General features: G+C 60.8%; 215 protein-coding genes, 4 tRNA genes, 1 pseudogene and 1 riboswitch (2 of these 221 only partly in view). Of the genes and pseudogenes, 87 read left to right on the top strand and 133 right to left on the bottom strand.

Translation table 11 applies throughout. From position 1 onward, the window contains the following. Positions 1 to 559, top strand: the 3' portion of a protein-coding gene (locus U3654_RS06955; RefSeq protein WP_324754614.1) for a methyltransferase domain-containing protein. It extends 215 nt beyond the left edge of the window; the window shows 559 of its 774 coding nt (coding positions 216–774); the start codon falls outside the window, past its left edge; the stop codon is at positions 557 to 559. A 64-nt stretch (positions 560 to 623) separates the two neighbouring features. On the opposite strand, the gene U3654_RS06950 is transcribed toward U3654_RS06955, so the two are convergent. Both U3654_RS06950 and U3654_RS06945 read right to left on the bottom strand, forming a co-directional pair. Next, entirely contained in the window at positions 624 to 1688 is a 1065-nt protein-coding gene (locus U3654_RS06950; protein WP_324754613.1) for an extracellular solute-binding protein, read from the bottom strand. A gap of 173 nt (positions 1689 to 1861) precedes the next feature. After that, a complete protein-coding gene (locus U3654_RS06945) occupies positions 1862 to 3238 on the bottom strand; it encodes an aminotransferase (protein ID WP_324754612.1) in 1377 nt (458 codons plus the stop codon). A gap of 147 nt (positions 3239 to 3385) precedes the next feature. Between U3654_RS06945 and U3654_RS06940 the strand changes: the two genes are divergently transcribed. Then, positions 3386 to 4039, top strand: coding sequence for a TetR/AcrR family transcriptional regulator (locus tag U3654_RS06940; RefSeq protein ID WP_324754611.1), 654 nt, complete (start codon positions 3386 to 3388; stop codon positions 4037 to 4039). Here the strand turns inward: U3654_RS06940 and U3654_RS06935 are convergent. Beyond that, the gene (locus U3654_RS06935; RefSeq protein WP_324754610.1) at positions 4017 to 5207 is read right to left on the bottom strand and encodes an aromatic ring-hydroxylating dioxygenase subunit alpha; all 1191 of its coding nucleotides are present in this window, start codon (positions 5205 to 5207) and stop codon (positions 4017 to 4019) included. The two genes, U3654_RS06940 and U3654_RS06935, sit on opposite strands and share 23 nt — an antisense overlap. Next, positions 5204 to 7288: an FAD-dependent oxidoreductase gene (locus tag U3654_RS06930; RefSeq protein WP_324754609.1), complete on the bottom strand. Its 2085-nt coding sequence runs from the start codon at positions 7286 to 7288 to the stop codon at positions 5204 to 5206. The genes U3654_RS06935 and U3654_RS06930 overlap by 4 nt, the downstream gene beginning before the upstream one ends. Positions 7289 to 7406: 118 nt before the next feature. On the opposite strand from U3654_RS06930, the gene U3654_RS06925 reads away from it, so the two are divergent. After that, the gene (locus U3654_RS06925) at positions 7407 to 9089 is read left to right on the top strand and encodes a phosphotransferase (RefSeq protein WP_324754608.1); all 1683 of its coding nucleotides are present in this window, start codon (positions 7407 to 7409) and stop codon (positions 9087 to 9089) included. Continuing rightward, a complete protein-coding gene (locus U3654_RS06920) occupies positions 9086 to 10372 on the top strand; it encodes an aspartate aminotransferase family protein (RefSeq protein WP_324754607.1) in 1287 nt (428 codons plus the stop codon). Before U3654_RS06925 ends, U3654_RS06920 begins: the two co-directional genes overlap by 4 nt. 1 nt (position 10373) lies before the next feature. Here U3654_RS06920 and lipA read toward each other — a convergent pair whose 3' ends face one another. Both lipA and U3654_RS06910 read right to left on the bottom strand, forming a co-directional pair. Beyond that, positions 10374 to 11321: a lipoyl synthase gene (gene lipA, locus U3654_RS06915; protein ID WP_324754606.1), complete on the bottom strand. Its 948-nt coding sequence runs from the start codon at positions 11319 to 11321 to the stop codon at positions 10374 to 10376. 163 nt (positions 11322 to 11484) lie between these two features. Further along, positions 11485 to 12411, bottom strand: a complete 927-nt coding sequence (locus U3654_RS06910; RefSeq protein WP_324754605.1) for a hydrogen peroxide-inducible genes activator — start codon at positions 12409 to 12411, stop codon at positions 11485 to 11487. A gap of 159 nt (positions 12412 to 12570) precedes the next feature. Here U3654_RS06910 and katG point away from each other — a divergent pair, with 159 nt between their 5' ends. Next, on the top strand, positions 12571 to 14757 hold the full coding sequence (gene katG, locus U3654_RS06905; RefSeq protein ID WP_324754604.1) for a catalase/peroxidase HPI: 2187 nt from the start codon (positions 12571 to 12573) through the stop codon (positions 14755 to 14757). A gap of 141 nt (positions 14758 to 14898) precedes the next feature. Then, positions 14899 to 15624: a VIT1/CCC1 transporter family protein gene (locus tag U3654_RS06900; RefSeq protein WP_324754603.1), complete on the top strand. Its 726-nt coding sequence runs from the start codon at positions 14899 to 14901 to the stop codon at positions 15622 to 15624. Positions 15625 to 15628: 4 nt separating this feature from the next. Here the strand turns inward: U3654_RS06900 and U3654_RS06895 are convergent, their stop codons facing one another. Beyond that, positions 15629 to 16738: a DUF6456 domain-containing protein gene (locus tag U3654_RS06895; RefSeq protein WP_324754602.1), complete on the bottom strand. Its 1110-nt coding sequence runs from the start codon at positions 16736 to 16738 to the stop codon at positions 15629 to 15631. A 265-nt stretch (positions 16739 to 17003) separates the two neighbouring features. Here U3654_RS06895 and U3654_RS06890 point away from each other — a divergent pair, with 265 nt between their 5' ends. Then, the gene (locus U3654_RS06890; protein WP_324754601.1) at positions 17004 to 17294 is read left to right on the top strand and encodes a DUF6477 family protein; all 291 of its coding nucleotides are present in this window, start codon (positions 17004 to 17006) and stop codon (positions 17292 to 17294) included. A 135-nt stretch (positions 17295 to 17429) separates the two neighbouring features. Here U3654_RS06890 and U3654_RS06885 read toward each other — a convergent pair whose 3' ends face one another. Further along, positions 17430 to 18974 carry a trimethylamine methyltransferase family protein gene (locus U3654_RS06885; RefSeq protein WP_324754600.1) on the bottom strand — a complete coding sequence of 515 codons (1545 nt, stop codon included), beginning with the start codon at positions 18972 to 18974 and terminating at the stop codon, positions 17430 to 17432. Positions 18975 to 19141: 167 nt separating this feature from the next. Here U3654_RS06885 and guaA point away from each other — a divergent pair, with 167 nt between their 5' ends. The 7 genes from guaA to U3654_RS06850 all read left to right on the top strand — a co-directional run bounded on the left by guaA (position 19142) and on the right by U3654_RS06850 (position 26518). Further along, complete coding sequence (gene guaA, locus U3654_RS06880) at positions 19142 to 20704, top strand: glutamine-hydrolyzing GMP synthase (RefSeq protein ID WP_324754599.1); 1563 nt, start codon at positions 19142 to 19144, stop codon at positions 20702 to 20704. A gap of 198 nt (positions 20705 to 20902) precedes the next feature. Then, positions 20903 to 22009, top strand: coding sequence for an outer membrane protein transport protein (locus tag U3654_RS06875; protein ID WP_324754598.1), 1107 nt, complete (start codon positions 20903 to 20905; stop codon positions 22007 to 22009). 147 nt (positions 22010 to 22156) lie between these two features. After that, on the top strand, positions 22157 to 23029 hold the full coding sequence (locus U3654_RS06870; protein ID WP_324755244.1) for an ATPase: 873 nt from the start codon (positions 22157 to 22159) through the stop codon (positions 23027 to 23029). Between the two features lie 30 nt (positions 23030 to 23059). Then, positions 23060 to 23983, top strand: a complete 924-nt coding sequence (gene metA / locus U3654_RS06865) for a homoserine O-acetyltransferase MetA (protein ID WP_324754597.1) — start codon at positions 23060 to 23062, stop codon at positions 23981 to 23983. A 16-nt stretch (positions 23984 to 23999) separates the two neighbouring features. Further along, on the top strand, positions 24000 to 24935 hold the full coding sequence (locus tag U3654_RS06860; RefSeq protein ID WP_324754596.1) for an alpha/beta hydrolase: 936 nt from the start codon (positions 24000 to 24002) through the stop codon (positions 24933 to 24935). Between the two features lie 76 nt (positions 24936 to 25011). After that, positions 25012 to 25908 carry a polyphosphate kinase 2 gene (gene ppk2 / locus U3654_RS06855; protein ID WP_324754595.1) on the top strand — a complete coding sequence of 299 codons (897 nt, stop codon included), beginning with the start codon at positions 25012 to 25014 and terminating at the stop codon, positions 25906 to 25908. After that, positions 25901 to 26518, top strand: a complete 618-nt coding sequence (locus U3654_RS06850; protein ID WP_324754594.1) for a TetR/AcrR family transcriptional regulator — start codon at positions 25901 to 25903, stop codon at positions 26516 to 26518. Before ppk2 ends, U3654_RS06850 begins: the two co-directional genes overlap by 8 nt. Here the strand turns inward: U3654_RS06850 and U3654_RS06845 are convergent, their stop codons facing one another. From U3654_RS06845 to U3654_RS06830, 4 genes are all read right to left on the bottom strand, one after another. Next, positions 26519 to 28510, bottom strand: a complete 1992-nt coding sequence (locus U3654_RS06845) for an acyltransferase family protein (RefSeq protein ID WP_324754593.1) — start codon at positions 28508 to 28510, stop codon at positions 26519 to 26521. Between the two features lie 116 nt (positions 28511 to 28626). Further along, positions 28627 to 29112, bottom strand: coding sequence for a 30S ribosomal protein S9 (rpsI, locus tag U3654_RS06840; RefSeq protein ID WP_324754592.1), 486 nt, complete (start codon positions 29110 to 29112; stop codon positions 28627 to 28629). Then, complete coding sequence (gene rplM / locus U3654_RS06835; protein ID WP_324754591.1) at positions 29112 to 29576, bottom strand: 50S ribosomal protein L13; 465 nt, start codon at positions 29574 to 29576, stop codon at positions 29112 to 29114. Before rplM ends, rpsI begins: the two co-directional genes overlap by 1 nt. A 182-nt stretch (positions 29577 to 29758) precedes the next feature. Continuing rightward, positions 29759 to 30187 carry a PaaI family thioesterase gene (locus U3654_RS06830; RefSeq protein WP_324754590.1) on the bottom strand — a complete coding sequence of 143 codons (429 nt, stop codon included), beginning with the start codon at positions 30185 to 30187 and terminating at the stop codon, positions 29759 to 29761. A 58-nt stretch (positions 30188 to 30245) separates the two neighbouring features. Here U3654_RS06830 and U3654_RS06825 point away from each other — a divergent pair, with 58 nt between their 5' ends. From U3654_RS06825 to gluQRS, 3 genes are all read left to right on the top strand, one after another. After that, positions 30246 to 31031 (top strand): enoyl-CoA hydratase, encoded by a 786-nt coding sequence (locus tag U3654_RS06825; protein WP_324754589.1) that lies wholly within the window; start codon positions 30246 to 30248, stop codon positions 31029 to 31031. A gap of 400 nt (positions 31032 to 31431) precedes the next feature. After that, entirely contained in the window at positions 31432 to 32778 is a 1347-nt protein-coding gene (gene trmFO, locus U3654_RS06820; protein ID WP_324754588.1) for a methylenetetrahydrofolate--tRNA-(uracil(54)-C(5))-methyltransferase (FADH(2)-oxidizing) TrmFO, read from the top strand. Positions 32779 to 32826: 48 nt separating this feature from the next. Next, positions 32827 to 33702, top strand: coding sequence for a tRNA glutamyl-Q(34) synthetase GluQRS (gene gluQRS / locus U3654_RS06815; RefSeq protein ID WP_324754587.1), 876 nt, complete (start codon positions 32827 to 32829; stop codon positions 33700 to 33702). 31 nt (positions 33703 to 33733) lie between these two features. On the opposite strand, the gene hisI is transcribed toward gluQRS, so the two are convergent. Next, complete coding sequence (gene hisI / locus U3654_RS06810; protein ID WP_324754586.1) at positions 33734 to 34096, bottom strand: phosphoribosyl-AMP cyclohydrolase; 363 nt, start codon at positions 34094 to 34096, stop codon at positions 33734 to 33736. 66 nt (positions 34097 to 34162) lie between these two features. On the opposite strand from hisI, the gene U3654_RS06805 reads away from it, so the two are divergent. Further along, entirely contained in the window at positions 34163 to 34603 is a 441-nt protein-coding gene (locus U3654_RS06805; protein ID WP_324754585.1) for an iron-sulfur cluster assembly scaffold protein, read from the top strand. 238 nt (positions 34604 to 34841) lie between these two features. Here U3654_RS06805 and U3654_RS06800 read toward each other — a convergent pair whose 3' ends face one another. The 5 genes from U3654_RS06800 to U3654_RS06780 all read right to left on the bottom strand — a co-directional run bounded on the left by U3654_RS06800 (position 34842) and on the right by U3654_RS06780 (position 40835). Beyond that, complete coding sequence (locus tag U3654_RS06800; protein WP_324754584.1) at positions 34842 to 34973, bottom strand: hypothetical protein; 132 nt, start codon at positions 34971 to 34973, stop codon at positions 34842 to 34844. A gap of 103 nt (positions 34974 to 35076) precedes the next feature. Beyond that, positions 35077 to 37191, bottom strand: a complete 2115-nt coding sequence (recG, locus tag U3654_RS06795) for an ATP-dependent DNA helicase RecG (protein ID WP_324755243.1) — start codon at positions 37189 to 37191, stop codon at positions 35077 to 35079. Next, positions 37188 to 39449 carry an NAD-dependent DNA ligase LigA gene (gene ligA, locus U3654_RS06790; protein ID WP_324754583.1) on the bottom strand — a complete coding sequence of 754 codons (2262 nt, stop codon included), beginning with the start codon at positions 39447 to 39449 and terminating at the stop codon, positions 37188 to 37190. The genes recG and ligA overlap by 4 nt, the downstream gene beginning before the upstream one ends. A gap of 297 nt (positions 39450 to 39746) precedes the next feature. Beyond that, on the bottom strand, positions 39747 to 40463 hold the full coding sequence (gene ctrA, locus U3654_RS06785; RefSeq protein ID WP_324754582.1) for a response regulator transcription factor CtrA: 717 nt from the start codon (positions 40461 to 40463) through the stop codon (positions 39747 to 39749). A 93-nt stretch (positions 40464 to 40556) separates the two neighbouring features. Then, complete coding sequence (locus U3654_RS06780; RefSeq protein WP_324754581.1) at positions 40557 to 40835, bottom strand: DUF1153 domain-containing protein; 279 nt, start codon at positions 40833 to 40835, stop codon at positions 40557 to 40559. 184 nt (positions 40836 to 41019) lie between these two features. Between U3654_RS06780 and mnmA the strand changes: the two genes are divergently transcribed. Then, positions 41020 to 42165, top strand: coding sequence for a tRNA 2-thiouridine(34) synthase MnmA (gene mnmA, locus U3654_RS06775; RefSeq protein ID WP_324754580.1), 1146 nt, complete (start codon positions 41020 to 41022; stop codon positions 42163 to 42165). A 7-nt stretch (positions 42166 to 42172) separates the two neighbouring features. On the opposite strand, the gene lpxB is transcribed toward mnmA, so the two are convergent. The 13 genes from lpxB to pyrH all read right to left on the bottom strand — a co-directional run bounded on the left by lpxB (position 42173) and on the right by pyrH (position 54349). Continuing rightward, entirely contained in the window at positions 42173 to 43327 is a 1155-nt protein-coding gene (gene lpxB, locus U3654_RS06770) for a lipid-A-disaccharide synthase (RefSeq protein ID WP_324754579.1), read from the bottom strand. Beyond that, positions 43324 to 44133, bottom strand: a complete 810-nt coding sequence (locus U3654_RS06765) for an LpxI family protein (protein WP_324754578.1) — start codon at positions 44131 to 44133, stop codon at positions 43324 to 43326. Before U3654_RS06765 ends, lpxB begins: the two co-directional genes overlap by 4 nt. A 4-nt stretch (positions 44134 to 44137) precedes the next feature. Continuing rightward, entirely contained in the window at positions 44138 to 44932 is a 795-nt protein-coding gene (lpxA, locus tag U3654_RS06760; protein ID WP_324754577.1) for an acyl-ACP--UDP-N-acetylglucosamine O-acyltransferase, read from the bottom strand. Next, positions 44929 to 45402 (bottom strand): 3-hydroxyacyl-ACP dehydratase FabZ, encoded by a 474-nt coding sequence (gene fabZ, locus U3654_RS06755; protein ID WP_324754576.1) that lies wholly within the window; start codon positions 45400 to 45402, stop codon positions 44929 to 44931. The genes lpxA and fabZ overlap by 4 nt, the downstream gene beginning before the upstream one ends. A gap of 93 nt (positions 45403 to 45495) precedes the next feature. Then, on the bottom strand, positions 45496 to 46131 hold the full coding sequence (locus U3654_RS06750) for an OmpH family outer membrane protein (protein WP_324754575.1): 636 nt from the start codon (positions 46129 to 46131) through the stop codon (positions 45496 to 45498). Beyond that, complete coding sequence (gene bamA, locus U3654_RS06745) at positions 46131 to 48488, bottom strand: outer membrane protein assembly factor BamA (protein WP_324754574.1); 2358 nt, start codon at positions 48486 to 48488, stop codon at positions 46131 to 46133. The genes U3654_RS06750 and bamA overlap by 1 nt, the downstream gene beginning before the upstream one ends. A gap of 135 nt (positions 48489 to 48623) precedes the next feature. Beyond that, positions 48624 to 48749, bottom strand: a complete 126-nt coding sequence (locus U3654_RS06740; RefSeq protein ID WP_324754573.1) for a hypothetical protein — start codon at positions 48747 to 48749, stop codon at positions 48624 to 48626. Between the two features lie 186 nt (positions 48750 to 48935). Next, the gene (rseP, locus tag U3654_RS06735; protein WP_324754572.1) at positions 48936 to 50282 is read right to left on the bottom strand and encodes an RIP metalloprotease RseP; all 1347 of its coding nucleotides are present in this window, start codon (positions 50280 to 50282) and stop codon (positions 48936 to 48938) included. 47 nt (positions 50283 to 50329) lie between these two features. Next, positions 50330 to 51484, bottom strand: a complete 1155-nt coding sequence (gene dxr, locus U3654_RS06730; RefSeq protein ID WP_324754571.1) for a 1-deoxy-D-xylulose-5-phosphate reductoisomerase — start codon at positions 51482 to 51484, stop codon at positions 50330 to 50332. Next, complete coding sequence (locus tag U3654_RS06725; RefSeq protein ID WP_324754570.1) at positions 51481 to 52263, bottom strand: phosphatidate cytidylyltransferase; 783 nt, start codon at positions 52261 to 52263, stop codon at positions 51481 to 51483. The genes dxr and U3654_RS06725 overlap by 4 nt, the downstream gene beginning before the upstream one ends. Then, positions 52260 to 53021: a polyprenyl diphosphate synthase gene (uppS, locus tag U3654_RS06720; RefSeq protein WP_416384565.1), complete on the bottom strand. Its 762-nt coding sequence runs from the start codon at positions 53019 to 53021 to the stop codon at positions 52260 to 52262. The genes U3654_RS06725 and uppS overlap by 4 nt, the downstream gene beginning before the upstream one ends. Beyond that, entirely contained in the window at positions 53021 to 53587 is a 567-nt protein-coding gene (gene frr / locus U3654_RS06715) for a ribosome recycling factor (RefSeq protein ID WP_324754569.1), read from the bottom strand. Before frr ends, uppS begins: the two co-directional genes overlap by 1 nt. Before the next feature lie 30 nt (positions 53588 to 53617). Continuing rightward, complete coding sequence (gene pyrH, locus U3654_RS06710; RefSeq protein ID WP_324754568.1) at positions 53618 to 54349, bottom strand: UMP kinase; 732 nt, start codon at positions 54347 to 54349, stop codon at positions 53618 to 53620. A 158-nt stretch (positions 54350 to 54507) separates the two neighbouring features. On the opposite strand from pyrH, the gene miaA reads away from it, so the two are divergent. Next, a complete protein-coding gene (gene miaA / locus U3654_RS06705; protein ID WP_324754567.1) occupies positions 54508 to 55383 on the top strand; it encodes a tRNA (adenosine(37)-N6)-dimethylallyltransferase MiaA in 876 nt (291 codons plus the stop codon). A gap of 93 nt (positions 55384 to 55476) precedes the next feature. Then, positions 55477 to 56265 carry an AraC family transcriptional regulator gene (locus U3654_RS06700; protein ID WP_324754566.1) on the top strand — a complete coding sequence of 263 codons (789 nt, stop codon included), beginning with the start codon at positions 55477 to 55479 and terminating at the stop codon, positions 56263 to 56265. A 7-nt stretch (positions 56266 to 56272) separates the two neighbouring features. Here U3654_RS06700 and U3654_RS06695 read toward each other — a convergent pair whose 3' ends face one another. Then, positions 56273 to 56857: a lytic transglycosylase domain-containing protein gene (locus U3654_RS06695; RefSeq protein WP_324754565.1), complete on the bottom strand. Its 585-nt coding sequence runs from the start codon at positions 56855 to 56857 to the stop codon at positions 56273 to 56275. A gap of 192 nt (positions 56858 to 57049) precedes the next feature. Here U3654_RS06695 and U3654_RS06690 point away from each other — a divergent pair, with 192 nt between their 5' ends. The 3 genes from U3654_RS06690 to typA all read left to right on the top strand — a co-directional run bounded on the left by U3654_RS06690 (position 57050) and on the right by typA (position 60440). Next, positions 57050 to 57586: a single-stranded DNA-binding protein gene (locus U3654_RS06690; RefSeq protein ID WP_324754564.1), complete on the top strand. Its 537-nt coding sequence runs from the start codon at positions 57050 to 57052 to the stop codon at positions 57584 to 57586. A 47-nt stretch (positions 57587 to 57633) separates the two neighbouring features. Further along, positions 57634 to 58512, top strand: coding sequence for a GNAT family N-acetyltransferase (locus tag U3654_RS06685; protein WP_324754563.1), 879 nt, complete (start codon positions 57634 to 57636; stop codon positions 58510 to 58512). Positions 58513 to 58619: 107 nt separating this feature from the next. Then, a complete protein-coding gene (gene typA / locus U3654_RS06680; RefSeq protein WP_324754562.1) occupies positions 58620 to 60440 on the top strand; it encodes a translational GTPase TypA in 1821 nt (606 codons plus the stop codon). A 340-nt stretch (positions 60441 to 60780) separates the two neighbouring features. Here typA and U3654_RS06675 read toward each other — a convergent pair whose 3' ends face one another. The 5 genes from U3654_RS06675 to recA all read right to left on the bottom strand — a co-directional run bounded on the left by U3654_RS06675 (position 60781) and on the right by recA (position 66065). Beyond that, positions 60781 to 61059: a hypothetical protein gene (locus U3654_RS06675; protein WP_324754561.1), complete on the bottom strand. Its 279-nt coding sequence runs from the start codon at positions 61057 to 61059 to the stop codon at positions 60781 to 60783. Between the two features lie 162 nt (positions 61060 to 61221). Further along, positions 61222 to 61491, bottom strand: a complete 270-nt coding sequence (locus U3654_RS06670; protein ID WP_324754560.1) for a hypothetical protein — start codon at positions 61489 to 61491, stop codon at positions 61222 to 61224. Between the two features lie 386 nt (positions 61492 to 61877). Continuing rightward, positions 61878 to 62165, bottom strand: coding sequence for a DUF1330 domain-containing protein (locus tag U3654_RS06665; RefSeq protein WP_324754559.1), 288 nt, complete (start codon positions 62163 to 62165; stop codon positions 61878 to 61880). A gap of 3 nt (positions 62166 to 62168) precedes the next feature. Then, entirely contained in the window at positions 62169 to 64832 is a 2664-nt protein-coding gene (gene alaS / locus U3654_RS06660; protein WP_324754558.1) for an alanine--tRNA ligase, read from the bottom strand. A gap of 147 nt (positions 64833 to 64979) precedes the next feature. Beyond that, entirely contained in the window at positions 64980 to 66065 is a 1086-nt protein-coding gene (recA, locus tag U3654_RS06655) for a recombinase RecA (RefSeq protein WP_324754557.1), read from the bottom strand. A gap of 192 nt (positions 66066 to 66257) precedes the next feature. Here recA and U3654_RS06650 point away from each other — a divergent pair, with 192 nt between their 5' ends. Together U3654_RS06650 and U3654_RS06645 are read left to right on the top strand one after the other, a co-directional pair. Further along, positions 66258 to 66896, top strand: coding sequence for a gamma-glutamyl kinase (locus U3654_RS06650; RefSeq protein ID WP_324754556.1), 639 nt, complete (start codon positions 66258 to 66260; stop codon positions 66894 to 66896). Positions 66897 to 67211: 315 nt separating this feature from the next. Beyond that, a pseudogene (locus U3654_RS06645) lies at positions 67212 to 67713 on the top strand (transposase); the annotation flags it as partial. An 8-nt stretch (positions 67714 to 67721) separates the two neighbouring features. Here U3654_RS06645 and U3654_RS06640 read toward each other — a convergent pair. From U3654_RS06640 to guaB, 3 genes are all read right to left on the bottom strand, one after another. Continuing rightward, positions 67722 to 70019 (bottom strand): ATP-binding protein, encoded by a 2298-nt coding sequence (locus tag U3654_RS06640; protein WP_416384564.1) that lies wholly within the window; start codon positions 70017 to 70019, stop codon positions 67722 to 67724. A gap of 106 nt (positions 70020 to 70125) precedes the next feature. Next, entirely contained in the window at positions 70126 to 71289 is a 1164-nt protein-coding gene (locus U3654_RS06635) for an RsmB/NOP family class I SAM-dependent RNA methyltransferase (RefSeq protein ID WP_324754555.1), read from the bottom strand. A gap of 51 nt (positions 71290 to 71340) precedes the next feature. Further along, complete coding sequence (gene guaB / locus U3654_RS06630; protein ID WP_324754554.1) at positions 71341 to 72789, bottom strand: IMP dehydrogenase; 1449 nt, start codon at positions 72787 to 72789, stop codon at positions 71341 to 71343. A 135-nt stretch (positions 72790 to 72924) separates the two neighbouring features. On the opposite strand from guaB, the gene speB (U3654_RS06625) reads away from it, so the two are divergent. From speB (U3654_RS06625) to ilvN, 3 genes are all read left to right on the top strand, one after another. Further along, a complete protein-coding gene (gene speB, locus U3654_RS06625; protein WP_324754553.1) occupies positions 72925 to 73881 on the top strand; it encodes an agmatinase in 957 nt (318 codons plus the stop codon). Positions 73882 to 74214: 333 nt separating this feature from the next. Next, complete coding sequence (locus U3654_RS06620; protein ID WP_324754552.1) at positions 74215 to 75969, top strand: acetolactate synthase 3 large subunit; 1755 nt, start codon at positions 74215 to 74217, stop codon at positions 75967 to 75969. A 308-nt stretch (positions 75970 to 76277) separates the two neighbouring features. Continuing rightward, positions 76278 to 76838, top strand: a complete 561-nt coding sequence (gene ilvN / locus U3654_RS06615) for an acetolactate synthase small subunit (RefSeq protein ID WP_324754551.1) — start codon at positions 76278 to 76280, stop codon at positions 76836 to 76838. 22 nt (positions 76839 to 76860) lie between these two features. Here the strand turns inward: ilvN and U3654_RS06610 are convergent, their stop codons facing one another. Both U3654_RS06610 and U3654_RS06605 read right to left on the bottom strand, forming a co-directional pair. Further along, positions 76861 to 77178 carry a VOC family protein gene (locus U3654_RS06610; RefSeq protein ID WP_324754550.1) on the bottom strand — a complete coding sequence of 106 codons (318 nt, stop codon included), beginning with the start codon at positions 77176 to 77178 and terminating at the stop codon, positions 76861 to 76863. A gap of 232 nt (positions 77179 to 77410) precedes the next feature. Next, entirely contained in the window at positions 77411 to 77641 is a 231-nt protein-coding gene (locus U3654_RS06605; RefSeq protein WP_324754549.1) for a hypothetical protein, read from the bottom strand. A gap of 457 nt (positions 77642 to 78098) precedes the next feature. Between U3654_RS06605 and U3654_RS06600 the strand changes: the two genes are divergently transcribed. From U3654_RS06600 to U3654_RS06585, 4 genes are all read left to right on the top strand, one after another. Beyond that, positions 78099 to 78920 (top strand): helix-turn-helix transcriptional regulator, encoded by an 822-nt coding sequence (locus tag U3654_RS06600; RefSeq protein WP_324754548.1) that lies wholly within the window; start codon positions 78099 to 78101, stop codon positions 78918 to 78920. A gap of 118 nt (positions 78921 to 79038) precedes the next feature. Further along, the gene (locus tag U3654_RS06595; protein WP_324754547.1) at positions 79039 to 80193 is read left to right on the top strand and encodes an aromatic ring-hydroxylating dioxygenase subunit alpha; all 1155 of its coding nucleotides are present in this window, start codon (positions 79039 to 79041) and stop codon (positions 80191 to 80193) included. Then, complete coding sequence (locus tag U3654_RS06590) at positions 80190 to 80405, top strand: hypothetical protein (protein ID WP_324754546.1); 216 nt, start codon at positions 80190 to 80192, stop codon at positions 80403 to 80405. Before U3654_RS06595 ends, U3654_RS06590 begins: the two co-directional genes overlap by 4 nt. Before the next feature lie 70 nt (positions 80406 to 80475). Next, the gene (locus tag U3654_RS06585; RefSeq protein ID WP_324754545.1) at positions 80476 to 80811 is read left to right on the top strand and encodes a DUF3140 domain-containing protein; all 336 of its coding nucleotides are present in this window, start codon (positions 80476 to 80478) and stop codon (positions 80809 to 80811) included. Positions 80812 to 80874: 63 nt separating this feature from the next. Here the strand turns inward: U3654_RS06585 and prfB are convergent, their stop codons facing one another. From prfB to U3654_RS06570, 3 genes are all read right to left on the bottom strand, one after another. Continuing rightward, positions 80875 to 81999 carry a peptide chain release factor 2 gene (prfB, locus tag U3654_RS06580; protein WP_324754544.1) on the bottom strand — a complete coding sequence of 375 codons (1125 nt, stop codon included), beginning with the start codon at positions 81997 to 81999 and terminating at the stop codon, positions 80875 to 80877. A 133-nt stretch (positions 82000 to 82132) separates the two neighbouring features. After that, on the bottom strand, positions 82133 to 84649 hold the full coding sequence (locus U3654_RS06575) for a PBP1A family penicillin-binding protein (RefSeq protein ID WP_324754543.1): 2517 nt from the start codon (positions 84647 to 84649) through the stop codon (positions 82133 to 82135). Between the two features lie 107 nt (positions 84650 to 84756). Further along, the gene (locus U3654_RS06570; protein WP_324754542.1) at positions 84757 to 85977 is read right to left on the bottom strand and encodes an N-acetylmuramoyl-L-alanine amidase; all 1221 of its coding nucleotides are present in this window, start codon (positions 85975 to 85977) and stop codon (positions 84757 to 84759) included. Here U3654_RS06570 and U3654_RS06565 point away from each other — a divergent pair. From U3654_RS06565 to U3654_RS06555, 3 genes are all read left to right on the top strand, one after another. Next, entirely contained in the window at positions 85976 to 86284 is a 309-nt protein-coding gene (locus tag U3654_RS06565) for a hypothetical protein (RefSeq protein ID WP_324754541.1), read from the top strand. The two genes, U3654_RS06570 and U3654_RS06565, sit on opposite strands and share 2 nt — an antisense overlap. Then, positions 86268 to 86444: a hypothetical protein gene (locus tag U3654_RS06560; protein ID WP_324754540.1), complete on the top strand. Its 177-nt coding sequence runs from the start codon at positions 86268 to 86270 to the stop codon at positions 86442 to 86444. Before U3654_RS06565 ends, U3654_RS06560 begins: the two co-directional genes overlap by 17 nt. A gap of 76 nt (positions 86445 to 86520) precedes the next feature. Further along, entirely contained in the window at positions 86521 to 87351 is an 831-nt protein-coding gene (locus tag U3654_RS06555) for a DsbA family protein (protein WP_324754539.1), read from the top strand. 145 nt (positions 87352 to 87496) lie between these two features. On the opposite strand, the gene ispG is transcribed toward U3654_RS06555, so the two are convergent. The 3 genes from ispG to hemA form a co-directional block, all read right to left on the bottom strand. After that, a complete protein-coding gene (gene ispG, locus U3654_RS06550) occupies positions 87497 to 88624 on the bottom strand; it encodes a flavodoxin-dependent (E)-4-hydroxy-3-methylbut-2-enyl-diphosphate synthase (protein ID WP_324754538.1) in 1128 nt (375 codons plus the stop codon). Between the two features lie 105 nt (positions 88625 to 88729). After that, on the bottom strand, positions 88730 to 90007 hold the full coding sequence (locus U3654_RS06545) for a helix-turn-helix domain-containing protein (RefSeq protein WP_324754537.1): 1278 nt from the start codon (positions 90005 to 90007) through the stop codon (positions 88730 to 88732). A 112-nt stretch (positions 90008 to 90119) separates the two neighbouring features. Further along, the gene (gene hemA / locus U3654_RS06540; RefSeq protein ID WP_324755240.1) at positions 90120 to 91343 is read right to left on the bottom strand and encodes a 5-aminolevulinate synthase; all 1224 of its coding nucleotides are present in this window, start codon (positions 91341 to 91343) and stop codon (positions 90120 to 90122) included. Between the two features lie 380 nt (positions 91344 to 91723). Here hemA and U3654_RS06535 point away from each other — a divergent pair, with 380 nt between their 5' ends. Together U3654_RS06535 and U3654_RS06530 are read left to right on the top strand one after the other, a co-directional pair. Then, entirely contained in the window at positions 91724 to 92056 is a 333-nt protein-coding gene (locus U3654_RS06535; protein ID WP_324754536.1) for a 5-aminolevulinate synthase, read from the top strand. Between the two features lie 64 nt (positions 92057 to 92120). Next, positions 92121 to 93512, top strand: a complete 1392-nt coding sequence (locus tag U3654_RS06530; RefSeq protein ID WP_324754535.1) for a M20/M25/M40 family metallo-hydrolase — start codon at positions 92121 to 92123, stop codon at positions 93510 to 93512. 18 nt (positions 93513 to 93530) lie between these two features. On the opposite strand, the gene U3654_RS06525 is transcribed toward U3654_RS06530, so the two are convergent. From U3654_RS06525 to U3654_RS06475, 11 genes are all read right to left on the bottom strand, one after another. Then, a tRNA-Arg gene (locus U3654_RS06525) sits at positions 93531 to 93607 on the bottom strand. A gap of 57 nt (positions 93608 to 93664) precedes the next feature. Further along, a complete protein-coding gene (locus U3654_RS06520; RefSeq protein WP_324754534.1) occupies positions 93665 to 94885 on the bottom strand; it encodes a cysteine desulfurase in 1221 nt (406 codons plus the stop codon). Continuing rightward, the gene (locus U3654_RS06515) at positions 94885 to 95481 is read right to left on the bottom strand and encodes a Yip1 family protein (protein WP_324754533.1); all 597 of its coding nucleotides are present in this window, start codon (positions 95479 to 95481) and stop codon (positions 94885 to 94887) included. The genes U3654_RS06520 and U3654_RS06515 overlap by 1 nt, the downstream gene beginning before the upstream one ends. Next, positions 95478 to 95963 (bottom strand): YIP1 family protein, encoded by a 486-nt coding sequence (locus tag U3654_RS06510; RefSeq protein WP_324754532.1) that lies wholly within the window; start codon positions 95961 to 95963, stop codon positions 95478 to 95480. Before U3654_RS06510 ends, U3654_RS06515 begins: the two co-directional genes overlap by 4 nt. Beyond that, positions 95963 to 97249 (bottom strand): SufD family Fe-S cluster assembly protein, encoded by a 1287-nt coding sequence (locus U3654_RS06505; protein ID WP_324754531.1) that lies wholly within the window; start codon positions 97247 to 97249, stop codon positions 95963 to 95965. Before U3654_RS06505 ends, U3654_RS06510 begins: the two co-directional genes overlap by 1 nt. After that, positions 97249 to 98004 (bottom strand): Fe-S cluster assembly ATPase SufC, encoded by a 756-nt coding sequence (gene sufC, locus U3654_RS06500; protein ID WP_324754530.1) that lies wholly within the window; start codon positions 98002 to 98004, stop codon positions 97249 to 97251. The genes U3654_RS06505 and sufC overlap by 1 nt, the downstream gene beginning before the upstream one ends. A gap of 37 nt (positions 98005 to 98041) precedes the next feature. Beyond that, a complete protein-coding gene (locus U3654_RS06495; RefSeq protein ID WP_324754529.1) occupies positions 98042 to 98641 on the bottom strand; it encodes a hypothetical protein in 600 nt (199 codons plus the stop codon). Then, positions 98638 to 99420 (bottom strand): FkbM family methyltransferase, encoded by a 783-nt coding sequence (locus U3654_RS06490; protein ID WP_324754528.1) that lies wholly within the window; start codon positions 99418 to 99420, stop codon positions 98638 to 98640. Before U3654_RS06490 ends, U3654_RS06495 begins: the two co-directional genes overlap by 4 nt. Before the next feature lie 48 nt (positions 99421 to 99468). Further along, positions 99469 to 101022, bottom strand: coding sequence for a Fe-S cluster assembly protein SufB (gene sufB, locus U3654_RS06485; protein WP_324754527.1), 1554 nt, complete (start codon positions 101020 to 101022; stop codon positions 99469 to 99471). 15 nt (positions 101023 to 101037) lie between these two features. After that, positions 101038 to 102090, bottom strand: a complete 1053-nt coding sequence (locus tag U3654_RS06480) for a cysteine desulfurase family protein (protein WP_324754526.1) — start codon at positions 102088 to 102090, stop codon at positions 101038 to 101040. Between the two features lie 112 nt (positions 102091 to 102202). Then, positions 102203 to 102664: an Rrf2 family transcriptional regulator gene (locus U3654_RS06475; protein WP_324754525.1), complete on the bottom strand. Its 462-nt coding sequence runs from the start codon at positions 102662 to 102664 to the stop codon at positions 102203 to 102205. 192 nt (positions 102665 to 102856) lie between these two features. On the opposite strand from U3654_RS06475, the gene U3654_RS06470 reads away from it, so the two are divergent. Next, a complete protein-coding gene (locus U3654_RS06470; RefSeq protein WP_324754524.1) occupies positions 102857 to 103510 on the top strand; it encodes an alpha/beta hydrolase in 654 nt (217 codons plus the stop codon). Between the two features lie 3 nt (positions 103511 to 103513). Continuing rightward, positions 103514 to 103759 (top strand): hypothetical protein, encoded by a 246-nt coding sequence (locus tag U3654_RS06465; protein WP_324754523.1) that lies wholly within the window; start codon positions 103514 to 103516, stop codon positions 103757 to 103759. A gap of 80 nt (positions 103760 to 103839) precedes the next feature. Here the strand turns inward: U3654_RS06465 and mfd are convergent, their stop codons facing one another. Together mfd and U3654_RS06455 are read right to left on the bottom strand one after the other, a co-directional pair. Beyond that, positions 103840 to 107349 carry a transcription-repair coupling factor gene (gene mfd / locus U3654_RS06460; protein WP_324754522.1) on the bottom strand — a complete coding sequence of 1170 codons (3510 nt, stop codon included), beginning with the start codon at positions 107347 to 107349 and terminating at the stop codon, positions 103840 to 103842. 45 nt (positions 107350 to 107394) lie between these two features. Further along, positions 107395 to 107922 carry a component of SufBCD complex gene (locus U3654_RS06455; RefSeq protein WP_324754521.1) on the bottom strand — a complete coding sequence of 176 codons (528 nt, stop codon included), beginning with the start codon at positions 107920 to 107922 and terminating at the stop codon, positions 107395 to 107397. Between the two features lie 237 nt (positions 107923 to 108159). On the opposite strand from U3654_RS06455, the gene hemB reads away from it, so the two are divergent. Together hemB and U3654_RS06445 are read left to right on the top strand one after the other, a co-directional pair. After that, positions 108160 to 109155 carry a porphobilinogen synthase gene (gene hemB / locus U3654_RS06450; protein WP_324754520.1) on the top strand — a complete coding sequence of 332 codons (996 nt, stop codon included), beginning with the start codon at positions 108160 to 108162 and terminating at the stop codon, positions 109153 to 109155. A gap of 160 nt (positions 109156 to 109315) precedes the next feature. Next, a complete protein-coding gene (locus U3654_RS06445) occupies positions 109316 to 109879 on the top strand; it encodes a YSC84-related protein (RefSeq protein WP_324754519.1) in 564 nt (187 codons plus the stop codon). 50 nt (positions 109880 to 109929) lie between these two features. Here U3654_RS06445 and U3654_RS06440 read toward each other — a convergent pair whose 3' ends face one another. Further along, positions 109930 to 110199, bottom strand: a complete 270-nt coding sequence (locus U3654_RS06440) for an usg protein (protein WP_324754518.1) — start codon at positions 110197 to 110199, stop codon at positions 109930 to 109932. Positions 110200 to 110533: 334 nt separating this feature from the next. Here U3654_RS06440 and gyrA point away from each other — a divergent pair, with 334 nt between their 5' ends. Together gyrA and U3654_RS06430 are read left to right on the top strand one after the other, a co-directional pair. After that, positions 110534 to 113269, top strand: a complete 2736-nt coding sequence (gyrA, locus tag U3654_RS06435; RefSeq protein WP_416384589.1) for a DNA gyrase subunit A — start codon at positions 110534 to 110536, stop codon at positions 113267 to 113269. Then, positions 113266 to 113850: a hypothetical protein gene (locus U3654_RS06430; RefSeq protein WP_324754516.1), complete on the top strand. Its 585-nt coding sequence runs from the start codon at positions 113266 to 113268 to the stop codon at positions 113848 to 113850. Before gyrA ends, U3654_RS06430 begins: the two co-directional genes overlap by 4 nt. A 56-nt stretch (positions 113851 to 113906) precedes the next feature. Here U3654_RS06430 and U3654_RS06425 read toward each other — a convergent pair whose 3' ends face one another. The 3 genes from U3654_RS06425 to U3654_RS06415 all read right to left on the bottom strand — a co-directional run bounded on the left by U3654_RS06425 (position 113907) and on the right by U3654_RS06415 (position 117354). Continuing rightward, on the bottom strand, positions 113907 to 115385 hold the full coding sequence (locus tag U3654_RS06425) for a carboxypeptidase M32 (RefSeq protein ID WP_324754515.1): 1479 nt from the start codon (positions 115383 to 115385) through the stop codon (positions 113907 to 113909). A gap of 2 nt (positions 115386 to 115387) precedes the next feature. After that, positions 115388 to 116530: a heme A synthase gene (ctaA, locus tag U3654_RS06420; RefSeq protein WP_324754514.1), complete on the bottom strand. Its 1143-nt coding sequence runs from the start codon at positions 116528 to 116530 to the stop codon at positions 115388 to 115390. A gap of 68 nt (positions 116531 to 116598) precedes the next feature. Further along, a complete protein-coding gene (locus U3654_RS06415; protein ID WP_324754513.1) occupies positions 116599 to 117354 on the bottom strand; it encodes an RNA methyltransferase in 756 nt (251 codons plus the stop codon). A gap of 171 nt (positions 117355 to 117525) precedes the next feature. On the opposite strand from U3654_RS06415, the gene U3654_RS06410 reads away from it, so the two are divergent. Continuing rightward, entirely contained in the window at positions 117526 to 118146 is a 621-nt protein-coding gene (locus U3654_RS06410) for a thiamine phosphate synthase (RefSeq protein ID WP_324754512.1), read from the top strand. A gap of 19 nt (positions 118147 to 118165) precedes the next feature. Here the strand turns inward: U3654_RS06410 and U3654_RS06405 are convergent, their stop codons facing one another. The 3 genes from U3654_RS06405 to U3654_RS06395 form a co-directional block, all read right to left on the bottom strand. Next, positions 118166 to 118999 carry a lysophospholipid acyltransferase family protein gene (locus tag U3654_RS06405; RefSeq protein ID WP_324754511.1) on the bottom strand — a complete coding sequence of 278 codons (834 nt, stop codon included), beginning with the start codon at positions 118997 to 118999 and terminating at the stop codon, positions 118166 to 118168. Then, on the bottom strand, positions 118996 to 119793 hold the full coding sequence (locus U3654_RS06400; RefSeq protein WP_324754510.1) for a GNAT family N-acetyltransferase: 798 nt from the start codon (positions 119791 to 119793) through the stop codon (positions 118996 to 118998). The genes U3654_RS06405 and U3654_RS06400 overlap by 4 nt, the downstream gene beginning before the upstream one ends. 139 nt (positions 119794 to 119932) lie before the next feature. Further along, positions 119933 to 120118 (bottom strand): DUF3553 domain-containing protein, encoded by a 186-nt coding sequence (locus U3654_RS06395; protein ID WP_324754509.1) that lies wholly within the window; start codon positions 120116 to 120118, stop codon positions 119933 to 119935. Between the two features lie 27 nt (positions 120119 to 120145). Between U3654_RS06395 and U3654_RS06390 the strand changes: the two genes are divergently transcribed. Then, positions 120146 to 120745, top strand: a complete 600-nt coding sequence (locus U3654_RS06390; protein WP_324754508.1) for a histidine phosphotransferase family protein — start codon at positions 120146 to 120148, stop codon at positions 120743 to 120745. Positions 120746 to 120861: 116 nt separating this feature from the next. On the opposite strand, the gene U3654_RS06385 is transcribed toward U3654_RS06390, so the two are convergent. The 6 genes from U3654_RS06385 to U3654_RS06360 all read right to left on the bottom strand — a co-directional run bounded on the left by U3654_RS06385 (position 120862) and on the right by U3654_RS06360 (position 126235). Next, positions 120862 to 122127 (bottom strand): glutamate-5-semialdehyde dehydrogenase, encoded by a 1266-nt coding sequence (locus tag U3654_RS06385; RefSeq protein ID WP_324754507.1) that lies wholly within the window; start codon positions 122125 to 122127, stop codon positions 120862 to 120864. Between the two features lie 63 nt (positions 122128 to 122190). Continuing rightward, a complete protein-coding gene (gene proB, locus U3654_RS06380) occupies positions 122191 to 123297 on the bottom strand; it encodes a glutamate 5-kinase (RefSeq protein ID WP_324754506.1) in 1107 nt (368 codons plus the stop codon). Then, positions 123285 to 124325 (bottom strand): GTPase ObgE, encoded by a 1041-nt coding sequence (obgE, locus tag U3654_RS06375; protein ID WP_324754505.1) that lies wholly within the window; start codon positions 124323 to 124325, stop codon positions 123285 to 123287. The genes proB and obgE overlap by 13 nt, the downstream gene beginning before the upstream one ends. Before the next feature lie 69 nt (positions 124326 to 124394). After that, entirely contained in the window at positions 124395 to 124934 is a 540-nt protein-coding gene (locus U3654_RS06370; protein WP_324754504.1) for a GNAT family N-acetyltransferase, read from the bottom strand. A 297-nt stretch (positions 124935 to 125231) separates the two neighbouring features. Then, positions 125232 to 125501 (bottom strand): 50S ribosomal protein L27, encoded by a 270-nt coding sequence (gene rpmA / locus U3654_RS06365; RefSeq protein WP_324754503.1) that lies wholly within the window; start codon positions 125499 to 125501, stop codon positions 125232 to 125234. A gap of 11 nt (positions 125502 to 125512) precedes the next feature. Further along, the gene (locus tag U3654_RS06360) at positions 125513 to 126235 is read right to left on the bottom strand and encodes a 50S ribosomal protein L21 (RefSeq protein WP_324754502.1); all 723 of its coding nucleotides are present in this window, start codon (positions 126233 to 126235) and stop codon (positions 125513 to 125515) included. A gap of 323 nt (positions 126236 to 126558) precedes the next feature. Between U3654_RS06360 and U3654_RS06355 the strand changes: the two genes are divergently transcribed. Then, positions 126559 to 126648 (top strand) — tRNA-Ser (locus tag U3654_RS06355). Between the two features lie 95 nt (positions 126649 to 126743). Here the strand turns inward: U3654_RS06355 and U3654_RS06350 are convergent. Beyond that, positions 126744 to 127643: a hypothetical protein gene (locus tag U3654_RS06350; protein ID WP_324754501.1), complete on the bottom strand. Its 900-nt coding sequence runs from the start codon at positions 127641 to 127643 to the stop codon at positions 126744 to 126746. 373 nt (positions 127644 to 128016) lie between these two features. Further along, positions 128017 to 129192, bottom strand: coding sequence for a Hint domain-containing protein (locus tag U3654_RS06345; RefSeq protein ID WP_324754500.1), 1176 nt, complete (start codon positions 129190 to 129192; stop codon positions 128017 to 128019). A 531-nt stretch (positions 129193 to 129723) separates the two neighbouring features. Here U3654_RS06345 and U3654_RS06340 point away from each other — a divergent pair. Beyond that, on the top strand, positions 129724 to 130158 hold the full coding sequence (locus tag U3654_RS06340) for a thioredoxin domain-containing protein (protein WP_324754499.1): 435 nt from the start codon (positions 129724 to 129726) through the stop codon (positions 130156 to 130158). 643 nt (positions 130159 to 130801) lie between these two features. Here U3654_RS06340 and U3654_RS06335 read toward each other — a convergent pair. Further along, positions 130802 to 131167 (bottom strand): phasin family protein, encoded by a 366-nt coding sequence (locus tag U3654_RS06335; RefSeq protein ID WP_324754498.1) that lies wholly within the window; start codon positions 131165 to 131167, stop codon positions 130802 to 130804. Positions 131168 to 131538: 371 nt separating this feature from the next. Further along, positions 131539 to 131937: a cytochrome c gene (locus U3654_RS06330; RefSeq protein WP_324754497.1), complete on the bottom strand. Its 399-nt coding sequence runs from the start codon at positions 131935 to 131937 to the stop codon at positions 131539 to 131541. A 338-nt stretch (positions 131938 to 132275) separates the two neighbouring features. On the opposite strand from U3654_RS06330, the gene U3654_RS06325 reads away from it, so the two are divergent. The 3 genes from U3654_RS06325 (at position 132276) to uvrA (ending at position 137280) form a co-directional block, all read left to right on the top strand. Further along, the gene (locus U3654_RS06325) at positions 132276 to 133130 is read left to right on the top strand and encodes a universal stress protein (RefSeq protein WP_324754496.1); all 855 of its coding nucleotides are present in this window, start codon (positions 132276 to 132278) and stop codon (positions 133128 to 133130) included. A 637-nt stretch (positions 133131 to 133767) separates the two neighbouring features. Next, positions 133768 to 134739: a quinone oxidoreductase gene (locus U3654_RS06320; protein ID WP_324754495.1), complete on the top strand. Its 972-nt coding sequence runs from the start codon at positions 133768 to 133770 to the stop codon at positions 134737 to 134739. Between the two features lie 72 nt (positions 134740 to 134811). Further along, the gene (gene uvrA, locus U3654_RS06315; RefSeq protein WP_324754494.1) at positions 134812 to 137280 is read left to right on the top strand and encodes an excinuclease ABC subunit UvrA; all 2469 of its coding nucleotides are present in this window, start codon (positions 134812 to 134814) and stop codon (positions 137278 to 137280) included. 165 nt (positions 137281 to 137445) lie between these two features. Here the strand turns inward: uvrA and U3654_RS06310 are convergent, their stop codons facing one another. Then, on the bottom strand, positions 137446 to 138351 hold the full coding sequence (locus tag U3654_RS06310; RefSeq protein WP_324754493.1) for a bestrophin family protein: 906 nt from the start codon (positions 138349 to 138351) through the stop codon (positions 137446 to 137448). Positions 138352 to 138391: 40 nt separating this feature from the next. Continuing rightward, entirely contained in the window at positions 138392 to 139279 is an 888-nt protein-coding gene (locus tag U3654_RS06305; RefSeq protein WP_324754492.1) for a LysR family transcriptional regulator, read from the bottom strand. 148 nt (positions 139280 to 139427) lie between these two features. Here U3654_RS06305 and U3654_RS06300 point away from each other — a divergent pair, with 148 nt between their 5' ends. The 3 genes from U3654_RS06300 (at position 139428) to U3654_RS06290 (ending at position 141815) form a co-directional block, all read left to right on the top strand. Then, on the top strand, positions 139428 to 140546 hold the full coding sequence (locus tag U3654_RS06300) for an S-(hydroxymethyl)glutathione dehydrogenase/class III alcohol dehydrogenase (protein ID WP_416384588.1): 1119 nt from the start codon (positions 139428 to 139430) through the stop codon (positions 140544 to 140546). A gap of 60 nt (positions 140547 to 140606) precedes the next feature. Then, positions 140607 to 140786, top strand: coding sequence for a hypothetical protein (locus U3654_RS06295; RefSeq protein ID WP_324754491.1), 180 nt, complete (start codon positions 140607 to 140609; stop codon positions 140784 to 140786). Between the two features lie 291 nt (positions 140787 to 141077). Beyond that, entirely contained in the window at positions 141078 to 141815 is a 738-nt protein-coding gene (locus U3654_RS06290) for a hypothetical protein (RefSeq protein WP_324754490.1), read from the top strand. A 771-nt stretch (positions 141816 to 142586) separates the two neighbouring features. Here the strand turns inward: U3654_RS06290 and U3654_RS06285 are convergent. From U3654_RS06285 to U3654_RS06255, 7 genes are all read right to left on the bottom strand, one after another. Beyond that, positions 142587 to 143348, bottom strand: coding sequence for an ABC transporter permease subunit (locus U3654_RS06285; RefSeq protein ID WP_324754489.1), 762 nt, complete (start codon positions 143346 to 143348; stop codon positions 142587 to 142589). After that, entirely contained in the window at positions 143345 to 144037 is a 693-nt protein-coding gene (locus tag U3654_RS06280) for an ABC transporter permease (protein ID WP_324754488.1), read from the bottom strand. Before U3654_RS06280 ends, U3654_RS06285 begins: the two co-directional genes overlap by 4 nt. Positions 144038 to 144108: 71 nt before the next feature. Next, on the bottom strand, positions 144109 to 144897 hold the full coding sequence (locus U3654_RS06275) for an ABC transporter substrate-binding protein (RefSeq protein WP_324754487.1): 789 nt from the start codon (positions 144895 to 144897) through the stop codon (positions 144109 to 144111). Positions 144898 to 144925: 28 nt separating this feature from the next. Next, entirely contained in the window at positions 144926 to 145696 is a 771-nt protein-coding gene (locus U3654_RS06270; RefSeq protein ID WP_324754486.1) for an ABC transporter ATP-binding protein, read from the bottom strand. Further along, positions 145693 to 147084 carry an NAD(P)/FAD-dependent oxidoreductase gene (locus tag U3654_RS06265; RefSeq protein WP_324754485.1) on the bottom strand — a complete coding sequence of 464 codons (1392 nt, stop codon included), beginning with the start codon at positions 147082 to 147084 and terminating at the stop codon, positions 145693 to 145695. The genes U3654_RS06270 and U3654_RS06265 overlap by 4 nt, the downstream gene beginning before the upstream one ends. Next, positions 147077 to 147394 (bottom strand): (2Fe-2S)-binding protein, encoded by a 318-nt coding sequence (locus tag U3654_RS06260; protein ID WP_324754484.1) that lies wholly within the window; start codon positions 147392 to 147394, stop codon positions 147077 to 147079. The genes U3654_RS06265 and U3654_RS06260 overlap by 8 nt, the downstream gene beginning before the upstream one ends. After that, a complete protein-coding gene (locus tag U3654_RS06255; RefSeq protein ID WP_324754483.1) occupies positions 147360 to 148484 on the bottom strand; it encodes an FAD-dependent oxidoreductase in 1125 nt (374 codons plus the stop codon). The genes U3654_RS06260 and U3654_RS06255 overlap by 35 nt, the downstream gene beginning before the upstream one ends. Before the next feature lie 91 nt (positions 148485 to 148575). Here U3654_RS06255 and U3654_RS06250 point away from each other — a divergent pair, with 91 nt between their 5' ends. The 4 genes from U3654_RS06250 to U3654_RS06235 all read left to right on the top strand — a co-directional run bounded on the left by U3654_RS06250 (position 148576) and on the right by U3654_RS06235 (position 154185). Continuing rightward, positions 148576 to 149484, top strand: a complete 909-nt coding sequence (locus tag U3654_RS06250) for a LysR substrate-binding domain-containing protein (RefSeq protein ID WP_324754482.1) — start codon at positions 148576 to 148578, stop codon at positions 149482 to 149484. Positions 149485 to 149640: 156 nt separating this feature from the next. Next, positions 149641 to 150450, top strand: a complete 810-nt coding sequence (locus tag U3654_RS06245; protein ID WP_324754481.1) for a carbon-nitrogen hydrolase family protein — start codon at positions 149641 to 149643, stop codon at positions 150448 to 150450. Further along, on the top strand, positions 150443 to 152089 hold the full coding sequence (locus U3654_RS06240; RefSeq protein ID WP_324754480.1) for an NAD(P)/FAD-dependent oxidoreductase: 1647 nt from the start codon (positions 150443 to 150445) through the stop codon (positions 152087 to 152089). The genes U3654_RS06245 and U3654_RS06240 overlap by 8 nt, the downstream gene beginning before the upstream one ends. Positions 152090 to 152712: 623 nt before the next feature. Further along, on the top strand, positions 152713 to 154185 hold the full coding sequence (locus tag U3654_RS06235) for a Hint domain-containing protein (RefSeq protein WP_324754479.1): 1473 nt from the start codon (positions 152713 to 152715) through the stop codon (positions 154183 to 154185). A 194-nt stretch (positions 154186 to 154379) separates the two neighbouring features. Here the strand turns inward: U3654_RS06235 and U3654_RS06230 are convergent, their stop codons facing one another. The 4 genes from U3654_RS06230 to U3654_RS06215 form a co-directional block, all read right to left on the bottom strand. Continuing rightward, positions 154380 to 155102, bottom strand: a complete 723-nt coding sequence (locus U3654_RS06230) for an amino acid ABC transporter ATP-binding protein (RefSeq protein ID WP_416384587.1) — start codon at positions 155100 to 155102, stop codon at positions 154380 to 154382. 35 nt (positions 155103 to 155137) lie between these two features. After that, entirely contained in the window at positions 155138 to 156004 is an 867-nt protein-coding gene (locus U3654_RS06225) for an amino acid ABC transporter permease (protein WP_324754477.1), read from the bottom strand. Then, positions 156001 to 156744 carry an amino acid ABC transporter permease gene (locus U3654_RS06220; protein ID WP_324754476.1) on the bottom strand — a complete coding sequence of 248 codons (744 nt, stop codon included), beginning with the start codon at positions 156742 to 156744 and terminating at the stop codon, positions 156001 to 156003. Before U3654_RS06220 ends, U3654_RS06225 begins: the two co-directional genes overlap by 4 nt. A gap of 69 nt (positions 156745 to 156813) precedes the next feature. Continuing rightward, positions 156814 to 157623 carry a transporter substrate-binding domain-containing protein gene (locus tag U3654_RS06215; protein WP_324754475.1) on the bottom strand — a complete coding sequence of 270 codons (810 nt, stop codon included), beginning with the start codon at positions 157621 to 157623 and terminating at the stop codon, positions 156814 to 156816. A gap of 183 nt (positions 157624 to 157806) precedes the next feature. Here U3654_RS06215 and U3654_RS06210 point away from each other — a divergent pair, with 183 nt between their 5' ends. After that, on the top strand, positions 157807 to 157968 hold the full coding sequence (locus U3654_RS06210) for a hypothetical protein (RefSeq protein WP_324754474.1): 162 nt from the start codon (positions 157807 to 157809) through the stop codon (positions 157966 to 157968). Between the two features lie 694 nt (positions 157969 to 158662). Here U3654_RS06210 and U3654_RS06205 read toward each other — a convergent pair. The 12 genes from U3654_RS06205 to pdxH form a co-directional block, all read right to left on the bottom strand. Beyond that, positions 158663 to 159952, bottom strand: coding sequence for a hypothetical protein (locus U3654_RS06205; protein WP_324754473.1), 1290 nt, complete (start codon positions 159950 to 159952; stop codon positions 158663 to 158665). Positions 159953 to 160444: 492 nt separating this feature from the next. Next, positions 160445 to 160645 (bottom strand): 30S ribosomal protein S21, encoded by a 201-nt coding sequence (gene rpsU, locus U3654_RS06200; protein ID WP_138935479.1) that lies wholly within the window; start codon positions 160643 to 160645, stop codon positions 160445 to 160447. 1340 nt (positions 160646 to 161985) lie between these two features. Beyond that, positions 161986 to 163356, bottom strand: a complete 1371-nt coding sequence (locus U3654_RS06195) for a HAMP domain-containing sensor histidine kinase (protein WP_324754472.1) — start codon at positions 163354 to 163356, stop codon at positions 161986 to 161988. After that, entirely contained in the window at positions 163353 to 164027 is a 675-nt protein-coding gene (locus U3654_RS06190; RefSeq protein ID WP_324754471.1) for a response regulator transcription factor, read from the bottom strand. The genes U3654_RS06195 and U3654_RS06190 overlap by 4 nt, the downstream gene beginning before the upstream one ends. A gap of 96 nt (positions 164028 to 164123) precedes the next feature. Further along, positions 164124 to 164441 (bottom strand): hypothetical protein, encoded by a 318-nt coding sequence (locus U3654_RS06185; RefSeq protein WP_324754470.1) that lies wholly within the window; start codon positions 164439 to 164441, stop codon positions 164124 to 164126. A gap of 213 nt (positions 164442 to 164654) precedes the next feature. After that, the gene (locus tag U3654_RS06180; RefSeq protein ID WP_324754469.1) at positions 164655 to 164861 is read right to left on the bottom strand and encodes a hypothetical protein; all 207 of its coding nucleotides are present in this window, start codon (positions 164859 to 164861) and stop codon (positions 164655 to 164657) included. A 958-nt stretch (positions 164862 to 165819) separates the two neighbouring features. Continuing rightward, positions 165820 to 169488, bottom strand: a complete 3669-nt coding sequence (locus U3654_RS06175; protein WP_324754468.1) for a vitamin B12-dependent ribonucleotide reductase — start codon at positions 169486 to 169488, stop codon at positions 165820 to 165822. A gap of 333 nt (positions 169489 to 169821) precedes the next feature. Then, on the bottom strand, positions 169822 to 170124 hold the full coding sequence (locus U3654_RS06170; protein ID WP_324754467.1) for a hypothetical protein: 303 nt from the start codon (positions 170122 to 170124) through the stop codon (positions 169822 to 169824). After that, positions 170097 to 170173, bottom strand: a tRNA-Pro gene (locus tag U3654_RS06165). Before U3654_RS06165 ends, U3654_RS06170 begins: the two co-directional genes overlap by 28 nt. 86 nt (positions 170174 to 170259) lie before the next feature. Next, positions 170260 to 170742, bottom strand: a complete 483-nt coding sequence (locus U3654_RS06160) for a DUF192 domain-containing protein (RefSeq protein ID WP_324754466.1) — start codon at positions 170740 to 170742, stop codon at positions 170260 to 170262. After that, positions 170721 to 171257 (bottom strand): cold shock domain-containing protein, encoded by a 537-nt coding sequence (locus U3654_RS06155; protein ID WP_324755238.1) that lies wholly within the window; start codon positions 171255 to 171257, stop codon positions 170721 to 170723. The genes U3654_RS06160 and U3654_RS06155 overlap by 22 nt, the downstream gene beginning before the upstream one ends. 211 nt (positions 171258 to 171468) lie before the next feature. Beyond that, on the bottom strand, positions 171469 to 172074 hold the full coding sequence (gene pdxH, locus U3654_RS06150; RefSeq protein WP_324754465.1) for a pyridoxamine 5'-phosphate oxidase: 606 nt from the start codon (positions 172072 to 172074) through the stop codon (positions 171469 to 171471). 174 nt (positions 172075 to 172248) lie between these two features. On the opposite strand from pdxH, the gene fabI reads away from it, so the two are divergent. From fabI to U3654_RS06115, 7 genes are read left to right on the top strand one after another with little or no spacing between them, the layout of a single operon-like run. Beyond that, positions 172249 to 173055: an enoyl-ACP reductase FabI gene (fabI, locus tag U3654_RS06145; RefSeq protein ID WP_324754464.1), complete on the top strand. Its 807-nt coding sequence runs from the start codon at positions 172249 to 172251 to the stop codon at positions 173053 to 173055. A 10-nt stretch (positions 173056 to 173065) separates the two neighbouring features. Then, positions 173066 to 173662, top strand: a complete 597-nt coding sequence (locus U3654_RS06140) for a LysE family translocator (RefSeq protein ID WP_324754463.1) — start codon at positions 173066 to 173068, stop codon at positions 173660 to 173662. A gap of 16 nt (positions 173663 to 173678) precedes the next feature. After that, complete coding sequence (gene gpt / locus U3654_RS06135; RefSeq protein WP_324754462.1) at positions 173679 to 174179, top strand: xanthine phosphoribosyltransferase; 501 nt, start codon at positions 173679 to 173681, stop codon at positions 174177 to 174179. Positions 174180 to 174193: 14 nt separating this feature from the next. Continuing rightward, positions 174194 to 175399, top strand: a complete 1206-nt coding sequence (locus U3654_RS06130; RefSeq protein ID WP_324754461.1) for an aminotransferase — start codon at positions 174194 to 174196, stop codon at positions 175397 to 175399. 49 nt (positions 175400 to 175448) lie between these two features. Then, entirely contained in the window at positions 175449 to 177290 is a 1842-nt protein-coding gene (locus U3654_RS06125; RefSeq protein ID WP_324754460.1) for a peptidyl-prolyl cis-trans isomerase, read from the top strand. Positions 177291 to 177302: 12 nt separating this feature from the next. Next, positions 177303 to 178811 (top strand): anthranilate synthase component I, encoded by a 1509-nt coding sequence (gene trpE, locus U3654_RS06120; RefSeq protein ID WP_324754459.1) that lies wholly within the window; start codon positions 177303 to 177305, stop codon positions 178809 to 178811. A 28-nt stretch (positions 178812 to 178839) separates the two neighbouring features. Then, entirely contained in the window at positions 178840 to 179376 is a 537-nt protein-coding gene (locus U3654_RS06115) for an rRNA large subunit pseudouridine synthase E (RefSeq protein WP_324754458.1), read from the top strand. Here U3654_RS06115 and U3654_RS06110 read toward each other — a convergent pair. Continuing rightward, complete coding sequence (locus U3654_RS06110) at positions 179373 to 180794, bottom strand: divergent polysaccharide deacteylase family protein (RefSeq protein WP_324754457.1); 1422 nt, start codon at positions 180792 to 180794, stop codon at positions 179373 to 179375. The genes U3654_RS06115 and U3654_RS06110 overlap by 4 nt on opposite strands. A gap of 168 nt (positions 180795 to 180962) precedes the next feature. Here U3654_RS06110 and U3654_RS06105 point away from each other — a divergent pair, with 168 nt between their 5' ends. The 6 genes from U3654_RS06105 (at position 180963) to lexA (ending at position 185861) form a co-directional block, all read left to right on the top strand. Then, a complete protein-coding gene (locus tag U3654_RS06105; protein WP_324754456.1) occupies positions 180963 to 181544 on the top strand; it encodes an aminodeoxychorismate/anthranilate synthase component II in 582 nt (193 codons plus the stop codon). Beyond that, complete coding sequence (gene trpD, locus U3654_RS06100; protein ID WP_324754455.1) at positions 181541 to 182563, top strand: anthranilate phosphoribosyltransferase; 1023 nt, start codon at positions 181541 to 181543, stop codon at positions 182561 to 182563. Before U3654_RS06105 ends, trpD begins: the two co-directional genes overlap by 4 nt. Then, on the top strand, positions 182560 to 183375 hold the full coding sequence (gene trpC, locus U3654_RS06095; protein ID WP_324754454.1) for an indole-3-glycerol phosphate synthase TrpC: 816 nt from the start codon (positions 182560 to 182562) through the stop codon (positions 183373 to 183375). Before trpD ends, trpC begins: the two co-directional genes overlap by 4 nt. After that, positions 183375 to 183851: a cyclic pyranopterin monophosphate synthase MoaC gene (gene moaC / locus U3654_RS06090; protein ID WP_324754453.1), complete on the top strand. Its 477-nt coding sequence runs from the start codon at positions 183375 to 183377 to the stop codon at positions 183849 to 183851. Before trpC ends, moaC begins: the two co-directional genes overlap by 1 nt. A 57-nt stretch (positions 183852 to 183908) precedes the next feature. Further along, a complete protein-coding gene (gene glp, locus U3654_RS06085) occupies positions 183909 to 185081 on the top strand; it encodes a gephyrin-like molybdotransferase Glp (RefSeq protein ID WP_324754452.1) in 1173 nt (390 codons plus the stop codon). 81 nt (positions 185082 to 185162) lie between these two features. Beyond that, positions 185163 to 185861, top strand: a complete 699-nt coding sequence (lexA, locus tag U3654_RS06080) for a transcriptional repressor LexA (RefSeq protein WP_324754451.1) — start codon at positions 185163 to 185165, stop codon at positions 185859 to 185861. Here lexA and U3654_RS06075 read toward each other — a convergent pair. Further along, the gene (locus tag U3654_RS06075; protein ID WP_324754450.1) at positions 185855 to 187912 is read right to left on the bottom strand and encodes a ComEC/Rec2 family competence protein; all 2058 of its coding nucleotides are present in this window, start codon (positions 187910 to 187912) and stop codon (positions 185855 to 185857) included. The genes lexA and U3654_RS06075 overlap by 7 nt on opposite strands. A 76-nt stretch (positions 187913 to 187988) precedes the next feature. Here U3654_RS06075 and gltX point away from each other — a divergent pair, with 76 nt between their 5' ends. Together gltX and gltA are read left to right on the top strand one after the other, a co-directional pair. Beyond that, positions 187989 to 189398 carry a glutamate--tRNA ligase gene (gene gltX, locus U3654_RS06070; RefSeq protein ID WP_324754449.1) on the top strand — a complete coding sequence of 470 codons (1410 nt, stop codon included), beginning with the start codon at positions 187989 to 187991 and terminating at the stop codon, positions 189396 to 189398. 90 nt (positions 189399 to 189488) lie between these two features. After that, positions 189489 to 190784, top strand: a complete 1296-nt coding sequence (gene gltA / locus U3654_RS06065; protein WP_324754448.1) for a citrate synthase — start codon at positions 189489 to 189491, stop codon at positions 190782 to 190784. Positions 190785 to 190855: 71 nt separating this feature from the next. Here the strand turns inward: gltA and U3654_RS06060 are convergent, their stop codons facing one another. The 8 genes from U3654_RS06060 to U3654_RS06025 form a co-directional block, all read right to left on the bottom strand. Then, the gene (locus U3654_RS06060; protein WP_324754447.1) at positions 190856 to 191635 is read right to left on the bottom strand and encodes an enoyl-CoA hydratase-related protein; all 780 of its coding nucleotides are present in this window, start codon (positions 191633 to 191635) and stop codon (positions 190856 to 190858) included. 7 nt (positions 191636 to 191642) lie between these two features. Next, a complete protein-coding gene (locus U3654_RS06055) occupies positions 191643 to 192092 on the bottom strand; it encodes a cytochrome c-type biogenesis protein (RefSeq protein WP_324754446.1) in 450 nt (149 codons plus the stop codon). Continuing rightward, positions 192089 to 194077 carry a heme lyase CcmF/NrfE family subunit gene (locus U3654_RS06050; protein ID WP_324754445.1) on the bottom strand — a complete coding sequence of 663 codons (1989 nt, stop codon included), beginning with the start codon at positions 194075 to 194077 and terminating at the stop codon, positions 192089 to 192091. Before U3654_RS06050 ends, U3654_RS06055 begins: the two co-directional genes overlap by 4 nt. Positions 194078 to 194152: 75 nt before the next feature. After that, positions 194153 to 194710 carry a holin family protein gene (locus tag U3654_RS06045; protein ID WP_324754444.1) on the bottom strand — a complete coding sequence of 186 codons (558 nt, stop codon included), beginning with the start codon at positions 194708 to 194710 and terminating at the stop codon, positions 194153 to 194155. Continuing rightward, positions 194701 to 195312 carry a holin-associated N-acetylmuramidase gene (locus tag U3654_RS06040; protein WP_324754443.1) on the bottom strand — a complete coding sequence of 204 codons (612 nt, stop codon included), beginning with the start codon at positions 195310 to 195312 and terminating at the stop codon, positions 194701 to 194703. Before U3654_RS06040 ends, U3654_RS06045 begins: the two co-directional genes overlap by 10 nt. A gap of 81 nt (positions 195313 to 195393) precedes the next feature. Next, positions 195394 to 195840: a cytochrome c maturation protein CcmE gene (ccmE, locus tag U3654_RS06035; RefSeq protein ID WP_324754442.1), complete on the bottom strand. Its 447-nt coding sequence runs from the start codon at positions 195838 to 195840 to the stop codon at positions 195394 to 195396. Positions 195841 to 195870: 30 nt separating this feature from the next. Then, complete coding sequence (argC, locus tag U3654_RS06030) at positions 195871 to 196896, bottom strand: N-acetyl-gamma-glutamyl-phosphate reductase (RefSeq protein ID WP_324754441.1); 1026 nt, start codon at positions 196894 to 196896, stop codon at positions 195871 to 195873. A gap of 66 nt (positions 196897 to 196962) precedes the next feature. After that, complete coding sequence (locus U3654_RS06025) at positions 196963 to 197775, bottom strand: glutamate racemase (protein WP_324754440.1); 813 nt, start codon at positions 197773 to 197775, stop codon at positions 196963 to 196965. A 186-nt stretch (positions 197776 to 197961) separates the two neighbouring features. Between U3654_RS06025 and U3654_RS06020 the strand changes: the two genes are divergently transcribed. After that, a complete protein-coding gene (locus U3654_RS06020) occupies positions 197962 to 198867 on the top strand; it encodes a LysR family transcriptional regulator (RefSeq protein WP_324754439.1) in 906 nt (301 codons plus the stop codon). A 423-nt stretch (positions 198868 to 199290) separates the two neighbouring features. Here the strand turns inward: U3654_RS06020 and U3654_RS06015 are convergent, their stop codons facing one another. From U3654_RS06015 to prfA, 3 genes are all read right to left on the bottom strand, one after another. Beyond that, the gene (locus U3654_RS06015; RefSeq protein WP_324754438.1) at positions 199291 to 199992 is read right to left on the bottom strand and encodes a DUF4167 domain-containing protein; all 702 of its coding nucleotides are present in this window, start codon (positions 199990 to 199992) and stop codon (positions 199291 to 199293) included. A 244-nt stretch (positions 199993 to 200236) separates the two neighbouring features. Next, complete coding sequence (gene prmC / locus U3654_RS06010; protein ID WP_324754437.1) at positions 200237 to 201085, bottom strand: peptide chain release factor N(5)-glutamine methyltransferase; 849 nt, start codon at positions 201083 to 201085, stop codon at positions 200237 to 200239. Then, positions 201082 to 202131 carry a peptide chain release factor 1 gene (gene prfA, locus U3654_RS06005; protein WP_324755237.1) on the bottom strand — a complete coding sequence of 350 codons (1050 nt, stop codon included), beginning with the start codon at positions 202129 to 202131 and terminating at the stop codon, positions 201082 to 201084. Before prfA ends, prmC begins: the two co-directional genes overlap by 4 nt. Before the next feature lie 62 nt (positions 202132 to 202193). On the opposite strand from prfA, the gene U3654_RS06000 reads away from it, so the two are divergent. Further along, entirely contained in the window at positions 202194 to 202478 is a 285-nt protein-coding gene (locus U3654_RS06000; RefSeq protein WP_324754436.1) for a hypothetical protein, read from the top strand. Here U3654_RS06000 and U3654_RS05995 read toward each other — a convergent pair. Both U3654_RS05995 and speB (U3654_RS05990) read right to left on the bottom strand, forming a co-directional pair. Beyond that, on the bottom strand, positions 202416 to 202814 hold the full coding sequence (locus tag U3654_RS05995; RefSeq protein WP_324754435.1) for a DUF1499 domain-containing protein: 399 nt from the start codon (positions 202812 to 202814) through the stop codon (positions 202416 to 202418). The genes U3654_RS06000 and U3654_RS05995 overlap by 63 nt on opposite strands. Before the next feature lie 50 nt (positions 202815 to 202864). Continuing rightward, on the bottom strand, positions 202865 to 203836 hold the full coding sequence (speB, locus tag U3654_RS05990; protein WP_324754434.1) for an agmatinase: 972 nt from the start codon (positions 203834 to 203836) through the stop codon (positions 202865 to 202867). 107 nt (positions 203837 to 203943) lie between these two features. Here speB (U3654_RS05990) and mazG point away from each other — a divergent pair, with 107 nt between their 5' ends. Further along, on the top strand, positions 203944 to 204771 hold the full coding sequence (gene mazG / locus U3654_RS05985; protein ID WP_324754433.1) for a nucleoside triphosphate pyrophosphohydrolase: 828 nt from the start codon (positions 203944 to 203946) through the stop codon (positions 204769 to 204771). 13 nt (positions 204772 to 204784) lie between these two features. Here the strand turns inward: mazG and U3654_RS05980 are convergent, their stop codons facing one another. Both U3654_RS05980 and U3654_RS05975 read right to left on the bottom strand, forming a co-directional pair. Beyond that, positions 204785 to 205915, bottom strand: a complete 1131-nt coding sequence (locus U3654_RS05980) for a Xaa-Pro peptidase family protein (protein ID WP_324754432.1) — start codon at positions 205913 to 205915, stop codon at positions 204785 to 204787. Further along, positions 205912 to 206943 carry a pyridoxal-phosphate dependent enzyme gene (locus U3654_RS05975; RefSeq protein ID WP_324754431.1) on the bottom strand — a complete coding sequence of 344 codons (1032 nt, stop codon included), beginning with the start codon at positions 206941 to 206943 and terminating at the stop codon, positions 205912 to 205914. Before U3654_RS05975 ends, U3654_RS05980 begins: the two co-directional genes overlap by 4 nt. 133 nt (positions 206944 to 207076) lie before the next feature. Between U3654_RS05975 and purL the strand changes: the two genes are divergently transcribed. Continuing rightward, the gene (gene purL / locus U3654_RS05970; protein ID WP_324754430.1) at positions 207077 to 209242 is read left to right on the top strand and encodes a phosphoribosylformylglycinamidine synthase subunit PurL; all 2166 of its coding nucleotides are present in this window, start codon (positions 207077 to 207079) and stop codon (positions 209240 to 209242) included. Positions 209243 to 209335: 93 nt separating this feature from the next. Here purL and U3654_RS05965 read toward each other — a convergent pair whose 3' ends face one another. Then, positions 209336 to 209746, bottom strand: coding sequence for a SufE family protein (locus U3654_RS05965; RefSeq protein ID WP_324754429.1), 411 nt, complete (start codon positions 209744 to 209746; stop codon positions 209336 to 209338). 143 nt (positions 209747 to 209889) lie between these two features. On the opposite strand from U3654_RS05965, the gene U3654_RS05960 reads away from it, so the two are divergent. Further along, positions 209890 to 210411 (top strand): hypothetical protein, encoded by a 522-nt coding sequence (locus U3654_RS05960; RefSeq protein WP_324754428.1) that lies wholly within the window; start codon positions 209890 to 209892, stop codon positions 210409 to 210411. 18 nt (positions 210412 to 210429) lie between these two features. Here U3654_RS05960 and rnd read toward each other — a convergent pair whose 3' ends face one another. The 3 genes from rnd to purM all read right to left on the bottom strand — a co-directional run bounded on the left by rnd (position 210430) and on the right by purM (position 213318). Continuing rightward, a complete protein-coding gene (gene rnd / locus U3654_RS05955) occupies positions 210430 to 211587 on the bottom strand; it encodes a ribonuclease D (protein WP_324755236.1) in 1158 nt (385 codons plus the stop codon). 82 nt (positions 211588 to 211669) lie between these two features. Next, positions 211670 to 212263: a phosphoribosylglycinamide formyltransferase gene (gene purN, locus U3654_RS05950; protein ID WP_416384563.1), complete on the bottom strand. Its 594-nt coding sequence runs from the start codon at positions 212261 to 212263 to the stop codon at positions 211670 to 211672. Further along, a complete protein-coding gene (gene purM / locus U3654_RS05945) occupies positions 212260 to 213318 on the bottom strand; it encodes a phosphoribosylformylglycinamidine cyclo-ligase (protein WP_324754427.1) in 1059 nt (352 codons plus the stop codon). The genes purN and purM overlap by 4 nt, the downstream gene beginning before the upstream one ends. Before the next feature lie 105 nt (positions 213319 to 213423). On the opposite strand from purM, the gene U3654_RS05940 reads away from it, so the two are divergent. After that, positions 213424 to 213500: transfer RNA gene (locus U3654_RS05940), tRNA-Ile, on the top strand. A gap of 60 nt (positions 213501 to 213560) precedes the next feature. Here the strand turns inward: U3654_RS05940 and U3654_RS05935 are convergent. Then, entirely contained in the window at positions 213561 to 214496 is a 936-nt protein-coding gene (locus U3654_RS05935; protein ID WP_324754426.1) for a zinc ABC transporter substrate-binding protein, read from the bottom strand. An 87-nt stretch (positions 214497 to 214583) separates the two neighbouring features. On the opposite strand from U3654_RS05935, the gene U3654_RS05930 reads away from it, so the two are divergent. The 3 genes from U3654_RS05930 to U3654_RS05920 are packed head-to-tail and all read left to right on the top strand — an operon-like array spanning position 214584 to position 216636. After that, positions 214584 to 215084 (top strand): transcriptional repressor, encoded by a 501-nt coding sequence (locus U3654_RS05930; protein WP_324754425.1) that lies wholly within the window; start codon positions 214584 to 214586, stop codon positions 215082 to 215084. Continuing rightward, complete coding sequence (locus U3654_RS05925) at positions 215081 to 215845, top strand: metal ABC transporter ATP-binding protein (RefSeq protein WP_324754424.1); 765 nt, start codon at positions 215081 to 215083, stop codon at positions 215843 to 215845. Before U3654_RS05930 ends, U3654_RS05925 begins: the two co-directional genes overlap by 4 nt. After that, positions 215842 to 216636 (top strand): metal ABC transporter permease, encoded by a 795-nt coding sequence (locus tag U3654_RS05920; RefSeq protein WP_324754423.1) that lies wholly within the window; start codon positions 215842 to 215844, stop codon positions 216634 to 216636. The genes U3654_RS05925 and U3654_RS05920 overlap by 4 nt, the downstream gene beginning before the upstream one ends. Positions 216637 to 216641: 5 nt before the next feature. Here U3654_RS05920 and U3654_RS05915 read toward each other — a convergent pair whose 3' ends face one another. From U3654_RS05915 to U3654_RS05900, 4 genes are all read right to left on the bottom strand, one after another. Continuing rightward, complete coding sequence (locus U3654_RS05915) at positions 216642 to 216905, bottom strand: hypothetical protein (protein WP_324754422.1); 264 nt, start codon at positions 216903 to 216905, stop codon at positions 216642 to 216644. Positions 216906 to 217007: 102 nt separating this feature from the next. After that, a riboswitch (cobalamin riboswitch) is annotated at positions 217008 to 217210 on the bottom strand. A 104-nt stretch (positions 217211 to 217314) separates the two neighbouring features. Continuing rightward, positions 217315 to 219909 (bottom strand): ATP-dependent helicase, encoded by a 2595-nt coding sequence (locus tag U3654_RS05910; protein WP_324754421.1) that lies wholly within the window; start codon positions 219907 to 219909, stop codon positions 217315 to 217317. 132 nt (positions 219910 to 220041) lie between these two features. Beyond that, positions 220042 to 220437, bottom strand: a complete 396-nt coding sequence (locus U3654_RS05905) for a cell division protein ZapA (protein ID WP_324755234.1) — start codon at positions 220435 to 220437, stop codon at positions 220042 to 220044. Beyond that, the gene (locus tag U3654_RS05900; RefSeq protein ID WP_324754420.1) at positions 220437 to 220982 is read right to left on the bottom strand and encodes a hypothetical protein; all 546 of its coding nucleotides are present in this window, start codon (positions 220980 to 220982) and stop codon (positions 220437 to 220439) included. Before U3654_RS05900 ends, U3654_RS05905 begins: the two co-directional genes overlap by 1 nt. Positions 220983 to 221197: 215 nt before the next feature. On the opposite strand from U3654_RS05900, the gene tkt reads away from it, so the two are divergent. Beyond that, positions 221198 to 223213 carry a transketolase gene (gene tkt, locus U3654_RS05895; protein WP_324754419.1) on the top strand — a complete coding sequence of 672 codons (2016 nt, stop codon included), beginning with the start codon at positions 221198 to 221200 and terminating at the stop codon, positions 223211 to 223213. 92 nt (positions 223214 to 223305) lie between these two features. Here tkt and U3654_RS05890 read toward each other — a convergent pair whose 3' ends face one another. Further along, the gene (locus tag U3654_RS05890) at positions 223306 to 224274 is read right to left on the bottom strand and encodes a DUF808 domain-containing protein (RefSeq protein WP_324754418.1); all 969 of its coding nucleotides are present in this window, start codon (positions 224272 to 224274) and stop codon (positions 223306 to 223308) included. Between the two features lie 169 nt (positions 224275 to 224443). Here U3654_RS05890 and gap point away from each other — a divergent pair, with 169 nt between their 5' ends. Next, complete coding sequence (gene gap, locus U3654_RS05885; protein ID WP_324754417.1) at positions 224444 to 225445, top strand: type I glyceraldehyde-3-phosphate dehydrogenase; 1002 nt, start codon at positions 224444 to 224446, stop codon at positions 225443 to 225445. Positions 225446 to 225524: 79 nt separating this feature from the next. Further along, positions 225525 to 225668, top strand: coding sequence for a hypothetical protein (locus U3654_RS05880; RefSeq protein WP_324754416.1), 144 nt, complete (start codon positions 225525 to 225527; stop codon positions 225666 to 225668). A 3-nt stretch (positions 225669 to 225671) separates the two neighbouring features. Here U3654_RS05880 and coaD read toward each other — a convergent pair whose 3' ends face one another. The 3 genes from coaD to U3654_RS05865 form a co-directional block, all read right to left on the bottom strand. Then, positions 225672 to 226163, bottom strand: a complete 492-nt coding sequence (gene coaD, locus U3654_RS05875) for a pantetheine-phosphate adenylyltransferase (RefSeq protein WP_324754415.1) — start codon at positions 226161 to 226163, stop codon at positions 225672 to 225674. Positions 226164 to 226259: 96 nt separating this feature from the next. Continuing rightward, positions 226260 to 226691 (bottom strand): CBS domain-containing protein, encoded by a 432-nt coding sequence (locus U3654_RS05870; protein WP_324754414.1) that lies wholly within the window; start codon positions 226689 to 226691, stop codon positions 226260 to 226262. Between the two features lie 92 nt (positions 226692 to 226783). Beyond that, positions 226784 to 227680 (bottom strand): LysR family transcriptional regulator, encoded by an 897-nt coding sequence (locus tag U3654_RS05865; RefSeq protein WP_324754413.1) that lies wholly within the window; start codon positions 227678 to 227680, stop codon positions 226784 to 226786. Between the two features lie 102 nt (positions 227681 to 227782). Here U3654_RS05865 and U3654_RS05860 point away from each other — a divergent pair, with 102 nt between their 5' ends. Then, positions 227783 to 228593, top strand: partial view of a CoA-acylating methylmalonate-semialdehyde dehydrogenase gene (locus U3654_RS05860; RefSeq protein ID WP_324754412.1) — the 5' portion only. Its footprint extends 689 nt past the window's final position; 811 of the gene's 1500 nt are visible here — the first part of the coding sequence; its start codon is at positions 227783 to 227785; its stop codon lies beyond the right edge, outside the window.

Below are 228593 nucleotides of genomic sequence, written 5' to 3'. Positions count from 1 at the left end.
CGTCGAGGCCGATGTCGCCGCCGCCGCCCGCGCACGTATCAGCGCCGCCGAGGCCGAGGACAGCGTCACGATCGAGCAGGTCACACCCGGCCCCTTCCCTTATCCATCAGGCGCGTTCGACGTGGTCTTTTCCAAGGATTCGATCATCCACATCCCCGACAAGGAATTCCTCGCACGCGAGGCCTATCGCGTGCTGTCGCCGGGTGGCTGGTTTGCAGCATCCGACTGGCTGATCGCGCATGACGATGTGCCTTCGCCCGAAATGACGGCCTATCTGGCGCTGGAGGATCTGGGTTTTCAAATGGCCTCGCCCCGCCGCTACATCGCAGCGCTTGAGGATGCCGGGTTCGTCCATGTCGAGGCGCGCAGCCGCAATGCGTGGTATCTGCACGTCGCGCGCGACGAACTGGCCCTGCTGGAAGACCGACGAGACGAATTGAGCACCGCACATGGACGCGATTTCATCGAGCATTCCATCATCACTTGGCGCGCGATGATTGGCGTTCTGGAAACGGGTGAGCATTGCCCGCATCATCTGCGCGGGCAAAAACCAGCCTAAGCCCGCCGAACGAAAAGAGCGGACCCGAAGGTCCGCTCTCTAACTCGTCGGCTCCATCTTAGTCTTAGAAACCCGCTTTGATCAGCTCGAACTCGGCGATCATCTTTTCGCGCAGCTCAAACGGCAGGGGTGCCTGCCACAGCGTATTCTCGCGCAGTTTGTCGCTGGTCTGCAGGCCGACCGCTGTCAGCGTCTCTTCGGGCAGCGCGTTCATGGCCTCGGCGTTCGAGTGGCCATAACCCCATGCAGTCACAATATATTCAGCCGATACAGGCTCTAGCCATGCATTGATGAAATCGTAGAATTTGTCATCACTGCCCTGCCCGTCCGCCAGCTTGGTATAGCCGCAGACCCAGCTGGAAGCGCCCTCTTCGGTGTCGCGCTTGATGGCGATGGGATGACCCTCGCCGCTCATGGTCGAATACGTCTCGTTCCACGCCCAGGCCAGATAAACCTCACCGCTTTGCATCAATTGCGCGAGGGACGAGCCGTCCGACCAATAGGCGCGCACGTTCGGATGCACCTTGCGCAGGAAATCCGAGGCAGCCGCAAACTCTTCGTCCGTCGCCTTGGTCCAGTCGGTCACACCGATCGCCAGAAACGCCAGCGCATAGGCGTCGTCGACATTGTCGCCGATGGAAATGCGGCCCTCATTCGCCGGATCTGCAAAGGCCTGAAGGGACGCGACGCCCTCTTCGGTAAGCAGTTCGGTATTGTAGATGACGGCGGTATTGCCCCAGTCGATCGGCACAAAATAGCTCTCGCCGTCTTTCTTATAGGCCTCAATATCGCGAAAGCCCGGCTCCAGCTCATCCCAGCGATCAATGCGTGTGGTGTCGATCGGCTCCAGCAGGCCCGCCTCGATCCATTTGGGTACAGATTGCGAGCAGGGATGCGAAGCATCGGCCTGAAAGCCTGAGCGCAATTTTTGGAACGCCTCTTCTTCGTCGCCAAAATAGGCGAAGGTCGGCGCCTCGCCATGTTCGTCGATATACGCTTGAAAGAACCCCGGATCCTCGTATCCGGCCCAGTCAAAAATGGTCAGTTCGGAATCGTTTGCCGATACGGCACCCGCCGCGATAATCGCAGCGGATGAGACGGCAAAGGCGAATTTTTGGCGTGCAGACATATGGTTTCTCCTTGTTGGGCGGCTCTTTTGCGGGCGCTTCTTTGCCCGTGGCCTTGCCAAAGAGGCTAACAGGAAACCGGCACGGCACAAGGTTTAATTGAGCGCTCAATCATAAAGATGGAAACAAGATTACTCGTTAAAATTCATTTAGTTAAGATCCACTCCTAACATATTCACGCAGTCAATCGGCGCTCTACCTCTTCGAGTGCGCGCTCGAGAATATCGAACATCTCGTCTATCTCGGCGCGGGTGATGATCAACGGCGGCGAGAAGACGGCCATGTTGATCAGCGGACGCACAAGCAACCCCATTTCCTCGCAAACTTCGTCCAGCATGGCGCCCAGCCGCCGCTCACCCGCCAATGTACGCGCACCGCCCTCGATGCAGCCGAGTAGGCCCATGCCACGTACGTCGCCGACAATGTCAAACTTGCGCAAGGCTTGCAGACGCTTCTGAAAATACGGAGCAATTTCGCGGACATGCTTTAGAATGCCCTCATTCTCGATAATCTCGATATTTTTAAGCGCAGCAATGCAGCAGACCGGATGGGCCGAATACGTGTAGCCATTGGCGAACAGCACGCTGTCATCTGAATCGGTGATACGCTCCATCACCGCGTCCGAGATGATGCAAGCCCCGAGCGGCAAATAGCCGGAGGTCAGACCCTTGGCGCAGGTGATGATGTCTGGCGTGATGCCGAACACGTCCTGCGAGGCAAACCAGTGCCCGAGGCGTCCAAAACCGGTGACAACCTCGTCTGAAATATAAAGGATGTCGTGCGCCTTGCAGATTTCATGCGTGCGCTTGTGATATCCTTCGGGCGGTATGATCACGCCGCCCGAGCACAGGACCGGCTCGGCGATAAAGGCGCCCACGTTCTCGGGACCCACTTCGGCAATCATGTTTTCGAGGTCAGCTACCTTTTCGTCGCACCAATCCTGCACACTCTGCCCTTCGGCGCGGCGGGATGGATTGACGTCGGGCAGGAAGCGCACCAGCCGGCTTTCCACGTCAAAGCGGGATTTATCCCGCTCTTTCCCCGTCACAGACGATGCCAGATAGGTCGAGCCGTGATAGCCCTTTTCCCGCGCAATCACGATCTTCTTGTCCGGACGACCAAGGCGATTGTTCAGGAAATGCATGGTGCGGATCGCGGTATCGACGGCGGTCGAGCCGCCGGTGGTGAAAAACACATTGTTCAGATCACCGGGCGCCATGTCTGCGATCTTTTTGGCCAACAGCGCCGAGGGCTCGGTCACTGTCGTCCAAGGCGAGGTGTAGGGCAGCGTCATGACCTGCGCGGCGATGGCATCGGCCATTTCCTGACGTCCATAGCCGATTTGCACGCACCACATACCCCCCGGCCCGTCGATGAATCGCTTGCCGGACGCGTCCCACAGATAGATGCCCTTGGCGCTGTCGACCATCATATGATCGTAGCCGCGCCAGTCATCCATCGCGGCCCATGGGTGCAATTGGTGCGTGCGGTCGAAATCGTGCAGCTCTTCGGTGTCGGGCTGATTGGTCTGTGTGTTGACGACGCTATCCATGGCTTGTGTCCTTTCGCAAGTCGTGAGCGTAACGTATCACGGCATTGCACGGCGTAAAGTTTTTTTGAGCGCTCAAACAAAGAAATTCGATGTGGCGCAGGCCTCTCTGCCCAGATATTGAGACGTCCGAACCATGATGGCGAGCCAATGACAAATCAACAAACCGCCAAGCCGCGCAAAGAGCGCAAGGAAAACGCCGACAAGCGCCGCCAGCAATTGCTGGACGCAACCTGGCGCTCGATCGCCGAGAACGGTCTGTCGCGGACCACGCTGGCTACTGTGGCAGCGCAGGCGGAACTTTCGCAGGGCGTCGCGGTGTTCTACTTCAAATCCAAGGCAGGCCTGCTGACCGAGGCACTGCGCGATCATTATGCGCGGTATCAGGCCAATTGGGAACGCGCGCTCAGCGAGGCAGGCAGCGATCCAGCGGACCGCCTGATCGCGCTGATCCGCGCAGATTTCGATGCGGATATCTGCAATCCCGAGGCGCTGTCGATCTGGTATGCCTTCTGGGGCGAGCAGAAGTTTACGCCCGATTATGCGCAGGTCACAGCCGAGTTCGACGTTGCCCGCGTCGAGGCGATGCGCGCTGCCTGCGCCGCGTTGATGACCAGCGCGCCCGAGTCCGAAATCATCCGCACTGCCGAATGGATCGACACGTTTTCCGACGGGTTCTGGCAACGCCTGCACGTGCTGCCCAGCGATTACGACGCGCAGCGCTGCCTAGATGAAACGCTGCAATTGGCCGCTCACCTCATACCGCAGATCGCCGATCAGCTCAACGGATCTGGTCGGCGCTGACGCTGAGATAGTCGTCGTAAAAGGCCGCGATGCCCCATTCCATTTCCGACAGCGGTCCCGGTACGAAATGGTGCGAATTCACGCCTTGCTGATTGTGGCGGATAATCCGCTCATCATCCAGCGACGTGGCGTGCCAGAGCCATGTCAGATCGCCATGATCATAGTCGCGACCTGCCTCTGCATCCTCGCGCACGAACCAGACGACCTCGATCCGCGTTTCTTGCAGCGCAGTTGGGACAAAGCGGTATCCGATCATGTGATCTGCGTAGATCAGAAAGTTGTTGAGGATGCCGATCTGCATATCTGTCGCACCCCCGTCAAAGCCTGACAGCCCGCCCAGTAGCGGCGCCAGCGGCGCGCCTGTGCGACTGCCGGTATCGTAGCCCTCGAACAGCGGATAGCGCCTGAGAAACAGCGTTGCTGCGCCGGGATCGTTGCGTGTGACCTCGCCTGTCGGCACGCCCGCCGCGCGGCTGCGCGCCTCAAGCTTATCAACCAGTCCCGCATTCATATGCGCCGGATCTTTGATGCTGTGCGAGCGTGCAAATTCGAGATGCGCGGGGCCGCAATGATAACATTCCATATAATTCTCGATCGCCAGCTTCCAGTTGGCTGGGACGGGATAGGTCGCTGTATGCGCGATGCGCGTCTTGCCCAGATCGAACGGCGCGACCAGTGGGCGAAGCCGGCGCAGGCCCTCGTCGATTTCGGGTGGCTCATCGCCCGCGCAGACAAAGAGCAGCCCCTCAAAATTGCGCAGATGCAGTGACAGCAGGCCGTAGTCAGCAGGATCAAACCCCTCGCCCATCTCGCGCGCACGGCGCAGCTGGCCTGTCAGTTCGTAGGTCCAGGCGTGGTAGGGGCACGAGAAAACGCGCGTGTTGCCCGATGCCTCGAGGCACAGGCGCGAGCCGCGGTGGCGGCACACATTCTGAAACGCGCCTATGCCGCTGTCGCGGTCGCGCGCGATGATCACGGATTCGGGGCCGTAGTCGAAGGTGATGAAATCGCCGGGTTTTTTCAGCTGGCTTTGATGGCCAACCCAGATCCAGCTGCGATTCCAATAGTCGCGAATATCGCTCTCGTAAATGTCGGGTGATGTGTAGAACTCGCGAACATGGGCGTAGCCGGGGCGGTAGCCCGGCCTCAGCTTTGCGATGGCGTTCATGGCTGGTCCCCTTCGTCTGTCAGCGCGATCATCTCGCGCCGGAAAAATGCGGCCTCTACCCCCTGCGGATCGCACTCAAAGGCACGCGCAGCGGCGTGGCCCGAATGAACGGCATCGGCGATCAGCCCGGGCTGCGCAGCGTCCCCGATCAACTCGAGCGTCTCCAGCGCGATGCCGCCATCAGCGCGCATGGCAGTCAGTTCATCGAACAGCGCCGTTTCGCGCTGCCGCCCAGTGACCATCAGGACGGAGGCGCAGGGAATAGCGCGCTCGGCCTCGCCATAGACGCCGTTGGTGATGCAGGTCTCCGCACTCACGCGGGTCAGCACCCTGCCCGTCTCGATCCGCACGCCCAAGGCGACGAGGCGGCTCTGAATGCATGCCTGCTCCAGCGTCATCTCGGCCCATGGCGACACGATTGGCGCGGGCGTGATGAGGGTGACGTCCCGACCCGCCTCGGCCAATTGTGTGGCCAGAACCCCGCCCATATAGGCCGGATCGTCGTCATAGATCGCAATTGGTCCTGCGGGCGGCTGCATGCCGTCCACGATATCATCGGGCGTCAGGATCGTCATGGTGGCGTCCATGGGAATGGGGCCGTGCGATGTGCGTCCCACCCCGTCCCGCCGCCACGTCGCGCCCGTAGCGACAAAGACATGAGCGATGCCCAACTCAGCCACCTCGCCCGCGCTGAGCGCGCTTTGCGCATAGATCGAGACATTGGCGCGTTGGCGCAGATCGTGCAGACGATTATCAGCCACACGCCGCCACGCGCCAAGGCCAGACAACCCGCCTTCGCGGTGCACACGTCCACCTAGTTCAGCGCGCGAATCCGCCAGCGTGACGCCATAGCCACGCCGCGCCAACTGCATCGCGCACTCGAGTCCTGCAGGGCCAGCGCCGATAACCAGCGCCGCCTCAGCTGCGCCCTTTGGCGCGATCTTTTCAGGGTGCCAGCCGCGCCGCCACTCTTCGCCCATGGTCGGGTTCTGGGTGCAGCGGATCGAGATGGCTTGGTTGTCGCTTGCGACGCAAATGTTGCAGCCGATGCACTCGCGGATCTCCTCCACTCGGTTCTCGCGAATCTTGACCGGCAGGAACGGATCGGCGATGGACGGACGCGCGGCACCGATGAAATCAACGATGCCCTTTTCCACCATCGAGATCATCATATCGGGCGAACTCAGCCGCCCGACACCCACAACGGGTCGCTGCGTCAACTCTTTGACAAAGCTGATGTAATCGTTCTGATACCCGTCCTCGGGCTGAAACCGTGTTGTGGCGCTGTCATTGTCCCAACCCGAGACGTTGACGTCCCAAAGATCGGGCAGATCGGCCAGCATCTGCACCACTTCGCGCCCTTCGCCCTCGGCCTGCATCCCGGCGGGCCCCTGCATCTGATCGACGGCAAAGCGGAAGGCGACGGCGCAGGTATCGCCCACCTCCTCTTTCGTCTCTTCCAGCAGTTCGCGGATCAGGCGCGCACGGTTTTGCAGGCTGCCGCCATATTCATCGCTCCGCTGGTTCGACTGCGGCAAAAGGAAGTGTTGTGGCAGTGTCATTTCATGTCCGGCATAGACATAGATGATATCGAACCCCGCCTCGCGCGCTCGTCGCGCCGCTGCGCGATGCCAAGCGCGCAGGTTGCGAATATCGGCCTTGTCCATGGCGCGAGCCTGCTTGGGGTAGAGCGTCGCGATCGCGCCGTCAGACGGGGCCAGAACCGGCGCGCGGGTGCCCAGATTGGCGGCATGCGCGCCGTTATGGGCCAGTTCGATCCCCGCCAGCGCGCCGTGGGCGTGGATGGCATCTGTCATCAGCCGCAGCGCGGGGATGTCGGCCGCGTCCCAGAGGCGGCCCTCGGGAGAGGGGCTAAGGTCCGACGTGGGGTGAATTTCCGTCTCTTGGTTGCACACCACACCCCAACCACCCTCGGCCTTCATGCCGCGTACGGCAGCGTCGGCGCGCGGGCGCAGATAGCCCATTCCGGTGCAATGTGGGACCTGATAGAACCGGTTTGGCGCGGTCACAGGACCGATGCGGACCGGCTCGAACAATCTTGCGTATTTCCCACCTGACATCGCGTGACTCCCTTGGTTTGGCCATTGTCGCCGTAAATGGACAATCGTCCATAATTGACTTGTCGGGGCCTCTCATGTCAACTGTGGCGCGTAAATCAGCAGGATCGGGGCCGCGCCGGTGACAGTCGAAACGTCAGACCGACCCGGCAAGACCGGCAACCGCCAGCGCCTGATCGCGGCGGCGCTGGATGCCATTGCCGAGCGTGGCTTTGCAGCGGCGTCCATCAGCGAGATCGTGACCCGCGCGGGGCTGTCGCGGGGCATGGTCCACCTGCATTTTCACGACAAGGATGCGTTGATCGCCGAGGCTGCGCGCCACGCCAGCGATGTCTATTATGCCCAGCTAGAGGCGCATCTAAGCGCCGCGTCGCCCGGCCCCACAGGCACGATCCGCGCCGTCGTCGCCTGCGACCTGTCGGATGCGGTGATGAATGCCCGCACCGTCGGCATCTGGTACGAACTGCGCGGTGCCGCGCGCACCAGCCCGGCCATCGCCGTCCATAGCGACACACGCGGCGGGCGGTTAGAGGACGTTTTGATCGAGGCGTTCCGTGCTTTGGCAGCGCGCGCCGACCACTCATCCCAGGCGCTGGCCCAAGACGCCATGCGCGGCACCATCGCGCTGCTCGACGGGATCTGGACCGACTTTATGCTGCATCCCGAAGGATATGATGCGGGCCAGGCCCAACGTGTGATCTTTCGCTTTCTGAACGGGCTTTTTCCCGGCCAGTTCGCGCCACAGGGCGCAAGCCCGGATCTGCACTCAGAGCTAACCGCGCAGTTCGACCCGCCCTTGCTGAGGCTTGACGTGGTAGCGGCCCTACTGGCGTATCACTATGGCCTCGCAGGCGAATTGCGCCCCCTTACGGGCGAGCGTGAGCAGAACCTGCGCCTTGATGGTCCGGACGGGTGCCGCTACGTGGTCAAGATCGCCCGCGCATCGGATGCGCCCGGCGCGATCGCATTCCAGACGCGTGCCTTGCGACATCTAGCAGGCGATCTGGTAGGGCGTGGTATCCCCGCCGTGCATTTCACCAAGGGCGGCGAGCCGATCCTGCGGCACTGTGCCACCACCTCCGATATCATCGAACTGCGCGTGCTGGATTATGTGGCAGGGCAACCGGTCGCAGATGGCGATGCACCAACCCCGACGCTTGCGAGCGCTGCTGGCAGGTTGCTGGGGGCGACGTCCAGCGCGCTGGCACGGTTGGATGCGACCCCGCCGCCCGCCTTCATGCCGTGGAACATCGAAAATGGCCTGCTGGATGATCCGGCACTCTGGGCCTTGGGGCAGGCCGATATCCGTGCGCGTGAGGCCGATTTACGCGCCCGCTATCAGCGCCTTCTGCCCCGCCTCATGCGCCAGCGGATGCAAGTGATCCACGGCGATGCGCATCTGGAGAACCTGCTGCGCAGCGCACCGGATGCCGAGGACGTGTCAGGGCTGATCGACTTTGGCGATATGTCCGTCGCGCCGCTGGTCTGCGATGTAGCGATCCTTGCGCTCGGCTTTGCCGAAAACGTCAGCGACCCCGCTGCGATGGCCGCTGCGGCGGTGGCGGGCTATCACTCCGCCTGCCCGCTGACGGGGGCCGAGTTGGACCTTATCCACGAGGCGATGGTTGCAAGGCAAGCGCTTTCAGTGCTGCTACTCGACGCAAAACTATCTGCGCCCCGCATACGAAACGAAGCGCTTTATACCATGCGCGCAGGACTCATGGACCGGCTAGGACCATTGGCCGAGATGGACGGTGCCACGGTGACATCGGCAATCCGCGCGGCCTGTGGAGTGGCGCGATGACGGGCGCCGATGATCTGATGTGCCGCCGCAATGCGGTTCTGGCGCCCTCATACTATCACAGCTTCGCCGCACCTCTGCATATTGTGCGAGGCGCGGGCGTCTGGATGTGGGATGCCAGCGGAAAGCGCTATCTCGATTGCTATAACAATGTGCCTTCGGTGGGACATTGCCACCCGCGTGTCACAGCCGCGCTGACGGCACAGGCCGAAACGCTGAACACCCACACCCGCTATTTGCACGATGGCATCGTCACACTGGCCGAGCGGATGCTGGCCAAGCTGCCCACCGCCGTCGATACTGCCGCCTTCACCTGCACCGGGTCCGAGGCGAACGATCTGGCGCTACAAATGGCGCGGCGTTTTACCGGTGCCGAAGGCGTCGCCGTGTTCGATCACGCCTATCACGGCAACAGCGCGCTAACGCTGGCGGCGTCGCCGTCGGAATATCCCGCTAGTGAGCGGCCAGACTGGCTCTGCGTGCTGGAACCGCCGAACCTGTTTCGCGGGCCTTACCGTGCGGGCGATTCAAAGGCCGCAGAAAAATATCTGGCTCAGGCGGTTCAGGCGTTGGACGCATTGGAGTCGCGAGGTCATCGGCTTGCCTGCCTTTTGCTAGATGCCAGTTGGGACGCCAATGGCCCGCTTATCGCGCCCCCCGGCTATGTCAGCGCACTTTGCGACGAGATGCGCAGGCGCGGTGGGCTGATCATCTGCGATGAGGTGCAGGCGGGCTATTGCCGCTTGGGCGCGCATTGGTGGGGATTTCAGGACTACACCGTCACGCCCGATATTGTCACCTGCGGCAAACCTATGGGCGCAGGTCACCCTGTCGCCGCCACTTTCGCACGCCGCGACGTGGCGCAGGCGCTGGCCGATACGTCAGTCTATTTCAACACGTTCGGCGGCAATCCGGTCTCGGCTGCGGTCGCGAATGCGGTGATCGACGTCATCGAGGACGAGGGATTGCTGGGGAATGCGGGCCGCGTCGGCGCCTACTTCCGCACGGCTTTGGCCGCCCTGCAAGAGCGGCATCCAATGATCGGTGCGGTTCAAGGCGCGGGGTTGTTTTATGGTCTCGACATGGTGTCGGATCGCAAGACGCGCGCTCCATTCAGCCGCGACGACATGGCGCGCCTCGGCAGCATGATCGCCGAGGAAGGCGTGTTAACAGGCATCTCCGGCGCAATGGGTCAGACGCTGAAGCTGCGCCCTCCGCTGGTCTTTGGCCAAGAGCATGTTGACATCACTGTGGCGGCGATAGATCGCGCGCTGACGCGGCTCTGAGTTACGCCAACTTGGCCAGCCGCGCATCGCGCAGCCGTGCGAAATCGTCGCCCGCATGGTAGGATGATCGGGTGAGCGGCGTGGCCGACACCATCAGAAACCCCTTGCCGAATGCCGCCTTTTCATAGGCTGCGAATTCCTCGGGTGTGACGAACCGGTCCAGCACGTGATGCTTGGGCGTTGGTTGCAGATACTGGCCGACCGTCAGAAAATCGATATCGGCAGCGCGCATATCGTCCATGACCTGATGCACTGCCGCGCGCTCTTCTCCGAGGCCGACCATGATGCCGGATTTGGTAAAAATGGTCGGGTCCATTTCCTTGACCCGTTGCAGCAGGCGAAGCGAATGGAAGTAGCGCGCGCCGGGACGGACGGATTGATAAAGACCCGGCACGGTTTCGAGGTTGTGGTTGAACACATCCGGCTTGGCGTCAACGACGACCTCCAGCACAGCGGGATCGCAATGCAGGAAATCGGGCGTCAGGATTTCGATCGTGGTGCCGGGGCTGCGGTGGCGGATGGCACGAATGGTCTGAGCGAAATGCTCGGCCCCGCCGTCCTTGACGTCATCGCGGTCGACGGATGTGATGACGACGTGGTTCAGGCCCAGCTTTTGCACTGCATCGGCGACGCGGCCCGGTTCGAACGCGTCCAGATCCTCGGGCGGCTTGCCGGTGGCGATGTTGCAGAAGGTGCAGGCACGGGTGCAGACCTCGCCCATGATCATCATGGTGGCGTGGCCCTGAGACCAGCATTCGCCGACGTTCGGACAGCCCGCCTCTTCACAGACTGTTGTCAATTTATGCTCGCGCATGATGCGGGCGGTCTGGGCATAGCCCTCACCGCCAGGCGCCTTTACGCGAATCCAGCTGGGTTTCTTTGGCTGGGCATTATCGGGGCGCTTTGCCTTTTCGGGGTGGCGCTGCGCCGGAATTTTTAGATCACGCACGACATCGGTCCCCGCGAATGGTTTGGTAACTTTGATCCAGTATATGCATGGATGGGGGGAGTTGCCAGTATAGCCGCACTGCCGATTGTAGTGTGCGACGTTTAACCAGTGCCCCCCACCGCAAGCGTGCCCTACGCCGGGTGAAATGGCGGCTTTTGCGACATCAGCCCGCGCGCGCTGCCCGCGTAATCTGCGTCCCCACGTCCGTCAGAACGACTGCCAATTGCGCAAACCACCCCTCGCCTGTCGTGGAGGAACGTCGCACAAGGCAGATCGTCCGTGCAGGCTCGGGCGCGGCGAACCGCACCAGCCTGACCCCCGGCGCGCCGCGAACCTCAACCTCGGCGGCGAGTTCCGGCATCAGTGTCAGGCCAAAGCCCGCCGCGACCAGCCGCGTTAACGTCGCCAGCGACGACGCGCCCATGTCGATCTGCGCATGGCCCCTGCCCCGCCCGCACAGCTCCAGCGCCTGATCGGTCAGGCAATGCCCGTCCTCCAGCAGCAAGAGCTGCTGTGCGCCAAGGCCCTCGGGGCGCAATGTCTCGATCTCCTTGCCTATGGCCGCAAGCCGCGCCGCACTTCCCGCCAGCAGGAATCGATCCTCGAATAGCGGCTGCGCTATCAATCCGCTCGCGTCGACCGGCAGCGCCATCACGGCGGCATCCAGCCGCCCGGCGGCAAGGTCTGTGATCAGCCGATCAGTCTTGGCCTCCTGCACCTGCACGTCCATCGAAATGTCGCCGCTGCGCAGCGCCTCCAGCGCGCCGGGCAGCAGATAGGGCGCCAGCGTCGGGATCAGTCCGAGGCGCAGACGCCCGGATAGCCCGTCGTGCCAACGCGCGGCGTCCTCAAGGCTACGCACCCCCTCACCCACGACCTCGGCGTGGCTCAGCATAAGGCGGCCGAAGGGTGTCAGCACCACGTCGCGCGCACGACGTTCGACCAGCGGCTGACCCAGCGCGCCCTCCAACTCGCGGATCTGCACCGATAGCGCGGGCTGCGATATCGATACGGCCGCAGCCGCGCGACCGAAATGGCGGTGCTCGGCCAGCGCGCGGAAATAGGTCAGTTGACGCAAGGTGACGTTCATAGCTTTTCCTTATCGCAATCCAAAGAAACTGCAATTTGCTTTTATGGCGATGCCGATCCATGTTCAACTTGGAACGATTCTAGATGCCGTAAGAGGCATCGAATCCACGCAATTCATCCACACGCGCGTCAAGGCGTGCGAAATCCAAGGAGACCGCCCATGGACGGCAATCTGAAATGCCCCGTTACGAGCAAAAAGAATCGCACCAATCGCGACTGGTGGCCTGATCAGTTGCAAGTGAACGTGCTGCACCAGCATGGCCGCAGCCCGAACCCGATGCAGCCCGATTTCAACTACGCCGAGGCATTCAAAGAGCTGGATTTGGACGCGGTAAAGCGGGATCTGCACGCCCTGATGACCGACAGTCAGGACTGGTGGCCCGCCGATTACGGCCATTACGGCCCCCTTTTCATCCGCATGGCATGGCACAGCGCCGGCACGTTCCGCACCGCGGACGGGCGCGGCGGCTCGAACACCGGCAACCAGCGTTTTGCGCCGCTGAACAGCTGGCCCGATAACGGCAACCTCGACAAAGCGCGCCGCCTGCTGTGGCCGATCAAGAAAAAATACGGCGACAACCTTAGTTGGGCCGATCTGTTGATCCTCGCCGGCAACGTCGCCATCGAATCGATGGGTGGACCGATCTTTGGCTTTGGTGGTGGGCGTGCCGATATCTACGCACCCGAAGAGGATGTGCATTGGGGTGCCGAGAACGAATGGCTCGCCACCTCCGACAAAGACAACAGCCGCTATTCTGGCGAGCGCGAGTTGGACAACCCGCTGGCCGCCGTCCAGATGGGCCTGATCTACGTCAACCCCGAAGGGCCGGACGGCAACCCCGATCCCATCGGCTCGGGCCACGATATTCGCGAGACATTCACCAGAATGGGCGTCGATGACGCGGAAACCGTCGCGCTGGTTGCGGGCGGTCACACCTTCGGCAAGGCGCATGGCGCTACCGATCCGATCTATATGGGCCCCGAGCCCGAGGGCGGCGGACTGGAGCAGATGGGCCTTGGCTGGAAGCTGGGTCATGAAACCGGCCACGGCGTCTACACCACCACCAGCGGGATCGAGGGCGCGTGGAAACCCAACCCCACGACATGGGACATGGGTTATTTCGACGTCCTTTTTGACAACGAATGGGTGCTGACCAAAAGCCCGGCAGGTGCGCAGCAATGGACGCCCAAAGACCCCAAGCCCGAACATATGGTCGTCGACGCGCATGATCCCGAAAAAATGCATCCGCCAATGATGACCACCGCCGATCTGGCCATGCGGTTCGACGAGAAGTACGAGCAGATCTCGCGCCGCTTTCACAAGGATCCCGAAGCGTTCGCCGATGCATTTGCACGCGCGTGGTTCAAGCTGACTCACCGCGATATGGGCCCCAAGGCACGCTATCTGGGCAAGGACGTGCCTGCCGAAGACCTGATCTGGCAGGATCCCATTCCCGCCGCCGACTATGATCTGGTCGATGCCTCCGATATCGCGGCGCTCAAGGCTCAGATACTCGATAGTGGCCTTTCCGTCAGCGATCTGGTGTTTGTCGCCTGGGCCTCGGCCTCGACCTATCGCGGCTCGGATCATCGCGGTGGCGCCAACGGCGCGCGCATCCGTTTGGCCCCCCAGAAGGATTGGGACGGCAACGATCCCGCGCGTTTAGCAAGGGCTCTGGACAAGCTGGAGGCGATCAAGGCCGATTTTGACGGTAAATCCGGCGCGAAAAAGGTATCGATCGCCGACCTGATTGTGCTGGGCGGTGTCGCGGCCATCGAAAAGGCGGCGGCAGATGCCGGTCACAATGTCGACGTGCCGTTCCATCAGGGCCGCACCGACGCAAGCGCCGAGCAGACGGACGCCGAAAGCTTTGACGTGCTTGAGCCTGTCGCGGACGGTTTCCGCAACTACCAAAAGCAGAAATTCAGCGTGCAGGCCGAGCATCTAATGATCGACCGCGCGCAGCTTTTGGGCCTGACTGCGCCCGAGATGGCGGTGCTGGTCGGTGGCATGCGCGCGCTGGATGCCAATCACGGCGGAGCCAAGCATGGCGTGATGACGGACCGTCCCGGGCAATTGACGAATGATTTCTTCGTCAATCTGCTGGGTATGGACATCGAATGGGTGTCCACCGGCGAGGATCAGGACCAGTTCGAGGCCAAGGATCGCAAGACCGGCGAGGTCCGCTGGACCGGCACGCGCGCCGATCTGGTGTTCGGCTCAAACTCGCAACTGCGTAGCATTGCCGAAGTCTATGCGCAGGACGATTCCGGCCCACGTTTCGTGAGCGATTTCGTCGCAGCATGGACCAAGGTGATGGAGGCCGACCGCTTTGATCTGAAGTGATCCTGCTGGCTTGCAAAAGGCAGAGAGCGGGCTTGACGGCCCGCTCTTTTTTCGTGCGGCTCAGACACGTGTTGGACTTCACCATCTCTGGACCTGCGCCGCACCGCCTCCTAGACTGGACGCAACTGACAAGAGGCAGTCATGGACTGGGAAACACACCGGCGCGAGGCGCATGCCCTCGGCCGCACACAGGAATTTTTGAAACAGATCGTCTACGGTGGCAATGACGGCATCGTCACCACCTTCGCCGTCGTTGCGGGCTTTGCCGGCGCTCAGGCCGACGGGGTGGCGCAGATCGGCGGGGTGGCGGTGCTGGTCTTCGGCCTTGCCAACCTCTTTGCAGACGCGGTCAGCATGGGGCTGGGCGAATTCCTGTCGATGCGTTCGGAGCATGATCTGTATCGCAACCGCCGCGCTAGCGAGATGATCGAAGTCGAGGAAGACCCCGATCAGGAGCGCGCCGAGCTGTTCCAGATCATGCGCCAGCGCGGCGTTCCTGATGGTGACGCGGACAGGCTTGCCGATCTCTTGATCCGTCATCCGCAGATCACCAGCGATTTGATGATGACTTATGAGTTTGGCATGCTTGACCCGGACGAAGAAAATCCAGTCCTGTCCGGATTGATGACATTCATGTCTTTCCTGACGTTTGGCGCGATCCCGCTCGTCCCGTATTTCCTGCTCGATCCCGAACCGCAGACCTTCTGGCTGTCGGTTGGCGCAACGGTGGCGGCGCTGGTCGCGCTTGGCCTTCTGCGCTGGAACGCCACGGGCGAACTGATGGCCCGCACAGTCGGCGAGACGGTGCTGGTTGGCACCGTCTGCGCCGTGGTCGCCTATACGGTCGGCGCCATTGTCGGGGGTTGATGCGCTACCAGATCATGCCGCCCGCCTCGCCAAGGCCCTCGTAATGCCGTTTGAGCCGTTGCAACGCGATGCGCAGCACGATCTTGCCCGAGCGCGCGGACCAGCCCATCCGCTTTTCGGCCTTCTCCAGCCCTTCCAGATGGCAACAGCAACGTAGCGCAATATCGCCCAGACCGGGACCAAGGTCATGCAGCGCACCCTCGACCCGGCGGCGCGCGGCCTCAAACCCGCGGGAATGTCCGCCTGCGTTGCCACCACCACCGGGCGCGGTCAGAAAGCGGCTCCAATCCTGAGTCACCCGCGGGCCCATCTGGCTCAGTTCGAAATCTTCGCGCAGACGCTCGCCTGCGCGCACCAGATCCTCGGGGATGAACCGGCTACCATCGCGGTCGCGGCGTCGTGCAAGCGCAATCAGCGGGCTTTCACTGGTGCCATAGCGGATGCGACGCGGCGCGGCCTCGCCGCTATCGGCCCCTTCCATGCTGAACGGTGCCTGCGCATCGGCAAAGCCCGAGGCGCGGTTTTCGGCCTTGGCCAGCAGACCGCCTAACGCGGCGCGGCCCGCCTTGGTGATGTGGTACTTTGCCAGACGGCCCGGCGCGTCGCAGGCGATCCAGCCTTTCAGCGCCATCGCCTCGGCCACCGCGCGATCGACGACAGCTGTGCGCGTGGGATCGCCGCCGCCATCACCGCGTACCACGACGGCCTTTTCCATCTGCGCCGCGACGGCCAGCACCGCCCCGGCCTCGGCCAGGCGACGCAGGATGCGACCCGCCTCGTGCGTCAATTGGGCTTCGGTCACCTCGGCCACGTTGCCGGGCTGTTCTTGGGTCTGGGTCGTCATGGCAGTCTCCTGATTCAGGGAACCGGCCTCTTTTCTCGGGGCGACGCGACAGCCGAGACGGCGTAGCGCCTCGTCCACCATGGGGTCGTCGCGGCGGGTCTCGAAATGGCGGATACGGCGCATCACCGTCGAGGCATGACAGCCGTTTTGCCGCGCCAGCGCACGGATCGACGATCCCTGCTCGGTATGGGCGAGGTATAGCTTCGCCCCATGCGGCACCCAAGACGGCACGCTATGCGCGCCGACGCTGTCTGTTCCCCTATCCAACATTTCTACCCTTCATATTGCATTTTCGCGGCGCTTGTTTTTGAGGTCATCGCCCCATCCGCCGCTGATTATCCACAGACTTATCCACGTCCTTGAATACTACCTATGCGAGAAAAAGTTACCGGCCCGTTAATTGTAAACGTGTCGGCAATAATGGTTTCTGAAGTGTAAATAATTGGAAACAGGAGCGAACGCTGGGACACAGCTTTGCGCAACACCCGCCACAGTTGTGCGATGAAAAGGTCGTAATTCAGATCGGAGACCTGTGATGTACGATATCCTAAAAGCCCTCGACAACCTGCGCCGTCCGCGCCTTTTGATCCGCGCTGCGCGTATTGGCGCAGCCGAATACCGGCGCGACGCGCATCTGCGCCGTCATTTCGGCTATGGCGCGTTGCCACGCAGCGCATCCGCGCTGGCCCGTCTGGTAGAGATGGAGGAGGTGCTCAACGATCAACGCCAGAGTGATCGCACGCGCTATTCGGCCACGCGCCATGTCGAGATCCTGATCGCCATGATGGGTGAGGCCCGGATCCTGCGCAGCGCACAAGCGGCCTGAATGGGCGTATCGCGAAAAGCCTGAAATACAGATTTTCGAGATACGCGCGCTACGTCACTACGACGTAGCGCATTGCATCCCACTCATGACCGAAACATGGATCGAAACGGTTGCAAACCGCATGGCCGGCAGAGCTTACATAAAGGCGTCGGGCATCGACGCCTTCTTTTTCGCGATGTATTCGTCCAAGGCGTCGGTGATACCCTGATCCAGTGAGGGACGCTGATAGGTGTCCAGCATCCGGTGCATGCGCAGGTTGGCCAGCGTCATCGTATCGCGCGCGCCCTCCTCATCCCATGTCTCGAACGGTTTGTAATCCAGCAACTCGGTGCGCCAGAACGCATCCTTGAAATTGGCCTGCGTGTGCGCACAGCCCAGATAGTGCCCGCCTGGCCCGACCTCGCGGATGGCATCCATCGCCTGCCCGTTCTCATCATGGCTGACGCCGCGCGCCATGTTGTGCAGGATGCCCAGTTGGTCCGCATCCATCACGAACTTCTCGAACCCGGCGACAAGGCCGCCCTCTAGCCAACCGCAGCTGTGCAGCATGAAGTTGACGCCACCCAAAAGCACCGCGTTCAGCGTATGCGCCGACTCGTAAGCCGCCTGTGCATCCGGCAATTTCGACCCGCACAGCGCTCCGCCAGAGCGGTATGGCAGGTTCATCCGTCGCGCAAGTTGTCCCGCGCCGTATAGAATATGGCTCGCCTCGGGCGTGCCGAAGGTGGGCGCGCCCGAGTTCATGTCGATGGACGTGACGAACGCGCCAAAGATCACCGGCGCGCCGGGGCGCACCAGCTGACTATAGGCGACGCCCGCCATGACCTCGGCCAGCACCTGCGTCAGCGTTCCGATAACCGACACCGGCGCCATCGCACCGCCGACGATAAAGGGCGAAATGATGCACGCCTGATTGTTGGCGGCATAGACCTCAAGCGCGCCCATCATCACATCATCGAAGGTCAGCGGCGAGTTGACGTTGATCAGCGATGTCATCACCGTATTGTCCTGCACGAACTGCTCGCCGAACAGGATGCCGCACATATCCACACTGTCCTGCGCGCGGCTGGGATCGGTGACCGAGCCCATGAAGGGTTTGTCCGACAGGGTCATGTGCGCGTGCAGCATATCAAGGTGGCGCTTATTCACCGGAATGTCTGTAGGCTCGCAAACCGTGCCGCCCGACATGTGCAGCCATTTCGACATATAGCCCAGCTTCACGAATTTGCGGAAATCATCCATCGTGGCATAGCGCCGCCCGCCCTCCATATCGCGCACGAAGGGAGGGCCGTAGACCGGCGCGCAAACGAGGGTCTTGCCGCCGATTTCGACGTTCCGCTCAGGATTGCGCGCGTGCTGGGTATAGCGGCTGGGCGCGGTCGAACACAGCTTGCGGGCCAGGCCGCGAGGGATTCGCACGCGCTCGCCGTCGATCTCGGCGCCCGCCTCGCGCCAACGCTCCAGTGCCTTGGGGTTGTCGACGACATTGACGCCGATCTCGGCCAGAACCGTTTCGGCGTTTGCCTCAATGATCTCCAGCGCCTCCTCGTTCAGCATGTCGTAGACGGGGATGTTGCGCTCAATATACTTGGCGGTCTCAATGCTGACGGCTGTCCGCTCGGCCCGGCGGGCAGCGCCTCCACCGCCCCGTGCGCGTCTTGGGGCCTCTACTTCTGCCATGATATGCCACCTTCCGAAATGTCTGCGCCCCCTTGCTGGGGCCAATTGATGCATCCTCAATATCCGAGCGTCGCGCGGCGCAGGGGCTAGTTTGCGCCACTTGTGGGGGGAAAGCGACATGGCCCGCCCCTCTTGCGCAAAAGCGCGGTCCGGCCTACTAGACCCGCATGAATGAGACACATCACGAACCCCTTCTTATCATCGACTTCGGCTCTCAGGTGACGCAGCTAATTGCGCGCCGCCTGCGCGAGCTGGACGTCTATTGCGAAATCCATCCGTTCCAGAAGGTGACGGACATCTTTCTGGATGACATGGCCCCGCGCGCCATCATACTGTCAGGCGGCCCGGCCAGCGTCATCGACGACGGTTCGCCGCGCCCCCCGATGAAAGTGTTCGAGATGGGCGTACCCGTCCTTGGCATCTGCTACGGCCAGCAGGTCATGATGCACATGCTGGGTGGCCGCGTCGAGCGCGGCGATGGCACCGCCGAATTCGGCCGCGCTTACGTCACGCCTACAAAAGAGCGCATCGACCTGCTGAAAGGCTGGTTCCTGGAAGAGCGCGAGCAGGTCTGGATGAGCCATGGCGATCATGTCGCCGCCATCGCGCCTGGCTTCGAGATCTACGGCACCTCCCCCGGCGCGCCCTTTGCCGTGACGGCGGACCTCGCGCGTCGGTTCTACGCCGTCCAGTTCCACCCCGAGGTGCATCACACCCCGAACGGCAAGACGCTCTATCAGAATTTCATTCAGGACGCCGGATTCACTGGCGACTGGACCATGGCCGCCTACCGCGAAGAGGCCGTGCGCCAGATTCGCGAGCAGGTCGGCGAAAAACAGGTGATCTGCGGCCTCTCCGGCGGCGTCGATTCCAGTGTCGCCGCCGTCCTCATCCACGAGGCAATCGGCGACCAGCTGACCTGCGTTTTCGTCGATCACGGTCTGCTACGCCAAGGCGAGGCCGACGAAGTCGTCACGATGTTCCGCGACCATTACAACATCCCGCTGATTCACGCGGATGAGGCCGATCTGTTTCTGGGTGAGCTTGACGGCGTAAGCGACCCGGAAACCAAGAGAAAAATCATTGGTCGCCTGTTCATCGACGTCTTTCAGAAGTACGCGAACGGCATTGATGGCGCCGAATTCCTGGCCCAAGGCACGCTCTATCCGGACGTCATCGAATCGGTCAGCTTTTCGGGCGGTCCTTCGGTCACGATAAAATCGCACCACAATGTCGGCGGCCTGCCTGAAAAAATGGGCCTCAAACTGATCGAACCGCTGCGTGAGCTCTTCAAGGACGAGGTTCGCGCCCTTGGTATGGAGCTGGGCTTGCCTGCCAGTTTCATCGGGCGCCATCCATTTCCCGGCCCCGGCCTCGCCATTCGCTGCCCCGGCGAGATTACCCGAGAAAAGCTGGATATTCTGCGCAAGGCTGACGCCGTCTATATCGACCAGATTCGCAAACACGGACTTTATGACGAAATTTGGCAGGCTTTTGTTGCAATCCTGCCCGTGCGCACTGTGGGCGTCATGGGCGACAGCCGCACCTATGATTTTGCCTGTGCGCTACGCGCGGTGACCTCCGTCGACGGTATGACCGCCGATTACTACCCCTTCACCCATGAATTTCTGGGTGAAACGGCGACGCGCATCATCAACGAGGTCCGCGGCATCAACCGTGTGACCTACGACATCACATCCAAACCTCCGGGAACGATCGAGTGGGAATAGGCGATAGGCTTTGACGCTGCGATACGTCTGAACATAGCCACGCATTTAAAAGAAATCTAAGCCCGAGCTTTTCGCGAAATGGTGAAGTGTATCTTTCTGGCGACGCTGGGCGCACGCCGTCGGCGCGCTGCAATACTTCAGTATCCAAAGAGGCTTCCCTCATGATACTCTTCCGGTTGTATTCGGAGGAGTGCAATCATGAGACATGTCCTGTTCACCACAGCTTCCACTCTCGCCTTGTTGGCCAACGCAGGCCACGCCGGCAATCTTGACACCAACCAGACCCCGATAGATATCATCTTTGAGACGGGCAACTATGCTGAGCTTTCCTACGCTCGCGTTGCTCCCAGCGTCTCGGGGCGGGACAATCTGGGCAATCCGATCTCGAACGTGGCGAATGATTTCTCGCTGCTGGGCAGCGGGATCAAGTTCCAGTTGACCGACCGCCTCTCGATGGCACTGATCCACGATCAGCCCTACGGCGTGGACATCCTCTATGGCGGTAGCCCGGCCACGACGCTGCTGGGCGGCACCCTCGCGGACGCCGACACCAACGCGCTGACCATGCTGGTGCGCTACGATGTGGCCGACGGCATCGCGCTCTATGGTGGGCCTCGGGTGGTTCGGGCCGAGGGTCACGTGAGGCTGTCTGGCCTCGCCTACGGCCCGCTCAACGGCTACGACGTGAAATTCGGCGCCGATCAGGCGGTGGGCTACGTTCTGGGCGCGGCCTACGAGAGGCCCGAGATCGCCTTTCGCGCGGCGCTGACCTACCATTCCGAGGTCGAGCTTGACCTTCCATCGCTCGAGACTTTCCCGGGCGGAGCTCCGGTACAGACTGGCGACACCGTCTCCAAACTGCCGCAGAGCATCAAGTTGCAGGTGCAATCCGGCATCGCAAAGGACACCTTGGTATTTGGCAGTATCCGCTGGTCCGAACACAGCGTCTTTACCCTCGATCCGCCAAGTGCGGCACCCAACCTGACCGAACTTGACGACGCGTGGACCTATGAGGTTGGCGTCGGGCGGCGCTTTTCCGACAAGCTGTCGGGCAAGTTGACCTATACCCACGAGGACGAAACCGGAAACATTCTGGTCTCGCCCCTCGCGCCCACTAAGGGACGGCAATCGGTGGCCTTGGGCGCCGAGTATCAACTGACCGACACGGTCAGCCTGTCGGGCGGCGTAAGGTACACTTGGATCGGCGATTCCCGCCCCGAAACTGGCACGCCCGACACCGCGCGCGCGTTTTTCTCGGACAACGACGCAGTCAGCGTCGGCATGAAGATCGGCGTGACATTCTGATTCGCCCGAGACTTTGCCGGATACATAGCCCCGCGACGCGTCTGCGTCGCAGGGCCTTTCCCTAGCCGCGCCGCCACTCTATGGATTTGACGCGCCTCGCCGCTCTGGCTACGACACGGGGGCGAGGCGCGACAAAGGGATGCGATGATGATCTACTCCACCGCACGGGACTGGCGGGAGGCCCCGAATAAACACGTGTTGTTCTACGGAATGTCGGGGCTGGGCAAGACGCATCTGTCGAACATACTGCGCGCGTCGGGCGACTGGTTTCATTACTCGATCGACTACCGCATCGGCACCCGCCACATGGGCGAGTTGATCGCCGACAACGCCAAGGCGCACGCGATGCAGGTGCCATTTTTGCGCGATCTGCTGCTGTCGGATTCGATCTATATCGGCTCAAATATCACGTTCAACAATCTCGCCCCCGTCTCGACCTATCTGGGCAAGCCGGGATCGGTGGCCAAGGGCGGAATGCCTATCGAGGATTACCGCGTCCGGCAGGACCAGTTTCGCCGGGCTGAAATCGCGGCGCTAAACGATACCGGCTATTTCATCGACCGCGCCGCGCGCCTTTATGGTTATCCCAATTTCATCTGCGACACCGGCGGGTCGATCTGCGAATGGGTGGATGGGAACGATCCGAACGATCCGCTGCTGACCGAACTTTCGCAGCACTGTCTGCTGGTAAGGCTGGAGGGCACGGAGGCACACACCGCCGAACTGATCCGCCGCTTTGATCGCGCGCCGAAACCGATGGCCTACCAGCCTGAATTCCTGAACACTGTTTGGGACGAATACCTGCGCGAAAACAATTGCATCGAGAGTGACGTTGATCCAGACAGCTTTATCCGCTGGACATATGCCCGCGCGCTGGCGCACCGCAAACCGCGCTACGAAGCGATGGCCCCTTGGGGCGTTACCCTGACACCTGCTGATGTCGAGCGTATCACCGATGCCGCCAGTTTCACGGACGTGATCGCCGAGGTCATTGATCGCCGCGCTCAGACCACTACCTAACAGCTTTCCCAAACTTTGGACCCTGCCCCCATGCCCATCAAGATCCCCTCTGACCTGCCCGCCTACGACGTGCTCACGCGCGAAGGCGTTATGGTTATGGACGAGGATCAGGCGGCGACGCAGGACATTCGCCCTCTGCGCATCGGCCTGCTGAATCTGATGCCGAAAAAGATCCAGACCGAAAATCAATTTGCACGCCTGATCGGCGCGACACCGCTCCAGATTGAGCTGAGTCTCATTCGCATGAGCGAACATCAGGCGCGCAACACAGCGGCCGATCATATGGAGAGCTTCTATCGCTCCTTCGCCGAAGTGGCCGCCACGGATGAGAAATTCGACGGCCTCATCATCACAGGCGCACCCATCGAGCATCTGGAATTCCACAACGTCACCTACTGGGACGAGCTGCGCCGCGTATTCGACTGGACGCAGACCCATGTGCAGTCCACGTTCGGCGTCTGCTGGGGCGGCATGGCTATGATTAATCATTTTCACGGCGTCGAGAAACACATACTGGACGCCAAGGCGTTCGGCTGCTTTCGCCATGACAACATGCAGCCCGCCTCGCCTTACCTGCGCGGGTTTTCCGACGACATGGTCGTGCCGGTCAGCCGCTGGACCGAAATGCGCCAGGCCGAGATCGACGCGGCAAAGGGGCTCACGACCCTTCTGCACAGCGACGAGGTGGGGCCGTGTCTGGTCGAGGACGAGGCGCGCCGCGCGCTCTATGTCTTTAACCATTTCGAATATGATAGCGACACGCTGAAACAGGAATACGACCGTGACGTCGCGTCCGGCACGCCGATCAACGTGCCGTGCAACTATTATCCCGGCGATGACCCTGCTCAGTCCCCGCGTAATCGCTGGCGCAGCCATGCGCATCTGCTTTATGGCAACTGGATTTCGCAGATTTATCAAACGACGCCCTATGACATCGCCACCATTGGGGCATGATGAATTGCGCAACACTATGATATATCTTTTATTATTTACCGCGATCGTCATCGCGATCGTCCAAATCACTGCGTCCCTACGCGAGGCGCAGGCCGTCCGCGATTTCCTGCCCGAAGGCCAGATTGTCGATGTCGGCGGCATTCAGGTCCACGCCGTTGTCATGGGCTCCGGCCCCGATCTGGTACTGATCCACGGGGCCAGCGGCAACACGCGCGACATGACATTCTCGCTCGCGCCACGCCTGGCTGCGCGTTACCGCGTCATCGTTTTCGACCGCCCCGGCCTTGGCTATACTGAGCGGCTGAATAGGACCGGCGCGACGTTGACCCAGCAGGCAACGCTGCTTCGCGATGCCGCGCGCCAATTGGGCGCCAAGCGGCCCATCGTGATGGGCCAAAGCTATGGTGGCGCCGTCGCGCTGGCATGGGCTGCGCACTATCCCGACGATGTCGCCGCCCTCGTCCCCGTCGCCGCAGCGTCGAACCCGTGGGAAACACCGCTGGATCCGTTCTACCGCGTGACGTCGTCGTGGTGGGGCAAGGCGCTGGTGGTGCCGCTGATTACTGCCTTCGTGCCGAAATCGGTGGTCACATCATCGGTCGAGTCGGTCTTTGCGCCGCAGGACGCGCCCAAGGGGTATGCCGACCACATCGGCGCGCCGCTGACCTTGCGCCGCGCTTCCCTGCGCGCGAATGCCGATCAGCGCGCCAATATCCTGAGCGAGATCAAGCAACTAGTGCCCCGATACGTGCATATCACGGCGCCCACGGAAATCGTTCATGGCACGGCCGATACGACCGTGAACCTTGAAATTCACTCCGCCAAGCTAGTGAATCAGATCGACGGCGCGGTTCTGACGCGCCTGCCCGGCATCGGCCACATGGTCCAACACGTAGCGGCCGATGCTGTCATCGCCGCTATCGACCGCGCAACTGCGCGCGCGGGTCTTTAGCGCACCGATTGCACAGCGTCCGCCTGCGTCCCATAGTGGCGCGGCACCCACGGCGCGCAAAAAGGACGACCCAAAGATGAGCCTTCCCTTCGATGGCGCGATTAGCGCGTATTTCCAGCATGACGCGCCCGAGCATATTCGCGAGGCGATCCGTACCGCGGACAAGGACGACATTCTTGAGCCGGACCACCCCTATCCGGCCCGGATGCGCCGCAAGGAATACGAATCTCAGCTGCATGCGATGCAGATCGAACTGGTCAAGTTGCAGGCCTGGACCAAGGCGTCGGGCGCGCGTATCGCTATCGTCTTTGAGGGGCGTGACGCCGCAGGCAAGGGCGGCACGATCAAGCGTCTGCGCGAGAATCTCAATCCGCGCGGCGCGCGGGTCGTCGCCCTGCCCAAACCGTCCGATACCGAGGCCACCCAGTGGTATTTCCAGCGCTACGCCGACCACCTGCCCGCTGCGGGCGAAATAGTCTTCTTTGACCGCAGCTGGTACAATCGCGGCGTCGTCGAAAAGGTGTTCGGTTTTTGCACGGACGCCGAGCGCGACCTGTTTTTCGATCAGGCCCCGGCGTTCGAAAAAATGTTGGTGCAGGACGGAATCATCCTGATCAAATTCTGGCTGAACGTCGGCCGAGCCGAGCAGTTGCGTCGCTTTCTCAGCCGCGAGAGTGATCCGTTAAAGCATTGGAAACTCAGCTGGATCGACGTCGAAGGTCTGAAGAAGTGGGATGAATACTCGTCCGCTATCAGCGAGACTCTGGCCCGCACGCATACCGATCACGCGCCATGGACGATCATCCGTTCCGACGACAAACGGCGTGCACGCCTCGCCGCCATTCGCCGCCTTCTGGATGCTGTGCCCTACGTCGACAAGGACGCCAAGGCCATCGGTGCAGTCGATCCGCAGATCGTCGGCGGTCCGGGTCTATGGGCCGATGCGTCAGGCGATCAGGCAGCGAATGACTAAGCGCGGCTATCACCACGGCAATCTGCGTCAGGCCCTCGTCGAGGCGGCGCTGGCGCTGATCGAGGCCAAGGGGCCGGCCGGATTTACCTTGTCCGAGGCGGCCAAGCAGGCAGGCGTGACCCCCGCCGCCGTCTATCGCCATTTTGGCGGGCGCGAGGATCTGATCGCCGAGGCCGCGCTGCAAGGCTACGAGATGTTCGGCGCGCTGATGGAGCATGCGTACCGCTCGGGCCAGCCCTCGGCGCTGACCGCATTCGAGGCAACGGGGCGCGCCTATCTCGCCTTTGCCCGCCGCCATCCAGGCCACTACATCGCTATGTTCGAAAGCGGCATTTCCGTCAATCGCACGCCCGAACTGGCCGCTGCCGCCCTCGCCGCGCGCCGCGTGCTAGAGGAAGCAGCTGCACAGATTTGCCAGCATATACCTGCTGAAAAACGCCCCCCCGCAGCGATGTTTTCAGCCCATATCTGGGCGATGAGCCATGGGGTGGTCGAGTTGTTCGCGCGCGGTGCGCCCGGCGCCGCCAGCCCCTTTGCCCCAGAGGATTTATTGGAGAGCGGGATTGGCATTTATCTGCGCGGTCTGGGACTAATTGCGCCCGACGGCTGATCAGCCGGGTGCGTAGCTATGTGCGAACACGGGTGCCAATCCCCGCGCGCCGACTACCGATAGATGATTAGTGTCGCGATAGAGGACCTCGCCATCGCGAATCCAAACATAGCTATCGCCGTCGGCAAAGCGATCCGCCAGCATCAAGACCTCGGCGCCGCGCCGCTCTGCGACCTGATGCAGAACCCGGTCCGCGTCTTGGACCAATCCGTCATTGGCGGTGCGAGTCACAAAACTGTTCCTGAACTTGTCCCGGCTCTGTCGGGTATCGAGCCCCATCAACATCGCCTGCTCGATCAAGGTCTGGGCTATCACCCATTGCAACGGCACCTGCCCAACGAGGACGACGCGCACGCCGGCCTTTTCATAAAATGCGAGGGTTTCGTCCAGCGCCACCTCGAAATTCGCCAAGCGCTCAGCCTGACGGACGTGGCGCGCGCCAAAGTCGGGGCTGAGCGCGTAAGTCGCCTTCTCGTCTGCGTACTCGCCGGTGGCATAGAGGCTCCAACGCGCGACCAGATAGACGGTACCAACCCCTCGATCGACTACTTCCTGCGCTGTTTTCTGCACAAAATCATGGCAATCGCGCTCATACTGCCCACCCTTGGCCAGATAGACGCCCAATAGCGGCGGGCATGCACCCCGCGCCGCCATAAGAACGTCGACGCCATGCGCACGGGACAGGGCGGCGAAACCCGGTATCATCGCCTGCCCGTGACTGTCGCCCAGCACGGCCACCGTGCCCGCGCCGCCATCGCCAGTATAGATGGTGCAAAGCTGCGCCTTGCCGATGCCATCGCCATCGACGCACCCCGATCTGGAGTCCGGCGCGATCAACTGATTGCGCAATTCCGTCAGCATTCCGGGCGCTTGTTCCTTGATCCGAGACGGAAACCCGCCCGTCCCATCCCCGACAAACCCGAACGCCGCGATCGCCGCGATTCCCGCCGCGCTCACCGTCAGCAGGCCACGCTGGCCCGGCAATACGGTGCGGCGGCGGAACGGGGTTTCGACGTAGCGCATCGTCAGCCAAGCCAGCGCCAGCGTCATCAGCGTCAGCCCCGACATCACCCACAGCGATGGCTCGCCGATGCTGCGAATGCGCGCAAAGGCGAATAGCGGCTGATGCCACAGATATGCGCTGTAGCTGACCAGCCCGATCCAGACCATCGGCGACGCGCTGAGGACGCGCGCGGTCCAAGTGCCGCGATCCGCAAAAAGAATAATCAGCATCGAACCTACGACCGGCACCAGCGCATAAACTGACGGGAATGGCACCGCTTCGTTGTAGAAGAATATGCTGTAGATGATCAGCGCCAGGCCAGCCAATCCCATTGTATCGCTGCGCATCTGAGGACGGTTGAACAGTATGGCGGCGCAGATTGAGCCAGCCAGCAGCTCCCACAGGCGCGAGAAGGTGAAGTAGAAATTCTCGCCCGGATAGGTCCGCCAGCCCCATTCCGCCAGCGCCAGCGACAGCGCCGAAAGGATCAGAAAAACGATCAGAAACTTTTGGCGTACGAATAAGCCTAGCGGCAGAAGCACCAGCGGAAAGAGCAGATAGAACTGCTCCTCCACCGCGAGGCTCCAAGTATGCAAAAGCGGGCGCAGGGCAGAGCCAACGTCGTAGTAGGACGATTTTTCCAGAAAGTGGAAGTTGGACAGAAACAGCGCGGCAAAGGCCTGACTGCGGGCATAATCCTCGAACGGATCGGGGGCCAGCCACCGCCATGCGAAGGGAATGGTGCAGAGCAGAACCAGAAACAGTGCTGGAAGGATGCGACGCGCGCGGCGTTCGTAAAAGCCCAGCAGCGAATAGGTGCCGGCCTCACGCTCGCCAATAAGGATTGTGGTGATCAGATAACCGCTGATGACAAAGAAGACGTCGACACCGATATACCCACCGGCGAACGCCGAAAAACCGGCATGGAACAGGATGACCGGAATGACCGCGACGGCGCGCAATCCATCTATTTCAGGCCGGTAGCGCATCTACATTCTCAGCTATTGGGCGCAGCCACAGGTGCCAAATGCTCCTGCAGAAAGGACGAAAGGCGCAGCGGATATTCCGCCGCGCCCTTTTTTGTTCGTAACCCTCCAGCAGCGAATTATCGCTTGGAGAACTGGAAGCTCTTACGCGCCTTGGCACGACCGTACTTCTTACGCTCGACGACACGGCTGTCGCGGGTCAGGAAACCTGCCGCCTTCAGCGCGCCGCGCAAGGACGGATCATAAAGCTGAAGCGCCTTTGAAATGCCGTGCTTGACCGCGCCGGCCTGACCCGAGAGGCCGCCGCCGACGACTGTCGCCATCACGTCGAACTGGTCTTCGGTGCCCGAGATGGTGAAGGGCTGGCGCAGGATCATCTGCAGAACGGGACGCGCGAAATATACGTTCAATTCCTTGCCATTGACAGTGACCTTGCCCGAGCCGGGCTTGATCCAGACGCGGGCGACCGCGTCCTTGCGTTTGCCCGTAGCGTAGGCGCGGCCCAGTTCGTCGCGAACCGGCTCGCGCTGAATGGCAACTTCTACATTGGTGGTACCCGATGCGATTGCGTCGAGATCCTCGAGGGAGTTGATTTCGTCAGCCATCAGTAAGCCACCCGCGTGTTCTTGGAGTTCATGTTCTTGACGTCCAGCACCGCAGGGCTCTGGGCCTCGTGGGGATGCTCGGCGCCAGCGTAGACGCGCAGATTGGTCATCTGCGTGCGCGCCAGGGTGTTGCCCGGCAGCATACGCTTGACCGCTTGCATCACGACGCGCTCGGGGAACTTGCCCTCGAGGATCTCGCCGGTGGTGCGCGACTTGATGCCGCCCGGATGGCCGGTGTGCCAATAGTTCGGCTTGTCGCGCTTATTGCCGGTCAGCTGAATCTTCTCGGCATTGATGACGATGACGTTGTCGCCCATGTCCATGTGAGGGGTAAAGCTGGGCTTATGCTTGCCGCGCAAGCGCATAGCGATAATCGACGCAAGACGGCCCAGAATGATGCCTTCAGCATCAATCAGTATCCATTTCTTGTCGATATCCGCCGGTTTCGCAGAAAATGTCTTCATGACCGCAGAATCCTTAATTGCCGCCGGGGCATGGCCAGTGCCAGTCCCCTTGGTGATGGGCGGGTTATATAGGCTTGAGTCGGCGCGTCAATATGCGTTCATCCATATATCCATAGTGAATTCAATAGGTTACAAATTAGGTATTATAATACCCCACGACTGAGCGCTCAAACTGCACGTTTTCAAGCGTTCCGTGCGGGCGGGATCGAATAGGTCAGGCTGGCACGCGCGGCAGGTTCCTCTGCGCCAACCGATCGGACCAGCGCATCGCCCACCGCCAGCACGCGCCCCAGTTTTAGCAAACGCACGTCTGCAATAAGGTCAGCACCCGCAGCGGGCTTGCGCATGAAATCGAGGCTACAGTTAGTCGTTACGGCCAGCGCCTCTGGCCCGATCATGCTGAGCACCGTCAGATACATGCCCACATCGGCCAGCGCGAATATCGCCGGGCCAGATACCGTGCCGCCGGGACGCAGATGCTGCTGGCGCACCTTGAGGCGCAGCGACAGTTGCATCGGGCTCAGATCTTCTATGGCCAGATCGGACGCCACCTGCGGGAATTCAGCGACCATGAACCGGGTCAGATCGTCCACCGACATCTTTAACGCCATGCTTTCCTCCGCGCTGCGCCACCGCTACAGATGAGCGCATAGCACGAGGAGAGACAAGATGGCGATGATAGAGCGCAGCGACACCGGCGCAGTGGCCCGGCTGACCCTGAACGCCCCTGAGCGGCTGAATGCCCTCAGCGACGCGATGATGGCCGGCCTACTGGCCGAACTGGAGACGTTGGCCAGCCAGCCCCATATCCGCGCCGTTATCCTCGCAGGGGCTGGCAAGGCGTTCTGCGCCGGGCATGACCTCAAGGAAATGACTGCGGGTCGCAGTGCCGAGGATGGCGGTCGCGCCTACTTTGGCGATCTCTTTGCGCGCTGCGGCGACCTGATGATGGCGATTCGCGCCCTGCCCCAACCCGTTATCGCCGAGGTGCATGGCATCGCCACCGCCGCCGGCTGTCAGTTGGTCGCGTCCTGCGACATGGCCGTTGCGGCGGATGGCACGCGGTTTGGCGTCAACGGCGTGAATATCGGCCTATTCTGCTCGACTCCTATGGTGGCGCTCAGCCGCAACATCCCACGCAAGCAGGCATTCGAAATGTTGACCACCGGCGCGTTCATCGACGCCGCCCGCGCCGCGGATCTAGGGCTGATCAACCGCGCGGTCCCTGCGGGTGACTTGCAGCAAGAAGCGATGGAACTGGCCCAGACAGTCGCGGCCAAACTGGGCGGCGCAGTTCGCATCGGCAAGCGTGCCTTTTACGAACAGGTCGAAATGCCGCTGGAGCAGGCCTACCTCCACACCGGCGAGGTCATGACGCAAAACATGATGTTTGAGGACACCGCCGAGGGCATCGCGGCCTTCCTTGGCAAGCGCAGCCCCGACTGGTCACAATAAAGCCCGATTCGTGCCCGTCCGCCCTTGATAGGGAGCCCATTGTGGCCAGACCTCCACCAATCTCGTCGGATTTGCTGGCAGTGTTTCCAATTTATTGCCTTATAACTTCAATATTTGCCACTTTTCTGCCCCATTCGATCAAGTTGTTCTTTTCAACTACATTCTTTGCGGCTAGTCTCAAGTTAGATTTTGGGTCACCGCAGCCGCTGTCATGTCCCTCCAGGCCAGCCTCTCTCTGGCCCCAGACATGCCTGGCGCGGTGACCCGAACTAATCCTCCCTACAGACTCGCACCATTATGGCCCGCAGCAGGCAGGCGCTTGACTCACTCCGCATGTGTAACGGCCAACAGCCCGGTTGAACCCTTTCCAAAGCGCAGGCGATGAACTATCTGCCGCACTATGACAAAGGTTTTGAACATCGTCGGAGGCGGCATGGCCGGGGCCGAGGCCGCATGGCAAGCCGCCCATATGGGCGTGCAGGTCGTCATCCATGAAATGCGCCCCAAGGTCGCAACCTTCGCACATCGCACCGGCGATCTGGCGGAAATGGTATGCTCCAATTCCTTCCGCTCGGATGATGATGAGCAGAACGCCGTCGGTCTGTTGCACTGGGAAATGCGCGCCGCGAACGGCCTGATCATGCAAACCGCGGACCACCATCGCCTGCCCGCAGGCGGCGCGCTGGCCGTCGACCGCGACCCTTTCGCCGCCTCGGTAACCGAGGCGCTTCGCGCGCATCCCGGCATCAGCATTTCTCATGAGGAAATTACCGCGCTGCCCACGGATGGCCACTGGATCATCGCCACCGGTCCGCTTACCTCGGCGGCGCTCGGACAGGCTATAGCCGCCGAAACAGGCACCGACGCGCTGGCGTTCTTTGACGCGATCGCGCCGATCCTGCACCACGACACCATCGACATGTCGCGCGCCTGGATGCAATCGCGCTATGACAAGGGCGAAACCGAGGACGAGCGCACGGCCTACCTCAACTGCCCGATGGACCGTGAGACGTATGACACCTTCATCGACGCGCTGCTGGCCGCCGACAAGACCGAGTTTCACGAAGGCGAAACCGCCGGTTATTTCGACGGCTGCCTGCCCATCGAAGTCATGGCCGAGCGCGGCCGCGAGACGTTGCGCCACGGCCCGATGAAGCCTGTGGGCCTCACCAATCCGCATCAGCCAGACGTCAAGCCATGGGCCGTCGTCCAGCTGCGGCGCGATAACGCACTGGGAACACTCTATAATATCGTTGGCTTCCAGACCAAGATGAAATACGGCGCGCAGGCCGACGTGCTGCGCATGATCCCCGGCCTCGAAAATGCACGCTTTGCCCGGCTGGGCGGCATCCACCGCAACACGTTCCTCAACTCGCCCACGCTGCTCGACGAGCAGATGCGTTGGCGCGCGCATCCACATATTCGTTTTGCGGGTCAGATCACCGGCGTCGAGGGCTATGTCGAATCGGCCGCCATGGGTCTTTTGGCGGGTCGCCTTGCCGCGTCCGAAATGCAGGGTCAGCCGCTAAGCGCCCCACCGCAGGACAGCGCCATGGGCGCACTGATCCATCACATCACCGGCGGCGCCGAGGCGAAAACCTTCCAGCCCATGAACATAAATTTCGGCCTGTTCCGTCCCGTCGATGGCCTCAAGGGCGGACGTCGGGGCCGCAAGGACCGCTACAAGGCCTATACCGACCGCGCCAAAGAGGCGTGGCAGGGCTGGTTGGCACACAGCGCTGCGTGACAGGCGCAAACTTCACGTGAAGATGGACGTTTAGAGAGTTGAAATTAAATGACTTTCATTACCCGCTTTGCCCCATCTCCGACCGGCCCTCTACATCTGGGCCATGCCTATTCAGCACTCCTTGCGCATGACATGGCGCAGGCACGCGGTGGCACTTTTCTGCTGAGAATTGAGGATATTGACCAATCACGCTGCCGCACCGAATGGGAGGCGCGGATTTTGGACGATTTGGCTTGGCTCGGCCTGAATTGGCCCACCCCAATCATGCGCCAGTCGGACCGCCTGCCCGAATATCGTGACGCCCTCTTGACCCTGTGGCAGCGCGGTCTGCTCTATCCCTGTAGCTGCACACGCCGTGATATTGCCGCCTCGGCCAGCGCCCCGCAGGAGGGCGCACCGCTCACCGGCCCCGACGGTATAGTCTATCCCGGTACGTGCCGCCCGCCGCTGGGTTCGCATCCCCTCGGGACATCGCCCGAAGATATCGCTCTGCGCCTTGATATGCGCGCCGCAAGCCAGACGCTTGGAAACACGCCCTTGACGTTCAATGAAACCGGCGCTGGCCCAGATGAAGAGGCCGGCATCATCACAACCTCTTGGGGCCATGTCATCCAGCGCATCGGCGATATCGTCCTCGCCCGCCCGGCCATGGGCACGTCCTATCACCTGTCGGTCGTGCTGGACGATGCCGCGCAGGATATCACCATGGTGACTCGCGGCGCTGACCTCTTTGAGGCGACTGCGATTCATGTCATCCTGCAACGCCTACTGAACCTGCCGACGCCCAATTACCACCATCACCGCCTGATCCGCGACGATGCCGGCAAACGTCTGGCCAAGCGCGATGACGCCCGCGCCATCGCCAAGTACCGCGCGGACGGCGCCACTCCTGCTGATGTGCGCCGCCTTGTTGGTCTGCCCTAGCGCATTTTCATGGGGGAAGTATCCATATCCCTCAGCCAGATTCGGGCGCTATCACAACTTGTTCCGCACCGTCTTCGACCACCGTGTAAAAACAGCTGCGCCGATTCGTGTGGCAAGCTGGTCCGGTCTGCTCGATCCTGAGCAACAGACAATCTCGGTCACAATCGACACGAAACTCGACCAGTTTTTGCACATGGCCCGACGTCTCGCCCTTGATCCACAAGGCCTGCCGTGAGCGCGACCAATAGGTCACCCGACCAGTCGCCAACGTGCGCGCGACGGCTTCGGCGTTCATCCACGCCATCATCAACACCTCGCCACTCTCAGCATCCTGCGCAATTGCGGGAATAAGGCCTTGCGCATCATAGGTCAGGCTGGCGGGATCGAAACGCATGGGACTTTCCTTTTGCATCTGGCGGCGCGCGCCTTATCTATGGGGCAACACCGCGAAGGACCAGACATGACCGCCAACGCCGATATGATCAAGCTCTACTCCTCGCGCATCCTCGCGCTGGCAGCCGACATTCCGCGTCTTCAGCGCTTGGAAGCGCCCGGTGCTACCGTGAAGCGGCGCGCACCGCTTTGCGGATCGACCATCACGGTCGATCTGACCTGCGAGGACGGCACCGTCACCGATTACGGTCAGGACGTGAAGGCCTGCGCGCTGGGTCAGGCCGCCGCCAGCGTGGTCGGCGCGAACATTGTGGGATGCGACGGCGCCCAAGTGCGCTCGGCGCGCGACGCGCTGGCCCTGATGCTTAAGGAGGACGGCCCGACGCCGCCCGCGCCCTTTGACGGGCTAGAGGTGCTGCGCCCCGCGCAGGATTACAAGAACCGGCACGCCTCGATCATGCTGTCACTGGATGCCGCAGTCGAGGCGCTAGAGACGGCTTGCGACTGATAACCTGCCGTCCCTCAAGACAAAAAAACCGCCGCACATCCAGAGAAGGATGGCGGCGGAAGTATGCGTATTCCCATGTGGGACCCGGCGCGCTGGAATTCGGGGAACAGGGCAAACCCCGAAGGCGATCAGTGACAGGCAGTGTCGGTCGTCGCGTGGCATCAATTACTAGGGACAGATGATGCGATGGCGCGCAGGCACGGGATTTCGCAGGCAGAAACTTGGATGGACCCCGGGGTCAGAACCCCTGGGCAAGGCCGGGCAGATAAAGACAGCCCATCAGCATCACGACGAGGGCGGCGGCCCCGACAGCATCGCCCAGCAACGTCTCGTGCGAGCGGGCGGCGGCGGTTTTGATCTGATGTATCATCGTGGCGACCTTTCATTGGATCAGTTGCCACTTTGTTCTCACTTTGCGTTGCAAAAGTAAAGAACTAATTAAGAACATTTGTGAACAATTTGGAACACGCAAGCTAACCTACTGAAATCAAACGGATCGCCTGATCACGTTCCATCAGCCATAGCAGTACGCGCGCGGCCCGCCCGCGCGGACCGGTCATGTCCGGGTCATCGGACAGCAGTTTGCGCGCATCGCTTTGCGCAACAGCCATCAGTGCCGTCTGCCCTTCAAGGTCAGCGATACGGAATCGCGGCAAGCCTGACTGTGCCGTACCGATCACATCCCCCGCACCGCGCATTTCCAGATCTACCTCCGCAATGCGAAATCCGTCGTCGGTGTCCCTCATTGTCGCCAGCCGCCGCTCACCGCTCTCGCTGAGCGGCGACTGATACATCAACAGACAGGTGGACGCCGCGCTCCCGCGCCCGACCCGCCCCCGTAACTGGTGCAGTTGTGCCAGACCAAAACTCTCTGCCCTTTCAATCACCATGATCGACGCGTTCGGCACATCGACGCCCACCTCGATCACCGTGGTCGCGACCAACACCGACGCCTCACCGTTCTGAAAGGCGGTCATGGCCGCGTCCTTGTCCTCGGGCGGCATCTGACCATGGATCAGCCGGACGTGGCCTTCGCCAAGGGCCGCGCGCAGGTGGCGAAATCGCTCTTCGGCGCTGCTGAGATCGCTCATTTTGCTCTCATCCACCAGCGGACAGACCCAATAGGCCTGCCGTCCCTCGGCGATGGCACGGCGCAGCCTTTCGACCACCTCGCCCATGCGCGCAATGTTGACCAAAGCAGTCGCGATAGGTTTGCGCCCCGGCGGTTTTTCGTCCAGCACGCTGATATCCATATCGCCATATTGCGCGAGGCTAAGGCTGCGTGGGATCGGCGTGGCCGTCATCACAAGCACATCGACAGCAGCACCCTTGCGCCCCAGTTCCAACCGCTGACGAACGCCAAAACGGTGCTGCTCGTCTATGATGGCAAGGCGCAGATCGGCGAATTCAACATCCTTTTGGAACACTGCATGAGTGCCGACTAAGATATGGATGTTGCCTGCCGCGAGGGCCGCCAGCTTGGCGCGCCTCTCGGCCCCCTTGTCGCGACCGGTCAGGATCTCCAGCACCACACCTGCGCTCTCCGCCAATGGGCGCAGCCCCTCAAGATGCTGGCGCGCAAGAATTTCGGTGGGCGCCATCATCACCCCCTGCCCGCCTGCCTCGACGGCGATCAGCAGCGCATTCAGCGCAACCAAGGTCTTGCCAGACCCCACATCGCCCTGAAGCAGGCGATTCATTTTCATCTCGCGCGCCATGTCTGCGGAAATTTCGGCAATGGCGCGGGTCTGCGCGCCGGTCGGCTTGTAGGGCAGCGCGGCCAGAACGCGCGCTTGTAACGTGCCACTGCCTGTCGTCGTGCGACCCTTGCTACGTTTCAATTGCGTCCGCGCCAGCGCCAGCGTTAGTTGATGGGCCATCAGCTCGTCATAGGCCAACCGCACGCGCGCGGGATGGGTCGCGCCCAGATCCGCCATGGTGCGCGGCGCATGGGCCGTACGCAGCGCATCCGCCCAATCCGGCCAACCTTGCTGCGCCTTCTGGCCCGGATCTATCCACTCAGCGAGGTCCGGCAGACGGGTCAGCGCACCTGTAACGGCCTTGCGCATGACGCCCTGCGTCAGGCCGGCGGTCAATGGATAGATCGGTTCAAAATCGGGAATTTCTGCACCCTCATCCGCTGGCAGCATGTAGTCGGGATGCACCATCTGCGCCACGCCATCAAACAACTCAACTTTGCCCGACACGATGCGCCGCGCGCCGGTTGGCAGCGCCCGGTGCAAATATTCGTCATGTGCGCGAAAAAACACAATCTGAAAGCTGGTCTGCGCGTCCTCGACAGCTACGCGATACGCGCCGCCGCGCCGCGCGGGCGCGTGATGCTGGCCGACGGTCACCTCGACGGTCACGACACCGGGCAGATCGGCGCCCAGAACCGATGCTCGCTTGCGCCGGTCAATGCCCGATTGCGGCAGGGTCAACAGCAGATCGACGGGCTTTTCGATCCTGAGGACGGCCAGCAATTTGGCCGATTTAGGGCCGACGCCCGGCAGCGTTTCCACATCCGCGAACAACGGAAACAGCGCCTCGGGGCGCCCCTTGAGCGTACCTGTCGACTCGGCGCTCATGTGCCGCCGATCAGCGCCAGCCACGCGTCCTCGTCCATCGTTTTGACGCCCAGTTCGGCAGCCTTTGTCGCCTTGGACCCGGCACCAGGGCCGGCGACCAGAATGTCGGTGCGCGCGGACACGCTGCCTGAAACCTTGGCGCCCAGACTTTCCGCGCGGGCCTTGGCCTCGGCGCGGGTCATTTTTTCCAGTGTACCAGTAAAAACGACGGTTTTGCCCGCGACTGGGCTATTGGCGGTATCTGGCGCGGCGGCGTCCTCGATCGTCAATTCGGCAACCAGCCGGTCGATCGACGCGCGCTCGGCCGTTTGCCCGAAGGCCGTCACCAGTGCTACCGCAACCGTTGCGCCGATGCCGTCGATCCCGGTGAGATCGCTCCATGCGATGCGCGCGGCATCACCGATACCGTCCCAAACAGCATCGCGCGCGGGCTTGATCCTGGCGCGGCGGCTTTCCTGAGCGGCGATGCGGCGCTCTTTCGCTTCGGCCTCATCGGCGCTCAGATGGCGGGCAGCAGCGGGGCCTGCCGCATCCACGGCATCAACGAGCGCCTGCCAACTGCCGAAATGACGTGCCAGATCGGCGGCTGCAACCTCGCCCACATGCCTGATCCCAAGCGCAAAGATCAGACGCGCCAGCGGCACTGTGCGACGCTCGTCTATCGCGGCAAAGAGATTGCGCGCGCTCGTCTCGCCCCATCCGTCTCGATTGGCCAGCTTTGTCAGGTTTTCGTCATCCCGCGCCTTGAGCGTAAAAATATCTGCCGGCGTGCGGATCGCCAGTTGATCGTCGTGATAGAACATCTCGACCTGCTTTGCGCCCAGCCCCTCAATGTCGAAAGCGCCGCGACTGACGAAATGTTTCAGCTTTTCGACCGCCTGCGCGGGGCAAATCAGCCCGCCGGAACAGCGCCGCACCGCGTCGCCCTCTTCACGAATGGCGTCCGAGCCGCATTCGGGGCAGATCGTCGGAAAGGCGAAGGGCTGCGCATCTGGGGGGCGTTTGGACAGGTCCACATCGGCTATTTTCGGAATGACGTCGCCCGCGCGGTACACCTGCACCCAGTCGCCCACGCGGATATCCTTGCCGTCGCGGATTTCGACTCCATCGCCGCCGCGGCCCGCGATATAATCCTCGTTGTGTAACGTCGCATTGCTGACCACCACGCCGCCCACTGTAACTGGCGTCAGCCGAGCCACTGGGCTAAGCGCGCCAGTGCGACCCACATTGATGTCAATCGCTTCCAGCCGCGACCAAGCCAGTTCTGCCGGGAATTTATGCGCAATGGCCCAGCGGGGCGTTGTGCTGCGATAGCCAAGACGGCGCTGGAGATCCAGATTGTCGACCTTGTAAACGACGCCGTCGATATCGTAGCCGAGGCTGGCGCGTTGTTGCTCGATATCGGCGTAGTGGGCCAGCAGATCGTCAACGCCGTGGCAAAGCACGGTCAGCGGGTTGGTAGAAAAACCAAGGTTTTTCAGCCGCTCTATCGCACCGAATTGTGTGTCCGCCAGCGGCGCGCTCAGTTCGCCCCACGCGTAGGCAAAAAACGCAAGTGGGCGCGCTCGGGTGATTTCAGCGTCGAGCTGGCGCAGCGATCCGGCTGCAGCATTGCGCGGATTGGCGAATATCTTGGCGCCCGCCTCGTTCTGCCGCTTGTTCAGCGCCTCGAAATCGGCATGGCTCATGTATATCTCGCCGCGCACCTCCAGAATATCGGGCAGAATATCGCGTGTTCCTGTCAGAGTCTGCGGTATGCTGACAACGGTGCGTGCGTTGGCAGTCACGTTTTCGCCCACCGCACCGTCGCCGCGCGTCGCGGCCTGCACCAGCGCACCCTGCTCATACCGCAACGACAAGCTGAGCCCGTCGATCTTCGGCTCAGCGGTATAGGCAAGAGGTGCATTCGCCCCAAGACCCAGATACTTGCGCACCCGCTCGTCGAATTCGGCGATTTCTTCTGGATTGAACGCATTGCCCAGCGACATCATGCGCTGCGCGTGCGCGATTTTGCCAAAGCCGCCAGAGGGGGCCGCGCCAACCATGTCGCTGGGACTATCCGCGCGCTTAAGATTCGGAAACCGAGCCTCGATCGCGCTGTTTCTCGCCTTGAGCATGTCGTAGTCGGCGTCACTCAGACGCGGTGCGTCATCGGCGTGATAGTCCAGATTGGCCTTAAGCAACGTCGCAGCGAGGTTCGCCAGCTCGACCTCTGCCTCTTCCTCGCTCAGCGTATCGACAGCGCGCGCGTCCTGCATCAGTGCCCCCCTGCTCGGCGACCCAAAGCGCCGAGCCTGCCATGTCGCACATGTGATAGGGCGCGCCGCAGGCGAGGTCCAGTGGCGCAGGTTCGGATGTGGCGTTCAAAAGCAAAGTGCAGACTGACGGCAGGATCGCCGCTGGCGGCTTGCACAAATCGTCAGACTTGGCTGATCCCGCACCCAGTCGTGCAGCCAGACCCTGTTTGCGCCCTCCCTGGCGAGCAGATCAGACTGCTCGCACAACGGGCCGAGGCGATCAGGGCACTGCGCGTATAGCCGCGCCCTGCTGGCGTGTCAGGCCCCAACGGCCAGACGCTGCTCATCCAACTCAGATGGCTCGGGATCGCGCAAGACGTAACCACGTCCCCATACGGTCTCGATATAGGTTTTCCCGCCCGTTGCCTCATTCAGCTTCTTGCGCAGCTTGCAGATGAACACGTCGATGATTTTCAGCTCGGGCTCGTCCATGCCGCCATAGAGGTGGTTAAGGAACATCTCTTTCGTAAGCGTCGTGCCCTTGCGCAGGCTAAGCAGCTCAAGCATCTGATATTCCTTGCCGGTCAAATGCACTGTCTTGTTCGCGACATCTACCGTCTTGGCGTCGAGATTGACGTTTATCAGTCCCGTGCGGATGATCGATTGCGAATGCCCTTTGGAGCGGCGGATGATCGCGTGAATACGCGCGACCAACTCCTCGCGATGAAACGGCTTGGTCAAGTAATCATCCGCGCCAAAGCCGAAGCCCTTGATCTTGCTATCAGTATCATCTGCACCTGACAGGATCAGGATGGGCGTTTCGATCCGAGCAAGGCGCAGTTGGCGCAGCACGTCATGGCCAGTCATGTCCGGCAGGCCCAAATCCAGCAGGATCAGATCGTAATCGTAGAGCTTTGCCAAATCGATGCCCTCTTCGCCTAGCTCCGTCGTATAGACGTTAAGATTGGCATGGGTCAGCATCAATTCGATGCTTTTCGACGTTGTGGGATCATCTTCAACCAGAAGGACACGCATTCACTATTCTCCGTAAAAGGACCTGTTTGAACCAATCCTGACCAAAATTGGTTAACTACACGTTACCATACGTGAACATTTAGCGAGTTCAATCTAGGGTTGTCGATATAGTTTCAGCGCTGTGGCTTTTAAAGCGTCCCCACCATGCAGAGAAACAGCGCGAACCCATTCTGCAAACTCCTCTTCGCTCAACTGATATCGTTTACACGCATCGCCTTGCGAAATAAGGCCGTAAAGAACGCCGCGCACCACCGCCAGCTTGCGCGAGGCGACCCAGCGCGTTGTGTCCGGCGCCGGCAAATCAGCGTGCGTCATTGTGCGGCCATTGGGCAACATCACGGCCCGCGGGCCATCAACTTTTTTCAGATACATCGTCCAAATCCTCGTAAATCCGAGGTTTAGAATGGCCGATGGCCCTTAACGGCGGCTAAAACCGTGCGGGCAAAGTGTCTTGGATTTACCTTAAGCCGTGCGACATTGCGGGTCGCAAAGCGTTTTGCGTTTTGCAGCCCGAGGTACTATGTGACACATCAACGAAACAAACGGACCCTGCCCCATGCCTCTCGACATCGCCCCTCGCATCAATTCACTCGGCTTCGCCAAGCCAGAGGCCGACACGCGCGTCGTCGTCGCCATGTCCGGCGGTGTCGACAGTTCGGTTGTGGCTGCACAACTGGCCGAAGAGGGCTATGACGTGGTTGGCGTCACGCTGCAACTCTACGATCACGGCGCGGCGCTGGCAAAAAAAGGCGCGTGCTGCGCGGGCCTCGACATTCACGATGCGCGGCGCGTGGCCGAGGAAATGGGATTCCCCCACTACGTTCTGGACTATGAGAACGTCTTCAAAGAGGCCGTGATCGACGAGTTTGCCGACAGCTATCTGGCCGGCGCCACGCCTGTCCCCTGCATCCGCTGCAATGAGCGGGTGAAGTTCAAGGACCTGCTGGAAACCGCGCGCGATCTGGAGGCCGATTGCATGGCGACCGGCCACTATATCCAGCGCAAAATGGGTGCGCACGGCCCCGAATTGCACTCGGCTAAGGATGTGAATCGGGACCAGTCCTATTTCCTCTTTTCCACCACGCCTGAGCAACTGGATTATCTGCGCTTCCCGCTGGGTCATTTGCCATCCAAGGATGCAACCCGCGCGTTGGCCGCGAAATACGGATTGAGCGTAGCGGACAAGCCCGACAGTCAGGACATCTGCTTTGTCCCGAACGGAAATTACGCCTCGGTCATCGAAAAGCTGCGCCCCGGCGCGGCCGAGCCGGGCGAGATCGTCGATACTGACGGCACCGTTCTGGGTCAGCATAACGGTGTGCTGCACTACACAGTCGGCCAGCGTCGCGGCCTCGGCATCGGCGGGCTGGAAACCCCACTTTATGTGGTCAAGCTGGACGTGGACGCGCGCCGCGTGATCGTCGGGCCCAAAGAGCTACTTAGCACCGCCATTGTGCCGGTGCGCGAGATCAACTGGCTGGGCGACGATGCCTTCGACGCGGTGCCCGAGCGACATGTGTCGGTCAAGGTCCGCTCTACCCGCGCCCCGCGCGAGGCGGTGATCCGGCCATTGTCGTCCACGAGTGCCGAGATTGAGCTGCTGACGCCAGAGGAAGGTGTGTCGCCTGGACAGGCCTGCGTGTTCTACGAAACAGACGGCAGTCGCATCCTCGGCGGCGGCTGGATCTGGCGCGGATACTGACTTAATTTCAGCGGGTTAAGCCTTTTAGCACTGCCCGCGCCGCGCGCAGGCCGGGCGCCTCACCGCCCTTCCCGAGTCGCTGCATCGTCAGTTCCATCGCATCCAGCTGCGCACCCGGCGCGTCCAGCATTTTCAGCAGCGCAGCCGATATTTCGGTCGGATTGCAATGCTTGCCGTTGCATTCGGGGATGGCGCGCGTCTCGCTGACGAGGTTCACCAGTGTCAATGTGTCGACCTTCAGCAGTGCGGCGATGATTTGTCGGCTTAACCAGCTGACGTCATAGGCGATGACCATCGGTGTCGCACTGGCTGCCAATTCCAGCGACACAGTGCCCGAGGCCGCCAGCGCACCCGAGGCAACACCAAAGGCAGACGCCTTTTCAATCTTGTAGAGGTCACTCTTCATGTTAGACGGATCAAGGATCAACGGCCGTGCAGGCCAGTCCGCGACCACCTCGCGCAAAAGCGGCGCGACGTGGGCCGTCGTCGGCACGACAAGGCGCAGCTCAGGATGCTTTTGCAGAACCGGCCCCAGCGCGCGACCAAAGATCGGCCCCAACCGACCCACCTCTCCCTTGCGAGAGCCGGGTAGGACCAGCATCACAGGCGCCTCTTTCAGATCATGACGGGATCGGAAATCGGCGATCTCCGCCTCGCTCGCCTGCGGTTCGGAAACAACCGGATGGCCGACGAAATCACATTCCATCCCAGCGGCGCGCATATATGGCGGCTCGAACGGCAATAGGGCCAGAACATGGTCGATAACCTTGGCCATTTTGGTCGCGCGCCCTGCCCGCCACGCCCAAACCGACGGCGCAACATAATGCACGGTGCGTAGATTGCTGCGCTCCTTGACCAGCTTTGCGACGCGCAACGAAAAATCGGGGCTGTCGATGGTGATCAGAACGTCCGCGCCACTGCTCAGCACGGCCTCGGCGGTCTGGCGGATGCGCCGCTTGAGATGGCGATATTTCGGCAGCACCTCAGTGATGCCCATAACGCTCAACTCATCCATCGGGAAAAGGCTGTCGAGCCCTTCGCTCTGCATGAGTGGTCCGCCAATACCCTCAAAATTGACATCTGTAAGCGACTTCAATCCAGCCATCAGCGCCGCGCCCAAGCGATCGCCCGACGCCTCGCCAGAGAGGATAAAGACCTTCACGCAATCGCCTGTGATATCAGAAAAATTCCTCGCTCTTCTGCGCGTGCAAGCGTCACCTCCCGATCCAGTATTACGACGCAGTTCGCAGCCACAACCAGCCCGGCAAGTCCCGCATCCGCCACGCCGTCCACTGTCGACGGGCCGACCGTCGGCATGTCGATGCGCAGATCCTGTCCGCGTTTGGGCGCCTTGACATAAACGCCCCGCTGCCCACGCCTGAGCGCGTCAGGCGTCTGCGCAACGTAAGCCAACAGCGCGTCGGTACCCTGCACCGTCTCTATTCCAAGGCACTGACCGCCCGCCACGACACAGCTCTGCCCAATGTCCAGCGGCGAGATTTCAGCGAGAATATGCGCCGCGCGTGCGGCATCGGACAATTCGGCCTCCGAGGGCGTCGGACCAACCGCCAGCCCCTTCTCGACGGTCAAGCCCGGCAGCAGCTCATGCGCGCCCAACACATCGAATCCCTGCTCTTCGAACATCGAGATGACAAAGCGCAGCAGCGCGTCGTCACCCTGCGGGATTGCCGCCATCAGGCGAGGCGCAAGGCGTGTCATCTCGGCGTCGAACTCGGCCGGGTTCAACGCGGGCCGCGTCAGCGACCCGGCAAACACCATGCGCTTGACACCTGCCTCCCTCATCGCGGCAAAGAGCCCGCCAATCCGCTCCAACGGGAATTCTTGCGCCGTTTCACCCAACTCGCTCGGCACACCGCGCAGGGTGAAATGCAGCGCTTCGGGATGAGCGTGCGCCAGCATTACGGGCAACGCGCCACCACAGGCGAGAATGGCCAGACGTTCCGACATAAACCTAGCCCTGACCCGGCGTCAAAAACGACCGGTCGCTGCCGCCGGTCACGAATTCGACGATCTGCGCGACGTATTCGCTGTCGGTCTCGCCGCCCATGCGGCGTGCGCGCTCCTGAAAGGTGCCCTCGCCCTGCGCCAACATCTGAAACGCGGCGCGCAGCGCGGTGATGTCGGCGCGCCCTACGCCCCGTCGTTTCAACCCAACCAGATTTAGCCCGTCCAGCACGCCTCGCGGCGCCTGCACGAGGCCGTAGGGTATGACGTCGTTGGTCACCATTGTAACCGCGCCGATGATCGCCCCCCGCCCGATGCGCACGAATTGATGCACCCCCGAAAGGCCGCCGATGATCACGTCGTCCTCGACCACGCAATGTCCGGCCAAGGCGGCATTGTTCACGATGATCACGCGGTCACCGATGCGCACGTCATGGGCGACATGACAGCCGGCCATAGCCAGAAAATCGTCGCCCACCTGCGTCAGCCCACCACCACCCGCCGTGCCGGTGTTGATGGTCACATGCTCTCGAATGCGGGCGCGCGCGCCGATTTCCAGCCTCGTCTTTTCACCCTGAAACTTCAGATCCTGCGGCACCTCACCAATGCAGGCGAAGGAATAGATCGTGCTGCCCGCCCCGACGGTGGTCTCGCCGGTGATGACCACATGGCTTTTCAGCACGCAGCCCTCGTCCAAGGTCACATCAGGGCCGATATGGCAGAATGGGCCGATGATGCAGCCGTCGGCGATCTGCGCACCCGGCTCGACGATGGCGCTGGAATGGATGTCGCCAGCGCTCATGCGGCCTTCTCACCGCCCATATCCATCATCGCGGTAAACTCGGCCTCACAGGCCATTTCGCCGTCCACGCTGGCCACGCCCGCGAACTTCCAGACCTTGCCCCCCGGCTTGCCGCGCACCGTGGTCAGGCGCATCTCCAGCACGTCGCCGGGTACGACCATGCGGCGGAACTTGCATTTGTCGATGGCCATGAAATAGACCAGCATGTCCTTGTCCTGCATCTCCAGCGCGGTGCCGACCATGACGGCGGCGGTCTGGGCCATCGCCTCGACGATGGTGACGCCGGGCATGATAGGCTTGCCTGGGAAATGACCCTGAAAATGCGGCTCGTTCATGGAAACGTTCTTGATACCGACCGCCGACTGATAGCCGTCGATATCGCGCACCTTGTCGATCAGCAGGAACGGATAGCGATGCGGGATCAACCGCTGGATCATATGAATGTCGGCAGAGGCGAGCGGCTGGGTCATCAATGTCCTTTCAGGCGCCTTTCAGGCGCGACATTTCGGGCAATCTGCGCCACGCTTTAACAATTCGGCCCGCATGGAGCAAGGCGGGCCGGATCATTCGTCCGCAGCATCCGGTTCCAAGCCACTGCCGGTATCGTTGACGTCTTCGGACTCCAGCCCCGAGCCGTCGCCGATTTCCGCATCGACGCGCGCGATGGCCAGATCGGTTATGTCGATCACGTCGGCGCGCAGCAGCACCTGTCTGTTATCGAGAATGATCTTGCCGCCTGTATCGCGCATCACCTGTACCAAAATCGGCTCGGCCATGCGCATCAGCGACAGCGGAGCCAACTCACGTCCCCGCTCCAGATCGCGCACCTTCTGATCGTTCTCGGCACGGATCGACCGGACCTTGGCGTCGAAAGCGTCGGCCTCTGCGCGAAACTCAGGCGCGCTCATGGTCTTGCGCGCGTCGGTCAGGGCCTGCTCCTCGGCGCGCAATTCGGCCTCTAGCTCGCGATTATTCGCGATCAGGGCATCACGTTCACTTTGGTACTGCTCGGTTAGGCGCTGGCCCACTTCGGTCTCGGCGAACAGACGGTCGGGGTCCAGTGTCAGGATTTCACTCTGGATCGTGCCGATGTCCTGCGCCTGGGCATTTGCGGCATGCACCCCCCCCAGCGCCAGAAAAAGGGCCAGCGCCGCATGTCGCGCGCTGGCCCCCAAAATGCCCGGCCCGCCCCACCGCATCAGAAGGTGGAGGCGATGGACAGATCAAACGATTGCGTCTTGTCGCCCGGCTCTTTTTGCAACGCATGGGAAAAGTTGAAGCGCAGCGGACCAAAGGGCGACTGCCATATGACGGACAGGCCGACCGCATGGCGCGCCTTGAAGCCGGTCGAGGCCAGCCGGCCGGTCGCGCCAGCGGTGTCAATATCCCAGATGCCGCCAATGTCGTAGAATGCACCGCCGGTGATGCCATACTCGTCCGGCAGGCCCAGCGGAAACTCGGCGTCGAACTTGAGCGCGGCAAAATAGTTGCCGCCCAGCTGCTCGCCGCCCTCGGTTGGACCGATGCCATTTGGCTCGAAACCGCGAATGACCTGGCCGGAATAACGGTCCACCGCGCGGCTGTCGTCGCTGCCCCAAAAGTTCAGCGCACCACCTTCGAGCGTGGCGCGCAGCGTCAGCTCTTCGTTCAGCACCTTTGTCTGGGCAATCGCACGAGCAGAGGTTTTGACATATTCTTGATCGCCGCCGAGGCCGTAGAAATCCTGACCAAAGGACAAGAGCACACCAGCGTTAGGGTTAAGGCCAGTCCGGCGCGTGTCGTAGGTGTATGCATAACCCACGCCGCTGGCGAACTCGTCGCCGCGCGCTGTCTCGGCGGCCAGGATGCCGCTGGCTCCGGTGTAATTGCTCATGTCTTTGTAGGTGGCGCTATAAAGCAGCGACAGACGACCGTTTTCGCTGACCGGGAATGTCAGGCTGGGGCGGAATGTCCCGATGGTCGTGTCATAAAATGAGAAGTCGTCCGTCGTCTCGACCAGACCGAAATCGAGGCCAAAGGCAACATCGCGACCCAGGAACGCAGGCTCAACGAAGCTGAGGTTGTAATTCGCCTGATCCGCACTGGCCGAAATTTGCGCCGCCAGCCGCTGACCGCGTCCGAGGAAGTTCCGCTCGGTAAAGCCGACGGAGAAGCCGATGCCGCTGTTGGTCGAATAAGACGCGCCGAAGGATAGCGAACCGGTGCTTTTCTCTTCGACATCCACGTCCACGATGACCTGATCGGGGGTAGATCCCTCGCGCGCATCGACCTCGGCGGTTTCAAAGAAATCGAGTGCGCGAATACGCTCGGCCGACTCGCGAATTTCACGCGGGTTGAACGGGTCGCCCTCGGCGGTATTGAACTGGCGGCGAATGACGCGGTCGAGCGTGGTTGTGTTACCCTCGATATCGATGCGCTCGACAAATATGCGCGGCCCACGCACCAGCGCAAATTCGACGTCAAGCGTCAGATTGCGCTCGTTGCGGGTGATACGCGGCTCGACCCGCATGAAATCGACGCCATTGCGCACGCCCAGACGTTCCATCCGCGCGATCGAGTTTTCAACCTGCGTGGGCGAATATATCTGGCCCGGCTTAACCTTTAGCGCGGCCTGATACTCGGCGGCGTTGACCCCCGTCAGTTCGCTGACTGTGGTGATGCGACCAAAGCGGAATTGCTGCCCCTCCTGAATGTTGAAGGTCACGAAATATGTGTCACGCTCGCGCGCCAGTTCCGCATTGACGCCAGTGACGCGGAAATCGACATACCCGCGCGCGGCGTAAAAATCGGCCAACAGCTGCTTGTCGAACTCGATACGGTCCTGAACGAAAGTGTCGCGGTTAACCAAAGCGCGGAACAGGCCTGCCTGCTTGCTGTCCACGACACGGCGCAAACGGCGGTCCGAATAGGCGCGGTTGCCGACAAAGCTAAGGCGCTGCACCTCAATCTTCTTGCCCTCGAAAATTTCGAACACCAGATCGACGCGATTGTCGCTGCGGCGGATCACCTTGGGATTGACACGGGCGGCGCTACGCCCGCTTTCAGAATAGGCGCTGACGATGGTGGCGGCGTCACGCTCGGCCTTGGCGGGGTTGAAAACCTGGCGTGGGGCGCTCTCGATCTGGCCCGAGAGGTCCTCGTCCTTGATCTTCTTGTTGCCCTCAAAGGCGATCTTGGAGATCGTTGGATACTCGGTTACGCGGATTTCCAGTGTGTTTCCACGCGGATTGATCGACACCTCCTCGAACAGGCCACTGCCCAGAATGCGCTGATAGGCCTCGTTCAACTCACCCGCCGACAGCGTCTGCCCGCGCGCTATACCTGCATAGGTCAGGATCGTGCCGGATTCGATGCGCTGGTTGCCCTCGATCGCGACGTTGTTAAAGCGGTAGGATTGCGCTTCGGCGCCAATCGGTGACAGCGAAAAGACCAGCGCAAACAGCGCGGTGCAAAATACGCCAATAATGGCCGATCGGCCTTTTTGCGGGTTCGGGCCCCTGCGGCGCGAGAAGAAAGTGAAGCGGTGCGGCGCGCGCAGGAAATTCGGCATTTTCATGATCCAACCCAGTCAAGGAACCTAGTACGAAGTTCAGTAACTGGTCAGGGAAGGCTTGTCAAAATGCCAATTGCGTCGCGTGAAGTTGGGCGGCGAAGGTTGCAATTTCGCCCCTAGCAGATGTCGCGCCTGCGCTCAGACCGAGCCTAGATAAGCAGCTGCAAAAAGGGCGGCGATCAGCGCGCCGGGCATAAGGAAGCGGTCGAAATTGAGGTCAATAAAGAGGCCGAAGCCTTTGTATCCGCCGGTGATGTGCTGCATCGGTCTGCTCCTCGCGTTGACAAGCGCGCCACGATCAGGCGGCGCTTTGACACGTGGTATGACGGTCCATTGTGGCGCAACCCGGCACCTGAATGTGTCGAAATAAAGGCAATTCGGCTATTTCGCCGTGTGCGGCGCGAACAAGCGCCCTAGCGGTGCGCAACCTTATCTGGTGACCACCTGCAGTCAGGGACACCAGATATCGTTGAACAGCGCGAACAGCATCAGGCTGAGGATCAGCACCAAGCCGATCGTCATCATCACCCGCAGCGCGCCGTCGCTGGGCGGTTTGCCGAACGCCGCTTCATAGGCATAAAACACCAAATGGCCGCCATCCAAAACTGGGATCGGGAACAGGTTCAAAAGGCCCACGGCGGTTGACAGAACCGCAATGAACCAGATGAAATCATCAATGCCCTGCGACGCCATAGCACCCGACGCCTGAGCGATTCCCAAGGGGCCGGACATGTTGCAACTGCTGATCGCGCCCGTCACCATGTAATATAGCCCCGAGAGCGAGCCTGCCGCGACCGCATAGGTCTGGCTTACGCCGGTGCCAAGGGCGGCGAGCGGACCCATACGCTCGGTTCCCGGCTCGAATGCCCAGCCCCCTGCAATGCCGATGCGCCAGGCAGTGGCAAAACCGCCGTCTTCTTGCGGCTCGTCCATGCGGCGAGGAGTGAGGTCCAGCGCCAGCATCTCGCCCGCGCGCCAGACATCCAGAGCCAGCGTCCTGCCGTTGGATGCCTCGACGATATCCTTGAGTTGGGTAAAGGACGAAATCGGCGCACCGTCGACTGACGTTATCACATCGCCCGGCTTCATCCCCGCACGGTAGGCTGCCGATTGCGGCGCCAGCTGCGTGACGATGGGGGGCAGCGGGTGCGGCCCCGGCACCAGTTCTTCGGTGCCACTACGACGGATGCGATACTCCATCAACTGCTCGTCCGGCAGCGCAGAAGAAAACGTGTCAAACGATCCGCGATCCTCGTATCCGGGCACCTGCGCGCCCGCGACGTCCAGCACAGTGTCGCCGGGCTGCAACATAATCCCCTCGGCAGGCAGCGGTTTCAGTGCGCCGATTTGCAACGGCTCGGCCATCTTGCCTTGCACCATCAGAACGCCTGCGAAAATCAGGATCGACAGCGCAAAATTGAAAATCGGCCCTGCCGCGACTGTCGCCGTGCGTGCCCAGAGCGGGGCGCCATGCATGGTCTGGCGCAGCCGCTCGGGCGGGGTTGCGGCCATAGCGGCGGCGTCCTTACCGCTGGCGGCGTCCGCATCGCCGAGGAACTTGACGTAACCGCCAAAGGGCAGCGCGGCCAACTGCCACCGCGTGCCGTGCCGGTCCACCTTTGAGAACAGAACCGGGCCAAAACCTAGCGAGAATACCTCAGCCTTGATCCCCGACCAGCGCCCGACGATGTAGTGCCCGTATTCGTGGATCGCCACGATCACCGACAAGGCGACGACAAAGGCGAGTGCGACGCTGACAAAGCTGCCGAATTGCGGGATGAGCGCGGAAATATCCAAGTGATGTCCTATTCTGTCGGATGCAAGGCCCGGCCCCGAACGCGCCCTCAGGCGACGACGAGGCTGTCCATGTGTTGTCGTGTAAGGTGGTCCCAGCGGCCCACGCTTTCAAGCGTGATCTCGCCCGCTGCACCGCCGCCGATTTCGTCCAGCGTGCGCGCGACCAGCACGCTCATGCGGGTAAACCCGATATGACCTGCGATAAAGTGATCCAGCGCGCGTTCCTTGGCGGCGTTAAAGACCGCACCGGAATGCCCGCCGGTCGCCATCACCTGCCGCGCAAGGTCCAGCGCGGGGTAGCGCGCCGGGTCAGGCTGCGCAAAGTCGAGCGTGCCGATAGCCGCAAGGTCCAACCGCGCCACCGGCAGTGCGCGCCGGTCCGGCCAGTTCAGCGCATAGCCGATGGCATGGCGCATGTCCGGCGGGCCGACATGCGCCATCAGCGCCCCGTCGACAAAGCCGACCAGCGCGTGAACGGTCGATTGCGGATGCACCAACACCTCGATGCAATCCGGCTTCAGCCCGAAAAATTCGTGGGCCTCGATGACCTCCAGCGCTTTGTTAAACATCGACGCACTATCAATGGTGATGCGTTGACCCATGTCCCAGTTGGGGTGTTGCGACGCCTCGGCGACGGTGACGTGCTCCAGATCGCTGAGGGGGCGGTCCCGGAACGCGCCGCCCGAGGCGGTGATGACGACGCGCTCGATCGCCGCGCGGTCCTCGCCCACCAACGCCTGAAATATTGCCGAATGTTCGCTGTCCACCGGCAGGATGCGCGCGCCATGCGCGGCGGCGGTGGCCAGCATCAGCGGCCCCGCCGCGACCAGCGATTCCTTGTTTGCCAGCGCCAGCGTGCCGCCCTGTCGCAAGGCGGTCAGTCCCGGCGCCAACCCAGCAACGCCGACGATGGCGGACATGATCCAGTCGGCGGGCAATGTCGCCGCCTCTATCAACGCGGCCTCGCCCGCTGCCGCGCGGATGCCGCTACCCTCCAAGGCGCTGCGCAAATCATCCAGTCGCGCCGGATCAGCGGTCACCGCCAGTTCGGCGCGCATTTCGCGGGCGTCTGCCGCCAATTGCGCGATGTTCTGCCCGCCGCTAAGCGCGACCACCTGAAATTCGCCCGGAACCCGGCGGATCAGATCAAGCGTGTTCTGCCCGATTGAGCCGGTCGCACCCAGAATACTGACACGCCTCATGAAATCCCCGGGACCAGCCCGAACAGCCACAGCCCGCCGGTCAAAAGGGTCGCGCCCAGCATCGCGTCGAACCGGTCCAGCACACCGCCATGCCCGGGGATCAGGTTCGAGCTGTCCTTGACGCCGACGCGCCGCTTGATCCAGCTCTCCCAAATGTCACCGGCCTGGCCCGCGATGGACAAGAGCACTGACAGAACCATCAGCCCTGCCCCTGCGCCCAAGAAGATGCCAAAGGCGATGCCGACGATACCCGCCGCCAGCCAGCCTGCGATTGTGCCGCTCCACGTCTTTTTGGGGCTAATCGCGGGCCAGAATTTTGGCCCGCCGAGGGCCCGGCCCGCCATGTAACCCGCCACGTCGGTCGCCACGACGACGCAGACGACCCACAGCAGCCATGCCGTGCCGGCGTCAATTCTCAGCAGGATTGTCGTGTGGCAGGCCAGCAGGATGGCCGCAGCGTATGCACCGAACAGCACCCGACGCTCGGAAATCTGCCATGCACCAAAGCACGCCACCGCGATCAAACCCGGCACGGCCAGCCACACGGGCAGCGCCCATGCCAGCGCCAGCGCCAATGCGGCTATCACGCCCATGCCCGGCGCCCAAGCGCGCCCGCCCAGCATCCGCGAGAGTTCCCAAACCATGGCCCCGGCGAGGGCCCAGATCGCCAGCATAAAGGCCGCGCCGCCCAGCCACAGCAGCACAATTCCGAGCGCAATCATGACGCCTGCCGAAATCAGGCGAACATTCAAATCGCCCCAACGTTCCTTGCCGCTCATGCCCGCGTCCCTCCGTAGCGCCGATCGCGCACCCCGTAGGCCGACACGATCCCGGCGAAAATCTCCTTGGTAAAGTCGGGCCAGAGCGTGTCGACGAATTCGTATTCCGCATAGGCCGACTGCCACAGAAGAAAGTTCGACACGCGCGCCTCTCCCGAAGTGCGAATAACGAGGTCTGGATCTGGTAAAACCCTTGTATCCAAGTACCTTGTCAAAGTTTCTTCATCCACATCATCGGGGCTAAGCCTGCCCGCAGCGACATCGTGTGCCAGATCCTTGATCGCGCGGCTCACCTCGTCGCGGCTACCGTAGTTCAGCGCAATGGTCAGGTGGATACGCTCGTTATGTTCCGTCATGCCCTCAAGTTCGTCCATCAGGGCGATCAGCTTGGCATCCAGCCGCACACGGTCGCCAATGAAACGCACGCGCACACCCTCGTCGAGCAGCGCGCGCGCCTCTTTGGCGATGTAGCGGCGAAAGAGGCTCATGAGGCCGGCGACCTCAGTCTGCGTGCGCTTCCAGTTCTCGGTCGAAAAGGCAAAGACGGTCAGATACTTGACCCCGAGTTCGGGGCAGGCATCGACGATCTCGCGCACACGCTTGGCCCCGGCGTGATGGCCGAAAAGGCGCGGACGTCCACGCGCCTGCGCCCAACGGCCATTGCCATCCATGATCACGGCCACATGGCGCGGGCCCTGATGCACCTCGGGGGTGGGTCTGCCCGCCCCGGCGCCGGTTTTGCCCTTGCGCCCGAACATCAGACTTGCATGATCTCCGCTTGTTTGGTTTCCAGCGTGTCGTCGACACGAGTGATAAAGCGATTGGTCAAATCCTGCACCTCGGTTTCCCAGAATTTCTGGTCGTCCTCGGACATGCCCCCGTCGTTTTTGGCCTTCTTGATCTGGTCCATACCGTCGCGGCGCACGTTGCGCACGGCGACGCGGGCGTGCTCGGCATAATTCGAGGCGACCTTGGTCAGATCGCGGCGGCGCTCTTCGTTCAATTCGGGAATGGGTAGCATGATGATCGTGCCATTCATCTGCGGATTGATGCCAAGGCCACTATTGCGAATGGCCTTTTCGACCTTGTTGACAAGGCTTTTGTCCCAGACGTTGATCGTGACCATGCGCGGCTCGGGCACGTTGACGGTGCCTACCTGATTGATCGGCGTGGGCGTACCATAGGCGTCGACCATCACCGGTTCCAGCATCGAGGCGCTGGCGCGGCCGGTGCGCAGCGATGCAAATTCGGTCCTGAGCGAGGCGATCGCCCCTTCCATGCGCCGTTCCAGATCGGCGGTGTCGATTTCTATATCGTCAGCCATGATGATGTATCCTTTTGCGGTCTCGCGCCTTTAGGCGTGAACAGTGGTATAGGTGCCTTCTCCGGCAAGGATTCCCTTGAATCCTCCCGGCTCGTCGAGGCTGAATACGATGATCGGCAGGTTGTTGTCGCGCGCCAGTGCTATGGCGCTGGCATCCATGACTTTCAGATGCTTGGTCAGCACATCGTCATAGCTGATGCGATCATAGCGCACGGCGTCGGGATTGGTCATCGGATCCTTGTCATAGACGCCGTCCACCTTGGTACCCTTAAAGATCGCCTCGCAGGCCATTTCATTGGCGCGCAGCGTCGCGGCGGTATCTGTGGTGAAGTAGGGATTGCCCGTACCCGCGGCAAAGATGCAAATCCGCTTTTTCTCTAGATGGCGCACGGCGCGGCGACGGATATATGGCTCGGCCACTTCGTCCATGCGGATGGCGGAGATGACGCGGCAGAATGCGCCCAACTCTTCCAGTGCACTCTGCATCGCCAGCGCATTCATGACGGTCGCCAGCATACCCATGTAGTCAGCTGTCGTGCGCTCCATCCCCTGCGCGCTGCCTTGCAGCCCGCGAAATATATTGCCGCCGCCGATCACCATGCAGATCTCGACGCCCATGTCGTGCACCACTTTTACTTCGCGCGCGATGCGTTCGACCGTGGGCGGGTGCAGGCCATAGGCCTGATCGCCCATCAACGCCTCCCCCGAGATTTTCAGCATAACGCGCCGAAAGGTCGCCTTGGGGGTGTCGCTGTCCGGCATGGGGTGGCTCCTAAGCGGTCTGGTAAGGTCTCTGGCGCGCAAAATGTCGCATATGGCGGCATAGTTCAATCGCTTAAAGAGCGGTCTTGTCCGGCGGTGGCCGCAAAACGCCGCGCAAGGCCTCGCCAGCCGCGTATTGCCACGATAGAAGCGACGCCATGCTGGAGCATCTGGACATATCTGCGCACGCGCCTGTGCTGATCGCCGGGCCGACCGCGTCAGGGAAATCCGCGCTGGCGCTGGAGATCGCGCAGCGGTTCGGCGGGGCGATCATCAATGCCGATTCCATGCAGGTTTACGCCGGATGGCGCATCCTTACCGCGCGGCCCTCGCCCGAGGATGAGGCACGTGTACCCCACATGCTATATGGTCATATCCCTCAGGATGCCGACTATTCGGTGGGACACTGGCTGCGCGAGGTGGTCCCCCTGCTAACGGATGCGCCACGCCCGATCATCGTCGGCGGCACGGGGCTGTATTTCACCGCGTTGACCGAAGGTTTGGCCGAAATCCCACCGATTCCCGCCTCTGTGCGGGCTGAAGGCGACGCGCTGCGCACCGGCGGCGGTCTGGACCAAATGATCAACGCGCTGGACGATGCCACGCGCACCCGCACAGATCTGCGCAACCCGATGCGCGTGCAGCGCGCGTGGGAGGTGCAGCGCGCCACGGGCCAAGGTCTGGCCAAATGGCAAGGCGCCACACCGCCGCCCCTGCTGCCACTGGCACGCTGTCACGCATTGCTGCTGGATGCGGATCGCGACTGGCTGAATGCACGCATTGCGGCGCGGCTGGATGCGATGATGGACGCGGGCGCGCTGGACGAGGTGCGCGCAAATCTGGCGCACGGCCATGCCGAGCATCCCAGCGCCAAGGCCATCGGCGCACCCGAGCTGGCGGCACATCTGCGCGGAGAGCTGAACAGGGGCCAAGCCCTGGACGCCGCCACGATAGCCACGCGACAATTCGCCAAGCGTCAGCGCACTTGGTTTCGCGCGCGAATGAAAGGGTGGCAGCGCATAACACTGCCCTAAACCGCCGAATTTCCAATATCCGATATTTTGGCGTGTCTATCGCGCCCGTTGCGCGATAAACTTGGACCATACTGACATGGACCGAGGCCCTCGATGACTGATGCCCCCCAGCTTATGACCTTGGCGCAATGGTCGCACGGCGCACCTTGGCGGCTAAGCCTGCCGCACAGCCAGCCGCGCCATGCGTTGATCTGGGTGACGCGCGGTCAGGCCCGCGCCACGGTCGGCGGGCTGCGGCGCGGGGTGGGCGCGCATAATGCGCTGACCGTTCCCGCCGACACGCTATTCTCGCTGGATATCGGCCCCGCCTGTTATGGACAGGTCTGCCTGATCGCGCCCGGCGGCCCTGCCCTGATGCCGGATATGCCCGAGCATCTGCGCATCCGCGAGGTGCAACAACAGGCCGAACTGACATCCCTGCTGGACGCCATGACCCGCGAATCAGCCCAAGGCCGCCCGTTTGCCGATGAGGCCAGTCAGGCGCTGGCCATCCTCATAACCGTCTGGCTGCGCCGCGCTCTGATCGGTCAGGAAGCTGCGCCGCGCCCCACAGCCGCGCAGCGTCTGGTCATGGCCTACGCCGCGCTGATCGAACAAAACCACGCCCAGGGTCAGCCGATGGCCGCCTACGCCCGCGATCTGGGGGTGACGCCCACGCATCTTACGCGCAGCTGCAAGGCCTGCTGCGGGATGACTGCCGCCGATCTGCTGGTGCAGCGCACGCTGCATGCCGCGCGCGAAATGCTGGAGGATGGCAATGACGCGATCCGCCATGTGGCGGCGCAGTTGGGATTCGGCAGCGCCGCTTATTTTTCGCGCTTCATCACGCAGCACACAAGGCTCAGCCCGTCCGAGCTGCGCAAGCGGGCACGCAAGGAATGACGCAGCCTCAGCTGCCCCAGATCACGCGCACGTAGTTGGTGGTTTCTTTGTAGGGCGGCACATCACCGTATTTTTCGACCGCCGCAGGCCCGGCATTATATGCCGCCAGCGCCAGCCGCCACGACCCAAACGCGCGGTACTGCATTGCGAGGTAACGCGCCCCACCCTCAAGGTTTTGGCGGGGGTCATGCGGATCGACGCGCAGAACAGCGGCCGTACCCGGCATCAGTTGTGCCAGCCCGATCGCGCCCTTGTGCGACAGCGCCGCCGCCTTCCAACCGCTTTCTTGCTGGATAAGGCGCAGGAACAGATCCTCGGGGATCGAATGCTTGTGCGCGGCGGCCTTGGCCATCTTTAGAAACTCGCCGCGATACCTGCCGGTATAGGCCTTGGCCGTGCCCCATTTGGTCGGGGTGTTGATCTTGGCCGGCTGCAACCGCACAGACGCCTTATATTGAGACGCAGCCCGGTTATCCAGCACACTTGTTTGCGATTTAAAGACGTTACCACGGCTTTTGGTCGACAGAACGTCGGCGTGACCCATCTGGGCAAGCGCGCAAAATGCGAATGCCGTGCCAAGAAATATCTTCATGCTGAAATCTCTTTTCTGTCCCCGTTCCAATCCGGTTAACCGATTCCGCCGCCAATTTCCACCCTTTCGCGCCTGACTGCTACTTTGCGCCGGATTGCCAACCGGTGCCGCCCGTCGATTTTAGGCTGGCATTAACCCCGTTCAGGTGATGTAACACATAGTCAAATTCCAAGCCCTATCAGGAGGACGCGCATGGCCGGGTCGGTTAACAAAGTTATTCTCATCGGCAATCTGGGACGTGATCCCGAGGTCCGCACGTTCCAGAACGGCGGCAAGGTCTGCAACCTGCGCATCGCCACCTCAGAAAACTGGAAGGACAAAAGCACTGGCGAGCGTCGTGAAAAGACCGAATGGCATTCGGTCGCAATCTTCAACGAAGGTCTGGTACGCATCGCCGAGCAATATCTGCGCAAGGGCTCCAAGGTCTATATCGAGGGCCAGCTTCAAACCCGAAAATGGCAGGACCAGTCCGGGGCGGACCGCTATTCGACCGAAGTGGTGCTTCAGGGGTTTAACGGCACGCTGACCATGCTCGACGGGCGTAGCGAAGGTGGCGGCGGAGGTGGCGGTGGCGGCGGTGACTACTCCGGCGGCGATAGCGGCGGTGGCTATGGCGGGCCGTCCGATGGCGGCGGGTCCAGTGGCGGGTCCGGCGGCGGTGGCGGTGGCGGTGGCGGTGGCGGCGGCAGCGCCCCATCACGCGACTTCGACGATGAGATCCCGTTCTGATCGAGACTTAACGATATATTAGGCATGGGCGCGGCTAAGTGGCGCCCATGCAGATCGACTTTACCAACCCCAGTCTTGCGGATAACCTGCCTGGCACCCCCCTACAGCAAAGCGGTACCTACGCCGCTGTCCTGCGCAGCTTTGGCTGCGAGACGGCAGTGGCGCAGGTAAGCGATGATGGCGCATTGATCGGGCGGGCGCGTATCCACGCGCGCCGGATCGGGCCGCTGCGCATCGCGTGGCTGCCGCGCGGGCCGGTATGGAGTGATAGCGTCACTTCCGATCAGAAGCGCCGCGCCCTGACCGCCCTGCCCCGCGCAGCGCCTTGGCGCGCGCTCTGGGCAATAGGTGGCGATGCAGCCCAGCTGCGCAGCGGACTGCCCGTCGCCAGAGGCCTGCAAATCGGCGAACTGGACCTCACCCCTTGCGAGGATGCCCGCCGCGCCGCGCAGCATGGCAAGTGGCGCAATCGGCTGGTCCGGGCCGAGGCTGCCGGGCTGACCGTCACCGCGCGCCCGCTCGACATGACCATGGACGCACCATTGCTGGCTCAGGAAGTGGCGCAACGGCGGATCCGTCGATATGGCGCGCTACCGCAGGTTTTTATCGAACGCTGGGCCGAAACAGCATCAGACAGCACTCTTATGCTGACCGCGAGCGAGGCAGGAACGCCGATAGCCTTTATGCTGATGCTGCTCCACGCGCCCACCGCCACCTATCATATCGGCTGGACCGGCCAGCGCGGACGCGCGCTAAACGCACACACGCTGCTGATGTGGCGCGCTGCCGGGCATCTGGCGCAATCGGGCTACACGCAGTTGGACCTTGGCCGCGTTGACTGCGCCCGCACCCCCGGCATCGCCCGGTTCAAGATGGGTGCCGGTGCCGCCCTGCGCGATCTGGGTCCAACAGCGCTACGCTTGTAACAAGAAGCCCGTGACACTAGTCTATATCCGCCCGCGCGCCTGTTTTCTCTGGTCAATCGGGTGCGCAGCCTATAGGGCGCGTGAAAAAACCCCAAGGATTGACCCGAATGGACCTTCGCAATATCGCGATCATCGCCCACGTTGACCACGGCAAGACGACTCTGGTGGACGAGCTGCTGAAACAATCTGGTGCCTTCCGCGCAAATCAGGCCGTGGACGAGCGCGCGATGGACAGCAACGATCTGGAGCGCGAGCGCGGCATCACCATCTTTGCCAAACCGACATCGGTCGAGTGGAAAGGCCTGCGCATCAACATCGTCGACACGCCCGGCCACGCCGATTTCGGTGGCGAGGTCGAGCGTATCCTTAGCATGGTCGATGGCGTCGTCCTGCTGGTCGACGCCGCCGAAGGCCCGATGCCGCAGACCAAGTTCGTGACGTCCAAGGCGCTCGCCCTCGGCCTGCGTCCGATCGTGGTGCTGAACAAGGTCGACAAGCCTGATGCCGAACCGGATCGCGCGCTTAACGAATGTTTCGACCTTTTTAGCAACCTCGACGCCGATGACGACCAGCTGGATTTCCCGCATATGTATGCATCCGGCCGCTCTGGCTGGGCCGATCACGAGCTGGACGGCCCCCGCAAGGATCTGAGCGCACTGTTCGAATTGATCGTGAATCACGTTCCCGCCCCCAAGCAGATCAAGCGACAGGGTGAGGATTTCCGAATGCTCGCCACCACGCTCGGCGCCGATCCCTTTGTAGGCCGCCTACTGACCGGCCGCGTGGAATCGGGCAAGCTGAAGGTCGGCGCGACCGTGCAGGCCCTCAGCCGCATCGGCCAGAAGATCGAGCAATTCCGCGTCACCCGTATTCAGGCCTTCCGTGGCCTCGCCAGCCAAGACATCGACGAGGCGCAGGCCGGTGATATCGTCAGCCTTGCCGGCATGTCCAAGGCGACAGTCGCCGACACGATCTGCGCGCTTGCCGTGGACGAGCCGCTTGAGGCACGTCCCATCGACCCGCCCACGATCACAGTGACCTTCGGTATCAACGACAGCCCGCTGGCAGGCCGTGACGGCAAAAAAGTGCAAAGCCGCGTCATCCGCGACCGCCTGATGAAAGAGGCCGAATCGAACGTCGCTATCAAGATTTCCGACACCCCCGGCGGCGAGGCCTTCGAGGTGGCAGGCCGTGGCGAATTGCAGATGGGCGTACTGATCGAGAATATGCGCCGCGAGGGATTCGAGCTGAGCATTTCGCGCCCGCAGGTCGTTATGCGCGAGGGCCCGAATGGCGAACGGCTGGAGCCGATCGAAGAGGTCACGATTGACGTCGACGACGAATATTCCGGCGCCGTGATCGAGAAACTGACCGGCATCCGCAAAGGCGAACTGACCGAGATGAAAGCCGCGGGCGCAGGCAAGACCCGCATCATCGCGCACATCCCGTCACGCGGCCTCATCGGCTATCATGGCGAATTCCTGACCGATACGCGTGGCACCGGCGTGCTGAACCGCGTCTTTCACAGCTGGGCACCCCACAAAGGATCGATTCCGGGGCGCCGGGCTGGCGTGCTGATCTCGATGGAGAATGGCGAATCGGTCGCCTATGCGCTGTGGAACCTTGAGGATCGCGGCCGCATGTTCATCGGTCCGCAGGCCAAGATCTATACCGGTATGATCATCGGCGAGCATAGCCGCGAGAACGATCTCGAGGTGAACCCGCTCAAGGGCAAGAAGCTGACCAACGTGCGCGCCTCCGGCACAGACGAGGCAGTGCGCCTGACGACACCCATCGAGATGAGTCTGGAACAGGCCATCGCCTATATCGACGATGACGAGTTGGTCGAGGTCACGCCCAACGCCATCCGCCTGCGCAAACGGCATCTGGATCCGACCGAGCGTAAGCGCGCGTCAAAAAGCGCCTGACTGTAAGAGGCATAACGGCCAAACTTCTTCTGAAATGGCGATGGTGCCCAAAGCAATGACTTTGGCGTACCATCCGTCATGGCCGCGCATCGCATTTTAGGTAGCCCCCGCCGCCTCCGTCCGTGAGCATGGCGCACAAAGAGCGAGAAACCGTGATTTGCACACTCGAGCCGCGGATAAGTAGTAGATATTTGGGGCAATCAGTCAGGTAGGTGCGATACGTTCGTGCGAGCGTCTGCAAACGCGTTATACGCGCACCGATCTAGGCGATCCGCCCTTTCTGCGTGTGGCAGTGAGGCAATACAGAAAAAGATTGAAAAGAAACGACCCTTGTCGGGTATTACTTTTTGCAGACCACTTCACGCAAAACAATGTGCTCGGGCTCAACCAGCCTGTTGTCCTCGCGGTAGATCGCCGGATATTCCAAAAGCAGAACCAGCCCGTCGCGGCGCACATATTTGTGCGACGGCTCGCTCAGAAGGACTTTCTTGACGTCGTAGCGCGCTGGAACGGTCACTTCCTTGTAGCAAGCCAGCACGCGGGCCTTATCGGCCTGCGCGGCAGGAACGCCGGCGGCCAGGATCAACACAGCGGCGGCGACGGATTTAAAAATGTGCATTCTGCTCTCCTTACTGCGGGATATACAAAGGACACCATGCAGGTCGATTACGGCATAATTGGGAACGCTGTGTCGTAGTTGATGGGCGGCGCACCCGCGAAAGCGTCACCGCGCCAGAGCAGGACGCGCACTGCAATGCGCGCGCGTCCTCAGGCGTACGGATTACCGGCAGGCCGCCTTACGCAGAACATAATGGCCCGCTTTGGCCAACGACTTCTTTTCAATGTAGACAGCTGGATAATGCATTTCGACCATCTGGCCGTTCGCATGCTCCCACTTCATCTTTGCAGGGTACTCGAGGTACTTCTTGGTGTGGTAGGTTGCAGGCACCCAGACCTTATCGTAGCACGCGACTTTTTGACCTTGCCAAGCCAGAGCCGGAGTTGCGGCGGCAGCCATGGCGACAATCGCCCCCATCAAAATCGTCTTCATGTTTCTTCTCCATGTTTAATGAACACACGGATATGTTACCCAACGGCACCCGCGCGCTGCGACAGCAAAACCGGGTTAAAGAGATCAATGTGGCTCTGAATCAGGTAAATTCGATCGAAATAAGCAGAAACAGCGGTCATCGCGTCATAGTTTCGCCTGCTATATTTAAGTTTTGAATTTCAAATCTGTTTCGCAATTTGAAACAATAGTTAGAAATAGCCCGATCACGTCGGGATCGCGAAACAGCGTTTCCGCCGAATCATTCGTTATGAGGCTTCACAGTGGCTATCGAATAGGCTGCAAAGTTTCGCCAAACGGTGCACGCGACAAGCGATATCACCCAAGCGACGCGCGCGGCGATGTGCATTTAAGATAGAATTCAGACACTATTCGGACGTCTCAACGATGAGCAGTTCGCGCTCGGACGCTTGGCGCGCGTGGCTTAGCGCCTCCTGGTATTCCGGCGAGTGATAGCACGCCTCAGCGGCCTCGACGCTGTCAAAGCGCGCAACAACATTTCGTGGTCGTTCCTTGCCCTCAAGTTGAACAAAACGGCCACCGCGCGCAATAAAGCGCCCGCCATGCGCGGCCACGGCCGGGCCAGCCAGAGCGGCGTAGCGGCCATATGCCTCTTCGTCGGTGACGGTAACGTGCGCGATCCAGAGTGCGGGCATGGTTTATCCTTTCAAAAGGGTGCGGGCCGCCGCAATCGCAGCGTCCGCTTTGGAGATATCGGTGCCGCCGCCTTGGGCCAGATCGGGCCGACCACCGCCGCCCTTGCCGCCCAATTCGGCCACGGCAGCGCGCACCAGATCGACCGCCGACAGCGCGCCGGTCTTGTCCTCGGTCACGCCTGCGGCGACAGCGACCTTGCCACCCGTGTCGGCGATCAGCAGCACGGCACCGCTGCCGATGCGCGCCTTGTGCTCGTCAATCAGACCGGGCAGGTCCTTGCCGGACACGCCGCTCAACACCTGGGCGATAAGTCGCGTGCCGCCAATCTCTTCGATCTCGGTCTCGCCACCCTGCCCGGCCCCACCTGACATTGCCAACTCGCGGCGCAACTGCGCGACCTCATTGACCAGCGCGCGGCGCTCATCCATCAGCGCCCGCACGCGGGCCTGTGCATCGTCCGGGCGCACCTTTAGCGCGCCCGCGATTTCGGTCAGCGCCTTCGAATGCCCGCCCAGATGGCTCAGCGCTGCCTCGCCGGTCAGCGCCTCAATCCGGCGCACGCCCGCGCTGGAGGCCACATCGCCAAGCAAGGCAAATAGGCCGATATCGCCAGTGCTACCCACATGCGTGCCGCCGCAAAGTTCGATCGAATAGGTGCGCAGATCCGTGCCCTTGCCCGAGCCGTCCTGATAACCCATCGACACCACCCGCACTTCGTCGCCGTATTTCTCGCCGAACAGCGCCTGCGCCCCCAACTCGCGCGCCTCATCGGGCGTCATGATCCGCGTTTCAACGGCGGCGTTCTGGCGAATGAATGCGTTCACATCAGCCTCGACGCGCGCCAGTTCATCTGCTGTCAGCGCCTTGGTGTGGCTGAAATCAAAACGCAGGCGTCCCGCGTCATTGAGGCTGCCGCGTTGCGCGACGTGGTCGCCCAGCGTCTCGCGCAGCGCCTCATGCAGCAGATGCGTCGCCGAATGGTTCGCGCGGATTGCGGCGCGACGGGCGTGATCGACCTCCATCAAAGCGGCTGCACCCTTGTCCAGTGTTCCGCGCGTCACTTCGGCAAAGTGGATGAACACGCCCGCCACCTTGCGCGTATCCGTGATGCGCGCCTCGCCACCCTCGCAGCGCAATGTGCCCCTGTCGCCTACCTGCCCGCCGGATTCCGCATAGAACGGCGTCTGGTTCAGCACGATCTGAACACTGTCGCCCTCCGCAGCGCTGTTCACAGTGGCCCCGTCCTGCACCAGCGCCACGATCTGCGCCTCGGCGATTTCAGTGTCGTAGCCCAGAAAATCCGTGACGCCGCTGGCCTCGGCGATGTCGAACCAGACCCCTTGATCGGCGGCCTCGCCGGTGCCGGCCCACGCGGCGCGCGCCTTGGCCTTCTGCTCGGCCATGGCCGTATCGAAGCCTGCGGTATCAACGCCCCGCCCCTTTTCGCGTAGCGCGTCCTGCGTCAGGTCCAGCGGGAATCCAAAAGTGTCATAGAGTTTGAATGCCGTCGCGCCGGGTAGGTCCGCGCCCTCGTCAAGGTCCATCAGCGCATCGTCCAGCAGCCCAAGCCCCCGGTCCAGTGTCTGCTTGAACCGCGTCTCTTCCAACCGCAGCATTTCCTCGATCATGCCCTGCGCGCGCCCCAACTCGGGGAAAGCCTGCCCCATTTGCGTGACCAGCGCCGGCACCAGCCGATACATCACCGGATCCTTGGCACCCAGCAGATGCGCGTGCCGCATCGCGCGCCGCATGATCCGGCGCAGCACATAACCGCGCCCCTCGTTCGACGGCATCACACCATCGGCCATCAGGAACGAGGTCGAGCGCAGATGATCAGCGATCACCCGATGATGCACATTCCCCGGCCCGTCCGCTTCAGTGCTGGTCGCGTGCGCGCTGGCCTCGATCAGTGCGCGCATCAGGTCGGTGTCGTAATTGTCGTGTTTACCCTGCAAGAGCGCGCCGATCCGCTCTAATCCCATGCCAGTGTCGATTGACTGCATGTCCAGATCGCGCAGTGTGCCATCCTCGAACCGCTCGTTCTGCATGAAAACGAGGTTCCAGATCTCGATAAAGCGGTCACCATCCTCCTCAGGGCTACCCGGAGGGCCACCCCAGATTTCGGGGCCATGATCATAAAAGATTTCCGAGCAAGGCCCGCAAGGCCCGGTCGCGCCCATGGACCAAAAATTGTCGTCGGTGGCGATGCGGATAATGCGGTCGTCACCAAGACCGGCGACCTTCTTCCAGATGTTGGCGGCCTCGTCGTCGGTATGGTAAACGGTGACCAGCAGCTTGGACTTGTCGATACCAAAATCGCGCGTCAGCAGCTCCCACGCAAAGCGGATCGCGTCCTCCTTGAAGTAGTCACCAAAGCTGAAATTGCCCATCATTTCAAAGAAAGTGTGATGGCGCGCCGTATAGCCGACATTGTCGAGATCGTTATGCTTGCCACCCGCGCGCACACATTTCTGGCTGGACGTGGCGCGGACATAGTCCCGCTTTTCGACGCCGGTAAACAGGTTCTTGAACTGGACCATGCCCGAATTGGTAAACATCAGCGTCGGATCGTTGCGCGGCACCAAAGGTGAGCTGTCCACAACCCTGTGGTCGTTGCGGTCGAAATAGCTCAGAAAGGTCGAGCGGATGTCGTTCAGCGTCGGCATGAGGGCCTCTTTTCGCGGCGTTTTCTATCAGGTCGGGCGAGGTTCTGATTATCCGCCCCCGCCCTGCCTGTCCACCGCAAGAACGTCGCACAGAAAAGGCCCGGTGCGCGCGTCGCGACCGGGCCTGTCCTGCATATCAATGAAAGATCAGGCTTCCATCAGGTTGTCATCACCACCATCGTCCCCGTCAGGTCCGGAAATATCGAAATCAAGGCCATGCGCAGCACGGATCTTGTCTTCAACTTCCATCGCCAACTTGCTGTTTTCCTTAAGGAAGGTCTTGGCATTCTCACGCCCCTGCCCGATCCGCTCATCCCCATAGCTGAACCAGCTACCGGATTTTTCGATGACACCGGCCTTAACGCCCAGATCAAGGATCTCGCCCATCTTGCTGATGCCTTCGCCATACATGATGTCGAATTCCACCTGCTTGAAAGGCGGCGCAACCTTGTTCTTGACCACTTTGACGCGGGTCGCGTTACCCACGATCTCGTCACGGTCCTTCACCGCGCCGATGCGGCGGATGTCCAGCCGAACCGAGCTATAGAATTTCAGCGCGTTGCCACCCGTCGTCGTCTCGGGGGAGCCAAACATAACGCCGATCTTCATGCGGATCTGGTTGATGAAAACTACCGTACATTTCGTGCGGCTGATCGAACCGGTCAGCTTGCGCATGGCTTGGCTCATCAGGCGGGCATGCACGCCGACACTGCTGTCGCCCATGTCGCCTTCGAGTTCGGACTTCGGCGTCAGTGCAGCGACCGAGTCGATCACGATCATGCTAACCGCACCCGAGCGTACCAATGTGTCCACGATTTCCAGCGCTTGTTCGCCCGTGTCAGGCTGCGAGATCAGCAATTCGTCCAGATCGACGCCCAATTTGCGCGCATATTGCGGATCCAGCGCGTGTTCGGCATCGACAAAGGCGCAAACGCCTCCCTTTTTCTGCTCTTCCGCAACGCAATGCAGCGTCAGCGTAGTCTTGCCCGAACTTTCAGGGCCATAGATCTCGACGACCCGTCCCTTGGGCAAGCCCCCGATGCCAAGGGCGATATCCAACCCAAGCGATCCGGTCGAGGTCGACTCGATGTCTTGGATGGCATTTTCGCCCCCCAGTTTCATGATCGAGCCCTTGCCGAACTGCCGCTCAATCTGCGCAAGTGCGCTGTCGAGAGCCTTCTGCTTGTCTGCACTTTTTTTGTTGTCCATCGTCAAAAGATCTGCCGTTGCCATTGCATTCAATTCCTTATTCCACACCCTGCCCCAAGCGGCAATCGCTGCATTTGTTCGCGACTTGTTCCCCAATCAAATGCATACAAAAGGAGAACATTTCAAGTTAAATGTTCGTATCTTCACATTTGACGATAAGTGTTGAAGAACGGTTAATGACGGCGCGGTGTCGCACCTCATTGGTCGGAGAAAGATATGTTAGTGTTTTCCAAGCATAAAATGGTGTTCCTGTCGGTCCCCAAGACTGGAACCACCGCTTGGCAGGCGGCACTTGCACCACATGCGTCAATGATCGTCAGTGATCCTCCCGAGCTGAAACATGCGCCGATTTTTCGCTACAACAGATTCTTTCGGCCCGCTTTGGAGAAATTCGTCGGCGAGAATCTCCATGTGATCGCCGTCATGCGCGAGCCGATTGATTGGCTCGGCAGTTGGTTTCGCTATCGCCAACGCCCATTTTTGGACGGGAAACCCACCAGCACGGCCGGACTCAGTTTCGACGATTTCGTGCAAGGTTATGTGCAGGGCAAGCAACCCAGCCATGCCAACGTGGGCTCGCAATCCAAGTTCCTGGAGCCGCAGCGCAATGGCACCGCTGCAACGCATCTTTTTCGCTATGAGGATCAGGACGGGCTGACACAATACCTAGAATCGCGCCTGGGACACCGCGTATGCACTGACCGTTTGAACAGCTCACGCCACGAACCGCTGCCTCTAAGCGCCGAAACCGAAGCTGTCTTGCGCCGCAAATATGCGCCCGACTTTTCCCTATACAACAGTATCGGCGCGAAGGGCATCTATCGACCCGAGCAAGTCCCCTCTCCGGTCGACTAATCCATCTCGTCTGCCATCACGTCCATCAAACCTGTGCCGCCGCCCAATTAGGACAATTACTTAGATGCCCGCCACGGCTCATTAATGCAGCTACCAAAGTTTGACCAAACGGAAACTACCCTGCCTGCATCAGTTGCAAGTCAGCACACACGTAAGTCTCCAGCGATATCATTTTCTATCACCCGATACTTTCGCACAACGATCGGCGCGGCCAACCACGTCTCAAATTTGTCTGACGCCAACACTCATGGGTCCAAATAGGGCAATTTGATAGGAGAGTGTTCTCGGCTCATTGTAACCACCGAGGAGTGGAAAATGAGACAGACAACTGGAACACGCAAAAGCCTTGACGAAAAGCTCGTCAAAGACACCAAACGCGCGGCTTGCAAACAATATTCGTCGGAAGAGAAGATTAGGATCGTCTTGGATGGTCTGCGTGGGGAAGACAGCATTGCTGAACTTTGCCGTCGGAGGCCATCTACCAAGGTATCAATTTCAAATGGTCAAAGGACTTCGTGGAAGCTGGCAAGCGACAGCTTGCTGGTGACACAACCCGCGCCGCGACGATTGACGAGGTGAAGGACCTGCGCCGCGAAGCCCGTGATCTAAAGGATGTAGTGGCTGGACAAACGCTGGAGTTGTGTCTTCTCAAAAAAAGCATGAGCGCCACCTCTCATCGATTGCTTTGCAATCAACTGCCGGGCAATGGATGGGGCGACCAAGAATGAGGAGTGCTGTATAGGAGAAGCTCCAGATAATCCGGATGATCGAGGGATCGCATCTGTCGGCCCGCCAGACACTGACCAAGCTGGGCGTTGCGCAATATCACAACAGTTGTCTTTGCACGATCTCAGTCAAGTCAGTCAGTGAAAATGGCTTGGGTAAAAAGACGGAATTCGGAATCCGGGCCTGAGTGTCGCCAAAATCCTCCTCCGCATACCCTGAGACAAAAACCACGCGCGCGTCAGGCCGGTCCTTCAGTGCTTTCTGCACCCAGCTTGGGCCATCCATGCCTGGCATGACCACGTCAGTGACGAATACGTCTACCTTGACGCTTTGATCCGAAAGGATATCCAGCGCCTCTTCGGCTGATTCTGCTTCAAGCACAGTAAACCCGCGCATCTGCAAAGCGCGCGACGCAAAGGCGCGTACCGGCGCTTCGTCCTCAACCAAAAGCACGATGCCCTCGGCTGGCATGACATCCATTGCGGGTCGCTCAGCCGTATTCTTGGATACGGCGATATTTTCATGTGCGGGAAACATTAAGAAAAAAGTGGTTCCGATCTCGCGCTCGCTGTCGACGAAGATAAAGCCGCCGGTCTGCTTGACGATGCCATAGGCGGTCGACAGGCCAAGCCCCGTTCCTTCACCAATTCGCTTGGTGGTGAAGAACGGCTCGAACACCTTCTGGAGGCGATCAAGTGGAATGCCTGCTCCTTCGTCGGTAACGCTGATCTTAACCCAACGGCCTGGCGACACGACGGCGCGGTCGCGCTGGAGCGGCTCGCTCAGAGTAACATTTTCGGTCTCGATGCGGATCTCTCCACCCTTGGCCATGGCGTCGCGCGCATTCACGACAAGGTTCATGATCACCTGCTCGAACTGGCGCTTGTCTGCCCTGATCGACCAGAGCGAGGGATCGTGATTGAGCGACAGAATGACTTTCTCGCCGACGAGTCGGTTCAGTAGATGTGTGAGATCAGACATGGCGTCGCGCAGGTCCATGACCTCGGGCCGCAAATTTTGCTTGCGGGAATACGCCAAGAGTTGATTGACGAGCGATGCAGCACGGTTCGAATTCTGCGCGATCTGGAGCAGATCTCCATAGTCGGAGTCGCCCTGATCATGGCGCAGCAGCAGCAGATCGCAATGGCCCGAGATCGCCGTCAGCAAATTGTTGAAATCATGCGCAACTCCGCCAGCCAGTTGACCGATGGCCTGCATTTTTTGCGACTGGACAAACTGCGCCTCAAGCGATTTTAGCTCGGTCGCGTCGTTCAACACAGCAATAAGCACGGTCTCGCCATTTTCACTGGCGCGGTTGAGCGTGACCTGGATGAACACCTCCTGGTCGGCGCGGCGTACACGTAGAAATTCAGAATGTACGGTACCGCGTGCCTGTGCGGCGTCCTCCAGCCAATCAGGAATCGAGCGACCCAATCCCTCGAGAAGGTCAGTGATCTGCTTACCCGACCAGTCGCCACACCCCAAAAGATCGCTGGCCGGTTTGTTGCAAAGCTGGATCGCCCCCCCGCGCGCCAACTTCAACAGCGGCACTGGCAATTCGTCGAAAAATGTCCATCCATCGGATGGCCGCTCAGTTGCTGCGATGCCGGGCATCACAAAGACCTCGCGACGGCCAGCGATCCCCTCCAACTCGACAACAAGGCAGGATTGCACGCCCGATTGCGTGCTGATGTCGTTCATCTGGCCCGATCTCAGCGGCAACTTCGGACAGATTCGGTCCAGCGTGCGCGCGCGCTCGCCAATCAGCAGTCGGGCGGCATCATTCATGAAAAGGACCGCATTGTTGCGCCCCACGGTCAGCATCGGCAGTGGAATCGCGTCGCTGCGCCGCGCCACAATCTCGGCCGACTTCTCGATTCGCCATAAAAGCATGTCCTGCCCGGCCTGATGCACCGAGAGGCGCACATGGCCAGTTCCGGTAACGATATCCTCGTAGGCCGACCCACGCGTAGCGGCGCGGGTCTGCAAGCGATAGAGAATGGCGCCGGGATTGGCGATCAATGTTTGCAGTGCACCAGCCAGCGTGTCGAAGGCGCGCGCTGTGTACGCTCGTTCAGCGGCGTCATTGCAATAGATGACCGCCCCATTCGGGCCGGTCACAATACCGGCAGCGGCGTCATGTTCGATGAAGTTGCGAACGGATTTTGCGGTGTGGGATCCTGACAAGCCGCCAATCCGCGACATGGCAACGATCCAGAGCGACGCGCATCCGAGCACCATCGACACTAACATGACGACATAGCGCTCTGCCCCCGGATCAATCAGGAACGCCGTAATGGCAAATAGCATGGCCGAACAGAAGACGAGGCCCGCATGGGGGCGCATCCGTGATGCGGCTCGCTGCATCGGGCCAAAAGCATGGTCAGTTATGGTCACGCGGACAGGTCCTGTTCTATGACTCGGTACCCCAAGTATTTATTCAGTCGGATTAATTTCATCTTAACGCGAGGCAAAAAGAATGGCCCAATCCTGCGCAATTCCATCAGGCCCGGCGCAGCTGAGCCACAAAGAAGCCGTCGCCCCCGTCCGACACGTCAAACCTGTGCATGTCACAGCGCGTCCATCCCGGCACGGTGTCCAGAAAATTGTCGATGCGCGCCTCGTTCTCGGCCACCAGCAACGAGCACGTCGCATAGACCAGCCGCCCTCCCGGCGCAACGAGCGCGGCAGCATCTTGCAATATCTGCGATTGAATTTGCGTCAGATCAGTCAGGCGCTCGGGCGTCAAACGCCATTTCGCCTCGGGTGTGCGCCGCCACGTGCCGCTCCCGGAGCAAGGGGCATCGCATAAAACGATATCGAACGGGGCGTTACGGGTCAAAGATGATGTTGCAATCTGAGTTATCTCTACGCCACAGCGGGCGGCGCGATCCGGCAGATCCTGCATCCGAGCGGGATCGATATCATGGGCAAAAATACGGGCGTCTGTACGTGCGGCAAGAGCGAGCGACTTGCCTCCTCCACCAGCGCAGTAGTCGAGGACACTGGTCACGCCCGACAGATCTATCCGCTCCATCGCGGCCTGGCCCGAACCGTCCTGAAGTTCGACCAAACCTTCCAGATAGGCGCGGCTGCGGACCAGTTTCCGCGCACCTTCGGTGACGCAAATCGCAGTTTTTGCAATGGGATGGGCGGTACCCTTGACGCCATATTCGGCCAGTGCATATACCGCGTCTTGGCGACTATTTCGGCGCAAATCGGCGCGTAACATGACCGGTGCGCGTTGGCGCAGAGCCATCCCCGCCGCCTCGCCTTTATCGCCGAGAGAGGCCCGGAATTCCTCCATCAGCCAGTCCGGTAAATCGCAGGCAGCGGCCCCTGTCGGCGGCGTACCCGCTGCAATTTCGGCGTCGGTCAAGGTCTCGGGTGCATGACCGACCCCGGTAAAGACAGTTGCCGGGTCCGCGCCAGCGGCGCGCAGTGCGCCGATCATGCGCCCCCGCCCGGTCTGCGCGCCACCAATGCATGCATAAGATCGCCAGCAGCGTAACGCCTGAAAGACGTGATCGCGCACCGCTGCCCGGTCGCCCGATCCCGCAAAGCGAGAGCGACGTGCCCAGGATGTCAGCGCCTTTTCAGCCGGTTCGCCATCCGCGATGCGATCCAACAGCTCTATCGCAGCCTGAACGCGGGCGCCGGGCGTCAAGACGGCGCCCCGTTTTCGACGTTAAGAATAGTACTCATCATGCTAAATAGTCTACCCAATCCGATAATTGGGCGACTCCCGCGTGATCTGAACGTCATGCACATGGCTCTCGCTGAGACCCGCGCCAGTGATCCGCACGAACTGGCAATTAGAGCGCATTTCGTCGACATTGGCACAGCCGGTGTACCCCATCGCGGCGCGCAGGCCGCCGATCAGCTGATGAATGACCGTCCCAGCGGCGCCCTTGTAGGGTACCTGCCCCTCGATACCTTCTGGAACCAGCTTGTCACTGGCGGCATCTTTTTGGAAATACCGATCGGCACTGCCCCGCGCCATCGCCCCAAGAGAGCCCATGCCGCGATAGGCCTTGTAGGACCGGCCTTGGAACAGGATCATCTCGCCGGGGGCTTCATCCGTGCCGGCAATCATGCTGCCGACCATGGCACAGGAGGCGCCAGCGGCGATCGCCTTGGCGAAATCGCCCGAGAACTTGATGCCACCGTCAGCGATGATCGGCACATCGCCTGCGGCTGCGGCGCAGTCCATGATCGCGGTCAGCTGTGGCACGCCGACGCCCGCGACCATGCGCGTGGTGCAGATGCTGCCCGGCCCGATGCCGACCTTGACCGCGTCCGCGCCCGCGTCGATCAGCGCGCGAACGGCGTCGCCGGTGGCAACATTGCCCGCCACGATCTGCACGTCACCTGCCATCTTTTTCGCACGCCTCACCGCCTCGGCCACGCCGGCCGAATGACCATGGGCGGTGTCGATCACGATCATGTCGGCCCCGGCATCCACCAGCGCCTCGCTGCGCTCGAAACCCGCATCGCCAGTGGTGGTAGCAGCGGCCACGCGCAGGCGACCCAAACGGTCTTTGCAGGCCGACGGGTTCAGCACGGCCTGCTCGGTATCCTTCAATGTCAGAAGGCCGGTCAGCTTGCCCTTGCCATCCGTCACCAGCAGCTTTTCGAGGCGGCGGGCCTTCATCAGTGACTTGGCTTCTTCCAGATCGGCAGGCTCGTGCAGGATGGCCAGATCGTCACTGGTCATCATCTTGCTCACTGGCGTCGCCTGGTCCTGAGCAAAGCGCATGTCGCGGTTCGTTACGATCCCCAAGACCCGGCCCGACGCATCGACCACGGGAAAACCCGTGACGCTGTATTGTTCCTGCAATGCCTTGGCATCGGCCAGCGTCTGATCGGGCGTCAGCGTGATCGGATTGTAAACAATGCCCGAAACGAAACGCTTGACCCGGCTCACCTCACTGGCCTGCTCTGCAATATCGAAATTGCGATGGATCACGCCCATGCCGCCCGATTGCGCCATGCAGATCGCCATGCGCGACTCGGTCACCGTGTCCATGGCGGAACTCAGCAGGGGAATGTTGAGCGAAATCGACTGCGTCACTCTTGTGCGCGTGTCGGCGGTGCTGGGCAGCACGGTCGACGCAGCAGGAACCAGCAGGACATCATCGAAGGTCAAAGCCTCACGAATCTTCATCACGTTTCTCCATGAACAGATCGTTTGGCAACTCCCTATTTCACGGATACCAACCATGCGAAAGGCAAAACGTGCCTTGCCCCCGCGCGCAGGCAATGGCTATCTGGCATCGAACTCACTAGCGGAGATTTCAGCATGAGCGGACATGACTATGAAACCGGGCGGCTAAACCTGCCCTTCGTCGGCATCTCGACCTTCGGCAAGCGCCCTTATGTGGCCGACTGGGGCGCGATCGACGCCGATATCGCCATCCTCGGCGCACCTTTCGATGGCGGGACACAATTTCGCCCCGGTGCGCGCTTTGGCCCACGGTCAGTGCGCGAGGCATCGACGCTGTTCAGCTTTGGCCATGGTGGTGCCTACGACCATGAGGACGACGTCACCTATCTGGGCGGGGACGTCACCATCGTCGATATCGGCGACGCCGACATCGTGCATACAGACACCGCGCAAAGCCACGCGAATATTGCCGAAGGCGTGCGTGCGATCCTCGACGCAGGTGCCCTGCCCGTCATCATTGGCGGCGATCATTCGATCAATATCCCCTGTATCGACGCCTTCGAGGGGCGTGGTGATATCCACATCCTGCAAATCGACGCCCATCTCGATTTCGTCGACGAACGCCATGGCGTGCGCAACGGCCATGGCAATCCGATGCGCCGCGCCGCTGAAAAGCCTTATGTCACCGGCTTGACGCAGGTCGGCATCCGTAACGTCAGTTCGACCGCCAAGGATGGCTACGACGCCGCCCGCGCCATGGGCTCCGACATTCTGTCGGTCCGTCAGGCCCGCGATTTGGGCCCAGAGGCACTGACCAAGCGCATCCCCAAGGGCGCGCGCGTCTATGTCACGATAGATATCGACGGCTTTTGCCCCTCCATCGCGCCCGGAACGGGTACGCCCAGCCATGGTGGATTTCTCTACTACGAGATACTGGAACTCTTGCAAAAGGTCGCGCAGGCCCATGAAATCGTAGGAATCGATCTGGTCGAGGTGGCACCCGCCTATGACCCGACCGACGCAACCTCAATCCTCGCCGCTCAAGTGCTGTTGAACTTCGTTGGCTTCATCATGCACGCTAGGCAGGGCTGACGACCAGATACTTTGTTGTTCCCAAAATACTCCCGCCGGAGGCATTTGGTCGGAGAAAGTATCGAAATGGGCGCTCGCGGCGCAACAAATGCAAAGAAATCTAACTATCGGCGACACTTTACCCAGCGTGACCGCTTGACGCGCCCAATCCGCGCCCATAATGTCCCCTCGCACGCAAAAGGGAGTGGTCCTGTGGAGCCGCTGGTAGTAATCACACGGAAAACGCGCATGGGCCGCTAAGCGGAAACCCAGTTGGTATCCCATGCGCCCCCGCCACACCGGGGGCTTTTTTATGCGCGCAAGATGAGTTGATGTCATGAACGGAGCAAAGCGATGACACGTCAGATGACCGGAGCGAAAATGGTGGTTCAGGCCCTCAAGGATCAGGGCGTGGACGTCGTCTTTGGCTATCCCGGCGGCGCGGTCCTGCCCATTTATGACGAAGTGTTCCAGCAGAATGATATCCAGCACATTCTGGTGCGCCACGAACAGGGCGCAGTTCACGCGGCCGAAGGCTATGCGCGCTCGACCGGCAAACCCGGCGTGGTGCTGGTGACGTCCGGTCCAGGTGCGACCAACGCGGTGACCGGCCTGACGGACGCGCTGCTCGATAGTATCCCGATCGTTGTTCTCACCGGTCAGGTGCCGACCTTCATGATTGGGTCCGATGCCTTTCAGGAGGCCGACACGGTCGGCATCACGCGCCCCTGCACAAAACATAACTGGCTGGTCAAGGATACGGCCAAGCTGTCGGCAGTCATCCACGAGGCATTTCATGTCGCCACCGCAGGCCGCCCCGGCCCGGTTTTGGTGGATATTCCCAAGGACGTGCAATTCGCCAGCGCCACGTACACGCCCCCCCAAAAGGTGCGTACCGGCCACTACCAGCCACAGGTCAAGGGTGATCTGGATGCCATCACCGAACTGGTGGCGGCGATGGAAACGGCCAAGCGTCCGCTGTTCTATACCGGCGGCGGTGTGATCAATTCCGGTCCCGCGGCCAGCCAGCTACTGCGCGAACTGGTCGAGGCGACGGGCATCCCCGTGACCTCCACCCTCATGGGCCTTGGTGCCTATCCCGCCAGCGGCAAGGCATGGTTAGGAATGCTGGGAATGCACGGCCTATATGAGGCGAACATGGCGATGCACGATTGCGATCTGATGATCAATATCGGCGCGCGCTTTGACGACCGGATCACCGGGCGGCTGGATGCGTTCTCGCCCGGCTCTAAAAAGGCGCATATCGACATCGACCCCTCGTCGATCAACAAGGTGATCAAGGCCGACATTCCAATCGTTGGCGACATCGCCCATGTGCTTGAGGATCTGCTCAAGGTCTGGAAATCACGCGGCCGCAAGGTGAACGTTGAGGCGATCGCCAAGTGGAACGCCCGCGTGGATGAGTGGCGCAAGGTCAAATGCCTCAGCTTCACCCAAGAGGGTAAGACGATCAAACCTCAGCACGCGCTGACGCGACTAGAGGCGCTGACCAAGGATCACGACCGCTACATCACGACCGAAGTCGGTCAACATCAGATGTGGGCGGCGCAATACCTGAACTTCGAGGATCCTAACCGCTGGATGACGTCGGGCGGTCTGGGCACCATGGGCTATGGCTTTCCCGCGTCCATCGGCGTGCAGATGGCGCATCGCGACGCGCTGGTCATCAACGTGGCTGGCGAGGCAAGCTGGCTGATGAATATGCAGGAAATGGGCACGGCAATCCAGTTCCGCCTGCCCGTCAAGCAGTTCATTCTCAACAACGAGCGCCTCGGTATGGTGCGCCAGTGGCAAGAGCTGCTCCATGGCGAGCGATATTCGCACAGCTGGTCCGAAGCCCTGCCCGATTTCGTCAAGCTGGCAGAAGCCTTTGGCGCCAAGGGCATCCGCTGCTCCGACCCCGCCGATCTGGATGATGCGATCATGGAAATGATCGAATATGACGGCCCGGTAATTTTTGATTGCATGGTGGAAAAGCACGAGAACTGCTTCCCCATGATCCCCTCTGGCGAGCCACATAACAAAATGCTGCTGGGCGAGGCATCGACCAAGGATGCCATCGGCTCCAAGGGTGCGGTGATGGTGTGAGCGCCAGAATTTTAGCTGCGTGTTTCTTTTGTACGTGCGCCGTCGAATTTACAGGCTTTCCCAGCCACGTCGAAGCCTCTGATACAATCTCAGAGCTTGAAAAAGTTGCTGAGAATATGCCGAGAGGTCTGGCAAATATACCAAACCAATGGTTCGAAATGCAGTCAAGTATTGGATGGGAAAAAATGCTGCTCGTATTTGGTTACGCTGATAACGCGGCCTTTTGCCGGTCGCTTGTCACTATTGCATATAGAGAGAACACCGATCGCGAATACAGGTGCGCTCCCGCAAACTAGAAAGGCCACCCCATGTCCGCACTCAACATCAAGAAAGGCTCGAACAAGCATTCGGCCTACAACCTGCGCCCCACCTTTTCGGATATCGAAGAGCGGCACACTCTCGCCGTTCTCGTCGACAACGAGGCGGGCGTTCTGGCCCGCGTCATCGGCCTTTTTTCCGGGCGCGGCTATAACATCGACAGCCTGACGGTGGCCGAGGTGGACCACGAGGGCCACACCAGCCGCATCACCATCGTGACCACCGGCACGCCACAGGTGATCGAGCAGATCAAGGCGCAGCTGGGTCGCATCGTGCCGGTCCACGAGGTCCACGACCTTACCGTCGAGGGCCGCGCGGTCGAGCGTGAGTTGGCGTTGCTGAAGGTCATCGGCACAGGTGACAAACGGGTCGAAGCGCTGCGCCTCGCCGACATCTTTCGTGCCAATGTGGTCGACAGCACGCTCGACAGCTTCACCTTCGAGATCACCGGTACCTCCGAAAAGATCGACGCCTTCGCAGATCTTATGCGCCCTCTGGGCCTGTCCGATCTGGCGCGCACTGGCATCGCCGCCCTACCCCGTGGCGCCTGACGTCGACCCTGCGCGCGTCGGATCAGTCGCCGGTATCGTGATGGAAGTGAAAGATGTTGCCGCTCAGATCGCGCAGCGAGAATTGCCGTAGGCCCCACGGGGTGTCGGTGATCGGTGCGACGATGTCCGCGCCGCGTTCCGACAACTCGGCGAAAGCCTGATCGACGTCTTCGGCAAAGATCCAGAATGTGGCGGGATGGATAGCGTCGTCCGTCTCGCGCAGGAAAATCGCACAAGGTCCGTGTGACACAGCGCCAATGCGCCCCTCGGTATTATGCCACGCGATTTGGAAACCCCAATGATCGCGGAAATAGGCTTGCGCCTCTGCGACGTTGCGCACCGCCAGTTTCGGCGTCGGTTGGGTAATCTTAATCTGGCTCCCTCCGCACTTAGCCCCAGCGGTGGACGCTGAAGCGCCCGACCACACTACGCCGCGCTTTACCAGCGGCAAAGCCCGCGTATCCTGTCATTCCGGGGAAATGCGCGATTGGCATGAAAAAGGGCGCTGACGGATTACCCACCACGCGCCCGTCTATCAAATTTTGAGATCGCCCTGGCAGCAGCGTCCGTCGTCAGGCGTAAGCTGCCACTCGCGCCTCGCGCAGAGGGATCACATTTGCCGAATGGCTGGTGTTGACCGCGCGCGGCGCAGCTTCTGGCAGCACACCCAAGCGAACACCCGCACGTTTGAGGTCCGAGCTGAGCGTGGGGTGGCTGTCGTGCATGACCAGGCGCGGCGCGTCTGCGAGGCGCATATCGCCACCATCACGCAGGTCGAACTCGACCAGGTCGCCAGCTGTCATCGCGGAATCGCCACCTTTGGCCCCGCGGTAAAACGCTAGGTCACCGTGATCTTCGCACCAGATAACTGCGCGGTTCTGGCGTTGATCCGTCCAAAGAACGACTCCGTACATGTGAATCCCCAATATCTTTGCTGTGGGGATCGCATTCCGACCCCAGTTGCGTACTGCCTTTGCGTCCGCGGCGTTTTTTCGCCATCTCAGCTTGGACCATTCCCTCTCATCTAAAATGTCGTTTTCAGACGGTTCCGACCATGTTTTAATCGACCCTACGGCTGGTCCTTTTGTGTCACAGCGCGCAAAATGTGACGCCAACTAGCGTCACTTGTCCGTGACAATGCACGCTGAACGTGATCAGGTCAGATTTGACACACCTAAATGATCTGGACGAGGCGTGATCACGTGATCGATTCCATCCTACGATCCGCCCCGCGCTGTCCCCGCTGAAACTGGACCCGACATGGCCACCGTCGAAAAACCTGTTCCATCACGCAACATTGACCCGGCGCGACTACGTGCGATTTTCGGTGAAAATCTGCGCACACTCAGCGCCGATTACCCGTCTGTCGCCGAGCTTTGCCGTGATCTGGGGATTAACCGCACCCAGTTCAATCGCTATCTTAGCGGCGAGAGTTTTCCGCGCCCCGACGTACTGCACCGCATCTGCCAATTCTTCGGCACCGACGCGCGCATCTTGTTGGAACGCGCTGACAATCTGAAATCGGCCTCTTTCGATCTGTTGAGCCATCCGGCCGTCGCCGGCTTTTTCGGCCCCGAACCTGTGGCGGTCCCCCACGAGCTGTTTCCCAACGGTATTTACCGCTTTGTGCGGCGCAGTTTCGTCGACGAGGCGCTGTTCGTGCGGGGCCTCATTCAGATCCACCGCGAGGATGGCTACACCTTCTTGCGCGGGTATGAGCCGATGGATGCGCTGCGCACTCAAGGGCTTTCGACAGCAAGGCGCGACCGCGAATTTCGCGGCGTCGTCATGCGCCAGGAAGAGGGCATCATGGTCATCGTGACCCACCGAAATTCCATGGCCTGCTCGTTTAACTTCCTCGCGCCCGAGACGTCATTCCAATCAAACCTCTGGGAGGGTTACGTCACCCGCACCGTGCGCGAAAAGATCGCAGGCATTCGCGCCGCGCGCATGGTTTATGAGCATCTGGGGGACAATTTCGGCGCCATCCTAACGGCAGCCCGGGGCAAGTCACTAGTCGGGATCGAGGATCTGCCGCCCTTTCACGCCCGTCTCTTGCGGGTCGATCAGCCGTTCAGGTAGCCACCACGCGTCTGAACGCATGTCGCCATGAGATAAGTCGCGTCGCGGATCGTCGGTTTCAGGCCCTCAGGCCGCGCTAGAATGACGTCAGCAGTCGCCTCACCACAGGAGCATAGTTATGACCGTCACTGACCTCTCATCCGTCCGCGCACCGGTGGAAACAGCAAATGGCTTGCCGAACGCGCACTACATCGACCCCGCCGTCTTTGACGAGGAAAAGCACGCGCTGCTCTACTCGCAATGGGCGGGCCTCGCCGTTGGCGCGGATGTGCCAGAGCCGGGCGACGCGGTGCCGATGACATTTCTTGGCATGCCGCTCCTGCTCTTGCGTGACAAGGACGGCGACATCCGCGTCTTTCAGAACATCTGCCGCCACCGGGGCATGATCCTGATCGACGCCCCACGCAAGATCGAAGGCGCGATCCGCTGCCCCTACCACTCGTGGTGCTATTCGACCAAAGGTGAACTGGTCAGCACGCCCCATGTCGGCGGTCCGGGCCAAAACACGCACCCCGCGATCAAGCGCAGTGAGTTGGGGCTGAACGAGGTGCGCAGCCACGTCTGGCGCGATATCGTCTGGATCAACATCTCGGGCGATGCGCCGGAATTCGAGGATGCCATGTCGCATATCATCGAGCGCTGGCGCGAGTTTGATTTGCCGCTGCATCATGGCGGCCATGGCAGCCGCTTCACCCTAGAGGTCCAGACGAACTGGAAGCTGGCGGTCGAAAACTACTGCGAAAGCTATCACCTGCCATGGGTTCATCCCGGCCTCAACAGCTACTCGCGGTTGGAAGATCACTACCATATCGAAGAGCCCGAGGCTTATTCCGGTCAGGGCACGATGGTTTACCGCCAGCTAACGAATGAAAATGGCGACAAGTTTCCCGATTTCGAAGAGGTCGGCGCCAAGTGGAACGAGCAGGCCGAATACATCGCGGTCTATCCCAACGTCCTGCTTGGCGTTCACCGCGACCATGCCTATGCAATCATCCTTGAGCCGCGCGGCCTCGAGCGTACGGCCGAACACGTCCATATCTACTATGCCGAACCGGGCGTCGATGAAGGGTTCAAGGCGCGCAATACGCAGCTGTGGAAGGGTGTCTTTGAGGAGGACATCTTTGTCGTCGAGGGCATGCAAAAGGGCCGTCACGTGACGCAATTCGATGGCGGGCGCTTCTCGCCGGTGATGGACAGCCCGACGCATTGCTTCCACGCTTGGGTCGCGGGCAAGGTCGAGGCGCATCGCGGTCTGGCAAAGGCGGCAGAATGAACGGCGACCTGCACCACCGCATGTTGACGGCGCATGCGGGGCCAGACCACGCTGCGCTGATCGCGCTCTATACGGAGGCGGCGGACAGTGCCAACGATCTGGATGCGTCCTGCTTCTTTCTGACCCATGCCTATGTCTTTGCGCTCGAGGCGGGCGCGCCGCAGGCCCGGCACCTGCACCACCGCCTTGCGATGCAGGGGCGCGAGGAATAATCACGCCGGCGTGCAACCCGTCCCTGCCCTGCGTCGTTGGTTTGCTAACCGACACCACAGGAGCGACCCGATGTCGTCATCTAAATCCCGCGACGAAATCTGGAGCGAATGGCGCGATCTGGTAAACATGGCGCCAAAGGAACTGGAAGAGTGGCTTCAGACAGACGCATCGAAATCTGTCGGAGACGCCGATAGCGGCGAGTCCACCGGCCACGCCTCAGGCCGCCGCATCATGGATATCAAGCGCACCAACAAGGCAGATATCACCGACGATCAATGGGATCACATGGCCAAGGTCACCGGGTACATCAAACGCCATCTGGCCCAAGGTGGCCCAAACGAGGACGTGGAAAACTCACCTTGGCGCTACTCGCTGATGAACTGGGGCCACGACCCGCTAGAATAGCGCGGGCCATATTTCATTGTCCCAAAAAATACTCAAATCCCGCGCGCTGCCAAAGGCGCAGCGTCATTCGCCCTGCGCTTCGGCGCGGCTCTTGCCGCTCACGTCCATCGCCAACGTCGCGGCCATGAATTGGTCCAGATCGCCGTCCAGCACACCCTTGGTGTCGGACGTCTCGACCAGCGTGCGCAGGTCCTTGACCATTTGGTATGGCTGAAGGACATAACTGCGGATCTGGTTGCCCCAGCCTGCGTCCCCCTTGGCGTCATGTGCCTCGTTAATGGCAGCGTTACGGCGGTCCAGCTCCAGCTGATAGAGTCGCGATTTCAGCGCCTTCATAGCAATATCACGGTTCTGGTGCTGTGATTTTTCCGATGACGTCACAACGATCCCGGTAGGATGGTGCGTGATCCGCACGGCCGAGTCGGTTGTGTTGACGTGCTGCCCGCCCGCGCCGGAACTGCGATAGGTGTCGATGCGGATATCACTTGGGTTCACCTCAATGTCGATATCGTCATCGACCACCGGATAGACCCAAACCGAGCTGAACGAAGTGTGCCGTTTGGCGGCGGAATCAAACGGGCTGATGCGCACGAGGCGATGCACGCCGCTCTCGGATTTCAGCCAGCCATAGGCATTGTGACCGCTGATCTTGTAGGCGGCGGATTTGATGCCTGCCTCTTCACCAGATTGCTCCGATTGCAATTCGACCGTGTAGCCGCGCTTTTCGGCCCAGCGGACATACATCCGCGCCAGCATGTTGGCCCAATCGCAGCTCTCGGTGCCGCCTGCGCCTGCGTTGATTTCAAGAAACGTGTCGTTGGCATCCGCCTCGCCATTCAGCAGCGCCTCCAGCTCCTTCTTGGCGGCGCGCTTGTGCAAGGCCTTAAGGGCAGTTTCCGCTTCGGCGACGACATCGGCGTCACCCTCGGCGTCGCCCATTTCGATCAGCTCAATATTATCTGACAGATCCTGCTTGATGGCATTGTGCGTGTCCAGCGCATCGACCAGCGCCTGCCGCTCGCGCATCAGCTTCTGCGCCTTTGTGGGGTCGTCCCACAGGTTCGGGTCCTCGACGCGCGCGTTAAACTCTTCCAGCCGGTGCTGGGCGGTCTCCCAGCCCAGCCGCTGGCGCAGCAGGTCGAGAGAGGTCTCGATCTCTTGGGTGATGTTCTGAATTTCAGCGCGCATTGAGGCCTTCCTGAGTGGTCTTGCGCCTGATACCGCAGCGCGCCCGGGCGGGCAAGCGCGCCGTCAACGCGCTTGGGGTCAGACCCGAGACCGCGATGGTCCGAAGTAAGGCCTAGCGAGTGGTCGAAAAGCTCTAGTATAGCCCGCCGGACGACATCGACCCGAAGGTCGCCTTTTTGCCCACTTTGCCAGTCTGGCCGCTCGATGTCGTGACGTCGCGCACCTGCTCGCCACTCCCCTCACGAAACAGCTCGAGGTCCGTGCCCATCGCAAATCCGCCGTCGAAGGCCAGACCAAAGATCGGATCCTCGCCATCGCGGAAATACTCGGCCACGACGTTCGCCCCCGAGGCGTTGTCGGCCAGCCGCGCACCGCTAAAGCGGTCGATCTTGATAAAGTGGCCGCCGGGGGGAATGGCAAATTCGCCGCCGCCATATTTTGCCGTCGCCTTGCGCATGAACTGGGTAAAGACCGGCCCGCACATGCCCGCGCCATAGGCGCTGCGCCCCAGACTGCGGGGCTGGTCGTAGCCGATATAGCACCCAGCAACGATGTTGCTAGTAAAGCCGATGAACCACACGTCGCGCGCGTCGTTGGTCGTGCCGGTCTTGCCCGCGACGGGCACGCTGAGGTTGACGTTGCCCGCCGCCGTGCCCCGCTGCACGACGCCCTGCAACATCGAGGTCAGCTGATATGCGGTGATCCCGTCGATCACACGCTCGCGATTGGACACGATGCGCGGGCCGCGACCCGGCGCGATGCCCGGATCATCGCAATCGGTGCATGTCCGCTCGTCATGGCGATAGACGGTGCGCCCGTAGCGGTCCTGCACGCGGTCGACCAACGTCGGCTCGACGCGCTCGCCACCATTGGCAAACATCGCATATGCCGCGACCATGCGGTAGACTGTCGATTCCTCGCTGCCGAGGGCATTGGCCAGAAACGGTCCCATATTGTCATAGACGCCGAACCGCTCGGCGTAGGCCGCGACCGTGTCCATTCCCACCTCTTGCGCGAGGCGGACGGTCATCAGGTTTCGTGACTGTTCGATCCCTGTGCGCAGAGGTGTGGGGCCGTAAAACCTGTTCGAAGAGTTGCGCGGCCGCCAGAGCCCTTGCGGCGTGTTCACCTCGATCGGGGCGTCCACCACGATGGTGGCGGGGCTGTAGCCGCTGTCGAGAGCCGCCGCATAGACGAACGGCTTGAAGCTGGAGCCGGGCTGACGTTTCGCCTGCGTCGCGCGGTTAAAGACCGAGTTCTGATAGGAAAATCCGCCCTGCATCGCGATAACACGACCGGTATTGACGTCCATCGCCATGAAACCGCCCTGCACCTGCGGCACCTGCCGCAGTGTCCAGCGGACGAAATTGCCACCGTCGGTCATGCGGCGCACATGCACGACCTGCCCTACTTCAAACGTCTGCTGAAAATTCTTTGGCAGCCACCCAATATCGTCGCGCGGAATGACCTGCGGCTCCGCCTCGGTCGCCTCGACACCCTCGATGCCGATGCGCATCTGCTGGTCCTCAATGCCCAGAATGACAGCGGGATACCACTCGCCATCCAGATTGACGTCGCGCGCCACCGACACATCGGCCAGTGCGGCGCGCCATGCTTCTTCGCTCTCCAGTGCTTCGGGGGGCACGCTCTTGCCGGTGCCGCGCCAGCGGCCCAGATTGCGGTCATACTGCTCCAGCTTGCCTTGCAGCGCGGCTGCGGCCTCGACCTGCATTTCAGGGTCGATGGTCGCACGCACGGTAAAGCCACCCGAAAAGAATTCGCCCTCGCCGAAATCGCGGCTTAGCTGGCGGCGAATCTCGTCCGTGAAATAGTCGCGGGGCGGCAACGCGGCCGAGAACGGCTCAAAATCGCCATTTTGCACACTGCGCAGCGGCTGTTCGACCTCGGTGTCGTAGACGGCCTTGGTGAGGTAGCCATTCTGCTGCATCTCGCGCAAAACATAGTTGCGCCGCTCCAGCAGACGCTCCTTGTTGCGCACCGGGTGAAAATTGCTGGGCTCCTTCGGCATTGAGGCGAGGAATGCGGCCTCGTGCGGGGCCAACTCATTGAGGGATTTGTTAAAATACGTCTGCGCAGCGGCGGTCACGCCATAGCTGTTTTGCCCCAGAAAAATCTCGTTGAGATAAAGCTCGAGGATCTTTTCCTTGCTGAGCGCCTCTTCGATACGGGTCGCTAGGATGATCTCCTTGATCTTGCGCTCGATCTTGCGGTCGCCCGAGAGCAGGAAATTCTTGACCACCTGCTGAGGAATGGTCGAGGCGCCGCGCACGGTGGCCCCGCGCGTTCTGATTGCCTCAACGATCGCGACGGCGATACCGCGCGCATCATAGCCGCCATGGGAGTAGAAATTCTTGTCCTCGGCGGAAATGATCGCTTGCTTGATCATCGCCGGGATTTCCTCGGCAGGGGTATAAAGGCGTCGCTCGCGACTGAATTCGTCGATTATGCGCCCCTCGCCCGAAAAGATTCGGCTGATCGTGGGCGGGGTATAATTGGCGAGGCTCTGGTGCGACGGCAGGTCGCGACCATAGATGTAAAAGATCGCGCCAATGCTGATTGCAATCATCATCAGGCCCATCGTCAGCAAGCTGAAGATAGACCCGAAGAATGTCAGGATATGTCTAAGCACACGCGCCCCTTATCAAACGGTATTGTTGGTCATATAGGCACCGCGCAGTCCGGCGTCAAAACACAAGCGCGCCAGCACTGGGCCGGTATCCGCGCACATCATCCGCGTCACTGGCGCACCAGCGCTGAATTGGCCGCATCGGCGATGATCCAGGCATCGACGCCATCGGTAATGGCCCGCGCCATACGGGCGCGCCATGCGGGATCGGTCAGATTGCCCAGATCACGCCCGCTGGACAAGAATCCCAGTTCCAGCAGCAAAGACGGGATGTCGGGCGATTTTAGCACTGAAAAGCTGGCGCTGCGGATCGGGTGCGAATTCAGCGGCAGCCCTTCCTCCTCAAGGCCCAGCAGCAGGGCGCGTGCCAAATGCTCGGCGCGAGGCTGCGTTTCCATCCGGGCGAGGTCCATCAACACGTCGGCGACGACGTCATCAGTGCCGCTGAGGTCGATACCCGCCAGCATGTCGGCGCGGTCGTGCCGTTCGGCCAGCGCGGCGCTGGCGGCGTCGCTGGCATCTGCGCCCAGCTTATAGATCGTGGCGCCGCGCGCCATCCCCTCGCCCAGCGAATCTGCGTGCAGCGACAGGAACAAATCCGCATTTGCACCATGTGCAATGGCCACGCGCCGTTCCAGCGAGACAAAGCTGTCATCCTCACGTGTCAGCACGACTTGCGTATCACCCCTACGCAGCAGCGCCTCTTTCAGCTCACGCGCGAAGCTGAGCATCAAATCCTTCTCAATCGTGTCACCCTCATCTGCGCCAGGATCGATTCCGCCGTGACCGGGATCCAGCACGATGACCAGGGGCCCGCCCGCCTCGCGCGATGCGATGACGCCCACATCGGCGGCCTCGGGCAGATCCCAGCCGGGTTGATGCGGCACTCCTGCACCTGCGGCAAAGACCTCTTGCGTGGTCCGCTCCAACACCAATTTCAGCTGCGCACCGTTGCCGGGTGCGTCACCAATCAGCGCCGCCTGCACCAGCGCATAAGGGCCAGCCAGCTCCAGCACCATCCGCGACCAGCCGGGACGAAAACCGCCGACGCGGGCCGACAAAACCAGATCGGTTTGCAATAGCTCAGGGCCCAGCGTGCCGACCCAATCCACCTCGCGGAAGTCGACGACGATCCTTGCGGGCGCGTCGAGGCTGAATATGCGGAATGGCACCCCTTGGCTAAGCGCCAGATCAACGTTGATCGCGCCATGCTCGGACGTGATGGCGCTGGCGTCTGGGTCGAGGCGTGCCAATGCACCAAAATCGCTCTGCTGCGCCGCCGCGCCAGCGCCGCTCAGCGCCAGCGCGAGGGCAAGGATCCAGTTTCTCATGATCGTTCGATCCAATTCCTGCGCCGGTTTTCCGACATCTTCACCCGCAACCTTAGCAGCCGTGCAACGCCGCGCCCAGCCCATCACAATAGGCGGAGCGGCGCTGCAAGGGCTTGAGTCGCGCGCGGCATTGTTCCTAGACTGCCCGCCAGTCCTGCCCCTTTTCATCCCGAAACACGAGGCTCGTCAATGCGCTCTGCACCGCAAAATCCCGGTCTGCCTGATTTTCGCGCTCACGCTGATCGCGGCCAGCATCGCGCAACTCGCCGAGGCATCGCGCTGGGGGCAACATGCGCGTCGTGCGTGATCTGGCGATCGCCTGTGCCAAATCAGGGCAGAACAGCATGGCTTCGCTGGTCACAGCTGTGCGTTATGCCATGATCCATCGGCTGGAGCACGCCGAATTCCATGGCATGCGTGCTGCGGACCTCTTGCCCAACGGGTCGGGTGGTTGGCAACGCGCGTAAGATGTGCTTTCTGCCGCCAAGGCCGCCCGGCGTTGCCCCGGGCCGCGACACAATTTTTAAAACGGAGAACATGCCGATGAACCGCACCGCCATTCTGACCGGGGTCGGCGTGATCGTCGCCGGCGCAGCGTTGACTTGGGTCATAGCACCGGACGACGAAGCCCCGCCACCCGCGCAACCCGCCGCCGAGACCAGCCAGTCGCTTGACGCCGAAACCTCGCAGGCGGACGCCCCCGAGATCGGCCAACTGGACGACGAGGCGTTCGGCGCGCGCGTGCGCAACTATCTGCTGACAAATCCTGAGGTGATCTTCGAGGCCGCGGCCATCATGGAGCAGCGCCAGCAGGAGCTGCAAAGCGCGAATGACGGTGATCTGATCGAACAGCACGCGGACGCGATCTTTGACGACGGCCATTCCTGGGCCGGCGGCAACCTGGATGGCGACGTCACCATCGTCGAGTTCATGGATTACCGCTGTGGCTATTGCCGCCGGGCATTTCCCGAAGTCGAGGAACTGATCGCCAGCGATGGCAACATTCGCATCATCATCAAGGAATTCCCGATTCTGGGCGAGCAGTCGACAATCGCGGCTCAGTTTGCCATCGCAACCCAGCAGAAATTGGGCGACGACGCCTACAAGGCGCTGCACAACGCGATGATGACCTACAAGGGCGACATGGCCGTGCCCGCGCTGACCCGCCTAGCCGAAACGTTGGACCTGGATGCGGCCGCGATCGTGGACCACATGGACAGCGACGAGGTGTCCAAGGTGATCGCAGATAACCGCGCGCTGGGTCAGGCGCTGCAAATCTCGGGCACGCCGTCGTTCATCATGCAGGATCAGGTCCTGCGCGGCTATGTCCCTCTGGAAGGGATGCAGGATATCGTCGAGGATATTCGCGGCTAAAGCACTGTGCATTCAAACCGAGGCAGCTGATAGACTGCAAAACGCCTGAAACATCTGAATGTTGCGCGCGTTTTACCCAAATCTCTGATTCAGTATTAAGGCAAAGAGCTTTGAGTGATTGGCGCCGCCCGACAGACGGGCGGCGCTACTCAGCTGCTTCTTGCGCAGTTTCAGCGTCGATCTGTGCGGCGCGCTCTTCGACTTGTTCGACGATATGGTCGATCATCTGATCGTTGCTCAGCTTATGGCTCTGCTTGCCCGCGAGGTAAACCATGCCGGACCCTGCGCCGCCGCCGGTAAATCCGACATCGGTCATCAATGCCTCGCCCGGCCCATTCACCACGCAGCCGATGATACTAAGGCTCATGGGCGTCCTGATATGCTCCAGCCGACGTTCCAAAATCTCGACCGTCTTGATCACGTCAAAGCCTTGCCGCGCGCAGCTGGGGCAGCTGATAATATTGACGCCACGGTGGCGCAGGCCAAGAGATTTGAGGATCTCAAAGCCCATCTTGACCTCTTCGACCGGATCGGCGCTCAGGCTGACGCGGATGGTGTCACCGATCCCGGCCCATAGCAGATTGCCCATGCCGATAGCAGACTTGACCGTGCCGCTGATCAGCCCACCCGCCTCGGTGATGCCAAGGTGGATGGGCGCATCGGTGGCTTCGGCCAATTGCTGATAGGCGGCTGCGGCCATAAAGACGTCCGACGCCTTTACGCTAATCTTGAATTCGTGAAAATCGTTGTCCTGAAGGATGCGGATATGCTCCAGCCCGCTCTCGACCATCGCGTCGGGGCACGGCTCGCCGTATTTTTCCAGCAGGTGACGTTCCAGACTGCCCGCGTTGACGCCGATGCGAATCGAACAGCCATGATCGCGCGCTGCGGCAATCACATCGCGCACACGCTCGGGGCTGCCGATATTGCCGGGATTGATGCGAAGGCAGGCCGCACCGGCCTCGGCGGCCTCGATGCCGCGTTTGTAGTGAAAATGGATGTCGGCGACGATGGGCACCGGGCTTTCCCGCGTGATGTCCTTCAGCGCCTTGGCCGACGCCTCGTCCGGAACGGAAATGCGCACGATATCTGCGCCCGCATCTGCAGCAGCCTGAACTTGCGCCACAGTCGCGGCAACATCGCTGGTGATAGTGTTCGTCATGGTCTGGACGGTAATCGGTGCGCCGCCGCCCACAGGCACGCTGCCCACATGGATCTGGCGGCTCTGGCGGCGCTCGATATTGCGCCACGGACGGATGGAGTTTAGCGACATGAAAGCGGTCCTTCCTCCGACAGGATGACCCGCCGGTTGCATATTCCTGTCACCAGATAGGATGATCGGGGTGCGGCTTCAATCACCAAGCGTGCGTATGCCGCGTCACTCGACCGGTTGAGTGCCCGGTTGAGGCTCGGGCGCGGTACTTAGCTCGGCAACATAACGCTCGAGGTCGGAATCGCTGCTCAGATCGGCCACCTCAAGCGCGTCGGTCAGGTCCGTCGGCGCCAACGCCATGCTGGACGTGACCGAACCGCGTGGACCGACCGGACCGTAATGCTGACCTGCAACCTTGAAATAGATCGCGCCGGATTCGCCAACACGCAGGGTCGGCGCCACTTCGGTCAGGGGGACGTCATAGGTGTCGCCACCGTTCATAATCCCCTCAAAGATCACCGTTCCGTCCGCCGAACGCACGCGCACCCAAGCAGGGCGTACTGCGACCATCTGCACACCACTCGGCGACTCGGCGACAACTTGCGGGCCGACGATCGACGCGATGACGGCGTTTAGGGCAGTGGGCTGCGTCTCAGTCTGGGGCTGCATGCCTGATGGCTCGGACGAGGCGATCAAAACGCCGGGCAGCGTGCCGCCCCGCATCGGATCAAGTGTCGAGATCGGACCATCGCGGGCAATTAGGACAGGCACGTCCAGCGCCTCGGGGCGGTAGAGCCGGTCAAGCGTTTCGCCCTCGGGCGCAATCATTCCGGCAGTTTTTGCAACCTCGTCGCCCTGCTCTGCATCTTCGGCTTCCTTCGGCGCGCGAGTCTTCACACCTGCCAGCGGGTCGAGGTCGGCCAGCAAGTCGGGTGTGTTCTCGACCGGCGATACCTGTACGCGCTGCACTTCGTTCAGCACGCTCCAGCCGCCATAGCCGATAGCGGTGATTAGCGCGACCAGCACGGCGACCGACCCGATTGCGCCCGGCTCGATCCGGGACAGGAGGCTTTCACTTGCGGGAACAAAGGGCATGCTGGGCGCGGTCAGGCGCGCATCGCCACGCCCGGTCGTGCGTGACATGGGCGAGTCGCTGCGCCGCACAGAGGACGCAGCGGCGGACATACCGTGGGCGATCGAAAATCCGCTTTCGGTGCAGAATGTGGCGAAGGCCCGGTCAGGATCCATGTTCAGATAGCGCGCATAAGAGCGCACATAACCGGGGATGAAACCGGGTGTGTCGAAGGCATCGGGATTGGCGTTTTCAATGGCGGCGACGTAGCTGGCCTTGATGCGCAGTTCGCGTTCGACATCCAGCAGCGACTTGCCCATTGTGGCCCGTTCACCGCGCATGAGATCGCCTAGCCGCAAATCGAAAGAATCGAAACCACGCGGCTCAACCTCGTCGACCACGCTCTTTCGGATAAACCGGCGCAAAATCATGCAAACTGCCCCTCAATGCTCAGAAGTCTGGGTTCGAACGTCCCGATTCGACCCTGCTCTTTGTTTTCAGGCAATTTAGCATATCACAAGAGCTTTTGCACCCAATATGGCTCTACGCACTCAGTTCGGCGCGATTCAGCGCACAGTGACTCCATAATGCATCCATCGCGCAAACGAGGCGATCAATCTCGCCGGATCCATGCACCGGTGACGGGGTAAAGCGCAGACGCTCGGTCCCGCGAGGCACAGTGGGAAAATTGATCGGCTGCACATAAATGCCGTAGTTCTCCAGCAGCATGTCACTGAGTTTCTTGGTATGTTTCGGATCGCCCACGATGACCGGCACGATATGACTGCCGTGGTCAATCAGTGGCAGGCCCAGCCCCTTGAGGCGCAATTTCAGGATCTTGGCCTGAGTTTGATGCCGCTCGCGCAGCGCCTGATCTCGCTTGAGAAACGCGACGCTCGCCGCCGCACCTGCCGCGATGGCAGGCGCCAAAGACGTGGTAAAGATAAAACCGGGCGCATAGCTGCGCACCGCGTCGCACATCCGCGCCGAGGCGGCGATGTAGCCGCCCATGACGCCATACGCCTTGGCCAATGTGCCGTTAATGATGTCGATGCGGTGGGCGAGGCGGTCACGTTCGCTGACGCCGCCGCCGCGCGGGCCATACATGCCGACCGCGTGGACCTCGTCGATATAAGTTAGCGCGCCAAATTCGTCCGCCAAATCGCAGATCGCCTCGATGGGGCCGAAATCGCCGTCCATCGAATAGACGGATTCGAACGCGATCAGCTTGGGCGTCGTTGGATCGTCGGCGGCCAGCAATTCGCGCAGATGCTCCACATCGTTATGGCGAAAAATCCGCTTGGCACCGCCGTTGCGGCGCACGCCCTCGATCATGCTGGCGTGGTTCAGCGCGTCGGAGTAAATTATGAGGCCGGGAAACAGCTTGGGCAGGGTCGAAAGCGTGGCGTCGTTGGCGATATAGGCCGAGGTAAAGAGCAGCGCTGCCTCTTTGCCATGCAGATCGGCCAATTCAGCCTCAAGCCGCTTGTGATAGACTGTCGTGCCGGAAATGTTGCGCGTCCCGCCCGAGCCTGCACCGGTGGCGTCGATCGCCTCGTGCATCGCGCTCAGCACTTCGGGATGCTGACCCATGCCCAGATAATCGTTGCCGCACCAGACGGTGATCAACTGCTCGCCGCCATCCGGGCGTGTCCAGGTCGCGTGCGGAAAATGGCCTTGGCGCCGTTCGATGTCGATGAAAGTGCGATAGCGACCCTCGCCATGCAGATGGCCAAGTGCTTCGTCCAGCTTTGCCGTATAATCGATGGGCTGAGTCAAGCGGCTTCCTTTCCTTGGTCGCGCCCGGCATTGGGTGTCCGGGCAAGGCGACGCAAACGCGCCGATCCTAGGGTATGGAGGTGATATAGCCCCCGGTATTTTCATGCAACAGGGTACAAAGTGCCGCGCCCGGGAACGTTGATCCATATCAATGAAATGATGCTTCTGCATCCTGCGACGGACGGCACAACGCGACGTACCAGATCAGGCGTGATGCACAGGAGAGGCGCCATGTATGTAACCTGATACCTACGAATCTTGCTTTTGCGCTTTTTTTTTGATATATGCAGGCCCAATAATTTTCAATTTTATCTATAATTAATACCAACCAGCTTTTGTAAAATTCCGCCTTTGATCGGATATTTATCGTGTCGTTCGCATTTTCACTGCATTCGGTTGTCCCCCTTCTCGTCGCGGCTTCGGCAGGTGGGTACGCCATTGCAACCGTGGGGATGAAAAGCAGTTCGAACGGGCAAATCGCACTTGGGCTCACCCTTGGCGTGATTGGTTTTGTGCTGGCTTTCGGGGCCGAGGTTGTGATGCTGCGCAGATACGATCTTTCGCTGGTCTATGTTGCGGTAATCGCCGCCGAGTCCATGTTGGTGCTCGCCTGGGCGTACTATATTGGTGAGGGGCTGTCGCCTCGCCAGTATCTTGGTGCCTTCATGGTGGTGGCAGGGCTGGCGGCGGTTGCCGCCTGAAGGCTGGACACTGCCTGCATGTCAGCTACGCTCCGGGCGATTCCCTAAACAGGAGCCTTTCCCGATGTCGCTTGATGCCGTCCTCGCCCGCATAGACGCTGACCTTCCTTCCGCCACGCAGCGCCTGCTGGAATTCCTGCGCATCCCGTCAATCTCGACCGATCCGGCCTATGCAGACGCGTGTCAGGATGCCGCCGACTGGCTGGTGAACGACCTGCAAAGCATTGGCATCAAGGCCGCAAAGCGTGTGACGCCAAAGCATCCCATGGTCGTCGGTCATGCGGGTGAGGACGCACCCAAGGGGGCGCCGCATCTGCTATTTTATGGCCATTACGACGTCCAGCCCGTCGATCCATTGCCTCTCTGGACGCGCGATCCGTTTGATCCAGCGGTTGAGCAGACCCCCAAGGGCGGGGTCATCCGCGGGCGCGGCACCAGCGACGATAAGGGTCAGTTGATGACCTTCGTCGAGGCATGCCGCGCGTGGCGCGAGGTCAATGGCACCCTGCCCTGCCGCATCACATTTTTCTTCGAGGGCGAAGAGGAATCAGGCTCACCCTCCCTCGTGCCGTTCATGCAGGAGAACGCGGACGAACTGCGTGCCGACATCGCGCTGATCTGTGACACCGGCCTGTTCCAGTCGAAAACGCCTGCGATCGTGACAATGCTGCGCGGCATGGTCAGCGACGAGGTGACCATCACCGGGCCGGATAAGGATCTGCATTCGGGGTTCTTTGGCGGCATCGCGGCCAATCCGATCCGCGTGCTGGCCTCTGTGCTGGCCGGGCTGCATGACGACACTGGCCGCGTCACCCTGCCCGGTTTTTACGACAATATCCCCGACCTTTCGCCGGACGTGCGCGCGCAGTGGGAGGGCTTGGGTTTCGATCATGCCCGCTTTCTCGGGGATGTGGGCCTCAGCAAACCGGCAGGCGAAGAGGGCAGAATGCCGCTTGAGATGATCTGGTCGCGCCCGACCGCTGAGGTTAACGGCATCTGGGGCGGCTATACCGGCGACGGGTTCAAGACAGTCCTGCCCAGTCAGGCCAGTGCCAAGATCAGCTTTCGTCTGGTCGAGGGGCAGGATCCCATAGCGATCCGAGACGCGTTTCGCGCCTACGTAAACGCCGCGCTGCCCGAGGATTGCACTGCCGATTTCACCGCCCATGGCGCCAGCCGCGCAAGTATGATGGAGACCAGCGATCCGGCCTTTGAGGCGGCCCGCAAGGCGCTGTCCGACGAATGGCCCGAAGAGGCCGCCTATGTCGGCTGCGGCGGCTCGATCCCCATAGCTGGCCATTTCGGCGAGATCCTGGGCATGACCGCAATGCTGATCGGCTTTGGCAAGGACGACGATGCGATCCATTCCCCAAACGAAAAGTACGACATGGAAAGCTTTCACAAAGGCACGCGCAGTTGGGCGCGCATTCTGGACGCGCTAACGCAGGTCAAGTAGCTGAGATAAATAGAAATTTGGTGCACCCAATAGGATTCGAACCTATGACCTCTGCCTTCGGAGGGCAGCGCTCTATCCAGCTGAGCTATGGGTGCCTGAGCCGCGATATACCTGTGCGCTGCCCCGCCCGCAACGCATAATTCGGGCGCGGATCACGCGAACAGATCGTGGCACAGTTCCAGCGCATCGACCAACGCATCAACTTCGGCCTCGGTGTTGTAGACGGCAAATGACGCGCGACAGGTCGCGGTGACACCCATATGTTCCATCAACGGCGCGGCGCAATGCTGCCCGGCGCGCACGGCGACGCCCTTTTTGTCGAGGATTGTGGAAATGTCATGCGCATGCCCTGCCCCGTCCATCGTAAAGCTGAAAATCGCCGCTTTGTCCGGTGCGTTGCCCTGCACCTGAAGCCAGTTCAGCCCGTCCAGCTTTTGGGCCGCATAATCGCGCAAGCGATCCTCATGAGCAGCGATGTTCGCCATACCCAGCCCCATCATGTAATCCAGCGCGACGCCCAGCCCGATGGTTTGCACGATGCCGGGCGTGCCGGCCTCGAATTTCATCGGCGGATCGTTGTAGATCACAGCGTCCTTGGTCACCTCGCGGATCATATCACCACCGCCCATAAAGGGCCGCATCTCTTCCATCCGCTCGCGACGCACATAGATCGCGCCCGACCCCGATGGGCCATACAGCTTGTGGCCGGTGATGGCATAAAAATCGCAGCCGATGTCATCGACATCGACGGGCATATGCACTGCGGCCTGACTGCCGTCGACCAAAACAGGAACGCCCTTTGCCCGCGCCGCAGTGCAGATCGCCTTTACATCAACCTTGGTGCCCAACACGTTGGAAAGATGTGAAATCGCCACCAATTTGGTACGTGGACCGATGGCGTCAATCACCTTTTGCGCATCGAGCACACCGTTCACGTCGGTATCGACCCATTTCAAAACCGCGCCTTGCCGTTCGCGCAGGAAATGCCAAGGCACGATATTGGCGTGATGTTCCATGACACTCAGCACCACCTCGTCACCGGGCTGGAACCGGGGCATCGCCCAACCATAGGCGACCATATTGATCCCCTCTGTGGTGCCCGAATTCAGCACGATCTGATCGGCATCCGCAACCCCGAGAAAGCGCGCGATGGTGCCGCGCACGCCCTCGTATTTCTCAGTCGCGACGTTGCTGAGGTAGTGCAAGCCTCTATGAACGTTGGCATATTCATGTGAGTAAGCCGTGTTGATCGCGTCGATAACCACCTGCGGCTTTTGCGCCGAGGCGCCATTGTCGAGGTAAACCAGCGGCTTGCCGTTTACCTCGCGCGAAAGGATCGGAAAATCGCCGCGTAGCTTTTGAATATCGAGCATCACGCCCCTCCCATAACCAGCGTTGCCAGAACGCCGAGGAAAGCAGACAGCCCAATCAACATCCCCAGAAACGCGAGGATAATTACGGCGACTGCCTTAAAAATATTTTCGAATCCGTGCGCCCGATCAATAAAGACGACGAGGATCACCAAACCCCAAACTGATGCCACGACGACCAGCACAAGGCCGGCCAGCGGCAGCGCCAGCATTAATACCAATAGCGCCAGCTGCACAGCGAGGCGCAGCACCTGGAGCCATGCGATCAGCGCCAAAATCTGTGGCACTTCGGCCTTGCCACCCATTGCCTTCCCCACCCAGGTCAGCGTCATCACCGTGATGACCAACGCACCCAGAAGAAACATGGTGAACAGCGCAGGCGATTGCAGCGCGGGCGGGATCAAAGGCGTAGTCCCCGGGTCAGGCGGGCCACCAACCTGTAAAAACAGCGAATAGACGATGCCGTTCAGCACCCCCATAAGCGCCAGCGCCGTCCACAGCCATCTACGCGGCAAATCCAGGCCCATAATGCGGTCCGCCGCTGCGCGCGGCGCGCTCAGCGTTTGGCGAAAAAGGTCGATAGCGAATGCTTTGTTCATGTCCTGCCCCACTCCGCCTCGCGCAGCCCCAGTGCCCAGAATGCGGCAAAGGCCACCAGCCAGAGAATGCCAATTGCCGTCAGCCCGGGCCCCGGCCCGATGAATCCCGCAACTAGGCCATGTAAGAGCACCAGCGGACTGGCCGCCAGCAGCGCCCAAAAGAGTGACAACCGCGCGCCAAAACCGCTGCCCCGCCCGCCGAAGACCCGTGCGATCCAGTGACTGATCAGCGCGATCGCGTAAAAGATCAATGGCGCGATGAATGCCCAAGCCAGCAGCGCGCCGCCAAGAAGCGGGTTCAGCTCCTGCTCGGTCAGGTACGCCTCACGCGCAAGGCGCGGCCACTGCGCAACGAACATCACGACGCAGCCAGCCATCAGGATCGCCAACGCACGATCCTCACGCTGGCCCATTGACAGCATCCGCCGCATTACGGCGCCGGGGGCACGATAGGTGGCCGCGATGTCACGCGTGACTGGCATCAGGCGCGCCGCCGCTCCAGCCAGCCTTCCAGCAACGCCTTGATCTCATCTTGAAGGGCCAGATCCTCGATTTCTTCCACCGCCTCGGCGAGGAACGCCAGCGTCAGAAGGTCGGTTGCGTCCCCCTTGGGCACGCCTCGCGCGCGCAGGTAATACATCGCGTCCTCGTCGATCGCGCCCGAGGTTGACCCGTGCGAGCAGATGACGTCGTCGGCATAGATCTCCAGCTCGGGCTTGGCCAGAAACTGGCTGTCGCCGTCCAGCAGCAGGGACTGGCTGATTTGATAGCCGTCGGTCTTTTGCGCGCCCGCCTTGACCAGGATCTTGCCTTGAAAAACGCCGGTCGCGCCGTTGCGCAGCACCTTCTTGAACACCTGCCGGCTTTCGCAACGCAGCCCTTCATGTGTGACGAACACTGTGTCGTCATCATGAAAATCGCCGTCGCCCATGGATGTCCCCGCCACATGCGCGCTGGCATCGTCGCCGGTCAGTTCAATCACGCATTCATTGCGCGTCATCACGCCATTTGCCGTCATGGTAAAGGACTTGAAGAGGCTTTCCGTCCCCAACCGGGCAAAGACATGCGTCGCCTCGCGCCGCTCGTAATCGCGCCCTTGGGTGCGTACATGATGGAACGAGGCGCCATCAGCGACGTCCACTTCCAGCACGTTATTGAAACGTGCCGCGGCCGGACCGTTTTCCAGCAGCGTCATCTCTGCGCCAGGATCAAGCTTAATCACGTGATGCAGATACGCATCCGAAGTCGTTGATTCGTGGCGATAAATCACGTTGATAGGCTTGGAAGCCTTGCCCGTGACATGGATCAGCAGGCCGTCGGTCGATACAGCACTGTTCAACGCCGCCAATGATCGCGCGACAGGAGTCTGACCGCGCGTTTCCAGAACACCGTATAAGTCTTTGGCCCAGTGGATATCCATCTGACCCGCCTCGGCCAGACGCTCGATCGTGATGCCTTCGGCGGCCAGATCGTCGCTGGCAGCTGCATCGAATACGCCATCGACGAAAACGATTTTGACTCGATCCACATCGCCAAAGATTGGCTTTTCATCCGCGTGAAACACCGCCGCCTCGGGTGCATCCGCCTGCGTCAGCGTGTCGGGGCGGGTGAACTTCCAATACTCGTCGCGCCGCTGCGGCAGGCCCATGGCGCGCAGACGGGCCAGCGCATCCTTGCGCGCCGCCTGTGCCCAGACACCACCTTTGGGCAATGTCAGCGCGGCCAACCGCGCCTCGCTTGCCGATTGCTTGGGATTTGTCGCCAACATTACGCCACCTCCGCCAGAATATCCGCATAGCCGTTCTGCTCAACCTCAAGGGCCAGTTCGGGACCGCCCGTCTTGACGATCCGCCCATCCGACATGATGTGAACGTAGTCCGGTTTGATATGGTCCAGCAGCCGCTGATAATGTGTGATCACAAGAAAGCCGCGACCCTCGCTGCGCAGCGCGTTGACGCCCTCGGCGACCAATTTCATCGCGTCCACGTCAAGACCCGAATCCGTCTCGTCGAGGATACACATCTTGGGCTCCAACAGGGCCATTTGCAGGATTTCGTTGCGCTTTTTCTCGCCGCCGGAGAAACCGACATTGACCGGACGTTTCAGCATTTCGGCGTCGATCTTGAGCTCCTTCGCCTTGGCACGGATCAATTTGAGAAAATCGGCCGCGCTCATTTCCTCTTCGCCGCGCGCCTTGCGCTGTGCGTTGAGGGCGGTGCGCATGAAGGTCATATTGCCGACGCCGGGGATTTCGACCGGGTATTGGAACGCAAGAAAGAGGCCAGCCGCCGCACGCTCTTCGGGCTCCATGGCCAGAATATCCTGACCCTCCAGCGTCGCGCTACCCTGCGTCACCTCATAGCCGTCCCGACCCGACAGCACGTAGCTGAGCGTCGATTTGCCAGACCCGTTCGGCCCCATAATCGCGTGGACCTTGCCCGCCTCTACGGTCAGGTCGACGCCCTTGAGGATGGCCTTGTCCTCATCTTGAAGTTCGACATGCAGGTTCTTGATCTCAAGCATTTTTTAGTCCTTTCATCTTTGTCATCATGCAAGCCTTTTATGGCCGCATCATCATCTTGATTATCGGCAGCAGCCGGTGTATCGGCACAGCCATCGGGGCCACCTCGAATTCGGCCATGCGACCGATCAGGCGGGGCGTCCCCAGAAACTCTTCGACCACGTGATAGCCTTTGCGCCGCTTGTAATCGTCTACCAGCATCGTCACGGGTTTTGCCGTACAAAACGCCGTTGCCATGGCGCAACCAGGACGAAAGCGGCCATCGACCAGCACGACGTCTGGCTGTTTGAATCCCTCGCGCTGCCAGACCGCCAGCGGGTAGTCGGCATAGTGCCGCCATGCGCGATCATCCACCGGCCTGCCCCAATCGCCAGTATCGCCGACATTGGACCAGATCACCTCGACCTGCGTGCCGTTGTTGGCCGGGTTCTGCACCAGCCAGTTCTGCATCATTTCCGCCCAGGCCCGGTCGCTCTCGACTGAAAATACTGTTTTGCCCGGCAGTTCCGACGCCAGCAAGGTCGAACCGCCGCTGCCGTATTCAAGGATCACGTCTGCTGCGCTGTAGGCTTCGGCGACGCGCGCAGCCTCTGCCTCGGGCATGGTCAATTCAGGACGTTCTATGAGGGTGTCGCTCATGCTGTGGCCCCCGGTGTCAGCAGGTAGTTGCAGTTTTTGCGGCTATGGCGAAGGCTCTGAACCACATCATAACGATGCTTGTTACGCCATGCGTCAAAGGCTACCGCATTCTCTTCGTCGACTTCGATCAGGATCACTGGGCGATGCTTCCGAACTGTTCGCTCCAAACCGGAAAGCACTTTGATTTCCATGCCTTCCACGTCAATCTTGATCAAATCAGGCGCCTCACCCGCCAGCAAATCGTCACCGGAATGCACCTCCAGATTGCCTTTACCCGCGAACATCTTGGTCGCGCCCAGATTGCGATCGTGCCGCTTCATCCCATAGCCGCCACCCGGCGAATCCGATAGCCCAACGCCCAGCAGGCTAAGCTCAATCACGCCCTCCAGCCGGTTCAGCAAGACATTGGCCATCAGCGGAGCTATGGCCAGCGGGTTCGGCTCTACAACGATCACGCGCGTGGCGCCCATCCGAGTGGCAAAGAACATCGCATGGTTGCCGGTATTCGCACCAATATCAATGATATGTGCGCCACTCCTGACGTTTTTCCGGAGCAACTCCAGCTCTTCAGCCTCAAAAAATTCGCCCTTGCGCCATGCGTTCTGGATCGGGTCGCGCGCCATGTTCAGACACAGATTCAGCCCCATCTGCGGCACGTGTAGCACCTCAAACGGTGGAAAGGCGACCGGAAGACCAGCGGACAACGCATTGCGCGCGGCCGAGACATCAAAATACGTCTCGTCCGTCAACTCGGGCAGAGGCATAACGACGTCATTCATCGCCGCACCTCGCCTGTGCGCATTATGTCCACCAGACGCCACATCGTTTTACCCGACCGAGCCTTCAAGCGAGATCGCAACCAGTTGCTGCGCCTCCATGGCGAACTCCATCGGCAGAGCCTGCAGCACGTCGCGGCAGAAGCCGTTGACGACCAGCGCCACTGCCTCTTCCTCGTCCATGCCGCGCTGGCGGCAATAGAACATCTGATCGTCGTCGACCTTGGACGTCGTTGCCTCATGCTCGACGCGGGACGAGTTGTTCCGGACCTCGATATAAGGCACCGTATGCGCCCCGCATTTATCCCCGATCAGCAGGCTATCGCATTGCGTATAATTGCGCGATTCCTTAGCCTTGGGGTGCATACTTACCAGACCGCGATAGGTATTTTGCGCGCGGCCAGCACTGATCCCCTTGCTAACGATGCGCGACTTGGTGCGCTTGCCCAGATGGATCATCTTGGTGCCGGTATCGGCCTGCTGCATGTTGTTGGCGATGGCGATGGAATAGAATTCGCCTTGGCTATCGTCGCCACGCAGAATGCAGCTGGGATATTTCCACGTCACCGCAGAGCCGGTTTCGACCTGCGTCCACATCACTTTGGCCCGATCACCCCGGCAATCAGCGCGCTTGGTCACGAAGTTATAGATGCCGCCCTTGCCGTTCTCATCGCCGGGATACCAGTTCTGAACGGTGGAATACTTCACCTCGGCGTCTTCTTCGATGATGATCTCGACAACAGCCGCGTGCAGCTGCGATTCATCCCGCTGGGGTGCAGTACAGCCTTCCAAGTAGCTGACATAGCTGCCTTTATCGGCGATAATCAACGTGCGCTCAAACTGGCCGGTATTCTCGGCGTTGATGCGGAAATACGTCGACAGTTCCATCGGGCAACGCACGCCGGGCGGCACATAGACGAAAGAACCGTCAGAGAATACCGCGCTATTGAGCGTTGCATAGAAGTTGTCATTCACCGGCACGACGGTGCCGAGGTATTTCTTGACCAGTTCGGGATGCTCGCGGATCGCCTCCGAGATCGAGCAGAAGATCACGCCCGCCTCAAGCAACTCTTTCTGAAAGGTCGTGCCAACCGAAACCGAGTCGAACACGGCATCGACGGCGACCTTGCGCGCCTCGGCAGGCATCTCGCCCGCGCCTTCGACGCCGGCCAGAATGGCCTGCTCCTGCAGGGGGATGCCCAGCTTGCTGTAGGTGGCCAACAGCTTGGGATCGACCTCGTCCAGCGACTTGGGCTTGACCAGCATCGACTTGGGGCGCGCGTAGTAATACTGATTCTGAAAGTCGATTTCGGGATAGTCGACCATTGCCCAATCCGGCTCGGTCTTGGTCAGCCAGCGATCATAGGCGGCCAGACGCCACTCCAGCATCCATTCCGGCTCCTCGTTCTTTTCGGAAATCAGACGCACGATATCCGTGGTCAGGCCCTTGGGCGCATATTCCATCTCAATATCGGTAGACCAGCCATGCTTGTAGGCGCCGCCCACTTCGCGGACCGCATCCACGGTTTCCTGATCGACCCCTTCCTTGACTCGCCCGTCGTCGGTTTGATCGTCTTTGACCAGTGCATCATCGAGTACCGTCATGTCCGTGTCTCCGTTTTAAAACGCGCCTGATCGAGCGCGGTGTTTGTCCAAATGCCTCAGCCAAGTTTCGGCGAAGCGCATGATCTCGTCTTTCGTCGTTTCCGGCCCCAGCGAGACGCGGATGGCCGATGCCGAATCCGCCTCGCTGTAACCTATGGCTCCCAGCACAGCGCTGGCGCGCACCTTGCCGCTCGAACACGCCGATCCGGCCGAAATTGCGAACCCCGCCAGATCCATCGCCATTACCTGCGTCTCGCCCTTCCAGCCGGGCGTGAGCATGCAGGAGGTGTTCGGCAGACGCTTCGACTCATTCCCGACAAAAATAGTCTTATTTGCGGCGGCTGCAATGGTCTTTTCTAGAATGTTTCTAAGTTTCTCGACCCGCGCCCACACACCATTCGCTAAATCGCACGCCGCAGCCTCGGCTGCTGCCCCGAATCCTGCTATTCCAATGACGTTTTCGGTGCCGGACCGCCGGCCCATCTCCTGTCCGCCGCCCCTGATCTGCGCGGCCAAATCGGTGCCGCGCCGCACCACAAGCGCACCGATCCCCTTCGGTCCGCCCAGCTTGTGCGCCGAAACCAGCGCCATCTGCGCGCCGCTCGTGTTAAAGGCGACCGGCAGCTTGCCAAAGCCCTGCGTCATGTCGCAAACAGCGAGGCCGCCCGGCAGGTCCTGGATTACGCCCGTTTCGGAATTAGCCAGCTGAAGCGCGGTGCGCGTCGGATGCGCCACCTCCACTGCACCATGCGACGACACGTTCAGCGCTCCATCAGTCCACGCGGCCACGGCCTCATGCTCAATCAGAGAGCCACTCAGCCCCCGTCCGGCGCAGGCCAATGCTGCGGCCTCGGTCGCGCCGGAGGTAAAAATCAAATCGGCCCCGTCTGCGCCCAACGCCGCCGCAACCTGCGCGCGCGCGCGCTCGACCAGCGCCTTGGCGCTGCGGCCCTCGGCATGCACGCTCGACGGGTTGCCGACGATATCCATCGCCGCCATCATCGCCGTGCGCGCCTCGGTTCGCAAAGGCGCGGTCGCGTTGTAGTCCAGATAGACACGGCTGCTCATGTCGCCCTGCTTTCACAGTTCCAAAAATACTCGCGCCGCAGGCCAGCGCTCACGCCGCAGGCGGGTGCGCCCCGCGACGCCGAAGACGGCGCAAAAACTGCAACGGGGCGCATCAATCGTCGTCCACCACTGCAAAGAGCGACGGCACAGCCGGACATGGTGCCAGCGTATTGCCGACCACATCGCTCAGTCGCGTTTGGTGCAGATAGACGTAGACCTGCGCGCTCAGCCCCTCCCACAGGCGGTTGGTCATCGACTGCGCACGGCTGCCTGACGCGCCACCTGACGCGCCCGCACCCTTGTGCATGGCATCCACCGTCTCATCGACCGCCGCCAAAACCTCTGACACGCGAATCTCTGATGTGGGTCGCGCCAGCCGATACCCACCGCCGGGGCCGCGCACCGAGGCCACCAGCTTGGCGCGGCGCAGCTTGACGAATAGCTGTTCAAGATAAGGCAAAGATATGCTCTGGCGGCGTGATACTTCGCCCAGCGTGACCAATGTACCTTCGGGCTGCAGCGCGATATCCGACAATGCGACCATCGCGTAACGCCCTTTGGTGCTAAGTTTCATGGCGATCCCTCCCTCGGGCTGGCTGCGAATAGATTGACCTTGCGCGCCGGGACGCTTATCTGACGCCGAGTCCTTTGGTCATGCCACCTGCATCTGCCGGGGCGACCCAAAGTTTAGAATGGTTCTAAGGCGCGCCGGCCTCCCCGTCAACGGGCATCGCCGCAGCCGAAGCCCGACAGCAAGGAACGATGAATGCCCGAGGTTATCTTTCCCGGCCCCGAAGGCCGTCTTGAAGGCCGCTATCACCCGCAAAAGGAAAAGGACGCGCCGATTGCCATCGTGCTGCATCCCCATCCGCAGTTCGGCGGGACGATGAACAACAAGGTCGTCTACAACCTGCACTACGCCTTTTACAAAATGGGCTTTACCGTGCTGCGCTTTAACTTTCGCGGCGTTGGGCGCAGTCAGGGTGAATACGATCAGGGCGTGGGCGAACTGTCTGACGCCGCGTCGGCACTGGATTATTTGCAATCGATGAACGCCAATTCCAAACATTGCTGGGTCGCGGGCTTTTCCTTTGGCGCGTGGATCGGCATGCAACTGTTGATGCGCCGCCCCGAGATCACAGGCTTTATCAGCGTGTCACCACCCGCGAACATGTATGATTTCTCGTTCCTCGCGCCCTGCCCGGCCTCGGGCCTCATCATCAATGGCACGGCCGACCGCGTGGCACCGCCTGCCGACACGGTCACGCTGGTCAACAAACTGCACGATCAGCAGGGTATCACCATCCAGCATGACGAGGTCGAAGGCGCCGGCCACTTCTTTGAAGAGCCACATATGGATACAATGATCGACACCGTCACTGGCTACGTCAAACGTCGCCTGACCGAAGGCACACGCTGATCCATGGGTGTCACCGAGGATCTGGCCGACCAGTTGGCACAGGACGCGCTGAAGGCCGAAGAAATCACCGGCGACGAACATATCGTTGACGATCTGGCCAACATGATGGGCGCGACCTCGCAGACTGCCGAAGAGGCATTCCTGACCGCCGTGCGCGTGCGCCGCGCCAATACCAAGGCGCGCAAGATGCTGTCCGATAGGGTGAAGGCGTTCAAGGCGGCGCAGGCGAGTAAAGTCGAACCTGATTAAGCGCCTGCAGCGCACCAGCCTGTCTGGATCGGAAACCTCCGGTCGGGGGTATTTCAAGCCACAACATGCGACGGGCCGGATCAGCTTGATCCGGCCTTTTTCTTTGGGGTCTCGGTCCTTTGAGCTTTGCTCTTGTCGACGACCTTTTGGGCCAGATCACGGGCGATGGAAAACGCGCCCTTGATCTTGTCGCTGTCCTTTTTCCAATCGCGGCGCACCACGATCTTGTTGTCCTTGATCTTGGCGAGGCCGCGCTGATCCTTGATGAATTCAACCAGCCCCTCGGGGGATGCGAACTTGTCGTTATGGAACTGAATCGTCGCGCCCTTGGGTCCGCCGTCCAGCTTGGCGATACCCGCTTTCTTGCACATGCCCTTGATGCGCACGACCAGCATGAGCGTGTTCACCTCCTTGGGCAGCGCGCCGAAACGGTCGATCAGCTCAGCGGCAAAACCTTCGAGCTCGACCTTGCTGGCAAGGCTGCTGAGACGGCGATAGAGGCCGAGGCGCACGTCGAGGTCCGGCACGTAATTTTCGGGGATAAGGACCGGCACGCCGAGGTTGATCTGGGGCGCCCATTGGCCGCCATCGTCCAGAATGCCCTCGGTTTCGCCGGCCTTGATCTTGGCCACAGCCTCTTCCAGCATGGACTGGTATAGCTCATAGCCGACGTCACGCATCTGGCCGGATTGCTCCTCGCCCAGCAGATTCCCGGCGCCACGAATGTCGAGGTCTTGGCTGGCCAGTGTAAAACCCGCGCCGAGCGTGTCGAGGCTACCCAGAACGCGCAGGCGCTTTTCAGCGGCCGGCGTCAGTTTGAGGCGCGGTTTGGTGGTCAGATAAGCGTAGGCGCGGGTTTTCGAGCGCCCGACCCGACCCCGGATCTGATAGAGTTGGGACAGGCCAAACATGTCGGCGCGGTGGATGATCATCGTGTTCGCGGTCGGGATATCCAGACCGGATTCCACGATGGTTGTCGCCAGCAGCACGTCGTACTTGCCGTCGTAGAAGGCGTTCATGCGCTTATCCAGCTCGCCTGCCGCCATCTGGCCATGGGCGATGACATAGGTGACTTCGGGCACTTCGTTTTCCATGAACGCCTCGATTTCCGGCAGGTCCGAAATACGCGGGACGACGAAAAAGCTTTGGCCGCCGCGATAGTGTTCGCGTAGCAGGGCCTCGCGCAGGGTCACACGGTCGAATTCGCTGACATAGGTGCGGATCGACAGACGATCCACGGGGGGCGTGCCGATGATGCTGAGGTCGCGCACACCCGACAGGCTGAGTTGCAGGGTGCGCGGGATCGGCGTGGCGGTCAGGGTCAGCACGTGGACGTCGCTGCGCAGCGCCTTTAGCCGTTCCTTGTGCGCGACGCCAAAGCGCTGCTCTTCGTCGATAATCAGCAGGCCGAGGTTTTGAAATCTGATACCCTTGGCCAGCAGTGCATGGGTGCCGACGACGATATCGACTTGGCCGCGCGCCAGCCCGTCGCGCGTCGTCGCCGCATCCTTGGCCGAAACAAAGCGCGACAGCGGGCGCACGGTGACCGGAAAGCCGCGGAACCGTTCGGCAAAGCCCTGATGGTGCTGGCGCGCCAGCAGCGTAGTGGGTGCGATCACGGCGACCTGCATCCCCGACATCGACGCGGCAAAGGCGGCGCGCATCGCCACCTCGGTCTTGCCAAAGCCGACATCGCCGCAGATCAGTCGATCCATCGGGGTGCCGGCCTGCAAATCGGCCATGACGTCCTCGATGGCGCGCAGTTGGTCTTCGGTTTCCTCGTACGGAAAGCGGGCGGAAAACTCCTCCCACGCGTGATGCTCGGGCTCCAGCACGGGGGCGGTGCGCAGGGCGCGCTCGGCTGCGATGCGGATCAGGCGATCCGCCATCTCGCGGATGCGTTCCTTCAGCTTGGCCTTTTTCGCCTGCCACGCGCCGCCGCCAAGTTTGTCCAGCAGGCCCTCTTCGTGACCGTATCGGCTGAGCAGTTCGATATTTTCAACCGGCAGATAGAGCCTAGACGCCTCGGCGTAGTCCAGCACGAGGCATTCATGCGCGGCACCAAGAGCGGTCACGACCTCCAGCCCTTGGTAGCGCCCGATGCCGTGGTCGACATGTACGACCAGATCGCCGGGGGTCAGGCTGTTGGCCTCGCTCAGGAAATTCTCGGCGCGCCGACGCCGCTTGGGCGCGCGGATCAGGCGGTCGCCCAGAATGTCCTGCTCCGAGATGACGGTCAGATGCGCGCCATTCCATGGCCCCTCAAAGCCCGAGTCGAGGCCCCAAACAGCGAGGTGCAGGCCCGTTTTACCCAGACGCTCGGCAGAGGTGACAGTGGCGGGGCCAATCAGGCCTTCGTCCTCTAGCAGCCCTTCCATCCGCTCGCGCGCGCCCTCGGAATAACTGGCCATAAGGACGGGGCCGTGCGTCATCTTTGCCTGAATATGGTCCTTCAAGGCACCGAAAAGACTGATATTTTCCTGTTGCCGCTCGGGGGCAAAGTTGCGCCCGATGCGCCCGCCCGCATCCGTCACGCCGGGGCCGGTCGCCTGAGGCAGCGCGCTGAACTGCACGGCGCGGTGCGGGGCCATCGCCGCGTCCCAATCCGCATCATTCAGATAAAGCAGACCGGGCTCGACTGGTTTATAGACACTGTCGCTGCGCCCTTTGACGCTCATCGCGTGTTTGCGCGCGCCGTACTGATCCTCGATACTATCCCAGCGGGCGACGCGGGCGGGCGTGATGCCATCGTCGAGCAGCACAGGAGCATCCGGCAGGTAATCGAACAGCGTCTCCAGCTTCTCGTGAAAGAAGGGCAGCCAATGCTCGGCCCCCTGCGCCTTACGGCCCGCACTGATCGCCTCATATAGCGGATCATCACTGCCCGCCGAGCCGAATTCGATGCGGTAGTTCTGGCGAAAGCGCATGATCGCGGCCTCGTCCAGAATGACTTCGGACACCGGGGCCAGTTCGATCATGTCCAGCTTGCGCGTGGTGCGTTGCGTCACGGGATCAAAGCGGCGCGCGCCGTCCAGCACATCACCAAAGAGATCGAGTCGCACAGGGCCACCGCCATCAGCGTCGCCCGGCGGGAAAATGTCGATAATACCGCCGCGCACCGCATAATCACCCGGCTCGGTCACAGTGGGGCTGTTGACGAAACCCATACGCACGAGGAACGCGCGCAGCGCGGCCTCATCAATGCGCTGGCCGACTTGAGCGATAAAGGCTGCACCGCGCAGCACGTCGCGTGCCGGGATACGCTGCATCGCCGCGCCAAGCGTCGTCAGCAGAACGAACTGGGCCGGCATCTCGTGCACCAGCCCCGCCAGCGTGGCCATACGCGCGGCGGAAATGTCGGCATTAGGCGACACGCGATCAAACGGTAAACAATCCCAAGCGGGGAATTGCACCACCGGCATTGCGGGGGAATGGAACGCGAGGGCCGCGGCCATCGCCGCCATACGCTTGTCGTCGCGGGCGATATGCACGACCGGGCCACCCGCGCGAGCAACCTCATCCAGCACGAGGCGCGCGTCGAACCCCTCGGGCGCACCGGAGATTGTAATATGCTTGGGGGTGTCACTCATCTGGCAGGCTCTCTCGGACGGCGTTTAAGTGCGTGGCGGGTCGCCTCATCCCCCAAGCGCGGAGGTTGTCATATTCTGATACATGCCCCACATCGCGGTCACAAAGATCGAAAGCATTCCGATCATCTGTACGAACAGGCGGTGGCGGGTCAGCCGAGAGATCAGCTCGTCACTGACCATCCCCGCCGCCTCAATCTTGGCGGCAGTGCGCACGGATAACAGCCATACCAGCGACATTGGCAGCATCAGCAGGAAAACCGCCTGCGCAAATTCGCGTCCGTAGCCCCAGCCAAGCATGGCCGCGCCCGTCAGCAAAAAGAACACGAGACCAGTCAGCAACAGCCCCGACTCGTGGCTGATATAAAGGATGCGTCGGGAGTTGATCGCGGCGAGGGCGTTCATGTCGTCCATGGCCTGCGCGCGGCCCTTACGTGCCCGCACGACCATGTCCCATGGCACGCCCAGCACATAATGGCTGGTCGATGACCACATGACCGCCAGCGCGATCCAGAACCAGAGGTTGCTGAAGCTGCGCATGTCGATCATCTCGAAAACGGTTGAATACCAGTCCACGCTTGCCCCGATCCGCCACGTTTCGGCCCCTCTTAATGCGTTTTGCAAAGAACATGAAGCACCGCTTTTCGTGAAGTGCAGTGCGGTGCACGCGCCGGGTGACAAATGTCGAAACATCCCTAAAGGCGGGGTTGGGTACGAAACACATTGTCGCGGCGCCGCGACAATTCCCACCCTTGAGGCGCTTTGACTTACGTGGCACGTAGGGCATGATACGTCGCAGCCAGGTCATGTCCTATGCATCCCATCCCAGCCCCCTTCCCTTATGCCCGCCCGCGCCGCCTGCGCCGCACGCCCGGCCTGCGCGCGCTGGCTGCCGAAAACAGGCTGAGCGCCTCCGATCTGATCTGGCCGGTGTTCGTGCGCGATGGCGAGGACGTGACCGAGCCTGTCGCCTCAATGCCCGGCGTCAATCGCCTGAGCGTCGATCGCGTCGTGGCCGCAGCGCGCGAGGCGGCAGATCTGGGCATCCCGGCGATCTGTCTCTTTCCCTATACTGGTGCTGAAAACCGCACGGCCGATTGCGCCGAGGCATGGAACCCCGACAACCTTAGCAATCGCGCGACTCGCGCCATCAAGGCCGCTGTGCCTGAAATGCTGGTGATGACCGACGTGGCGCTGGATCCCTATTCCGACACCGGCCATGACGGGTTCCTGCGCGACGGTGTCATTGTCAACGACGAGACGGTCGAGGCGTTGGTGAAACAAGCCCTGTCACAGGCCGAAGCGGGCGTCGATATTATCGGTCCCTCGGATATGATGGACGGACGGATCGGCGCCATCCGCACCGCGCTGGAGGGTGCGGGGTATCAGGACACCATATTGCTGAGCTATGCCGCGAAATACGCCAGCGCCTTTTACGGCCCCTTCCGCGATGCGGTCGGTGCGTCCGGCGCGCTGAAGGGCGACAAGCGGACATACCAGATGGACCCGGCCAATGCGGACGAGGCGATGCGCATGATCGCGCGCGATCTGGCCGAGGGTGCGGATGCGGTCATGGTCAAGCCGGGTATGCCCTACCTTGACATCTGCCGCCGCGCCAAGGACACGTTCGGCGCACCGACCTACGCCTATCAGGTCAGCGGCGAATACAGCATGATTTCGGCTGCCGCGCAGAATGGCTGGATCGACGGCGAACGTGCGATGACCGAGAGCCTGATGGCATTCAAACGCGCGGGCTGCGACGGTATCCTGACCTATTTCGCCCCTGCAATGGCGCGTTTGCTGGGCTAAATGCTGGCCTGAATGATGGCCAGGGTCGCGCGATAATTCGCCCAGCCGTTGCGCGAGTTAAGCGCGCACGTGACAATGCGCGGCTCGCCGCCTATAGTCGCGCCTAGATCAGCCGATTAAACGGCTGGCGGTGTATCAGGCAACAAACAGGCATAAATTCATGAGCATTCTTACCAGACGTGGCTTCACCTTGGGTGCGCTCGGCAGCGCCGGCCTTATGACGGCCGCCTGCAGCAACGGTATCGGCAGCCGCGGCCCACAGCAGATCGACGCGCGCGTCGATACCACTGTACGCTACCTATATGACCGCTATCCCGGCACGCGCAGCCTGTCCGAGAAATCGGCGGGCATGCTGATCATGCCCCTGATGACCGAGGCCGGTTTTGGCCTGGGCGCCGGATACGGGCGCGGCGCATTGCAGATCAACGGCCAGACCGTCGATTATTACTCGGCCGCCAAAGGCAGCGTCGGATTACAGATCGGCGCACAGCAATTTGCGCATGTCCTTTTCTTCATGACGGAAAACGCACTGGCAAACTTTCGCCGCTCGTCCGGCTGGGCCGCCGGGGCCGACATCGGCTACGTGTTCAAGGACACAGCCGAGAACCTGCGTGCGGAAACGACGACATCAACTGCGCCGGTTATCGCCGTAGTGTTCGGTCAGGCGGGCCTGATGGCAGGCGCATCGCTTGAAGGTATGAAATACTCGCGCATCATCCCGTGAATTTGCGCGCCGGGGACCTTCTCCGGCGCACATCGCGCACCTGTGGCGACTCAATGCAGGGTGAATTCACCCGTTATATTGCGCCACTCGCCCGGCGCGATCATCTTGCGATGGCTAAAGCGCACTGAGTGCAGCGGGCCGTCGAGTTCACGTTGCCAGAATTCAACGAACTGGAACAGCTTAGGGTGGTCGGGTGCGGTGTCGTATTCCTGCCAGACATAACTGTTCAGCACGTGGACATAATCTGGCATTCCGTAAAAGAATTCCGCAGTCGTCAGCCCATATCCTTTTAGCATCATTTCTGTTTCGGTCATTGGCATGTTTCATGCTCCTAAAGCGTTTCGCAAACGATCCTAGACACAGATTTTCTGCAAAACGCGTGCAACGCCCATTCGGTGCGCCGCGACTCAAACCATCCATGTTTCAGGTGTGACTCGAACCGCTCTTTCTGCCTCGTGGAATCATGATGCCTGAAAGAAATTACATTTCAATGAAAACAGTCTGTTAGCAGACTCCCCTTGCGGCTGCCAGATGCCGTGACCATGCGCCATTGCACCCTATATCGCGGCGGTGGTATAGGTTCTGGTACAAGATATAGAATGACGCGACAGAGTAGGCACCGACTTGACCGATACGCCGCAAACACCCGAAGACATGGACGAAAACCGGCCCGAGCGTCCGGTATTTGATGGCCCGTCCGTCTCGATCGCCGACGAGATGAAGACGTCCTATCTGGATTACGCGATGTCGGTGATCGTCAGCCGCGCGATTCCGGACCTGCGCGACGGGCTGAAACCGGTGCATCGCCGCATCCTCTATGCGATGTTCGAGGCGGGCAACACCCATGACAAGCCCTACCGCAAATCGGCCCGTGCCGTCGGCGACGTGATGGGTAAATATCACCCGCACGGTGATAGCGCGATCTACGACGCGTTGGTGCGCATGGCGCAGGATTTCTCGATGTCACTGCCGTTGCTGGACGGTCAGGGCAACTTCGGCTCGATGGACGGCGATAACGCCGCCGCCATGCGATACACCGAAGTACGCATGGACAAGCCTGCGGCCTACCTGCTGGCAGATATCGACAAAGATACCGTCGATTTTCAGGACAACTATGATGGCAAGGACCGCGAACCGACGGTCCTGCCCGCCCGGTTCCCCAACATGCTGGTCAACGGCGCAGGCGGCATCGCCGTCGGCATGGCGACCAACATCCCGCCCCATAATCTGGGCGAGGTCATCGATGCCACGCTTGCATTGATAGAAAATCCGGACCTCACCAGTGAGGATTTGATCGAATACATCCCCGGCCCCGATTTCCCCACCGGCGGCCTCATGCTGGGCCGCACGGGCGCGCGAAAGGCTTACTTGGAGGGGCGCGGCAGCGTCATCATCCGCTCCAAAACCCGCGTTGAGGAGATTCGCAAGGACCGCTGGGCCATCATTATCGACGAGATCCCCTATCAGGTGAACAAGGCCACCATGATCGAGCGTATCGCCGAGGCCGCCCGCGAAAAGCGGATTGAGGGCATCTCGCATGTGCAGGACGAATCTGACCGTAATGGCGTGCGCGTGGTGGTGGAACTCAAGCGTGACGCGACTGCCGAGGTCGTGCTGAATCAGCTCTTCCGCTTTACCCCGATGCAAACCTATTTCGGCTGCAACATGCTGGCCCTCAACGGCGGTCGCCCCGAGCAACTGACTTTGCGCCGGTTCCTGACCTCCTTCATCGATTTCCGCGAGGATGTCGTCGCGCGACGCACCGCGTATGAGCTACGCAAGGCACGCGAGCGCAGTCATATCCTGTGCGGTCTGGCCGTGGCCGTCAGCAACGTGGACGAGGTCGTCGCGACCATCCGCGCCTCTGCTGATGCCGCCGATGCCCGCCAAAAGCTGATGACGCGCCGCTGGCCCGCGGGCGAGATCCTCGTATATATCGCGCTGATCGACGATCCGACGCATAAGGCCAACGACGACGGCACCTATAACCTGTCCGAGACGCAAGCCCGCGCCATTCTGGAACTGCGCCTGCAACGCCTGACCCAGTTGGGCGTCAAGGAAGTCACCGACGAGCTGCAGGAGCTGGCCGGTAAGATCAAGGAATACCTCGCCATCCTCGCCAGCCGCGAGCGGATCATGCAGATCATCGCTGATGAACTGACGGAGGTTAAAAACCTCTTTGCCGTGCCGCGTCGCACCCAGATCGTCGACTGGTCCGGCGATATGGACGACGAGGATCTGATCGAACGTGAGGACATGGTCGTGACCGTAACCTCGGGTGGTTATATCAAGCGCACCGCGCTGGCCGATTTCCGCAGCCAGAAACGCGGTGGCAAGGGTGTCGGCGGCATGGCGACCAAGGATGAGGACGTGGTTACGACCCTCTTTGTCGCCAATACGCATACGCAGCTGCTGTTTTTCACAACCGACGGCATGGTCTACAAGCTCAAGACATGGCGCCTGCCCCAAGGTGGCCGCACGTCCAAGGGCAAGGCAATCGTCAATATTCTGCCGATCCCCACAGGCGTTTCCATCGCCGCCATCATGCCGGTCGACCGGGATGAGGAAGAGTGGGACGACCTGCAAGTCGTGTTTGCGACCTCGGCAGGCACCGTGCGCCGCAACAAGCTGTCGGACTTCACCAATGTGCGCAGCAACGGCAAGATTGCCATGCGGTTCGAAGAAGAAAACGCAGGTATCACGCTGATCAACGCACGCATCGCGTCCAATGATGACGATGTAATGCTGGTGACATCCTCTGGCCGGGCCATCCGGTTTCGGGCCACTGACGTTCGTGTGTTCAACAGCCGCGCGTCGTTGGGCGTGCGGGGAATCCGCTTGACGGGGGATGACAGCGTGGTGTCGATGTCAATCATCCCAAATTTCGAGGCGACGTCGGACGAACGGGCAGCCTACCTCAAGATGCGCCGCGCTCAGGCCGGCCTATCCGACGAAGAGTTGGAAGCGGCGGATGATGAAGGCGACGCGGATGCGGCAATCTCACCGGACCGCTTCAACGCGATGTCGGCCGCCGAAACGCTGATCCTGACGATCTCTGAGCAGGGCACGGGCAAGCTTAGCTCCAGCCACGACTACCCCATTCGCGGGCGCGGCGGCATGGGTGTCACGGCGATGGACAAGGCAATGCGCGGCGGCGCGTTGGTCGCGTCCTTCCCGGTGACGTTGGAGGATCAGATCATGCTGGCCACCTCCAAGGGCCAGTCGATCCGCGTGCCGGTTAAAGGCATTTCCTTCCGCTCGCGCAGCGCGGGTGGGGTCAAGGTATTCAACACCGGCAAGAACGAAATCGTCGTTAGCGTCGCATGGATCGCCGAACAACCCGAAGAAGAGGACGGCGCGCCGGACGAGGCGATAACCGGCGACGTATGAGCAGAACGCTTGGCCGACCGCGTAACGCAACGTTGATAATCGCCGTGCTGGCCAGCGCGGCGATTATCCTCGTCGCTGGTGTCGCAGTGTGGCGCCATCTCGGTGGCGCGGGTGGCGATGCAGTAGGCGAGCGCAGCAATGTGATCGCTAGTATCGGGGACGCTATCGAGGCCGCTGACACACATTCGGGCCGCTGCGCGCAAGGCCTCATCGCTTTGACGGGCGATGCTGCGGGCGATACGCTGGACGCCCGCTTGGATGAGCTTGAGACATGCGGCGAGACTGCCCGTGACTTGGCCGAACAAGGGTATAGCGCGCTAGACGCCGGTGCGGGGCTGTCTGACTCGCCCCTGCGCGCGGCCTATCTCGATGCAGCCGGGTCGCTGATGAGCGTCTACGAGATGCAAGGCGACGATTTCGACGTTATTTTTGACATGCTGCACCGCGCGCGCAGCACCGAAGCGCCCATGGCGCCGCTGCGCAGCGACATCACCTACATCCTCGGCAATGTCGCGCCCGATATCGCGGCTGGACAACAAGAACTGGCCCGCGCCCGCGATGCCTATCGCAAGCGAGGCTAGCGCATTGTGCGCTTTCCCTGATGCGGGGGAAACCCAAACCGCTTTGAGGGCTACCCTTACCCAGCCGGATAGAGATCGCGGAACTTTTCGGTCAGATAATTCATCAGCGGTGCCTCTGTCGGCTCAAATCCGCAAGCGCGGGTAATCAGCTCGCGTGGGGTATATAGCCCGCCATGCTGCTGCACGTTCTCGCGCAGCCAGCCCATCGCCTGACTCAGATCACCCCTCCCCAGCTGGGTATCCAGATCCGGAACTGCCTTGCGCAGCGCCTCGGACAGGCACCCGGCATAGACGTTACCCAGTGAGTAAGTCGGAAAATAGCCAAAGAGGCCGACGGACCAATGCACGTCCTGAAGGCACCCTTGCGAGGCGCGCGGCACGGCGTAGCCGAAATCACGCAGGAACCGGTCGTTCCAGGCCCCTTCCAGATCGCCCGGCGCCAAATCGCCCGCTACCAGCGCCCGCTCAAGATCAAAGCGCATGAGTATGTGCAGGTTGTACTGCACCTCATCCGCCTCAGTGCGAATGAATCCACGATGCAGGCTGTTGACGTTCGCATAGAGCGCATCGGCGCTATCAATGCCGAAATCGCCAAAGGCGTCCTTCATCTGGCCATAGAGCCAGCCAGTAAAGGCGCGGCTGCGCCCCAACTGGTTCTCGACGATGCGGCTCTGACTTTCGTGAACGCCCATCGACACACCCTTGCCCAGTGGCGTCAGGGCATAGGCGGCGTCGATGGATTGCTCGTAGATCGCATGGCCGGACTCGTGCATGGTCGCATAGATGCAGTTGAACGGATCATGGTCGCTGGTGCGCGTGGTGATGCGCACATCGTCGCCCGACCCGCTGGAGAAGGGATGCACCGCCTTGTCGATGCGCCCACGCGCCATGTCATAACCGCACACCTTGGCCAATTGGCGCGCCAGCCGCATCTGCGCCTGCGCATCGAACTGCCCAGAGACCTTAGGCGCTGCTGCGCCGTTCAGCGCCGCCTCGCGCAGGGCAATGAGTCCGGGGCGCAGGGCGGTGAACATCGATTCCAGATCGGTGGCCTTTGCGCCCGGCTCGTAATCGTCGAGCATCGCGTCATAGACGTCGCCGCCATCGGCCAGCGCCGCGCCCTCCTCAAGCCTGAGGGCCACGACCTCGGCCAAGACGGGGGCGAAAGCGGAGAAATCGTCGTTTTCGCGCGCCTCGGCCCAGCGGCCTTGGCTAAGCGCGGTCAGACGCGCCAGTGCAGTGGCCAGATCGCCCGGCACGCGCTGAGTGCGCTCATAGCTGCGGCGGATATGGCGCAATTGCGCCTCGCCAACCTGATCCAGCGTCTCTTGCTCTGCCGCGTCCAACCAGTCGCCGATCCGCGAATCGGTGCGACACGCATGCAAGACAGCCTGAAGCGCGCCAGCCTCTTCGGAACGCTGCGCCGCTGCACCGCGCGGCATCATCGTCTCGCGGTCCCAGCTAAGGCGCCCCGCGATCTGCGCCAGCGCCTCGGTCTGGCGCTGGAACGCCATCAGATCGTCGAATGCAGCCATAGTCACTTACCTCTAACAGATTGCGCTGCCGGATAGCCGGCGTGAAAGCGCGCACGTATAATCATTACCCAGACGATAACCGCCAAGAACTGGTGCAGGATCGCCACCTGCCAAGGCGCGCCCAGTACCACGGTCACGATCCCCAGCCCTATTTGTGCCAGCACAGCACAGAACGCCAGCGTAAAAGCCGACCGCGTCGCGACATGCGCGCTGCGCCGTCCGCGTATGAGTGCCATGATGGAAAACGCCAATAGCGCATAGCCGACGAGCCGATGAATGAACTGAACCGTGCCGGGGTTCTCGAAAAAGTTGCGCCACCACGGCTCGATCACCATCATCTGCGGCGGCCAGAACCCGCCGCCCATCAGCGGCCATTCAGTATAGCTGCGACCGGCGTCGATACCGGCAACCAGCGCGCCGATGAGTATTTGAAGAAACGTGAAATGCATCCACCCCGTGCCCAGCCCGAACAGGCGCGCCTCGCGTGCGCGCCGGGCCTGCATGATTTCACGCTCGGGCCGCGACAGCAGCAGCACATACCACGTGATAAAACCGAGGATGACGAAGGCCAGCCCCAGATGCACTGCCAACCGATAGGAGGCGACATCTGTCCGCTCCCCGCCCAGTCCAGAATAGACCATCCACCAGCCCACCGCGCCCTGCGCCCCACCAAGCGCGCCAAGCAATAGCAATCGCCCGATCCAGCCCGCCGGAATCTGTCGCGCGGCAAGGAAACCAAAGAAGCCGATGGCCCAGACCAGTCCGATGACGCGGCCCAGCTGCCTGTGGCCCCACTCCCACCAGTAGATCACCTTGAAATCCTCGAGGGTCATCCAAGCGTTCTGGATCTGAGCTTCGGGGATCGCCTGATAGCGCGTGAATTCGGCCTGCCAGTCAGCGGCGTTCAGCGGTGGGATCGCCCCGGTCAGGGGGCGCCATTCGGTGATCGACAGGCCGCTATCGGTCAGCCGCGTCAGGCCTCCGACGGCGATCATCACCACGACCAGCACAAAGAGCAGTATCAGCCACAAACGGATGCCCCGCCGCGCGCCGCGCCGACCCTCATCAATCATGCCGCCGCGAGGCTGGACACGCTCTGCGCCGGGGGCGTCAACCTCCTGAAAAATGCTGCGTTTTTCAGCCATTCTTGTCGCTCCTCGGATCGCATGCCATCTCGCTTGTCGGCGCACAGTAATGCGCGCACCCCGCCCCTTCAACCATCGCCGCCCCCGCGATCCTTCCAGCGGACCATCTGCCGCATGATCCCGTGCAAGAGGCGCGCGTCGGCCTGCGTCAGCGGCATCCTGCTCCAGAAATTGCGCAAGGTCTGGCGCATGCTGGCCGCCTTGTGTTCGGGGTAGAAGAACGCGGCCTCGTTCATGCGCTCCTCATAATGCGCGGCCAACGCCTCGACCTCGGTGTGGTCGGCCCAGACGGTATTGTGCATATGCACCTGCCCTTCGGGCACCAAGGCCGAGGCGCGGCGCCACTCATAGGCGGTCAGCAGAACGCATTGGGCGAGGTTCAGGCTGGGAAATTCTGGATTGATCGGCACCGTGATGATCGCATTCGCCCGGGCAACGTCGTCGTTTTCCAGCCCTGAGCGCTCGGGCCCGAACAGGACGGCCACCTTCTGTCCCTCGCCGATCCGGCGCGCGGCATCGCGCATCGCCTCTTCTGGGCTGAGTATCGGCTTGGTCAGTTCGCGCCCGCGAACAGTGGTTGCATAGACATAATGACAGTCGGCCAGCGCGCCGGGCAGATCATCGACCAACAGCGCCTCGTCCAGAAGGCGCCCGGCCCCGCTGGCCATCGCCACTGCGTTCGGATTGGGCCAGCCGTCGCGCGGCGCAACAATCCGCATCCGGTCCAGCCCGAAATTCCACATAGCGCGCGCCGACGCGCCGATATTCTCGCCCATCTGCGGGCGCACCAGCACAAAGGCGGGCTGGGGTCTGTCCGTTGGCATGATCGGTCCTCTCGCTCCGGCGCGTGATACCGTCCTGCCCCCGGCTTGAAAAGGCCAGTGCATCTTCTGGGCCTAATTATCCCGCCAGAGGTCTCCATACCCTGCGACCAGTGGCGTCGCCCGAAATCCTGCGCTATAGCAAGCGCCAAGCCAGACCGAGGAGCGCGACCCATGAGCGACCAAGAGCAGCCGCAGATCTACCTGATCACCCCGCCTGAGTTCGAGCTGGACCAGTTTCAGGACCGCCTCGCCGCCACGCTTGACGCGCACGAGGTCGCGTGCCTGCGCCTCGCGCTTGCCACCCATGACGAGGACCGGATCGCGCGCGCCGCCGATGCCTGCCGCGAAATCGCCCATGCCCGCGATGTGGCGATCGTGATCGACAGCCACATCGCGCTGGCCGAACGGATGGGCCTCGACGGGGTTCACCTGCTTGACGGCGCGCGATCGGTGCGCAAGGCGCGCAAGGCGCTGGGGGCGGACGCCATCATCGGCGCGTTCTGCGCCCAATCGCGTCACGAGGGCTTGGGCGCAGGCGAGGCGGGCGCCGATTACGTCGCTTTCGGCCCGGCAGGCGCCAACACGCTTGGCGACGGGGCACAGGTCGAAACCGAGCTGTTTCAGTGGTGGTCCGAAGTGATCGAAATTCCGGTCGTTGCCGAAGGCGCGCTGGACGCGGCCCTGATCGCGCAACTTGCGCCGATCACCGACTTCTTTGGTATCGGGGATGAGATCTGGGGCCATGATGATCCCGCCGCCGCCCTCGGTGATCTGATCCGCGCGATGGGCTGACGCCCCTAAGCCCCGCCTCTCAGCCCCGTCTCTCGGGCGGCATGGCGGCGCGCACGATATGCTCGGCCTCTATGGCCAGCGTCTTGCGGTTGTCAAAATCGGCGACCTTGAGCGGCGCGTGATAGACCAGCTCGGCATGCCCGCCGCGCGGGGCCGCCAAGATGGCCAGGAAATGCGGCCCAAAATCCATGTCACCGAACCAACCGTAAAAGGCCGCATCCTGCCCCTCGGGCGCGCGGTAGATCACCGTCACCGGCTGGATGTAGGCGGTTTCCTTTAACCCGGGCGAAAAGAATGCCTGAAACAATGTCGGCTTGAACGTCAGCACCCGCAGCCCGTCGGTCGAGGTGCCTTCGGGAAAGAACAGCAATTGGTGCCCAGCGTTTAGCCGTGCCTCGAGCGCCGCGGTCTGGGCCTGCGCGTCGCGCGCCTCGCGCCGGATGAACAGCGTGCCGGCGGCGCGAGCCAGAAACCCAATGACAGGCCAGCCCGCCACTTCGGACTTGGAGATGAAAAACACTCGGTGCCGCGCGTTCAGCACAAAAATGTCCAGCCATGAGGCATGGTTTGCCACCACCGCGCCCGGCAAACTCATCGGTTCGCCACGCAGGGTCACGCGGATGTTTAGGATGATCAGACACGCGCGAAAAAACGCCCGTACGATATAGGGTGATACCGGACGTCCTAGTCCACACAAGGGCCTCTCGACCGCGCGCACCAGCAAAAGCGCGCACAGCAAGACAGCGAGAACGCTCAGCAGGATCACCGTGCGAAGAACCACACGTAGCCAGCCCAGAAAACCGGACGGCGGCAGCACAGCCATGTCCGCACGAGGCCAGCTTGGCGCGCTCATCTCCCGGCTCCGGAATATAGCGCGCGCCTACTGGCGCTGAGCCGTGCGGTGTCCATGATCACGCACACATCGGTGGTGTTGAACGCGTGATCCACATAGGCCCCGTCGCCCACATAACCGCCAAGGCGCAAATAGGCCTTGATCAGCGGCGGGACTTGCAGCATCGCCGCGCGCCGGTCCAGTGCGTCCGGCGCAATCAAGTCCATCCGCTCGTGGCGCAGCGAACGCGCGCGCAGTTCTGGCGGTGCCAAATGGCGGTGATGCAGCAGCGACAGCGGCGCAGCCAGCGCGGCAGGGTCCGTACCGTGAAAGCTGGCGACACCGAAAAGCACGTCGATCCCGTAATCGCGCACATATCCCGCCAGCCCCTGCCACAGATGAAAAAGTGCCTCGCCGCCGCGATAGCGCGCATCGACGCAGGAGCGGCCCAGCTCCAGCAGGGTCCGGTTCGAGGCGCGCAGTGCACTCAAATCATATTCATTCTCAGAGTAGAATTGCCCAGCCCGCGCGGCCTGATCCGCGCGCAGCAGGCGGTAGACGCCGATCACCTGATCCGCCTCGCCGCCCGGCAGCGCGCGATCCAATAACAACAGGTGGTCGAACCACTCATCAAAGCGGTCCGCCTCAAGCGCAGCATCGTGATCGACCATCGGACCGCTGCCGCCCAACTCTTGCACGAACACACGGTATCGCAGCCGTTGCGCCGCGCGGATGTCGCCCGTGCCCGCCGCCAGGCGAACATGAAAGTCGGGATTGGTCCGGGCGCGGGGCGCGGCAGTGCTATCTGTGGGCATGGGGCCTCGGCAGCAGAATTTCAGAGCGGTTCTATGGCCCGCATCGGTCAAAGGCAACATCCCGCCTAAACAAGCGACTTATCGCCGGTACACGCTAGGGTTGCGCACGGGTATTTTGGGGTTAATCATTTGGTAACCATCATGAGGGATCAAGGACCGGCAGCAGCGCGACGCGGCTGGTATCTATGACCACCTTTCCAGTATCAGGGAAATTGACTGTGACCTTGCCCGCGATATTCGATTGGACCTGTCCCACGCCCCAATCCGGCTGGCTGGGGGCCTCGACCCTCATGCCGGGTTCCAAAAATGCTGCGAAATCGCTCATCTGTGCGCCTCTTTCGAAAGGATCGACATGACCCAGCCTAACCGCAATCTAAGCGCGCTGATAGGATCGCGTATCTGCCACGATCTGATCAGCCCGGTGGGTGCGATTTCCAACGGTCTCGAACTGATGGGCCTTGCGGGCGTGCCGGATGGACCCGAAATGGCGCTGGTTGCCGATAGTGCGGCCCATGCCAACGCGCGCCTGCGGTTTTTTCGCGTCGCATTCGGCCTCTCCAGCGACGGCCAAAGCATGTCCGAGCGCGAGATTCGCAGCGTCCTGGGTGACGTCTATACCGCCAAGGTCGTATGCGACTGGCAGGTCGACGGCCCCCTACCGCGCAAAATGGCGCAGGCGGCATTCCTAGCGCTGCTCTGCGGTGAGCAGGCAGCCCCCTTTGGCGGCACGGTGCGAATCGAAGGCAGCGCCGATGGTCTGCGTATTTCGGTCACGGCCGACCGGCTGGAACCAAGGGCCGAGCATTGGGCGTGGCTGACGGAACCAGAGGCGGGCGATCTGGACGATCTGCCCGCGTCGCAGGTGCAATTTGCGCTGCTGCCCAGCCTGCTGGCCGAAATCGGTCGCCGCGCCGAGGTCAGCATGAACGGCAGCGTCTCCCTTAGCTTTTAAAGCGTTTCGCCGTTAACCTAAGACATCGGATAAAGGCGAAACGCGCGCAACGCAGATATGTCGCGCGCGCGTTTCGCAAAAATCTGTGATTCAGGTTTTTCGCGAAACTCTTTAGATCAATCGCGCACCGCGCCATCACCCGTCACCAGATATTTAAAGCTGGTCAGCTGCGCCGCGCCCACCGGCCCGCGCGCGTGCAGCTTGCCGGTGGCGATACCGATCTCGGCGCCCATGCCGAACTCGCCCCCGTCCGCGAACTGGGTCGACGCATTATGCATCAGGATCGCGCTGTCGACCTGCGTCATGAAGGCCTGCGCGGCGGCGGGATCTTCGGTGATGATGCAATCGGTATGGTGCGAGCCGAATTCCTCAATATGACCGATGGCAAGACCCAGATCGCCCACAACGCGCGCGGCGATGATGCTGTCGAGATATTCGTGGCCCCAATCCTCTTCGCGCGCGGGCACGGTTCCCTCAATGGCGGCCAGTGTTTCGTCGGCGCGCACCTCGACGCCCGCCTTCAGCAGCGCGCGGATCAGATCGCTGCCGAGGCCGCCCACCAGATCGCGGTGGATCAGCAGACATTCGACAGCGCCGCAAATGCCCGTGCGCCGCGTCTTGGCGTTCAGCACCACGCGCATCGCCTTTTCCGCGTCCGCCGCAGCATCGACATAGATGTGCACGATCCCTTCCAAGTGGGCAAAGACCGGCACGCGGGCCTCACGCTGCACGAGGGCGACCAGTTCCTTGCCGCCGCGCGGCACGATAACGTCAATGCTGTCGGTCATGGTCAGCATCTCGTTTACCGCAGCGCGGTCGCGCGTCGGGACTAGCTGGATAGCCTCTTCGGGCAGGCCCGCCTCGCGCAAGCCCTGCTTGAGGCAGGCGTGAATGGCGCGGGAGCTGTGATAGCTTTCGGACCCGCCGCGCAGAATGACGGCGTTTCCGGCCTTGAGGCACAGCGCGCCTGCGTCCGCAGTCACATTCGGGCGGCTTTCATAAATGACGCCGACGACGCCGAGGGGCGTTCGTATCCGACGGATGTGGATGCCGCTGGGCTGAGACCATTCGGCCAGCACTTCGCCCACCGGGTCAGGTTGATCGGCGACAGCGCGCAAGCCGTCCGCGATGGCACGAATACGGCCCTCGTCCAGCATGAGCCGGTCGATCATCGCATCCGATAGACCCTTTTCGCGGGCAGCTGCCATATCCTTGGCGTTGGATTCAATGATCGCCGCGCGGCGAGCCCAGACGGCGTCGGCCGCGCCACGCAAGGCCATGTCCTTGCGATCACTTTCGGTGACCGCCAGTTCGGTCGCGGCGGCGCGCGCGCACGCACCCATCCGGGCCATGAGAGTGGGAATATCGTCGGTGTCGGGCATTGCATCGGCTCCTTGCCAGGTGGGCTTTGGGCCAGATGATTTCAGGCCGCTAATCTGGTGACGTCAGAACGCCATGTCGTCGCGGTGAATCAGCGCGGCGCGCGCAGGATAGCCCAGAACATCGCGAATGGCATCCGAGCGTAGACCTTTTATCCGGTCCGCGTCTGCCAGGTTATAGCGGGTCAGGCCAAGGCCCAGTCGCGCGCCGTCTTCGTCAATGATTTCAACGGGATCGCCGCGGCCGAACCTGCCCGAAACCGACGTGACTCCGGCAGGCAGCAGGCTGCTGCCCTGCTGAATGGCGCGCGCGGCGCCTGCATCAATGGTCAAACGGCCTTTGGCCTTCATCCCGCCGATCCATGCCTTGCGCAACTGTTGCGGGGTGCCTTGGGCGGTGAACCAGGTGGACGGCGCGCCGCTTTCGAGCGCGGCGAGCGGGCGCATCACCGATCCTTGGGTGATAGCCATGTCGCAACCCGCCGCCGTCGCCGTCTTGGCCGCCATCAGCTTGGTCTTCATCCCGCCCTTGCTGAGGCCCGAGGTCGCATCGCCTGCCATCGCCTCAATTTCGGGGGTAATGTCCGCGATGGTATCATAGCGATGCGCCGTGGCGTCCTCGGACGGATTGGCCGAGTAAAATCCGTCGACGTCGCTCAGCAGGATCAACTGATCCGCCCCTGCCGTCACTGCGACCTGCGCGGCGAGGCGGTCGTTGTCGCCATAACGGATTTCATCCGTGGCGATCGTGTCGTTCTCATTGACGATGGGCACCGCGCCAATGCGCAAGAGCTGCTCCAGCGTCGCGCGGGTATTGAGGTATCGTCGCCGGTCGGCGCTGTCCTCAAGCGTCAGCAGCACCTGCGCCGCAATCAGCCCGCGCGCCGCCAGCGCTGTGTCATAGGCACCCGCCAGCTGGATCTGCCCAACGGCGGCGGCGGCCTGTGACTGCTCCAGCGTCAGCGCGCCTGCAGGTAGCCTGAGCGTGCCGCGCCCCAGCGCGATGGAGCCGGACGACACCAGCACGACGTCGGTGCCGCGCGCGCGCAAGCGGGCGACGTCATCAGCCAGTCCCTCCAGCCAGTCGGCGCGCAGTGCGCCGGTGGCGCGGTCCACCAGCAAGGCCGAGCCGATTTTAACGACCAGTCGGCGTGCGTCCTTTAGGGCCGCCACGGCTCGGGCTCTTCTTCGTCCGCCTTTCGGTGGCGCAGACGGTCATCGTCGATCTCGCTGCGCAAGCTACGCAGAACGTCGGTGACGCCGTCACCCGAGACGCCCGACATGGTCATGACCGGGCCGCCGGATGCCCTTTCCAACGCTGCCTTGGCGTCGGCCAGTGCGTCCTCGTCCAGCGCGTCGATCTTGTTCAACACGGTCAGGCGGGGTTTGGATGCGAGGGGGCCGTCATAGGCCTCAATCTCGGTGATGATGGTCTGGTAATCTTCGGCCACAGTTTCCGACGTGCCATCCACGAGGTGCAAGAGGATCGCGCAGCGTTCGACATGGCCCAAGAACAGATCGCCCAGCCCCCTGCCCTCGCTCGCCCCGTCGATCAGACCCGGAATGTCGGCGACGACGAATTCCACGTTGTCCACTCCGACGACACCCAGATTGGGGTGCAGCGTGGTAAAGGGATAGTCCGCGATCTTGGGCCGTGCATTAGACGTGGCGGCCAGAAAGGTCGACTTGCCCGCATTGGGCAAACCCAAGAGGCCCACATCGGCAATCAGTTTCAACCGCAGCCAGATCGTGCGCTCGACTCCCTCCTGCCCCGGATTAGCGCGGCGCGGAGCCTGATTGGTCGAGGATTTGAAATGCAGGTTGCCAAAGCCGCCGTTGCCGCCGCGCGCCAGCTCTACGCGCTGGCCCAGCTCGGTCATGTCGGCGATCACCGTTTCCTGATCCTCGTCGAGGATCTCGGTTCCGACTGGCACGCGCAACACGATATCGGCGCCATCCTTGCCGGTGCGCTGACGCCCCATACCGGGCTGGCCGCTACGGGCAAAGAAATGCTGCTGATAGCGAAAGTCGATCAGGGTGTTCAGCCCGTCCACCGCCTCGGCAAAGACGGCGCCGCCATCGCCGCCGTCGCCGCCATCGGGTCCGCCGAATTCGATATACTTCTCACGGCGAAAGCTGACGCAACCGCCACCGCCGCCGCCGGAGCGGATATAGACCTTGGCCAGATCAAGAAATTTCATGGATCGGTCCCTGCATCAGCGGGCAAAGGCGCCCTCTGATGCCCTCCATACGCAAAGGCCGCGCCCGCCTCAATCCAGTTTTCGGCTGTAGGTCCAAGTTGGCACAGTGGTTCCGCGCGCAAGGCAAAAGGATTCGGCGTCGCCCAGATAGGTAAACCCGCAATTCGTAAGGACCCGCGCCGAGGCCGGATTGCCCTGCTGCACTGTTGCAAAGATGGTGCGGCACCGCTGGGGATTGGCCGCGACCAGCGCCGCCACCGCCGCCGATGCGACACCCGAATTCCAAAAGATGGGCGCGACCCAATATCCGATCTCAGACTGGCCTACGTCGAGGCGGGTCAGGCTGATCACGCCCATGACCTCACCCATATCCGCGCGCGTGCCGTCGATCGACCACGCGTCCTCAATCCGACCTTCGGCCATGCAGCGCGCAATGAACGCCTCGGTCATGCCGGGCGGCAGTGGGTGCGGAATAGACGACGTCGCCGCCGCTACGCGCAGATCGCTAGTATAAAGCGCCATCAGCCCGGCATCCGAGGGACGCACCGGGCGCAGATCATAGGCGCCCGCAACGATGCTGGGCTGTAGATTGGTTTGTATAAGGGTCATGGTAGTGCCCCTTTCCAGAAGCGCGGATATCCTGCATGGCAAGCGTTGCTGTACATTTCTTACCGAACATTTCGGCGCGGGCATGGCAGTGTTCGGGCGATACAGTGTCGTGGTGCACTGACGCTCTACAAGCGTCACTTAAGAGTTAACACTCGAAGGTTAAGAGTTAACACTCAAAGGTGATAAAAGTTGCACGCCGCCGATTTGGTCGGCACGCGGCACAAGAAAACCGCTCAATTCAAAAAGGGACCGGCGTTGACCGCCGATCCCCAGAATATCAACCCGTGGGGGTTTGGATTATTCGGCGGCGTCCTGCGTGGGCAGAACCGAAATGAACTTGCGTCCCTTAATTCCGGTGTGAAACTTCACATTGCCTTCGATGATCGCAAAGATCGTGTGATCCTTGCCCAGACCGACACCTTCGCCCGGCCACATCTTGGTGCCGCGCTGGCGCATGATGATGTTGCCGGGGATGACGGATTCGCCACCATATTTCTTGACGCCTAGGCGACGGCCCGCGCTGTCGCGACCGTTACGGGATGAACCGCCTGCTTTTTTATGTGCCATTTGGTCTCTCCTTAACCTTTGGTCAGTTCTTTGGCCTGATCGATCCAGCCTTCACGCTCGATCCGGCCCTTGAATGACAGTTTCTCGTCCATATCAGCTACGTCCGCTTCGGTCCATGCAGCGATTTGGGCAAAGCTGGTCACACCATTTTCGTGCAGCTTCTTCTCCAGCGCGGGACCAACGCCCGACAGCTGTTTCAGATCGTCACCGCCGGCAGCCTTCTTGGGCGCGGCTTTCTTGGGCGCGGCCTTGGGCGCGGCTTTTTTCTCAGCTGACTTCTCTTTGGCTTCGCCTTCGCTGACGCGCTTCTTCATCTCGGCCTGCTGGCCCTTATTCTTAGCGTACTGGCCGTCCGAGACGACCTTGTCGCCCGAAACCGAGCCTGCACCGATTGCCGCCTTGACGCCCGACTTGTCCGCGCCCTTGCCCAAGATGTCCGTCACGCGCAGCAATGTCAGCTGCTGGCGGTGGCCCTTGGTGCGCTGCGAGCCATGCTTACGGCGGCGCTTGACGAAGTGGATGACTTTATCACCCTTGATCTGGTCAACAACTTCGGCCTGCACGCAGGCATCGCCAATGAGCGGCGCGCCAACGACAGGGCTGTCGCCGCCCAGCATCAGAATCTCGTTGAATTGAACCTTTTCGCCGGCCTCGGCGGCCAGCTTTTCGACACGCAGCATATCGCCGGACTGAACCCGATACTGCTTGCCCCCGGTTTTAAGAACCGCAAACATCTGTCTTTCCTTCACATTTCCGCGTCCGCCGGTCCCCTTTCGGGTGTTCGCGGCCAGATGGCCACCTTGGACAGCGCGCCTTTCAGGCGTCATAGAATTAAGACCCGGTGCAAGGCTCGCCCCTGCCGGGATGGGGGCTTATCGGGCGACAGGTCCCTCAAGTCAAGCAGGTTTTGCCCGTTGCGCCACCCAACCGCGACACGCCAGAATACCCGCGAATTTGTCCGTGCGGCGCGGCTTTATTACGATTTCGCCCTGAATTTCCGCCCCCCCCCTTGCGAGCCCTTGCAATCCATTCTAGGACGCCCCCACCAGACCCCCGCGGAGAGGTGCCGGAGTGGTCGAACGGGGCGGTCTCGAAAACCGTTGAGGGTGCAAGCCTTCCCAGGGTTCGAATCCCTGTCTCTCCGCCACTTGCCATTGATTTCATTGTGAAATTTGGCAAAGTTCGAAGCCTACTAATATTCTACTACAATATTTGCGCCAGTTATCTCCGAAAGAAACTGCGCTAGGGATGATTGTCCCAACTGCATTGAGCGCATTGTTCAAAGTATGCCCCGTCAGGTTCAATCGCCCTATCATACCATGTTCGCATGTTGCGCGACGCGCAGTTTGGACATTGCTGGACGCGATCTATCCTTTCACGGCCCAAAAGCTGGACGTAATGCTTAATGATAGCTTCGACGGCGTCTCCCGCCACAAGTGCCGAACTTTGACCGGCATTGCGATGATGCGTTAGCCAATTGACGAGCGGCCAAGCTTTTTCGACGACTGCCTTAAGATACGCACGAAGTTCGGCGTTACGCGCGCCCGGCAACAAGTGATGGGCAAATAATTTGTTCCACTCCACTACTGCCGCATCTTTTGGGCGGTCCTCAAACTCTACGTCACTAAGATGCCGTCGAACGGTTCCAACCAATGTCACTAGGCATTCGCGAAGCTGCATTCCTACCGCTTGATAGTCGACTGCTTCAATTGCGCGTTCCAAGAGTTCACATGCCTGCTCGTGCCTGCGGAAAACTTCGTCAAACGGGGTTTCGAAGCCTTCACCGCCATCGCGAGACCTACTCATGACGCGCGTCATTAGACCAATATGAAACGAAAGCGTGTAGTCTAAGCTCGGGAAATGCCGTTGCGAATACAAGTTGGTTGGATTCGTAATAACCCACCAGCGTTCTTTGTCTGTCACTACATCCCACATTTCATATGGTGTTCCCAAAACAAATTCTGTCTTGATACGCTCAACGTTCATTACTTCTTCGTCGGGCGCTTGACCGTTAATGTAGTTTGCAACGTCCTGTTCGGCGTAATAATCGCGCACTGGACTATAGCGACCAAGTTGATCAGCAGGAAGCGGATGATCCGGCGGCAAAGTGCATTCAGAGTCTTCTTCTTTTCCATCAGTCATTGCTACTAGCCTTCAAGATTTTTCAGGTCGCTATGCAACCAAACATGACGACTATGCGGTTTGGCAACAACCAAAAATGCCGCCCCCGAAGGGACGGCAGTTGGGCACTCTTGCGGAGTTCGTTAAGGGTGTTCGCACAGCCCTGCGACAGTTGCTCGTTAGTCAGATGGAATTGCCCACAGGGGCACCGCCAATACCGCCACTGCGTCTAGATCAATGTCGCCTAGCCCTTCCCCGGTCAGAATCTCCATGATGCTCTGTGCGGGCGACGACAGGGCCACAATCAGCACGTCGGGTAAGCAACACGGACAACGATATTTAGCTGGTCCGCTCATACTAGACGGATCTCCGCATTTTGGGTCCCGTTTTGCTTTTACAGCAACTCGTCAAACAGAGCCTTGTGATTCTTGGAATGCCGATAGGCAAGGGTCTTCATCTGCTTGCCAGTAGTCGGGATCAGGCGCGCAGAGCCACGCACAAATGCCTGATCTGTCAGCTCCGGGAAAAGATAGTCAATTTCTTCGATTGCTTCAGGTTCGAGGCCCGCAAGCGCCTGAGGGCCAGGATAGAGGCTTTCGGTTGCGGCACCTTCCGAAAAGACGATTTCGTGCTGGTCGAACAGCATATGGAAATACGTGATCTCGGTCGTATCCTCGACGATATTGATGCCATCTATTCGAACAAGTTTGTTGGCAGGCATCAGCACCTCAGTAACTCCAAACATCCGCTCTGCAATAGCCGAGCGGATCAGCACCCGGTGCTGCGGCGAGACGACAAGATCACGTGTGGGCAGTCCGCCACCCAAAGCGCTCGCCGAAAAGCGGATCGGCTTTAGCTTGGGCTTTGCTGTTAACTCGGCCAGACCCAGCGTCCGCGATCCGATCCACCGGATCGGCTGTTCGCCGTGATCCAGCGTCGTTACCATGTCACCGGCCTTCAGGTCTTCGATTGCAATTAAGCCGGTGGCTGTGGTGATCAGCGTTCCTGCCGCGAAACAGACAATATTGATTTCGTCGATATTCTTGATTTTAAGGTCGGCGGGGTCAGTTTGGGTATAAAGAACATTGAAATCTTTTCCGCCATCGATTTCTTTTAGATCGGCATTCGCGCCTATCCTGATGACATCGTTACCACCGTCGGTCTTAAGGGCGTCTTTCATGGAAAAGTCATCGCCAGCGGTGAACGTATCAACGCCGTCTTTTGAGCCATCGTAACGCTTAAGCGACACCCTGTCACCGGCGTTCACGGTAATCGATTCGGTCTTGTCTGCCTTGATGAACGTCCTGCTCAGATCAACATCATCGCTGATGTTGACTGTGGGATTGAGGTTGTCTTTGAATTCAATATCCAGCTTGTTGGTGTTACTCTGCTCAAACCTGACTTCGAAGTCAGTAGAGGTATTGCTGGCAGCTTCAAATTTTGTGTTCCTGTTTGCTGTCGGATCAACGATGAACACGTCGCCATCATTGACCTGAATCGTTCCGCCGGCGCGGATTTCGTTCGGCCCCAGCGGGTCCGTGTTATTTGCAACTATGGTATAGGTCGGCATATCTTTTGCCCTCCATTTAATTGCTAGGTAAATACACGCTTCAGTTCGGTGATGACCCCCATTTTTCACATCAAGATTAGGGCGATTTTTGGCATGCCCGCCGAAAGGTTCGTGGTTAGCCCCGCAGTAAGGCTGCTGAACATTCACTGCTCAGGCGGAGCCTTGCAAAATTTTGATTTGAAAGATGCCATCATCATTCTTTTCAGTGGGGTTTCGATAGCAGTGCATGTTTACTTTCGCTCATCCTGTCCTAATCAGAATAGCGTCGCTGGATACGCTCACATTGACCTGCGTTAAGGCACCCTTTCGGCTGAAGCTTTGCGCGTCGGACTCGGTGGAACCCCCGCACTGAAGTGGTCGTCCTTTTTGATAGGCTGGCCCGCGATACGCAAATAGGCAGCCATCCGACCGGCTGGTTATAAAATGCAGATTTGTTCCATGAACTATGTTTCCATTGCAACGCCGCACTGATGCAGGCCACCCGCGTTTGTGTTAGCATGAGTTACGAGGGGCTAAAGCATGGAGGTTACAATGGCTATTAATGTTGTGTGCCTGGAATGCGGTCAAGGAAACCGGATACCCGAGGCAAAACTGGATGCCGGAGCCAAATGCGCAACATGCGGTGCGGGCTTGATCAAGGGAGAGCCGACCGAAGTCTCGCTTGACCTGCTGGTCAAGGCGGCGCGGATAGACGGCATACCCCTTATCGTGGACTTTTGGGCCGCTTGGTGTCAGCCCTGTCGCATGATGGCGCCAGAATTTGCAACTGCGGCCAAGGCGCTGAAAGGTAAGGCTCGCTTTGCAAAGCTGGACACGGAGGCTTTTCCTCAAGCGAATAAACGGTATGACATCCGTGGAATTCCTCTTTTGATTGCCTTTCAGGGCGGTCACGAAATCAAGCGCCAATCTGGGGTGATATCAGCATCAAAGATCGTGGAATGGGCGTCCGGCTTCTCGCTCGCCTAAGATCGTGTCTAATGAATGCCATCCAAGCCGAACCCTGCCCTAGTGCAGCGCCAACCTGTCCGGTCAATCGCAAAATACACAATCGACACCAGTCATTGATGAAGCCAACATTTGATGGGAGATGGAAAATGCATACTGATCTTGCAACCCGACGCCGTGTTTTGATTGTGATGTACCAACGTTACGTAAAAGCTGACCAGAACTGGAACTTGGCGTTGCGTGATATGAGGACGTGGTTTCCACCCGAGAGTCAGCCCAATCCCTCGAGAATGGGCAATCCGGGCTCATCGATACGTCGGCTTTACGAGCAGCGAAAGCGAGCGGTGTTCCAGCTGGAAGCCGCGCATGTAAAACTTGACGTGGCTAGGCAGCGGTTAAAAGAAAAGGTCCCAAGACCGACTATCGCGCCATTTCTGTGCCTCACGTATACTCGCGTTGTTGGGCATGTCAGCTGATCGCATGAAGCCAATTTTCCGTGATACAGCTTTTGGCGGCCCGGCAGGCTGAGCCGCCCACCTGAGCCACCAACAGCTTTTGCCGGACTTGGTCACAATCCGCGCCCGGCGCCCTGTTGGCCGGAAACCGTACTGACCGAGCATCAGACACTGCATAAATTTCCGACACATCCGGTCACAATCACCGCTTACAATGGCACATCGTCGTAGCCGCGACTGGTTATGATCGGCAGACTAGGCAGCCCCTTGGGCGCGGCCTCTGACATCATTTCCATCATCCGCGTTGCCTGAACGCGGTACTGTTCCAATGCCTGAGTAAAGAATTCAGCCTGAATTTTCTGGACCTCTGCTAGATTGGTACATGCCAGCAGGGCCTTTTGGGTTTCCAAATCCTGTTCCACACGGGATGCAACAAACCGCAGAGTCTCGTTACCCATGTCGGTCCAGATTTTTTGCGCCGTTTCGCCCATCGGGCCCAAGGCATTCATCGTGTCGGTAGCGGCAGTCGTGGCTTCGTTCTCAGATTTCGTGGGATTCTTTGCAGATTCTGTCATGTTTTTTTCCTTCGGTTATCTTTGAGTGATTTTCTTTAGCTTCGCGCGCTTCGTCTACATGGCTGAACATCTCAACTTGAGTGTTCCGGCTTGAAAGTTAGTGCAAGAGTGGCCTTTGCTCTATCGGGACGATGGCTTCCGGGGCCGGTGGTTGGTAGCCAAGAGAAATATAGGGTCGTTCGCCTCGGGCGCATTAACCTGGGCTGAATACCCCAGCGTTTCAGGGTTGGCGCGACGCCCCATACCTATTGCTTGGGCTGGACCGCAGCGTTTCAGTCGGCTGGGATATCAGCCCAGTGATACGAAGATGGCGACCGTTGCGCGGGACTGCCTGAGGGGGCAACCCACAGGCAAACTGCGGATTTATCCCACTATTGCTGTATCGATTGTAGCCAAGCGACAAGATCGACGATCGGCTGGCTGGTCACGATTGGTTGGCCGGAACTGGTTTTCAGACTGACATCACGGCCTTCAAAAAAGTCACCATACACTGGCATCGGTGATCCGTGGCTGACCAATGGGTCGCGCCCATCGATCCGCCATATCACCCTCTGGAGCGGAAACTCACCATCGTTGTCACGCCGCAAATGCGTCAGATCAACTGGTTGCAGAAGCAATACCGGAGCCATCGGCCCCGCGCCATTTGCGTCCGGCCCGTGGCACATCGCGCATCTGTTCTGAAACACACGCTCGCCCTCTGACGGGTCTTGAGCCATTGCAGGCAGTCCGAAAATCGCCGCCAATAGTATTCCTCTAAGCAAACCTCGCATCACAGCCTCCTTGTTGCACCATCAACCTTACCCCGACGTGCTGATCACAGCTTTGACCGGGATCAATTTGGCGTTTCATTTCCGCCCTAGCGACCATTTTTAACGGAACGGATGCCACAGCGGTGCCAACCGCATTCATTCCTGCCCCTTTTAACATCAGAGAATTTCCAGATACTGGGCTGCTCAATCCACAGATCAGGCCGCTTCTTGAACTCAAACGGAACTTGATCCCGATCAACGCACCTTCCGGGCAACGCTAGTAAGATTGCCTCGCCTGACTGCCGCTGCTGTTGGCAAGCAAGCAGGCGATACATAGCTGCCAACCGGAGGATATTACTATGAAAAACGCAAGCGTTCTCGTTCTTGTCGGGCCTTCAGCGAAGGCTACGGATCTTGATCCTATCCTGCAATCGGCTGCCGAGCAGCGGACGCATTTGTCGTTCTTGGTCTTGGGGGCGCTGCCCCGCCCGCCCGTCTACGGCTATGGAATGGCGCCCTACGGAGTTCCCGTAGTTTCGGACAGCTGGCAAAAGGAAATTGAAACTGCGAGGTCCGAATTAACCGAGACGGCCGACGCAATCCGAAACCGTCTCGATGTTGCCGGCTCAAACGGTGATGCCGATACTCTCGGATGCGAAGCAGCCGAATTGGCCTCAATCATCGGTCGCAGGGCCGCGACCTGCGATGTCGTGCTCATATCCAACGATCTGCGCGCAAACGAAATAATATTTCGTAACGCAGTGCACGGAACCCTTTTCCAATCACCGGTAGGTGTGATCCTGAACCCCGGCTCCTCCAGTCCAGTAATCGCGCCCAAACGCGTGTTCGTCGCGTGGGACACCGGCCTTCCCGCAGCGCGCGCTGTCCATGCCGCCCTACCTTTGCTGAAAGAAGCCACCGAGGTGATTATTGGTGTTTTCGACCCCGACGCATCGATGGGTCAGGACGGAGAAAACCCCGGATCCGAGGTCGCGCGCTGGCTTAGTCATCACGGATGCCAAGTGGACCTGCAGCAATACCCAAGCGGCGGCAAAGAGATCGGGACTTGCATTCAAAGACGCGCCACCGAAGCAGGTGCCGACTTGGTCGTCATGGGGGCCTATGGCCACTCCCGGATGCGACAGGCTGCTTTCGGCGGCACGACACGATCAATGGTCGAACAGACGGAAATGCCTATTCTGCTGGCTCATTGATCACTATGAGAGCCGAGAGGTTTGCGAGAGTCGTTTACAGATTTCCTGTCAGCTGCGAATTTGATCCCATAATATGATGTTGCGACCCTTCCGAGAATGGAAGGTCGCAACATAGGGCAAATTCGTTACCTGACTGCCACGCCTGGTTAACCGCCTGAGCAGTAACCCTCGGCGAGCAGGTGTGGTTCGCCAGATTGTAGAGCGCATTAAAACGGGTCGCAGTGTTGCCAATGAGGTTTAGCAAGAAATCGCCTGGCTCGAATTGACCATTAATTTTCGTTGGTTCGGCAGTTTATGTCGTCGCGCAACCGACCTAAACGACGGATTGTTGAACGCCCTTTGATGGCCGCTGTGCGGATAGAGCAAGCCCGGAACTTTCAAATTTAAATATCCGGGTCCGACGGTAGTGAGGCATTGGTTGCGCTCGTCTTGAAAGGAATATGAAAATCATCACTACTTGGCGCAAATGAGTGGTCTATGTGGTCCGCCGCTGTCGTGTCTTGTGATTGGCAAGACGCATTTATCGTGTATTGATTGGCGTCCTCAGCAGATCACCAAACTACTTTGGCTGATTTCTGGATGTGATATCCTCTTTCAACGGACTAGTGCCAATAGCCACCGACGGGAAAGCGAACAGATGAAAGCGATCAAATTTCACAAAACCGGTGGTCCGGAAGTCATGCAGTACGAGAACATCACTCTGGATGCTCCGCAAGCACGCGAGGTGCGGTTGCGCCATACTGCCATCGGGCTCAATTATCTCGATACCTACTTTCGCTCCGGTGCCTACCCCCTACCCTTGCCCAGCGGTCTGGGCTTTGAGGGCGCCGGCGTGGTCGAAGCGGTTGGCGATGGCGTCACCAGCTTGAAAGAAGGCGACAGGGTTGCCTACGGCGCGGGGCCATTGGGGTCCTATTCGCAAGCGCGCAACATGCCAGCCAACAGGCTTAGCAAACTGCCAGATTCAATCGAGGATGACACTGCGGCTGCCATGATGCTCAAGGGAATGACTGTGCGCTATTTGCTGCGGGAAACCTACAAGGTCAAAGCTGGCGATACGATCCTGTGGCACGCTGTAGCTGGTGGCGTTGGCCTGATTGCCGTTCAGTGGGCGAAACATCTGGGCGTCCGCGTTATCGGCACGACTAGCTCGCCAGAAAAGGCTGCGCTGGCCAAATCCTTTGGCTGTGATGAGGTGATAAACTACACAAAAGAGAATGTCGCAGAGCGGGTGCGTGAGCTAACCGATGGCAAGGGTGTGCCAGTGGTCTACGATGGTGTCGGTCAGGCCACTCTTGACCCTTCGCTCGACAGTCTCAGCCCGCGTGGCCTGCTGGTTAGCTTTGGCTCTGCATCTGGCCCGGTAAAGGGCTTTGACACAGGCGTATTGGCGGCAAAGGGCTCGCTTTATCTGACTCGTCCATCGCTAAACACGTATGTGGAATCTGATGAGGCATTGCAGGCCAACGTGGCTGATCTGTTCGAGGTTGTCGGGTCGGGTGCTGTCAAAATTGAGGTCAACCAGACCTATGCGCTGGCGGACGCGGTCAAGGCGCATCAGGATCTGGAGGGCCGCAAGACGACCGGCTCGACCGTGTTGCGGCCATAGCCAGACGAGACCGAAGCAATTCCCTTAGATAAGCCCAAGAACGTCGCGTGCGACCCTGACCACTGCATTCAGGTGCGGGGCGCGCGTGTCCACAATCTAAAGAACATCGACGTCGATCTGCCCCGTAATGCGCTTGTCGTTTTTACGGGCATCTCCGGGTCTGGAAAATCCTCGCTGGCCTTTGGAACGCTGTTTGCAGAGTCTCAGCGCCGGTATCTGGATTCAGTGTCGCCCTACGCGCGCCGCTTGATTGATCAGGTTGGCGAACCTGACGTCGACGCCATCGACGGGCTTCCGCCAGCGGTCGCACTGCAACAACAACGCGGTGCGCCCTCGGCACGGTCCTCAGTCGGGAGTGTCACGACGATATCGAACGGCTTGCGGATGCTCTATTCACGCGCCGGAAAATACCCGCGCGGGCAACAGATACTCTATGCCGATGCGTTCTCGCCAAACACTCCTGATGGCGCGTGCCCGCGCTGTCATGGCATCGGGCGCGTGTTTGAAGTGACCGAAAAGCTGCTTGTTCCCGATGACACCAAAACGATCCGCGAGCGTGCCATCGCAGCGTGGCCGCCCGCGTGGGGGGGACAAAACCTGCGCGACATCCTCGTTTCGCTCGGGCACGACATCGACATACCGTGGAAGGACCTGCCCCAAAAGACCCGCGACTGGATCTTGTTTACGGATGAGACACCAGTGGAGCCGGTCTATGCAGGCTTTACCCCCGATGAGACGCGCCGCGCACGTCGGCGCAATCTGTCGCCCAGTTACATGGGGACGTTCACAAGTGCGCAGCGCTACGTGCTGCATTCGTTTGCAACAACCCAAAGCCATCGCACTAAGAAACGCGTCTCGCAGTTCATGCAGATTTCCGAATGCCCCGACTGCAACGGCAAGAAGCTGAAGCGCGAGTCGCTCGCGGTGACATTTGCAGGTCTGGATATCGGGCAGCTGTCGCAACTCACGCTGAGCGACCTTGCCGCGCGGTTGCGCGATGCAGCCACGGCAAAACCGGACGCCAGCGACTTGCACCCGGAAAAGGCGATCGTGGCGCAGCGCATTGCCAGCGACATTCTGGCCCGCGTCGAAGCGCTCACGACCCTCGGCCTTGGCTATCTGTCGCTTGAACGCAGCACGCCAACCCTGTCACCGGGCGAGTTGCAGCGATTGCGGCTGGCCACGCAAATCCGCTCGCAGCTGTTCGGTGTGATCTATGTTCTGGATGAGCCTTCGGCAGGGCTGCACCCGGCGGATACCCAAGCATTGCTGGGCGCGCTGGATGAGCTCAAAGGCGCTGGCAACTCGTTGTTCGTGGTCGAGCATGACGACAGCGTCATTCGACATGCCGACTGGATCGTGGACATCGGGCCGGATGCCGGAACACATGGCGGCAAAGTTGTCTACAACGGCCCGATAGAGGGCCTGCGCGACGTGAAAGGGTCGCATACCGGGCGCTATCTATTCGCGCCAGATCTCTCGGCAGATCGCACGCCGCGGAAGCCGACAGGTTGGCTAAAGCTGGAGGGGATCGAGCAAAACAACCTGCGAAGCCTGGACGTTAAATTCCCCCTCGGGGTTATGACAACAGTTACCGGTGTATCAGGCTCAGGCAAGTCAAGCCTTGTCAGTCAAGCCCTCGTCGAGCTGGTTGGCGAAGCCTTGGGGCAAAAGAAGTCCGTTGAAGCCGCCAGTGATGAAGCTGAGATGCTGGAGCGGGAACTAGAGACGTCCATCGGCGGACAGATCGTTGATGGGATGGAGCACGTTCGCCGCTTGGTTACTGTTGATCAAAAACCGATCGGGCGCACGCCGCGCTCCAACCTCGCCACATATACCGGTCTGTTTGACCATGTTCGCAAGCTGTTCGCGTCGACACGCAAAGCAAAAGCACGTCGATATGACGTTGGCCGCTTTTCGTTTAATGTCGCAAAGGGCCGTTGCCCGAATTGCGAAGGCGCGGGTTTTGTCAGTGTGGAGCTGCTCTTCCTGCCCAGCGTCTACGCGCCCTGCCCTGTGTGTCGAGGCCAGCGATACAACGCCAAAACGCTGGAGATCACCTACCGCGACAAGAACATTGCAGAAGTGCTCGACATGACGGTCTATAAGGCGCACGAATTCTTCGCTGATGAACCTGCGGTTTTGCGCGCGCTTCAGGCTTTGCTGCAAGTTGGTCTAGGCTACTTGCGCCTCGGGCAGCCCGCGACCGAGCTATCGGGCGGAGAAGCGCAGCGGATTAAACTCGCGACCGAGCTGCAACGCGCGGGGCGCAGCGATACGCTATATGTTCTGGACGAACCAACTACCGGCCTACACCCAGCAGACGTGGCGATGTTGATGGCGCAGCTCAACGGATTGGTCGACGCGGGCAACACCGTGATCATGGTTGAGCACAGTATGCTGGTCGCCCGCAGCAGCCACTGGATCATCGACATCGGCCCCGGTGCCGGGGACGCAGGCGGCGCGGTCGTCGTCCAAGGCCCGCCTGAATGTGTAGCAAGGTCAAAGACCAGCCGAACTGCTCCGTTCCTGCTCCCGTAGCGGCACCCGCTGGGCCGTAAAGCGCGTGATCGCTCGGTGCGGAACATAGGACAAATCAAAGCCCATCAGGTGGGGCACGATCACTTTGACGCGGTTTCGCTTGTGATTCACCATGGTTGAAAAGCCTGCTTTACAGCGGCCACCCCTATCTTCGCGAGGCCTACCCTAACTCAACACATGGTTTGTCACGCCCAAAGGCTCAGGCGGCTGGCGATCCAGCGCTTCGGACACCGATATTTCAATCGTTCGGCACATCGCATCAAGCGGCAGCCCGTTCTGAACGTGGCGAAATGGCAGTTCCAATTCATTGGTCACCGCCTGAAGGCCAAAGAAAACATAGGCCACGACCGCCGAAAACACCGGGGCAAACCAGCTCGTGGCTTCGATCAGCGCGAAGGGTAGCAACCAGCAGTAAAGATATGTCGTTCGACGCACCAAGAGGGAATACACGAAGGGCAATGGCGTCGTCACGATGCGTTCACATCCTGCTTGCGCCAGCGCCAATGAGGACAGCGTCTGCGAGATGGTCATCTGGCCAAACCCACTGATAGCGTCATCATTGGCAAGCTTTCCAAGCTGGTCAGCCATAGACCGCAGCGCTGCATCTGCGGGGTTTTTCCGCGCAATCATCGTTGCTGCTTTTTCTTCGCCAATCCAGTCGAGGATATCGGCCCGCACATCGACGCCTCGCAAAAACCCACGGTGAAGATGGGCAAAGGCGACGGCGCAGGACAGTATATGCGCGCGATCTGCCCCTTTGCCGACAAAAACGCACATGTGCCGCCCCAAATTGCGCACATCGGCAATCATTGATCCCCAAAGTTTGCGCGCCTCCCACCAGCGGTCGTAAGCCGCGTTGTTGCGAAACCCAAGGAACAGCGACAGCGCGACGCCGAATATGCCCATGGCACCGATCGAAATACGCGGCAGGGCGACGAGATATTGATCAATCAGCAGGACAATGACAGACAGCAACGCGACCCCAATGATCCTGCCAATTATTTTCGGCACAACCGATCCTTGCATGACAAAGAAAAGCTGCAGTGAGGACGGGTGCTCTCTGACGATCATCTGATTTTCCTCAATACTTAAATGTAAATAGCGCGCAAATTCATGCTAATCCTTGGCCCAGATGGTCCAGCAGCAGCCGCACCTTGGGCGACAGGTGCCGGTTCTGTGGATAGATCGCCCATATGCCATCATCCGGTGCGCGATAAGTGTCGAGAACAGACACCAGCCGACCCGCCTGAAGTTCGGCCTCGACATAATAATCCGGCAATTGAATGAGCCCCACACCTTTTTCTGCGGCATCGACCAAGGCCCACCCGCTATTGCAGCGAATATTCCCGGTGACGCGAATATGGCGCGTCTTGCCTCGCTCCTGAAAGCGCCAGTAGCCCACTGTGCCTTGCAGGCAATTGTGCTGCTCCAGTTCGGACAGGGTATGCGGCGCGCCACGCACCGCAAGATAGTCGGGCGAGGCGCAGACGTAATGGGTGCGCGATGCCAGCCGCTTGGCCATCATGGTGCTGTCTTCAAGCTCGCCCAGACGGATCGCCAAATCATAGCTTTCTGCGACCAGATCGAGCATCTGGTTGGTCAGGGTCAGATTGACCTCCAGTTCCGGGTAGCGGACGACAAAATCGTTTACCAACGGGGCGATCCGGCTTTCGCCATAGGTCACCGGGGCGGTCAGGTTCAGCCTGCCCCTGGGCGTCTGGTGCAGGTCCGAGATCGCGCGTTCCGCTTCCGCCAGCCCATCGAGAACCTGTCGGCAGTGATTGTAATAGGTTTGCCCTGTATCGGTGATCGTGACCTTTCGTGTGGTGCGATAGAACAGCTTTACCGCCAGTCGCGCCTCAAGCGCTCCGATCTGGCGACTAACCTGCGCTGTGGAAATGCCCAACCGACTGGCGGCGGTGGTAAAACTCTCGGTCTCTGCGACGGCAACGAATTCGGAAACGCCTTCCCAACTGAACATCGGCGCCTCCCATGCCATCAGATGCACCTACATTATTACTTTGCCGTAATACTGATTTGCAAAAATTCATGATTATGGCGGGGCGGGAATAGTGTAAACCCCGTACATGCCCCGCTGCACAAGCGGTCCCTACCAACCAGAAGCAAAGCGAGTCCTCATGACTGACGTGATCAAATCCAGAGCGGCTGTCGCCTGGGCGGTTAACCAGCCGCTCTCGATCGAAGAGATTGACGTGGCGCCGCCGCAGGCTGGCGAAGTGCGCATTCGCATCGTCGCCTCGGGCGTGTGCCACACCGATGCGTTCACGCTGTCGGGTGACGATCCCGAGGGGCTGTTCCCGGTTGTTCTGGGCCATGAGGGCGGCGGTATCGTCGAATCCATCGGCGAAGGCGTGACCAGCGTTGCCGTCGGCGATCACGTGATCCCGCTCTACACGCCCGAATGCGGGGAATGTAAGTTCTGCAAATCCGGCAAGACCAACCTTTGCCAGAAGATCCGCGAAACGCAAGGCAAGGGCCTGATGCCCGACGGCACCAGCCGGTTTTCCAAGGACGGCAAGCCGATCCTGCACTACATGGGCTGCTCGACTTTTTCCGAATATACCGTGCTGCCGGAGATTTCGCTGGCCAAGGTCAATCCCGACGCCCCGCTGGAAGAAGTCTGCCTGCTGGGCTGCGGCGTCACCACCGGCATGGGCGCGGTGATGAACACCGCCAAGGTCGAGGAAGGCGCGACCGTCGCGATCTTTGGCATGGGCGGCATCGGCCTCTCGGCCGTGATCGGCGCGACGATGGCCAAGGCCAGCCGGATCATCGTGATCGACATCAACGAGAGCAAGTTCGATCTGGCCCGCAAACTGGGCGCGACCGATTTCATCAACCCCAAGGACCACGACAAGCCGATTCAGGATGTGATCGTGGAACTGACCGACGGCGGTGTTGATTACTCGTTTGAGTGTATCGGCAACGTCAATGTCATGCGCTCGGCGCTGGAATGCTGCCACAAGGGCTGGGGTGAATCCGTGGTCATCGGTGTCGCCGGCGCGGGTCAGGAAATCTGCACCCGTCCGTTCCAGCTGGTCACCGGCCGGGTCTGGCGCGGGTCTGCCTTTGGCGGCGTCAAGGGCCGGTCGGAACTGCCCGACTATGTCGAGCGCTACCTCAAGGGCGAATTCAAGCTGAACGATTTCATCACTCACACCATGGGTCTTGAGGGCATCAACGAGGCGTTCGATCTGATGCACGAAGGCAAAAGCATCCGCAGCGTCATTCACTTCGATAAGTAAGCGAAACGAGGGGTCGCGCCACGTGCGGCGCGGCCACATCATCTGGACGAAAGATACAGCATGTCACTGGAAACCGCCGGCGTTGACAAGAGCCTTGGCGGCTGGACCAAGGACCATGGCGACCATGCAAACAACCTGAACTACGACATGCGGTTCACGATTTACCTATCTCCGCAGATCGCGAAAGGACAGGAAGTGCCGGTGATCCTATTGGCTGTCCGGGCTGACCTGCACCGATGAGAATTTTATGCCGAAAGCCGGCCACCAACGCATGGCTTGGAGCATGGCGTCGCGATTGTAACCCCGACACCAGTCCGCGCGGCGCGGATGTGGCGGATGTCGATAGCTATGACCATGGGCAAAGCGCTGGATTTTACGCCAACGCCACACAATCACGGTGTAAGTGCCATTTCCACATGCGCGATTACGTTCTGAACGTGCGTCCTCAGCAGATCGAAAGGTCCGTTTGGCGGTCGTGGATCACGGTGACGCCGACGAGTTTTTTGTAGAACGGTCGAAAGGACTATCGAAATGAATGGCACCACTCTGATCGGATTGTCGCTGGCATCGGTGTTGTTTCTTAGCCTTGTCCACGTGCTTGCGGATATGTTGCGCTGGAAGCGCCAATTGCCGCAGAAGTACTGGCTGTCCTTCGCTGATGGCATTTCCATCAGCTATGTCTTTCTTGGACTTCTGCCAAAGATCGTTGAAGGGACGGCTGCATTTCCAGACTCGCTGGGCTACGCTGCGGAAATCCTCAAGCACAGCCCGTTCCTGCCGTTACTGATCGGCCTCGTCGCGTTCTATGGCATGGAACGTATGGTGGAAAAACCGGTTGATGCAAGTGGCTCTCACATTGCGCACGAAGCCACCGGGCTGAGGGTCTGGATCCACCTTGCATCCTACGCATTTTACAAGGCCATCATCGGCTATCTTATCGTGCAAATGAACAATCCGGTTTCGATCGTCATTTTCGCGATTTCGATGGCTGTTCATTTTCTGGTCGTCGACTATCGGATGATGGACATCCACAAGGGCGTCTATCAGCGCATCGGAAGATGGGCACTGACCATCGCCATCCTTGTCGGCTGGATCGTCGGTGCCACAACGGTAATCTCGCCGGTGGTGGTCACTCTTCTGCTGTCGTTTCTCGCAGGTGGAATTGTGTTGGTCGTGCTGGAAGAAGAGTTTTCACGTGAACACCCGTCTTCGTTTCCGGCGTTCGTGGCGGCGGTTGCGGTTTACACGGTGGTGCAGATTTCGATCTGAGCCAAGGCTGCATCGCGCACGTTCAGATTTTCAACGAATTTGCGCTGTGCGGATAACGCATTCGATGAATGCATCATTGATACTCAGGTGAATGGGAGGGGCGCTTTTGCCCGCCTGTTCTACCAAGGCCATGCCAAAGATGAGAGCGCCAATCATCAAATCGGAAGGATCACCGCCGTATAGCCGCCTTTTCTACAGAGGTCGACCTGGAACGGCGGGTTTTGATCACTCATGCCGGTCGGTTACGAGGGATCGTCGTCAGGCGATGCGATCTAGGGATGGGCGGTGTTGATCAGCGAAGGCTCGGACCGGGAAATCGACGCGCGGCTGTTTTGCCAAAAATCAGCTTGGCGGCCAACTTGAGGTGTTCGATCAACTTGTCGCCGGCGAGGTGGATCTGATGCTCCGCTGGCCTTCGACCTCCTATGACAAACGCATTGGCGTTCTGAACGCGCCCTACATGGTCACGTTTTGGACCAGGCGCTGGCGGCATATCGGCCGGGTGGCTGGGTCAACGGAACGCTCAATGATGTGTTTGCCGACATCGCCATCATCTGTTTCGGCGCATTGCCCTCAGGCACCCACGCACCATTCAACTTGCCGAAATCCGCGATACTAGCGAGTCAATTAACCGCAATGTGCACATGTCTGCTCTGTCACATCGGCTCCGCTTCCAACTTGGCAGCCGAGATAGATGGTACCGCCACACCTGACGAGCTTACCGCATCCTTAAGTCGATATGCATAACGTTCGGACTATGCGAATACCCTCTCAGGTGACGGGGGTCGGAGTGATAGTCGGCTCCACGCCCTCGCTACGGCGGACTAAATGGCGCAGATAGCGGCGTTCGAACCAGCGAAAGGCCCATGCTATGCAGAGAACGATCAGGAAGTAGAGCACGGCCGCAGTGATGAACCCCTCATAAGCGAGGTAGTAGCGACCGTTCAGCCAGCGCCCGACGCCAAGGATATCCTGAAGCGTGATTGTGCTGGCTATGACGGACCCGTGCAGCATGAAGATGACTTCGTTTGAATAGGCCGGGATCGCTCGGCGGAAGGCCGAGGGCAGAATGATCCGACGCATGCGGCTGCGGTAGGAATGGCCTGTGGCGATTGCGGCTTCGACCTCGCCGGTTGGCGTGTCGGCGATGGCACCGCGCAGCAATTCGGTCGTATAGGCTGCTGTGTTTAGGGTGAACGCAATCAGCGCACACCACCATGCCGACGATAGGATCGGATCCCAGAGAAAGCTGTTGCGGATGACGTCGAACTGTCCGACGCCGTAGTAGATCAGATAGGTCTGGACCAGCAGCGGCGTGCCGCGAAAAACATAAGTGTAAGCCTGTACCAGCGGATTAAATACAGCGTGCCCGGACGCACGCGCGATCGCCATGGGAATGGCCAGCAGGGTGCCCAGCAGCAGCGCCAGAAACGTAAGGTTCAGCGTAGTCCACACGCCATATAAGAAACGGTCGAAATTATCGGCGATCAGCGCAATGTCGAGAGGGATATAGGACAGTATGTTTTCCATCATCCCGCCCTCACCACGCCGCGGCTGTAGTGTCGTTCAAGCGCGCGCAGCAAAACATCCGAGACGGCCGTCAGCATCAGATAGATGACAAACGCCGCCGCCATGAAGGTAAACAGCATGCCCGTGGAGCGGCCTGCGGTGAACGCGTTATAGACCAGATCCTGAAGGCCGATGACCGAAACGAGTGCCGTCGTCTTGAGTTGCACCAGCCAGTTGTTGGTGAAACCCGGCAACGCATAGCGCACCATCTGGGGCCAGATGATGTGGCGGAATATCAGCGATCTGGACATGCCACAGCTGATCCCCGCCTCGATCTGGCCGCGCGGGATAGCCATGATCGCGCCCCGGAACGTTTCGGTGAAATAGGCGCCAAAGATCACGCCAATCGTTCCGGCGCCTGCCGCGAATTGGCTGACTTCGACATAACCCCAAAGCCCAGTGATCACGCCGATATTGTTCAGCGTCACCTGACCGCCGTAAAAAACCAGCAGGATCAGCACGAGGTCGGGCACACCGCGCACGATGGTCGTGTACAGCCCGGCCAGACGCCGCGCCAAACGGTTGGAGGACAGCTTCGCCCAAGCACCCAACAGCCCAAACAGCAGCGCAAAGACAAGCGACGTCAGCGCCAGCTTAATCGTCATAAGCGTTCCGTCAATCAACTGGGATTGGTATTCCAGTATCAGGTCCATCAGGCGTCCCCCGGTTGTGGGTCAGGGCGACGAAGTGCCGCCCTGACCTTTTTTTGGTGCAGGTCCGATCATTAGGAAGCAGGACGTCCGCCATAGATGTCGAAATCGAAATACTTGTCGTTGATCTCTGCGTAGGTGCCGTTTTCGCGGATGGCGAGGATCGCCGCGCTAAACGCATCGCGCAACTCTTCCTCGCCTTGGCGCACGGCGATGCCGACGCCTTCACCGTAGCATTCGATATCAACGTGATCGCCACCAAGGAACGCGTAGCCCGCCCCTGCATCCGTATCGAGAAAGCCCTCCTTCGCGATCAGGCTGTCTGACAGTTGTGCATCCACACGGCCCAGCGCGAGGTCACGGAACACTTCGTCCTGCGAGCCGTAAAGAACGATTTCCGCATCGGGGAACATCTTTTCAGCGTAGCACTGGTGCGTCGCACCGCGCTGCACGCCGATCCGCTTGCCGGCCAGCCCTTCGGGCGTGTCGTCAAAATCGGCATCCTCCGGGGCGACCACGCGGGCGGGCGTCTGATAGTATTTGTCCGAGAAATCGATCTGGCGCTTGCGCTCTTCGGTGATCGACATGGACGCGACGATGGCATCAAACTTTTGCGCCTTGAGCGCGGGGATCATGCCGTCCCATTCCTGCTGGATCAGTTCGCATTCACGCTGCATTTCGGCGCAAAGCGCCTCTGCGATTTCAATGTCGAAACCGACAAGTGTGCCGTCGGATGACGTGGACGAAAACGGAGGGTATGCGCCCTCGACTGCGATGCGCAGCACGTCCTGCGCAGTGGCGGGGATGGCAATCGCGGCCAGCGCGGCGGCAGCGACAGTGGTCAGAATAGTTCTACGGATCATGGTTGGGTCCTTTTCTAGGGTTGGATGGTCAATTCATGCGCGACAAAAACGCCTGAAATTCGGTGGTTTGAGGGTTTGAGAATATCTCCGACGGCGGGCCTTCTTCGCAGACCTCGCCTTTGTGAAGAAAGACGGTCTTGGTCGATACATCGCGGGCAAAGCTCATTTCATGCGTGACGACCAGCATCGTGCGCCCCTCGTCGGCCAGATCGCGCATGACGCCCAGCACCTCGCCCACCAGTTCGGGATCAAGGGCCGAGGTCGGCTCGTCAAATAACATCACATCAGGATCCATCGCCAGTGCCCGCGCAATGGCGACACGCTGCTGCTGACCGCCGGACAAATGCGCTGGGTAATAATCGGCGCGATCAGACAGCCCGACCTTGGCCAGCAGGGCCTTGGCCTTCTCGCGCGCTTCCGCCTTGGGCGTCTTTTGCACGTAAAGCGGCCCTTCCATCACGTTTTCCAGCACAGTCATGTGCGACCACAAGTTAAAGCCTTGAAACACCATGGCAAGGCGCGCGCGCATCCGCTCGACCTGTCGAATATCCTCGGGCACCGTATCGCCGTGGCGGTTACGCTTCATGCGCATCTTTTCCCCCGCCAGCCAGACGTCGCCGGAATTCGGTATCTCCAGCAGGTTGATGCAGCGCAGGAACGTGCTTTTGCCAGAGCCGGAGGCGCCAAGGATGGCAATGACTTCGCCTTTCTGCGCTTCCATTGAGACGCCCTTGATGACCTCGTGACTACCGAAACTCTTGTGCAGGTCTTCGATCTTCAACGCTGCGGGATCGCTCATACCGTTTCCTCCTGATCGCTGGTCAGTGTTGCCAACTCGCCCAAGCTGATCGGCTTGATGGGCGAACGTGCCCTTGGCGGGACGATCTGACCCATACGTGATGTTTTTCCTGCACTCAAAATTCCACGCACTGTGGCGTCGCACATGCGACCTTGGCACGCGCCCATGCCAACGCGCAACGATGTTTTGATCTGACGGTGACCTTGTGCGCCCTCGCTCATGCCTTGCCGGACTGCGCCAGCGCTGACCTCCTCGCAGCGGCAGATGATGGTATCGTCGGGAGGCGACAGGACCTCAATCGGGGGCGGATAGGCGGCGTCCAGAAAGGGGCGAATGGCGCGGGCGCGAAACAGCGTCGCGCCGGCAGCCGCTGCGCGTTGGTTGCGTACATCGGCACTGTTGTGCCCGCTGGCGTGTAAAATATTCAGGGCCGTCAATTCCCCGGACGCGGTGGCAACCTCAGCGCCGCCGATGCCCGCCCCGTCACCGGCAACGTGCAGGCCCGGCTGATCGGTGGCCCCCCAAAAATCGTGGGCCGGCTGAAAGGCAACCTGTGCCGCGTTCCATTCATGCGTGATGCCCGCGGCACGGCTTAGATGCGTTGACGGGATCACACCCTGATGCGTCAGCAGAAGGGCGCAGGTCAGACTCTCGCGCTTGCCTTTCGAGTGAAAAGAGAAATGGATCATGCCGCTGGCGTCGGACGTCGCGTTGAAATCAGAGGCAGTTGTGTATCGCCGAACACCGGCCGCGCTTATTTTCCGGATGAGGCCAAGCCCCTTCAAAAACATTCCCGCTGCAAACGCTGCCTTCGGCAGATATCGCAAGGCACCTAGCATCATGCGGGTTGTCTGGGTCTCGACCAACGCCTTTGGTGGGCATCCGGCGTCTATCATCTGCGCCGCGACCAGATACAGAAGCGGCCCCGACCCCGCCAACACGGCGTCGCGTGGCAACATCCCGGCTGTCTTCATCAGTATCTGCGCCGCCCCCGCTGTCATCACACCGGGCAGTGTCCAGCCGGGGAATGGCACGGGCCGCTCCTGCGCGCCACCCGCCAGCACAACATGCGGCGCTGCCGCGATATGGCTGGTGCCACCTCGCGACCAGACGACGCGCGGCCCAGCCTCCAGCCGCCAGACGGTCGCGCCGGATTCCACCGTGACGAGCGGATGATCCAGCGCATCAACCAGCCGCGCGCCGGATGCATACTCCGCGCCCAGCCAGCCACGCGCTGACCGGTTCTGGCCGACATTGCGGTAGATCTGCCCGCCGGGCTGAGCCTGTTCGTCCAGCAGCAATGCGCGCAGCCCACCATCGGCCGCCGTCCGGGCAGCCGACATGCCGGCAGGACCGGCGCCGATGATGATAAGATCGAATTCAGACATCGTTGCATCCCGTCAGTCGGCGCAATCCCATCTGGCGGCTGACGATCATCCCGTCGCGTACTGGACACATGCAGGCCTGTGTATTGGGATTGCCATCGACCTCGACCAAACACTCAAAACAGACGCCCATCATGCAAAACGCTGTGCGTGCGTCCCCTTTGGCTGTCTGCCTCGTGTACGCGCCGGAATGGGCCAGAAGGGCTGCGGCAAGCGATACTCCCGCAGGGCTCGTCACAGTCTCGCCCTCGTATTGAAACTCTACGACTGTGCCGGTCTCAGGCGGCGTTAGAAATCGTGAAACGGTTTTCATCGAAGGCCTCCAGATCAGGTGCTGCAGATGTGCTTTCTATCCAGTCCGCAAGGACGGTGGCGTGCAACGGGGCAAGCGTGACACCGCTATGACACGTGATGAGATAGGCACCGGGATGGTGCGCGGAGCGCGCGTAGACCGGATACCCGTCTGGCGACATGACGCGCAGCGCGCTCCAGGCCCGCACGACGCGCACGTCTGCCAATGCAGGAAATACGGTCACCGCGTGGCGCGCAAGCCCGGTCATCACGTCCAGCGTTTCTCTATCGTCCAGACCTGCATCGGCCTTGGTTCCCCCGATCTGCACACCGCCCTCATCCACCTGCCGGATCGTGCTGGACAGGAACGGCAGGCGGTCGCCCAGTTTTTCGGTAATCAGCAGTTCGCCGCGTTGGGGCCGTATCTGCGTGGCAAAGCCCAGTTGGGCGGCCAGTGTCGCTGCGCCCAGTCCGGCGCAAAGGATGACCTTTTGCGCACTGCGTTTCTGCCCGCTCGCCATCAAGACGTCAAATCCGTCTCCGGTAACCGGTGCGATTTTTGCCACTGGCGCACTCATTTCTACGCGCCCACCGGCGGCTACTACGGCACTCCGCAACGCGCGCAGGAAGCGCAGTGGGTTCACATGCCCGTCATGCCGGGAGAAGCTGGCCCCGACGACGTCCGGTCCGATGCCCGGAATCTGCGCTCGCAGATCATCGCCACTGAGCATCTCATGGCTAAATTGATTGCCCAGATGCCGCTGCTGCTGTGCCAGCATTCCTGCAAATTCATCCATCTCGCCAGCATCAGTGAAGAACTCGAAACCGCCGGTCTGATCCAGCGCGACATCGATGCCGGATAAATCCGCCAGCCGGCGCGCAAAATCCGGCCATGCAGCCAATGCCTCGCTGGTCCATCTGGCATAAGGCGCAAAATTCCATCCCTTGCCCTGCCCCCAGACAAGGCCAAAGTTGCCCTGCGACGCCCGTGCATCACTGTCGGCGCCATCCAGCACATGAACCCTGCGACCGGCCAGGAGCAGCCCCAGCGCCACGGACAGCCCGACAACGCCGCCGCCGACAATGGTGATTTCTGGGTCAGTACGGTTCATGCGATTCCTCCCAAGGTAAAGTCGCAGCTTTCTTTTTATATGAATAATCGTGATATTTGTTCAAATCATTCATTTTGGATATGTATTAGCCATGCTCCCCCGTCTCACACATCGCCAGATCGAAGCCTTCCGCGCTGTGATCGAAACAGGCAAGATCACTTCGGCAGCCGGTGTGCTGGGCACCACGCAACCCTCAATCAGCAAGTTGATCGCCGATCTGGAGCGTGTTGCCGGGTTCGACCTGTTTGAGCGGCGCGGACGTCAGGTCGTGCCGACACCCGAGGCGCTGGCCCTCTATGAGGAGGTCGAACGCGCCTTCGTCGGCATGTCCGAGATTTCCCGCGTCATCACGGATATCCGCGACTTTCGCAAAGGTAGCCTGCTGGTCGCGGGGATGCCGGCGCTGGCGCTAAAACTGTTGCCGGAGGTCATTGCCGAATTCATCGCCCACGAGCCCGGTATCACCGTGTCGCTGCGCACCCGCAGTTCACAGGCAGTTTTGCAGCATCTCAGTTCACAGCAGTTCGATCTTGGGTTTGCTGCGCTGGACAATGATCATCCGGCTGTCATCCGCAGACCGATCTTTACGGCCCCCATGCTGGCGGTCCTGCCGATCAGCCATCACTTGGAGCGTCAGGACGTCTTGGAACCTGCGGATTTTGATCAGCAACCTTTCATCGCCCTCGGGGCCGAGATCGGCACGCGATCCGAAACTGACCTGTTCCTGTCGGCGGGCGGTGCCCGCCCCCGGATCGTCGCCGAAGCTCAACTGTCCGCGTCAATCTGCGAGTTGGTCGCAGCCGGCGCAGGTGTCTCTATCGTCGAGCCTGTCACCGCTACGTATTTCGCGAGTGCCGGACGCGTCGTCGCGCGCCCGCTCGTGCCAGAGCAGCTGTTTCGCTATGATTTGCTGCTACCCGCCTTGCGTCAGCCCTCGCGCGTGGCCAGCCGATTTCTGGACCTCGTGGAGGACAGATTTGCAACGTTCGTTATGCAATAAGGTTGGACATTTATCGCGAACACCGGGGACCTATCTGGGGGCCTCTGCCGACGCAGCTCGCGGGTCAATAGAAGTCCCAGCGTTTTTCTGGGCGGGCTTGGCGGTCGTTGCAAACCCATGTCGATCTCGCGCATGATGCTCGAAAAGGACGTATCGGTGAAGATTGCACTCTGGCAAACCGTGCCGCTACATGACGCACAGCAGGCCTTGGTAGCGCTGGATCAAGCGGCGCAGCTTGCTCGGGCCGAGGGCGCTGACCTGATCCTGACGCCGGAGATGGCGTTGGGTGGCTACAATGTCGGGGCAGACAGGTGCCAAACACTGGCGGCTTCGGCAGATTCCCTGATTGACGCGCTTAAATCCATCGCCCGAAAATATGAAATTGCGCTGGTTGTCGGCCTTGCCTTGCCTGGTCCGGACGCGCCTTACAATGGCGTGATCGTGTTGGACGCCGCTGGGAACGAACGACATCGCTATCACAAAACCCATCTCTACGGGGGTGTCGATAGAACCCAATTCGCCGCAGGTGCAGCGCTGTCTGGAGTGTTTGAACTGAACGGCTGGTCCGTCGGCCTTGCTATTTGTTATGATATCGAATTCCCCGAAGTCGCCCGCGCCTTGGCCTTGCAAGGGGCCGATCTGATCCTTGTGCCAACCGCAAATATGATACCCTTTGACAGCGTCGCCACCCGGCTGGTCCCGTCCCGCGCCGAGGAAAACGCAGTTTACGTTGCCTACGCCAATTACACCGGCACAGAAGGGGAATTTACCTATGGCGGCCTGTCCTGTATCTGCCGCCCTAACGGCAACGACCTTGCCCGCGCACCCCAAGAAGCCCCTGATCTACTGTTTGCAGACCTAAGCCACACCGAACTGGCGGCTTGTCGCAAGCTGCAAAACCACCTCGCTGACCGCCGTCCAGATTTGTACGGACGCCTCAATTCCAAAGGTCCCTCTGATGAATAAAGTCTCTGTCTTCGGGCCAGATTTCCCCTTTGCCTATGATGATTGGATCACCCACCCCAAGGGGCTTGGCCACCTGCCAGACACCGCCCATGGCGCCAAGGTGGCGATCATCGGCTCGGGGGCGGCGGGGATCATCGCAGGGTATGAGCTGATGAAACTAGGCGCCAAGCCGGTCGTGTTCGAGGCTGGTCAGTTCGGCGGGCGCCTGCGCTCGCAACCCTTTGAGGGGGCCGATGGTGTCATCGCGGAATTGGGCGGTATGCGCTTTCCCGTCTCCTCGACCGGTTTTTACACCTATGTCGATATGTTGGGTATCCAGAGCAAACCTTTCCCCAATCCGCTGACCCCGGCCGCAGGCTCGACCGTTGTCGATCTGCTGGGCAAGACCCACTATGCCGAAACGCTGGCCGACCTGCCGCCGCTGTTTCACGAAGTCGCCCAAGCCTATGCCAAAGCGTTGGAGGACGGCGCAAATTTCACCGCGCTGAAACAGGCGATCCGTGATCGCGATAACGCTAAGATCAAGGAAATATGGAACCCTATCGTCGAACAATGGGACGAACGGACCTTTTATGATTTCGTCGCCTCATCCGATGCATTTCAGGCGCTGTCCTTTCATCACCGCGAAGTCTTTGGTCAGGTTGGGTTTGGCACTGGCGGCTGGGACTCCGATTTCCCCAATTCCATGCTGGAAATCCTGCGGGTCAACGTGACCGAATGTGACGACCATCAACGCTACATGGTGGGCGGCGTTGGCCAAGTCCCGCACAAATTGTGGGAACATGCCCCCGATACCATCGCCCATTGGCCCAGCGGCACCACGCTATCCAAACTGAACGGCGGGGCCACTCGCGCCGGGGCGACCCGGATCAGGCGGCAGGGCGAGAAATTCGAAATCACCGACCAATGGAAGCGGGTCGAGAATTTTGATGCCGTGCTTGTCACGTGTCAAAGCCACCTGCTGTCGACCGTGATCGACACCGAAGAGACCCTCTTTGCCCATGAGCTGTGGATGGCACTGGACCGGACCCGCTATATGCAATCCGCCAAGACATTCGTGATGGTCAATCGCCCGTTCTGGAAGGACAAGGACCCGAAAACTGGCCGCGATGTCATGTCGATGACGCTGACCGATCGCATGACGCGCGGCACCTATTTGTTCGATAACGGACCCGACAAGCCCTCGGTCATCTGCCTTAGCTATTCATGGATGACCGACGCGCTCAAGGTGCTGCCCCTGCCGGTGGAAAAGCGTGTGGAACTGGCGTTGTCCTCGCTGGCGAATATCTATCCTGATGTGGATATCCGGTCGCATATTCTGGGCGATCCGATCACCGTCAGTTGGGAAAATGACCCCAACTTTTTGGGCGCGTTCAAAGGCGCGCTACCGGGGCATTATCGCTATAACCACCGGATGTTCGGCCACTTCATGCAAGATACCCTACCGCCCCAAGAACGCGGGATTTTCATGGCGGGTGATGGTGTCAGTTGGACGCCTGCGTGGGTCGAAGGGGCGGTCCAAACCTCCCTCAACGCAGTTGCGGGAATTATTCGGCATCTGGGCGGCGGGTTTCATCCTGAAAACCCATCACCCTGTGACGCCTATGCTGAATGGGGGCCGGTCAAGTTACCGGATTGATGGGCCCTTTCACCGGCTGCACAGAGATTGCCTAAGTCATGTCTGCGACCTGGGTAATTTCGGGGGGCCGTTCGAGCGCATTAAGCCTTAAAGATTTAAGCACCGAACCAGTCGCGTATAGCGGCGTTGCCATCGCAACTCTGCCAAAGCCTGCTCCAACATTCGGGCAGGCGTACGTAAATGATAACGGTTCAGCGTTGCCCAAGGCCCGAACCAGAAATCAGCAATATTTCAAGCGCTTGCAACATGGCAAACCAAAGTAGAGAGCTGAAAAATAGCGCTGACGTTCGCAACATCCCGTCATTAACATTCGACCTTCCGATCAGCTGTTATAGCTAACGGCCACACATTTTTGGCAGATAAGTCGAACCGCAAACCGCATCTTGATGCCGTCGGCCGCTTTGACGAGCGGCAATTGTTCGATTTGACTGTGATTTCGATTCTGCGACGCAGATTTCGCATTGCTGTCATTTGCGTCAAGCATCGTACGACTTGAGTTGAACTGCTCGCTGTTTACCTCGTAACATGTGGTAAGTTGTTATTTTATATAATGGATGTATAATTTGCGGTCGAAATGACTGGCTAAACATGGTTTTCAAGATTGATCTGAATTGTGAGCAAATATGCCGACATTTACCATCATTGGAAGCGGGCAGACCCCATCCGGGCTCAACGAAATTCCCGCGGGCGGAACCATTCAAGTAAACGACGGCGACATTTTCATCGTTGATCCAAGCGCGGATGATGACGTCAACTTTTCGTCTGCCAGCGGAAGCTCAACCAATTTTGTGGTTCAGTTTGGCCAGACAAATGCGAACAATCTCGATTTGACGTTCGGAAATTCTCTCAATCCATCGATCGAGATTGCCGATAATGTAAATTTGGATAGCATCAGACTTGATGCCGGAAGCGCCGAGTCCTCCAGTTTGACAGCGGGTAATGGTGTAACGCTTGATAGATTTGATGGTTCAAACGGCGCAGACACGATTACCGCCGGAGATAACTTTGTTCTCAACGCTAACCTCAATACCGGAGGCGGTGACGATGTCATCTCAATCGGGTCCGGGGCAACGCTCGCAGACTTAAACACTGGCACTGGTGACGATACGGTGTCGATCGGCGACGGATCGACCGTCGGTGATATCGAAACCCGCGCCGGCGATGACGAAATCACGCTCGGGGACAATGTTACGGTTAATGACATCGCGACCGCCGGTGGCGCCGACACGATCACCATTGGCGATGGCGCGGATGTCAACAACATCAATATGGGTGCAGATCCAGACAGCCTGACGGTCGGCGATGATTTCACCGGAAATAGAATTCAAATGGGGTCCGGCGACGACTTTGCGCGTGTAGGCGCAAATGCGAATGCCAACCGGTTTAATGGCGGAGCAGGTTCCGATACGCTCAGAACCGAGACTGATCCTACTGTTATCAACGAGCGACGCTTTGAGGATATTCAGGTTGTATGCTTTTGCACGGGCACGCGGATCACGACCAAGCGCGGCCTCGTGGCGATTGAGGATCTGAGCATTGGCGACATGGTGCTTACCATGGATAATGGATACTGCCCGATCCGTTGGCTTGGCCGCAACACGCTGGACAGTATCGATCTACAGATGAACCCCAAGCTGCGCCCCGTGCGTATCGCGGCCGGGGCCTTGGGTCCCAACATGCCTGAGAAGGCTTTGATGGTCAGCCCGCAGCACCGTGTGCTGATACGCTCGGTAATTGCACTGCGCATGTTTGGCACCAAAGAGGTGCTGATCCCGGCCATCAAGCTGTGCGGTATGGACGGCATTGAGCAGATGACGGACGCCACAGAGGTCGGCTATTGGCACATGCTGTTTGACGGTCACGAAATTGTCTATTCCAATGGTGCGGCCACAGAGAGCTTATTTACCGGTCCCGAAGCCCTAAAATGCGTCTCAGCCGAAAGCCGCAGAGAGATCGTCGCGCTCTTTCCTGAGATTGCAGTGCCAGGCTACGTTGCCACACCTGCGCGCCTCATTCCGGAAATGGGCAAGTTCATGAAGCAACTTGCCGCGCGGCACGCCAAGAACGAAAGAATACTTTTTGCAGAGGCACCCTAGCCCGCGCCTCTCTGTTCCCGCTCAAAGGTTACCAAACAACAGCTTTAGAACGCTCTCGTCGGTGTGCTATGCCATGGGGATCATGCGATCAACCCTGACCGCCACGAGTGACAATCCGGGTTGCATGGCGGCCAGCCCCCCTCGCCCCAAGCTGTCAGACTCGGGACCGGCTTCTATTCGGGAATGTCTGTCGACTATAATATTTGGCTCAGGAATTGCTGCGTGCGCGGGTCCTGCGCGTTGTCAAAGAACGTTGCGGGCGGGCCGGATTCCACGATTACACCGCGATCGGTGAAATAGACGCAATCGGCGATCTCACGTGCGAAGCCCATTTCGTGCGTGACGAGGATGCAGGTCATGCCGTCGGCGGCCAGATCCTTGATCGTCGTCAGCACTTCCTTGACCGTTTCGGGATCCAGCGCAGCCGTCACCTCGTCAAACAGCATCACATCGGGGTTCATGGCGAGGGATCGCGCGATGGCGACGCGCTGTTGCTGACCGCCGGACAATTCGCCGGGATAGGCGTCTTCCTTACCTTCCAGCCGCACTTTGGCGATGAGAGCGCGGGCGCGTTTCTCTACCTCCGCGCGGTTTTGGCGCAGCACCTTGATAGGGGCCATCATCACGTTCTGCAGCGCCGTCTTGTGCGGAAAAAGGTTGTATTGCTGAAACACCATTCCGACCTTCTTGCGCAGCGACAGCTTGTCCAGCTTGGGGTCGTTCACCTCCAGCCCTTCGACGGTGATCGAGCCGGATTGGATGTCGTTCAGCGCATTGATGCAGCGGATCAGGGTCGATTTCCCCGACCCGGAGGGACCGATGATGCAGATCACCTCGCCCTTCATCACGTCCAAGGTGATGCCGCGCAGCACCTCGACCGTGCCAAAGGATTTATGCACGTCGCGCATCGAGACGATCGGCTGATCGGGGGTCCAGGTCATCGCGGCCTCGTTCATAGTTTCACCGAGTATTTGCGCTCCAGCAGCCGCGTCGCGGCGCTGATCGGGTAGCAGTAGAGGAAGAACCAGCTGAGGATATAAAGATACATCGGGATCAGCAGATCTACGCGTCCCTCGGCGCTGAGCGCGGCGCGCGTCAGCGCCATCACGTCGTTGACGCCAATGATCGACACCAGCGGCGTTGCCATGGTCAGCACGGCGTAAAGGTTCATCCATGAGGGCAGCACGCGCTTGACCGTCTGGGGCAGGATCACGTCCGTCATGATCTGGCGGCGGCTAAAGCCCAGCGATTCCGCCGATTCCCATTGCCCTGTCGGGATCGAAAGGATCGCACCGCGCATGTATTCGGACATATAGGCCATGACCGGCAGCGACAGGCCCAGCACCGCCTTGATCCAGCCGGGAAAAGGAATTTCGGTGCCGAAGACCTTGATTTGAAAAGGAATGAGCAGGATGCAGTAGAATAGCAGCACCAGCCACGGGGAGTTGCGAAAGAACTGTGTGACCAGCCACGCAACACTGCGCACGGGGCGGATGGGCGATACCTGCAGCACGCCCAGCATGACCCCCAGAACTGTGCCGATCGCCATCGACAGGATGGAAATCAGCACGTTAAAGCCAAAACCCTTGCCCAGTGTCGGCGTCCATTCCAGCAATATCGCGATGACACCGCGCCTTTCCGGCACTGCGTCCTGTGCAAAGGCGGGCGCAATCAGCACGGCGGCAAAGACCAGCATCAGGGCTGAAAAGGTCCACAGGTTGAACATCCGGTCGGCCAGCGGCAGCGCGTCGGCGCGGATGCGCATGGGCAGCAGGACCGGCATATGCCCGCGCACGGGGGTATCGGGGCGCATCGTCATTCTCCGTATCCCGGTATGCGCAGCGCCTTTTCCCAGCGATGCAGCACCCAGACGAGGATCGCCACAAGGCCCACATAGGACACAAGCAGCACGTTCATCATCTCGCGCACGTTCAGATCCTCGGACCAGATCTGCGCCGAGATATAGAGTAACTCGGGCACCGCAATCGCATAGGCCAGCGTGGTGGTTTTCACGAGATTCACCAGGTTCGTACCCAGCGCGGGCAACGAAATGCGAACCGCCAGTGGCATCACGATATCGCGGTAGATCTGCAGGCGGGTATATCCCAGCGCCTCAGCCGCCTCGACCGTCGCGCGCGGCACAGCCTCAACCCCGGCGCGAAAGATCTCGACATTCAGCGCGCCGGCAAACAGCGAAAGGGAAATGATCGCCCAGCCGAAATTGCTGACCAAGGGCTGCGGCAGGCCATTTTCGCCAGTAATACGCAGCACGGTGCCGATGGCGAAATAAAAGAAATATAGCTGCACCAGCGGTGGCGTATTGCGGAAAAACGCGACGAAGGCGCCGACCAGCACGCGCAGGGTGCGCGACGGTGCGCCCTGGACGGCGGCACCGACGACCCCGACGATCAGCGAAAAGAAGATCGACAGCACCGACAGCTTTACCGTCATCCAGAGACCCGCCAGATAGCGGCCCCGGTTGTAGTCGTCGCTGACCACGACAAGATTCAGAAACCAGTCGGGCCGCAGCCAGTCGATAAGGGTTGTCGCCAGATCCATGCGGGTGCGCGGCCTTCTTGGGTCAGGATAGCCGGCCCGGCGCATTGGACGCCGGGCCGGGACAGCAGTTTATTTCAGCTTGTCGTGCTGTTCCTGCAGGAACGGGCTGGGCGCGATGCCGTTCGCCTCGTTGCGCTCCAGCAAGTAGCCGGACTTGTGCCAATCGGTGACGATTTCACTCATCTGCTGGCCATAGGCGTCGTCCAGCGCGTCCAGCGGCACGGCAATGGACCATGCCTGCGGGTCTTCGGTATCGAAGGGCATTTCATAATCGGCCCATTGATCGTCCGACGCCAGCTGCGATTCGATCCAAGTGTTGTCATATAGGAACCCTATGCAGCTGCCGTTTTGCAGCGCCGATGTCACCTCGGGAATACCCGCGAAGGCCACCAGATTAGGGCCGTACAGTTGCGTCACACGCTTGTTGTAGTACGATCCCTGCAGCGCGCAAAGGTCCTTGCCTTTCAGGTCTTCCCACGTCTTCAGTCCGGCGGCCTTGGGGGCCAGCACGTTGGTGCCGCCAGCGTAATAGTTCGGCTCGATCATTCCGACGACTTCGCGGCGTTGGGGGTTATCGCCCATTGTAGCGATAATGAGATCAATCCGACCCTGTTGCAGGAATTCCATGCGGTTGGAGGCCACGACGGGGACCAGCTCAACCTCGACCCCTAGACGCTCGGCCACATCGCGAGCGAGGTCGATCTCCAGACCTTTCAACTCACCGTCCGAGGTGAGGTAACCCCAGGGTTTATAGTCCTGCTTGACGCCGACGACGATCTTGCCGGCATCCTTGATGTCCTGCAGCTTGTCGGCCAGCGCGCCGGTGCCCATGACGGCGGCAATGGCGCCTGTGACTGCGGCCTTAATGAAGGTGTTCATTGACGTCTCCTCTGTCGATCCTGTCCGGCACGGTTGCGCCGGTTAACATTTTGATGCGGCTTCAATGGTCATGAGTCCAGTTAGAAATAAGTATCAGATGAAATGCTTACGGCAAGAAAATACCAATTGCCCCGAAGTTGGCCGCAAGAAAAATGGACAAATCAGGCGATGGGCCCGACCCGCATGATGTTCACCGAACAGCTGAAGCAGGCCCTGCCCGATCTGCAGCGCAAATTAGCCCTTGGGGCACGCTATGCGCTGGATAAACCCACCCGTATCGCGTTGGGGACGCTGCGTGCCAATGCGCAAGCCTGCGGCGTCTCTGGCCCTACCCTGTTGCGCTGATATCTCGCAGGCCGATGTGATCCGCGATCTGGCCGAGGTCGCAAGTCGCAATAGTTCCTGGGCGCAGCAACTCGCCCCGGCTACGATCATGGCGCTTGTTACCTCCACTGGGCGCGGGTGCCGATGTGTTCGCAATCACCGACCGGCCCAGTTTCTCCTTGGCCCGGCTTGCACACGGGATGTTCCTAGCCTTGACGGCCAGCCGGCATAATCGCCCGTACACCATCACGGTGCAACTGGAGGTCGAAACCCAACTAATCACCTGCGTCGCCGCCAGTGGCGATGCCACCTGCCTTAGGCTTAAATAGATTGACGGGGTCCGGCATGCCAGTGGCGCCTACACGAAGTGAGGCTGCAAAATCCGGCATTGTGAGCGGTGTATAGTCCGGTCGGACGCGGATCGCTGCCACGGAGTGCAGCAGGTCGGTTTTTACGCGGTCTTTGAAATGCGACCGCGATCTATGACTTGATCCACTTTCCGAGATCATGTGCACCGCTCCTGAGCACACCTATGTCAAAAAGCGGACATGGCTGCAGTTCGTGGGATGCAAATCAAGGTCCGCCTTGCGCGCTTAACACTCCTGCAAAAAAAAGCATCATATGAAACAGTGAGGCTACGGCATAACATCTGGCTCAACTGCGCGAAGATGGAACCGACACCTTCGAGATTGAGCGCTGTAGAACCTAGAGGAGATCATTCCCGATCTGCTTGGGAATCCAAAAAATATTGAAGCTTTAGTGACTTAGGCGATATTTCGTAAACAGTGTCTTCGGGTGTGTTTTGATCCAAGGTAGGCGTAACGAGCCCGTAGTTCCGAAACCTTTCAAGTATTGCAATAAACTCTGCGGCATCGTCAAATCCTAGTTCCGAACAGTCATTCGGAACAAAGATTTCTTGCTGGCAAATCCCTTTAAATGCCTCTTCGTCCCTATCCCTAAAGAACACAAAAATCTCATCGTAGTTGGTTTCCAGTTCCTCGCGCAACCAGCGCTCAAACGAGTCACCTGGAATCTTGGAAAGATCATCGACTTCATCAAAGACCCAAGTGCAAAACGCTCCGGCTTCATCGAGGGCAAATCGAGAGTTTCCATTGAACATATCAAACAGGGTAATGAAGTTGTCTCGTGTCAAAGGCAGTGTTGCCTGCTCATTTTTCCTGAATGTTTCAACCCTTTTATCATAGACTTGGCCGCCGACCTCCTCGCGCAATTCTCCAATGTTTATTGGCTTATGGAGCCATCCCGCCAGACGTGTTGAGGAAGCGACGCCACGAACAACGCCAGAAGAACCACACAGTATCCATTTAATCCCGTCGACGGCGAATGCGGTGTCTCTCAATGCCTCAATAGTTTCCTTCGCCTTTTCAGAGGATTGAAGTATCTCAAGATTATCGATGACGCATACAACTCCTCCTGTCTCACTCTTCGGAAACAACAACTTAAGCCAACCATCAATTGCTGCCCTAAAGCCGACCCGCTCCCATCCCTTACCGCTATTGGGTGTACCGCCAAACCCCAAGCCGTTCCCCAAAATCGATCCCGTATAGTTTCGGATTATCGGTGACTGAATGTAGTTCTTGATTGAAGCCTCGATAGGCGCCTTTGTGTAACCTGGTGGTGGTCGCAGCATGTCCGCGCTTTCGACCAAGGTAAGAGCAACTTGCAGGTAGAACTCGTCAAGAAATTCGTCTGCGCCTTTCTCCTTGTCTATCTGGAACGAGCACCTGCAAGGAATGAACATCGGTTCGCACTCGTCGTGCTGCGATTGCAAGAGCACCCTGTGTAGAGCGATGTTAATAATACTTGTTTTGCCAACACCGTTTGGGCCTTCAAGAGTTGGGATTTTGTCACTCTCTTGGACACGTCGGACCAATTTTTTGACTTCTGTTTCTCTGTCTACGACTAGTTTTTCGCCTTCTTCGTCAGCCTGAAGTGCCTTGTTGCTAAAGGGGTCGGCAGAAAAACCAAGAGAACGATAGGACATTGAAATACTCCGCTAAAAAACAGTTCCCCAAAATCGATGCTGAATTTTTCTTCACGCTAGGTCCAAACTGCCCATGAGGCAATACTTCCATCAATTTACATTTGGTCGCCAAAACCAATGTCGATTTACGGAATTTAGCCGCCATAGATGGAACGAGCAGCATTTGTTGCTATGGGCTCGAAGCTGCCATGCGGCGATGCAGCATGCTCGCCCGCCGCGCGTCAGGTGGCAACCTCGTCATTCAGTCGGCCCAGCGTGCCGTTAATCGACCCTAGCTACGCTGCAGCGTAGCTTAGGCATTGCCGCCATTCATGCACCGCGCAGCATTTGGTTGGCTAGATCGTCGGTCTGCGAAAGAAGTTGATATTCGCGTCGCCAGATGGATACTTTGCTTGAGAACTGTCGATTGGGGTTCAGCATCCAATGCAAAACCCCCGCAGCCAATTGGCAACGGGGGTTTCACAATTCATCAAAGCGACAGTATGACTCGCATCATGCTTCGCGCTCTAACTTTTTACGCGCCAATTTACGGGCGCGGCGGATCGCTTCAGCCTTCTGGCGCGCATTTTTCTCGGACGGCTTCTCGAAATGTTGCTTGAGCTTCATTTCACGGAAGACGCCTTCGCGCTGTAGCTTTTTCTTCAAAGCCCGAAGAGCTTGATCGACGTTGTTGTCGCGGACACTAACCTGCATGTGGTTTTCACCACCTCTCTAAGAAAAATTTGCAATAATTTGCAGGGCCCCGCCCAATAGCAATCTGACAAGGCTTTGTAAAGTCTGATGTGACGCGAAATGCTGAGGCGCACCATCAAAAGCCCCGATATTGCTAACACTACTGGTCCGCTCCGACAGTGCTTGTCTCTCCCTCAATCAACATAGGAAGCGCTGGTTCCCATTGGGCTGTTGGCGCATTGTCACTCACGGCCCGTTCCAGACCTTGACGATCTTCCTACACACTGCGGCGCAGCTTCGCCAAAGCTGACATCGAAATGTTGATGCACCACAGCAGGCACTACGGAGAAACTTCTGCGAGTTTTCATGGGCTTGAGAAAGCAATAGCCAAGCCAAATTGGTGTCGGTACCATCGAAAGAAGTCGTTCTTGCGGAATAAGATGCTCGTTCGCAGCCACTTGAGGCACATGGCGATGACGCCATAGATGGCCCTATCTTCTTGGAAGAATGGCGGAGAATCACGCGGTCAAATAGTTTTTACTCAGGTAAAGTGTGTGAACGCCACGTGACGGAAGGATGGAAACTACGCCATACCGATTGATGCGAAGCAACTAGTGCGGAACTTGGCCGCCTCACGCAAGGTCGTCGGAGCCGCACGAAACGCCGACGAATCGCTGGAACAGACGCCGACAAACTTGGGTCAACAAGGTGAGCGCGTTCATTTCGACCGAGATGATCGGCAACACAATACAAGGCCCCGTAGAAGCCAACTCTCAAAATTTCAGAGTTTTGTCCTGCTTGGTGCAGCCCGGAAAGTCATGAAGGGTGTGATGTACGCAGAGACGATTTACCAGGTAGCTACGCCAATGAAAGCAACATCCGCTCCTTCTAGGTCGACAGAATGGTCACATTTTCATTCAGACAGACGGGACCTATTCGTCCAGTCCTGAAAAGGTCGATGATCGGGCCGGTTGCGAGCCAAAAGTTGACGTTCCGGCCCATATTCGAACCAGACGGAAGCGCAGTGGTATAGCTGTGCAAGAGCCACGGCCCCCATAAACCCGAAGGTTGCGAAGGGCCATGGGCAGCTCTCACACCCCTTTACCCAATAATCAAGCATCCCACGAATCTAGCCCGCTCGGCCGTTACCGGACATTGACTGGGCGATCCAGTGTTGGAGTGCAGCTTCCCCAGACCGGCCATTTATCCATCGTGCTGCATCGTTGGGGCGCGGAGGCCATCAGGGCGGACAAATGAGACGGTCTCCCGATGTCCACTTTGGTGCCGCTCCAATTCCTATGGTTGCCAAGATCGCAACTTTCTGAAAACTGTTTGGTGCCTGACCTATCCGATTGCCAGCATCAGGCTTTATCTACCTTGGGAAAGGCCACGCGAACCAGCAGGCCGGGATTGTTGTCGTCCAGGGACAACTGCGCGCCGTGAAGTGTACAGATCGCTGCAACAAGGCTGAGGCCAAGACCATTGCCCTCTGTTGTCCGACTCTGTTCCAACCGATACAGGCGGCGCCAGACCTTGTCGCGTTGCTCTGGCGGAATGCCCGGCCCATTGTCCGAAACACAAAGGACGATCTGCCCATCATTGCGTGACAGTTCCACCCGGATTGTTGAACCGACCGGGGTGTGACGCAGACCGTTTTCGATCAGGTTAGCGAGAACCTGCGTCAGAAGGTGACGATCGCCGTTGACCAGAAATCGGGCCCCATCCGCTATTGTGAGTTCGAGGTGATACCCCTTCTCGTCCGCGTCGGCTTCCAGGAAATCCACGACATCGGCCGCGACTTCCTGCAAGTCGGTGGGAACAAAGCGATCACGCGCAGCACCGCCTTCAATCTGCGCCAGTTGCAGGAGCGCCTGAAATGTCTTCACGATCCGGTCAGTCTCGGCCAGCGCCTGCCCCAGCAGTTCGCCCTGCCCCTCGCTAAGCGCCGTCTTTCGGGTCACCTCTTCCAGAATGACGGCGACGCGCTGGATCGGCGTTTTGAGGTCGTGGGCAATATCGGCGGACACCTGACGCATGGATTCAATCAGAGCCTCTTGCGAGGTGGCCATGGTGTTGACGGCGGCACTGATCGCGGTCAAATCGTCACGATCATTCGCGGCAACGGGCACACGCGCAGCCAGTTGCCCCTCTGTCAGGTCGCCGAGTGTCTTCTGGATTGTGCCGATCCTCCTACGCGCATTGCGGGCAGCGAACACTCCTGCAGCGGAAGTGAGCATAATCGCGGGCAGCAGGCCGATCAGAACCACGGACAGGATGATCTCACCCATTTCCACGACCTGACTGCGCGTTCTGGCGACAATCAGCTGGCCGCGCCCCACGCGTTCGCTATTGGCCAGATAACTTTCCGAAATGTCCTCATCGCCCGCATAAATCACCTTTTCGCTGATGATGGAAAAATCGCTGACGGGAGGGAAGCCGTCGACATTGGTGATTACAGGTCCGACATCCGGCACGTAGTGCAGGATCGTCAGCTCAGCGTCGGTGACCTCGACATCCTGCTTCAACCGGTTGATCAGCGCAGTCTGGTCGTCGATTGCATCGTAGGCCTCGATGGTCTGTTCGATTTCGTCCTCAAGCGTCGAGTCAAAGTTCGCCCGGATGACAAGATAAGCCGTGACGAAACTGGCGGCCGATGAAAGGATGAAAATCCCCAGAAATATCGCTGTCAGGCGTAGTGGCGTCGATCGGATGGCCCAGGCACGCCGTTTCATTCTGCGTCGATCCGGTAGCCAGAGCCGCGCACGGTTTCGATAATTTCCGACTCGAACGGCTTGTCGACCTTGCGGCGCAAGCGGCTGATATGGGTATCGACCACGTTAGTCATCGGGTCGAAATGAATGTCCCAGACAGACTCCATCAGCATTGTGCGGGTCTGGACCCGGCCCTTGCGCCGCAACAGATGCTCCAGCAGCGAAAATTCACGGGGCAGCAGATCAATCGGCTGTCCGGCGCGTGTCACCTTGCGCGTCAGCAGGTTCATTTCCAGATCAGCCGCCTTCAGAATGGTCGGTTCGTCCTGCATCTGCGGGCGGCGGGCAAGGGCCGCGATCCGCGCGCTGAGTTCGCCAAAGGCGAACGGCTTGACCAGATAGTCGTCTCCGCCGGCATTCAGTCCCTCGATCCGGTCGTCAACACCGCCGAGAGAGGTCAGAAACAAGACGGGCGTTCGATTTTTCGCGCCGCGCAGCGTTTTGACAAGGCTGATCCCGTCAATTCCAGGCAGCATCCGGTCGACAATCAAAACATCGTAATGCCCGATGCTGGCCTGAACCAGACCATCAGCACCATCGGCGATCAGATCGACGGAATGGCCTTCTTCGCGCAGCCCGTCAGCAATGTAGGCTCCGGTTTTCTTGTCGTCTTCGATCACCAGTATTTTCATGACTACCTAATCTTCGCAAATTGGCGGGGCATGGTGCCCCGCCGCTCAACCCTATCAGAAATGTAGGGTCTAGCTATTTTCGTCTTCTGTCCGGGCTCAATCCGCAGGTGCGGGCTTGACCGAATTGTCAGCCGGATTGACCAGATGTTCGCTCACTGTGCCGTCCGGCATCACGATCTCGACCTCATACATGCCCGCGTTGGCACCGTCCTCTTCGAAATCCGCGCTCATTGCCTTGCCGCCCGACTGCGTTTCTGCGGCGCTGATCGCGGCGGAAATAGAACCGGGCGCGGCCAGAAATGCCTTCGCTTCGGCAGCACTGGTATCAGCAGTCGCCATTGTCGCGACACCGACAAGCAGGCCGAGGGACATCAGGGCGCCGGAGCCCAGGGTCAGGATTGTATTGCGTTTCATTGTAGTCTCCATCGTTGCGGGGAAGCACATTACCGCCCTCTGACATCAAGGTAGCGATGGCCTTGGGCAGGCGCTTGTCGGCTAGATTACAGATATTCCATGTCCGGCAACTTCGCTCCATTTGCCGCAGAATCAACGACGGGCGAAGAGTGAAAGCTCTTCGCCCGTCGTCTGGCAATCGGACCCAAACCGGACAAGGTTAAAGAATACCGATCAGGCCTGAACCTGATCCACGTCTATCCCAGCATCCGTGGAGTCCGCTGCGTCGGTCGCTGTGCCTTTGATCGCCAGCTTTGCGGCCAGCGCCATCAAACCACCAACCATGACTGCGGTGGTGATGATCATTGCCCCAGCTCCGATTGCGGCGAACCCGCCCAAAATCGCCAAAGTGTTTGCGGTGATACGATAAACTCTCTTCATGACCAGACTCCTGTTTTCTGTCTGGGTTGAACTTGGGGGCCGGAGATGATCATTTTCCGGCACGCAGATTACAAATTATCCACATTTCAAAAGTCCGCTGCGAACACTCTTCAACGACTACAAGATCGCGACCCGAGCGAAGGAATTCGTCCATATCTGGCCTCTGGATATGGCAGAACTTCCGCAGTGAAAAAATCATACCGCGACTTCGATGAGGAAGTCTCAGCGTCCCGATCACGTCACCCTAATGACGCCAGATCTGGCCATAAGGGCTGGAATGTACCGGTCGACGAAACCGGCCCATTCTCGGATGGTTGCTTCCGTAAGGCGCGACCGCGCCGTGATGCCCGCATCAACCAGTAATCTTCGGAGCCGTTTGGGATGTAGACCATGCACTTGGGAGGCCGTCCGAATGGAATGCACACGCCGCGCCGGGAGCCGGTAGTCGAGGGCGATATCGCCTTCGCCCAAAGGCCAAGTGTCGAGAATTTGCTAGCGGAACGGCCCCCGCAAAGGGGCTAGGGCAGTATTTCCGCCAAGGCCACGAGCCATTCACTGGCAAATGCGGCCGTATGGTGCATCGGCACGGCGAGGGTCTGCTGCATGGTCTTGGGCGATGGGGGTCACTACAAGTTGCAAAGAAATGGGAGCGCCGCAAGGACGCTCCCAGATACCTTCAGCACCAAAACGCCTGGAGCTTCATTTAGGACGCGCGCGCCAAGCGCGCGAACCCCTTACGTAATTGAAGCCGCTTCAACCGAGTTTTGAAATTCGGACAAAATTACGGTTTCTGCCACTATTCAATACCTTAAGAATCAGTAAGCCGGGACGACTATCGCCCCGGCTTACTTTTTCACGTTACACTCACGGCTTTCGCGATGATCTTGGTGCCCAGCCGAAACGATCTTTGCCCGATTTTTGAGCTACTTTGCCCCTACCGACACCAACCCTCAATTCCTCAGCTACAGCCCGACGTCCCGCCGCAGGTGTTGCACTTCATACACGTACCATTGCGCACCAGCGTGTAGTTGCCGCAATCGCCGCAGGCCTCGCCCTCGTAGCCTTGCATCTTTGCCTTGGTGCGCGCATCGAAAGTGACCGCGCCGGAGGTGATCGTCGTCGTGGCGGCCATAGCTGTCATGCCGACCGTTTCGGGTACCAGCGTTTCGAGGGCCGAAACCGGGTCGCCTGCCCCGGCCTGCGCGACAAAGGCCTGCCCGCCGTTCAGCACATAAAGCTCTTGCGGAAGACGCTTGCGCAGATACCCTGTCGAGCTGATCTGCTTAAGCACCGCAAGCGACTTAGTGGCGGCGGCTTCGCTCATCTCGCTGATGTTGCGCACGCCTTCCTCTTCGCCCCGACCAAGATCATCAAAGCTGTGACCCTGGGGTTTGACATGTGCGAGGTCCGTGCGATCCAGATAGCTGACCGCAAGCTCGCGGAAGATATAGTCAAGGATCGACGTCGCGTTCTTGATGCTGTCATTGCCCTGCACCATGCCCGACGGCTCAAACTTGGTGAAGGTGAAGGCGTCGACGAACTCTTCCAGTGGCACCCCGTATTGCAGGCCGACCGACACTGCGATGGCAAAGTTGTTCATCATCGCGCGGAAGCCAGCACCTTCCTTGTGCATGTCGATAAAGATTTCGCCCAGCTGGCCGTCGGCATATTCGCCGGTGCGCAGGTAGACCTTGTGCCCGCCGATGATGGCCTTTTGGGTATAGCCCTTGCGACGCTCGGGCATCTTGTCGCGGTGGAACTTATTCACCTCTTTGATCACGATCTTTTCGACGATCTTTTCAGCCAGAACGACCGCCTTTTCGTGGTTGCTCCCGCTCTCCAGCACGTCGGCCGCATCGTCGTCATCCTCGACCAGCGCGGAGGCCAGCGGCTGGCTGAGTTTCGAGCCGTCGCGATAGAGCGCGTTGGCCTTGACGCCCAAGGACCAGCTTAGCTCGTACGCCTTTTGGCAATCCTCGATCGTGGCGTCGTTCGCCATGTTGATCGTCTTGGAAATCGCACCCGAGATAAAGGATTGAGCAGCAGCCATCATGGTGATGTGGCTGTTAACGCTAAGGTAACGCTTGCCTTTTTTGCCGCAGGGGTTGGCGCAATCAAAGACGCTGTAATGCTCTGTGCGCAAATGCGGCGCATGCTCCAGCGTCATGGTGCCGCAGACATGGTCGTTCGCCGCGTCGATATCGGCGCGGGAGTAGCCCAGATGCGCCAACAGATCAAAGGCCGGATCATTCAGCTTGGCCTCGGGGATGCCCAGTACGTTCGTGCAGAACTCGACCCCCAGCGTCCATTGGTTGAACACAAAGCGGATGTCGAAGGCCGATCCCAGAGCAGCGTCCACCTTGGCCAGCTCATTTGGGCCAAAACCGTGACCGATCAGCGAGGTATGGTTGATCCCCGGCGCGTTGCCGAGGGTGCCATGGCCGACGGCGTAGCTGATGATCTCTTCGATCTGCGCGCTGCCATAGCCCATCATTTCGAGGGCGGCGGGCACCGACTGGTTAATGATCTTGAAGTAGCCGCCACCGGCCAGCTTCTTGAACTTGACCAATGCAAAGTCAGGCTCGATTCCGGTCGTGTCACAATCCATGACCAGACCGATCGTGCCGGTGGGCGCGATGACGGTGGATTGCGCATTGCGGTAGCCGTGCTTTTTGCCCAGTTCCAGCGCCTCGTCCCAGGTGGACATGGCCAACTCGATCAGACGGCTGTCGGGGCAACCCGCCGCGTCCAGCGGAACAGGCTTGACCGCCAGTTGTTCATAACCATCGCTGTTGCCATAGGCCGCGTTGCGGTGGTTGCGCATGACGCGCAGCATATGCTCGGCATTACGCTCGTAGCCCGCGAACGGCCCCAACTCACCCGCCATTTCGGCGGAGGTGGCATAGGCGACACCGGTCATGATCGCGCTCAGCGCACCGCCAAGGGCGCGGCCCTCGTCGCTGTCATATCCCAGACCCATGTTCATCAGCAGGCCGCCGATATTGGCATACCCAAGGCCCAGCGTGCGGAACTCAAAGCTGCGCTGCGCGATCTCTTTGCTGGGGAACTGCGCCATCATCACGCTGATTTCCAGCGTCACGGTCCAGAGCCGCGAGGCGTGCATATAGCCCTCCGCGTCGAAACGGCCGTCCTCATAGAATTTCAGCAGATTCATCGACGCAAGGTTGCAGGCCGTGTCGTCGAGAAACATGTATTCCGAGCACGGGTTAGAGCCGCGGATTTCGCCATCTTCGGGGCATGTGTGCCACGCGTTGACGGTGTCGTGATACTGGATGCCCGGATCGGCGCAGGCCCACGCGGCGTGGCCGACATCTTCCCACAGATAGCGCGCCTTGATGGTCTTGGCGACCGATCCGTCGGTGCGGTTCAGCAGCGCCCAGTCGGCATCGTCCTTGACCGCCTTGAGGAAGGCATCGGTGACGCGGATCGAGTTGTTGGAGTTCTGGCCGGAAACGGACGCATACGCCTCGCTGTCCCAATCGGTGTCATAGGTCGGGAATTCGATGCTCTCATAGCCCTGCTTGGCATAATCCAGCACGCGCTTGACGTATGTTTCAGGGATCGAGCATTTCTTGGCGCTGCGAATGGCGTCCTTTAGCTGCGGGTTCTTCTTGGGGTCGACCGAATCCTCGGTCGTGCCGTCCCATGCGCGGATCGCGGCGAAGATCTCGTTCAGCTTTTGCTCGTGCATTTTGGAGCCTGCGACGATGCTCGCGACCTTCTGCTCTTCCTTCACCTTCCAGTTGATGAACTCCTCGATATCGGGGTGGTCGGCATCAATGATCACCATTTTCGCCGCGCGGCGCGTGGTGCCGCCCGACTTGATCGCGCCCGCCGCGCGGTCGCCGATTTTCAGGAAGCCCATCAGGCCCGACGACTTGCCACCGCCCGACAGCGGCTCATTCGCGGCGCGCAGCGACGAGAAGTTCGTGCCGGTGCCCGAGCCATATTTGAACAGGCGCGCCTCGCGCACCCAGAGGTCCATGATGCCGCCCTCACCAACCAGATCGTCCTTTACCGACTGGATAAAGCAGGCGTGCGGCTGCGGATGCTCATAGGCGCTTGTCGACTTGGTCAGCTTGCCTGATTTATAATCGACGTAGAAATGCCCCTGCCCCGGGCCGTCGATGCCATAGGCCCAGTGCAGGCCAGTGTTGAACCATTGCGGGCTGTTGGGCGCACCCATCTGGCGGGCCAGCATGATGCGCATTTCGTCGAAATAGGCCTGTGCGTCGGCTTCGGTGGTGAAATAACCACCCTTCCAGCCCCAATAGGTCCATGCACCCGCAAGGCGGTCGAACACCTGACGCGCGGACGTCTCGCCGCTCGTCGGAACATCTTTGCCATCGGGAACCGAGCGCCACAGGAATTCAGGCACGCCCTTTTCCTTGACCTTTTTCAGGCGCGTGGGAACGCCGGCCTTGCGAAAATACTTCTGTGCGATGACGTCGCTGGCGACCTGACTCCACCCGGCCGGGACTTCGACATTGTCCAGCTTGAAAACCGACGTGCCGTTGGGATTGCGAATCTCGGACGACGTTGTCACGAACTCCAACTCCGCATACGCGTCCTGGCCTGCCTTGGTGAACTTCCGATCGATTTTCATGTCACTGCCTCTCGCCCCCGCAGGGTGCCGTTTGTGTCCGCATATCTGCCGTGGCGCGCCGTTCCGCGCCCGGGCCGCTCATCCAAGGGACACACGTCTCTCCATGGCGCACGCAAATTGGTTGGCGCGCGCCCTTTTCATCCGGAAATCCGGTGCTTGCTGAGAATGTCCCTTTGCCGCTGTCGGTACACTACATCTTGTGTGCGCATCCACCGGCTTGCACAACCTGACGCATTGGGACCCACTGCGTCAATACCCTTTTTTTGAATAATGGGCCAGTTTGTCGTTGGCCTTTTTAACGCCGCTCGGTCGGCTCCGCGCCAGCCGATTCACTCACAGCATATCCACAGCCCAGCGCAACGCATCACTGCCCGCACAGGCGATTTCAAATCCGTTGTTTTCCGGCATGTTTAGGGCGCGCGGCTCATCGATGGCTTGAACTTTATCCAGAGGCTGTGTGCGAACCGCCCGGCGCGGCGTGCTGATCAATGAGCGCAAATTATATATTTTTTCGCCGCGGCAGAGCTGTGCAGAGATGCAACAGGCAAGCGGCATCGCGACGTCGCATACTGTGCGCGCAATGTCGTTATCGATCTCGCTGGGAAATATGGTCGGGGCGGCGAGATTCGAACTCACGACCCCCTGTACCCAAAACAGGTGCGCTACCAGACTGCGCCACGCCCCGAACCATGGCGGTGACTTACGCAGAATCGCTTCCAAAGAAAAGCCCCAATACACCATCGAGGCGTTTGGACCCCTGCGACGACCCGCTCAGCACTTCCAGGCGGCGTGTTCGGGCGTAAAAGAAGGGTGGCGCAACTGCGTGCCGGGCGCGATCCCAAGCCGTTCGGCAAGGCCGCCGTTGATTTCGAGAACGGCCTTGATGTCCGAGCCCCCCATGATCGGCGTCAGATCGCCGGGAATCGCGTTGCTGTGGACGCGCGCGACCGTTCCGGTCGCATCGAGAAATATCATGTCGAGGGGAATCAGTGTGTTCTTCATCCAAAAGCCGACGCTGCGCGTCGCAGGATAAACAAACAGCATGCCCGCCGCCTGTGGCATAGCTTCGCGATGCATAAGGCCTTTAGCGCGCTCGGCCTCGTCATCGGCCAATTCTATGGTGAAACGTGCCTGCCCCCAATCGCCGCGCAACTGCACCTGATCAGGGCGACATGCATCCTCGGCGATGGCGGGTCCGGCAATGAGCAGCGCTAACGCAATGACGCACTGACTTACTTGACCGCGCTTTCCCATCCATTCACCTCAGTCGCCATGCGGCCTCGCTTGCCGTCGATGACGCGTATAGCCAGCGCCTCGCCCGGTTGCAAATCCGCAAGACCCGAGCGGCGCAAAACGTCGATATGCACAAAGACGTCGCCCCCCTCGCCGAAGGTGTTGGCAAAGCCGAAACCCTTGTTCCGGTCAAACCATTTAATGCGGGCCGGCATCAGGGGTGCCGCGCGCAGTATCTCGGGGTCGATATCTGCAAAATCCGCGAGACTTTGCAGCGTAGCATCCTCGGGGGGAAGGATATCGTGAACAGCGGTCGCCTGAACGCCGCGCTCGGTGCGCTGAACATCCAGATCTACGATCGCATCGTCGGCGACCGAACTTTGACCGAAACTGCGCAGGACGTTGGCATGAAGAAGGATGTCGCTACCGCCGTCATCAGCCAGCACAAAGCCGAACCCACGGACCGGATCGAACCATTTGACACGGCCGCGAACGCGGCACGCATCCTCGTGGTCGACGACCTGCGCGGGAACCATTTCTTTGTGCCTAAGTTCTACCATATTGTACCCGCCTGCACGTTCGAGTGCATTCCAAACATCTAAACATCATAGTCATATCAGGGACTCACGTCCACGTTCAACAACCCACATTACACGCTCAAGGTCAATGCTATTGATCAATTTCTCGCATAACGTGTGTAAAAGCGGCGACAACCCGCCGTTATCGTCCCAAAAAGCGGTTTTTTGCTTAGGGGTTAAGGCGAGTGACGTCCCATGGCGTGTCCGTGTCGCCTCGTCGCCAGACAAAGCGGTCGTGCAGGCGATAGTCGCCATCGGCCCAGAATTCGATCTCAACTGGCGTGATTTTGAACCCTCCCCAGAAGGGGGGGCGTGGCGGATTGAGGCCGTGCCGCGCCGACACTTTGGCGACCTCGGCCATCAGCGCACCACGACTCTTGAGGGGCTGTGATTGGCGCGACGCCCACGCGCCCAGCCGGCTTTTGAGCGACCGGGAGGCGTAGTAGGCGTCGGCCTCGGCGCCCTCCTGCCGTGTCACGGGGCCGCGCACCCGGATCTGGCGGCGTAGCGTCTTCCAGTGCATGACGAACCCGGCCTTGCCGCTGGCGGCCAGTTCCTGCCCCTTGGCGCTATCGTAATTGGTGTAAAAGACAAAGCCGTCGTCGGCGATCTCCTTAAGCAGGACCATGCGCATATTGGGCAAGCCGTCGGGATCGACCGTCGCCAGTGCGATGGCGTTGGGATCGTTCGGCTCGGTTCCTTCGGCCTCGCCCAGCCACCGGCGCGCAATCTGAAAGGGGTCATCGCCTGCAAATTTTCCGGTCCGGTCGGTCATGGTGTCTCTTTCTGTCTCAGGATCGTGTTTGCATCAGATATGGTGCAAGCGCCGCGCCAAATCCAGCGCGTGGCGCATAGCACCGTGTGGATGGGGATTGCACGGCAACCCTTGATGCACCACGGTCAATCACCTAAAGGTCAGCAAAGATAGCGAATTGGGTCGGGAACGGATATGTCAAACACACTTATGGCGGGCAAGCGCGGGCTGATCATGGGCCTCGCTAACGACAAATCCATCGCTTGGGGCATTGCTCAGGCCTGCGCTGACGCGGGCGCGGAACTGGCCTTTACCTATATGGGTGACGCGTTCAAGAAGCGGGTCGAGCCATTGGCGAAATCAATCGGCTCCGAGCATATGTTCGATTGTAACGTATCCGACCCCGCCTCGATCGACGCCGCATTCGCAGAAATCGAAAAGGTCTGGGGCAGGATCGACTTTCTGGTTCATGCCATCGGCTTTTCCGACAAGAATGAGTTGCGCGGGCGCTATATCGACACCAGCCGCGACAATTTCCTCAATACGATGGACGTCAGCTGCTATAGCTTTACTGCCGTGGCCAAGCGGGCGGAAAAGATCATGGGCGAAGGCGGCTCAATGCTGACCCTCACCTATTACGGCGCCGAGCAGGTGATGCCGCATTACAATGTCATGGGCATCGCCAAGGCGGCGCTGGAGGCGTCGGTAAAATATCTGGCCGAAGATCTGGGCAAGGACGGCATCCGCGTCAACGCGATCTCTGCCGGTCCGATCAAGACTCTGGCGGCCAGCGGCATCGGTGATTTCCGCTATATCCTGAAATGGAACGAGTTGAACTCGCCCCTGCGCCGCAACGTGACCATCGACGATGTGGGCAAGGCCGCGCTTTATCTGCTCAGCGATCTGGGCAGCGGCACGACGGGCGAGAACCTACATGTCGACGCGGGCTATCACATCGTCGGCATGAAGGCGGTCGACGCGCCTGATATCGACGCCACCTAGGCGGCGCGCGATGGACGCTGCAACGCTCCTACTCTTTAACGCCGCGATCCTCGGCGCGCTGGCCAGTCCTGGCCCCGCCTTCATCGCGATGATCCGTTCATCCTTCGTTGGGGGGCGGCGTGCCGGGCTGATGACTGGCCTCGGCCTGTCGTTGGCGGCTATTGCATGGTCCGCTGTGGCGATGCTGGGCCTTAGCGCCATTTTCGCCGCCATTCCGGCCGCCTACATGGCGCTGAAGCTGGCCGGTGCGGGATACCTGATATGGCTCGCCGTCCAGCTCTGGCGCGGGGCAGACAAACCCGTGGACACCGTCCTGCCCGGCATCGCGCAGGGGTTCCGGCTGGGCCTGATCACCAATCTGGCGAACCCCAAGCTGGTATTCTTCATCGGTGCGATATTTTCTACCATCTTGCCCGCCGATATGGATCTAAGCCTTCAGGCGCTGATCCTCGCCAATCATCTGCTGCTGGAATTGGCATGGTATGCAATGGCCGCGCTGATTCTGACCACTGCGCCGATGCGCGCAGGCTATATCCGCCTCAAATCCAAATTCGACCGGGGCGCTGCCGTGCTGCTAGGCGTCATGGCCGCCCGCATCGCGATCTGATCCAAAGGAAGTTCCTATGCAAGAATCCCTGCCCCACGAAAAAGGATTTCACGTCAGCTGGGACCAGTTGCACCGCGATGCGCGCGCGCTGGCATGGCGGCTGGACGGGCATGGCCCCGATGATGGCGCATGGCGCGCGGTCGTCGCCATCACGCGCGGCGGCATGGCCCCCGCGATGATCGTCGCGCGCGAGTTGGACATTCGTATCGTCGACACGATCAGCGTCCAGAGCTATGACCATCAGACCCAAGGCGCGGCAAGCATCCTCAAATCGCCCGACATGGACGTGATCGGCGACGGCACCGGCGTGCTGGTCATCGACGATCTGGTTGACACGGGCCGCACCCTCGACGTCGTGCGCGCACACATGCCCAAGGCCCATATCGCAACCGTCTATGCCAAGCCGATGGGCCGCGACCGCGTGCAAAGCTACGTGACCGAGGTCAGCCAGGACACGTGGATCTTTTTCCCGTGGGACCTGGCCCTGCAATACGTTCAGCCCTATCGCGGCAAATGAAAGAGACACCAGCCATGAGCCGCACATCCCACAGCTTTGCCCCGCCTGTGATGGCCGCGCGCCGCTGGCTGGAGGGCGTCCAGTTCACCCCTGACCGCCCGCTGATCAACGTCAGTCAGGCCGCGCCGGTGGACATACCTCCCGAAGGCTTGCGCCGCGCCATGGCCGAGGCGGCAATGACTCAGGCGGATGCGCATCTATACGGCGCAGTTCTGGGCCGGGACGATCTGCGCGCCGAGGTGGCAGCGCAGTGGAGTATGGCCTATGGCGGCACTATCGACGCTGCAAACGTCGCGATCACGTCGGGCTGCAATCAGGCCTTCTGCGCCGCGCTTGCCACGCTGTGCGATGAGGGCGACGAGGTAATCCTGCCGACCCCGTGGTATTTCAACCACAAGATGTGGCTGGACATGACCGGCGTGCGCACGGTGCCCCTGCCCGCCGAGGCAGGCCTGCTGCCCGACCCTCAGCGCGCGGCGTCGCTGATCACGCCCCGCACCCGCGCGATTGTGCTGGTCACGCCCAATAATCCCGGCGGCGTCGAATACCCCAGCGATCTGGTGCGCGCATTCTTTGATCTGGCGCGCAAACACCGCATTGCCCTGATAGTGGACGAAACCTACCGCGATTTCGACGCGCGCTCAGGGGCGCCGCATGACCTGTTTGCCGATCCCGACTGGGACGACACGCTGATCCAGCTCTATTCGTTTTCCAAGGCCTATCGCCTGACCGGCCACCGCGTTGGCGCGATGGTAAGCAGCCCCGCGCGACTGGCCGAGGCCGAGAAATTCCTCGACTGCGTCGCGATCTGCCCCAATCAACTGGGCCAGATCGGCGCGCTCTGGGGAATGCAGAACCTCGCCCAATGGCTCGCCGGTGAGCGGGCCGAGATCCTCGATCGCCGCGCCGCCATCGCCGACAATATGCCACGCCTTGCCACTCAGGGCTGGCAGTTGAAGGGCGCGGGCGCCTACTTTGCCTATCTTGCCCATCCCTTTGCGGATGCCTCGGACGTGCTGGCGCCCCGTCTGGTCAGGGACGCAGGTGTGCTGACCCTGCCCGGCACGATGTTCACGCCGACGGGCGATGCATCTGGCACGCGGCACTTTCGCATCGCGTTTGCCAATGTGGACCGCGCGGGGATCGAGACGCTGTTTGATCGGCTGGCGGGGTTTGGCGGGGTGGGCAGGCCTCTTGCCCCGGATGCGGTGAGCGCTTAGACAATCGCGGAACCAAACGCACCGCACCCGGCACAAAGGCGTCATACCCATGCGATCCAAAAGCATTTCAAAATCCGCCATGTGGATCCTCATGGCCCTCCTGATTCTGGGCCTCGGTGGCTTTGGGGTGACCAATCTGGGCGGCGGGATCACCCGCATCGGATCGGTCGGGGAGACGGTGCTGGATGTCAACGACTACGCGCGCGCCCTGCGCCAAGAGGTCAACGCCGCCACGGCCGAGACCGGCAAGCCCCTGCCCTTTATCGAGGCCGAGGCTCAGGGCCTGCCGCAGCGCGTGCTGTCCCGCCTCGTCGCGCAAGCCGCGCTTGAGGATGAGGCCGCGCGCATGGGCATTTCGGTCGGCGATGCCACACTCAGCCGCCAGATCATGGATATCCCCGGTTTTCAGGGTGTGAGCGGCGCATTCGACCGCGAAGGCTATCGCTTTGCGCTAGAGCGTGCGGGCCTCAGCGAGTCTGAATTCGAGCAAAACATGCGCGCCGAAACAGCCAGCACGCTGGTGCAGGGCGCGGTCATCGCAGGCATCAGCGCGCCGTCCGCCTATACGGATACATTGCTGAACTACATCGCTGAAGAGCGCGACGTGACCTACGCAACCCTCGGGCGCGGCGATCTGAGCACCGGTCTGCCGGTGCCAAGCGATGCCGACCTTGAGGCGTATTATCAGGCCAATCTGCCCGCCTTCACCACGCCCGAAACAAAGCGCATCACCTACGCATGGCTCACCCCCGAGATGATCATCGACGATGTCGAGGTTCCCGAGGACGCCCTGCGCGACGCCTACGCCGAGCGCGAGTCTGAGTTCAATCAGCCCGAGCGTCGTCTGGTCGAGCGTCTGATATACCCCAATGCCGAAGCGGCCAATGCTGCCCGCACGCAACTCGATAAGGACGAGGCCAGCTTTGATGATCTGGTCGCGGCGCGCGGGCTGACCTTGCAGGACGTCGACATGGGCGACGTGGATGCCTCGGACCTTGGCGCGGCAAGCGAGGCTGTATTCAGTGCAACGGCTGGCGATGTCGTCGGCCCGGTGGACAGCAATCTGGGCCCTGCCCTGTTCCGCGTTAACGCAGTGCTTCAGGCGCAGGTCACCAGCTTTGAAGAAGCCGAGCCTGAGCTGCGCGATGCGCTGGCCGCAGGCCGTGCCGCGCGGGTCATCGACGGCTCGATTGAGGCCACGAACGATTTGCTGGCTGGCGGCGCGACCATCGAGAACCTCGGCGACGAGTCGCAGATGCAGGTTGGCACGATCGACTGGCATCCCGGCATGAGCGAAGACATCGCCGGTTACACCGAATTCCGCGATGCAGCTGGCAATCTGCAAACGGGCGACTTCCCCGAAGTTATGACCCTCGGCGATGGCGGAATCTTTGCCATGCGCCTCGACGAAGTGATTCCGCCTACCGTGCAGCCGCTGGAGGATGTGCGCCAACCCGTCGCCGCCGCATGGGCCCGGGACACCTTGATGGAGACCCTGCGCGCCGAGGCCGGTGAAACGGTGACTGCCCTTGAGGGCGGCGCCAGCTTTGAAGACGCCGGGCTGACGGCCAGCACCGGCAAGGGCCTGACGCGGCAGGGTTTTCAGGCTGGCACACCGCCGGGCTTTATCCCCGCCGTATTCGGCATGGAGGTCGGTGACGTGATATTGCTGGACGGCGACGCCCGCCTTATCGTCTTGCGCCTCGACGCTGTGACCGTCCCGAAGGACGATACTGGCGAGTTGGAGCGGATCCGCCGCACCTTGCGGGATTCGGCGGCCAACGACATCGCGCAGGATCTCTACCTTGCGCTGGCCGAAGATATCCGCGCCCGCGCCGGGATCACACTGGACCAGCAGGCGATTGCCGCCGTGCACGCCAACTTTCAGTAAGGAGGCAGGCAAGTGGAGCTGACCCCGTCATACGATACCTTCGCCGCGGGCTATGATGCGGGCGCCAGCCAGTTGGTCTATACCCGCCTCGCCGCCGATCTGGATACGCCGGTGTCGCTGATGATGAAGCTGACGGGTGCCGCCACCGACGCCTTCATGCTGGAATCGGTGACGGGTGGCGAGGTGCGCGGACGCTATTCGATCATCGGGATGAAGCCGGACCTGATCTGGCAGTGCCACGGCAAAACCAGCCGCATCAACCGACAGGCGCGTTTCGATCCCGAGGCATGGCAGGATCAGGATGGCGATCCGCTGGCCAATCTGCGCGCGCTAATTGCCGAGAGCCGGATCGACCTGCCCGACGACCTGCCCGCCGCCAGCGCCGGCCTTTTCGGCTATCTGGGATACGACATGATCCGGCTGGTCGAGCATTTGCCAAACGTCAATCCCGACCCGCTGGGCCTGCCCGACGCGCTGATGTTGCGCCCGTCGGTCATCGCCGTCCTCGATGGCGTCAAGGGCGAAGTGATCGTCGTGGCCCCCGCCTGGTATGATCCCAGCCAGAGCGCGCGCGCCGCACATGCGCAGGCCGCCGAGCGTGTCATGGACGCCGTGCGCGATCTGGACCGCGCGCTGCCGCAGGGGCGTGGGTTGGGCGAGGCCGCCGAGGATGGCGAAGCAGTGTCGAACTTCACGCGCGAGGGCTATAAGGCCGCCGTCGAACAGGCCAAGGAATATATCCGCGCGGGCGATATTTTTCAGGTCGTTCCCAGCCAGCGCTGGACGCAGCCCTTTGCCCAGCCGCCCTTTGCACTCTACCGAAGCCTGCGCCGCACGAATCCCTCGCCCTTTATGTTCTATTTCAATTTTGGTGGTTTTCAGGTGATCGGCGCCAGCCCTGAGATCCTCGTGCGCGTCTTTGGCGACGAGGTGACGATCCGTCCCATCGCAGGCACCCGCCCGCGCGGCGCGACACCCGAAGAGGACCGCGCGTATGAGGCAGATCTGCTGAGTGACACAAAAGAGCTGGCCGAACATCTGATGCTGCTGGATCTGGGCCGCAACGACGCGGGCCGCGTCTGCAAGGTCGGTACCGTGCACCCGACCGAGGAATTCATCATCGAGCGTTACAGCCACGTCATGCACATCGTCAGCAACGTGATCGGCGAATTGGCCGAGGGTCAGGATTCCCTCAGCGCGCTTCTGGCAGGTCTGCCAGCCGGGACGGTATCAGGCGCGCCCAAGGTGCGCGCGATGCAGATCATCGACGAACTAGAGCCGGAAAAGCGCGGCGTCTATGGCGGCGGCGTCGGCTATTTCAGCGCGGGTGGCGATATGGATATCTGCATCGCCCTGCGCACGGCCGTGGTCAAGGATGCACAACTCTATATTCAGGCCGGTGGCGGTGTCGTTTATGATAGTGACCCGGAGGCGGAATATATGGAAACCGTCCATAAATCCAATGCGATCCGCCGCGCCGCCGCAGACGCCGCCCGCTTTGGCGGCAGCGGAAACAGCTGATGCAGGGTGAATTTTCGCAGCACCGCACATGGCGCGCCTGATCCTCTTTAACAAGCCGCATGGCGTGCTGTCGCAATTCACCGATGAGCGCAGCGGGCGTCCAACCCTCGCCGATCACATCGACCTGCCCGGAGTCTATCCCGCCGGGCGGTTGGACCGTGACAGCGAAGGCCTGCTTTTGCTGACTGATGATGGCCAGTTGCAGGCGCGCATCGCCGACCCGAAGTTCAAAAAACCCAAGACATACCTGGTGCAAATCGAAGGTGTGCCGGATGAGGCCGCGCTAAATACACTGGCGCAGGGCCTCACGCTCAAGGACGGCCCGACCCGGCCCGCGACCGTCCGCCGGATCGACGCGCCGGACCTCTGGCCGCGTGTGCCGCCCGTACGCTATCGCAAAACCGTGCCGGATGCCTGGATCGAGCTGACCATCACAGAGGGGCGCAACCGTCAGGTGCGCCGCATGACAGCGCATGTGGGCCACCCGACGCTGCGCCTTGTGCGCTGGCGGATCGGCGACTGGTCGTTGGACGGCATCGCGCCTGGCAAGTGGCGGAACGCCTAATTGCCCTGAGTCAGCACTGCGGAAATGGGCGCCACTGCCACCTGACTGGCACGGTCCTGTAAACCCCAGAGCAGCAAGGCGCTGATAGTGTCGGCGCGTAGGCGGCCCAGCATGATCACGCCACCTTCTTCCTCGCGCGCCGCTTTGAACGCCGCCTGATCCAGATACCGCCGGATGACCGTCGCGCTCTGATCCTTGCTGTCGAAATCGCGGAACACAGTGCCCACCGGCACACCCTCGCGCGCGATCAGCTTGGGCGCGGTCTGAAGACCTTTGGGAAACAGCACCAGACCATGACCGGATTCCAGCAGGATCGGCGCCAGCTGCTCGCTGGCATCACGACTGATTTGCAAGCCGGTTTCCGTCCCTTCCAGCACGCCAACCGCCTCGGGAACAGCGGCAAAGACCGTCTGCATGACCGTTTCGGTATCGCGCGCATCCGCGCCGTCCGGCAGGTTGGCAATGGCCAGCACTTCAAAGCCCGCGTCGCGGTAACGCTGCATCGTTTCCTGCGCATCGGGGCGCATGGCGTCTATCGCAAAGCTCAGCGGATAGGGAAACGCAGCCAGCGCCTCCAGCCCGATCGGAGAGGTGCCATCGTCGATCAGCACAAGCGCCATCAGCGGCTTGCCATCCGGGTTGGTGAAAGGTGCAGCGTTGGCCTTGATCGCAGGGCGATCTTTGGAGGGGGCTTCCACCGGTTCGACTGTTTCCTGCGTCCCAACCGAGGGCAGACGCCCTGTTTGGACATTATCGGCCATATCGCCAATCGTGCTGGGCGGCGCTTCGTCGTCCGTCCGGCCGTCCTGCGGGACCGGCGCGGTATCCGCAGTTTCCGCCTCTTGTTCCTTGGGCAATTTAGGCACTGGCACGTTCTGCGCAGTTCCGTCGCCGCGCTCGGGCGTATCGCTGTCCGAGAATCCCGCGCCGCTTTCGACATCGGGCAGGCTGGGCTGCGTGGGATCGGCCGAAATAGTCTGATTGCCCTGCCCGGCATCGTCGACATCGGGCTGAGTTGGGGCCGTGTCCCGTGGGGTAGCGGCGCTGCCCACGTCACTCATGGCCATTCCGCTGGCCTCGTCGGTGGCCTGAGGCGCGCTTAGATCCGCCTCAACGCCGCCCAGTGTCGGCCGGGACGTAGGTTGGTTATCCTCGGCATTGACGGCGCTCAGATCATCGGGCGCGGCGGCGCCCACCTGCGGGGCGTCGCTGCCGATCTGGGGCGCGCCATCGGCGGCGGGCAGACGCGCTGCGGTATCATCACGTGATTGGTTGAATGACGAGCCTGCTGGCACTTCCAAAGCCGCCGTTTCGGGTCTGGCCGTCTGCCCCGGCCCGCTTGCCACCGATACAGCCGCGAGGGCCACACCGGACAAGGCCGCACCGGCCACCAGCCCTGACAAAAATCCTCTCGCCATACCGCGTTCTCCTGCAATCGCCTGCCGTCGTACCGGCGTTTCCGGCCTTCGGCCCCTTGACCCTAGAGGCCAAGCCTGAACAAGTATATCGCGACCGGCCCCCCGGCCTCCACCCCAAATAAGGGCGGATCGCATGGCATGGGTCAAATCCAACACGGACCTGCCAACATGCTGCTGCTCATCGATAATTACGACAGTTTCACCTATAATCTGGTGCATTATGTCGGCGAACTGGGCGCTGAAGTGGTCGTACACCGCAACGATGCGCTGGACGTGGACGCCGCGCTGGCCCTGAACCCCTCTGGCATTTTGCTGTCGCCCGGCCCGTGCGATCCCGATCAGGCGGGCATCTGCCTCGATCTGACGCTGGCTGCGGCCAAGGCAAAAATCCCCCTTTTGGGCGTTTGCCTCGGGCATCAGACCATCGGGCAGGCGTTCGGAGGGCGCGTGGTGCGCCACAGCGAGATCGTCCATGGCAAGATGGGTCAGATGCATCATGAGGGCCAAGGCGTGTTTGCCGGGCTGCCGTCGCCATTCGAGGCGACACGCTATCATTCGCTGGTGGTCGAGCGGGACAGCCTGCCGGACTGCCTGGAAGTGACCGCGCATCTGGAAGACGGCACGATCATGGGCCTGCGCCACCGCGAATTGCCGATCGAGGGCGTGCAGTTTCACCCCGAATCGATTGCATCGCAGCATGGTCATGCGCTGCTCAAGAACTTTCTGGATATGATGAAGGCCCCCGCATGAGCGACGCGCTGAAACCTCTGATAGACGCCGCCGCGACCCGCGCCCTGACCCGCAGCGAGGCCGAGGCCGCCTTTGCTATTCTCTTTGACGGCGAGGCGACGCCCAGCCAAATCGGCGGCTTTCTTATGGCGCTGCGCACACGCGGCGAGACGGTGGACGAATACGCCGCCGCTGCCGCCGTCATGAGCGCCAAATGCCTCAAAGTGCGCGCGCCCGAGGGTGCGATAGATATCGTCGGGACTGGCGGCGACGGCAAGGGCACGCTGAACATCTCGACCGCGACGGCCTTTGTCGTGGCGGGTGCAGGCGTATGCGTGGCCAAGCATGGCAATCGCAATCTCAGCTCGAAATCGGGCGCAGCAGATGCGCTGAGCCAGATGGGCGTCAACGTCATGATCGGCCCGGAAGTGGTTGAAAAAGCTTTGAAAGAGGCTGGAATAGCCTTCATGATGGCCCCCATGCACCATCCGGCAATGGCTCATGTTGGCCCGGTGCGGGCCGAGTTGGGCACGCGCACGATCTTTAACATTCTGGGGCCGCTGACAAATCCTGCGGACGTCAAACGCCAGCTGACCGGCGCCTTCAATCGCGACCTCATACGTCCCATGGCCGAGACGCTGGGGCAGTTGGGCTCGGAACGCGCTTGGCTGGTCCATGGCAGCGACGGCACGGATGAGTTGGCCATCAGCGGCCTCTCTTGGGTCGCCGCGCTGAACGAGGACGGCACCATCACCGAATTCGAGCTGCACCCCGAACAGGCCGGACTGCCGCTGCACCCCTTTGAGGCGATCCTTGGCGGTACGCCGCAGCACAATGCAGACGCCTTCCGCGCGCTTCTGGACGGCGCGCCAGGTGCCTATCGCGATGCTGTCCTGCTCAATTCCGCGGCGGCACTGGTCGTGGCCGGCCATGCCGCCGACCTGACCGAGGGCGTCGCTATGGCGGCAACCAGCATCGACAGCGGCGAGGCCCTCAAGCGGCTGACCATGCTGGCAAAAATTACATCGGAGACGACATGAGCACACCGACAATCCTCGACAAGATCAAAGCCTACAAACTGGAAGAGATTGCCGCAGCCAAGGCCCAAACCTCGCCCGAGGAAATGGACGACCTCGCCCGTGGCGCGCCGGAGGTTCGTCCCTTCAAGAACGCGCTCTTGCAGGCCTCTATCGGTGGCTATGGTTTGATCGCCGAAATCAAGAAGGCCAGCCCGTCCAAGGGCCTTATCCGCGAGGATTTCGACCCCGAGGCGCTGGCGATCGCGTATGCCGAGGGCGGCGCGACGTGTCTTTCCGTTCTGACCGACACGCCCAGTTTTCAGGGCGCCAACGAATTCCTGACGCAAGCCCGCGCCGCCTGCGATCTGCCCGTCCTGCGCAAGGATTTTATGTACGACCCCTATCAGGTCGCCGAGGCACGCAGCCTCGGGGCGGACTGCATCCTGATCATCATGGCCAGCCTCACCGACGGCGAGGCCGCAGCGCTGGAACAGGCCGCCGAAAAATGGGGCATGGATTCGATCATCGAAGTGCACAACCAAGATGAATTGAAACGGGCCGAGGCGCTGGACTCCAAGCTGATTGGTATAAATAACCGCAATCTCAACACGTTCGAGACGTCGCTCGACACGTCCCGCACCCTCGCCCGCTACGTCCCCGAAGACCGCATCATCATATGCGAAAGCGGGCTGGAGACGCGCGAGGATCTGGCCGAGATCGCCCGCTATGGCGCGCGGTGTTTCCTCATCGGCGAAACGCTGATGCGCGCGGATGACGTTGCCGCAGCCACGCGCATGATCCTGTCTAATCCGCTGACCGCAGGCGGTCGATAATGACCGGCCTCACGCATTTCGACGCCAAGGGCGATGCGCACATGGTCGATGTCTCGGACAAGGCTGTGACCGCGCGCGTTGCTACCGCCGCCTGCCACATCAGCATGAAGCGCGAAACCTATGATATCATTGCAGAAGGCCGGGCCAAGAAGGGTGACGTGATGGCCGTGGCGCGCCTTGCCGGTATCATGGGGGCCAAGCGAACGTCCGACCTCATCCCGCTCTGCCACCCGCTGCCAATCGCCAAGGCGAGCGTCGAACTAACATTGGATCCGGATCTACCCGGTCTGCAAATCGAGGCGACCGTCAAGACCACCGGCCAGACAGGCGTCGAAATGGAGGCGCTGACCGCCGCCAGCATTGCCGCGCTGACAGTCTACGACATGGCAAAGGCGGTTGACCGGGCCATGCAGATTAACGGATTGCGCGTCGTTCTAAAAGATGGCGGAAAATCCGGCCGTTACGAGGCAACATGAACTCTTTCGGCAGCCAGAGAAACGGACAGACCCCATTGTCAGCGAGGCATTTTATTCATGATTACCGTTGATGATGCGCTAGCCCAATTGTTCGAAATGGTCTCTCCTCTCAGCGCTGAGGTAATTCCGTTGCGCGCCGCCTCAGGTCGGGTTCTGGCGCAGGCGGTTCGCGCTAAGCGCGACCAGCCGCCATTCGCAGCATCTGCCATGGACGGCTACGCAGTGCGCGGAGGCGAAGCTGCGCCTGGCGCACAGTTCGAGGTGGTCGGCGAGGCGGCAGCAGGCCATCGTTGGAACGGCCGACTGGACGGCGGCCAAGCGCTGCGCATCTTTACCGGGGCACCCATGCCAGAGGGGGCTGATCGCGTTATAATTCAAGAGGATATCAGCCGAACTGGATCTGTGATCACACTCAGCGACACGGTCAACTCTGGCCCGCATGTGCGCCCCGCCGGTGCTGATTTCAAAGCCGGTCACACCGTGCGGTCGCCGCGCTGGATCAGCCCTCATGACGTTGCCCTACTGGCAGCCATGAACGTCGCGGAGGTGCCTGTGACACGCAAGCCGATGGTCGCAATCATCGCCACCGGTGATGAACTGGTAATGCCGGGCGAGACGCCGGGCCCAGACCAGATTATCGCGTCCAACACCTTTGGGCTTGCCGCGCTCGTAGAGGCGCATGGCGCCACTGCGCACCTTTTGCCAATCGCACGCGATAACGCCACTTCGCTTGAAACGGCATTCGCCATGGCCCAAGGGACCGACTTGATCCTAACTGTTGGCGGCGCGTCGGTCGGTGATCATGACCTTGTCGGCGAGGTGGCAGCCAGCCTCGGGTTACAGCGGGCCTTTTACAAGATCGCGATGCGCCCCGGTAAACCGCTGATGGCCGGACGGATGGGCCCTTCCATGATGGTAGGTCTTCCTGGAAATCCCGTATCTGCAATGGTTTGCGGTCATGTCTTTATCTTACCTGTGTTGCGCGCGATGTTGGGTATGGGCGCTGCTCCGGCTCCTGATTTCACCGCATCGCTTGGCGTCGACCTGCCAGCAAACGGCCCGCGTGCGCATTACATGCGCGCGCATGTAAACGACGGGATCGTTACACCCGCGACATCGCAGGACAGTGCGCTACTTGGCGTCTTGGCGGGCGCGAACGCTTTGTTGATCCGCCCTGCGCATGAGCCAGCAAGACAGGCCGGCGACGCGGCGCGCGTCATGCACATTTAATGCCCACACCTCTGGGACTTGACACAAAACAAGAACATGCATAGAACAAAAACAGATATGCAGACCGGAGGGATGGACACAATGCTGACCAAAAAGCAGCTCGATTTGCTGAATTACATCAATAAGCGGGTACAGCGCGACGGGGTGCCACCCAGCTTTGACGAAATGAAGGATGCGCTGGATCTGCGGTCCAAATCCGGCATCCACCGCCTGATCACTGCTTTGGAAGAACGTGGCTTTATCCGGCGTTTGGCGCACCGCGCCCGGGCGCTCGAAATCGTCAAGCTGCCGGAATCTTTGGGCGGCACCGCGACACACGGGTTTGCGCCGCGCGTCATTGATGGCGACATGCCCGACTCGATCCCAGCCAATGCTATCGCCGTCACGACTGTCGACGCGCGCGAGATTCCGGTGATGGGGCGCATCGCGGCAGGTGTCCCGATTGAGGCGATTCAACACGCATCCCACAATGTGGCCGTGCCGGGCGCGATGGTTGCCGGTCCGGGCGAGCATTACGCGCTTGAGGTCAAGGGCGATTCTATGATCGACGCCGGTATCAATGATGGCGATGTGGTGGTCATTCGCGAAACATCCACCGCCGAAAACGGCGATATCGTCGTGGCCTTGGTCGAGGATCAGGAGGCGACGCTCAAACGGTTCTTCCGCCGCGGCGGCGCAATTGCGCTTGAGGCCGCTAACCCAGCTTATGAGACGCGCGTCTTACCTGATGACAAAGTCAAGGTGCAGGGCCGCCTTGTCGGACTGATCCGAACCTATTGATAAACTGATGCGCCGCGCGTTTTGCGGCGCGTATTCCAGAGCCTGGCACCTGCGAGGCCACGTGCCGTATTGATGCGCAGCCCTTCGCCCTTGGCGACGAGTGCCATCGCACCAGTTGGGCGCAATGCGCTGGGGTCAAAGACTTTGCATCCGGCAGCGCGGTTCAGATCCTCCGGGGGCGAGGTATTCATTATCACCCATTCATTCGCGGCACAGTCAGCCAGCGTAGCAGAGGCGCGTTTGCCGCGAAGTGCGGTGATCTGGATGCCGCCCGGTCCAATTGCCCGGTCGGGCCAACGCGCCGCAGCCTCTTCCTGCGTAGCAGGATCACCGTCATTCTCCAGCCAGTTGCGTGCGATGAAACTATCGCCGCGTGGCGCGCTGAGCGCGCGCCCCTCCGGTGTCATGATGCCGACCAGTCCGCCAGTATCCGCGATCAGGACTCTCGGCCGCTCGGCCCCGGCCCAAAGGATAGCGGCTGCGAGTATCGGGAACACCCCCACCGCGCGCATGCGGCCTTGCCAGAGAATGACTATCAGCGCCCCGATGGTCAAAAGTGGCAACACCCATGGACCGGGGCTGGCGATCATTCCGCGCGCGCCGTCCTGCGCCGAAATCCAGTGCGCGACGCTCAAAATCCAGTCGAGTCCCAGCCCCATTATCCTGAGGCCCACCCATTCCAGCCCGAAGGGCAGCAGACACACCGCTAGCACAGCGGCGGGCATTACCAGAACCCCCATCAGCGGAACCGACGCGAGGTTGGCGATCAGCCCGTAATGGGCGATCTGGTTGAAATGCGCGGCCGCGAAAGGCGCTGTCGCCAGCCCAGCGACGCCGGACGAAATCACGACCGCCAGCACCGGGCGTAGCCATTTCGGGCCACGCGGCACTGCGTCATGTTGCAACCAGCCGAACACCGCAATCAGCGCCGTCGTCGCCGCAAAGGACATTTGAAACCCCGGCCCCATCAGCGCCTCGGGCCGCAGTGTCAGCACGATCAGCGCGGCCATTGCCACGGCCCGCAGGCTGAGCGCGCGCCGGTTCAGCATGACCGCCACCAGCATGACGGCCACCATGATGAACGCCCGCTCTGTCGCGATACTGCCACCCGACAGACCCAGATAAAACGCTGCGACGACAAGGGCCAGCGCCGCCGCTACAGGCTTGACCGGCGCGCGCAGCGCGATCCACGGCACCAAGGCCAGCCCATAGCGCAGCGCCGCAAAGACAAAAGCGGTCAGAAGGCCCATATGCAGTCCGGAAATGGCGAGCAGATGCGCCAGATTCGACACCCTGAGCGCCGCTAGGGTATCCTGCCCCATACCCGAACGGTCACCAGTCATGATCGCCGCCGCAAAGCCCCCAGTCTCGCCGGGAAGGGCCGACTGCACGCGCGCCGACAGCGCCATCCGGATGCGGAACATCGGCTGAGCCCCGTCCGGCGGGGCGAGTGCGACCAAGGGGACGCGGGTGTAGCCGACCGCGCCCAACCCCTGAAACCACGCGTGGCGCTGAAAATCAAAGCCGCCCGGCTCAACCGGACCCGAGGGTGGTGACAGATGCCCGGTCGCGCCCATGCGCAATCCGGGCTGCGGCTGAGCGCCTTCGATGCCTGAATGTAGCGACAAGCGGACCTGGCCCGGCGTGCGGTCGGGCGCGGTGTTGAACAATCGGACCCGATCCAGCGTTACGCGCACCGCATCTGATGCCGAACGGTCGATACCCACGACGCGGCCCTCGATCGGACCGTAATAGCGCCAGCCCAGTACCGGCCCGGCCACGACATGCGCGCGCGCGCCAGCCAGCATTATGCCCACCGCGATCAGCCCCGCGCCCACCACCAGCGGCGCTATCGCCTGCCCTGCCAAGCGCGCCAGCGCAGCGCAAAACGCGACGAGCGCTGCAAGTCCGGCATAGACGGGCCAACCCGGCTCGACCAAGAGTGAAAAATACAGGCCAATACCTGCAGCCAGACATACAGGCGCCCACCCGATCAGGTGACCGCGCTGCAAAAGCAGCGTGTGCGCGCAGGTTCGCCAGAGCGCCGCCACTTGTTTCCCTTCCACTCGGTCGATAGACAGACGCCGAACCTAGCCCCCACATCGTTACCGAAAGGTTAATGCGCCCATGTCCCAGAAGGTCGTGACCCGTTTCGCCCCGTCGCCCACCGGCTATCTGCATATCGGCGGCGCGCGCACGGCCCTTTTCAACTGGCTTTTCGCGCGCGGGCGCGGGGGTGAATTCCTGCTAAGGATCGAGGACACGGACCGCGCCCGCTCGACCCCCGAAGCAACGCAGGCGATCCTTGCCGGGATGGAGTGGATGGGGCTCGATCACGATGGGGCTGCGGTCAGCCAGTTCGAACGCGCCGCCCGCCACGGCGAGGTTGCGCGCCAGATGCTAGCGGCCGGTCAGGCCTACAAGTGTTTTGCCACTCAGGACGAAATTCAGACTTTCCGCGACGCCGCCAAGGTCGAGGGCCGCTCGACCCTGTATCGCAGCCCGTGGCGGGATGCAGACCCGGCGGATCATCCCGCTCTGCCATATGTTATTCGCATCAAGGCCCCGCGCGACGGCGCGACGGTGATCAAGGACGCTGTGCAAGGCGACGTGACTATTCGCAACGACCAGCTTGACGATATGGTGCTGCTGCGCTCGGACGGCACGCCTGTCTATATGCTGGCGGTTGCAGTCGACGATCACGACATGGGCGTTACCCACGTCATTCGTGGCGACGATCACCTGAACAACGCCGCGCGCCAGATGATGATCTATCGCGCGATGGATTGGCCACTGCCCGTCTATGCCCATATACCCCTGATCCATGGCGCCGACGGCAAAAAGCTGAGCAAGCGGCACGGCGCGCTGGGAACGCAGGAATATCGCCAGATGGGTTATCCGGCGGCCGGAATGCGCAACTATCTCGCCCGGCTGGGATGGAGCCACGGAGACGCCGAGTTCTTTACGGATGCGCAAGCGAAGGAATGGTTTGATCTGGACGGGATCGGTAAATCACCCGCCCGCTTTGATTTCAAGAAACTCGAGAATATCTGTGGCCAGCATATGGCGGCGATGGACGATGCTGCACTGCTGCATGAATTGGAGGATTTTCTTGATGTTACCGGGCGCAACCGTCTGACGCCGGACCGGGCTGCAATGATTTTGGAAGCAATGCCGCACCTAAAAGAGCGCGCGAGGACATTCCCGGAACTGCTTGACAAGGCTCAATTTATCCTCACCAGTAGACCTGTTGAGCCGGACGAAAAGGCCGCAGCTCAATTGGACTCTGCATCCCGCGGTATACTGCGAGAATTGACGCCGCATTTGCAAAATGCTAATTGGAACCGGGCAAGCCTTGAAGCGTTGATGAACGACTTTGCCGAGGCGCGTGGAACCAAGTTTGGCAAAATGGCCGGCCCGCTGAGGGCCGCATTGGCCGGACGCAGCACGACGCCTAGCGTATTTGACATGATGCTGGTGCTGGGACAGGCCGAAACGCTGGCCCGTCTCGAGGATGCGGCCCAATTCGGGGATTAACCTGATGTAAAGGCCTATAATATACTCAGCCCGAACCGAGCGCGCGGTGCGACTTCTGCAAAACGGGGCTGCAACATGGGAGAGAGCCATATGGCCGACGACACGAAAACCGCTACGCTGAGCATCGCAGGCACGGATTACGAACTGCCGATCTACTCGCCGACCATCGGGCCGGATGTGATCGACATTCGCAAGCTCTACAGCAAAGCGGGCGTTTTTACCTATGACCCCGGCTTCACCTCAACCGCCAGTTGTGACAGCACGATCACCTTCATCGACGGCGAAAAAGGCGAGTTGTTGCACCGCGGCTATCCCATCGACCAACTGGCCGAGAAATCGCATTACCTCGAGGTCTGTTACCTTCTGCTTTATGGCGAGCTTCCCTCAGCCGCGCAGGCCGAGGACTTTGAAAGCCGGGTGACAAACCACACCATGCTGCACGAACAGATGCAGTTTCTCTTTCGGGGCTTTCGCCGTGATGCGCCGCCCATGGCGATTATGGTGGGTGTCGTCGGGGCGCTCAGCGCCTTCTATCACGATAGTACCGACGTCAGCGATCCGTGGCAGCGCGAGGTTGCATCGGTGCGTATGATCGCCAAAATGCCGACAATCGCGGCGATGGCCTTTAAATACACCATTGGCCAGCCCTTTGTTTATCCGCGTAACGATATCGACTATGCGTCCAATTTTCTGCGCATGTGCTTTGCGGTTCCATCCGAGGATTATGAGGTAAATCCGATCCTCAGCCGCGCAATGGACCGCATCTTTACCCTACACGCGGACCACGAGCAAAACGCGTCGACCTCGACCGTGCGCCTCGCATCGTCCTCGGGCGCGAACCCGTTCGCCTGCATCGCCGCCGGCATCGCCTGTCTCTGGGGTCCTGCGCATGGCGGCGCTAATCAGGCCTGCCTCGAAATGCTGCGGGAAATCGGCACCGTCGACCGCATCCCTGAATATATCGCGCGCGCCAAGGACAAGAACGATCCGTTCCGCCTGATGGGGTTCGGCCACCGTGTTTACAAGAATTTCGATCCGCGCGCCAAGGTGATGAAGCAATCCGCTGACGAGGTTCTGGACCTATTGGGAATCGAGGACAACCCGACCCTTCAGGTCGCCAAGGAACTGGAAAAACAGGCCCTCGCGGACCCCTATTTTGCCGAGAAAAAGCTGTTCCCGAACGTGGATTTCTACTCGGGCATCATCCTTGAGGCGATGGGCTTTCCCACGTCGATGTTCACCGCGATCTTTGCCGTGTCGCGCACGGTCGGCTGGATTTCGCAGTGGAAGGAAATGATCGCTGATCCGCAGCTGAAAATCGGCCGCCCTCGCCAGCTATATGTCGGGGCGACGATGCGCGATTATGTGGATATCGAGAACCGCTGACCCATTCACGACGCGGAGTCAAAGGCGCAGCCCGACGGTTGCGCCTTTTTCGTTTGGCGGATCATCGTGCTTTAGCGGCCCTCAAATGACGGCTTGCGCTTGTCCAAAAACGCAACGACTCCTTCCTTGAAATCGCGGGTCTGACCGCAGGCGCCTTGCAACTTTGCTTCGAGGTCCAGTTGCGTGTCCCCATCGTTACTCCACGTGGCGCGCAGGGCCGATTTCAGATGCCGGTACGCCTCGGTTGGGCCGCTCGCCAGATGGGCCGCGCGGCTGCGCCAGTGGGCGTCGAACTCCGTATCCGGTACCGCCTCCCATATCATGCCCCACGCAGCGGCATCCTCGGCGCCGATCGGCTCGCCGAAAAGGGCCGCACCCATCGCCTTGGCCGCGCCCATTTGGCGGGGCAGCCAATAGGTACCGCCTGCGTCCGGCATCAGGCCGATGCGGGTGAAAGCTTGGGTGAAATAGGCGCTATCCGCCGCGATCACCACATCAGCCGCCAGCGCGAGGTTTGCGCCCGCCCCTGCCGCCGCGCCGTTTACCGCAGCGATCGTCGGTATGGGGCAATCGGAAATGGCGCGCAGCATCGGGACGTATTCGTCGCGCAACACCCTTTCGAGGTCAAGCGCGGCGACATTACCCGCGTCGCTCAAATCCTGCCCGGCGCAAAATGCGCGCCCCCTTCCGGTCAGCACCAGCACACGCGCAGATCGCGCGGCGGCTATGGTGGCGTCGGTTATCTCGGCGCGCATCTGTGCATTGAGGGCATTCATCTTGTCCGGTCGGTTCAGGCGCAGAATCGCAATGTCGTCTTCGACATCGAACGTGATCGCGCTGTAGTCTGTCATGACCTTGTCACCCGTCCAGAATATCGCGCAGGCGCGCAGCCTCGTCGTCGCTCAACCGGTCCTCTTCGGGCGCTGCTGCGCTGCGTCGCCTGACATAAAAGATCGCAATCCCGGCCCCAGCAAGCAGCATCGCAGGCCCGGCCAGCCACAGCACAAGCGTACTGCCTGTCGCGCGAGGTTGCAGCAGCACGTATTCGCCATAGCGGTCAACGATGAAATCGACCGCTTCGGCGTCGCTGTCGCCCGCAACCAACCGCGCCCGCACCAATAGGCGCAAATCGCGCGCGAGGGTGGCGTTGGACGCGTCGATATTTTCGTTCCGGCAAACCAGGCAGCGCAACCCAGTGGACAGCTCTCGCGCGCGTGCCTCAAGTGCGGGATCATCCAGGACCTCATCCGGCTGGACGGCAAAGAGCGGGCTGGCGATCAGGCTGAGGATCAGGGCAAGGCGCTTCATTCTGCGGGCACTCCGCCTTTATGTTCGTCCAGCGCCGCCTTGCGCGCCCCTGCCGCGACGCGGTAGCGCCGATCGCTCAGCGACAGCGCGCCCCCGAGGGCCATCAGCACCGCGCCGCCCCAGATCCAGTTTGCCAGAGGCTTGAAATAGGTGCGCACGGCCCAGCCACCATCCTCTTGGGGATCACCGATCACGACATAGACGTCGCGGAAAAATCCGTTGTCGATGGCGGCCTCGGTCGTCGGCATCTCGGCCACGGGGTAGAACCGTTTTTCAGGATGCAGGACGCTGATTGTCTGACCATCCTTGGACAGGCGCATATCGGCGATAGTGGTGACATAATTGGGGCCTTCGCTGCGCCGCACATCTTCCAGCGTCAGAGTATAGCCCGCCAGATCAAAGCTGCCTCCGGTGTCAAGCACGCGGATATCCTCGGCCTCCCATGCCAATAGGCCCGCGATACCTGCAATAGTCACGCCTAGGCCCGCATGGGCAACCGCCTTGCCCCAATCGGCGCGTGGCAGGCGCGTGAGGCGGCCAGCGCGGCTGGCGATCCCGCCCCGCGTTCCAGTGCGCGACCACACATCCAACGCGGCCCCGACGACCAGCCAGGTTCCCAGACTCAGGCCAACCGGCCCCATCAGACTACGACCGCCCTGCACCGCCCAGACGAGGCCCAGCACCGCCAGCGCCAAAACCATCGCCGGGGCAAGCTGACGCAAAACGCGGCGCATCTGTCCGCGCTTCCACGGCATCATCGCGCCAACCGGCAGCACAACGCCTAGCGCGATCATGAAGGGCGTGAACGCCATGTCGAAAAAGGGCGCGCCGACCGACAGCTTGCGATCAAAGAACAACTCGGCCACCAAAGGCCAAATCGTGCCGACAAAGACGACAAACGCCGCAACGCCGAGCAGCACGTTATTGGCCAACAGCATCGATTCGCGACTGGAGAGCGAAAACACCCCCCTTGCCTGCATAGCGCCTGCGCGCACGGCAAAAAGTGTCAGACCGCCCATCATGAACAGCGCCGTGATCCCCAAGAGGAACATCCCCCGTTCGGGGTCATTGGCAAAGGCATGAACCGACGTCAGCACGCCCGAACGGGTGATGAACGCGCCAATCATGGAGAATCCGAACGCGATGATGGCCAGCAGGATCGTCCAGCTTTTCAGGCTCTCGCGCTTTTCGACCACAATGGCCGAATGCAATAGCGCAGCCGAGATCAGCCACGGCATGAAGCTGGCGTTTTCCACGGGGTCCCAGAACCAAAAGCCGCCCCAGCCCAATTCGTAGTAGGCCCACCAGCTGCCCATGGCGATGCCGATCGTCAGGAATACCCACGCGGTCAGCGTATAGGGCCGCACCCAGCGGCCCCATGCGGCATCGACTCGCCCCTCAATCAGCGCCGCGATGGCAAAGCTGAACGTCATCGAAAGGCCGACATACCCGAGGTAGAGGAACGGCGGATGGAACGCGAGGCCCGGATCCTGCAACAGCGGGTTCAGGTCTTGTCCGTCCAGTGGCGGCATGGCGAGGCGTAGGAACGGGTTGGACGTAAAGAGAATAAAGGCGAGAAACGCGATCCCGATCATCCCCTGCACCGCCAGCACCCGCGCGCGCAGACCCGGCGGCAGATTGCCGCCAAACCATGCCGCTGCCGCGCCGAATAGCGCCACGATCAGCACCCACAGCAGCATCGACCCTTCGTGATTGCCCCAAACGCCAGTGATTTTATAGAGCATCGGCTTGGCCGAGTGGCTGTTAAGCGAGACCAGCCGTAGCGAGAAATCCGATGTGACAAAGGCGTGCGTCAGCGCCGCAAAAGCCAGCGCGATCATCAGGAATTGCAGGACCGCCGCCGTATCTCCGACGGCCATCCAGCCGCTCCAGCGCTTGTGGGCGCCAATTAGCGGGACGGTGGCCTGCACGCAGGCGAGCACCAGGGCGAGGATAAGGGCGAAATGGCCGAGTTCTGTAATCATGATCCATCTATAGCCGCCCCGACGCCCCGCGACCAATGAGAAAAGCTGCGCGGGGCGGTTCAGATTGTCGCGGCCCTAGCGCTCCTGCTCGCGCCAGGCCTTTAAGGCCGGGTTTGTCTCAGGGTCGACACGCGGCGCTTTGGCGTTTTTGCCTGTTTCAGCTGTCGGGTGTCCCGATTCCAACGCGTCAATGCTGGCGGCGATTCGCGGGGCGTCCGCCATGGTCTGCATAATCGAGCGACGATAGGTCTGCCCTTTGAACTGATGGCGCGCGCCAAAGTAGAACGACACGATCACGCCCAAGAGCCACCAAAGTGGCTCAGGCACCAGCGCGATTCCCTGCATTCGCGCAGCAAACCATACCGGATCAACCATAGCCGCGATGAACAAACCCAGCGTGCCAAGCGCTAGCGCCGGGCGCGGCAGACGATTCACCCCATCCATCAGGCGGTCGAACCAGCCGACATGGCCCGCGCTGAATTCGGCGTCGAACTGGCTCAGAGCCGCGCCGCGCTCTGTTGTTCGGCGAATCGCGCCCGCCTCGGCATTCTCGCGAAACACTTCGGCCGTTTGCGCGACCACGTTGCGACCCTCGCCGAACAACAGCGTCAATAACTTGCTTATCAATCCCATTTTGCCACCCTTTTATCGAACTCCGCCCGGCTGAGGTGATAGCGCGGCGACATGAAATGCTCGGCGCGCTTGATCCAGCCGCCTTTGCCGCCAGCGCGCGTGCGGGCGAACTTGCGACTGGCCGGGCGGCGATCGGCGATGCGCAGGTAATAGTTGCGCCGCGCTATAGCATAGGCATCGCCGATATGACCTGGTGCTGCGCATACCGCTGCCTGAGCGGCCTCAGTAGTCTGGGGACCGATCACACCATCGGCGGCCACGTCCTGACCCATCTGGCGCAACAGGCGTTGGAGTATTTTCACCGCATTTGCGCCCGCATTCACATACATGTCGAACACGCTGGCACGCAGTGGCGACGGCAACCGGTCGATGCCGGGGCGTTTGTAGTAATGCTGTACAAAGATGTCCTCTGCCTGCGCAGAATTGAGTTGGCGCACATCGGCGGCATCCACGCCCCCATCGCCATTCAAGTCCAGCCCGAGGCGGCGCATCGTATGCACCGTTACGCCATGTTTCGTAGCTCCTCCGGGATCATCGGGATCATTCACATAGCCGCCCTCGCGAGCGACGATCCTTCTGGCTATTTCGCGCACATCGTCCATGCCACCGCCTTTGCAAGTCATGGGCCGGGGATTTTCCCCTGCCATGCGCAAACCGTGATGGGTCAGTGGTTAATAGCGCGCTTACTGCGCGTCCGGCTCGCGGTAGACGCCCTGCTCTTTCAGCGCCTCGACGACCTCTTTGGGCATGTAGGATTCGTCATGTTTGGCCAGAATTTCGGTCGCACGAAAGGTCGCGCCGTCATAGCTGCCCAATCCGACCATGCCCTGATCCTCGCCGAAAAGGTCCGGCAACACGCCAACATAGGACACCGGCACGCTGGTGCCGCCATCGGTGACGTGAAACCGCACTTCGGACCCCACGCCACGCTCGAGACTGCCAATCTCGACCAGCCCGCCGATGCGAAACACCTCGCCGGGGCCGGGCGGAGCCGCCATTACCTCAGTCGGTGAGCGAAAGAGATTGATCCCGTCACGCATCGCATAGCCGATCAGTCCGGTCGACAGGACCAACGCGACGGCCGCCACGGCAACAACTTGAATTCTGCGTTTTTTCTTGAGCGATTTCATAATTTTAACTCGTGATCCTAAACTTACGATCTACGGAAAGAGGGGCGGCGCCATAAGGCCCATCGTCTCATCCAAACCTAACATCAGGTTGGCGTTCTGCAAGGCCTGACCGCTGGACCCCTTGGTCAAGTTATCAAGCGCGGCGATCACGATGGCACGCCCCGGAATGCGGTCGCCGCTGACGCCAACATGGCAAAAGTTGGAGCCGCGCACATGCCGTGTACTAGGCGTCTGACCAAAAGGCAGCACCTGCAGAAACGGCTCACCCGCATAGGCCGCAGCAAGCGCTGCGTGGATGGCCTCCGGTTCGCCTTTTACATAAACAGTGGCGATTATCCCCCTGTTTGCAGGCAATAAATGAGGCGTGAACTGAACGCTCACTGGACGTCCGGCAATGGCTGAAAACTCCTGATCGAACTCGGCCAGATGTCGATGCGTGCCGCCGACGCCGTAAGCGTGCGCGCCCTCGCTCAGCTCGGCGTGCAGCAGGTTTTCCTTCAGGCTACGGCCAGCACCGCTCACGCCCGTTTTGAGGTCGATGATGATATCATCGAGATCGATCAATCCTCCTGCGATCAAGGGTCGCAGTGCATACTGCCCCGTCGCCGCATTGCAGCCCGTCCCGGCCACCAGGCGCGCCGCACGAATCTTCTCTCGGTAGAATTCGGTCAGGCCATAGACGGCTTCGGCCTGACACGCGAGCGCGGCATGTGGGTTGCCATACCATTTTTCATAGGCGGCAGGATCGCGCAGGCGAAAATCGGCGCTGAGGTCGACAATCTTCAGATGCTTGGGCAGGCCCGCGATCACATCTTGGCTGGTGGCATGGGGCAACGCGCAAAAGCATAAATCAATGCCCGAGAAATCGATCTGATCGATCGTCACCAGATCCGGCAGATCCAGATGGCGCAGGTGGGGAAACACGTCTGCCATGCTCTGCCCCGCCTTGGAATTGGCGGCGAGCGCTTTGATGCGCATATCGGGATGGGTCGCGATCAGACGGACCAGCTCGGCCCCGGTGTAGCCCGAAGCGCCAAGGATCGCGATGTCATGCATAAGTTTTGCCCTCTGTCGTTCTGAGCAGGCTTACGCCATTGCGCGGCGCCGGGCAATGCGGCGACATCAGGCGGCAGCAAAGCTGACGGGGCGGCGCAAAAACTGCGTAGCGCGGTCCGATACGCGCGCGGGATCGCCCGTCGTAAGATAGGATATCCCGCAGCCCTGCCCGGCCATAGCCGGATGGCGCGCTAGGTAATGCCCGAGACTATCGGCCACCAGTGCAGGCTGCGACAGCACCGTGACATCCGGTCCCAGCGCCTGTTGAAACACGTCCTGCAGCAACGGGTAATGCGTGCACCCCAGAACAGCGGCCTGTGGCTGTGGCATCTTGCGGCGCAGCGCATCAACGTGACTACGCACCAGCGCCTCGGCCAGGATCATGTCGCCATCCTCAATCGCATCTACTACGCCGCCACAGGCCTGCGTCTCGACATCGACGCCAATCGCGCGAAAGGCCAGTTCGCGCTGAAACGCGCGGCTACTGACCGTCGCAGGCGTGGCAAAGAGGGCCACATGCCGCGTCGCCACCTCACGTGGGGGGGAATTGTCGCCCCACTCGCGCTCGGTCAGGGCCTCAATCAGCGGCACAAAGACGCCCAGCACACGCTTGCCCTGCGGCACGCCTGCCTCCTGCATACGCCGCAGTGCAACCGCCGAGGCTGTGTTGCACGCCAGCACCACCAGATCGCAACCCTCAGCCCAGAGCCGTTCAACCCCCTCGCGCGTGAGCGCGTAAATATCGTCCGCCGTGCGCACACCGTAGGGCGCATGGGCATTGTCGCCCATATAGACCACCGATTGGTCCGGCAGCCGCGCCGCAATCGCGTCGAGCACGGTCAGACCGCCCAATCCACTGTCGAAAATGCCTACCGCCATTTGCCGCTTCTCCGCATTCGATGGTTCCCAGTTCGGCCCTATTTCTAAGCACCGCAACCGCCGGATGCCACACCCATCTGGCCACATGCTACCCCTAACCGGGCAATGCCACGCGATCATCCTATGCATAACGGCGTTTTATTTGCTAAGGCTAACAAGCAATATTAGCCGAATGGACACGCCGCGATGGATTGGGACAAGCTCAGAATTTTTCACTCTGTCGCGGATGCCGGCAGTCTGACCCATGCGGGCGACCTGCTGCACCTGTCGCAATCTGCCGTCTCGCGCCAGATTCGTTCTCTGGAAGAGTCGCTCAATGCCACGCTGTTCCACCGCCATGCGCGCGGTCTGATCCTGACCGAGCAGGGCGAGTTGCTGTTTGACGCAACGCGCTCCATGGTCAAACGGCTGGATGCTGCGACGGCGCGTATCCGTGATAGCGAGGACGAGGTGTTCGGCGAGTTGCGCGTGACCACCACCATCGGCTTTGGCACGCTCTGGCTGGCCCCGCGCCTTGCCAAGCTCTATGAGAAGTACCCCGATCTCAAGGTCGACCTGATGCTGGAGGAACGCGTGCTGGACCTGCCCATGCGCGAGGCCGACGTCGCTATCCGGATGAAAGAGCCCAGTCAGGCGGATCTCATCCGCAAGCGGTTGATGGGCGTGCACATGGGCCTGTACGCCGCGCCGGAATACCTTGCGGAGCGCGGCACACCCGCCAGCGTCGACGATCTGTGCGATCACCGCCTTATCTGCCAGAAAATAAATTCCGCACAGGTCAGCGCCGCAACTTACCTTGTCAAGGAACTGGTGACAAATGACGTCTGGTCGTTGCTGACGGTCAATAATTACTTCGGAGTCTTGCAAGGCGTGCTGCACAACCTCGGGATCGGCATCCTGCCAGACTACCTTACCTATGATTTCCCGAATCTCGTCCGCGTACTACCTGAGGTTGAGTCGGTCGAGGTGCCGGTCTACTTGGCCTACCCCGAAGAACTGCGCCACTCTCAGCGGATTGCCGCCTTTCGGGACTTCGTCCAGCAAGAGATCATCGCCTACAGGAAAAACGTTAAGGAACAAAAGATTAGCTAGCACTTCATCCAGCTATGCACCACGTGCATAGCGGCCATGCCAGCGAACGCGGCTATTTCCCTTGATTGAACCGGATACAGGCACTAAATGCTCTTTTGACGGGAGCGCCAATGCGGCGCCTCCGTCATACCTCCCTGTTGGACTATGGCCGAGCTTAGTGCTCGGCCTTTTTTTGTTCTGCGCTCCGATTTTGATGCTTAAAGCGTTTCGGGAAAAACCTGAGACACAGCTTTTTCCCGAAACGCCCACAACGCTTCTATGTCGTGCTGCGTTTCGGGTTTGTGCTGACGCGGGGGTAACCCGAAACGCTTTAGGACGCGGCGGCAGCAAGTCGTGACTACTTTAGCGCAAAAAAAGCCGGGCGGGGCGTAGTGGCCCGGCCCGGTATGTTTCATGTATTCCTGCAAAGCGCGTATTCGGAAACTATTCTGCGGCTGCCTCGGAGGGCGGTGTGCCGTCGTCGGTTTTGGCGCCGTTCTGTGCATCGGCCTGCCCGGCATCTGCCTTGGGCTTGCGCGTGCGTTTGGGCCGCGGTTGCACCGCCTCTTGCGCGCTGTCGCCGTCATTGCCGTCACCGGCCTGCTGCGCAGCAACATCGCCCTCGGGCGCAGGCTTCTGACGCGGCTTGCGCGGGGCGCGCTTGGGTGGGGATTTACTTTCGGGCGTGTCGACCAACGCGCTGGACTCGCCGTCACCGTCGCCATTGGCATCCGAGATGTCGGGCTGCGGGCTGTTACCCGGATCATTGCCCTCTTCGCCACGCTGATGTTGCTGGTGCTGCTGGGGCTGGTGCTGCTGCTGGGGGCGATCGCGGTCTCGATCAGCCTGGCGATCGCGGTTCTCACGCTCCTGCTGATCGCGCTTTGCGTCCATTTCCTTTTGGGCCTCACCCAGAAGGCGCAGGTAATGCTCGGCGTGTTGCTGGAAATTCTCGGTCGCGACACGGTCATTGCTCAGTTGCGCATCGCGCGCCAGCTGGTTGTATTTCTCAATGATCTGCTGCGGCGTTCCACGTACCTTGCCCTCAGGGCCGGAACTATCGAACACCCGGTTGACAACGTTGCCGACCGAACTTGTGCGGTTTCTGTTCGACTTGTTACGCGAACGTGACTTCGATGATCTCATATGTCTGCTGTCCAGCCTTGTTTTTAGAACCGTGGTAAATCCGAGAGGCGCCCGATGCGCCGATGCAATGAAACCGGATTCGGCTATGTTGGCTTGGCGTCAAGCGGGACCACCCAAGGTTTGGGTATCCACCGCATCGACAGAATCCAGTAATCACGCCCCGACCATCCGCACAAGGGAAAAGCAGGTAATTCGTATGATTTTTCACCAAAAAAGCGGTTTTCGCGTCTTTGTGGCGCTACCGTCACTCAGGCAGGCGCCCCTCAACGACGCGATCACGTCCGTCCAGATCGCGCAAAATCCGCACATCCTCTAGTCCGGCTTGCTCCATTGCTGCGCTCACGTCCTGTCCCTGCGCCCATCCGATTTCCAGCATCAGCCAGCCGCCTGGCGTCAGATGCGGCTGTGCGTCACCACAGATCGCGCGGTAGGCGCTCAGCCCGTCACCGCCGTCGCTCAGCGCCATACGTGGCTCGAATGACAGCTCAGGCGCGAGGACAGCCATTTCCGCCTCGGCGATATAGGGCGGGTTCGATACGATCAGATCAAAGGAACCTGTGACGCCGCGAAACCAGTCCGACTCGATGAATTCGCAGCGCTCCGCCAGTCCCAACCGTGCAGCATTGCCGTGCGCCACGCCCAGCGCACTGGGCGAGAGGTCCGTGCCGATACCGGTCGCCTGCCCCCGCTCGGCCAATAGTGACAAGAGGATCGCGCCCGACCCCGTTCCAAGGTCCAGAACTCGACGCCAAGGGCGCTCCAGCGCGGCCAACACCAGCGTCTCGGTTTCGGGCCGTGGGTCCAGAACGTCCGGACCTACGGAAAATTCATGATTGAAAAACAAACGCTTGCCGATGATATGCGACATCGGCTCGCGCGCGCAACGGCGCGCCACAGCAGCCTCGAATTGATTAACCACACGGGGCGTCGCCGCTTCGCCCAGTTCAGCCCCCAACCGCGCTGTGCTGAAGCCCGTTACATGCGCCAGTAATAATCGCGCCTCACGCGCCGCGCCGTCTATGCCGGCTGACTCCAGCCGCAGCGCCGCCGCACGCACCAGATCACCAAGACGTGCGGCCTCCTTGTGGCTCACGCCCCCATCTCGGCCAGCATCCGCGACTGCGAATCGGCAGTCAGCGCGTCGATCACTTCGTCCAGATCGCCCTGCATCACCTGATCCAGCTTGTAGAGGGTCAGGTTGATGCGGTGATCGGTCATCCGCCCCTGCGGGAAATTGTAGGTCCGTATCCGTTCGCTGCGATCGCCGCTGCCCACCTGCGCTGCGCGGACCGCGCTACGCGCGCTGTCGACGCGCTGCCGCTCGGCGTCATAGAGCCGGGTCTTCAGCACCTGCATCGCGATCTCGCGATTGCGGTGCTGAGATTTCTCGCTGCTGGTGACGACGATCCCACTGGGAACATGCGTGATCCGCACGGCCGAATCGGTCGTGTTCACGTGCTGTCCGCCCGCGCCCGAGCTGCGCATCGTGTCGATTCGCAGATCACCCGCGTCGATCTTGATATCCACATCCTCGGCCTCGGGCAGCACGGCGACAGTCGCCGCGCTGGTGTGAATGCGTCCGCCACTCTCGGTTTCGGGCACGCGCTGAACCCTGTGCACGCCGCTCTCGAACTTGAGCCGGGCAAAGACGTGATTGCCCTTGATATGCGCCACGACCTCCTTGATGCCGCCCAGCTCGGTCTGGCTCATCTCGATGATGTCCAGCGACCAGCCGCGCGCCTCGCAATAGCGCTGATACATGCGCAGAAGGTCTCCGGCGAAAAGCGCCGCCTCTTCGCCGCCGGTGCCCGGCCGAATCTCGATCATGGCGGGGCGGGCGTCGGCTGCGTCCTTGGGCAAAAGGCTCAGTTGCAAGGCCGCTTCGACGCCCGGCAGCCGCGCCTCCAACTCTTGCAGTTCGTCCTCAGCCAGTCCGCGCATTTCGGGATCGTCCAGCATGGCGCGCGCACCCTCCATGTCATCCCTAAGCGCGTGATAGAGGCGGATTTCCTCTACCACAGGCCGCAATTCGGCATATTCACGCCCCAGAGCGGCGATATCGCCACCGCCCGCAGACATCTTGGCTTCGAGAAACTCAAAGCGCTGCACGATCTGCTGTAATCTTTCCAATGGCACCATGGCGTTCGTGTCCTCCATCCAAAGCATTTGGTCAAGACCGGCTACCCGTGTTAGAATAGGTCATGCGCGTTCTCATCCTTATCGCCGCAATGGCCAGCCCCGCCCTCGCCGATGGCACCATGGGCGGCAAAACGATCGACTGCTATTGCACCGACAAGACCGGCAGCCGCGTCGAGCTGGGCGAGATGACGTGCCTGAATGTGGACGGCAAAACCTTCATGGCCCAATGCCAGATGTCGCTGAACGTGCCAATGTGGCGCAAGATCACCGACGGCTGCCTCAGCTCATCCCTGCCGCAGAGCATTCAGCCAACGCTCCACGCGAGCCTTGTTGACGCCCATATCTGACTTGCCATAGCGTAGCCTTGCATGAACCGCGAGGGTATCGCCACGCTGCTGCACGGTCGTATAATCGGGAAACCCGAAGACCTTCGAGCGTGTGACATAGGTGACCATCCCCTCGCCGACCGATCCTGCCAGAACATGCGTGCGCGGCTCTGCCCGGATAATCGCATCCAGCGCGGCCAGATCGCCCGGCACAGCCCGCATCACGCCGCCCTCCATATCGCGATCTTCGACGCTTGCAGGCAATTTGTGCCAAAGTGCCACGTCGTCCGGCGCCAGCCGAATCCATGCCATAGCACCGCCGACCAGCAGCAGCAGAGCCAAACCGATCCACTTCATGCCCCGCTCCTTTCATTGTTCCAGTAAGTACTCATAATCCGACGCACGCCTCAGGCACCGCCGCCATGCTCATTCCACCCCAGCAGGCAGATGATCGCCGTCGCCACATGTGCGCCGGCAATAGCCGTCGCCCCTGTCGTATCGAATGGCGGCGAGACTTCGACGATGTCCCCGCCTTTCAAGTCGATCCCCGCCAAATCGCGCAGCATGATCGACGCCTGCGCCGAGGTCAGCCCGCCCCAGACCGGTGTTCCTGTGCCCGGCGCATAGGCGGGATCGAGCGCGTCGATGTCAAAGCTGAGATAAACAGGCGCGTCGCCCAGTATCGCCTTGATCTTGGCCACCGCCGCCGCAGTGCCGCCCTCATGCACCTCGCGCGCGTCGATAATATTCATGCCCATCGCATCGGGCACGGTCGTGCGGATTCCGACCTGCACGGACCGGGCCGGATCAATCAGACCCAGCTTGATCGCCTTGTAGAACATCGTCCCGTGGTCGATCCGCTCGAAATTGTCATCCTGCCACGTATCTGTATGCGCATCGAAATGCAGCAGCGACATGGGTCCGTATTTTTCGGCATAGGCCTTGAGAATGGGAAAGCTGATATAGTGATCACCGCCCAGCACGACACTGGCCGCGCCCGCATCCAGAATGCCCTTGATTTGCTGCGTCAGAAGCCCCGGAAACTCTGGCACCATCGCATAGTCGAACGCTAGGTCGCCGTAGTCGACGATGTTCAATGCCTCCATCGCGTCATAGTCCCAACCGTAAGGCGTATCAGCCGTTTGCAATGCGCTGGCCTCGCGGATCGCGCGTGGTCCCAGCCGCGTGCCGGGCCGGTTCGTCACTGCCTGATCGAAGGGTACGCCGGTCACGGCCACATCGACGCCACTCAGATCCTTGGTATAGCGCCGCCGCAGAAATGACGTCGCCCCGCCGAACGTGTTCTCAAAGCTGAGGCCGCGATTGTCCTTGCGGGTGAACGCCTCGTCGACCGTGCTGCTTGCGTCTTCCAGTCCCATGATCTCGCCTTTCGCTCTTGCGTGTTGCCCATATCGTGTAAGACAAACCGGGCAGGATGCAAGGCCGCGCCGCCGGACTTTGCCGCTCGAAACGACGGAGGCGCAAGATGCCGAACGACCTGATCCATGACCCCAAAGGCGGCTTACCGCGCCTCTTGGCAATCATGCGCGCCTTGCGCGATCCACAAACCGGCTGTCCCTGGGATATCGAACAGGACTTCGCCACCATAGCCCCGTACACCGTCGAAGAGGCCTATGAGGTGGCCGACGCCATTCAGCGCGCCGACTGGTCCGACCTGACCGGCGAACTGGGCGATCTGTTGCTCCAAGTCGTCTTTCACGCGCAGATCGCCGAGGATCGCGGCCTATTTGATTTCAACGCCGTGACGAACGGCATCGCGGACAAGATGGTGGCCCGCCACCCTCACGTCTTTGGCGATGAGAGCCGCGACAAAAGCGCCGACCAGCAGACCCGCGACTGGGAGTCGATCAAAGCGAGCGAGCGTGCCGCGCGCGACGAGGCAGGCACACTGGGCGGTGTTGCCCTCGGCCTGCCCGCCCTCATGCGCGCGGTCAAATTGCAAAAGCGCGCCGCGCGCGTCGGCTTTGACTGGCCTCAGACGGCTGACGTGCTGGACAAGGTCGCCGAGGAAATGGCCGAGCTGGCAGAGGCCGAAGCCAGCGGTGACGCAGATCACACCGAGGAGGAATTCGGCGATCTGCTCTTTGTTATGGCCAACCTCGCGCGCCACATGAAGATCGACCCCGAGGCGGCCCTGCGCCGCGCCAATGCCAAGTTCACGCAAAGATTCGAGCGTATCGAAGCATTGCTGGCCGCGCAGGGCAAAACGCCCGGCGATAGCGATCTGGTCGAAATGGACGCCCTCTGGACTCAAGCCAAGGCCGAAGAAAGGGGTGAGCCAAACAAATCCTAGCCTATGAAAGTGTTCAGATGATCGGCAGGACAGGACCGGCAAACCGGGTCAGCCGCTCCGCAGCACCTGCGCGAATCACGATGTTCTCTTCCGCGACCATGATCGTGCCCGGCCCCGTGGTCACGCCCGGCTCTAACGTGATGACCATGCCGGGGACCAGCTCTGTGCGGTCCTGCGGGATCAGTGACAGCCCCTCTGTCAGTTGCATCCCCAAACCATGGCCCAGCCGCCCGGACCCTTCGCCCGCGCCAGTGATGGCCGCCATCGTAGCATAGACATCGCAAGCCCGAGCGCCGGGCCGCGCGGCCTCCAGCCCCGCCTCAACAGCCTCGGCCAATTGCGCATGGGCGAGGGCCGCATTGCCCGACGCAGCACCCACCGCATAATTTCGGTCGAAATCGCAGAAATACCCATCCCAGACAGCGCCCGTGTCCAGCATCAGCACATCACCCCGCGCCAGCGGCGCGTCGCTCGCGGGCGAGATCACATCACCATACCCGTCCGGCCCCGCGCCGCCCGCGACATAGGCGACAAGGTCCGCACCCTCCTCCAGCAGCAGCCTTTGGAAATCACGGAAAACAGCGGATAGCAGCGCGCCCTCGCCCGCGATTTCAGGAACGCGGTCGAATGCACGCCCGGCGATGGCGCAGGCATGGGCGATCTTGATAATTTCGGCCTCGGATTTCACCGCGCGCAAGGCGGCAACGATGCCGTGGTCATGGGTGAACTCTAGCGCACTCAGGGCCTTGACCTGCCCGAAGGACGCCAGCGGCATCCGCAGATAGCTCTCGGGTCCCGACGGCACACCGATAGGCCCGCCGACCTCGCGCAGGGTTGCGGCCAGCAGCGTGATTCCGTCATCCTCGGGATCGGGCGCGGGCCAGACGCGGATATCGCTGATCCATGTCTGGGCCATCAGCGCGGCCCCGATACTGGGAATCACCGCAATCGGCGCGCCATTGGCAGGCAGCACCAGAAACCATGGCCTGCTAGGGCTTTCCCAAAACCGTGTCAGAAACCCGGTGAAATAGCGGATCTCGGGCTCGCTCGTCAGCAAAAGCGCACCTAGCCCCGCCGCCTCCATTCGCGTCTGCGCCAACTTGACGCGCGCGCGAAATTCCGAGGCGGCAAATCCCCGGTTCACTCGGCCGGACCTTCGCTGAGGATGCACAGCACGCGCGCGTCTTCGGACAGTCCCAGATGCCCCAGCGCCGCCAGACCCGCACCGCCCGATTCGGACGTCGCCAGCCCGATCTCGGCCAACTCTTCCAGCGCCGCCGACGCCTCGGCGTCCGAAATCAGCGCAAAGGCATCGGCATCGCGCGCCAACCCCTTGAGTGCAATCAGTGACGCCTCCTTGCAATCGAGCCTACCCATGTTCGACACCGGCCCCGACGTGCTGACGAACTTGCCCGCCTCAATGCAAGCGTAGAGCGCGGGCGCGGCCTCCGGCTCGACCACCATGATCTGGGGCGCGTCGCCCCAGACGGCGCGAAAATGCGCGGCGCAGGCCCCGGCAAGCCCGCCGACCCCCGCCTGAAGCAGGATATGCGTTGGCACGTCCGGCACCTGCTCGGCCGCCTCGGCAGCCATGACCAGATAGCCCTCCATCAAACGGTGCGGCAGCGTGGTGTAGCCGGGCCAGGAGCTGTCCGACAGCAGCGTCCAACCGTTATCTTCTGCAGCTTTTTGCGCCGCCTCCATGCTGGACTCGTAATTCTGGCCCGCGCGCACAACCTGAGCGCCGCGCGCGCGCAAGCGCTCGGCAAAACTCTCAGGCACAGGGTCTGCCAGATAAATGATCGCATCCGCGCCAAAAATCGCCGCACCCGCAGCCACCGACAGGCCGTGATTCCCTGCGCTGGCGGTCACATAGCTGCGCCCCTCCAGCGCGCGCATCATGTCCTCGCCCCCTGCCTCTTGCGCCTCATGGGCGATGACATAGGCCGCGCCAAGCGCCTTGAAACTGCCTAGGTTCATGCGCGTGCGCTCGTCCTTGACCCAAACGGTGGGGCCGAACCCCTCGGCCACCACCAGCGGCGTCGCACCCGCCGCCGGGCAGCGCGCCAGCAGCGCGCGAGGCGCGTCCGCGTCGATACTGGGCCACGGGATGTCCGCCAGTTCCCCGTCCGGCAGGCCCTTGCCCCGCCACGGATTGTCTTTGATCTGCATGATGTGCCTCCCTCACGCCATTGGACGTGTGCCGCGCCGCGTCGTCAAGCGTCAGCTTGCGCCCGCCCCCTTCCCCCCTCGCGCGCAATCGCTTAAAGAGGCGCCAAGACAGCAGCCTGAGGGGAATTGCGCCATGAACGAGCCGGATATCACACCCGAACTGATCGCCAGCCACGGGCTGAAACCGGACGAGTATGATCGCATCCTCGAAATCATCGGCCGCGAACCGACATTCACGGAACTCGGCATCTTTTCGGCAATGTGGAACGAGCATTGTAGCTATAAATCCTCCAAGAAATGGCTGCGCACTCTGCCCACGACCGGCCCTCAGGTCATCTGCGGCCCTGGCGAGAATGCCGGTATCGTCGATATCGGCGATGGACAATGCGTCGTCTTCAAAATGGAAAGCCACAACCATCCCTCCTATATCGAGCCTTATCAGGGCGCTGCGACAGGCGTGGGCGGCATCCTGCGCGACGTCTTTACCATGGGCGCGCGGCCAATCGCCGCGATGAACTCGCTCAGCTTTGGCGAGCCGGACCACCACAAGACACGCCAGTTGGTGCATGGCGTCGTCGAGGGGATCGGCGGCTACGGCAACGCCTTCGGCGTGCCAACCGTGGGCGGCGAATTACGCTTTGATCCGGCCTATAATGGCAACTGTCTGGTCAACGCCTTTGCGGCGGGCCTCGCAGATACTGACAAAATCTTTTACTCCGCCGCTTCCGGCGTGGGCCGCCCGGTCGTTTATCTCGGCGCCAAGACGGGCCGCGACGGTGTTGGCGGCGCGACAATGGCATCTGCCGAATTCGACGACACGATCGAGGACAAGCGCCCGACCGTTCAGGTCGGCGATCCCTTCACCGAAAAGCGCCTGATGGAGGCCACGCTGGAGCTGATGGCGACGGGCGCGGTTATCTCGATACAGGATATGGGCGCTGCTGGGCTGACCTGCTCGGCGGTGGAAATGGGCGACAAGGGTGGCCTTGGGGTCAAACTGAGACTCGAATCCGTGCCGCAGCGCGAAGAGGACATGACCGCCTACGAGATGATGCTCTCTGAGTCGCAAGAACGCATGCTCATGGTGCTGGAGCCGTCGCTGGAGGCCGAAGCGCGCGCGGTGTTCGAGAAGTGGGACCTTGATTTTGCCATCGTGGGCGAAACAATCGCCGAGGACCGGTTCCTGATCATGCACAATAACGTGGTCAAGGCCGACCTGCCGCTTGCTGCGCTCTCGGGCACCGCCCCCGAATACGACCGTCCATGGGTCGAAACGCCTGCGGCCCAACCGCTTGATGCGGCCACCGTGCCGCAGATTGACCCCATCGACGGGCTGCGCGCGCTGATCTCATCCCCTAACTATTGCAGCCGCGAATGGGTCTACGAGCAATACGATACCATGGTCATGGCCGACACCGTGCGCGGGCCCGGAATGGGCGGTGGCCTGATCCGCGTGCATGGCACCGACAAACTTCTGGCGTTCACGTCCGACGTAACACCCCGCTATGTGCAAGCCAATCCGGAAATGGGCGGCAAGCAGGCCGTCGCCGAGGCCTATCGCAATCTGACAGCTTTGGGCGCCAAGCCATTGGCCAGCACAGACAATCTGAATTTCGGAAACCCCGAAAAACCGCAGATCATGGGCCAGCTCGTCAGCGCGATCAAAGGCATCGGCGAGGCGGTCGCGGCGCTGGACATGCCCATCGTGTCGGGCAATGTATCGCTCTATAATGAGACCGACGGCGCCGCGATCCTGCCGACGCCCACCATCGGTGCCGTGGGCCTGATTGCGCATGAGGATCAGGCGATCATCGGCCTCGCGCGCGACGGCCATGTCGCCCTCGTCATCGGCGAGACACAAGGCCATCTGGGCCAGTCCGCCCTGCTGGCCGAGGTCTTTGGCCGCGTAGAGGGCGACGCGCCCCATGTCGATCTGGAGGCGGAAAAACGCAATGGTGACTTCATCCGCGCCAATCACAGCCTCATTCGCGCCTGCACTGATCTAAGTGATGGTGGCCTCGCCCTAGCTGCGTTCGAGTTGGCCGAGGCGGCAAATGTCGGCGTGCAGCTAGACTCAGACGACACTGCGTTCCTCTTTGGCGAAGATCAGGCGCGCTATCTGGTGGCCTGCAATTTCGATCAGGCCGAAGCGCTGATGATCGAGGCAGACAAGGTCGGCGTGACCATCGCCAGTGTCGGCAAGTTCACGGGTGATGCGGTTCGCATGGGCGGCGCGCAGGCAACGCTAAGCAGCCTCGCCCATCTGTTCCGCACCAGCTTTGCTGAACACTTTGCCTGAAACCCACCGAGGATTAAGTATTTTTAGAATAATGAAGGCCGGGGCGCACTTCCCCGGCTTTTTCTTGGTCTAAATTTCTCGCTGCCGCAACGCTTACGCGGCCTCTGCGGCGACCAGACGAATTCGCTCAATCATCGCCCTCAGCCCGTTCGAACGTTGCGCCGACAAATGATCCGTCAGGCCAAGGCGGGCCAGTTCGCCGCCCGCATCAACGGTCGGCACTTCGGCGGTCGGCAAATCGTTGTAGAGCGCGCGCAGCACCGCAATAAGGCCGCGCACGATCAGCGCATCGCTGTCGCCGTCAAAGCGGAAGTGGCCTGCTGAAACCTGCGGGTGCAGCCAAACCTGGCTGGCGCAACCCTCGACGCGGGTGGCAGGCACTTTCAGCGCATCGTCGAGCGGCTCCATCGCCTTGCCTGCCTCGATGACATGGCGATAGCGATCTTCCCAATCCTCGAGAAACTCGAAATCCTCGACGAACTCTTCGAATGCCGGCTGTGCCATGATCCGCTCCCTTTCAGTGCACGCCTAGAGGTAGGTGCAGATGCAGCAAAGGTCCAGCCCAGCGGCCTGCGCGCGCTTGCACTTTGGCGCGCGGGGCTGATAGGGTTCGCCCAGCCTAGACCATCCCAAAGAGGACATTGCCGATGCGCAGCCTGGTGACCGTATTGATGATTTCCAGCCTGACACTGGCTGGCTGTTCGGGCTTTCGCGACTCGCGCGCGAATCCGGTCAACTGGTTCGGCCAAAGCCGCACGGTCCAACGCGCTGCGCCGGTGGGTGAACAGGACTTCAACCCGCTCATCCCCGAGAAACGTGACAGCATCTTTCAGCGCAAGTCCGAGGCGGAAACCTATGTAGGCACGCCGATCTACGCTGTCGAGAATGTCGTGGTCGAGCGTTCGTCGGGCGGCGGAATTATCAAGGCGACCGGCATATCGCTGCGTCAGGGTGCATTCGATGTGCGCCTTTGGCCCGAGAACAAGGGCGTGCCGGAAAATGGCGTGCTGACCTACACGTTGCGCGCAGTGCAGCGCGTTGATACGCCCCAAGGCCCCGAGCAGACCCGCCGCGTCAGCGCCGGGCAGTTCGTATCAAGCCAGACACTGGACGAGATCAGCCAGATCCGCGTGCTGGGCCAGACCAACATTGCTACGTCGCGCCGCTAAGCGGCGCGCGGTCCGATGTCAGAGTGCGACCGTCTCAATCGTGCTGCCCTTGACGCGCAGCGCGATTTCACCATCGCATAGCCGCAGCGCCTCGGCGCCAAATACATCCCGTCGCCAGCCGCTAAGGGCCGCAACGTCACGCTGCCCGGCTGCGATAGCATCAAGGTCAGATGCCGTCGCGATCAGCTTCGACGCGACCCCCTCGCGATCAGCCACCCCTTTGAGCAGGACACGCAGCAGATCGGCAATGGCCGGGTTCACCTGTAGTTTTTCACGGCTAAGATCGGGCTGAGGTTGATCCTCGGGCAGGGTCGCCTGCCCGTCGGCCACGGCCTTGAGTATCCCGTCGGCGATATCGCCCTTGCGCGCCTCGCGCAGCAACAGGCGTGAGCGACCCAGATCCTGCACGTTGGCAGGCTTCGTCGCCGCCAGTTCGACCAGCGCGTCGTCCTTGTAGACGCGATTGCGCGGGACGTCGCGCGACTGTGCGTAATCCTCGCGAAAGCTGGCCAGTTCGCGCACGATAGCCAGGAATTTTCCAGAATTGTTGCGCGTCTTGATGCGCTGCCACGCGTCTTGAGGGTGGGTGACATAGGTATCAGGCGCGTTCAGCACCGCCATTTCTTCGGCCACCCATTTGTCACGGCCCGACTTCTCCAACTCGCGTGCCAGATGCTCGTAAACTTTGCGCAGGTGTGTGACATCCGCCAGCGCGTAACTTTTTTGCGCATCGCTCAGCGGGCGGCGCGACCAGTCGGTAAAGCGCGAGGATTTGTCGACCTGAGCCTTGGCAATGCGCTTGACCAGCGTCTCATATCCGGCCTGCTCGCCAAAGCCGCAGACCATTGCGGCCACTTGGCTATCGAACAATGGCGTCGGGATCAGCCCGGCATCAATATAGAATATCTCCAGATCCTGGCGCGCGGCGTGGAACACTTTGACCGTGCTTTCATCGCGAAAGAGATCGTATAGCGGCTCCAGCGACAGGCTATCGGCTAAGGGATCGACCAGAACTGCCGTCTCGTCGCCCTCGCCCGGATAGGCCAGTTGCACGAGGCACAGTTTGGAGTAATACGTGCGCTCGCGCATGAATTCGGTGTCGACGGTGACATAAGGGTGCTGCGCGGCGCGAGTGCAATAATCAGCGAGGTCTTGGGTCTTGGTGATGGTCTGGATCAAGGGAACGGCTTCTTTCGGTGATGTCTGTTACGCCGCTATAATCCGAAGCTGCGCGAATTGAAACGGGTTTGGCGCAGCCTCACGACAGGTAGATGGGTGTGCGGTTACCGTCAGCAAAGCGGCGCAGCACCGCGGGATATAGCTGATGCTCGGCTTTCAGCACGCGCGCGGCCAGCATATCAGCGCTGTCCCCGGATTTGATCGGGACGCGCGCTTGGCCCAGAATCGGGCCATCGTCGAGCGCTGCTGTCACCTCGTGTACCGTGCAGCCCGCCTCAACGTCGCCGGCATCCAGCGCGCGCGCATGGGTGTGCAGGCCACGGTATTTCGGCAATAGCGAAGGGTGAATATTAATCATGCGCCCCTGCCAGCGCGCAACGAATCCTCCGGTCAGCACGCGCATGAACCCAGCGAGGCAGATGATATCTGGGGAATGCTCCATGATACGCTGATGCAGCGCATCCTCAAAACTGGCGCGATCCTCGCCAAACGGCCGGTGGTCGACCACCTCGGTCGCAACGCCGCGCGCAGCCGCCTTTTGCAGCCCACCCGCATCCGCGCGGTTGGACAGAACCAGTGCAGGGCGCGCGGGATGATCGCCCGTCATGCTGTCAAGCAGTGCCACCATGTTCGAGCCGCCGCCGGAAAGCAGGATGGCGACTCGCACTGTCACGCCAGAGCGCCGCTATAGCGGACGCCAGCACCTTGCGTGACATGGCCAAGGCGATGCACCGTCTCGCCCGCCTCTGTGAACAATTCGGTCAGCGCATCGGCGCGCGAGGCGTCGACGCAGACGATCATGCCGACGCCACAGTTGAAGGTTTTCAGCAGCTCGGCCTCATCCATGCCGCCCGTTTGGCGCAGCCAGCCAAAGACGCCGGGCAGGTCCCACGCGCCAAGGTCGACATCAGCGCCCAGCCCCTCGGGCAGCACGCGCGGCAGATTTTCCGTGAGTCCACCGCCGGTGATATGGGCCAGCGCATGCACGCCACCCGCGCGGATCGCTGCCAGCGCCGATTTCACATAGAGGCGCGTCGGCGTCAGCAACGCCGCACCCAAAGTGCCATCCTGCGCGCCGTCCTGCCAAGGGCAATCGGCGTCCCAGCCCAAGTCCGACATTTCGACCAGCTTGCGCACCAGCGAATACCCGTTGGAATGCACGCCATCGCTGGCGAGGCCCAGCAGCACGTCACCTTCTTGCACGCCATCAGGCAGCGCCCCGCCCCGCTCCATCGCGCCGACGGCAAAGCCTGCCAGATCGAAATCGCCCGCCGGATACATGCCCGGCATTTCCGCCGTCTCGCCACCGATCAGCGCCGCGCCCGAGCGCACACAGCCCTCGGCGATACCCTCGATGATGCGGGCCGCTTGATCCATCTCCAGCTTGCCGGTGGCGAAATAATCGAGGAAAAACAGTGGCTCAGCCCCTTGGCAGACGAGATCATTAACGCACATGGCGACCAGATCAATCCCCACGCCGTCCACGTTGCCCGTGTCGATGGCGATGCGCAGCTTGGTGCCGACGCCGTCTGTCGCCGCAACGAGCACCGGATCGTGATAGCCGGCCGCCTTGAGGTCGAAAAGCGCGCCAAACCCACCAAGTCCGGACATGATGCCCGGACGCGCCGTGCGTTTCGCCGCAGGCTTGATCCGCTCGACCAGCGCGTTGCCTGCATCGATATCGACGCCTGCGTCGGCGTAGCTCACACCAGTCTTGGGATCGGTCATCAGCGCTCTCCTCAGATTTACGCGCGGGGTAGCCCATCATCGCGCCCGGCGCAATCTCAAAGCCTTGACGCGGCCGCCGCCCCTGCTTAGGAGGCTAGCCATGGCGGGCCTGTAGCTCAACTGGTTAGAGCAGAGCGCTCATAACGCTTTGGTTGCGGGTTCAAGTCCTGCCGGGCCTACCATACTACCGCCACGCCATCCGCGCCGACCGATCGAAGCCAGCCAGCACGCGAGCCGCGAATCTAATCCACACATTTCACCAACTCGTCAGCGACCGAGCGCAATAGCGCGCTGTAAAAGCCGGGTCCTGCCTCGATCCCTGCACCCAATGGATCAATCAGGCCCGCCTTGGCGCTGGTCCCTTCGATGACGGTGGCGACAAACGCCGGGTTGAACTCTGGCTCGGAAAAGACGCAGGCGACATTCAGATCATGCATCGTTTGGCGAACCTCTTCGATCCGCGCAGGACCAGGGTCGGATGCGTCGCCAGCCGCGATAGCAGCGGCCGCGCTCAGACCAAAACGGCTCTCGAAATAATGATAGGCATCGTGAAAGACAACGAATTGCAGGGCCTTCGCCGGGGCAAGGATTTCGCCGATCTCAGCCTCTGCCGCCGCAATCCTCAACTGACTTGCCTTAGCATTTGCTGCGTAGGTCTCGGCGTTTTCAGGATCAATGCGGCCGAGTTCATCCGCGATTACGCCCAGCCAGACGCTGGCGTTCTGCGGATCGAGCCATGCGTGCGGATCGTATTGCGCGCTCTCTTGATCCCCACGCCCGCTCTCATGCTCATGCTCATGATCATCTGCCGCAAACTGTACGCCAGTGCGAAATTCCAGCAGCGTAGTTCCCCGTGCGTCCAGCAGTGCAGTCACAGGGGCCTGCGGGGCCAGATTGGCTATCGCGCCCCCCAACCACGGCGTCAGCTGAGGCCCAATCCAAAAAACCACATCTGCCTCTTGCAGAATGCGTGCCTCGGATGGTCGCATGGCGTAGCCGTGGGGCGACGCGCCGGGCCGCACCACCTGCCCCGGCGCCCCCAACCCCTCCATCACCTGCGCGACCAGCGAGTGGACCGGCGCGATGTCGGTGGCGACATTCGGCACGTCCGCCTTGGCCGAGGCGACGCATGTCGATGACAGCAGAATGGCGGCAAGAATAACGTCGCGGATGGACATGATTGCCTCATGTGATTATATAACATTACAACATCCCACTACATGATATACTATAACATCTCAAGCCGAAATCCGAGGTTGCCTCCCATGCCGATCAGAGCGTTCAACACACATGATCACCAAGGCTGCATCAAAGCGGGCCTCGCCGCAGCCGAGCGTCATTGCGCCGAAAACGGTCTGCATTTCACTCCGGTCCGTCGCCGAGTATTGGAGATTCTGCTGAGCGAACATAAGGCCCAAGGTGCCTACGACATCCTGAATGTGTTAAGCGCCGAGGGGCTGGGATCGCAGCCGCCCGTCGCCTATCGCGCGCTCGATTTTCTGGTCACGCATGGCTTTGCTCACAGGATCGAGCGGTTAAATGCGTTCATCGCCTGCTCGCATGCCGAGGGGCAGCATGCGCCCGCCTTCCTGATCTGCCGCACCTGCAAGCGCGTCGTCGAAGCCGAAACCGATCCCAACGCAAGCGAACTGGCGCGCGCGGCGCGGCGCGCCGGTTTCGTCATTGAGCGCACAGTGCGCGAGGCCGAGGGGCTCTGTCCCGGCTGCATTGAAGGGCCGGCTACCTCAGGCGAGGCGTCCGCGTGACGGTTCCGCTGATTGAGGCCCGTGGCCTGAGCGTTCGGTATGGTGGCACCACCGTGTTGGAAAATGTCGATTTTAGCATCGCACCGGGCGAAATCGTGACCATCGTCGGCCCGAATGGATCGGGCAAATCGACGCTGCTGCGCGCGCTGTTGGGTGGCGCGCGCCCCAATGCGGGACAGATAACCCGCCGGGCGGATCTGCGTCTTGGGTATGTGCCACAGCGGCTGGTGCTGGACGCCGCGCTACCGATCACCGTGGCGCGCTTTCTGGGTTTGCCCCGACGTGTGACGCGCACTGAGGCCCGCGAGGCGCTGGAGCGCGCAGGCGTGCCCGATATTGGCGACCGCCCAATGGCGGATCTGTCGGGCGGTCAGTTTCAGCGCGTGTTACTGGCGCGTGCGCTGCTGGGGCGGCCTAATCTTTTGATGCTCGACGAAGGCGCGGCAGGGCTGGATCAGCCCGGTGCCGCCTCATTTTATCGCCGGATCGAGGATGTGCGCCGCGAGACCGGCTGCGCCGTGCTGATGGTCAGCCACGATTTGCACGTGGTGATGAGCGCGTCTGACCGCGTGATCTGCCTCAACGGTCATATCTGCTGCGAAGGCACGCCCGAAGTGGTGGCCGAGGCGCCCGTCTATCGCGCCCTCTTTGGCGAGGGCACGCAAGGCGCGCTGGCCCTATATCGCCACCATCACGACCACGTCCATGGCGACGATTGCGGGCATGATCACAACAACGATAAAGCCGAGACACGCCAATGATCCTCGACGATTTCATGACACGCGCCGCATTGGCCGGGATCGGCACGGCGTTGGCCGCCGCGCCGCTGGGCTGTTTTGTGGTGTGGCGACGCATGGCCTATTTTGGCGATGCGACCGCCCATGCCGCGATCCTCGGCGTCGCGTTGTCGCTGGCGCTGTCGCTGCCGATATTTGTCGGGGCGCTGGTGGTGGCGCTGGCGATGGCAACGCTGGTCACGGCCCTGTCGGCACGCGGACGGGCGATGGACACGGTGCTGGGCGTTCTGGCGCATTCGGCGCTGGCCTTTGGGCTGGTGGGCGTGTCGTTTCTGGACGGGGTGCGCATTGACGTCATGGCATTTCTCTTTGGCGATATCCTGTCGGTGTCGCGCGGCGATTTGGGCGTGATTTGGGGCGGCGCGGCGCTGGTGCTGGCCCTCGTCGGCTGGCGTTGGTCGGCGCTGCTGACCGCCACCCTTGATCCCGACCTCGCCCGCGCCGCCGGGATCGACCCAAAGCGCGAAGAACTCATCCTTACGGTCGCTCTCGCCATAGTGGTCGCCGTGGCGATCAAAGTGGTCGGCGCGCTGCTGATCACGGCGTTGTTGATCATTCCCGCCGCGACCGCCCGCCCGTTTTCGCGCACGCCCGAGGGCATGGCTGTAGCGGCAACCATCCTCGCAATGGTGGCGGCGTGGGCCGGGTTGCGTGCGTCCTATTCATTGGACACGCCGACCGGCCCGACCATCGTCTGCGTCAGCGCGGTGATGTTCGCTCTCTCAAACATCGCGGCCCGCATTCAGCGCGGATAACCCAATCAGTGAAATCGGGCGGCACGACCCCGGCGCGCGGGGCGTGCCACATGCGCCGTGGCCTGATGCAGGAACTGAACGAAGGCCTGCGCCGCTGCGCTTTCTGCCTGAGATGGGGCATCGGCCAATGCCTGCCGCGCCGCTTCGGGCGTCGCAGCGCCCGGCAATGTGAATGCCCATTCGAGAAAGCCCATGCGCCCTGCGGCGTCGGCATCGGGGCCTGTCGCATCGCTACGTTCCAGCCCGCTGAGGATCTGTGTCACGTTCATCTTCTGTCTTCTCCTCGGCCGCACCCCGGGCCGGATGGGGCAGAGGAATGCGCAAGGGCCGTAGCAGGGATCGCCGCCGACAGCGCCCGCACCGCCCCCCGCGGTTTGACGTCTATCCAAGGCTGGTTTCCGGACTTGAGGGGCCGGGCCTGTTCGGCCCATGATCCGGCATCCTTCCCAGACCATTTGGCCCAGTGGCGTTGTGCCGTCTCGCCCACCCTTACCGTTGCGGGGGCAGTGCCGGAATTTCACCGGCTTCCCAATTCTCCGCGTCGAGATGCGGCACCTTGGATCTCTACTGTGACGGATTCGAAATTCGCGCACAACGATTCATCGCAGGCGTATCGTCAAAAGAAATTTCTAGCCTCCGGCGGGGATATTTCTAGCCAGAAAATTCATGGCGCAATCCCTAAAACGGCACGTCGTCCGGGCTGGTGACAAAGCGCGCGACGACCTTTTTGGTGCCGGCCTTGTCAAAGGCGATTTCCAGCTTATCACCTTCGATTCCGATGATTTCGCCATAGCCGAACTTCTGGTGGAACACCCGGTCGCCCACAGTATGGGACGAGGTGGCAGCCATGTCGATCACGGGCGATGTCGATTCGCGCGGCTGGACAGTTGGGCGCTGGCTGGCGCGCGATTGCATGCGTTTCCAACCGGGGGAGTTGTAGACGTTCGCGTCAGCCACTTTGGCATCAATGCTGTTCTGCAAGTCGCCGCCCGTTCCCGCCGCGCCATATCCGCCGCCATAAAGGCCCGGCGGCGTCAGCACATCAACGTGATCCTCGGGCAGTTCGTCGATAAAGCGGGACGGCAGCGACGATTGCCACTGGCCGAAAACGCGGCGGTTGCCAGCAAAAGAGATCGTGCAAACCTCTTCGGCGCGGGTGATGCCGACATAGGCAAGGCGGCGTTCCTCTTCGACGCCCTTGAGGCCGCTCTCGTCCATTGAGCGTTGCGAGGGGAACAGACCATCCTCCCATCCCGGCAGGAACACGGCGGGAAATTCCAGACCCTTGGAGGCATGGAGCGTCATGATGCTGACTTTCTCGCCCTCATTGTCGCTCTCGTTGTCCATGATGAGGCTGACATGTTCGAGAAACCCGGTGAGGTTTTCGAAGTTTTCAAGCGCTTTGACCAGTTCCTTGAGGTTCTCCAACCGCCCCGGCGCCTCAGGGGTCTTGTCGTTTTGCCACATCTCGGTGTAGCCGGATTCGTCTAGGATGATTCCGGCCAGTTCTATATGGCTGACCCCGGCGTCACCTGTCATTCGTCCCCAGCGGGCAAGGCCGTCCAGCAGCGTCGCAAGCTCCTTGGCCCCCTTGCCGCCAAGGCCCTTTTCCTCCAGCAGGATACGCGCGCCCTCGATCAGCGGCACGCCGTTTTCGCGCGCAATCACCTGGATTTTCTGTTGCGCCTTGTCGCCCAGCCCGCGCTTGGGCGTGTTCACGATCCGCTCGAACGCCAGATCGTCGCTGGGGCTGGTGACGCAGCGGAAATAAGCCATGGCATCGCGGATCTCGAGCCGCTCGTAGAAACGTGGGCCACCGATGACGCGGTATGGCAGGCCGATGGTCAGGAAACGGTCCTCGAAGGCGCGCATCTGGTGCGAGGCACGCACGAGGATGACGATTTCTTCATGGCTAAAATAATGAAACGCAGGATCAAGAGGTTCATTGTTGTTGATGCGATCTGATAGATCTAACATCAACTTGCGGGTCTTATATTCACGTAAAGGACTATTTTGCAGTCGAAACCTCTCGTAGAGTTCGTCAGGTGTTTTTACACCTCCTAGCGCATCCTTTTTTGCCAGTCGTTCAAACTCTTGGGTAATTGTTTTTGAACGCGGGTTCCGTCTGTGAATGGCAAAGCTCGAACTTCCATCAATCATCGCCTCGATTTCCTCGCCGATCCATCGTGCCTCTTCGTCGCCGTCCCAATGACCGATCAGGCGAACTTTTTCGCCCTCCTCTACATCGGTCCACAGCTCCTTGCCCAGACGCCCCTTGTTGCCCGCGATCACGCCGGATGCAGCCGCGAGGATATGAGGGGTCGAGCGGTAATTCTGTTCCAGCCGGACCACATGCGCGCCGGGAAAATCCTTTTCGAACCGCAGGATATTGCCCACTTCGGCCCCTCGCCAGCCATAGATCGACTGATCGTCATCGCCGACGCAGCAGATGTTTTTATGACCACCCGCCAGCAGGCGCAGCCAGAGGTATTGTGCGACGTTGGTGTCCTGATACTCGTCCACCAGAATGTAGCGAAACCAGCTCTGATATTTTCGTAAGATATCGTCATGGGTCTGAAATATGCCGACGACATGCAGCAGCAGATCGCCGAAATCGACGGCGTTCAGCTCGATCAGGCGGCGCTGGTATTGTTCATAAAGCGCGACCGCCTTGCCGTTGTAGGCTCCAGCCTCGGCGGCGGGCACCTTATCGGGCGTCCAAGCTCGGTTTTTCCAGTGATCGATAACGCCGGCCAGTTGGCGCGCGGGCCAGCGTTTGTCGTCGATACCGGCCGCCCGCACCAGCTGTTTCAGCAGGCGCAACTGGTCGTCGGTGTCCAGAATGGTAAAGTTCGATTTCAGCGTTGGCTCACGGCCTTCCCCCTCGACGCCAATCAGCTCGGCATGGCGGCGCAGCAGCTTGACGCAGATCGAGTGGAAGGTGCCCAGCCACGGCATCCCCTCAATCGACTGTCCCAGCAGCGCGCCAACGCGGGTCTTCATCTCGCGCGCGGCCTTGTTGGTAAAGGTGACGGCCAGCACCTCGTTCGGCTGGGCGCGGCCCGTATTCAATAAATGCACGATACGCGTTGTCAGTGCCTTGGTCTTGCCAGTTCCCGCCCCGGCCAGCATCAGGACGGGGCCGTCCATCGTTTCCACGGCAAGGCGTTGTTCGGGGTTCAGGTCGTCCAGATACCGCGCCGGTCGCGCGGCCATTGCGCGCGCGGACAGCGATGCGCCCTCAAAGGCGTCGGATTCGTCAAAGCTATTCATGGCGTGCATCCTAGCGCGGCGCGCGCACGAGTTAAAGTGATGTTCGGCATATGTTCCGCACAAAATTAACCAAGGCGCATCGCAATCACCGGGCGACCATGCGCGTCACCCGGCCCTATCCAGCCACCCAGTTTATCCCGCCTTCTTGCCATCAATAGTTTCGGCCAGCGCCTCGGCACGGGCGGCGATTTCGGCCAGCGTGTCGGTGACCGAGGCAGGTACTACCGGCACCTCGACCCGCTCAGGCGCGGGCGCGGGCGCGTCGCGAAGGCCCGACAGTTCGGCTTCGCGCTCGGACAGCTTGTCCTCCATCTCGCGTAGCTTGTCCTGCAAACCGGCAGTCTTGTCGGCCAGCATCAAGCCAGCCATCAGCAGCATCCGTGGCTCGGGGATGCGGCCAATCTGCGCGGACAGAACCGAGGCCTCGTCATCCAGCATCTTGGCGGCGGAATGCAGAAAATGCTCTTCGCCCTGCTGGCACGAGACTTGAAAGGTGCGGCCACCGATTTCGATATCAACTTCGGGCATCATGCGTCCTCCATCCCGGTGCCGCGCGCGTCGTTGTCTGCGGACCCTCCTGTGATCTGGCCCAGCTCGGTCAGGATCACATCCATCTCGGCGCGATCAGCGGCGCGCGAGGCGCGCAGGCCGTCCAGTTCGGCCATCATCGCCTTGTTGATCAAATGCGGTTCGGCCACACCGTTGGAATTGGCCTCGCGCAGGGCGGCGTTATTGTCGCGCAGTTGCTGGTTTGCATGGCGCAGCGCCTGCAATTCGCCGTCCAGACGCTTGAGCGTCTTGGCGCGCGCAGCCTCGTCTTCGGCTTTGGTGGCGTCTGCATTGGTCGCGCTCGCCAGCTTCTCTTCGGCCTCACGGTTACGCGCATTCAGCTGTTTGACACGCTCTTCCAGTTGGGCGTTAGCCAGCTTTTCATCCTCGATCTGCTGGCGCAGGGTCTCTGCTTCGTCGTCGTCCTTGCCATTGTCACTGACTGGTCCCAGCCCGTCGAGTCCCTGCCCGATCCGCTCCAGCGCGGCCATGATGCGGCTTTGCATTGCGTCGATATCGCTCATCGCGTGAATGTCCTTCCTTAGTGTCCTGTCCGGCCATGCCGAATCGGCGCATGACCTGTTTGATCCAAGTCTAGCGAATGGCTGACAAAAAGGCTTCCCCCCTTGCGCGGTATCGTCGGGCCGGGCGGTGGCCCGCTATGGCAGCGCTTGATCTTCGGGGAAGGGCTGATATTGAGGCTGGCATAAATCATCCCTGCCAAAAGGATTCCGCTGCCGTGGATATCGCCGCCCTCGCCCGTGCCAACCCCGATCACTGGTCCAAAGCAACCGCCATACGCGCCCTGACGCTGGACGCTGTCCATGCGGCCAATTCGGGCCATTCGGGGATGCCCATGGGCATGGCCGACGTCGCCACCGTCCTCTATGAAAAGCACCTGAAATTTGACGCCTCCGCGCCCGATTGGCCTGATCGTGACCGGTTCATCCTTAGCGCTGGGCATGGCTCGATGCTGCTCTATTCGCTGCTGCACCTGACTGGCTATGCCGACATGACGCTGGAGCAGATCAAGAATTTCCGCCAGTGGGGCGCGATCACGGCGGGCCACCCCGAATACGGTCACGCCAAGGGGATCGAGACGACGACCGGCCCGCTGGGTCAGGGCATTGCCAACTCGGTCGGCTTTGCCATGGCCGAGGAAATGCTGCGCGCGCGCTATGGCCGCAAGCTGGTGGATCACCACACCTATGTAATCGCTGGCGACGGCTGCCTGATGGAGGGTATCAGCCAAGAGGCAATCACACTGGCGGGGCGTCATTCGCTGGGCAAGCTGATCGCATTCTGGGACAACAACGACATCACCATCGACGGCAAGGTGTCGCTGTCGGACCGCACGGATCAGGTCAAACGCTTCCGCGCTGCGAACTGGCAGGTGATCGAGATCGACGGGCATAACCCGGACGAAATCGACGCCGCGATCACCAAGGCCAAGACGTCCAAGAAGCCCACCATGATCGCGTGCAAGACGCATATCGCACTGGGTCACGCGGCGCAGGACACATCCAAAGGCCACGGCGCATTAACCGACAAGGACCAGATGGCCGCGGCCAAAGCCGCCTATGGCTGGACAACCGGACCCTTCGAGGTGCCAGGCGATATCAAATCCGCGTGGAAGGCGATCGGTGCGCGCGGCGTGGATGAGCGCAAGGCTTGGGAAGGCCGCTTTGCTGAGGCGTCCGAGCGCCGCCAAAAGGAATTCACCCGGATATTCGAGCGTGAGGCCCCCAAGACCCTCAGCGCGCGCATCAAGGCGCTGAAAAAGCAGATCAGCGAAGAGGCGCCCAAGGTTGCCACGCGCAAATCCAGCGAAATGGTGCTGGAGATCGTTAACCCGATCATGCCAGAAACGGTCGGCGGGTCGGCGGACCTGACTGGATCGAACAACACAAAGACCGGCGATCTGGGCGTGTTCGACGTCGACAACCGCAAGGGTCGCTATGTCTATTATGGCATCCGCGAGCATGGGATGTCGGCGGCGATGAACGGCATGGTTCTACACGGCGGCATCCGGCCCTATGGCGGCACATTCATGTGCTTTACTGACTATGCGCGCCCCGCCATGCGCCTTGCCGCACTGATGCGCATCCCGACCGTGTTCGTGATGACCCATGACAGCATCGGTCTGGGCGAGGATGGCCCGACGCACCAGCCCATCGAGCATCTGGCGATCAGCCGCGCAACGCCCAACACCTGGGTTTTCCGCCCCTGCGATACGATCGAGACCGCCGAAGCATGGGAACTGGCGCTGACGTCCAAAGAGACTCCGTCGGTCCTGTCGCTGACCCGCCAAGGCCTGCCGACCCTGCGAACCGAGCATCGCAACAAGAACCTGACAGCCGACGGCGCCTATGTTCTGGCTGAGGCCGAAGGCAAGCGGCAGGCGATTATCATGGCCACCGGGTCCGAGGTCGAAATCGCCATGAAGGCGCGCGATCTGCTACAGGGCGAAGGGATCGGCACCCGCGTCGTTTCGATGCCCTGCTGGGAGCTGTTCGAGGCGCAGGACGAGGCGGTCCGTCGCAAGGTTTTGCCCGCCGGTCCTGTGCGCGTCGCGGTCGAGGCGGCCGCGCGTCAAGGCTGGGATCGCTGGTTGTGCGGTGAGCGTGGGCGCGAGGCAAAGTCAGGCTTTGTCGGCATGGACAGCTTTGGCGCATCCGCCCCAGCCGAGGAGCTATACGAGAAGTTCGGCATCACCGCCGAGGCGGTCGCGGACAAGGTGAAGTCGTTGCTTTAAGCCATTGGGAAGACCGGCTCTCTCGGTCTTCCCACCAACTACGAAAGATCGCAAACGCTCTCGCTAAAGATATTTCGCGAAAAACTCTGGCGTCAGACGACCGGGTTCAAACGCTTTAACCGCTGCCAGATCGGTGTGATCACACGCGTACCAATCGGTATCAGTACCATCCCCAGCGCCAGACCCAGAACGCCGTCCATTGCCGCGACTAGTATCCATTTTGCTGCCGCCCGACCGCGGTCCAGCCCATGAACCACTACATCAGCAGCGTGATGTATCTGATTGTACGGCCATGTAAATCCCAGATTCGCCAAGCCATGCAGGATGATATTACCGCCGACCCACAGCATCGCCGCTGTTCCGATGACCAGCAGGGTCGTCAGTACTTTCGGCATCACGGCGACCAATCCGCGTCCCAATCTGCGCGTCACGTCGAGCCGCCCCTTGGCCGCCATCAGCAGCCCCAGATCATCGGCCTTCACGATCAGTCCCACCGCACCATAGACTGATACCGTGATCAGCACCGCAACGGCAGCCAGAGTGGCGGCCTCCATCCAGAACGTGCTTTCGGGAATGGCGGCCAGCGCGATGGTCATGATCTCGGCCGAGAGGATAAAGTCGGTCTTGATCGCGCCCGAAATCTTTTGCTCTTCCAGATGGGCGGGGTCGTCCGGCACGGCCTCGGTTGTCTCATCCTCGTGATGACCGACGCCCAGCACGTGGGCCACCTTCTCGGCGCCCTCAAAGCACAGATAGCAGCCCCCCAGCATCAGTAGCGGCGTAATCGCCGCCGGCGCAAAGGCGCTCAGCGCAAGGCCGGCGGGCAACAGAAACACCAGCTTGTTGATCAACGATCCACGCGCAATGCGCCAGATGATCGGCAATTCGCGATCCGCGTCAAAGCCGGTGACGTATTTCGGCGTCACGGCGGCGTCGTCGATCACGGCACCTGCCGCTTTTGCCCCTGCCTTGGTCGCTTGCGCCGCAACGTCGTCAATCGACGCCGCCGCAACCTTGGCGATCGCGGCCACGTCGTCTAACAGGGCCAGTAATCCGCTCATGCAATGCCTCCTTGTTCGCCCCGGCAACGTAGCGCCAGAGGGCGCGCGCACAAGGACTGCGTCGCCAATTAGCGCTAACAGTTGAAAACCTGCGCATTTTGACCTTTCGGCAATCGGCCTCGCGCCCTATATCGCGCTCAACGCTTGTCAATCGTCAGGAGCCCACACAATGACCGTCACCGTCGGCATCAACGGATTTGGCCGCATCGGCCGCGCTACCCTCGCCCATATCAGCGAGACAGGGCGCGAGGATATCAAGGTGGTCAAACTGAACGCGACCGGCCCGCTGGAAACCGCCGCGCATCTGATCCGCTTTGATAGTGTGCATGGCCGCTTTCCCGGCACAGTGACGACCGGCGACGGCACGCTGGATCTGGGGCGCGGCGCAATCCAGATGTTTTCAACCTACGAGACGAACGAGTTGGACTGGGACGGCTGCGACGTCGTGCTGGAATGCACCGGTCAGTTCAATGACGGCGACAAGGCCAAGGCCCATCTGGAGCGCGGTGCAGGCAAGGTGCTGCTGTCGGCCCCCGGCAAGAACGTGGACCGCACTGTTGTCATGGGCGTCAACGACGGTGAATTGCAGGCGGGCGAGCGTATGATTTCGAACGGGTCCTGCACGACCAACTGCCTCGCCCCGCTGGCCAAGGTGCTGCATGAGGGCATCGGCATCGAGTCGGGCATCATGACAACGATCCACGCATATACCGGCGATCAGCCCACGCTGGATCGCCGTCACAAGGATCTCTACCGCGCGCGTGCTGCCGCCATGTCGATGATCCCCACGTCTACCGGCGCGGCCAAGGCCCTGTCCGAGGTTCTGCCCGCCCTCAAGGGCCGCCTAGACGGATCGGCCATCCGGGTGCCGACACCGAACGTATCGGCGGTGGACCTGACCTTTGTCGCCAGCAAATCTGTCAGCGCGGCGGACGTAAACGCGATCGTAGCCGAGGCAGCGGCAGGCCCGATGAAAGGCATCCTCGCCTATGATCCCGCGCCCAAGGTCAGCATCGATTTCAACCACACCGAAGAGAGCAGCATTTTCGCCCCCGAGCAGACCAAGGTCGTCGGCGGCACTTTGGTGCGGGTACTGGCATGGTATGACAACGAATGGGGCTTCTCGTGCCGCATGGCCGATGTCGCCGCCCTAATGGGCCGTCTGGGCTAACCACCGCGCAATTCTGCCAGATGCGGCCCCCGTCCGTCACAATGCGCCGGGCCGCATGTCTTTTGAGAGGGCGCTGCACATGACCGACCGGATCGCGCTGGGGCTGTTTATGCTGATCGCGCTGGCGCTGTTTCTGGACTACTGGTTCCAAGACATGGACGGGCTGATTTTTCTGGGTGCCAAGCTTGGCGATCTGATCGAATGGCTGGCCTTCTGGCGCTAAGGTTCAGCGGTATTTGGCAATCAGCGCGGCGTTCACGTCCGGCGTGACGAAGGTCGACACATCCCCGCCCAACCGGGCAATTTCTTTGACCAGTTTTGATGCGATGGCCTGGTGCCCGGTATCGGCCATCAGGAAAACAGTCTCGATGCTGCTGTCCAGCGCGCGGTTCATGCCGACCATCTGGAATTCATATTCGAAATCCGCAACTGCACGTAACCCGCGCACGATTACCTGCGCGCCAACGTCGCGGGCGCAGTCGATCAGCAGGTTTTCGAACGGATGCACGATGATCTCTGCGCCGCCGGGCACGGCAAGGCGCGCGGCCTCGGCCTCGATCATCGCGACACGCTCTTCCAGCGTGAAAAGCGGACCCTTGTCGCGGTTAATCGCAACGCCAATCACGAGGCGGTCGACCAGCCGCGCGGCGCGGCGGATGATGTCAATATGACCCAGCGTTAAAGGGTCGAATGTACCGGGGTAGAGGCCGATGCGCATGAGGGGTCATCCGTATGTCGTTTCGCTCAACCAGCACGTCGGGGTGGCAAATAGCAATAGGCGCAGCGCAAGATGCGCGTCCACCTCCAGCCAAAATTACCGGCCCATGATCATGCCCTGCATCGACTCGTTCTCCATCGCCAGCTCTTCCAGACGCGCCTTGACCACGTCGCCCAGCGTCACGATGCCGATCAGCTTGCCGTTGTCGGTGACAGGCATGTGGCGAAACCGGCCTTCGGTCATGCGGGTCAGGACATGCTCGCCAGTATCGGACAGGCTGGCACACACCGGATCGCGCGTCATCATGCTGTTGATCGTCTCGGCGAGGCACGCCGCGCCACGCTCGCCCAGCGAGCGAACGATGTCGCGCTCCGACAGGATGCCTTCGACATGGGCATCATCTGTCACGACGATCAGCACACCGATGCGCTCTTTTGCCAGCTTGGCTGCAGCATCGGACACTTTCGCACCTGCGACAGTGGTGAACACTGCATCACCCTTGACCTTAAGTATCTGTCCAACAAGCATAATCGCCCCCTCACTTTTCGATAATACCGTTATCGCTATCGGTCCACCCCCAGCGTAAAGATGAGACGGCATCTGTCAAGCGCCGACGCGCCTCAGGTTAACCCCTCCAGCCGGGCGACCTCGCGGCGCATTCCAGTTACCAGCGCCTCGGCAAAGCGGTTCAACCTGTCGAGACGGCGATCGTCCACATGGCGGATCAAGTAAAAGCTGCGCGTGAGGCTTACCTCATCGGGCAAAACCTTGACCATGCCGCGCCCGAACGGAATCGAGAAATCATGCACGATTCCGACCCCAGCCCCCTGCCGGATCCAGTTCAATTGAACCGAGACCGAGTTGCTGGCCAGATCAACACGGGGCAGGCCCGCCTCGGCCATGTAATCCAGCTCTTTGTCGAAAATCATGTCCTGAATATAACCGACGATTCGGTGATGGCGCAGATCGTCAATGCAGCTTATTGGCGCCGTGCGGCGCAGGTAGTTGCGCGAGGCGACGAGGCTCAGCTTGTAATCGGTGACCTTCTGAACGCTCAGCCGTCCAGCCAACGGCGCGCTGACGGCGATGGCCATGTCCGCCTCGCGGCGCGACAGGTTGAACACACGCGGCAGCGCGACGATCTGCACCTCAAGGTCGGGATTGCTGTCGACGATCTGAGCGCAGACCTGCGGCAGGAGGAAATTCGCCGATCCATCTGGCGATCCCAACCTGATCTGCCCGCTTAGGCGCGCACCCTGCCCCGTCAGATCTGCAAACCCTGCCGTTACCTCCTGCTCGGCCCGGGTGGCATGATCCATCAGCCGCTGGCCCTCGTTGGTCAGCGCGTACCCTTGCGGCGATTTGGCAAAGAGCGGCGCGCTCAGCGCCTCTTCCAGCCGCGCGATTCGACGTCCAACCGTGGCTGGGTCAATTTTCAGGATACGGCCCGCCGCCGACAGGCTTTCATGGCGTGCGACAGCCAGAAACACTTTAAGATCATCCCATTGCGGCTGCATAGCCAATCCCTTTGCAAAAATGCAAACTGTGTTTGAGAGATTGCCCCTGTTCGCCTCAATTTTGCAAGGCTATGCTGCGCTCAAATTCAAATGGAGGATTCCATGACTGAACTGACACATTACATCAACGGCAAGCATGTCAAAGGCACGTCGGGCCGTTTCGCTGATGTCTATAACCCCGCGACCGGCGAAGTGCAGGCGAAATGCCCGCTGGCCTCGGTAGAAGAACTGAACAGCGCCGTCGCCGACGCCGCCAAGGCGCAAGTGGAATGGGCCGCCGTCAACCCGCAGAAACGCGCCCGCGTGATGATGGAATACGTGCGCCTGATCAACCGTGACATGGACAAGCTGGCCGAGGCGATCAGCCGCGAGCATGGCAAGACGATCCCCGATGCAAAGGGCGACGTGCAGCGCGGCATGGAAGTCATCGAATTCTGCATCGGCGCGCCGCATTTCCTGAAGGGTGAGTATTCCGGCAGCGCCAGCACCGGCATCGACATCTACTCGACGCGCCAGCCGCTGGGCGTGGTTGCGGGCATCACGCCCTTCAACTTTCCTGCCATGATCCCAATGTGGAAAATGGGCCCGGCGATTGCGGCAGGTAACGCCGTCATCATCAAGCCCAGCGAGCGCGACCCTTCCTGCCCGCTGATGCTGGCCGAACTCTGGACCGAGGCAGGCCTGCCCGATGGCGTCTGCCAAGTGGTCAACGGCGACAAGGAATCGGTCGACGCGATCCTCGACAACGACACGATCCAGGCCGTCGCCTTTGTCGGCTCGACGCCCATTGCGCAGTATATCTATGGACGTGCCTGCAGCAACGGCAAGCGCGCGCAGTGCTTTGGCGGTGCCAAGAACCATATGATCATCATGCCCGATGCGGATCTCGATCAAGCCGCCGACGCGCTGATCG

The organism is Roseovarius sp. Pro17, assembly GCF_035599575.1.
Taxonomy (GTDB): domain Bacteria; phylum Pseudomonadota; class Alphaproteobacteria; order Rhodobacterales; family Rhodobacteraceae; genus Roseovarius.
The sequence above is the reverse complement of the archived record's forward strand: the minus strand, read 5'-3'. Positions and strand labels throughout refer to the sequence as shown.

What these genes read in the sequence shown, in the direction of transcription:
- U3654_RS06950 (WP_324754613.1), bottom strand. Translation starts at nt 1,688, where the DNA reads ATGTCTGCACGCCAAAAATTCGCCTTTGCCGTCTCATCCGCTGCGATT.
- U3654_RS06945 (WP_324754612.1), bottom strand. Translation starts at nt 3,238, where the DNA reads ATGGATAGCGTCGTCAACACACAGACCAATCAGCCCGACACCGAAGAG.
- U3654_RS06940 (WP_324754611.1), top strand. Translation starts at nt 3,386, where the DNA reads ATGACAAATCAACAAACCGCCAAGCCGCGCAAAGAGCGCAAGGAAAAC.
- U3654_RS06935 (WP_324754610.1), bottom strand. Translation starts at nt 5,207, where the DNA reads ATGAACGCCATCGCAAAGCTGAGGCCGGGCTACCGCCCCGGCTACGCC.
- U3654_RS06930 (WP_324754609.1), bottom strand. Translation starts at nt 7,288, where the DNA reads ATGTCAGGTGGGAAATACGCAAGATTGTTCGAGCCGGTCCGCATCGGT.
- U3654_RS06920 (WP_324754607.1), top strand. Translation starts at nt 9,086, where the DNA reads ATGACGGGCGCCGATGATCTGATGTGCCGCCGCAATGCGGTTCTGGCG.
- U3654_RS06910 (WP_324754605.1), bottom strand. Translation starts at nt 12,411, where the DNA reads ATGAACGTCACCTTGCGTCAACTGACCTATTTCCGCGCGCTGGCCGAG.
- katG (WP_324754604.1), top strand. Translation starts at nt 12,571, where the DNA reads ATGGACGGCAATCTGAAATGCCCCGTTACGAGCAAAAAGAATCGCACC.
- U3654_RS06900 (WP_324754603.1), top strand. Translation starts at nt 14,899, where the DNA reads ATGGACTGGGAAACACACCGGCGCGAGGCGCATGCCCTCGGCCGCACA.
- U3654_RS06895 (WP_324754602.1), bottom strand. Translation starts at nt 16,738, where the DNA reads ATGTTGGATAGGGGAACAGACAGCGTCGGCGCGCATAGCGTGCCGTCT.
- U3654_RS06890 (WP_324754601.1), top strand. Translation starts at nt 17,004, where the DNA reads ATGTACGATATCCTAAAAGCCCTCGACAACCTGCGCCGTCCGCGCCTT.
- U3654_RS06885 (WP_324754600.1), bottom strand. Translation starts at nt 18,974, where the DNA reads ATGGCAGAAGTAGAGGCCCCAAGACGCGCACGGGGCGGTGGAGGCGCT.
- guaA (WP_324754599.1), top strand. Translation starts at nt 19,142, where the DNA reads ATGAATGAGACACATCACGAACCCCTTCTTATCATCGACTTCGGCTCT.
- U3654_RS06875 (WP_324754598.1), top strand. Translation starts at nt 20,903, where the DNA reads ATGAGACATGTCCTGTTCACCACAGCTTCCACTCTCGCCTTGTTGGCC.
- U3654_RS06870 (WP_324755244.1), top strand. Translation starts at nt 22,157, where the DNA reads ATGATCTACTCCACCGCACGGGACTGGCGGGAGGCCCCGAATAAACAC.
- metA (WP_324754597.1), top strand. Translation starts at nt 23,060, where the DNA reads ATGCCCATCAAGATCCCCTCTGACCTGCCCGCCTACGACGTGCTCACG.
- U3654_RS06860 (WP_324754596.1), top strand. Translation starts at nt 24,000, where the DNA reads ATGATATATCTTTTATTATTTACCGCGATCGTCATCGCGATCGTCCAA.
- ppk2 (WP_324754595.1), top strand. Translation starts at nt 25,012, where the DNA reads ATGAGCCTTCCCTTCGATGGCGCGATTAGCGCGTATTTCCAGCATGAC.
- U3654_RS06850 (WP_324754594.1), top strand. Translation starts at nt 25,901, where the DNA reads ATGACTAAGCGCGGCTATCACCACGGCAATCTGCGTCAGGCCCTCGTC.
- U3654_RS06845 (WP_324754593.1), bottom strand. Translation starts at nt 28,510, where the DNA reads ATGCGCTACCGGCCTGAAATAGATGGATTGCGCGCCGTCGCGGTCATT.
- rpsI (WP_324754592.1), bottom strand. Translation starts at nt 29,112, where the DNA reads ATGGCTGACGAAATCAACTCCCTCGAGGATCTCGACGCAATCGCATCG.
- rplM (WP_324754591.1), bottom strand. Translation starts at nt 29,576, where the DNA reads ATGAAGACATTTTCTGCGAAACCGGCGGATATCGACAAGAAATGGATA.
- U3654_RS06830 (WP_324754590.1), bottom strand. Translation starts at nt 30,187, where the DNA reads ATGGCGTTAAAGATGTCGGTGGACGATCTGACCCGGTTCATGGTCGCT.
- U3654_RS06825 (WP_324754589.1), top strand. Translation starts at nt 30,246, where the DNA reads ATGGCGATGATAGAGCGCAGCGACACCGGCGCAGTGGCCCGGCTGACC.
- trmFO (WP_324754588.1), top strand. Translation starts at nt 31,432, where the DNA reads ATGACAAAGGTTTTGAACATCGTCGGAGGCGGCATGGCCGGGGCCGAG.
- gluQRS (WP_324754587.1), top strand. Translation starts at nt 32,827, where the DNA reads ATGACTTTCATTACCCGCTTTGCCCCATCTCCGACCGGCCCTCTACAT.
- hisI (WP_324754586.1), bottom strand. Translation starts at nt 34,096, where the DNA reads ATGCGTTTCGATCCCGCCAGCCTGACCTATGATGCGCAAGGCCTTATT.
- U3654_RS06805 (WP_324754585.1), top strand. Translation starts at nt 34,163, where the DNA reads ATGACCGCCAACGCCGATATGATCAAGCTCTACTCCTCGCGCATCCTC.
- U3654_RS06800 (WP_324754584.1), bottom strand. Translation starts at nt 34,973, where the DNA reads ATGATACATCAGATCAAAACCGCCGCCGCCCGCTCGCACGAGACGTTG.
- recG (WP_324755243.1), bottom strand. Translation starts at nt 37,191, where the DNA reads ATGAGCGCCGAGTCGACAGGTACGCTCAAGGGGCGCCCCGAGGCGCTG.
- ligA (WP_324754583.1), bottom strand. Translation starts at nt 39,449, where the DNA reads ATGCAGGACGCGCGCGCTGTCGATACGCTGAGCGAGGAAGAGGCAGAG.
- ctrA (WP_324754582.1), bottom strand. Translation starts at nt 40,463, where the DNA reads ATGCGTGTCCTTCTGGTTGAAGATGATCCCACAACGTCGAAAAGCATC.
- U3654_RS06780 (WP_324754581.1), bottom strand. Translation starts at nt 40,835, where the DNA reads ATGTATCTGAAAAAAGTTGATGGCCCGCGGGCCGTGATGTTGCCCAAT.
- mnmA (WP_324754580.1), top strand. Translation starts at nt 41,020, where the DNA reads ATGCCTCTCGACATCGCCCCTCGCATCAATTCACTCGGCTTCGCCAAG.
- U3654_RS06765 (WP_324754578.1), bottom strand. Translation starts at nt 44,133, where the DNA reads ATGTCGGAACGTCTGGCCATTCTCGCCTGTGGTGGCGCGTTGCCCGTA.
- lpxA (WP_324754577.1), bottom strand. Translation starts at nt 44,932, where the DNA reads ATGAGCGCTGGCGACATCCATTCCAGCGCCATCGTCGAGCCGGGTGCG.
- fabZ (WP_324754576.1), bottom strand. Translation starts at nt 45,402, where the DNA reads ATGACCCAGCCGCTCGCCTCTGCCGACATTCATATGATCCAGCGGTTG.
- U3654_RS06750 (WP_324754575.1), bottom strand. Translation starts at nt 46,131, where the DNA reads ATGCGGTGGGGCGGGCCGGGCATTTTGGGGGCCAGCGCGCGACATGCG.
- bamA (WP_324754574.1), bottom strand. Translation starts at nt 48,488, where the DNA reads ATGAAAATGCCGAATTTCCTGCGCGCGCCGCACCGCTTCACTTTCTTC.
- U3654_RS06740 (WP_324754573.1), bottom strand. Translation starts at nt 48,749, where the DNA reads ATGCAGCACATCACCGGCGGATACAAAGGCTTCGGCCTCTTTATTGAC.
- dxr (WP_324754571.1), bottom strand. Translation starts at nt 51,484, where the DNA reads ATGAGGCGTGTCAGTATTCTGGGTGCGACCGGCTCAATCGGGCAGAAC.
- U3654_RS06725 (WP_324754570.1), bottom strand. Translation starts at nt 52,263, where the DNA reads ATGAGCGGCAAGGAACGTTGGGGCGATTTGAATGTTCGCCTGATTTCG.
- uppS (WP_416384565.1), bottom strand. Translation starts at nt 53,021, where the DNA reads ATGTTCGGGCGCAAGGGCAAAACCGGCGCCGGGGCGGGCAGACCCACC.
- frr (WP_324754569.1), bottom strand. Translation starts at nt 53,587, where the DNA reads ATGGCTGACGATATAGAAATCGACACCGCCGATCTGGAACGGCGCATG.
- pyrH (WP_324754568.1), bottom strand. Translation starts at nt 54,349, where the DNA reads ATGCCGGACAGCGACACCCCCAAGGCGACCTTTCGGCGCGTTATGCTG.
- miaA (WP_324754567.1), top strand. Translation starts at nt 54,508, where the DNA reads ATGCTGGAGCATCTGGACATATCTGCGCACGCGCCTGTGCTGATCGCC.
- U3654_RS06700 (WP_324754566.1), top strand. Translation starts at nt 55,477, where the DNA reads ATGACTGATGCCCCCCAGCTTATGACCTTGGCGCAATGGTCGCACGGC.
- U3654_RS06695 (WP_324754565.1), bottom strand. Translation starts at nt 56,857, where the DNA reads ATGAAGATATTTCTTGGCACGGCATTCGCATTTTGCGCGCTTGCCCAG.
- U3654_RS06690 (WP_324754564.1), top strand. Translation starts at nt 57,050, where the DNA reads ATGGCCGGGTCGGTTAACAAAGTTATTCTCATCGGCAATCTGGGACGT.
- U3654_RS06685 (WP_324754563.1), top strand. Translation starts at nt 57,634, where the DNA reads ATGCAGATCGACTTTACCAACCCCAGTCTTGCGGATAACCTGCCTGGC.
- typA (WP_324754562.1), top strand. Translation starts at nt 58,620, where the DNA reads ATGGACCTTCGCAATATCGCGATCATCGCCCACGTTGACCACGGCAAG.
- U3654_RS06675 (WP_324754561.1), bottom strand. Translation starts at nt 61,059, where the DNA reads ATGCACATTTTTAAATCCGTCGCCGCCGCTGTGTTGATCCTGGCCGCC.
- U3654_RS06670 (WP_324754560.1), bottom strand. Translation starts at nt 61,491, where the DNA reads ATGAAGACGATTTTGATGGGGGCGATTGTCGCCATGGCTGCCGCCGCA.
- U3654_RS06665 (WP_324754559.1), bottom strand. Translation starts at nt 62,165, where the DNA reads ATGCCCGCACTCTGGATCGCGCACGTTACCGTCACCGACGAAGAGGCA.
- alaS (WP_324754558.1), bottom strand. Translation starts at nt 64,832, where the DNA reads ATGCCGACGCTGAACGACATCCGCTCGACCTTTCTGAGCTATTTCGAC.
- recA (WP_324754557.1), bottom strand. Translation starts at nt 66,065, where the DNA reads ATGGCAACGGCAGATCTTTTGACGATGGACAACAAAAAAAGTGCAGAC.
- U3654_RS06650 (WP_324754556.1), top strand. Translation starts at nt 66,258, where the DNA reads ATGTTAGTGTTTTCCAAGCATAAAATGGTGTTCCTGTCGGTCCCCAAG.
- guaB (WP_324754554.1), bottom strand. Translation starts at nt 72,789, where the DNA reads ATGAAGATTCGTGAGGCTTTGACCTTCGATGATGTCCTGCTGGTTCCT.
- speB (WP_324754553.1), top strand. Translation starts at nt 72,925, where the DNA reads ATGAGCGGACATGACTATGAAACCGGGCGGCTAAACCTGCCCTTCGTC.
- U3654_RS06620 (WP_324754552.1), top strand. Translation starts at nt 74,215, where the DNA reads ATGACACGTCAGATGACCGGAGCGAAAATGGTGGTTCAGGCCCTCAAG.
- ilvN (WP_324754551.1), top strand. Translation starts at nt 76,278, where the DNA reads ATGTCCGCACTCAACATCAAGAAAGGCTCGAACAAGCATTCGGCCTAC.
- U3654_RS06605 (WP_324754549.1), bottom strand. Translation starts at nt 77,641, where the DNA reads ATGACAGCTGGCGACCTGGTCGAGTTCGACCTGCGTGATGGTGGCGAT.
- U3654_RS06600 (WP_324754548.1), top strand. Translation starts at nt 78,099, where the DNA reads ATGGCCACCGTCGAAAAACCTGTTCCATCACGCAACATTGACCCGGCG.
- U3654_RS06595 (WP_324754547.1), top strand. Translation starts at nt 79,039, where the DNA reads ATGACCGTCACTGACCTCTCATCCGTCCGCGCACCGGTGGAAACAGCA.
- U3654_RS06590 (WP_324754546.1), top strand. Translation starts at nt 80,190, where the DNA reads ATGAACGGCGACCTGCACCACCGCATGTTGACGGCGCATGCGGGGCCA.
- U3654_RS06585 (WP_324754545.1), top strand. Translation starts at nt 80,476, where the DNA reads ATGTCGTCATCTAAATCCCGCGACGAAATCTGGAGCGAATGGCGCGAT.
- prfB (WP_324754544.1), bottom strand. Translation starts at nt 81,999, where the DNA reads ATGCGCGCTGAAATTCAGAACATCACCCAAGAGATCGAGACCTCTCTC.
- U3654_RS06565 (WP_324754541.1), top strand. Translation starts at nt 85,976, where the DNA reads ATGATCGTTCGATCCAATTCCTGCGCCGGTTTTCCGACATCTTCACCC.
- U3654_RS06570 (WP_324754542.1), bottom strand. Translation starts at nt 85,977, where the DNA reads ATGAGAAACTGGATCCTTGCCCTCGCGCTGGCGCTGAGCGGCGCTGGC.
- U3654_RS06560 (WP_324754540.1), top strand. Translation starts at nt 86,268, where the DNA reads ATGCGCGTCGTGCGTGATCTGGCGATCGCCTGTGCCAAATCAGGGCAG.
- U3654_RS06555 (WP_324754539.1), top strand. Translation starts at nt 86,521, where the DNA reads ATGAACCGCACCGCCATTCTGACCGGGGTCGGCGTGATCGTCGCCGGC.
- ispG (WP_324754538.1), bottom strand. Translation starts at nt 88,624, where the DNA reads ATGTCGCTAAACTCCATCCGTCCGTGGCGCAATATCGAGCGCCGCCAG.
- U3654_RS06545 (WP_324754537.1), bottom strand. Translation starts at nt 90,007, where the DNA reads ATGATTTTGCGCCGGTTTATCCGAAAGAGCGTGGTCGACGAGGTTGAG.
- U3654_RS06530 (WP_324754535.1), top strand. Translation starts at nt 92,121, where the DNA reads ATGTCGCTTGATGCCGTCCTCGCCCGCATAGACGCTGACCTTCCTTCC.
- U3654_RS06520 (WP_324754534.1), bottom strand. Translation starts at nt 94,885, where the DNA reads ATGCTCGATATTCAAAAGCTACGCGGCGATTTTCCGATCCTTTCGCGC.
- U3654_RS06515 (WP_324754533.1), bottom strand. Translation starts at nt 95,481, where the DNA reads ATGAACAAAGCATTCGCTATCGACCTTTTTCGCCAAACGCTGAGCGCG.
- U3654_RS06510 (WP_324754532.1), bottom strand. Translation starts at nt 95,963, where the DNA reads ATGCCAGTCACGCGTGACATCGCGGCCACCTATCGTGCCCCCGGCGCC.
- U3654_RS06505 (WP_324754531.1), bottom strand. Translation starts at nt 97,249, where the DNA reads ATGTTGGCGACAAATCCCAAGCAATCGGCAAGCGAGGCGCGGTTGGCC.
- sufC (WP_324754530.1), bottom strand. Translation starts at nt 98,004, where the DNA reads ATGCTTGAGATCAAGAACCTGCATGTCGAACTTCAAGATGAGGACAAG.
- U3654_RS06495 (WP_324754529.1), bottom strand. Translation starts at nt 98,641, where the DNA reads ATGAGCGACACCCTCATAGAACGTCCTGAATTGACCATGCCCGAGGCA.
- U3654_RS06490 (WP_324754528.1), bottom strand. Translation starts at nt 99,420, where the DNA reads ATGAATGACGTCGTTATGCCTCTGCCCGAGTTGACGGACGAGACGTAT.
- sufB (WP_324754527.1), bottom strand. Translation starts at nt 101,022, where the DNA reads ATGACGGTACTCGATGATGCACTGGTCAAAGACGATCAAACCGACGAC.
- U3654_RS06480 (WP_324754526.1), bottom strand. Translation starts at nt 102,090, where the DNA reads ATGAGCAGCCGTGTCTATCTGGACTACAACGCGACCGCGCCTTTGCGA.
- U3654_RS06475 (WP_324754525.1), bottom strand. Translation starts at nt 102,664, where the DNA reads ATGAAACTTAGCACCAAAGGGCGTTACGCGATGGTCGCATTGTCGGAT.
- U3654_RS06470 (WP_324754524.1), top strand. Translation starts at nt 102,857, where the DNA reads ATGCCCGAGGTTATCTTTCCCGGCCCCGAAGGCCGTCTTGAAGGCCGC.
- U3654_RS06465 (WP_324754523.1), top strand. Translation starts at nt 103,514, where the DNA reads ATGGGTGTCACCGAGGATCTGGCCGACCAGTTGGCACAGGACGCGCTG.
- mfd (WP_324754522.1), bottom strand. Translation starts at nt 107,349, where the DNA reads ATGAGTGACACCCCCAAGCATATTACAATCTCCGGTGCGCCCGAGGGG.
- hemB (WP_324754520.1), top strand. Translation starts at nt 108,160, where the DNA reads ATGCATCCCATCCCAGCCCCCTTCCCTTATGCCCGCCCGCGCCGCCTG.
- U3654_RS06445 (WP_324754519.1), top strand. Translation starts at nt 109,316, where the DNA reads ATGAGCATTCTTACCAGACGTGGCTTCACCTTGGGTGCGCTCGGCAGC.
- U3654_RS06440 (WP_324754518.1), bottom strand. Translation starts at nt 110,199, where the DNA reads ATGCCAATGACCGAAACAGAAATGATGCTAAAAGGATATGGGCTGACG.
- gyrA (WP_416384589.1), top strand. Translation starts at nt 110,534, where the DNA reads ATGGACGAAAACCGGCCCGAGCGTCCGGTATTTGATGGCCCGTCCGTC.
- U3654_RS06430 (WP_324754516.1), top strand. Translation starts at nt 113,266, where the DNA reads ATGAGCAGAACGCTTGGCCGACCGCGTAACGCAACGTTGATAATCGCC.
- U3654_RS06425 (WP_324754515.1), bottom strand. Translation starts at nt 115,385, where the DNA reads ATGGCTGCATTCGACGATCTGATGGCGTTCCAGCGCCAGACCGAGGCG.
- ctaA (WP_324754514.1), bottom strand. Translation starts at nt 116,530, where the DNA reads ATGGCTGAAAAACGCAGCATTTTTCAGGAGGTTGACGCCCCCGGCGCA.
- U3654_RS06415 (WP_324754513.1), bottom strand. Translation starts at nt 117,354, where the DNA reads ATGCCAACGGACAGACCCCAGCCCGCCTTTGTGCTGGTGCGCCCGCAG.
- U3654_RS06410 (WP_324754512.1), top strand. Translation starts at nt 117,526, where the DNA reads ATGAGCGACCAAGAGCAGCCGCAGATCTACCTGATCACCCCGCCTGAG.
- U3654_RS06405 (WP_324754511.1), bottom strand. Translation starts at nt 118,999, where the DNA reads ATGAGCGCGCCAAGCTGGCCTCGTGCGGACATGGCTGTGCTGCCGCCG.
- U3654_RS06400 (WP_324754510.1), bottom strand. Translation starts at nt 119,793, where the DNA reads ATGCCCACAGATAGCACTGCCGCGCCCCGCGCCCGGACCAATCCCGAC.
- U3654_RS06395 (WP_324754509.1), bottom strand. Translation starts at nt 120,118, where the DNA reads ATGAGCGATTTCGCAGCATTTTTGGAACCCGGCATGAGGGTCGAGGCC.
- U3654_RS06390 (WP_324754508.1), top strand. Translation starts at nt 120,146, where the DNA reads ATGACCCAGCCTAACCGCAATCTAAGCGCGCTGATAGGATCGCGTATC.
- U3654_RS06385 (WP_324754507.1), bottom strand. Translation starts at nt 122,127, where the DNA reads ATGCCCGACACCGACGATATTCCCACTCTCATGGCCCGGATGGGTGCG.
- obgE (WP_324754505.1), bottom strand. Translation starts at nt 124,325, where the DNA reads ATGAAATTTCTTGATCTGGCCAAGGTCTATATCCGCTCCGGCGGCGGC.
- U3654_RS06370 (WP_324754504.1), bottom strand. Translation starts at nt 124,934, where the DNA reads ATGACCCTTATACAAACCAATCTACAGCCCAGCATCGTTGCGGGCGCC.
- rpmA (WP_324754503.1), bottom strand. Translation starts at nt 125,501, where the DNA reads ATGGCACATAAAAAAGCAGGCGGTTCATCCCGTAACGGTCGCGACAGC.
- U3654_RS06360 (WP_324754502.1), bottom strand. Translation starts at nt 126,235, where the DNA reads ATGTTTGCGGTTCTTAAAACCGGGGGCAAGCAGTATCGGGTTCAGTCC.
- U3654_RS06350 (WP_324754501.1), bottom strand. Translation starts at nt 127,643, where the DNA reads ATGACTGATGGAAAAGAAGAAGACTCTGAATGCACTTTGCCGCCGGAT.
- U3654_RS06345 (WP_324754500.1), bottom strand. Translation starts at nt 129,192, where the DNA reads ATGCCGACCTATACCATAGTTGCAAATAACACGGACCCGCTGGGGCCG.
- U3654_RS06340 (WP_324754499.1), top strand. Translation starts at nt 129,724, where the DNA reads ATGGCTATTAATGTTGTGTGCCTGGAATGCGGTCAAGGAAACCGGATA.
- U3654_RS06335 (WP_324754498.1), bottom strand. Translation starts at nt 131,167, where the DNA reads ATGACAGAATCTGCAAAGAATCCCACGAAATCTGAGAACGAAGCCACG.
- U3654_RS06330 (WP_324754497.1), bottom strand. Translation starts at nt 131,937, where the DNA reads ATGCGAGGTTTGCTTAGAGGAATACTATTGGCGGCGATTTTCGGACTG.
- U3654_RS06325 (WP_324754496.1), top strand. Translation starts at nt 132,276, where the DNA reads ATGAAAAACGCAAGCGTTCTCGTTCTTGTCGGGCCTTCAGCGAAGGCT.
- U3654_RS06320 (WP_324754495.1), top strand. Translation starts at nt 133,768, where the DNA reads ATGAAAGCGATCAAATTTCACAAAACCGGTGGTCCGGAAGTCATGCAG.
- U3654_RS06310 (WP_324754493.1), bottom strand. Translation starts at nt 138,351, where the DNA reads ATGATCGTCAGAGAGCACCCGTCCTCACTGCAGCTTTTCTTTGTCATG.
- U3654_RS06305 (WP_324754492.1), bottom strand. Translation starts at nt 139,279, where the DNA reads ATGGCATGGGAGGCGCCGATGTTCAGTTGGGAAGGCGTTTCCGAATTC.
- U3654_RS06295 (WP_324754491.1), top strand. Translation starts at nt 140,607, where the DNA reads ATGTCACTGGAAACCGCCGGCGTTGACAAGAGCCTTGGCGGCTGGACC.
- U3654_RS06290 (WP_324754490.1), top strand. Translation starts at nt 141,078, where the DNA reads ATGAATGGCACCACTCTGATCGGATTGTCGCTGGCATCGGTGTTGTTT.
- U3654_RS06285 (WP_324754489.1), bottom strand. Translation starts at nt 143,348, where the DNA reads ATGATGGAAAACATACTGTCCTATATCCCTCTCGACATTGCGCTGATC.
- U3654_RS06280 (WP_324754488.1), bottom strand. Translation starts at nt 144,037, where the DNA reads ATGGACCTGATACTGGAATACCAATCCCAGTTGATTGACGGAACGCTT.
- U3654_RS06275 (WP_324754487.1), bottom strand. Translation starts at nt 144,897, where the DNA reads ATGATCCGTAGAACTATTCTGACCACTGTCGCTGCCGCCGCGCTGGCC.
- U3654_RS06270 (WP_324754486.1), bottom strand. Translation starts at nt 145,696, where the DNA reads ATGAGCGATCCCGCAGCGTTGAAGATCGAAGACCTGCACAAGAGTTTC.
- U3654_RS06265 (WP_324754485.1), bottom strand. Translation starts at nt 147,084, where the DNA reads ATGTCTGAATTCGATCTTATCATCATCGGCGCCGGTCCTGCCGGCATG.
- U3654_RS06260 (WP_324754484.1), bottom strand. Translation starts at nt 147,394, where the DNA reads ATGAAAACCGTTTCACGATTTCTAACGCCGCCTGAGACCGGCACAGTC.
- U3654_RS06255 (WP_324754483.1), bottom strand. Translation starts at nt 148,484, where the DNA reads ATGAACCGTACTGACCCAGAAATCACCATTGTCGGCGGCGGCGTTGTC.
- U3654_RS06250 (WP_324754482.1), top strand. Translation starts at nt 148,576, where the DNA reads ATGCTCCCCCGTCTCACACATCGCCAGATCGAAGCCTTCCGCGCTGTG.
- U3654_RS06240 (WP_324754480.1), top strand. Translation starts at nt 150,443, where the DNA reads ATGAATAAAGTCTCTGTCTTCGGGCCAGATTTCCCCTTTGCCTATGAT.
- U3654_RS06235 (WP_324754479.1), top strand. Translation starts at nt 152,713, where the DNA reads ATGCCGACATTTACCATCATTGGAAGCGGGCAGACCCCATCCGGGCTC.
- U3654_RS06225 (WP_324754477.1), bottom strand. Translation starts at nt 156,004, where the DNA reads ATGACGATGCGCCCCGATACCCCCGTGCGCGGGCATATGCCGGTCCTG.
- U3654_RS06220 (WP_324754476.1), bottom strand. Translation starts at nt 156,744, where the DNA reads ATGGATCTGGCGACAACCCTTATCGACTGGCTGCGGCCCGACTGGTTT.
- U3654_RS06215 (WP_324754475.1), bottom strand. Translation starts at nt 157,623, where the DNA reads ATGAACACCTTCATTAAGGCCGCAGTCACAGGCGCCATTGCCGCCGTC.
- U3654_RS06210 (WP_324754474.1), top strand. Translation starts at nt 157,807, where the DNA reads ATGATGTTCACCGAACAGCTGAAGCAGGCCCTGCCCGATCTGCAGCGC.
- U3654_RS06205 (WP_324754473.1), bottom strand. Translation starts at nt 159,952, where the DNA reads ATGTCCTATCGTTCTCTTGGTTTTTCTGCCGACCCCTTTAGCAACAAG.
- rpsU (WP_138935479.1), bottom strand. Translation starts at nt 160,645, where the DNA reads ATGCAGGTTAGTGTCCGCGACAACAACGTCGATCAAGCTCTTCGGGCT.
- U3654_RS06195 (WP_324754472.1), bottom strand. Translation starts at nt 163,356, where the DNA reads ATGAAACGGCGTGCCTGGGCCATCCGATCGACGCCACTACGCCTGACA.
- U3654_RS06190 (WP_324754471.1), bottom strand. Translation starts at nt 164,027, where the DNA reads ATGAAAATACTGGTGATCGAAGACGACAAGAAAACCGGAGCCTACATT.
- U3654_RS06185 (WP_324754470.1), bottom strand. Translation starts at nt 164,441, where the DNA reads ATGAAACGCAATACAATCCTGACCCTGGGCTCCGGCGCCCTGATGTCC.
- U3654_RS06180 (WP_324754469.1), bottom strand. Translation starts at nt 164,861, where the DNA reads ATGAAGAGAGTTTATCGTATCACCGCAAACACTTTGGCGATTTTGGGC.
- U3654_RS06175 (WP_324754468.1), bottom strand. Translation starts at nt 169,488, where the DNA reads ATGAAAATCGATCGGAAGTTCACCAAGGCAGGCCAGGACGCGTATGCG.
- U3654_RS06160 (WP_324754466.1), bottom strand. Translation starts at nt 170,742, where the DNA reads ATGGGAAAGCGCGGTCAAGTAAGTCAGTGCGTCATTGCGTTAGCGCTG.
- U3654_RS06155 (WP_324755238.1), bottom strand. Translation starts at nt 171,257, where the DNA reads ATGGTTCCCGCGCAGGTCGTCGACCACGAGGATGCGTGCCGCGTTCGC.
- pdxH (WP_324754465.1), bottom strand. Translation starts at nt 172,074, where the DNA reads ATGACCGACCGGACCGGAAAATTTGCAGGCGATGACCCCTTTCAGATT.
- fabI (WP_324754464.1), top strand. Translation starts at nt 172,249, where the DNA reads ATGTCAAACACACTTATGGCGGGCAAGCGCGGGCTGATCATGGGCCTC.
- U3654_RS06140 (WP_324754463.1), top strand. Translation starts at nt 173,066, where the DNA reads ATGGACGCTGCAACGCTCCTACTCTTTAACGCCGCGATCCTCGGCGCG.
- gpt (WP_324754462.1), top strand. Translation starts at nt 173,679, where the DNA reads ATGCAAGAATCCCTGCCCCACGAAAAAGGATTTCACGTCAGCTGGGAC.
- U3654_RS06130 (WP_324754461.1), top strand. Translation starts at nt 174,194, where the DNA reads ATGAGCCGCACATCCCACAGCTTTGCCCCGCCTGTGATGGCCGCGCGC.
- U3654_RS06125 (WP_324754460.1), top strand. Translation starts at nt 175,449, where the DNA reads ATGCGATCCAAAAGCATTTCAAAATCCGCCATGTGGATCCTCATGGCC.
- U3654_RS06115 (WP_324754458.1), top strand. Translation starts at nt 178,840, where the DNA reads ATGGCGCGCCTGATCCTCTTTAACAAGCCGCATGGCGTGCTGTCGCAA.
- U3654_RS06110 (WP_324754457.1), bottom strand. Translation starts at nt 180,794, where the DNA reads ATGGCGAGAGGATTTTTGTCAGGGCTGGTGGCCGGTGCGGCCTTGTCC.
- U3654_RS06105 (WP_324754456.1), top strand. Translation starts at nt 180,963, where the DNA reads ATGCTGCTGCTCATCGATAATTACGACAGTTTCACCTATAATCTGGTG.
- trpD (WP_324754455.1), top strand. Translation starts at nt 181,541, where the DNA reads ATGAGCGACGCGCTGAAACCTCTGATAGACGCCGCCGCGACCCGCGCC.
- trpC (WP_324754454.1), top strand. Translation starts at nt 182,560, where the DNA reads ATGAGCACACCGACAATCCTCGACAAGATCAAAGCCTACAAACTGGAA.
- moaC (WP_324754453.1), top strand. Translation starts at nt 183,375, where the DNA reads ATGACCGGCCTCACGCATTTCGACGCCAAGGGCGATGCGCACATGGTC.
- glp (WP_324754452.1), top strand. Translation starts at nt 183,909, where the DNA reads ATGATTACCGTTGATGATGCGCTAGCCCAATTGTTCGAAATGGTCTCT.
- lexA (WP_324754451.1), top strand. Translation starts at nt 185,163, where the DNA reads ATGCTGACCAAAAAGCAGCTCGATTTGCTGAATTACATCAATAAGCGG.
- gltX (WP_324754449.1), top strand. Translation starts at nt 187,989, where the DNA reads ATGTCCCAGAAGGTCGTGACCCGTTTCGCCCCGTCGCCCACCGGCTAT.
- gltA (WP_324754448.1), top strand. Translation starts at nt 189,489, where the DNA reads ATGGCCGACGACACGAAAACCGCTACGCTGAGCATCGCAGGCACGGAT.
- U3654_RS06060 (WP_324754447.1), bottom strand. Translation starts at nt 191,635, where the DNA reads ATGACAGACTACAGCGCGATCACGTTCGATGTCGAAGACGACATTGCG.
- U3654_RS06055 (WP_324754446.1), bottom strand. Translation starts at nt 192,092, where the DNA reads ATGAAGCGCCTTGCCCTGATCCTCAGCCTGATCGCCAGCCCGCTCTTT.
- U3654_RS06050 (WP_324754445.1), bottom strand. Translation starts at nt 194,077, where the DNA reads ATGATTACAGAACTCGGCCATTTCGCCCTTATCCTCGCCCTGGTGCTC.
- U3654_RS06045 (WP_324754444.1), bottom strand. Translation starts at nt 194,710, where the DNA reads ATGGGATTGATAAGCAAGTTATTGACGCTGTTGTTCGGCGAGGGTCGC.
- U3654_RS06040 (WP_324754443.1), bottom strand. Translation starts at nt 195,312, where the DNA reads ATGGACGATGTGCGCGAAATAGCCAGAAGGATCGTCGCTCGCGAGGGC.
- ccmE (WP_324754442.1), bottom strand. Translation starts at nt 195,840, where the DNA reads ATGAAATCGCTCAAGAAAAAACGCAGAATTCAAGTTGTTGCCGTGGCG.
- argC (WP_324754441.1), bottom strand. Translation starts at nt 196,896, where the DNA reads ATGCATGACATCGCGATCCTTGGCGCTTCGGGCTACACCGGGGCCGAG.
- U3654_RS06025 (WP_324754440.1), bottom strand. Translation starts at nt 197,775, where the DNA reads ATGGCGGTAGGCATTTTCGACAGTGGATTGGGCGGTCTGACCGTGCTC.
- U3654_RS06020 (WP_324754439.1), top strand. Translation starts at nt 197,962, where the DNA reads ATGGATTGGGACAAGCTCAGAATTTTTCACTCTGTCGCGGATGCCGGC.
- U3654_RS06015 (WP_324754438.1), bottom strand. Translation starts at nt 199,992, where the DNA reads ATGAGATCATCGAAGTCACGTTCGCGTAACAAGTCGAACAGAAACCGC.
- prfA (WP_324755237.1), bottom strand. Translation starts at nt 202,131, where the DNA reads ATGGTGCCATTGGAAAGATTACAGCAGATCGTGCAGCGCTTTGAGTTT.
- U3654_RS06000 (WP_324754436.1), top strand. Translation starts at nt 202,194, where the DNA reads ATGCGCGTTCTCATCCTTATCGCCGCAATGGCCAGCCCCGCCCTCGCC.
- U3654_RS05995 (WP_324754435.1), bottom strand. Translation starts at nt 202,814, where the DNA reads ATGAAGTGGATCGGTTTGGCTCTGCTGCTGCTGGTCGGCGGTGCTATG.
- speB (WP_324754434.1), bottom strand. Translation starts at nt 203,836, where the DNA reads ATGGGACTGGAAGACGCAAGCAGCACGGTCGACGAGGCGTTCACCCGC.
- mazG (WP_324754433.1), top strand. Translation starts at nt 203,944, where the DNA reads ATGCCGAACGACCTGATCCATGACCCCAAAGGCGGCTTACCGCGCCTC.
- U3654_RS05975 (WP_324754431.1), bottom strand. Translation starts at nt 206,943, where the DNA reads ATGCAGATCAAAGACAATCCGTGGCGGGGCAAGGGCCTGCCGGACGGG.
- purL (WP_324754430.1), top strand. Translation starts at nt 207,077, where the DNA reads ATGAACGAGCCGGATATCACACCCGAACTGATCGCCAGCCACGGGCTG.
- U3654_RS05965 (WP_324754429.1), bottom strand. Translation starts at nt 209,746, where the DNA reads ATGGCACAGCCGGCATTCGAAGAGTTCGTCGAGGATTTCGAGTTTCTC.
- U3654_RS05960 (WP_324754428.1), top strand. Translation starts at nt 209,890, where the DNA reads ATGCGCAGCCTGGTGACCGTATTGATGATTTCCAGCCTGACACTGGCT.
- purM (WP_324754427.1), bottom strand. Translation starts at nt 213,318, where the DNA reads ATGACCGATCCCAAGACTGGTGTGAGCTACGCCGACGCAGGCGTCGAT.
- U3654_RS05935 (WP_324754426.1), bottom strand. Translation starts at nt 214,496, where the DNA reads ATGTCCATCCGCGACGTTATTCTTGCCGCCATTCTGCTGTCATCGACA.
- U3654_RS05930 (WP_324754425.1), top strand. Translation starts at nt 214,584, where the DNA reads ATGCCGATCAGAGCGTTCAACACACATGATCACCAAGGCTGCATCAAA.
- U3654_RS05920 (WP_324754423.1), top strand. Translation starts at nt 215,842, where the DNA reads ATGATCCTCGACGATTTCATGACACGCGCCGCATTGGCCGGGATCGGC.
- U3654_RS05915 (WP_324754422.1), bottom strand. Translation starts at nt 216,905, where the DNA reads ATGAACGTGACACAGATCCTCAGCGGGCTGGAACGTAGCGATGCGACA.
- U3654_RS05910 (WP_324754421.1), bottom strand. Translation starts at nt 219,909, where the DNA reads ATGAATAGCTTTGACGAATCCGACGCCTTTGAGGGCGCATCGCTGTCC.
- U3654_RS05905 (WP_324755234.1), bottom strand. Translation starts at nt 220,437, where the DNA reads ATGCCCGAAGTTGATATCGAAATCGGTGGCCGCACCTTTCAAGTCTCG.
- U3654_RS05900 (WP_324754420.1), bottom strand. Translation starts at nt 220,982, where the DNA reads ATGAGCGATATCGACGCAATGCAAAGCCGCATCATGGCCGCGCTGGAG.
- U3654_RS05890 (WP_324754418.1), bottom strand. Translation starts at nt 224,274, where the DNA reads ATGAGCGGATTACTGGCCCTGTTAGACGACGTGGCCGCGATCGCCAAG.
- gap (WP_324754417.1), top strand. Translation starts at nt 224,444, where the DNA reads ATGACCGTCACCGTCGGCATCAACGGATTTGGCCGCATCGGCCGCGCT.
- U3654_RS05880 (WP_324754416.1), top strand. Translation starts at nt 225,525, where the DNA reads ATGACCGACCGGATCGCGCTGGGGCTGTTTATGCTGATCGCGCTGGCG.
- coaD (WP_324754415.1), bottom strand. Translation starts at nt 226,163, where the DNA reads ATGCGCATCGGCCTCTACCCCGGTACATTCGACCCTTTAACGCTGGGT.
- U3654_RS05870 (WP_324754414.1), bottom strand. Translation starts at nt 226,691, where the DNA reads ATGCTTGTTGGACAGATACTTAAGGTCAAGGGTGATGCAGTGTTCACC.
- U3654_RS05865 (WP_324754413.1), bottom strand. Translation starts at nt 227,680, where the DNA reads ATGCAGCCGCAATGGGATGATCTTAAAGTGTTTCTGGCTGTCGCACGC.